This window comes from Natrinema salsiterrestre (assembly GCF_029502005.1).
GTDB lineage: Archaea > Halobacteriota > Halobacteria > Halobacteriales > Natrialbaceae > Natrinema > Natrinema salsiterrestre.
The window spans coordinates 227560-448755 of the sequence record NZ_JAMQOT010000001.1 but is presented as its reverse complement, the minus strand read 5'-3'; the positions used below and the strand labels follow the sequence as shown (position 1 = coordinate 448755).

240 protein-coding genes, 5 tRNA genes and 1 pseudogene (2 of these 246 cut by a window edge) are annotated in these 221196 nt (G+C 65.1%); 161 read left to right on the top strand and 85 right to left on the bottom strand.

Going from position 1 to position 221196, the window contains the following annotated elements:
- The 4 genes from pdhA to NDI89_RS02260 form a co-directional block, all read right to left on the bottom strand.
- Positions 1-507, bottom strand: the beginning of a protein-coding gene (gene pdhA, locus NDI89_RS02275) for a pyruvate dehydrogenase (acetyl-transferring) E1 component subunit alpha (protein ID WP_277519896.1). Its footprint begins 1620 nt before the window's first position; the window shows 507 of its 2127 coding nt (coding positions 1-507); the start codon lies at positions 505-507; its stop codon lies beyond the left edge, outside the window.
- Positions 508-668: 161 nt separating this feature from the next.
- On the bottom strand, positions 669-1259 hold the full coding sequence (locus NDI89_RS02270) for a 50S ribosomal protein L15e (RefSeq protein WP_277519895.1): 591 nt from the start codon (positions 1257-1259) through the stop codon (positions 669-671).
- Positions 1260-1485: 226 nt separating this feature from the next.
- Complete coding sequence (locus NDI89_RS02265; RefSeq protein ID WP_277519894.1) at positions 1486-2016, bottom strand: hypothetical protein; 531 nt, start codon at positions 2014-2016, stop codon at positions 1486-1488.
- Between the two features lie 422 nt (positions 2017-2438).
- Positions 2439-3347: a serine/threonine-protein kinase RIO2 gene (locus NDI89_RS02260; RefSeq protein WP_277519893.1), complete on the bottom strand. Its 909-nt coding sequence runs from the start codon at positions 3345-3347 to the stop codon at positions 2439-2441.
- Between the two features lie 389 nt (positions 3348-3736).
- On the opposite strand from NDI89_RS02260, the gene NDI89_RS02255 reads away from it, so the two are divergent.
- The 11 genes from NDI89_RS02255 to NDI89_RS02205 all read left to right on the top strand — a co-directional run bounded on the left by NDI89_RS02255 (position 3737) and on the right by NDI89_RS02205 (position 16077).
- Positions 3737-4744 (top strand): sister chromatid cohesion protein PDS5, encoded by a 1008-nt coding sequence (locus tag NDI89_RS02255; RefSeq protein ID WP_277519892.1) that lies wholly within the window; start codon positions 3737-3739, stop codon positions 4742-4744.
- A 64-nt stretch (positions 4745-4808) separates the two neighbouring features.
- Complete coding sequence (locus NDI89_RS02250) at positions 4809-6038, top strand: ABC transporter substrate-binding protein (protein ID WP_277519891.1); 1230 nt, start codon at positions 4809-4811, stop codon at positions 6036-6038.
- A gap of 2 nt (positions 6039-6040) precedes the next feature.
- Positions 6041-7021 (top strand): NAD(P)/FAD-dependent oxidoreductase, encoded by a 981-nt coding sequence (locus NDI89_RS02245; protein ID WP_277519890.1) that lies wholly within the window; start codon positions 6041-6043, stop codon positions 7019-7021.
- 2 nt (positions 7022-7023) lie between these two features.
- Positions 7024-8154: a FecCD family ABC transporter permease gene (locus tag NDI89_RS02240; RefSeq protein ID WP_277519889.1), complete on the top strand. Its 1131-nt coding sequence runs from the start codon at positions 7024-7026 to the stop codon at positions 8152-8154.
- Complete coding sequence (locus tag NDI89_RS02235; protein WP_277519888.1) at positions 8154-9098, top strand: ABC transporter ATP-binding protein; 945 nt, start codon at positions 8154-8156, stop codon at positions 9096-9098. The genes NDI89_RS02240 and NDI89_RS02235 overlap by 1 nt, the downstream gene beginning before the upstream one ends.
- Positions 9098-10999: an ABC transporter ATP-binding protein gene (locus tag NDI89_RS02230; RefSeq protein WP_277519887.1), complete on the top strand. Its 1902-nt coding sequence runs from the start codon at positions 9098-9100 to the stop codon at positions 10997-10999. The genes NDI89_RS02235 and NDI89_RS02230 overlap by 1 nt, the downstream gene beginning before the upstream one ends.
- 55 nt (positions 11000-11054) lie before the next feature.
- Positions 11055-12263, top strand: a complete 1209-nt coding sequence (locus NDI89_RS02225; protein WP_277519886.1) for an ABC transporter substrate-binding protein — start codon at positions 11055-11057, stop codon at positions 12261-12263.
- A gap of 1 nt (position 12264) precedes the next feature.
- Complete coding sequence (locus tag NDI89_RS02220) at positions 12265-13461, top strand: ABC transporter substrate-binding protein (RefSeq protein ID WP_277519885.1); 1197 nt, start codon at positions 12265-12267, stop codon at positions 13459-13461.
- On the top strand, positions 13458-14618 hold the full coding sequence (locus tag NDI89_RS02215; protein WP_277519884.1) for an ABC transporter substrate-binding protein: 1161 nt from the start codon (positions 13458-13460) through the stop codon (positions 14616-14618). Before NDI89_RS02220 ends, NDI89_RS02215 begins: the two co-directional genes overlap by 4 nt.
- 2 nt (positions 14619-14620) lie before the next feature.
- Positions 14621-15805: an ABC transporter substrate-binding protein gene (locus NDI89_RS02210; protein ID WP_277519883.1), complete on the top strand. Its 1185-nt coding sequence runs from the start codon at positions 14621-14623 to the stop codon at positions 15803-15805.
- 95 nt (positions 15806-15900) lie between these two features.
- Entirely contained in the window at positions 15901-16077 is a 177-nt protein-coding gene (locus NDI89_RS02205) for a hypothetical protein (RefSeq protein WP_277519882.1), read from the top strand.
- 129 nt (positions 16078-16206) lie between these two features.
- On the opposite strand, the gene NDI89_RS02200 is transcribed toward NDI89_RS02205, so the two are convergent.
- Positions 16207-16728 carry a GNAT family N-acetyltransferase gene (locus tag NDI89_RS02200; protein ID WP_277519881.1) on the bottom strand — a complete coding sequence of 174 codons (522 nt, stop codon included), beginning with the start codon at positions 16726-16728 and terminating at the stop codon, positions 16207-16209.
- 182 nt (positions 16729-16910) lie between these two features.
- On the opposite strand from NDI89_RS02200, the gene NDI89_RS02195 reads away from it, so the two are divergent.
- The 3 genes from NDI89_RS02195 to NDI89_RS02185 all read left to right on the top strand — a co-directional run bounded on the left by NDI89_RS02195 (position 16911) and on the right by NDI89_RS02185 (position 19978).
- The gene (locus tag NDI89_RS02195; RefSeq protein WP_277519880.1) at positions 16911-17747 is read left to right on the top strand and encodes a lipoate--protein ligase family protein; all 837 of its coding nucleotides are present in this window, start codon (positions 16911-16913) and stop codon (positions 17745-17747) included.
- 496 nt (positions 17748-18243) lie between these two features.
- Positions 18244-19116 (top strand): deoxyribonuclease IV, encoded by an 873-nt coding sequence (locus NDI89_RS02190; protein ID WP_277519879.1) that lies wholly within the window; start codon positions 18244-18246, stop codon positions 19114-19116.
- 64 nt (positions 19117-19180) lie between these two features.
- Positions 19181-19978 (top strand): class I SAM-dependent methyltransferase, encoded by a 798-nt coding sequence (locus tag NDI89_RS02185; protein WP_277519878.1) that lies wholly within the window; start codon positions 19181-19183, stop codon positions 19976-19978.
- Between the two features lie 42 nt (positions 19979-20020).
- Here the strand turns inward: NDI89_RS02185 and NDI89_RS02180 are convergent, their stop codons facing one another.
- The 3 genes from NDI89_RS02180 to NDI89_RS02170 form a co-directional block, all read right to left on the bottom strand.
- A complete protein-coding gene (locus NDI89_RS02180) occupies positions 20021-20482 on the bottom strand; it encodes a hypothetical protein (RefSeq protein ID WP_277519877.1) in 462 nt (153 codons plus the stop codon).
- A gap of 296 nt (positions 20483-20778) precedes the next feature.
- Complete coding sequence (locus tag NDI89_RS02175; protein ID WP_277519876.1) at positions 20779-21369, bottom strand: DUF6114 domain-containing protein; 591 nt, start codon at positions 21367-21369, stop codon at positions 20779-20781.
- 6 nt (positions 21370-21375) lie between these two features.
- Positions 21376-21945, bottom strand: a complete 570-nt coding sequence (locus NDI89_RS02170; protein WP_226003999.1) for a DUF6230 family protein — start codon at positions 21943-21945, stop codon at positions 21376-21378.
- 570 nt (positions 21946-22515) lie between these two features.
- On the opposite strand from NDI89_RS02170, the gene NDI89_RS02165 reads away from it, so the two are divergent.
- Positions 22516-23166, top strand: coding sequence for a helix-turn-helix domain-containing protein (locus NDI89_RS02165; protein ID WP_277519875.1), 651 nt, complete (start codon positions 22516-22518; stop codon positions 23164-23166).
- A 69-nt stretch (positions 23167-23235) separates the two neighbouring features.
- On the opposite strand, the gene NDI89_RS02160 is transcribed toward NDI89_RS02165, so the two are convergent.
- A complete protein-coding gene (locus tag NDI89_RS02160; protein ID WP_277519874.1) occupies positions 23236-23466 on the bottom strand; it encodes an SDR family NAD(P)-dependent oxidoreductase in 231 nt (76 codons plus the stop codon).
- A 279-nt stretch (positions 23467-23745) separates the two neighbouring features.
- Here NDI89_RS02160 and NDI89_RS02155 point away from each other — a divergent pair, with 279 nt between their 5' ends.
- The 4 genes from NDI89_RS02155 (at position 23746) to NDI89_RS02140 (ending at position 28154) form a co-directional block, all read left to right on the top strand.
- A complete protein-coding gene (locus NDI89_RS02155) occupies positions 23746-25431 on the top strand; it encodes a class I adenylate-forming enzyme family protein (protein WP_277519873.1) in 1686 nt (561 codons plus the stop codon).
- Between the two features lie 177 nt (positions 25432-25608).
- A complete protein-coding gene (locus NDI89_RS02150; RefSeq protein WP_277519872.1) occupies positions 25609-26181 on the top strand; it encodes a hypothetical protein in 573 nt (190 codons plus the stop codon).
- 1 nt (position 26182) lies between these two features.
- A complete protein-coding gene (locus NDI89_RS02145; RefSeq protein ID WP_277519871.1) occupies positions 26183-27388 on the top strand; it encodes an acyl-CoA dehydrogenase family protein in 1206 nt (401 codons plus the stop codon).
- 148 nt (positions 27389-27536) lie between these two features.
- On the top strand, positions 27537-28154 hold the full coding sequence (locus tag NDI89_RS02140) for a hypothetical protein (RefSeq protein ID WP_277519870.1): 618 nt from the start codon (positions 27537-27539) through the stop codon (positions 28152-28154).
- A 131-nt stretch (positions 28155-28285) separates the two neighbouring features.
- Here the strand turns inward: NDI89_RS02140 and NDI89_RS02135 are convergent, their stop codons facing one another.
- On the bottom strand, positions 28286-29014 hold the full coding sequence (locus NDI89_RS02135) for an SCP2 sterol-binding domain-containing protein (protein ID WP_277519869.1): 729 nt from the start codon (positions 29012-29014) through the stop codon (positions 28286-28288).
- A 247-nt stretch (positions 29015-29261) separates the two neighbouring features.
- On the opposite strand from NDI89_RS02135, the gene NDI89_RS02130 reads away from it, so the two are divergent.
- From NDI89_RS02130 to NDI89_RS02120, 3 genes are read left to right on the top strand one after another with little or no spacing between them, the layout of a single operon-like run.
- A complete protein-coding gene (locus NDI89_RS02130) occupies positions 29262-30308 on the top strand; it encodes a ribonucleotide-diphosphate reductase subunit beta (RefSeq protein ID WP_277519868.1) in 1047 nt (348 codons plus the stop codon).
- Positions 30301-30588, top strand: a complete 288-nt coding sequence (locus tag NDI89_RS02125; RefSeq protein ID WP_277519866.1) for a hypothetical protein — start codon at positions 30301-30303, stop codon at positions 30586-30588. Before NDI89_RS02130 ends, NDI89_RS02125 begins: the two co-directional genes overlap by 8 nt.
- On the top strand, positions 30589-30897 hold the full coding sequence (locus NDI89_RS02120; protein ID WP_277519864.1) for a 2Fe-2S iron-sulfur cluster-binding protein: 309 nt from the start codon (positions 30589-30591) through the stop codon (positions 30895-30897).
- 81 nt (positions 30898-30978) lie between these two features.
- On the opposite strand, the gene NDI89_RS02115 is transcribed toward NDI89_RS02120, so the two are convergent.
- Complete coding sequence (locus tag NDI89_RS02115) at positions 30979-31380, bottom strand: hypothetical protein (RefSeq protein WP_277519861.1); 402 nt, start codon at positions 31378-31380, stop codon at positions 30979-30981.
- A gap of 343 nt (positions 31381-31723) precedes the next feature.
- On the opposite strand from NDI89_RS02115, the gene NDI89_RS02110 reads away from it, so the two are divergent.
- The 4 genes from NDI89_RS02110 to NDI89_RS02095 all read left to right on the top strand — a co-directional run bounded on the left by NDI89_RS02110 (position 31724) and on the right by NDI89_RS02095 (position 35502).
- The gene (locus tag NDI89_RS02110; protein WP_277519860.1) at positions 31724-32458 is read left to right on the top strand and encodes a GNAT family N-acetyltransferase; all 735 of its coding nucleotides are present in this window, start codon (positions 31724-31726) and stop codon (positions 32456-32458) included.
- 102 nt (positions 32459-32560) lie between these two features.
- On the top strand, positions 32561-33574 hold the full coding sequence (locus NDI89_RS02105; RefSeq protein WP_277519858.1) for an ABC transporter ATP-binding protein: 1014 nt from the start codon (positions 32561-32563) through the stop codon (positions 33572-33574).
- Positions 33567-34355: an ABC transporter permease gene (locus NDI89_RS02100; RefSeq protein ID WP_277519856.1), complete on the top strand. Its 789-nt coding sequence runs from the start codon at positions 33567-33569 to the stop codon at positions 34353-34355. The genes NDI89_RS02105 and NDI89_RS02100 overlap by 8 nt, the downstream gene beginning before the upstream one ends.
- A 145-nt stretch (positions 34356-34500) precedes the next feature.
- Positions 34501-35502 (top strand): arsenic resistance protein, encoded by a 1002-nt coding sequence (locus tag NDI89_RS02095; protein WP_277519854.1) that lies wholly within the window; start codon positions 34501-34503, stop codon positions 35500-35502.
- 39 nt (positions 35503-35541) lie between these two features.
- Here NDI89_RS02095 and NDI89_RS02090 read toward each other — a convergent pair whose 3' ends face one another.
- Entirely contained in the window at positions 35542-36216 is a 675-nt protein-coding gene (locus NDI89_RS02090) for a helix-turn-helix domain-containing protein (RefSeq protein WP_277519853.1), read from the bottom strand.
- A 128-nt stretch (positions 36217-36344) separates the two neighbouring features.
- On the opposite strand from NDI89_RS02090, the gene NDI89_RS02085 reads away from it, so the two are divergent.
- On the top strand, positions 36345-36716 hold the full coding sequence (locus NDI89_RS02085; RefSeq protein WP_277519851.1) for a DUF7344 domain-containing protein: 372 nt from the start codon (positions 36345-36347) through the stop codon (positions 36714-36716).
- Positions 36717-36729: 13 nt separating this feature from the next.
- Here NDI89_RS02085 and NDI89_RS02080 read toward each other — a convergent pair whose 3' ends face one another.
- Positions 36730-37428: a DUF7095 family protein gene (locus tag NDI89_RS02080; protein WP_277519848.1), complete on the bottom strand. Its 699-nt coding sequence runs from the start codon at positions 37426-37428 to the stop codon at positions 36730-36732.
- A gap of 181 nt (positions 37429-37609) precedes the next feature.
- On the opposite strand from NDI89_RS02080, the gene NDI89_RS02075 reads away from it, so the two are divergent.
- Entirely contained in the window at positions 37610-38329 is a 720-nt protein-coding gene (locus NDI89_RS02075) for an alpha/beta fold hydrolase (RefSeq protein WP_277519845.1), read from the top strand.
- Positions 38330-38361: 32 nt separating this feature from the next.
- On the opposite strand, the gene NDI89_RS02070 is transcribed toward NDI89_RS02075, so the two are convergent.
- On the bottom strand, positions 38362-39060 hold the full coding sequence (locus NDI89_RS02070; protein WP_277519843.1) for a hypothetical protein: 699 nt from the start codon (positions 39058-39060) through the stop codon (positions 38362-38364).
- A gap of 156 nt (positions 39061-39216) precedes the next feature.
- Between NDI89_RS02070 and ncsA the strand changes: the two genes are divergently transcribed.
- Positions 39217-40176 (top strand): tRNA 2-thiolation protein NcsA, encoded by a 960-nt coding sequence (gene ncsA, locus NDI89_RS02065; RefSeq protein ID WP_277519841.1) that lies wholly within the window; start codon positions 39217-39219, stop codon positions 40174-40176.
- A gap of 259 nt (positions 40177-40435) precedes the next feature.
- On the opposite strand, the gene ftsZ is transcribed toward ncsA, so the two are convergent.
- The 3 genes from ftsZ to NDI89_RS02050 form a co-directional block, all read right to left on the bottom strand.
- Positions 40436-41626 (bottom strand): cell division protein FtsZ, encoded by a 1191-nt coding sequence (gene ftsZ / locus NDI89_RS02060; protein ID WP_226004018.1) that lies wholly within the window; start codon positions 41624-41626, stop codon positions 40436-40438.
- Positions 41627-41628: 2 nt separating this feature from the next.
- On the bottom strand, positions 41629-41808 hold the full coding sequence (locus NDI89_RS02055) for a ribbon-helix-helix domain-containing protein (RefSeq protein ID WP_226004019.1): 180 nt from the start codon (positions 41806-41808) through the stop codon (positions 41629-41631).
- A 196-nt stretch (positions 41809-42004) separates the two neighbouring features.
- A complete protein-coding gene (locus tag NDI89_RS02050; protein ID WP_277519837.1) occupies positions 42005-42634 on the bottom strand; it encodes a double zinc ribbon domain-containing protein in 630 nt (209 codons plus the stop codon).
- 125 nt (positions 42635-42759) lie between these two features.
- On the opposite strand from NDI89_RS02050, the gene NDI89_RS02045 reads away from it, so the two are divergent.
- Both NDI89_RS02045 and NDI89_RS02040 read left to right on the top strand, forming a co-directional pair.
- Positions 42760-42833, top strand: a tRNA-Tyr gene (locus NDI89_RS02045).
- Between the two features lie 281 nt (positions 42834-43114).
- Complete coding sequence (locus NDI89_RS02040) at positions 43115-43447, top strand: hypothetical protein (RefSeq protein ID WP_277519836.1); 333 nt, start codon at positions 43115-43117, stop codon at positions 43445-43447.
- Positions 43448-43822: 375 nt separating this feature from the next.
- Here the strand turns inward: NDI89_RS02040 and NDI89_RS02035 are convergent, their stop codons facing one another.
- The 3 genes from NDI89_RS02035 to NDI89_RS02025 all read right to left on the bottom strand — a co-directional run bounded on the left by NDI89_RS02035 (position 43823) and on the right by NDI89_RS02025 (position 45919).
- The gene (locus tag NDI89_RS02035; protein WP_226004026.1) at positions 43823-44032 is read right to left on the bottom strand and encodes a cold-shock protein; all 210 of its coding nucleotides are present in this window, start codon (positions 44030-44032) and stop codon (positions 43823-43825) included.
- Positions 44033-44213: 181 nt separating this feature from the next.
- Positions 44214-45392 (bottom strand): inorganic phosphate transporter, encoded by a 1179-nt coding sequence (locus NDI89_RS02030; protein ID WP_277519835.1) that lies wholly within the window; start codon positions 45390-45392, stop codon positions 44214-44216.
- Between the two features lie 149 nt (positions 45393-45541).
- Positions 45542-45919 (bottom strand): hypothetical protein, encoded by a 378-nt coding sequence (locus tag NDI89_RS02025; RefSeq protein ID WP_277519834.1) that lies wholly within the window; start codon positions 45917-45919, stop codon positions 45542-45544.
- A gap of 498 nt (positions 45920-46417) precedes the next feature.
- Between NDI89_RS02025 and NDI89_RS02020 the strand changes: the two genes are divergently transcribed.
- The 10 genes from NDI89_RS02020 to NDI89_RS01975 all read left to right on the top strand — a co-directional run bounded on the left by NDI89_RS02020 (position 46418) and on the right by NDI89_RS01975 (position 57690).
- Positions 46418-47179, top strand: coding sequence for an ABC transporter ATP-binding protein (locus tag NDI89_RS02020; protein ID WP_277519833.1), 762 nt, complete (start codon positions 46418-46420; stop codon positions 47177-47179).
- Positions 47169-48452: an ABC transporter permease gene (locus tag NDI89_RS02015; protein WP_277519832.1), complete on the top strand. Its 1284-nt coding sequence runs from the start codon at positions 47169-47171 to the stop codon at positions 48450-48452. Before NDI89_RS02020 ends, NDI89_RS02015 begins: the two co-directional genes overlap by 11 nt.
- On the top strand, positions 48449-49681 hold the full coding sequence (locus NDI89_RS02010) for an ABC transporter permease (RefSeq protein WP_277519831.1): 1233 nt from the start codon (positions 48449-48451) through the stop codon (positions 49679-49681). The genes NDI89_RS02015 and NDI89_RS02010 overlap by 4 nt, the downstream gene beginning before the upstream one ends.
- A gap of 127 nt (positions 49682-49808) precedes the next feature.
- Positions 49809-50381, top strand: a complete 573-nt coding sequence (locus NDI89_RS02005; RefSeq protein ID WP_277519830.1) for a hypothetical protein — start codon at positions 49809-49811, stop codon at positions 50379-50381.
- A 68-nt stretch (positions 50382-50449) separates the two neighbouring features.
- Positions 50450-53290 (top strand): DEAD/DEAH box helicase, encoded by a 2841-nt coding sequence (locus NDI89_RS02000; RefSeq protein ID WP_277519829.1) that lies wholly within the window; start codon positions 50450-50452, stop codon positions 53288-53290.
- A 134-nt stretch (positions 53291-53424) separates the two neighbouring features.
- Positions 53425-55452, top strand: a complete 2028-nt coding sequence (locus NDI89_RS01995; protein ID WP_277519828.1) for a PAS domain-containing sensor histidine kinase — start codon at positions 53425-53427, stop codon at positions 55450-55452.
- A 54-nt stretch (positions 55453-55506) separates the two neighbouring features.
- Positions 55507-56286 (top strand): protein sorting system archaetidylserine decarboxylase, encoded by a 780-nt coding sequence (locus NDI89_RS01990; RefSeq protein ID WP_277519827.1) that lies wholly within the window; start codon positions 55507-55509, stop codon positions 56284-56286.
- Between the two features lie 629 nt (positions 56287-56915).
- Entirely contained in the window at positions 56916-57107 is a 192-nt protein-coding gene (locus tag NDI89_RS01985; protein ID WP_277519826.1) for a hypothetical protein, read from the top strand.
- Positions 57107-57247: a hypothetical protein gene (locus NDI89_RS01980; RefSeq protein ID WP_277519825.1), complete on the top strand. Its 141-nt coding sequence runs from the start codon at positions 57107-57109 to the stop codon at positions 57245-57247. Before NDI89_RS01985 ends, NDI89_RS01980 begins: the two co-directional genes overlap by 1 nt.
- 167 nt (positions 57248-57414) lie before the next feature.
- On the top strand, positions 57415-57690 hold the full coding sequence (locus NDI89_RS01975) for a DUF8028 family protein (protein ID WP_277519824.1): 276 nt from the start codon (positions 57415-57417) through the stop codon (positions 57688-57690).
- Between the two features lie 3 nt (positions 57691-57693).
- On the opposite strand, the gene NDI89_RS01970 is transcribed toward NDI89_RS01975, so the two are convergent.
- A complete protein-coding gene (locus NDI89_RS01970) occupies positions 57694-58620 on the bottom strand; it encodes a DMT family transporter (RefSeq protein ID WP_277519822.1) in 927 nt (308 codons plus the stop codon).
- Positions 58621-58771: 151 nt separating this feature from the next.
- Positions 58772-59137: a DUF7344 domain-containing protein gene (locus NDI89_RS01965; RefSeq protein ID WP_277519820.1), complete on the bottom strand. Its 366-nt coding sequence runs from the start codon at positions 59135-59137 to the stop codon at positions 58772-58774.
- A 451-nt stretch (positions 59138-59588) separates the two neighbouring features.
- On the opposite strand from NDI89_RS01965, the gene NDI89_RS01960 reads away from it, so the two are divergent.
- The 4 genes from NDI89_RS01960 to NDI89_RS01945 all read left to right on the top strand — a co-directional run bounded on the left by NDI89_RS01960 (position 59589) and on the right by NDI89_RS01945 (position 62876).
- Positions 59589-60230: a ribonuclease H family protein gene (locus NDI89_RS01960; protein WP_277519818.1), complete on the top strand. Its 642-nt coding sequence runs from the start codon at positions 59589-59591 to the stop codon at positions 60228-60230.
- 74 nt (positions 60231-60304) lie between these two features.
- Entirely contained in the window at positions 60305-60775 is a 471-nt protein-coding gene (locus NDI89_RS01955) for a DUF2240 family protein (protein ID WP_277519817.1), read from the top strand.
- A 120-nt stretch (positions 60776-60895) separates the two neighbouring features.
- Positions 60896-61288 (top strand): DUF7993 family protein, encoded by a 393-nt coding sequence (locus tag NDI89_RS01950; protein WP_277520493.1) that lies wholly within the window; start codon positions 60896-60898, stop codon positions 61286-61288.
- Positions 61289-61532: 244 nt separating this feature from the next.
- Positions 61533-62876, top strand: a complete 1344-nt coding sequence (locus tag NDI89_RS01945; protein ID WP_277519816.1) for a sulfatase — start codon at positions 61533-61535, stop codon at positions 62874-62876.
- Positions 62877-63121: 245 nt separating this feature from the next.
- On the opposite strand, the gene NDI89_RS01940 is transcribed toward NDI89_RS01945, so the two are convergent.
- The 3 genes from NDI89_RS01940 to NDI89_RS01930 form a co-directional block, all read right to left on the bottom strand.
- Positions 63122-63781, bottom strand: coding sequence for an HAD family hydrolase (locus NDI89_RS01940; RefSeq protein WP_277519815.1), 660 nt, complete (start codon positions 63779-63781; stop codon positions 63122-63124).
- 122 nt (positions 63782-63903) lie between these two features.
- Positions 63904-64272, bottom strand: coding sequence for a methylglyoxal synthase (locus tag NDI89_RS01935; protein WP_277519814.1), 369 nt, complete (start codon positions 64270-64272; stop codon positions 63904-63906).
- A gap of 91 nt (positions 64273-64363) precedes the next feature.
- On the bottom strand, positions 64364-65065 hold the full coding sequence (locus tag NDI89_RS01930; protein WP_277519813.1) for an SDR family NAD(P)-dependent oxidoreductase: 702 nt from the start codon (positions 65063-65065) through the stop codon (positions 64364-64366).
- Between the two features lie 121 nt (positions 65066-65186).
- On the opposite strand from NDI89_RS01930, the gene NDI89_RS01925 reads away from it, so the two are divergent.
- The 8 genes from NDI89_RS01925 (at position 65187) to NDI89_RS01890 (ending at position 71546) form a co-directional block, all read left to right on the top strand.
- Positions 65187-65987: a class I SAM-dependent methyltransferase gene (locus NDI89_RS01925; RefSeq protein ID WP_277519812.1), complete on the top strand. Its 801-nt coding sequence runs from the start codon at positions 65187-65189 to the stop codon at positions 65985-65987.
- 122 nt (positions 65988-66109) lie between these two features.
- On the top strand, positions 66110-67201 hold the full coding sequence (locus NDI89_RS01920; RefSeq protein WP_277519810.1) for an AI-2E family transporter: 1092 nt from the start codon (positions 66110-66112) through the stop codon (positions 67199-67201).
- A gap of 82 nt (positions 67202-67283) precedes the next feature.
- The gene (locus tag NDI89_RS01915) at positions 67284-67766 is read left to right on the top strand and encodes a peroxiredoxin family protein (RefSeq protein WP_277519809.1); all 483 of its coding nucleotides are present in this window, start codon (positions 67284-67286) and stop codon (positions 67764-67766) included.
- 163 nt (positions 67767-67929) lie between these two features.
- Positions 67930-68613, top strand: coding sequence for a haloacid dehalogenase type II (locus NDI89_RS01910; protein WP_277519808.1), 684 nt, complete (start codon positions 67930-67932; stop codon positions 68611-68613).
- 117 nt (positions 68614-68730) lie between these two features.
- Complete coding sequence (locus NDI89_RS01905; protein ID WP_277519807.1) at positions 68731-69021, top strand: MarR family transcriptional regulator; 291 nt, start codon at positions 68731-68733, stop codon at positions 69019-69021.
- A 101-nt stretch (positions 69022-69122) separates the two neighbouring features.
- A complete protein-coding gene (locus tag NDI89_RS01900) occupies positions 69123-69959 on the top strand; it encodes an alpha/beta fold hydrolase (protein ID WP_277519806.1) in 837 nt (278 codons plus the stop codon).
- Positions 69960-70098: 139 nt separating this feature from the next.
- Positions 70099-71025 (top strand): ring-cleaving dioxygenase, encoded by a 927-nt coding sequence (locus NDI89_RS01895; RefSeq protein WP_277519805.1) that lies wholly within the window; start codon positions 70099-70101, stop codon positions 71023-71025.
- 95 nt (positions 71026-71120) lie between these two features.
- Entirely contained in the window at positions 71121-71546 is a 426-nt protein-coding gene (locus tag NDI89_RS01890; protein WP_277519804.1) for a VOC family protein, read from the top strand.
- Positions 71547-71591: 45 nt separating this feature from the next.
- Here the strand turns inward: NDI89_RS01890 and NDI89_RS01885 are convergent, their stop codons facing one another.
- Positions 71592-71852, bottom strand: a complete 261-nt coding sequence (locus NDI89_RS01885; protein WP_277519803.1) for a hypothetical protein — start codon at positions 71850-71852, stop codon at positions 71592-71594.
- A gap of 216 nt (positions 71853-72068) precedes the next feature.
- Here NDI89_RS01885 and pyrF point away from each other — a divergent pair, with 216 nt between their 5' ends.
- Positions 72069-72869: an orotidine-5'-phosphate decarboxylase gene (gene pyrF / locus NDI89_RS01880; protein WP_277519802.1), complete on the top strand. Its 801-nt coding sequence runs from the start codon at positions 72069-72071 to the stop codon at positions 72867-72869.
- Here the strand turns inward: pyrF and NDI89_RS01875 are convergent.
- Positions 72866-73153 (bottom strand): hypothetical protein, encoded by a 288-nt coding sequence (locus NDI89_RS01875; RefSeq protein WP_277520492.1) that lies wholly within the window; start codon positions 73151-73153, stop codon positions 72866-72868. The genes pyrF and NDI89_RS01875 overlap by 4 nt on opposite strands.
- A 32-nt stretch (positions 73154-73185) precedes the next feature.
- The gene (locus NDI89_RS01870) at positions 73186-73365 is read right to left on the bottom strand and encodes a hypothetical protein (RefSeq protein WP_277519801.1); all 180 of its coding nucleotides are present in this window, start codon (positions 73363-73365) and stop codon (positions 73186-73188) included.
- Positions 73366-73592: 227 nt separating this feature from the next.
- On the opposite strand from NDI89_RS01870, the gene NDI89_RS01865 reads away from it, so the two are divergent.
- The 5 genes from NDI89_RS01865 (at position 73593) to NDI89_RS01845 (ending at position 79177) form a co-directional block, all read left to right on the top strand.
- Positions 73593-75194 (top strand): GTPBP1 family GTP-binding protein, encoded by a 1602-nt coding sequence (locus tag NDI89_RS01865; protein ID WP_277519800.1) that lies wholly within the window; start codon positions 73593-73595, stop codon positions 75192-75194.
- Between the two features lie 292 nt (positions 75195-75486).
- The gene (locus NDI89_RS01860; protein WP_277519799.1) at positions 75487-76188 is read left to right on the top strand and encodes a TMEM165/GDT1 family protein; all 702 of its coding nucleotides are present in this window, start codon (positions 75487-75489) and stop codon (positions 76186-76188) included.
- A 56-nt stretch (positions 76189-76244) separates the two neighbouring features.
- Positions 76245-77021 carry a pyrroline-5-carboxylate reductase gene (proC, locus tag NDI89_RS01855; RefSeq protein WP_277519798.1) on the top strand — a complete coding sequence of 259 codons (777 nt, stop codon included), beginning with the start codon at positions 76245-76247 and terminating at the stop codon, positions 77019-77021.
- Entirely contained in the window at positions 77014-77847 is an 834-nt protein-coding gene (gene proB, locus NDI89_RS01850; protein ID WP_277519797.1) for a glutamate 5-kinase, read from the top strand. Before proC ends, proB begins: the two co-directional genes overlap by 8 nt.
- The gene (locus NDI89_RS01845) at positions 77840-79177 is read left to right on the top strand and encodes a glutamate-5-semialdehyde dehydrogenase (RefSeq protein ID WP_277519796.1); all 1338 of its coding nucleotides are present in this window, start codon (positions 77840-77842) and stop codon (positions 79175-79177) included. Before proB ends, NDI89_RS01845 begins: the two co-directional genes overlap by 8 nt.
- Positions 79178-79197: 20 nt before the next feature.
- On the opposite strand, the gene NDI89_RS01840 is transcribed toward NDI89_RS01845, so the two are convergent.
- The 4 genes from NDI89_RS01840 to NDI89_RS01825 all read right to left on the bottom strand — a co-directional run bounded on the left by NDI89_RS01840 (position 79198) and on the right by NDI89_RS01825 (position 81551).
- On the bottom strand, positions 79198-79713 hold the full coding sequence (locus NDI89_RS01840; protein ID WP_277519795.1) for a double winged helix-containing putative transcriptional regulator: 516 nt from the start codon (positions 79711-79713) through the stop codon (positions 79198-79200).
- A 2-nt stretch (positions 79714-79715) separates the two neighbouring features.
- Positions 79716-80648 (bottom strand): methenyltetrahydromethanopterin cyclohydrolase, encoded by a 933-nt coding sequence (mch, locus tag NDI89_RS01835; protein ID WP_277519794.1) that lies wholly within the window; start codon positions 80646-80648, stop codon positions 79716-79718.
- A gap of 73 nt (positions 80649-80721) precedes the next feature.
- Complete coding sequence (locus NDI89_RS01830) at positions 80722-81036, bottom strand: MTH1187 family thiamine-binding protein (RefSeq protein ID WP_277519793.1); 315 nt, start codon at positions 81034-81036, stop codon at positions 80722-80724.
- 161 nt (positions 81037-81197) lie between these two features.
- Entirely contained in the window at positions 81198-81551 is a 354-nt protein-coding gene (locus NDI89_RS01825; RefSeq protein WP_277519792.1) for a HalOD1 output domain-containing protein, read from the bottom strand.
- A 352-nt stretch (positions 81552-81903) separates the two neighbouring features.
- Between NDI89_RS01825 and NDI89_RS01820 the strand changes: the two genes are divergently transcribed.
- On the top strand, positions 81904-82347 hold the full coding sequence (locus tag NDI89_RS01820) for a DUF4112 domain-containing protein (protein ID WP_277519791.1): 444 nt from the start codon (positions 81904-81906) through the stop codon (positions 82345-82347).
- Between the two features lie 409 nt (positions 82348-82756).
- Here the strand turns inward: NDI89_RS01820 and NDI89_RS01815 are convergent.
- Positions 82757-82827 (bottom strand) — tRNA-Gly (locus NDI89_RS01815).
- Between the two features lie 303 nt (positions 82828-83130).
- On the opposite strand from NDI89_RS01815, the gene NDI89_RS01810 reads away from it, so the two are divergent.
- Genes NDI89_RS01810 through secY form a run of 25 tightly spaced genes read left to right on the top strand, consistent with a single transcriptional unit; the run spans position 83131 to position 97682 of the window.
- Positions 83131-84036, top strand: a complete 906-nt coding sequence (locus NDI89_RS01810) for an RNA methyltransferase (RefSeq protein ID WP_277519790.1) — start codon at positions 83131-83133, stop codon at positions 84034-84036.
- 4 nt (positions 84037-84040) lie between these two features.
- Complete coding sequence (locus tag NDI89_RS01805) at positions 84041-85060, top strand: 50S ribosomal protein L3 (protein ID WP_277519789.1); 1020 nt, start codon at positions 84041-84043, stop codon at positions 85058-85060.
- Between the two features lie 3 nt (positions 85061-85063).
- A complete protein-coding gene (gene rpl4p / locus NDI89_RS01800) occupies positions 85064-85816 on the top strand; it encodes a 50S ribosomal protein L4 (protein ID WP_277519788.1) in 753 nt (250 codons plus the stop codon).
- Entirely contained in the window at positions 85813-86067 is a 255-nt protein-coding gene (locus NDI89_RS01795; protein ID WP_277519787.1) for a 50S ribosomal protein L23, read from the top strand. Before rpl4p ends, NDI89_RS01795 begins: the two co-directional genes overlap by 4 nt.
- A gap of 2 nt (positions 86068-86069) precedes the next feature.
- Positions 86070-86792: a 50S ribosomal protein L2 gene (locus NDI89_RS01790; protein WP_226007820.1), complete on the top strand. Its 723-nt coding sequence runs from the start codon at positions 86070-86072 to the stop codon at positions 86790-86792.
- Positions 86789-87211 (top strand): 30S ribosomal protein S19, encoded by a 423-nt coding sequence (locus NDI89_RS01785; protein WP_277519786.1) that lies wholly within the window; start codon positions 86789-86791, stop codon positions 87209-87211. Before NDI89_RS01790 ends, NDI89_RS01785 begins: the two co-directional genes overlap by 4 nt.
- A 7-nt stretch (positions 87212-87218) precedes the next feature.
- Positions 87219-87695, top strand: a complete 477-nt coding sequence (locus NDI89_RS01780) for a 50S ribosomal protein L22 (RefSeq protein WP_277519785.1) — start codon at positions 87219-87221, stop codon at positions 87693-87695.
- A complete protein-coding gene (locus NDI89_RS01775; protein WP_277519782.1) occupies positions 87695-88678 on the top strand; it encodes a 30S ribosomal protein S3 in 984 nt (327 codons plus the stop codon). The genes NDI89_RS01780 and NDI89_RS01775 overlap by 1 nt, the downstream gene beginning before the upstream one ends.
- Positions 88678-88902: a 50S ribosomal protein L29 gene (gene rpmC / locus NDI89_RS01770; protein WP_277519781.1), complete on the top strand. Its 225-nt coding sequence runs from the start codon at positions 88678-88680 to the stop codon at positions 88900-88902. Before NDI89_RS01775 ends, rpmC begins: the two co-directional genes overlap by 1 nt.
- Before the next feature lie 7 nt (positions 88903-88909).
- The gene (locus tag NDI89_RS01765; protein ID WP_277519780.1) at positions 88910-89317 is read left to right on the top strand and encodes a ribonuclease P protein component 1; all 408 of its coding nucleotides are present in this window, start codon (positions 88910-88912) and stop codon (positions 89315-89317) included.
- Entirely contained in the window at positions 89308-89745 is a 438-nt protein-coding gene (locus tag NDI89_RS01760) for a 30S ribosomal protein S17 (protein ID WP_277519779.1), read from the top strand. Before NDI89_RS01765 ends, NDI89_RS01760 begins: the two co-directional genes overlap by 10 nt.
- Positions 89745-90143: a 50S ribosomal protein L14 gene (locus NDI89_RS01755; protein WP_006180012.1), complete on the top strand. Its 399-nt coding sequence runs from the start codon at positions 89745-89747 to the stop codon at positions 90141-90143. Before NDI89_RS01760 ends, NDI89_RS01755 begins: the two co-directional genes overlap by 1 nt.
- Before the next feature lie 2 nt (positions 90144-90145).
- Entirely contained in the window at positions 90146-90502 is a 357-nt protein-coding gene (gene rplX / locus NDI89_RS01750) for a 50S ribosomal protein L24 (RefSeq protein ID WP_226007813.1), read from the top strand.
- A complete protein-coding gene (locus NDI89_RS01745; RefSeq protein WP_277519777.1) occupies positions 90499-91245 on the top strand; it encodes a 30S ribosomal protein S4e in 747 nt (248 codons plus the stop codon). The genes rplX and NDI89_RS01745 overlap by 4 nt, the downstream gene beginning before the upstream one ends.
- Positions 91238-91783, top strand: coding sequence for a 50S ribosomal protein L5 (locus NDI89_RS01740; protein ID WP_277519776.1), 546 nt, complete (start codon positions 91238-91240; stop codon positions 91781-91783). The genes NDI89_RS01745 and NDI89_RS01740 overlap by 8 nt, the downstream gene beginning before the upstream one ends.
- On the top strand, positions 91776-91961 hold the full coding sequence (locus NDI89_RS01735) for a 30S ribosomal protein S14 (RefSeq protein ID WP_226007810.1): 186 nt from the start codon (positions 91776-91778) through the stop codon (positions 91959-91961). Before NDI89_RS01740 ends, NDI89_RS01735 begins: the two co-directional genes overlap by 8 nt.
- Before the next feature lies 1 nt (position 91962).
- Positions 91963-92355: a 30S ribosomal protein S8 gene (locus NDI89_RS01730; RefSeq protein ID WP_226007809.1), complete on the top strand. Its 393-nt coding sequence runs from the start codon at positions 91963-91965 to the stop codon at positions 92353-92355.
- A gap of 2 nt (positions 92356-92357) precedes the next feature.
- Entirely contained in the window at positions 92358-92891 is a 534-nt protein-coding gene (locus NDI89_RS01725) for a 50S ribosomal protein L6 (RefSeq protein ID WP_277519775.1), read from the top strand.
- A 3-nt stretch (positions 92892-92894) separates the two neighbouring features.
- Positions 92895-93620 (top strand): 50S ribosomal protein L32e, encoded by a 726-nt coding sequence (locus tag NDI89_RS01720; RefSeq protein ID WP_277519774.1) that lies wholly within the window; start codon positions 92895-92897, stop codon positions 93618-93620.
- Entirely contained in the window at positions 93613-94062 is a 450-nt protein-coding gene (locus NDI89_RS01715; protein WP_277519773.1) for a 50S ribosomal protein L19e, read from the top strand. The genes NDI89_RS01720 and NDI89_RS01715 overlap by 8 nt, the downstream gene beginning before the upstream one ends.
- A complete protein-coding gene (locus NDI89_RS01710; protein WP_226007805.1) occupies positions 94062-94610 on the top strand; it encodes a 50S ribosomal protein L18 in 549 nt (182 codons plus the stop codon). Before NDI89_RS01715 ends, NDI89_RS01710 begins: the two co-directional genes overlap by 1 nt.
- Positions 94607-95257 (top strand): 30S ribosomal protein S5, encoded by a 651-nt coding sequence (locus NDI89_RS01705; protein WP_277519772.1) that lies wholly within the window; start codon positions 94607-94609, stop codon positions 95255-95257. The genes NDI89_RS01710 and NDI89_RS01705 overlap by 4 nt, the downstream gene beginning before the upstream one ends.
- Complete coding sequence (locus NDI89_RS01700; protein WP_277519771.1) at positions 95257-95724, top strand: 50S ribosomal protein L30; 468 nt, start codon at positions 95257-95259, stop codon at positions 95722-95724. Before NDI89_RS01705 ends, NDI89_RS01700 begins: the two co-directional genes overlap by 1 nt.
- A gap of 2 nt (positions 95725-95726) precedes the next feature.
- Positions 95727-96215: an uL15m family ribosomal protein gene (locus NDI89_RS01695; protein WP_226007802.1), complete on the top strand. Its 489-nt coding sequence runs from the start codon at positions 95727-95729 to the stop codon at positions 96213-96215.
- Between the two features lie 3 nt (positions 96216-96218).
- Positions 96219-97682 (top strand): preprotein translocase subunit SecY, encoded by a 1464-nt coding sequence (gene secY / locus NDI89_RS01690; protein ID WP_277519770.1) that lies wholly within the window; start codon positions 96219-96221, stop codon positions 97680-97682.
- A gap of 614 nt (positions 97683-98296) precedes the next feature.
- On the opposite strand, the gene NDI89_RS01685 is transcribed toward secY, so the two are convergent.
- Positions 98297-98563, bottom strand: a complete 267-nt coding sequence (locus NDI89_RS01685; RefSeq protein WP_277519769.1) for a cytochrome C oxidase subunit IV family protein — start codon at positions 98561-98563, stop codon at positions 98297-98299.
- A gap of 109 nt (positions 98564-98672) precedes the next feature.
- On the opposite strand from NDI89_RS01685, the gene NDI89_RS01680 reads away from it, so the two are divergent.
- The 3 genes from NDI89_RS01680 (at position 98673) to NDI89_RS01670 (ending at position 102268) form a co-directional block, all read left to right on the top strand.
- On the top strand, positions 98673-100073 hold the full coding sequence (locus NDI89_RS01680) for a hypothetical protein (RefSeq protein ID WP_425607741.1): 1401 nt from the start codon (positions 98673-98675) through the stop codon (positions 100071-100073).
- Between the two features lie 115 nt (positions 100074-100188).
- Entirely contained in the window at positions 100189-100479 is a 291-nt protein-coding gene (locus NDI89_RS01675) for a DUF7410 domain-containing protein (protein ID WP_277519767.1), read from the top strand.
- A gap of 142 nt (positions 100480-100621) precedes the next feature.
- Complete coding sequence (locus NDI89_RS01670) at positions 100622-102268, top strand: S8 family serine peptidase (RefSeq protein WP_277519765.1); 1647 nt, start codon at positions 100622-100624, stop codon at positions 102266-102268.
- 396 nt (positions 102269-102664) lie between these two features.
- Here NDI89_RS01670 and NDI89_RS01665 read toward each other — a convergent pair whose 3' ends face one another.
- The 3 genes from NDI89_RS01665 to NDI89_RS01655 form a co-directional block, all read right to left on the bottom strand.
- Positions 102665-105148, bottom strand: a complete 2484-nt coding sequence (locus tag NDI89_RS01665) for a cbb3-type cytochrome c oxidase subunit I (RefSeq protein WP_277519764.1) — start codon at positions 105146-105148, stop codon at positions 102665-102667.
- On the bottom strand, positions 105148-106122 hold the full coding sequence (gene coxB / locus NDI89_RS01660) for a cytochrome c oxidase subunit II (protein WP_277519762.1): 975 nt from the start codon (positions 106120-106122) through the stop codon (positions 105148-105150). The genes NDI89_RS01665 and coxB overlap by 1 nt, the downstream gene beginning before the upstream one ends.
- A 620-nt stretch (positions 106123-106742) precedes the next feature.
- Positions 106743-107204, bottom strand: coding sequence for a DUF7975 family protein (locus NDI89_RS01655; RefSeq protein ID WP_277519761.1), 462 nt, complete (start codon positions 107202-107204; stop codon positions 106743-106745).
- Between the two features lie 59 nt (positions 107205-107263).
- On the opposite strand from NDI89_RS01655, the gene NDI89_RS01650 reads away from it, so the two are divergent.
- Positions 107264-107899: an adenylate kinase gene (locus NDI89_RS01650; RefSeq protein ID WP_277519760.1), complete on the top strand. Its 636-nt coding sequence runs from the start codon at positions 107264-107266 to the stop codon at positions 107897-107899.
- A 137-nt stretch (positions 107900-108036) separates the two neighbouring features.
- Here NDI89_RS01650 and NDI89_RS01645 read toward each other — a convergent pair whose 3' ends face one another.
- Positions 108037-109554 carry a DUF7289 family protein gene (locus NDI89_RS01645; RefSeq protein ID WP_277519759.1) on the bottom strand — a complete coding sequence of 506 codons (1518 nt, stop codon included), beginning with the start codon at positions 109552-109554 and terminating at the stop codon, positions 108037-108039.
- Positions 109555-109872: 318 nt separating this feature from the next.
- Here NDI89_RS01645 and NDI89_RS01640 point away from each other — a divergent pair, with 318 nt between their 5' ends.
- The 5 genes and pseudogenes from NDI89_RS01640 (at position 109873) to NDI89_RS01620 (ending at position 113141) form a co-directional block, all read left to right on the top strand.
- The gene (locus NDI89_RS01640; protein WP_277519758.1) at positions 109873-110832 is read left to right on the top strand and encodes a DUF106 domain-containing protein; all 960 of its coding nucleotides are present in this window, start codon (positions 109873-109875) and stop codon (positions 110830-110832) included.
- 216 nt (positions 110833-111048) lie between these two features.
- Positions 111049-111627: a (d)CMP kinase gene (gene cmk, locus NDI89_RS01635; RefSeq protein WP_277519757.1), complete on the top strand. Its 579-nt coding sequence runs from the start codon at positions 111049-111051 to the stop codon at positions 111625-111627.
- Complete coding sequence (locus tag NDI89_RS01630) at positions 111627-112535, top strand: RNA-guided pseudouridylation complex pseudouridine synthase subunit Cbf5 (RefSeq protein WP_277519756.1); 909 nt, start codon at positions 111627-111629, stop codon at positions 112533-112535. Before cmk ends, NDI89_RS01630 begins: the two co-directional genes overlap by 1 nt.
- A gap of 90 nt (positions 112536-112625) precedes the next feature.
- Positions 112626-112696, top strand: a tRNA-Pro gene (locus NDI89_RS01625).
- Between the two features lie 205 nt (positions 112697-112901).
- A pseudogene (locus NDI89_RS01620) lies at positions 112902-113141 on the top strand (DUF7563 family protein).
- A 151-nt stretch (positions 113142-113292) separates the two neighbouring features.
- Here NDI89_RS01620 and NDI89_RS01615 read toward each other — a convergent pair.
- Complete coding sequence (locus NDI89_RS01615; RefSeq protein WP_277519755.1) at positions 113293-113499, bottom strand: hypothetical protein; 207 nt, start codon at positions 113497-113499, stop codon at positions 113293-113295.
- 762 nt (positions 113500-114261) lie between these two features.
- On the opposite strand from NDI89_RS01615, the gene NDI89_RS01610 reads away from it, so the two are divergent.
- Entirely contained in the window at positions 114262-115767 is a 1506-nt protein-coding gene (locus NDI89_RS01610) for a hypothetical protein (protein ID WP_277519754.1), read from the top strand.
- Positions 115768-115969: 202 nt separating this feature from the next.
- Here the strand turns inward: NDI89_RS01610 and NDI89_RS01605 are convergent, their stop codons facing one another.
- The 5 genes from NDI89_RS01605 to NDI89_RS01585 all read right to left on the bottom strand — a co-directional run bounded on the left by NDI89_RS01605 (position 115970) and on the right by NDI89_RS01585 (position 120436).
- Positions 115970-116749: a hypothetical protein gene (locus NDI89_RS01605; RefSeq protein WP_277519753.1), complete on the bottom strand. Its 780-nt coding sequence runs from the start codon at positions 116747-116749 to the stop codon at positions 115970-115972.
- Positions 116750-116890: 141 nt separating this feature from the next.
- Positions 116891-117712, bottom strand: a complete 822-nt coding sequence (locus tag NDI89_RS01600) for an alpha/beta fold hydrolase (RefSeq protein WP_277519752.1) — start codon at positions 117710-117712, stop codon at positions 116891-116893.
- Positions 117713-117890: 178 nt separating this feature from the next.
- The gene (locus NDI89_RS01595; RefSeq protein ID WP_277519751.1) at positions 117891-119237 is read right to left on the bottom strand and encodes a TIGR00341 family protein; all 1347 of its coding nucleotides are present in this window, start codon (positions 119235-119237) and stop codon (positions 117891-117893) included.
- Positions 119238-119536: 299 nt separating this feature from the next.
- On the bottom strand, positions 119537-119710 hold the full coding sequence (locus tag NDI89_RS01590) for a hypothetical protein (RefSeq protein WP_277519750.1): 174 nt from the start codon (positions 119708-119710) through the stop codon (positions 119537-119539).
- A 459-nt stretch (positions 119711-120169) separates the two neighbouring features.
- Entirely contained in the window at positions 120170-120436 is a 267-nt protein-coding gene (locus NDI89_RS01585; protein WP_277519749.1) for a HalOD1 output domain-containing protein, read from the bottom strand.
- 296 nt (positions 120437-120732) lie between these two features.
- Between NDI89_RS01585 and radB the strand changes: the two genes are divergently transcribed.
- Positions 120733-121467: a DNA repair and recombination protein RadB gene (gene radB, locus NDI89_RS01580; protein ID WP_277519748.1), complete on the top strand. Its 735-nt coding sequence runs from the start codon at positions 120733-120735 to the stop codon at positions 121465-121467.
- Between the two features lie 90 nt (positions 121468-121557).
- On the opposite strand, the gene NDI89_RS01575 is transcribed toward radB, so the two are convergent.
- Positions 121558-122715, bottom strand: a complete 1158-nt coding sequence (locus NDI89_RS01575) for a CBS domain-containing protein (protein ID WP_277519747.1) — start codon at positions 122713-122715, stop codon at positions 121558-121560.
- A 105-nt stretch (positions 122716-122820) separates the two neighbouring features.
- Here NDI89_RS01575 and NDI89_RS01570 point away from each other — a divergent pair, with 105 nt between their 5' ends.
- The 4 genes from NDI89_RS01570 (at position 122821) to NDI89_RS01555 (ending at position 125678) form a co-directional block, all read left to right on the top strand.
- On the top strand, positions 122821-123141 hold the full coding sequence (locus NDI89_RS01570) for a lycopene cyclase domain-containing protein (RefSeq protein WP_277519746.1): 321 nt from the start codon (positions 122821-122823) through the stop codon (positions 123139-123141).
- A 92-nt stretch (positions 123142-123233) separates the two neighbouring features.
- The gene (locus NDI89_RS01565) at positions 123234-123971 is read left to right on the top strand and encodes a CAP domain-containing protein (protein WP_277519745.1); all 738 of its coding nucleotides are present in this window, start codon (positions 123234-123236) and stop codon (positions 123969-123971) included.
- A 138-nt stretch (positions 123972-124109) separates the two neighbouring features.
- Positions 124110-124892, top strand: a complete 783-nt coding sequence (locus NDI89_RS01560) for a YihY/virulence factor BrkB family protein (RefSeq protein WP_277519744.1) — start codon at positions 124110-124112, stop codon at positions 124890-124892.
- A gap of 81 nt (positions 124893-124973) precedes the next feature.
- Positions 124974-125678: a hypothetical protein gene (locus NDI89_RS01555; protein ID WP_277519743.1), complete on the top strand. Its 705-nt coding sequence runs from the start codon at positions 124974-124976 to the stop codon at positions 125676-125678.
- A gap of 10 nt (positions 125679-125688) precedes the next feature.
- On the opposite strand, the gene NDI89_RS01550 is transcribed toward NDI89_RS01555, so the two are convergent.
- Positions 125689-126597, bottom strand: a complete 909-nt coding sequence (locus NDI89_RS01550) for an AEC family transporter (RefSeq protein ID WP_277519742.1) — start codon at positions 126595-126597, stop codon at positions 125689-125691.
- A 185-nt stretch (positions 126598-126782) separates the two neighbouring features.
- On the opposite strand from NDI89_RS01550, the gene NDI89_RS01545 reads away from it, so the two are divergent.
- Positions 126783-127868: a hypothetical protein gene (locus NDI89_RS01545; protein ID WP_277519741.1), complete on the top strand. Its 1086-nt coding sequence runs from the start codon at positions 126783-126785 to the stop codon at positions 127866-127868.
- 379 nt (positions 127869-128247) lie between these two features.
- Here NDI89_RS01545 and NDI89_RS01540 read toward each other — a convergent pair.
- Positions 128248-128322: transfer RNA gene (locus NDI89_RS01540), tRNA-Val, on the bottom strand.
- Positions 128323-128505: 183 nt separating this feature from the next.
- On the opposite strand from NDI89_RS01540, the gene trpD reads away from it, so the two are divergent.
- The 4 genes from trpD to trpG are packed head-to-tail and all read left to right on the top strand — an operon-like array spanning position 128506 to position 132495.
- Complete coding sequence (trpD, locus tag NDI89_RS01535; RefSeq protein WP_277519740.1) at positions 128506-129522, top strand: anthranilate phosphoribosyltransferase; 1017 nt, start codon at positions 128506-128508, stop codon at positions 129520-129522.
- Positions 129519-130169, top strand: a complete 651-nt coding sequence (locus tag NDI89_RS01530; RefSeq protein WP_277519739.1) for a phosphoribosylanthranilate isomerase — start codon at positions 129519-129521, stop codon at positions 130167-130169. Before trpD ends, NDI89_RS01530 begins: the two co-directional genes overlap by 4 nt.
- A gap of 11 nt (positions 130170-130180) precedes the next feature.
- A complete protein-coding gene (gene trpE, locus NDI89_RS01525) occupies positions 130181-131863 on the top strand; it encodes an anthranilate synthase component I (protein ID WP_277519738.1) in 1683 nt (560 codons plus the stop codon).
- On the top strand, positions 131860-132495 hold the full coding sequence (trpG, locus tag NDI89_RS01520; protein WP_277519737.1) for an anthranilate synthase component II: 636 nt from the start codon (positions 131860-131862) through the stop codon (positions 132493-132495). Before trpE ends, trpG begins: the two co-directional genes overlap by 4 nt.
- Before the next feature lie 107 nt (positions 132496-132602).
- Here the strand turns inward: trpG and NDI89_RS01515 are convergent, their stop codons facing one another.
- Positions 132603-132788, bottom strand: coding sequence for a DUF8029 family protein (locus NDI89_RS01515; RefSeq protein WP_226007748.1), 186 nt, complete (start codon positions 132786-132788; stop codon positions 132603-132605).
- A gap of 434 nt (positions 132789-133222) precedes the next feature.
- Here NDI89_RS01515 and NDI89_RS01510 point away from each other — a divergent pair, with 434 nt between their 5' ends.
- The 3 genes from NDI89_RS01510 (at position 133223) to NDI89_RS01500 (ending at position 137254) form a co-directional block, all read left to right on the top strand.
- The gene (locus NDI89_RS01510; RefSeq protein ID WP_277519736.1) at positions 133223-136348 is read left to right on the top strand and encodes an adenosylcobalamin-dependent ribonucleoside-diphosphate reductase; all 3126 of its coding nucleotides are present in this window, start codon (positions 133223-133225) and stop codon (positions 136346-136348) included.
- 103 nt (positions 136349-136451) lie between these two features.
- A complete protein-coding gene (locus NDI89_RS01505) occupies positions 136452-136628 on the top strand; it encodes an HVO_2523 family zinc finger protein (protein ID WP_277519735.1) in 177 nt (58 codons plus the stop codon).
- 104 nt (positions 136629-136732) lie between these two features.
- Entirely contained in the window at positions 136733-137254 is a 522-nt protein-coding gene (locus tag NDI89_RS01500; protein WP_277519734.1) for a response regulator, read from the top strand.
- 86 nt (positions 137255-137340) lie between these two features.
- On the opposite strand, the gene NDI89_RS01495 is transcribed toward NDI89_RS01500, so the two are convergent.
- On the bottom strand, positions 137341-138093 hold the full coding sequence (locus tag NDI89_RS01495) for a TVP38/TMEM64 family protein (RefSeq protein ID WP_277519733.1): 753 nt from the start codon (positions 138091-138093) through the stop codon (positions 137341-137343).
- A gap of 249 nt (positions 138094-138342) precedes the next feature.
- Between NDI89_RS01495 and NDI89_RS01490 the strand changes: the two genes are divergently transcribed.
- Positions 138343-138427 (top strand) — tRNA-Leu (locus NDI89_RS01490).
- Between the two features lie 167 nt (positions 138428-138594).
- Here NDI89_RS01490 and NDI89_RS01485 read toward each other — a convergent pair.
- Positions 138595-139128 (bottom strand): GNAT family N-acetyltransferase, encoded by a 534-nt coding sequence (locus NDI89_RS01485; protein ID WP_277519732.1) that lies wholly within the window; start codon positions 139126-139128, stop codon positions 138595-138597.
- Between the two features lie 120 nt (positions 139129-139248).
- Here NDI89_RS01485 and NDI89_RS01480 point away from each other — a divergent pair, with 120 nt between their 5' ends.
- A complete protein-coding gene (locus tag NDI89_RS01480; RefSeq protein WP_277519731.1) occupies positions 139249-139812 on the top strand; it encodes a DUF420 domain-containing protein in 564 nt (187 codons plus the stop codon).
- A 56-nt stretch (positions 139813-139868) separates the two neighbouring features.
- Here the strand turns inward: NDI89_RS01480 and NDI89_RS01475 are convergent, their stop codons facing one another.
- Positions 139869-140066: a DUF5800 family protein gene (locus NDI89_RS01475; protein ID WP_006431251.1), complete on the bottom strand. Its 198-nt coding sequence runs from the start codon at positions 140064-140066 to the stop codon at positions 139869-139871.
- 146 nt (positions 140067-140212) lie between these two features.
- On the opposite strand from NDI89_RS01475, the gene NDI89_RS01470 reads away from it, so the two are divergent.
- The 6 genes from NDI89_RS01470 to NDI89_RS01445 all read left to right on the top strand — a co-directional run bounded on the left by NDI89_RS01470 (position 140213) and on the right by NDI89_RS01445 (position 146392).
- Entirely contained in the window at positions 140213-141070 is an 858-nt protein-coding gene (locus NDI89_RS01470) for a polymer-forming cytoskeletal protein (protein ID WP_277519730.1), read from the top strand.
- Positions 141071-141336: 266 nt separating this feature from the next.
- Positions 141337-142200, top strand: a complete 864-nt coding sequence (locus NDI89_RS01465) for an electron transfer flavoprotein subunit beta/FixA family protein (RefSeq protein ID WP_277519729.1) — start codon at positions 141337-141339, stop codon at positions 142198-142200.
- 1 nt (position 142201) lies between these two features.
- Entirely contained in the window at positions 142202-143530 is a 1329-nt protein-coding gene (locus NDI89_RS01460) for an electron transfer flavoprotein subunit alpha/FixB family protein (protein ID WP_277519728.1), read from the top strand.
- A complete protein-coding gene (locus NDI89_RS01455) occupies positions 143523-145196 on the top strand; it encodes an FAD-dependent monooxygenase (protein WP_277519727.1) in 1674 nt (557 codons plus the stop codon). Before NDI89_RS01460 ends, NDI89_RS01455 begins: the two co-directional genes overlap by 8 nt.
- Position 145197: 1 nt before the next feature.
- The gene (locus NDI89_RS01450) at positions 145198-145575 is read left to right on the top strand and encodes a DUF8055 family protein (RefSeq protein ID WP_277519726.1); all 378 of its coding nucleotides are present in this window, start codon (positions 145198-145200) and stop codon (positions 145573-145575) included.
- A gap of 196 nt (positions 145576-145771) precedes the next feature.
- Complete coding sequence (locus tag NDI89_RS01445; RefSeq protein WP_277520491.1) at positions 145772-146392, top strand: plastocyanin/azurin family copper-binding protein; 621 nt, start codon at positions 145772-145774, stop codon at positions 146390-146392.
- A gap of 45 nt (positions 146393-146437) precedes the next feature.
- On the opposite strand, the gene phoU (NDI89_RS01440) is transcribed toward NDI89_RS01445, so the two are convergent.
- The 12 genes from phoU (NDI89_RS01440) to NDI89_RS01385 form a co-directional block, all read right to left on the bottom strand.
- Positions 146438-147109 carry a phosphate signaling complex protein PhoU gene (gene phoU / locus NDI89_RS01440; protein WP_277519725.1) on the bottom strand — a complete coding sequence of 224 codons (672 nt, stop codon included), beginning with the start codon at positions 147107-147109 and terminating at the stop codon, positions 146438-146440.
- 102 nt (positions 147110-147211) lie between these two features.
- Positions 147212-147703, bottom strand: a complete 492-nt coding sequence (locus tag NDI89_RS01435; RefSeq protein ID WP_277519724.1) for a metal-dependent hydrolase — start codon at positions 147701-147703, stop codon at positions 147212-147214.
- Between the two features lie 180 nt (positions 147704-147883).
- Positions 147884-148807 carry a phosphate ABC transporter ATP-binding protein PstB gene (gene pstB, locus NDI89_RS01430; protein WP_277519723.1) on the bottom strand — a complete coding sequence of 308 codons (924 nt, stop codon included), beginning with the start codon at positions 148805-148807 and terminating at the stop codon, positions 147884-147886.
- Between the two features lie 3 nt (positions 148808-148810).
- Entirely contained in the window at positions 148811-150424 is a 1614-nt protein-coding gene (gene pstA / locus NDI89_RS01425; RefSeq protein ID WP_277519722.1) for a phosphate ABC transporter permease PstA, read from the bottom strand.
- A gap of 43 nt (positions 150425-150467) precedes the next feature.
- On the bottom strand, positions 150468-151409 hold the full coding sequence (gene pstC, locus NDI89_RS01420) for a phosphate ABC transporter permease subunit PstC (RefSeq protein ID WP_277519721.1): 942 nt from the start codon (positions 151407-151409) through the stop codon (positions 150468-150470).
- A 49-nt stretch (positions 151410-151458) separates the two neighbouring features.
- Positions 151459-152430, bottom strand: coding sequence for a phosphate ABC transporter substrate-binding protein PstS family protein (locus NDI89_RS01415; protein ID WP_277519720.1), 972 nt, complete (start codon positions 152428-152430; stop codon positions 151459-151461).
- A gap of 504 nt (positions 152431-152934) precedes the next feature.
- Entirely contained in the window at positions 152935-153378 is a 444-nt protein-coding gene (locus NDI89_RS01410; protein ID WP_277519719.1) for an arsenate-mycothiol transferase ArsC, read from the bottom strand.
- A gap of 100 nt (positions 153379-153478) precedes the next feature.
- Positions 153479-154195 (bottom strand): phosphate signaling complex protein PhoU, encoded by a 717-nt coding sequence (gene phoU / locus NDI89_RS01405; protein ID WP_277519718.1) that lies wholly within the window; start codon positions 154193-154195, stop codon positions 153479-153481.
- On the bottom strand, positions 154195-155121 hold the full coding sequence (gene pstB, locus NDI89_RS01400) for a phosphate ABC transporter ATP-binding protein PstB (protein ID WP_425607740.1): 927 nt from the start codon (positions 155119-155121) through the stop codon (positions 154195-154197). The genes phoU (NDI89_RS01405) and pstB (NDI89_RS01400) overlap by 1 nt, the downstream gene beginning before the upstream one ends.
- Positions 155118-157307, bottom strand: a complete 2190-nt coding sequence (gene pstA, locus NDI89_RS01395) for a phosphate ABC transporter permease PstA (RefSeq protein WP_277519717.1) — start codon at positions 157305-157307, stop codon at positions 155118-155120. Before pstA (NDI89_RS01395) ends, pstB (NDI89_RS01400) begins: the two co-directional genes overlap by 4 nt.
- Entirely contained in the window at positions 157304-158371 is a 1068-nt protein-coding gene (pstC, locus tag NDI89_RS01390) for a phosphate ABC transporter permease subunit PstC (protein WP_277519716.1), read from the bottom strand. The genes pstA (NDI89_RS01395) and pstC (NDI89_RS01390) overlap by 4 nt, the downstream gene beginning before the upstream one ends.
- A gap of 114 nt (positions 158372-158485) precedes the next feature.
- On the bottom strand, positions 158486-159577 hold the full coding sequence (locus NDI89_RS01385) for a substrate-binding domain-containing protein (RefSeq protein ID WP_277519715.1): 1092 nt from the start codon (positions 159575-159577) through the stop codon (positions 158486-158488).
- Positions 159578-159853: 276 nt separating this feature from the next.
- On the opposite strand from NDI89_RS01385, the gene NDI89_RS01380 reads away from it, so the two are divergent.
- From NDI89_RS01380 to NDI89_RS01360, 5 genes are all read left to right on the top strand, one after another.
- On the top strand, positions 159854-160849 hold the full coding sequence (locus NDI89_RS01380) for a phosphate signaling complex PhoU family protein (protein ID WP_277519714.1): 996 nt from the start codon (positions 159854-159856) through the stop codon (positions 160847-160849).
- A gap of 426 nt (positions 160850-161275) precedes the next feature.
- Positions 161276-162550 carry a Single-stranded DNA binding protein gene (locus tag NDI89_RS01375; RefSeq protein WP_277519713.1) on the top strand — a complete coding sequence of 425 codons (1275 nt, stop codon included), beginning with the start codon at positions 161276-161278 and terminating at the stop codon, positions 162548-162550.
- Positions 162547-164310, top strand: coding sequence for a hypothetical protein (locus NDI89_RS01370; RefSeq protein WP_277519712.1), 1764 nt, complete (start codon positions 162547-162549; stop codon positions 164308-164310). The genes NDI89_RS01375 and NDI89_RS01370 overlap by 4 nt, the downstream gene beginning before the upstream one ends.
- 10 nt (positions 164311-164320) lie before the next feature.
- Entirely contained in the window at positions 164321-165154 is an 834-nt protein-coding gene (locus tag NDI89_RS01365) for a metallophosphoesterase (RefSeq protein WP_277519711.1), read from the top strand.
- A gap of 106 nt (positions 165155-165260) precedes the next feature.
- Positions 165261-166076: a hypothetical protein gene (locus tag NDI89_RS01360; RefSeq protein ID WP_277519710.1), complete on the top strand. Its 816-nt coding sequence runs from the start codon at positions 165261-165263 to the stop codon at positions 166074-166076.
- A gap of 79 nt (positions 166077-166155) precedes the next feature.
- Here the strand turns inward: NDI89_RS01360 and NDI89_RS01355 are convergent, their stop codons facing one another.
- Positions 166156-166470, bottom strand: coding sequence for a hypothetical protein (locus NDI89_RS01355; protein ID WP_277519708.1), 315 nt, complete (start codon positions 166468-166470; stop codon positions 166156-166158).
- 168 nt (positions 166471-166638) lie between these two features.
- Here NDI89_RS01355 and NDI89_RS01350 point away from each other — a divergent pair, with 168 nt between their 5' ends.
- Positions 166639-166872, top strand: coding sequence for a MarR family transcriptional regulator (locus NDI89_RS01350; protein ID WP_277519706.1), 234 nt, complete (start codon positions 166639-166641; stop codon positions 166870-166872).
- Between the two features lie 128 nt (positions 166873-167000).
- Here NDI89_RS01350 and glnA read toward each other — a convergent pair whose 3' ends face one another.
- A complete protein-coding gene (glnA, locus tag NDI89_RS01345) occupies positions 167001-168353 on the bottom strand; it encodes a type I glutamate--ammonia ligase (RefSeq protein ID WP_277519705.1) in 1353 nt (450 codons plus the stop codon).
- Positions 168354-168797: 444 nt separating this feature from the next.
- Between glnA and NDI89_RS01340 the strand changes: the two genes are divergently transcribed.
- The 3 genes from NDI89_RS01340 (at position 168798) to NDI89_RS01330 (ending at position 173305) form a co-directional block, all read left to right on the top strand.
- On the top strand, positions 168798-169157 hold the full coding sequence (locus tag NDI89_RS01340; protein WP_277519704.1) for a thioredoxin family protein: 360 nt from the start codon (positions 168798-168800) through the stop codon (positions 169155-169157).
- Positions 169158-169265: 108 nt separating this feature from the next.
- The gene (locus NDI89_RS01335) at positions 169266-170762 is read left to right on the top strand and encodes a ribonuclease H-like domain-containing protein (RefSeq protein ID WP_277519703.1); all 1497 of its coding nucleotides are present in this window, start codon (positions 169266-169268) and stop codon (positions 170760-170762) included.
- Positions 170763-170764: 2 nt separating this feature from the next.
- Positions 170765-173305 carry a DEAD/DEAH box helicase gene (locus tag NDI89_RS01330; RefSeq protein ID WP_277519701.1) on the top strand — a complete coding sequence of 847 codons (2541 nt, stop codon included), beginning with the start codon at positions 170765-170767 and terminating at the stop codon, positions 173303-173305.
- Positions 173306-173310: 5 nt separating this feature from the next.
- On the opposite strand, the gene NDI89_RS01325 is transcribed toward NDI89_RS01330, so the two are convergent.
- From NDI89_RS01325 to NDI89_RS01310, 4 genes are all read right to left on the bottom strand, one after another.
- Complete coding sequence (locus NDI89_RS01325; RefSeq protein WP_277519699.1) at positions 173311-173751, bottom strand: hypothetical protein; 441 nt, start codon at positions 173749-173751, stop codon at positions 173311-173313.
- Positions 173752-173854: 103 nt separating this feature from the next.
- Positions 173855-174292 carry a hypothetical protein gene (locus NDI89_RS01320; RefSeq protein ID WP_277519698.1) on the bottom strand — a complete coding sequence of 146 codons (438 nt, stop codon included), beginning with the start codon at positions 174290-174292 and terminating at the stop codon, positions 173855-173857.
- A 206-nt stretch (positions 174293-174498) separates the two neighbouring features.
- Entirely contained in the window at positions 174499-174726 is a 228-nt protein-coding gene (locus NDI89_RS01315) for a DUF8149 family protein (protein ID WP_277519696.1), read from the bottom strand.
- 441 nt (positions 174727-175167) lie between these two features.
- On the bottom strand, positions 175168-176127 hold the full coding sequence (locus NDI89_RS01310) for a PGF-CTERM sorting domain-containing protein (protein WP_277519695.1): 960 nt from the start codon (positions 176125-176127) through the stop codon (positions 175168-175170).
- 401 nt (positions 176128-176528) lie between these two features.
- Between NDI89_RS01310 and NDI89_RS01305 the strand changes: the two genes are divergently transcribed.
- Together NDI89_RS01305 and NDI89_RS01300 are read left to right on the top strand one after the other, a co-directional pair.
- Positions 176529-176915: a DUF5789 family protein gene (locus tag NDI89_RS01305; RefSeq protein WP_277519694.1), complete on the top strand. Its 387-nt coding sequence runs from the start codon at positions 176529-176531 to the stop codon at positions 176913-176915.
- A gap of 100 nt (positions 176916-177015) precedes the next feature.
- On the top strand, positions 177016-177627 hold the full coding sequence (locus NDI89_RS01300; protein ID WP_226007707.1) for a translation initiation factor IF-2 subunit beta: 612 nt from the start codon (positions 177016-177018) through the stop codon (positions 177625-177627).
- 66 nt (positions 177628-177693) lie between these two features.
- Here NDI89_RS01300 and NDI89_RS01295 read toward each other — a convergent pair whose 3' ends face one another.
- Positions 177694-178191, bottom strand: coding sequence for a helix-turn-helix transcriptional regulator (locus tag NDI89_RS01295; protein ID WP_277519693.1), 498 nt, complete (start codon positions 178189-178191; stop codon positions 177694-177696).
- A 111-nt stretch (positions 178192-178302) separates the two neighbouring features.
- Between NDI89_RS01295 and NDI89_RS01290 the strand changes: the two genes are divergently transcribed.
- The 9 genes from NDI89_RS01290 to NDI89_RS01250 all read left to right on the top strand — a co-directional run bounded on the left by NDI89_RS01290 (position 178303) and on the right by NDI89_RS01250 (position 185100).
- On the top strand, positions 178303-178950 hold the full coding sequence (locus tag NDI89_RS01290; protein ID WP_277519692.1) for an HAD family hydrolase: 648 nt from the start codon (positions 178303-178305) through the stop codon (positions 178948-178950).
- Positions 178951-178989: 39 nt separating this feature from the next.
- On the top strand, positions 178990-179967 hold the full coding sequence (gene cbiB, locus NDI89_RS01285) for an adenosylcobinamide-phosphate synthase CbiB (protein ID WP_277519691.1): 978 nt from the start codon (positions 178990-178992) through the stop codon (positions 179965-179967).
- Complete coding sequence (gene cobS / locus NDI89_RS01280) at positions 179958-180722, top strand: adenosylcobinamide-GDP ribazoletransferase (protein ID WP_277519690.1); 765 nt, start codon at positions 179958-179960, stop codon at positions 180720-180722. Before cbiB ends, cobS begins: the two co-directional genes overlap by 10 nt.
- Positions 180722-181309, top strand: coding sequence for an NTP transferase domain-containing protein (locus NDI89_RS01275; protein ID WP_277519689.1), 588 nt, complete (start codon positions 180722-180724; stop codon positions 181307-181309). Before cobS ends, NDI89_RS01275 begins: the two co-directional genes overlap by 1 nt.
- Positions 181310-182365, top strand: a complete 1056-nt coding sequence (cobT, locus tag NDI89_RS01270) for a nicotinate mononucleotide-dependent phosphoribosyltransferase CobT (RefSeq protein ID WP_277519688.1) — start codon at positions 181310-181312, stop codon at positions 182363-182365. It abuts the gene before it with no gap.
- Positions 182355-183413 (top strand): pyridoxal phosphate-dependent aminotransferase, encoded by a 1059-nt coding sequence (locus NDI89_RS01265; RefSeq protein WP_277519687.1) that lies wholly within the window; start codon positions 182355-182357, stop codon positions 183411-183413. Before cobT ends, NDI89_RS01265 begins: the two co-directional genes overlap by 11 nt.
- The gene (locus NDI89_RS01260; RefSeq protein ID WP_277519686.1) at positions 183410-184207 is read left to right on the top strand and encodes an adenosylcobinamide amidohydrolase; all 798 of its coding nucleotides are present in this window, start codon (positions 183410-183412) and stop codon (positions 184205-184207) included. Before NDI89_RS01265 ends, NDI89_RS01260 begins: the two co-directional genes overlap by 4 nt.
- A gap of 151 nt (positions 184208-184358) precedes the next feature.
- Complete coding sequence (locus NDI89_RS01255) at positions 184359-184775, top strand: DUF8009 family protein (RefSeq protein WP_277519685.1); 417 nt, start codon at positions 184359-184361, stop codon at positions 184773-184775.
- Positions 184776-184863: 88 nt separating this feature from the next.
- Complete coding sequence (locus NDI89_RS01250) at positions 184864-185100, top strand: hypothetical protein (protein WP_277519684.1); 237 nt, start codon at positions 184864-184866, stop codon at positions 185098-185100.
- A gap of 165 nt (positions 185101-185265) precedes the next feature.
- Here the strand turns inward: NDI89_RS01250 and NDI89_RS01245 are convergent, their stop codons facing one another.
- Complete coding sequence (locus NDI89_RS01245) at positions 185266-185505, bottom strand: PRC-barrel domain containing protein (RefSeq protein WP_277519682.1); 240 nt, start codon at positions 185503-185505, stop codon at positions 185266-185268.
- 141 nt (positions 185506-185646) lie between these two features.
- On the opposite strand from NDI89_RS01245, the gene NDI89_RS01240 reads away from it, so the two are divergent.
- From NDI89_RS01240 to NDI89_RS01230, 3 genes are all read left to right on the top strand, one after another.
- Positions 185647-186408, top strand: coding sequence for a fumarylacetoacetate hydrolase family protein (locus tag NDI89_RS01240; RefSeq protein ID WP_277519680.1), 762 nt, complete (start codon positions 185647-185649; stop codon positions 186406-186408).
- 82 nt (positions 186409-186490) lie between these two features.
- Positions 186491-187000, top strand: a complete 510-nt coding sequence (locus NDI89_RS01235) for a YkgJ family cysteine cluster protein (protein WP_277519679.1) — start codon at positions 186491-186493, stop codon at positions 186998-187000.
- Positions 187001-187168: 168 nt separating this feature from the next.
- Positions 187169-187453: a translation initiation factor eIF-1A gene (locus NDI89_RS01230; RefSeq protein ID WP_081603348.1), complete on the top strand. Its 285-nt coding sequence runs from the start codon at positions 187169-187171 to the stop codon at positions 187451-187453.
- A gap of 137 nt (positions 187454-187590) precedes the next feature.
- On the opposite strand, the gene NDI89_RS01225 is transcribed toward NDI89_RS01230, so the two are convergent.
- A complete protein-coding gene (locus NDI89_RS01225) occupies positions 187591-187782 on the bottom strand; it encodes a hypothetical protein (RefSeq protein WP_277519676.1) in 192 nt (63 codons plus the stop codon).
- Between the two features lie 186 nt (positions 187783-187968).
- Between NDI89_RS01225 and NDI89_RS01220 the strand changes: the two genes are divergently transcribed.
- Positions 187969-189045 (top strand): sulfite exporter TauE/SafE family protein, encoded by a 1077-nt coding sequence (locus tag NDI89_RS01220; RefSeq protein ID WP_277519675.1) that lies wholly within the window; start codon positions 187969-187971, stop codon positions 189043-189045.
- 73 nt (positions 189046-189118) lie between these two features.
- On the opposite strand, the gene NDI89_RS01215 is transcribed toward NDI89_RS01220, so the two are convergent.
- The gene (locus NDI89_RS01215; protein ID WP_277519673.1) at positions 189119-189817 is read right to left on the bottom strand and encodes an SDR family NAD(P)-dependent oxidoreductase; all 699 of its coding nucleotides are present in this window, start codon (positions 189815-189817) and stop codon (positions 189119-189121) included.
- Positions 189818-189977: 160 nt separating this feature from the next.
- Here NDI89_RS01215 and NDI89_RS01210 point away from each other — a divergent pair, with 160 nt between their 5' ends.
- The 4 genes from NDI89_RS01210 (at position 189978) to NDI89_RS01195 (ending at position 193665) form a co-directional block, all read left to right on the top strand.
- The gene (locus tag NDI89_RS01210) at positions 189978-191474 is read left to right on the top strand and encodes a phytoene desaturase family protein (protein ID WP_277519672.1); all 1497 of its coding nucleotides are present in this window, start codon (positions 189978-189980) and stop codon (positions 191472-191474) included.
- Positions 191475-191583: 109 nt separating this feature from the next.
- Positions 191584-192456 (top strand): prenyltransferase, encoded by an 873-nt coding sequence (locus tag NDI89_RS01205; protein ID WP_277519671.1) that lies wholly within the window; start codon positions 191584-191586, stop codon positions 192454-192456.
- Positions 192449-193423, top strand: a complete 975-nt coding sequence (cruF, locus tag NDI89_RS01200) for a bisanhydrobacterioruberin hydratase (protein ID WP_277519670.1) — start codon at positions 192449-192451, stop codon at positions 193421-193423. The genes NDI89_RS01205 and cruF overlap by 8 nt, the downstream gene beginning before the upstream one ends.
- 80 nt (positions 193424-193503) lie before the next feature.
- Complete coding sequence (locus tag NDI89_RS01195; RefSeq protein WP_277519669.1) at positions 193504-193665, top strand: hypothetical protein; 162 nt, start codon at positions 193504-193506, stop codon at positions 193663-193665.
- 27 nt (positions 193666-193692) lie between these two features.
- On the opposite strand, the gene NDI89_RS01190 is transcribed toward NDI89_RS01195, so the two are convergent.
- The 3 genes from NDI89_RS01190 to NDI89_RS01180 all read right to left on the bottom strand — a co-directional run bounded on the left by NDI89_RS01190 (position 193693) and on the right by NDI89_RS01180 (position 196570).
- Entirely contained in the window at positions 193693-193845 is a 153-nt protein-coding gene (locus NDI89_RS01190; protein WP_277519667.1) for a hypothetical protein, read from the bottom strand.
- Between the two features lie 69 nt (positions 193846-193914).
- Complete coding sequence (locus NDI89_RS01185) at positions 193915-194868, bottom strand: phytoene/squalene synthase family protein (protein ID WP_277519666.1); 954 nt, start codon at positions 194866-194868, stop codon at positions 193915-193917.
- A 106-nt stretch (positions 194869-194974) separates the two neighbouring features.
- Positions 194975-196570, bottom strand: coding sequence for a bacterio-opsin activator domain-containing protein (locus tag NDI89_RS01180; RefSeq protein WP_277519665.1), 1596 nt, complete (start codon positions 196568-196570; stop codon positions 194975-194977).
- Between the two features lie 511 nt (positions 196571-197081).
- Here NDI89_RS01180 and NDI89_RS01175 point away from each other — a divergent pair.
- From NDI89_RS01175 to NDI89_RS01160, 4 genes are all read left to right on the top strand, one after another.
- Positions 197082-197240, top strand: a complete 159-nt coding sequence (locus NDI89_RS01175; protein WP_277519664.1) for a hypothetical protein — start codon at positions 197082-197084, stop codon at positions 197238-197240.
- A gap of 110 nt (positions 197241-197350) precedes the next feature.
- Positions 197351-197755 (top strand): peptide-methionine (R)-S-oxide reductase MsrB, encoded by a 405-nt coding sequence (gene msrB / locus NDI89_RS01170; protein ID WP_277519662.1) that lies wholly within the window; start codon positions 197351-197353, stop codon positions 197753-197755.
- Positions 197756-197844: 89 nt separating this feature from the next.
- The gene (locus NDI89_RS01165) at positions 197845-198051 is read left to right on the top strand and encodes a DUF2196 domain-containing protein (RefSeq protein WP_277519661.1); all 207 of its coding nucleotides are present in this window, start codon (positions 197845-197847) and stop codon (positions 198049-198051) included.
- Positions 198052-198197: 146 nt separating this feature from the next.
- On the top strand, positions 198198-198371 hold the full coding sequence (locus tag NDI89_RS01160; protein ID WP_277519660.1) for a DUF7556 family protein: 174 nt from the start codon (positions 198198-198200) through the stop codon (positions 198369-198371).
- A 43-nt stretch (positions 198372-198414) separates the two neighbouring features.
- Here NDI89_RS01160 and NDI89_RS01155 read toward each other — a convergent pair whose 3' ends face one another.
- Positions 198415-199077 carry an ERCC4 domain-containing protein gene (locus NDI89_RS01155; RefSeq protein WP_277519659.1) on the bottom strand — a complete coding sequence of 221 codons (663 nt, stop codon included), beginning with the start codon at positions 199075-199077 and terminating at the stop codon, positions 198415-198417.
- A gap of 97 nt (positions 199078-199174) precedes the next feature.
- Between NDI89_RS01155 and NDI89_RS01150 the strand changes: the two genes are divergently transcribed.
- The 3 genes from NDI89_RS01150 (at position 199175) to gdhB (ending at position 203759) form a co-directional block, all read left to right on the top strand.
- Complete coding sequence (locus NDI89_RS01150) at positions 199175-202171, top strand: bacterio-opsin activator domain-containing protein (RefSeq protein ID WP_277519657.1); 2997 nt, start codon at positions 199175-199177, stop codon at positions 202169-202171.
- A 113-nt stretch (positions 202172-202284) separates the two neighbouring features.
- Positions 202285-202431 carry a rubrerythrin-like domain-containing protein gene (locus tag NDI89_RS01145; RefSeq protein WP_277520489.1) on the top strand — a complete coding sequence of 49 codons (147 nt, stop codon included), beginning with the start codon at positions 202285-202287 and terminating at the stop codon, positions 202429-202431.
- Positions 202432-202433: 2 nt separating this feature from the next.
- A complete protein-coding gene (gene gdhB, locus NDI89_RS01140; protein ID WP_277519656.1) occupies positions 202434-203759 on the top strand; it encodes a glutamate dehydrogenase GdhB in 1326 nt (441 codons plus the stop codon).
- A gap of 394 nt (positions 203760-204153) precedes the next feature.
- Here gdhB and NDI89_RS01135 read toward each other — a convergent pair whose 3' ends face one another.
- From NDI89_RS01135 to NDI89_RS01125, 3 genes are all read right to left on the bottom strand, one after another.
- Positions 204154-204783 carry a phosphoribosyltransferase gene (locus NDI89_RS01135; protein WP_277519655.1) on the bottom strand — a complete coding sequence of 210 codons (630 nt, stop codon included), beginning with the start codon at positions 204781-204783 and terminating at the stop codon, positions 204154-204156.
- 127 nt (positions 204784-204910) lie between these two features.
- Positions 204911-205819 (bottom strand): hypothetical protein, encoded by a 909-nt coding sequence (locus NDI89_RS01130; RefSeq protein WP_277519654.1) that lies wholly within the window; start codon positions 205817-205819, stop codon positions 204911-204913.
- Positions 205820-205929: 110 nt separating this feature from the next.
- On the bottom strand, positions 205930-206637 hold the full coding sequence (locus NDI89_RS01125; protein WP_277519653.1) for a class I SAM-dependent methyltransferase: 708 nt from the start codon (positions 206635-206637) through the stop codon (positions 205930-205932).
- Between the two features lie 212 nt (positions 206638-206849).
- On the opposite strand from NDI89_RS01125, the gene NDI89_RS01120 reads away from it, so the two are divergent.
- The 3 genes from NDI89_RS01120 (at position 206850) to NDI89_RS01110 (ending at position 212425) form a co-directional block, all read left to right on the top strand.
- Complete coding sequence (locus NDI89_RS01120) at positions 206850-208970, top strand: ATP-binding protein (protein ID WP_277519652.1); 2121 nt, start codon at positions 206850-206852, stop codon at positions 208968-208970.
- Between the two features lie 157 nt (positions 208971-209127).
- Positions 209128-210195 carry a pyridoxal-phosphate-dependent aminotransferase family protein gene (locus NDI89_RS01115; protein WP_277519651.1) on the top strand — a complete coding sequence of 356 codons (1068 nt, stop codon included), beginning with the start codon at positions 209128-209130 and terminating at the stop codon, positions 210193-210195.
- Between the two features lie 391 nt (positions 210196-210586).
- The gene (locus NDI89_RS01110) at positions 210587-212425 is read left to right on the top strand and encodes a carbon starvation CstA family protein (protein WP_277519650.1); all 1839 of its coding nucleotides are present in this window, start codon (positions 210587-210589) and stop codon (positions 212423-212425) included.
- Positions 212426-212655: 230 nt separating this feature from the next.
- Here NDI89_RS01110 and NDI89_RS01105 read toward each other — a convergent pair whose 3' ends face one another.
- Complete coding sequence (locus tag NDI89_RS01105; RefSeq protein ID WP_277519649.1) at positions 212656-213264, bottom strand: DUF8052 family protein; 609 nt, start codon at positions 213262-213264, stop codon at positions 212656-212658.
- Between the two features lie 213 nt (positions 213265-213477).
- Between NDI89_RS01105 and NDI89_RS01100 the strand changes: the two genes are divergently transcribed.
- Positions 213478-213714 (top strand): DUF8007 family protein, encoded by a 237-nt coding sequence (locus NDI89_RS01100; protein WP_486641323.1) that lies wholly within the window; start codon positions 213478-213480, stop codon positions 213712-213714.
- 21 nt (positions 213715-213735) lie between these two features.
- Here the strand turns inward: NDI89_RS01100 and NDI89_RS01095 are convergent, their stop codons facing one another.
- Complete coding sequence (locus NDI89_RS01095; RefSeq protein WP_277519645.1) at positions 213736-213966, bottom strand: DUF8107 family protein; 231 nt, start codon at positions 213964-213966, stop codon at positions 213736-213738.
- 129 nt (positions 213967-214095) lie between these two features.
- Between NDI89_RS01095 and NDI89_RS01090 the strand changes: the two genes are divergently transcribed.
- Both NDI89_RS01090 and NDI89_RS01085 read left to right on the top strand, forming a co-directional pair.
- Entirely contained in the window at positions 214096-214416 is a 321-nt protein-coding gene (locus tag NDI89_RS01090; RefSeq protein ID WP_277519643.1) for a hypothetical protein, read from the top strand.
- A 109-nt stretch (positions 214417-214525) separates the two neighbouring features.
- The gene (locus NDI89_RS01085) at positions 214526-214729 is read left to right on the top strand and encodes a hypothetical protein (protein WP_277519642.1); all 204 of its coding nucleotides are present in this window, start codon (positions 214526-214528) and stop codon (positions 214727-214729) included.
- Positions 214730-214798: 69 nt separating this feature from the next.
- On the opposite strand, the gene NDI89_RS01080 is transcribed toward NDI89_RS01085, so the two are convergent.
- A complete protein-coding gene (locus NDI89_RS01080; RefSeq protein WP_277519641.1) occupies positions 214799-216013 on the bottom strand; it encodes a CobW family GTP-binding protein in 1215 nt (404 codons plus the stop codon).
- Between the two features lie 74 nt (positions 216014-216087).
- On the opposite strand from NDI89_RS01080, the gene NDI89_RS01075 reads away from it, so the two are divergent.
- The 3 genes from NDI89_RS01075 to NDI89_RS01065 all read left to right on the top strand — a co-directional run bounded on the left by NDI89_RS01075 (position 216088) and on the right by NDI89_RS01065 (position 218716).
- Positions 216088-216384, top strand: coding sequence for a DUF7990 family protein (locus NDI89_RS01075; protein ID WP_277519640.1), 297 nt, complete (start codon positions 216088-216090; stop codon positions 216382-216384).
- On the top strand, positions 216384-217361 hold the full coding sequence (locus NDI89_RS01070) for an ArsA family ATPase (RefSeq protein WP_277519639.1): 978 nt from the start codon (positions 216384-216386) through the stop codon (positions 217359-217361). Before NDI89_RS01075 ends, NDI89_RS01070 begins: the two co-directional genes overlap by 1 nt.
- Positions 217362-217516: 155 nt before the next feature.
- A complete protein-coding gene (locus tag NDI89_RS01065; RefSeq protein ID WP_277519638.1) occupies positions 217517-218716 on the top strand; it encodes a redox-regulated ATPase YchF in 1200 nt (399 codons plus the stop codon).
- A 54-nt stretch (positions 218717-218770) separates the two neighbouring features.
- Here NDI89_RS01065 and NDI89_RS01060 read toward each other — a convergent pair whose 3' ends face one another.
- Positions 218771-219181, bottom strand: a complete 411-nt coding sequence (locus NDI89_RS01060; RefSeq protein WP_277519637.1) for an SRPBCC family protein — start codon at positions 219179-219181, stop codon at positions 218771-218773.
- A gap of 143 nt (positions 219182-219324) precedes the next feature.
- Between NDI89_RS01060 and NDI89_RS01055 the strand changes: the two genes are divergently transcribed.
- Positions 219325-220989: a spermidine synthase gene (locus NDI89_RS01055; protein WP_277519636.1), complete on the top strand. Its 1665-nt coding sequence runs from the start codon at positions 219325-219327 to the stop codon at positions 220987-220989.
- A gap of 28 nt (positions 220990-221017) precedes the next feature.
- Here NDI89_RS01055 and NDI89_RS01050 read toward each other — a convergent pair whose 3' ends face one another.
- On the bottom strand, positions 221018-221196 hold the end of the coding sequence (locus tag NDI89_RS01050; protein WP_277519635.1) for a helix-turn-helix transcriptional regulator. 616 nt of this gene lie beyond the right edge of the window; the window shows 179 of its 795 coding nt (coding positions 617-795); its start codon lies beyond the right edge, outside the window; its stop codon occupies positions 221018-221020.

Below are 221196 nucleotides of genomic sequence, written 5' to 3'. Positions count from 1 at the left end.
GCCCTCGCTCGTGGCACCGTCCCCGAAGTAGGTGAGCGCCACCGAATCGGTTTCCTTCATCGCCTCCGCCCAGCCGATCCCCGCCGCGTGCAGCGGCTGCGTCCCGACGGCGATCGAGGGCGGCATCATCGGAACGTCGTCGGGCGGTTCGCCGCCCTCCTCGAGCCCCATCGCGTACTCGATGATTTCTCGCGCGGAGCCCCCGCGGGCCAGCGCCGACGGATGCTCGCGGAACGCGGGCACCGTCCAGTCGTCTTCGTCCAGCGCCGCGGTGCTCCCGACCTGCGCCGCCTCCTGGCCCGTCGCGGGCGCGAACGTCCCGAGTTCTCCCCGTCGCTGGAGGGCGATAACCCGCCCGTCGAGTCGCCGCGATCGCTTCATCGTGCGATACCACTCGAGCAGGCGCTCGTCGGCGATATCCGGCTCGAGCGACTCGTCGACGCGGCCGTCCTGATCCAGTATCTCGACGCGATCGATCGAGAACGTGGCGACCTGTGAGCGTGGCATACGGCTCCTATCACGCTCGCCCACTTAGTGCCGCCCGCGGCTATCGCGGGTCCGGAAACAGCGCCCGCCGGTCGATTCGCCGTCGGCTCACGGCGCGGCCGCTCTCGGCTCGTAACGGGTTCAGAAAAATCGGCGTCGAACCGCTGCGGCGACTGCCCGCGTTACTTCGCTCGGCCCTGCCCGCCGTTGTTGGACGGTCGGACCTTCTCCGCACCCTTGCCGCGGGTGTTGAGTCCGCGGTTCGCCTTGCCGGCGTTGGTGAGGCCGCGGAACGCGCGGTTCGTGTGGTCGTCGCTACAGATCCAGTTGAGATCGTCGTCGTTCTCGATCGCGGGGTGGTTCGGATCGACGAGGATCGCTTCGAACCACTTCTGCGAGCCGTCTTCTCCGACCCAGTAGCTGGCGAGCACGCGCATGTTGGGGTACTTCCGGGAGACGCGCTCTTCACCGATGCGCTGGATGTTCTTGCGCCGCCCGATGCGGTTGACACCCTGGCGCTTCGAGCGCCGACCGGCTTTGTGTCGCTGCTTCCGGGCGGTCCCCTTCCGGACCGAGACCCGGGTCACGATGATGCCCTGTTTGGCCTTGTAGCCGAGTTCGCGTGCCTTGTCGAGGCGCGTCGGGCGATCGATTCGCTCGATCGCGCCCTGGTCGCGCCACTCCTGTTTGCGCTGCCACTGCAGCTCCCCGAGCTTCCCGTCGCCGGGGTCCTTCCATGCGTCCTTGATGTGGGAATAGAAGCTTTCTGCCATTGTATTCACCCGCGGGCGTTTGCTGGTTCAATCCCGACCGGGGCACATGCCCCGCGGATCACATCCCGACCTGTGACGTAGTGTCGTACAGGTGCCCGCTGATGCCCGCGAACCAGCGAGTCTACTCACTCTTCCCAACTCTCGAGTATAAGGGCTTCGAACTTCGGGGATATATCGAAGCGAACGGTCCGCTTTGGGCGATCGGCCGACTGACGCGCGTGGCTCGCTATCGCACCGGAGCGCGTTCGCGGACGCCGCTCGGCGTGATTCCGTTCACCGTCGCGAAGACGCCACCCAGCACCAGCCCGTAGACGAGGTGGCCGAAGCCGAACAGGAGCGCGCTGAACAGTTCCGCCGTGGTTCCCGCGATCGGCAGGAACGGCACCGGTAACGCCGCGACGCCGGCCCGCTCCATCGCCAGCGGGAACAGGACGCCGCCGGCGAAGAGCCCGAGGATCGCACCGAAAACGAGCCCCGCGATGACGTAGTCGCTGAAATCGTCCATCAGCTGTTGGACTGCGTTCCTCGAGGCGATGGCCGCGAACAGGAGCCCGAACGCGATACTCAGCATGAGGTGGATGGTCCAGCCGACGCCGACCGCCGTGCCGGGTTCCGTCGCGAGCCCGCCGAGCAGCTCGATCTGGTTCCCGCCGAAGTGAAGGACGAGTCCCATGGCGATTCCGGCGACCAGTCCACCGGTGACGCCGCCGCCCCAGACACCGACGCCGTCGAGACTATGCGTGCCAGTATCACTCATATGAGGGGGTACGACTTCGACTGTCATCAGTCCCACCATTGGAAATTTTCAGTGAGAGTCGAGCGGGCCGATAGGTCCACCGTCGCATCTGCCATCCGGTCGAGCCGTCTCCGCCCGTCACGGAACAACGCCCACTTTGATATATCATCATGGGATTCATGCATCGATTGTCGCCTGTTCCCGCCGAAGCGAGTGAATACGACTGCTGACTCTCGTCACGCTCGATCCGTGACCGAGGGAGTCGTAGAGCTGAATCTCCGCGCACACTGAGCAGCTAGGGGAGGTGAAAGCGGGTGATCCGAAACGGGGAGCCGTTTCGAGATGTCGAAGCTATCGCTCACCGAACGAGACAGAGACGATCGCTGTCGATGCAATTCTACCGGAATCGGTGCGTCTCTTTGCGGTCTCTCGAGACGGTGACCTCACACGTGAGCCCCGAGCGACTCGAACGATTCGTCCTCGATACCGCGAGCGAGCTCGTCGCTCTCGAGTTCGTCGGGGACGTGCTGGGGGTACTTCCGGCGGAAGTAGCCCACGATGTTCGTCAGATCACGGCGGAGGAACTCGCTCGCGTTCTCGTGATCCGTCGGGACGGCCTGGGGCCAGTCGAAGATCTTCACTCCCTCCTCGTTGACGAAGACGTTGTACTCGCTCATGTCCGCGTGGACGTACCCCTTCGCGTACGCGCGAGCCATTTCGGAGACCAGCAGTTCGAGGACGCCGAGCACCTGCTCGTCCTCGAGTCGGGTCTGGGAGAGCTCGACGCCGTCCATCTTCTCCATCACGATCGCGTGGCGGTTCTGGCCGATCGGCTGCGGCACCGCGACGTCGGGATAGAGCTCCTCGAGAATGTCGTGTTCGCGCTCGGCGGCCTTCCGCGCGGTGTACATCCAGGAGACGTGGTCGTTCTCGGCGGTGTAATCGCGCTCCTTGTGGATCTTCCGGAAGTTCGTATAGCCCTCGCGGTGATACTTCAGCGCCAGCGGTTTGTACGATTTGACCTCGTAGACGTCGCTTTCCTTGCCGACGCCCAGCGGCGAGCCGAACTCGGCGATCGTGTCCTGTTCGACGAGCGCTCGCAAGGCGAGGACGTCATAGCCCTCGAACTGGAGGGTGTACCCCTCGTACTGGATCGTCTTCTTCTCGACTAGCCCGCGTTTGAGACAGCGCTCGAGCCGGTAGTCGACCTCTTCTTCGGTCATGTTGGCGAACTTCGGGAGCTTCTCGCGTTGCACCCACTCGGAGAACCGCATCCCCTGTTCGACCCCCGAGAGGAGATAGAAGTCTTCCTCGTCGAGTTCCGGGAGCAATCCGGCGACGTTTCGCACCATAGGCGTGGATAGCCGGTGAGTACGTAAAAACGGCGTGACGAGAGATTTCACGGGACGTCGATCGAAGACGTCGCTTGTCGGCCATCTTGATACGACCCGTTCGACGTCTGTGGGTGCTGAATCCGTTATCATTCGGAATGGGCGGACGTTTCGCGTAAACTGTATTTCGGTATACACATTCCCTCGGTACGATGCACATTTTCGGAGGAAGGCTATTTTAGAGCGAGTCTCCGTCGATTCGTGGGTCCCCTCGCCACTTGAATACCGAGACCACCTCGATCGAAACTGTTCGTCGGAATCGTGGCTCCCCGTGAGGTTCACGCGTCAGCGCAAAACCAGCGGATTGAAGCAGATTGGTCGTGAAAGCCGCTCGCAGAACCTCTGCTCCGATGAGTGACCCAGATGACCCGCTAGCGGCCGACCGCTTGACCGACCTCCTCCACGACGGTGCCCGGGAGGACGTGGTGGCGCGTCTCGAGCGCCTCACAGCGGCCGATACTGGGGTTCGCAAACGCGCGCTACGGGCGGCTCGGAACGTGGCCGAAGACCGTCCGGTCGTTTTCGACGGACTTGCTGACCCGCTCGCGACGTTCCTCACCGACGACGATCGAGCGGTCACGCTAACGACCGCGAAACTGTTCGTCACGCTAGCCAAAGCGGACCCCACAGTTGTCCTGCCCGCGGTCGATTCGCTTGCCGAACGACTGGCCGACGACGAGGCGTTCTATTACGTTCGAGCGCGGTGTGCCGAGGCACTGGGGTACGTCGCGCTGGAATCCCCTGCAGACGTGAACGACCCTGAGATACTGGCGGACCTTCGGATCGGGCTGTCTTTCGACGAACCGGAAGTCAGAGAGAAATTGGCGAAGGCGCTAGCGTACGTGGCGCTGGGTGATCCGAGCCGACTTCGCCACCAGGTCTCGTCGCTGGCCGAACATCTCGAGGACGACGACGAACTCGTTCGGTATCACCTCTGTACGGCGCTGGTCGCGATCGGGTGTGAGAACCCGACGAAGCTCGCGGACGCATATGAGGCGCTCACGACGCGACTGGCGGACGAGAACCCGTACGTTCGTGGCCGCGCCGCGGAGGCACTCGGTCTGCTCGCGCGTGCCGAGCCAGAGGCGGTCTCCAGCGATGATCTACCGGAAAAAGAAGACTCGGAGGAATCGTTCGCGGTCGAACGGGTGCGCTTCGCTCGAGGAGCGATTGCAGGTAAAGGCTCACGCAAAAAGATACCCGGGGCCATCGGGACCGTCGAGGGGGTCCGTGACACGACCGAGGACGCGGTCGCGGCGCTCACCGCCCCGGACGGCGACGGAGAGTGTCCCCACTGCGGCCTTGCACTCCCTGAGAACGGCCCGCCGATGTGTCCGCGTTGCGGCGCGCCGTACTGACTAGACTTTTTAGGCCAGCCTAAGATTCGAAAGCACTTTAGTGGTTTAGGTGAGCCTAATCCGTATGTCGAGAGACGATACGCGGGACGAGGCACCGACGCGACGAGACTACATGAGGTACGGCGGGGCGATCGTCGGTGGGGGGCTGCTCGCCGGGTGTGCCGGACAGTCAGATTCCGGATCGACGCCGAGCGAGCCGGAGAGCTCGACCGAGGACGGGAGTTACACGGTCGAGATGTTCCCCGTCGACGAGGTAGAGTTCGAGGGCGTCCCGGAGTCCGTGACGACGTACAATATGGGCTGGGCGGACATGGTCGTCTCACTCGGCCAGGTGGACAAGCTTCAGACGAACCGACTTACTGCCCCAACGCTATTCTACGACCGTTTCGATATCGACTACGACAGGGACTGGCCCCCGCTGTGGCAGGATGGAGGGATGCCGAAGGAAATCTTCTACGAACACGACCCAGATGCCTTTCTCATCGACCCCAACCTGATCCAGGCGTGGGACGACAACTGGGACGAGTCCGACATCGAAGAGATAGAGACGACAGTCGCGCCGTTTTTCGGCTGTCACAACCGCCGAATCCGGGCCGACTGGCAGAAAGAGCAGGGCTACCCCGAGCGGGCACCGACGATGCCCGAGGCGTTCGAGACGGTCGGAACCGTGCTCGACGAACCGGCGCGGACCGAGGCCTGGCTCGACCTCCACGAGGAACTACAGGCCGAGCTACGGTCCAGGATTCCGGACGACGGCGAGACGCCGTCGGTCGGTCTGATCAATAGCGGGTCCGCACCTGATAAGGGCGAGTTCTACGCGCTCTATCTGGAGGATACCGGGTACGAGATGAAGCCGTACCGTGATCTCGGGGTGGTCGAAGCGGACGCCTTCGCGGGTGTCGAGACCGGCCAGTACGGGATGACGGACTACGAGACGATGCTCGAAGTGGACCCGGACATCATTCTGGTCCATTGGGGTATCACGACCGGGTCGGTGACCTTCGGCGGGGATGGTGCGTTCGACGCAGAACAGTTCCACGAAGAGTTCGTTACCCCCATGGAAAACGACGACATCGGTAGCCAGCTCACTGCGGTTCGGGAGGGACGCGTGCTTCCAGGGCCGACCGCAGAGCAGGGACCGCTCGTCAACGCGTTCCAGACCGAACTGACGGCGCGGCTGTTCTACCCCGAGGAGTTCGGCGAGCTTGATTTCGACGCACCGCTAGATGTGCCCGAAGAGAACCAATTGTTCGACCGCCAGCGAGTTGCGGACATCATCAACGGCGACATCTAATTATGAGTACGACGGAATCTCTCGAAGAACGGATCGAGTGCGACCACGACGTCGCCATCGTCGGCGGTGGCCCGGCGGGCTGTGCGGTCGGCGTGTTCACCGCCCGGTACGGCCTCGACACGGTCATCTTCGACCGTGGCCGCTCCTCGATCCAGCGGTGTGCCCACCTCGAGAATTACCTCGGATTCCCGGCGGGCGTCGACATCGAGACGCTGTACGGGTTGATGCACGACCACGCCGAGGAAGCCGGCTGCGAGATCGTCCCCGACCTCGTCGAATCGGTCGAGCGTGCTGACGACGGTCGACGGACGCCGGCCGCCGAGCCGACCGGAGCTACGGGGTCCGGTGACGGCGAGGGATTCGTCATCGAACGCCAAGAGGGCGACTCCGTCACTGCGCGACGAGTCGTCGCCGCGACGCGCTACGACGGCGAGTACATGCGCGGGCTCGACGACGACGCAGCGATGTTCGAGACCCACGAGCACGACGGCGAGACGCACGAGCATTTCGACGGTGAATACGCCGACCACGACGGTTCGACACCGGTCGAAGGACTGTACGTTGCTTCTCCCTCCATCGAGGACAGGCAGGCGTTGATAGCCGCCGGGCGAGGAGCGCGCGTCGGGCACCGGGTCATCGAAGACAGTCGCCGGGAACGCGGCTACCCCGAGGCCGTCGCCGATCATTACGACTGGATGCGCCAGGAGTCCGAACTCGACGACGAATGGAGTGACCGTGACCGCTGGCGCGAGTGGTTCGACGACCAACTCTCCGACGACCACGACATCGACGACGACCGGCGCGTGGAGTTGCGTGAACGGGATATCGACCGGTCGTTCGAGTCGTATCTCGCCGACGAGGTGATCGAGCAGCGTGCAGAGCGCGGCCAGAAACGACTGCTCGAGCACGTCGACGACGAACTCGTCCTCGAGGCGGCTCGCGAACTCGAAGCCGATCGACACGTGAGCGAGGCAGGGGACTGACGATGGCGAGTAAATCGGTCACCGAGACGGTAGCTACCACGCGCCGCGATCGCTGGCTCGGGTGGTTCGACGGCTCGATGTTCACGCTCATCGTGGGCAGCCTCGCCGTGATCGTCGGCGGGGCGCTCGTCCAGGTGAGCTTCGGCGCGTTCTCGATGACGATCCTCGAGGCCTGGCAGGCCGTGTTCAATCCGAACGTTCTCTTCAGCCTGCAAGCGTGGGACGCGTTCCTGTTCGGCGGCGAGCTTCCGGAAATGAACAAGCGCAGCCTCATCGTCTGGAACATCCGCCTGCCGCGGGTGTTCGTCGCTGCGCTCGTCGGGATGAACCTCGCCGTCTCTGGCGCGATCTTCCAGGCCGTCACCCGAAACGAACTGGCGAGTCCGTTCATCCTCGGCGTCTCCTCCGGGGCCGGGCTGATGATCCTGCTGACGCTCGTGGTCTTTTCGGGGTTGTCGGCGTTCCTGCCGCTGATCGCCGCCGTCGGGGGCGCGCTCGCGTTTCTGATCGTCTACGCCATCGCCTGGAAAAACGGCACCTCGCCCGTCCGGCTGGTATTGGCCGGCGTCATCGTCGGCACCGTCTTCGGCAGCTTGCAGACGGCGCTGTTCTTCTTCGCCGACGACATCGGCGTCGTCCAGTCCGCGATCGCCTGGACGACCGGATCGCTCACGGGGACCGACTGGGAGCAGGTCCGGATGGCGTTGCCGTGGACCGCCGTGGCGATGCTACTGGCGTTGCTTAGTTCCCGGCAGTTGAACGTCCTCCTGCTCGGTGAGAGCACCGCCAAGTCGCTGGGCATGAGCGTCGAGAAGGTACGATTCGCGCTCTCCGGGGTAGCGGTGCTCGCGGCAGCGGCGAGCATCGCGGTGGCGGGTATCGTGGGCTTCGTCGGGTTGATCGTCCCACACATGGTGCGCAACATCGTCGGCAGCGACTACCGGAAGCTCGTCATCGGTTGTATGTTCGCCGGCCCGGCGCTCATGGTCGGGGCGGACGTCGGGGCACGGCTCGGGATGAGCGTGCTCACCGGTGCGGACTCGCAGATCCCCGTCGGTATCGTCACGGGACTCGTCGGCGGACCCTACTTCCTCTACCTGATGCGCAAGCAAGACAAGATGGGTGAAATCTAATGGCACGACACACGAACGTGGATCCACGAACGAACGGGGACGACGTTACCGAGAACGAGTCGACATCACGGACCCGCTCGCGGGGGAGTGATAGTGAGGATGCCCCACTTTCGGGTGAAGATCTGGTGTTGGAATATCCGAGCAGCGACGAGCCGGTCGTCGACGGCGAGACGCTGGTCGCCGAACCCGGTGCCGTCACGGCGCTCGTCGGCCCGAACGGCTCGGGCAAGAGCACGCTGTTGAAGGGACTCGCCGACCAGCTCGAACCGGAAGCCGGCTCCGTACTGGTCGACGGGCAGTCGATCCGGTCGTTGGATCGAAAGAAACTCGCCCGGAAGCTCGGCCTGCTCTCTCAAGAGAGCACCTCGCCGGATAGCATCACAGTCGAGGATCTGGTGTATCACGGCCGGTATCCCCATCGCGGCTTCTTCGAGAGCGTCACCGACGAGGACGAGCAAGCGGTCGAGCGCGCCATCGAACAGGCCGGCTGCGGCCATCTGCGCGACCGCGAAGTCGGCAGTCTCAGCGGCGGGCAGAAACAGCTGGCGTGGATCGCGATGGTGCTCGCTCAGGAGACGGACGTGCTGTTGCTCGACGAACCGACGACCTTCCTCGATCTGCACCACCAGCTGGAGGTGATGGAGATCATCGAGACGCTGCGCGACCAGAGCGACATCACGGTCGTGGTCGTGCTCCACGACCTCCAGCAGGCAGCGCGACTCGCCGACCGGGTGATCGCGCTCAAAGACGGCGAGATCCGGGCCCGCGGGACGCCCGCGGACGTCGTCACCGAAGAGTTGCTCGCGGCGGTGTTCGAGATCGACGCCGAGGTGGAACTCACGCCCCGCGGACCCCGGATCGAACCGCTCCGTGCTCGACACGACGACGAGACGAAGGGAGACGGTGAGGCACCCAATCACCCCGAAGGCGTGGAGGCGGAGTAGTGGCGGACGACGGGTTCGAGACGGAGCTGGACGCCTACCGCGAACGGGTCGACAAGCCACTGTGGCGACTCTTCCGGGCGTACGCTCCGGGAAAGGCCGCGTGGCTCGCGGTCGGGCTACTCACGAGCGTCCTCGCGTACGGGACAGTGCTCGTGACCCCCATCGTGTTGGGGACGACCATCGATGCGGTGTTCGCCCAGGAGAGCGCGTACGCGCTGCCGCTCGTGCCCGAGGCGTGGCTGCCAGACGAGCGAACGGCGCAGTTCCGGTTCTCGACGGCGGTCGTCGGCGGGGCGTTGCTCGGCGGCGCGTTCTTGCAGTGGGTGCGCGGGGTAGCGATTAACTTCTTCGCCCACGGCGTGATGTACGCGATCCGCGTCGACGCCTACGAGAAGATGCAGCGCCTGGACATGACCTTCTTCGACAACAAGGAGACCGGCGAGGTGATGTCCATCCTGAACAATGACACCGGTAACCTCGAGGTGTTCTTCGACAACGCGCTCGGCGATTCGGTGCGGATCGGCGTCATCGTGACCGGCGTGACCTCGGCGTTGCTGTACACGAACGCTCAGCTCGCGCTGGTGACGCTCGGGGCGGTGCCGCTGCTCGTCGGGTTCACGTGGTGGTTCATGCGGGCGATCGAACCGCGCTACACTCGCCACCGCGAGACCATCGGCGATCTGAATACCCGCATCGAAAACGGTCTCAGCGGCATCGAACTCGTCAAGACAACGAGCACCGAGGACTACGAGAACGACCGCGTCCGGACGGTGTCCAGAGAGGTCTTCGACGCTAACATGGACGTGCTGAAGCTGAGTTACTTCTACCGGCCGGGGATGGAGCTCATCACCGGGGCGGCGTTGCTCGCGACGTTCGTTCTCGGCGGGTTGTGGGTGTTCTCCGGACCGCCCCTGTTCTTCTCTGGGGAGCTGACGACCGGCGACTTCGTCGTGTTCATGCTGCTCACCCAGCGGCTGACGGGCCCGATGGCCCAGCTGTCGAGCATCGTCGACTGGTACGAGAACGCGAAGGCGTCGGGCAAGCGCATCTGCGGGCTGATGAATGTCCCCACCCGGATCGACGACGCGCCGAACGCCATCGCGCTGGACGACGTCGACGGACGGGTCGCGTACGACGACGTGACCTTCGCGTACGACAGTGGTGAAACGGTGATCAGCGGGGTCGACATCGACGCCGAGCCGGGCGAGACGGTCGCCATTGTCGGCCCGACCGGGGCTGGGAAGTCGACGGTCGCGAAGCTTCTCCTGCGCCTGTACGACGTAACGGACGGAGCAGTCCGGGTCGACGGCCACGACGTGCGCGATGTGCAACTCGCGAACCTACGCTCCTCGATCGGCTACGTGAGCCAGGACACGTTCCTGTTTGACGGGACCGTCGCGGCAAACATCCGTTATGGCCGGTTCGACGCCGACCGCGAAGACGTGGTCGCGGCTGCGGAGGCGGCTGAAGCACACGGTTTCATTCGGAACCTTTCGGACGGGTACGACACCCGCGTCGGTGAACGCGGTGTGAAACTCTCGGGCGGCCAGCGCCAGCGCATCGCTATCGCTCGGACGGTGTTGCAGGACCCCGAAATTCTGTTGCTCGACGAGGCGACAAGCGCGGTGGACACGGAGACGGAGTATCTCATCCAGCGGTCGCTGGACCGGCTGGCGGCCGACCGAACGACGCTGGTGATCGCTCACCGGCTCTCGACGATCAAGGACGCCGACACGATTGTCGTTCTGGACGAGGGGCGGGTCGTCGAGCGCGGCACCCACGAGGAGCTGCTCGCGGCCGACGGGCTGTACGCGAACCTCTGGGGCGTACAGGCCGGGGAGATCGAATCGCTGCCGGAGGACTTTCTCTCCCGGACGAATCGTTCCCCGGTCGGACACTGATTTTGGCTGGCCTAAAAATCGGAACTACTATATTATTTTAGGCCAGCCTAAAAATATGGCCAACGACGCCACGGAACTCGAGACACCGACACGCAGAGACACGATCAAGTACGGCGGCGCAGTCGTCACCGGGAGTCTGCTCGCGGGATGTGCAGGCGATAGCGGCAGTGACGCCACCCCGGCGTCCGAAGGTACGGAGACAGAGAACACGACCGAGGACACCAGTTATTCGGTGACGATGTCGCCCGTCGGGACGGTCGACTTCAAGCGTCCGCCCGAAAGGGCGACGGTATACGATGCGACGTGGGCCGACATCCTCGTGGGCCTCGGGCACGGCGACGCTGTACTCTCGCTCGGCCATCCAGAAAATTATTACGCCGGCTATTACGACCAGCTCGACAGCGTCTCCTTCGACACGAGCGATCTCGCACCGCTGTATAACGACGGGCTCGACAAGGAGCAGTTCTACGAACTCGATGCGGACGTCCACCACCTCGATCCCGTCAACATCGGGTATAGCGGCTGGTCGGGATGGTCGATGACGGACGTCGAAGAGATCGAAGAGAACATCGGACCGTTCTTTGCGAACCGGTTGAGCCGCGCCCACTCCGAACCGCCGGCTGAGTACGGCGATGATTACGAGTACTACACGCTCTGGGAACTCACCGAGAAACTCGGACAGGTATACCGCGAAGCCGAGCGTGCAGCCGAACTAAAAGCGATCCGTGACGACCTGGTCGCCGAAATCACGGACGACCTACCGTCCCGCTCCGACCGGCCTTCGGTCGGGCTTCTCGTGTTCTCTCCCGACCAAGAGGCGTTCTCGCCGTACAATATCAACGCGTCGGGCTACGGCAAGGCTCAGTACCGGCCGTTTGACGTCAAGGACGCCTTCGCGGACAGCGACAAGACGTACGCGGAGAACTACGAGGGGAGCTACGACATCGAGGGGCTTCTCGAAGTCGACCCCGACGTGATCATTCACAACTGGGACATCGAGCCGACGGACCGGACCCGCGCGATGCGAGATTTCTTCGCCGACAACTCCGTCGCTCAAGAACTCACTGCCGTCCAAAACGACCGCGTCTACGTCGGCGGCACGCCCACTCAAGGTCCTGTTATGAACATCTTCCAGATCGAGATGACCGCGAAACAGTTGTTCCCCGAACAGTTCGGCGAATGGAACGGCGTCGGCGAACACGGCTCATCGGAACGACTGTTCGACCGCGACCGACTGGCGACCACTATCACCGAAGGAAACTGAGATGAACGACAACAAGACGCGCATCGTACCGACACGTAGAGACTACATGAAGTACGGCGGCGCAGTCATTGGCGGGGGACTGCTCGCCGGGTGTACCGGCGATAGCGACGACACCTCGAGCGAGGCTACGTCAACGAGCGAGGAGTCGACGGCCTCCGAAGACACCTCGTCCTCGGTGACGATGGAGCCGATGGGTGCCGTCGAATTCGAGGAGGCACCGGAGACGTGGTCGGCCTTCCTCAGCACGTACGGCGACATGGGAATCGCGCTGGGCAAGGCCGACGGTCTCCGTGGGCTGTGGGATCCCGAAACCATGCCGACGGCGTTCTACGACGCGCTACCAGGCGTAGACGTCTCCTTCGAGGATGTTACCCCGATCGCCGTAGACGGGGAGTTCGACAAGGAAATCTTCTACGAGTTGGACTGCGATGTCCATCTGATCGACCCGAACTGGCTGGGCGTCCTGAACGACGACTGGTCCGACGACGACGCCGAAGAGGTCGCAGCGAACGTCGGGCCGTTCCTCGGCAACTACAGCCGCCGACGCGGCGACGAGTGGCACGACTACCGGTACTATTCGCTGTACGAGGCCTTCGAGATCGTCGCGGACGCGTTCGACGAGGGCGACCGGTACGAGGCGATCGCGTCGGTCCACGAGGACGCACAGCAGGCCATCGACGAGTCGCTGCCACCGACAGAGGAACGGCCGACGGTCGGGTTGGTGTCAGTCAACTCTGACTTCGAGAACGGGTCGTTCTACGTCTACCCGGTTCAGGAGGGGAACAACCACAAACAGTACCGCGATCTCGAGATGCGCGGGGCCTTCGACGACCACCTCGAAAAGAGCTGGGGCGAGTGGGATTACGAACAGCTACTCGAGGTCGACCCCGATGCGATCGTGTTCCAGTACGGCTTCACGCACGTATCGGGCGAGGAGTTCGAGTCCCGGTTGGAAACCATGCGTGAGGATCCGATCGGTAGCCAACTCTCGGCCGTACAAAATGATCGGCTCTACCGTGGCGGGGGTTCCTACCAAGGACCGATCGGTAACCTCTTCCAGACCGAGGCAGCTGCAAGACAGTTCTACCCCGGGGAATTCGGCGAGTGGAGCGGAATAGAGACGCTGGCCGACGAGTCACTCACGCTGTTCGACCGCCAGCGTGTTGCGGACATCATCAACGGAGACCTCTCACCATGAGCGACAACGACACCACGACAGGACCGACGCGCAGGCAGACGATCAAGTACGGCGGCGCAGTCGCGGCCGGCGGCCTGCTCGGCGGCTGTACGGAACTCGAGGAACCGGACTCGAGCGAAGAGTCAGCCACAGCAGGATCGTATTCGGTCTCGATGGAACCGATGGGCGAAGTGACATTCGAGTCGGTTCCGGAGACGTGGGTTCCGTACGGTGGCGATTACGCCGATATGGGTGTCGCATTGGGACGCGCTGAGGGGATGGTCGGTATCGGTCAGGCTGGTGAGTACTACACGGACGTCTACGACGAGTTACCGGGAGTGAGCCTCGATCGCGAGCGCATCGCGTCGAACGACTTGGTCGAGGCCGAGATGTCCAAGGAACTGTTCTACGAGATGGACAGTGACGTCCACGTCATCGATACCGGGATGCTGAGCAACTGGTTCGATTGGAGCCGGTCGGATATCGAAGAGATCAGCGAGAACGTCGCACCGTTCCTCGGGAACATGATCTTCAGGCGGTCGGACAGCTGGCACGATTATCGGTATTACAGCCTCTATCAGGCGTTCGAAACGATGGCTGAGGTGTTCCAAGAGCGGGAACGCTACGAGGCTTTCAAACAACTCCACGACGAATTCGTTGCGAACATTCAATCCCGGATGCCGCCTGCGGACGATCGGCCGAGCGTATTCCTCACGTACGAGGGAACCGATGAGCCGGAGACGTTTTCGCCGTACCGGCTCACCGACAAGGGGACGAGCAAGAAACAGTGGAACGATCTCGGCGTTGGCGATGCGCTCGCCGGAACCAGCATCGAGAACCTCAGCACCGAAAACCGGACCGAACTCGACTACGAGAACCTCCTCGAAATCGATCCGGACGTTCTCCTGATCCGTGGCCACGAAGGGAAGTCTGCCTCGGAGTTCCGCGACACCGTTCTCGCCTATATGCGGGATCATCCCATCGGGAGTGAACTGACGGCCGTGCAGAACGGCCGCGTTTACCGAGGTGGGTATCTCCGTCAAGGTCCGATTCACAACCTCTTCCTGACCGAACGGGCGGCAAAACAGATCTATCCGGACACGTTCGGCGACGTGACCGACGACGACGAATTGTTCGACCGACAGCGCGTTGCAGACATCATCAACGGAGATCACTGACCATGAGTGATAACGATCCCAACACAACCGAGGCACCAACGCGGCGCGAGTACGTGAAATACGGTGGGGCGGTCGTCGGCGGGGGACTACTGGCGGGATGTGCGGGCCAGTCCGACTCGCGATCGACTCCAGAGTCGACGAACGACGAGACCGAGACGGTGACGATGTCGCCGGTCGGTACCGTCGAGTTCGACGAGGTTCCCGAGCGCATCTTCACACGGCTCTCACATCACGCCGGCATGGCGTTCGCACTCGGCCGCGGTGACGACGTCACCGCGCTCAACGGTCCGGCGTACTACGACGCGACGTGGAGCCAGTTCACCGAACGGCTTCCCGGCGTCTCCGTGGACTGGTCGGACGTATACGCATCGTGGGAGCCCAGCAAGGAGCAACTCTACGAACTCGACAGCGACGTCCACTTGGCCGACCCCGCGTGGGTGGTCCAACTCGACCAGTGGGACACGGACGACATCGAAGAAGTCAACGAGAACGTCGCGCCGTGGTTCGGGAATTCGTTGAGTGATAGACACCAGAAGCCGACCGGCGAGTGGAGCGGCGAGTACGAGTATTACAGCCTGTGGGAGCAGTTCGAGAAGGTCGCACAAGTGTTCCGGGAGGAGGAGCGGTACGACGCCCTGGCCAGCATCCACGCCGATATCATCGCGACGATCGAGAGCAGCCTCCCGCCGGAGGACGAGCGCCCCTCCGTGGCGATGATCACGGCCGGCGACGTCGAAAAACAGATGTGGGCGTACACGGTGGACAATCCGGGGTTCCTGACGGCACATACCCGTCCGCTACGACCCCGGAATCCGTTCGGGAGTTCGTTCGAATCCGGCTCGACCATCGATTTCGAAGCGCTACTCGAGGCCGATCCGGACGTGATCCTGTTCCTCGGCGGGATGCAGCCGGACGTGAGTATGACCGATCTCCGGTCGACGCTCGAGTCCCACGGCGTCGCCTCGGAGATCACCGCGGTGAGAGACGATCGCGTCTTCCCGCAGGGCGCACGCTATCAGGGCCCGATTCTGAACCTCTTCCAGCTCGAGATGAGTGCAAAGCAGTTCTACCCCGAGCAGTTCGGCGGATGGCCCACGTCCGACGGCGGCCCGTACCCCGAGATTGCAGCGGACGAACAGCTGTTCGACCGCCAGCGGGTTGCGGACATCATCAACGGGGACTTCTGAGGATGCACGACGAAGGATCCCGTTCGCGCGAGGCGGACACCGAGCCGACGTCGATCCAGTCGAATCCATCGTCAACGGAACAAAGTGGATCTCGTATGCTGGCCCGGACGTGGGTTATCGCGGCGCAGTACAACGACCCGGCGGACTACGGTATCCCGACGCTTCCGCCGTGGACCGTCACTCGGACGGACCGTGGTGGTATCGCACTGGCGGCGAACGCCGATTCCGACCCGTTCGTTCGGGCGGAACAGCCGATGACGGTCCGACGATAGCGATACACGACGATGGCCGACGGAAACGCCACGGAACCTGCGAATTACGCGATGGAACTGTTGAAATCGCCGTGAGCGCTCGTTGGAGCGACGAGCGGAGCGCCCCACCGCGGCTCGAATCGGATCCGCTCAGATCTCCAGCGTGTAAACACGAGTCGGGTAGGAATCGCCACCGAGGTCGTAGCTGCTGGTGTCCGTCTTCTCGAAGCCTCGAGCCTCGTAAAACCGCTTCCCGACGTCGTTGTCGGCCAGGACCTCGAGTCGGAGCCGTTCGATCGAATCCGGGAGCGCCTCGATGCCGGCCTCGAGAAGCGCGGTTCCGATTCCGCGTCCCCAGCGGTCCGGGGCGACGTATATCGCTTTCAGCTCGCCCTCGTTCGGTCCCACGAACGCCTTGGTCGCGGACGACCCCCATCGGACGTCCGCGAACCCGCGAACGGTGTCGCTGGTATCGACCGCGACCAGCACTCCGTCCGAGTTCTCGCGAAGCCTCTCGACCCACTTATCGATCTCGTCGTCGCTCGGATCGACGGATCGGGCCTGCAACACCTCCGCCGGGAGCAGTCCGTCGTAGGCATTACGCCACGCCAAACCGTGCGCCCTGATGATCCCTCGAACGTCCGCTCGCGATTCCAGTGATCGAACGTTCATCTGTTATTACAACACCATCGCAACGAAAATAATATTCGGAAGGTTGTGTGATTCATTTGTAAACACTGACCGCGATGGTCGGTCGGCGATCACGAACGTCGTCGCTTCGCTGAACTGACCGAAGACCGCCCGAGAGCCGTCCCGTCGGAACCCATAACTCGCTCGCCGCTGTCCGTCCGCGTATGAGCGACCTCGCCGATCGGGACTGGCGGCTGATCCGGGACGAGCCCCGCGACGGAGCGACGCAGATGGCACTCGAGGAAGTCGCCGCGCGAACGGCGCTCGAGGACGACGTTCGAACCGTCCGTACGTACTCGTGGGAGCCGAGCACGCTCTCGCTGGGGTATCGACAGGACGCCGATACCGTCGACTGGGAGTTTTGCGAACGGGAGGGGATCGACGTTACCCGGCGGCAGACCGGCGGCGGCGGGATCTATCACGACCGCTACGCCGACATTTCCTACACCATCGTCGCCCCGGCCGACGAGGTCCCGGGGGACCTGATGGGCTGTTACGAGCTGTTCTGCGAGCCGATCCTCGAGGCGTTCGACCGGCTGGGCGTCGACGCCGCTTTCGCGTCGGCCGAGCAGGGCGCGATCTACCAGCCCTCGTGCTATCTGCGGGACATCAACCCGGCCCACGACATCGTCGCGCCCGCGACTGCGGGCGACGAGGCCAAGAAAATCAGCGGCAACGCGCAGTACCGACAGCGGGACGTCGTCATCCAGCACGGGTCGATCAGTTACGCCCTCGAGCCCCGGAAACACGCCGGCGTTTTCGACGCGGACATCGACGAGTCGACCTTCGTCGATCGAGTGACCAGCATCCGCGACGAGGCGGGGATCGACCGCGAGGAGGCGGTCGAGACGATCGCGGGAGCGCTTCGAGATTGGTCGGACGCCCGGGAATCGACGTGGCGGGACGGCGAACTCGAGGCCGCTCGCGCCCTCGTCGACCGGAAGTTCGCCACCGACGCGTGGGTTCAGGATCGGGAGGTACTCGAGGCGGGCGAACAGTGACTTGGTCGACCGATTCCCGTCGGCTCGTACCCGTTCGAGTGTCCACTGCGGTGGCGCGTGCTGAGCGACGGTTCGTCGCAGACGGACCGTCGCTCGAACGCGCGCGAGGGACGAGGGAGCGAAGCGACCGAGTCGGCTGGGGAGGGCGTGGTTTTCCTCGTTGCCAGCGGTAGATGTCCCGATTGTCTCACTGACGGTTTGACGGATACGGTCGGCTTCCGTTCTTGCTGGCAACAGGGAGTAGCCGCTCCCTCCCCAGCCGACTCGCTCGCTCCCGCGGTCGCTCGCTCGCCCCTCGCACGAGTTCGCGCTGCGGTTCACTCGTCGACTCACGGGTCGCTTCGCTCCCCGTTCCTCTCTCGAGGCGCTCCTACCCGTCGCGCCTCGCATTCACCGCAGCACGGCGCGCGCCACCGCATCGCATACGAGACAACCGTACTATGCGAACGCGGGTCGCTCCGAAGTACCTATCACGAACCGGTACTGACGAGTGGCCATGAAGGTCGGCGCACACGTTTCGATCTCCGGTTCGCGCGTCTCGTCCGACGAGGAAACACCGCCGTACGACGACATCCGTAACGCGGTCCACCGGCAAACCGCGTTCGGCGGGAACTGCGGACAGGTGTTCACCACCTCGCCGCAGGTCTGGGCACAGCCCGAGATCAGCGACGAGGCCGCGGAGGGCTTTCGAGCGGAGAGCGACGAGCGACTCGAGGGGCCGTGGGTGATCCACTCCGCCTACCTCGTGAACCTCTGTACGCCCAAGGACGACCTCCGACGGAAGTCCAAAGAGAGCATGCAAGCCGAACTCGACGCCGCGGAACGGCTCGGGATTCCGTACGTAAACGTCCACCTCGGCGCCCATACCGGCGCCGGCGTCGAAGGCGGCCTCGACAACGCCGCGAGCCTCATCGACGACCTCGAGGTTCCCGACGACGTGCGGATCCTCATCGAGTCGGACGCCGGCAGCGGCACGAAACTCGGCGGCGAGTTCGAACACCTCGCCGGGATCATCGACCGCACGGACACGGACATCGGCATCTGTATCGACACCGCGCACACGCTCGTCGCGGGCAACGACCTCACGACGCCCGAGGCGGTCGACGAGACCGTCGGTCGCTTCGACGACGAAGTCGGCCTCGAGTACCTCGAGTACATCCACCTCAACGACTCGAAGCACGACGTCGGCACTCACAAGGACGAACACGCCCACATCGGCGAGGGCTACATCGGCGAGGACGGCATGCAGGCGATCGTCAACCATCCCGACCTGCGTGACCTGCCCTTCGCCCTCGAGACGCCCACGGAGGACGGCCGCGGCTTCGCCTGGAACATCCAGAAAGTCACGGAGCTGCGGGACGACGGCTAACGCTGCGGACGTCTCGGGTCGAGAAACCGACCCGTTTTTACTCGAGACGCCGCTACCGGGCTCCGTGCGCGAGTTCTCCGAATCCTACCTCAGTCGGACCCGCGAGGGGATGTGGGGCGACTCCCGCGACGCGCTCGAGCCGCTGGCCCTCGACTCTCGCGACCGAATTCTCGACGTGGGCTGTGGGACCGGCGAACTGAGCCGCGTCCTCGCGGCCGAGTCGCCGGGCGAGGTGATCGGCTGCGACGCCGATATCGACCTGCTCGAAGCCGCCGGCGAGCACGTCCCGGTCGTCGCCAGTGATGCGTTTCAGCTCCCCTTCCCCGACGATACCTTCGATCTCGTGATCTGTCAGGCGCTGCTGATCAACCTGCCCGAGCCGGCGGCCGCGCTCGCCGAGTTCGCTCGCGTCTCGAGGGACCTCGTCGCGGCCGTCGAACCGAACAACGCCGCCGTCGAGATAGACTCGAGCGTCGACGCGGAACGGACCCTCGAGCGGCGAGCGCGCCGGGCCTACCTCGACGGCGTGAGTACCGACGTCGCGCTCGGCGCCGACGCCGGGGACGCCTTCGAGACCGCCGGGCTCGAGGTGCTCGAAACTCGCCGGTACGATCACGTCCGGACGATCGAACCGCCGTACGGCGAACTCGCACTGGTCGCGGCCCGCCGCAAAGCGACCGGTGCGGGGCTGACCGACGATCGAGAGACGATGCTCTCGGGCGGGCTGTCCGAGTCGGAGTACGACGATCTCCGGAGTTCGTGGCGGGAGATGGGACGGACCGTCGTCGACCAGATGGAAACGCGGGAGTACCACCGCGAGGAAGCGGTCCCGTTCTTCGTTACCGCTGGCCGAGTCGACTGATCCGCCGTCGAGTCGACGGAGACGCCGGTCGGAGACGCTCCGTCACCACGGACGGAGGGCACGCAATACGCTGCCGACGACTCCGCCGACGAGACCGTCGACGGCGGTCAACAGCGAGAACGCGAGGACGATCAGGAGGACACTCGGTAATCCGAGTCCCGACAGCATCGGACTGATCGGGCCGATGGACGAGAACACCAGCAGCGGCGGTTCGTTGTACAGGCCGAGCAGGGCACCGAGGAAGGCCGTTATCGTCCCTGCGACCGCGCCGACGAGCGCGCTCGCGATCACGGCGTGAACGATGCCGGACGTGACCCGTCTGGCGGCGTACGCGCCGATAAACCCGGCGACGACGCCGCCGCCGATGCGAGTGAGCAGCGGGACCATCAGCGCGTTGAGATTCACGAGCACCCCGGCGACAGTCGCTCCGAGAAGGATCCACGTGTCGAGCGCATCGGTCGACAGCGTCCTCGCGTCGACGTCGATCACCTCGTGATCACTCATGGCTGTGCGCTGTCGACCACCGACACGGACTCCCGGTGTCGATGGCGGGCGTACCCACCGCCTGGAGACCTCGGTCGATCTCCGAGGGGTTCCGGACGAAGTCGGTGGGGGATGATTTTCGGCGTTCGTCGCCTGATTCGGTCCCGCGAACGCACTCGAGAGAGCGGCGTTCGACCACGGTTACACGGGACACATCGCCGTCCGAAGTGCGTCGACCGCGGATATCGACGGTGCGAGCGTGGCGACGGACTCGTATCATGTCTTAGACCGTTCGTTCGGCGTCGGTCGGTTCCGTCTCACTCATCGGACTCCCCTCCGGTGATGGCCTCGACGCCGTTTCGAAGGCGGCCACTGACCGCCCCGGCGACGTCACGCAACTGCTCGAGCAGACGGCTACGGACGGTCTCCACTCTGCCCGGTTCCGACGCGTCGTCTTCGTCGTCGCGTTCGTCGTCCGGCCGCCACGCGAAACAGAGGTTGCCGCCGATGATGCCGAACAGCATGCCGAACAACAGGCCGCCGAGCGACCCGAACAGCGAGAGGATCGACAGAACTACGCCGACGACGCCGGCTTCCCGGGAATGTTCCGGCTTGTACAGCGCGTATACCCCGGAGAGGAAGACGAACACGCCGAAGGTGGTTCCGATCACGAGAAAGCCCGTCATCCCTCCGCCGATAAAGAGGAGATCGGGGAGGATCTGCATCGGTACCCAGGCGATGAGTATCCCGGCCAGACAGAGCAAGACGCCGCCCAGGAACGGACGCTGGGTGCGCCAGACGTTGAATCGGTTCCATCGGGTACCGAAGCCGGTGGTGAGCTGATCCCACTGGCTCTCGAATCGGGTCGGTTGACTTCCGGCGTCGTCCTGGCCGTTTTGTGTGGCCATCGGTAGTCACCCGTCGGGGTTGTAGTCCAGATCGACGCTGAGACCGGGGAGGCTGATCTCGTTCGAGGCGAGATAGACCATCTCGATCTCGACGTCTTCTTGCACCATGCCGGGGCTCTCTCCTTCGATATCGGTGAGATAGCCGTCTTCGGGATCCGCGTTCTCGCCGGCGGTCTGGACGAACTGTCGTTCGGGATTCTCGTGTGGTTGGGCGTTGATCACCTGGCCGTTGAACTTCGCGTTCTCCGCGTGCAGGCCGGTGAGTTTGATATACTGTTGATCGGCCTCGACCGTCTCGTCGGCGGTAAACGAGATCTCCATCGTGCCCTCCATCATCGGTACCGCCTGTTCTCTCGTTAATCGGAGGCCGTCGATCTCGACGCCGCGCTGTTCGGCGACCATCACCGGGGTCGACCCCGCATCGTTCTCCCCTGCGCTCGGGTAAAAGCGGAACTCGTCGGACCTGATCTCGTCGGCCTCGACGGTGAATCCGTTGCCGCTCGCGAGTGGCGCAGCGTACGCGGTCCCCGACGACAGGATAACGGCACCGACTAACGCGACGACGAAAAGTGACACACCAGTCCCACCCGCTAACCGCTTCGTATCGTACATCGTGTTAGTTTCTCTCAGTGCGCCTTTCCGCGGTCTCTGATCGTTTCCCCGGACGCTGCCCAGTATTCGTTTCGAATCGGCACAGACGGTGTCGTATCATGCATGTCACAGGAACACACCCAACACGATCTCAAATCATTTTAGCTCCTCGTATGCGGGGGCATTTATACGACTTCGACCGATGCTCGAGGACTTCGGATTCGCGACCGTGACGTCCGGAGATCACTACGAGCGAATCGTTCCGTCGTCGCGACGCCAGCGGTGGCTCTCGCGTACCGTTCCGTCCCTACTCAGGATCGCGTCCGCGGCCGGGCTGAAGAGCGAGTCGTCGGTCGAGCAGGGCGTCGCGCTCTCCCGTCAGTACGAACTCATCGAACGGGTATCGCCGTCCACGGGGATTTCACTATCGAACGGCTGTCTTCTCGAAACTCACCGTCTGTATCCGGCTCCATTTTAATATATTAGTAGTATATCTATAACATTAATGATAGACAATACGAAAGAGTACGTTCGCACTGTGGAGGTCGTCGGACGATGAGATACGCGAAATGCATCATTATTCCCGATGATGCGGGACTTCATCCCGTCGATCGGCGGATCGCGAACCGCCCGGATGTCAGCCGTGAACTTCTGCACAACGTCAATCTCCTCGCCGACGAATCGATCGTCACGATTTACCAGTTCTCGGGCGACCGGGGCACTCTCGAGTCGATTCTGGAGGAATCCCCGATGGTACACAAGTACCAGCTCTCGGGAGTAGACGACGCCATACACGCCTACATGCACGTCGAGGCCGACGACAGGCTCGTCAGCCTGTTGAGTATGCTCAAGAAGTTCGAGTTCATATTCGATACGCCGATGGAGTTCATGCGGCGCGGGGGATTACGCGTCACGGTGATCGGCGACGTTCAAAGCTTTCAGGAGGCGATTCCCGACGTTCCGGACGGGATCCGACTCAAACTCCTCAAGACGGGGAGTTACGAACCCGCCACGGATCGACTGTTCTCTCAGCTCACCGATCGCCAACAGGAGATCCTGCAGACCGCCGTCGATATGGGCTACTACGACGTGCCGCGGGCGGTGACGCACGACGATATCGGCGACGAACTCGGCTGTACCGGGGGGACGGTCGGCGGCCACCTGCGGAAAATCGAGTCGACGCTACTCTCACAGATCGTTCCGTGAGCACTGATTCTCACCCTACAACGCTCGAATGCCGTGAAAATCGTCTCACGGATCCGAGGGGTACACCGGTCACCCGGTGACCGACGACATGGTGACGATGCGGCCCCACTCCCGCTCTTTCATGCCGGAGTAGACCGCTCGAGTCACGTTGATGGTCCCCGTCAGGTTGACCGCGACGTCGCGGTCCCCGATCCCGTCGTCGAAGTCCTCGATCGTGTCGCGAGCGTCGACCAGTCCGGCGTTGCTGATCGACACGTCGAGGGCGATGATTTCTGCCCCTCCGCAGCGAGTATCTCGCAATCAACGCTCCCGATACGACTGCCGGCCCCGGTGACGAGCGCAGCCTCGTCGTCCGGTCAGACGTCCGTGCGCCGAGCGAGACCGAGGACGACGAAGAGCGTGGCTCGCCGGAGCACAGGCGGTTTCTTTTCGCGAATTCCCCGATTCTCGATCGCAATTCGACTCCCCGACCCGCTGACAGCGGATCCCACATCGGACGCGAATCGCTGATCTCGTTTGTCAACGGCCCAGTATGCCAGCGAGTACGTTTTACCGGGAGCGGGGCGGTATCGAGAACGAATGCCCCGAGACGAACCACTCCGGTCGGAGACCTACGACCGGTTCGGGATTCCCGAGACGCTCGAGCCCTACCCCGACCAGCCGGTCCACCGATTCCTCGAGGACGCCGCGAGCGAGTACCCGGAGCAGGGACTCGTTCAGTTCGGGGAGCGCTACAGCTATCCGGAGGTACTGGCGGACGTCGACCGACTGGCGACGGCGCTGCGCGAGCGCGGCGTCGAGAAGGGGAGTCGCGTCGCGACGATCCTGCCGACGTCCGTCCAGTTCGTCGTCGCCTCGAACGCGATCTCGCGGGCCGGCGGCGTTCACGTCCCGAACGATTTCCTCGACGCCGAGGGAGACCTCCGCGACCGGCTCGAGCGGAGCGACCCCGAGGTGCTGATCGGCCGCGACGAGCACCGCGAACTCGTCCGATCGCTCACGGCTGACCTCGATATCGGCGATGTCATCCTCACGTCGCTGGACGATTACTCGGCGAATCCACCGGGCGATCACGAGACCGTCGACGGAGCCGAGCGGCTACCGACGGTCCTCGAGGAGACCGAGCGAGCACCCCCGGACGTCGATTTCGACGCCGAGAACGACGTTCACACGGTGCTTTTCACCGGCGGCACGACCGGCCGACCGAAGGGGTGTCTGCTGACGCACCGAAACCTCGTGGCGAACGCTCTGCAGGGGGTCGCCGTCCAGTCGCAGCTCGCGGAGCTCCTACGCGGGAGCGAGGCGGCGGTGATGGCGCTGCCGATGTATCACGCCTACGGCTACTCGATCACGAACTGTCTGCTCGAGCTCGCCCTCGACGTGTTGCTCGTTCCGGATGCACGGAACACGGCTCGAATGAGCGACCTGATCGAGACCCACGAGCCGCTGGTCGTGTTCGGCGTTCCGACCCAGTTCGTGGACCTCGCCGACGAGGAGCTGCCGGCGGGCGTGTTCGGCATCGCCGGCTCCGCACCTCTGGCGAACGAAACGAAATCAGCGTTCGAGCGCGAGGCCGCCGGCATCTCTCAGGGGTACGGCCTCTCCGAGATGTCCCCGCTCACTCACTTCGACGTTCACGGCGTTTACGACCTCCTGACGGGCTCGTCGGCTGAGACCGGTTTCGACCATCCGACTATCGGCGTCCCCGTTCCGGATACGGACGTGGCGCTCCGCGACGTGGATACTGGTGCGGAGATACCCCTCGAGCGGGCTGCAGCGGAGGAACTCGAGGGCGAGCTGCTGGTAACCGGTCCGCAGCGGATGAAGGGGTATCTCGACGCCGATTCGGAGCCGTTCGACGAAGAAGGCTACGTCGCCACCGGCGACGTCGCGAAAGTCGATTCGTCAGGACGGTTCTACGTCGTCGACCGCGTCAAGCACATGATCAACGTCTCCGGATTGAAGGTGTACTCCGAGACGGTCGACGAGGTCCTGTACGGGCTCGAGGGCGTCAGACGACCCGCGACGATCGGCGTCCCCGATCCGGAGCGACCCGGGAGCGAACGGGTCCACGTCGTCATCGAGCCGGAACCCGACGCCGACCTCACTGCGGCCGACGTCGTCGATCACCTCGAGGGCGAAGTCCCGGATTACGCGATGCCAGCCGAGGTGACCTTCCTCGAGTCGATTCCGGTGACCGACATGGCAAAGACCGACAAGGAGACGCTTCGCGAGCGCGTGACGAGCGACGCGGAACCCGACTGAATCGACCGTCCGCACCGAGTCCTTCTCGGTCGCCGTCATCGCTCGAGGTGATACCGGATCGCCGGCTCTCGCGGGACGGATTATAAACCTCCGCGCATCCGACGGATCAGACTGTTCGAGGAGTTTCTCGTCGTGACTCTCAACGGGACTCACCACCGTGAGCCCGACCCGAGAACCATGACCGACGACGAACTCGTGCGGCGGCTCGACGCATCGCTCGAGAAACCCGACGCGGAACTCGAGGACGACCTGCCGGACCTGCTCGACGAACTGGCGGGTCGAACCGAGGACCTCGTCCGGGCGCATCCGGAGACGTTCGGTCGGGTGATCGACCGGATGGCGACGATGGATATCGCGTCCGTCGTCGCCGCGAATCCCGACACAGCCGACCGGTTTCAGGAGTTGCTCTGGGCCGGCGTGCACGTCCTCGTCGAGACCTCGCCCGAGGTCCGGGAGGAAATCGACGACGACATCACCGTCAGCTTCGAGGCCGACGACTGCCCGATGGCGGGCCACCTCGAGGTCGACGCGGACGAGCGGACGATCCGCGGCGGTGCGGGTCGGCTGGACGACGCGATGCTCGAGATCACCGGTCCGGCGGAGACGCTCGTCGGCCTGATCGTCGGGAGCGTCGATCCGATTCAGGGGTTCATCCGGCAGCGCTACGAGATGGACGGGCCGGTGCACAAGGGGACCCGCCTCGCACCGATCATGACCTCGCTGTCGGAGCAGGTGTCCGCGGAGGCATAGGATGCGCCTGACGGACGATCAACGGGCGTTTCGCGACGATCTCCGGGCGTACCTCGCGGACGAGATCGACCCGATCGTCGACGAGCGGGACCGGAACGGGCCGATGGCGCGCGACGAGCTGGTGGGCTATCTCGACGAGCTGGCCGATCTCGGGATCGGCTTCACGCCCGACACCGTCGATCGGTACTTCGGCGACGTCTGGCGGTTCGCGATCGCCTCGGAGGAGATCAGCCGCGTGTGGCCGAGCCTGAACGTCGCCCTCCAGATGTCCTTTCCGTCGCTGTTCGTCCGCTTTGCGTCCGAGGAGACGCGTCGGGCGCTGCTGCCGAAACTCGAGGACAACCGCTGTATCGGCTGTCTCGCGGTGACCGAACCGGACGGCGGCTCCGATACGGCACATCCGAATACCGTCGCGAGACGGGACGGCGACGAGTTCGTCCTCGACGGCGAGAAGGTCTGGGTGGGGAACGCGGGGATCGCCGACGTCGCCCTCGTCGTCGCACGCGACGAATCCGCGGACGCCCGAGACCTGTTCCTGGTCGACCGCGAGAACGCCGCGTACGAGACGGAGCCGATGAGCACGCTCGGCTGGAAGGGCGTGCCCAACGGCCGGCTCGTGCTCGACGACGTCCGGATCCCGGTCGGGAACCGGTTCTCGACAATCTTCAGCGAGGCCATCGCCGAGGGGTACGACGTCCACGAGATCGTCCCCTTCCCCGAGGGCGTCAGCCAGCTGTTCCTCGAGCACACGCCGCTCAACGTCACGTTCTCGTTCATGCGGACGGGGATGGCGTTCATGGCCGTCGGAATCATGCGGGCGGCGTTCGAGGACGCACTGGAGTACGCGAGGGACCGCGAGACCTTCGGGGAGCCGATCGGCAAGCACCAGCTCGTCCAGGAGAAACTCTACGACGTCCGGGCGGCCATCGAGGCCTCCCGCGGTCTCGCTCGCAGTGCCGCCGAGGCCCTGGTCGACGGTGACCCCGACGCCCGACTGCTCTCCTCGCTCGCGAAGGGATACGCCTGCGAGCGCTCGATCGAGGCGACCGGCGACGCGCTGCAGGTCCTCGGCGCCGCGGGACTCGATCTCGAGAACCGCATGGAGCGCTACTATCGCGACGCTCGCGTGATGACGATTCCGGACGGCACCACCGAGATCCAGAAGCTCATCGTCGGCAAGGAACTGACCGGGCTGAGCGCCTACTGAGCGGTCGATTCGATCGCGATCATAGTCGAGCCGTGGTGGACGCCGTCTCCCGGCCTCGGGATCGGACGGACATCAGTCTGTCTCATAAATGGCCGTGGATACGCGGAACAATATTGAGGCATGCCACCACAGAACACGTCGGCATCAGATGGCAGATCCCGACGCCAGCACCGACACCGATGTCGGTTCCGACGGGGATTCCGACGAGCCACCGTATCGGGTCGCGCTGGCGCCGCTCTTCGAGACGATCGGCTCTATCGACGGCCGAGGGTTCGAAGCCGCCATCGCGGGCGGACTCGCCGGGGGATTTCAGGCGGCGCTACTGATCCAGTTGTACGACACCGACGCGATCAGGCGAGTCGGCGCGGCCGTCGGCACATCCACTCTGGACGGCGGCTGGCTCGCGATGTTCGCCCTCGGCACGCTGGTCGCACTGCCGTTTCACGTCCTCGCCTCGCTATCGACAGACGCGTTCGTCTCGAGAGTGATGGACCTCTCGAGTCGTCACGAACTCCTCCGGCGACTCCTCGTGCCGTTGCTTCGACGGTCCGCGTTTACGACGGCGATGGTCGGACTCGGCAACGCGTACGGGGTCGCGGTGGGTGTGGTCGTTTCCCTCTTCGTGCTGCCGATCTGGTTGACAGTCACGGCGAGCACCCCAGCGGCCGTCCCCGACCACCCGGCCGCGGTACTCGTCGAAATTATCGCGTGGACGGTTTACGGTGGCACGCTCGGGCTGGTGTACGGACTCGTTCTCGACCAGTGAGGCCGTCCGAGACCGCCGTTGCTGTCCGTGATCGACGACGGTCCCGGACCCACGGGAACGGGATCTCGAGCGATATCGCCGCCGGCTCACTACGGACGACCGGTGGCTGATAGCCCGGTTTCCGGCGGCGATCAGAAGAGAAACCGCGAGTCGACGTTCCCGGAGATCTCGCCGAGACGGGCCGCCGCGTCGGAGTACTGGAGGATCTTCTGCATGTGGCCGTCGATCTCGAAGTCGCCGGCCATCAGCATGTCGATGACGTCACCCTCGCCGCGGACGAGCGTCTTCCACCGCTCGTAGTCCCCGACGAGCCGAAACCCGTACTCCAGATCGTCGATCTCCGTGACCGTTTCCACGCCCCGACACTCACCGTCGTAGAGGTCCAGATACGCGTAGACGGTGTCCCCGTCGGCGACGTTCTCCTCGAGTTGCGCGATCAGGGCCGCGAGGAGGTCGGGCAGTTCCGCCCGCAGCTCGGGCCACAGTCGATCCGGGAGAGCCGCCATCGTCGTCGTCAGGATCTCTTCGGTGACCCGCTCTTCCAGCGGCCCGCTGCGGGAGTCGACGCTCTCGCGGACGTCCGTCGGTGCGTCCGCGAGGAGGGATTCGATCTCCGCCTCGGAGCGCTCGGCGAGCATCTCTTCGACCGCTGCGACGATCTCCGGCGGCAGATCGCCGACGGTATTGGTCTCGAGCGGAACGTTCTCGATCTGGAAGACGAACGAGCCGTCGAACTCCACCCCCCATCCGGCGGATTCGTCCGCGTAGTCGTCGTCCGCGTTGATCGCGTCCCGGTACGCCTCGAGCCACGGCTGTGTCGGAAAGTACTGTTCGATCGGCCGGAGTCGTTGCGTGCTCATGTGTGATGGTCGGGCGTCGGCACCCGATATACGACTGTGATCATTGTGAACGACTGTTGTGATTTTGCCGGTTATACGGGGGTGTTCATGGCGGGTCGGTTTCAACGATCACACGAAACGGAGGGCGTCCGAATCCCGGCCGGCCAAACCGTTCCGTGACCGTGATCGATCGACTTCAAGGGCCGGTCATCCGAGAAGGTACGCTCATTGTCAACACGCCCGAATCAGTGGTATCTCACGAGGTATCATGACGAACGGATTTCAGGCGGAACGGATCGACACGACGAGCAAGTGGTACGACCTCTTCCAGAAGGGGGTCGAGCTCGGTACCTGGAACGTCGAGAAGCTGTTCGAGGAGGTCGGCTTCGAGGAGGATCGCGAGATCTGGGCGTCGCTCGAGCCCGGCGAACGGACGCAGCTCCGTTATCTGCTCTCGGGCTTTCTCGACGGGGAGTTCGCGGTCGGCGAGGACGCGAGTCATCATCTCCAGCGCATCATGGGGGCACCGTGTTTCGACGACAACGAGGAGATGGAGATGTACATGACGATGTTTACGCTGACCGAGCACAAGCACACGCAGTTCCTCGACGTGTACATGCACGAGGTGATGGGCGAACGGGACACGTTCGCCGAACAGAACCCGAAACGCGGCGGTGCCCGGATCCCGATCGTGCAGGCGACCGGACTGGGCGAGGTGTACGATCGGCAGGGCCAGCTGACCGCCAGGGCGGCCCACTCGCAGGATCCCGTCGACATCGCGAAGGCGCTGACGGTGTACCACATGATCGTGGAGGGGCTCCTCGCCCGGGGCGGCTTTTATTCGATCAACAAACTGTCGCGGAACGCGCCGCTGCCCCTGTTGAATCACGGTTTCAAATTCATCAGCACCGACGAGGGACGCCACATCACGCACGGCGTCGAGGCCCTGAGCGAACTGATCGAGAAGGAACGAGCCGGCGAACCGGATTTTCAGGGCGTCAGTCAGGCGATCGTGGACGTCCTCTACGAGAACGTGGGATCGGTCGCGGACTTCGGATACATGTTCACCGACGCCGTCGACGACCCCCTCGAGATCGAGTTCGACGACCTCCTGATGCGCGTCGGCCGTCTCATCGACGGGCAGTTCAACGAGACGCTCGACCTCGACGTCGACCACCACAGGATCATCGGCATCGTCGCCGACCGCCATCGGGAGTGTCTCGAGACGGACATCGACGCGGAGCTCCGGGAGTACCGGGAGCGCTACGAGCGCCAACGCGGCGTCGCCGCCGACGGAGGTGGGGACCGTGACTGACGATCCCGATCTGAACGAACTGTCCCGGGGCGCGGCGTTTACCGCCTCGGAGGACGAGGTGATCGAGGCGATCGCAGACGCGGCCGACGAACTCGATCAGCCTTTCGAGGAGGTCCGGGAGAACGTCGCCTACATCATGGACTCGACGTTCGACGACGACGGCGTCAGTACGTCGTTCAACGAGAGCGTCAGCGGTGCCAGCCTCGAGCACGACGAAGTCGGTACGGGCGATCCGCGTCTGGAGGCGCTTGAGCTGTACAAGCTCCGCCAGCGACTCTAGATGTACGAGGTCACGTTTCACTTCGAGGACGGGACGGAAACAGTCGACGTCGCTCCCGACGAGTACGTCCTCGAGGCCGCCGAGCGCGCCGGTCTCGACCTCCCCCACTCCTGTCGAAACGGGATGTGTACGTCGTGTGCCGGGGAGTTGCTCGACGGTGAACTCGACGGCAGCGAGGGGACGGCGCTCTCCGCCGACCAGGCGGCCGACGGTTACGTCCTGCTGTGTTGTTCGTACCCGCGAGCGGACAGCGAGATCCGGGTCGGCGAACGGATCCAGAACGAACTGCTCGGGCTCGATGCCTTCTAGGCGGGCTGCGTCTCGGTTTCGACTCGCGGTACTCGAGGAACCGGTCCGTCCTTCGAGTCGAACCGTCGATCGTGGGTCTGTTCAGTCGTCGGTATCCGCGTCCGACGGCTCCGGCTCGAGGTGGTAGGCGAACGCGAGGAGTGCCGCCGTTTCCCGATCGAGGCTGACCACCTCGCCGAAGCCGTCGATCAGGCCGACGATCGGTTCGTCGTCGCTGTAGGCGACGGCGCGCCGAATTCCGCAGTGGCGGTCGGCGACGCCGTTCCCGCTCTCCATCGCCTCGACGAGGGCGCGGACGGTTGCCTCGAGGTACTCGAGGCGGCGCTCGCGGGACAGGTGTGAGAGGTCGAAGGTCGACAGGCCGTCCATGTACTCGCTGGCTTCGGGTTCGTATCCGAGCGTCGCAGCTTCCTCGTAGTCGGACGAGGTCGCGTTCAGCTTCCGCTGCAGGTATCGATCCGCCCAGTGGGTTGTGGTCGTCATATGTCGTGCGAGCGTCTCGTGTGGGCCGTTGCCGCCGTTCGATTCACGAGCCGTCAGTGGGGTGGATGGTATGAATGTGTCTACCACACAAGGAGGAATAAGCGTATCCCGTCGATTCACCGGACAATTCGATATCTCGAACGGAACGGTTCGGGAAACCCGAGCCCCGAACGTCGTTCGGAGCGCTCTGCTGAATCGCAACGTCGACCCACGTATTGGGTCCGCGAACGCGGACGAGGACGCAGTCGCATTTTGGTGCCTGAAAACTCCCTCGAACCAAAAAGTGTGGTATATGCTAACACATGTCAATATCTAAGTACGATGGCGGAGAACTATATCTAGCATGCAAGTCCTCGAAAAACTCCAGTTCGAGACGCGAGAACAGGAAGCGATCTACGAGTACGTCGAGCGCAACGGGACCGCCACCCCCGAGGAACTTCAGACGGAGTTCGCGCTCGAACCGAGCAGGCTCCGTGAAACGATCGATTCCCTCATAGAGGAGGAGTTCCTCGACGAAGGAGACGGGCACCTCCGGATCGCGATCGATACTGGCATCGAAACGAACTACACGACCGACGATCTCACGTTCGCCATTCGACCGGCCGAACAGGGCGACCTCAGGGGACTCGTCGGCGTCATGCGCAACGTCGCCGAGCAGAACGACTATCTCGTCGCGGAGACCGTCGTCGACCTGCTGGACCACGAGGAGGTGGTCTTCCGGCACAACGACATCGAATCCCGAATCTTCTTCGTCGCGACCGTCGACGACGACGTCGTCGGCTGGGTCCAGCTCCGGGCTCCGAACTACGAGAAACTCGCGCACACCGCCGAACTCACGATCGGCGTGCTCGAGGCGTACCGCGGCCACGGGATCGGCAGTCACCTCATGGAACGCGGTCTCGAGTGGGCATCGTCCAACGGCTACGAGAAAGTGTATCAGAGCCTTCCCGCGACGAATCAGGACGCCGTTCGGTTCCTCGAAGAGCATCGCTGGGAGACCGAAGCGATCCGGCAAGCCCACTACAAGATCGACGGCGAGTACGTCGCCGAGCAGATGATGGGCGTCATGCTCGGGTGAGTGAGAGCGGACGACGGTCCCGCCCGCTTATTTTCCATCTCGGTCTCCCTCGTCTTCGAGGGGGACCACTACATCGATATGGTATCCCGGTGAAACGACCGTATGGCCGCGATCGAACTCGAGGGATTGACGAAAGACTACGGCGAGGTGCTCGCCAACGACGACGTCACGTTCGACGTCGAGCGCGGGGAGATCTTCGGGTACCTCGGGCCCAACGGGGCGGGGAAGACGACGACGATCCGCACGCTGCTCGGATTGCTCTCGCCGACTGCCGGAACGGCGCGCCTGCTGGGCCACGACGTCACCGACGAGGAGCAACTTCTCACGGTCAAGCGCCGGCTCGGCTACCTCCCCGACAGCCCGGCGTTCGACGAGACGGCGACCGGACGAGCGGTCCTCGAGTTGCACGCGTCGATCAAAGGCGACGAGCGCAGCGCGGAGTTGCTCGAGCTGTTCGACCCGCCGCTGGATCGCGAGATCCGCGAGTATTCGCGCGGAAACGTCCAGAAGCTGGGGCTCGTGACGACCTTTATGCACGATCCCGACCTGGTGATCCTGGACGAGCCGACCAGCGGCCTCGACCCGCTGTTGCAACAGCGGTTCAACGAGTTCGTCCGGGCCGAACGGGAGCGGGGCCTGACGGTATTTTTCTCCTCGCACATCCTGAGCGAGGTGCGTCGACTCTGCGACCGGGTCGGTATCATCCGGAACGGACGACTGGTCGCGGTCGAACCCGTCGAGTCGCTGCTGGACAGGAGCGGCAAGCTCGTTCGCCTGCGCACCGCGGAGCCGATCCCGCCGGCGGCCCTCGAGATCGACGGGGTTCACGACCTCGAGACGGCCGCCGGTCCGAACTCGGAGACGGACGACGTCCCTCGGGGGAGCGAACGGGCGTTTACGTTCACCGGCGACGTCAACGTCTTGCTCGACCGGCTCCGGGAGTCCCGGGTATTGGATCTCTCGATCGAGGAAGCGCCGCTCGAGGACGTATTCATGCGGTTTTACGGTGACGATGGGGGCGACGTTGGCTCGGACGGGGACGACCGCGTGGCCGCTGGTACTGATGCGAGTGGTGAGAGTGGTTCGAGCGGTAAGGGCGGTGAGAACGATGTTTGAGCTGACGCGGTACGACGGCCGCCGCCGGATTCGCGGCAGCATCTACCTCTCGATCGGCCTGTCTCTGCTCGCCGCGATGGTCATCTGGGTCTATCCCTCGTTCGAGGCGGAGGTCGATCTCGATCAGTTGCTCGCGGCCTATCCGGAACCGATCCTGCAGGTGATGGGCGTGCGGACGATGGCGAGTCTCGGCGGATTCCTCTCGTTCGAACTCTACACGTTCGGGTGGATCATCCTGCTCGGCCTCTATCTGGCCTACGCCACGGCGGGGACGATCGCCGACGACGTCGACCGCGGGCGGATGGACGTGGTGCTCGCGATGCCGATCTCCCGATCGCGAGTGGTCGGCGAGCGATTCGCCGCGATGGCGGTCCCGATCGTCGGAGCGAACCTCCTGCCGCCGATCGTCGTCTACGTCGGCGCTCGCCTGATCGGCCACCCCATTGGGGCCGCGGACGTGCTCGCGGTCCACCTGCTTTCGATCCCGTATCTCTTCGCCTGCGCCGGGATCGGCCTGTTCGCGTCCGTTATCTTCGATCGAGCGGCGATCGCCCAGCGCGTCGCGCTGGGCGTCACGTTTGCACTGTTCCTCTCCGAATCGTTACTGACCGGGACCGACGCCGAGGCGATCGGCGCGATCGCGCCGATGCGCTACTACGATCCCAACGCGGTCCTCATCGACGGGAGCTACGACCTCGTCGGCGCGGGAATCCTCCTGGCCATGACCGTCAGCTTCCTCGTCGCGGCTCAGTTGTGGTTCCAACGGATCGATATCTCCTGATCCGTCGACCCTGACCCAGGAAGTGTCGCCCGCGGCTCCGACAGCGAACGGCCGTCTGACACTCTTCGCTACGCGTCGCCCGCGCCGTCGTTCGAATCCGTGTGAGACCGCGGCTGATTTAGGATCTCGGGCCGATACTCGGATAATGCGCTCGAAGGAGTGGATACAACGCCACCAGGTCGCCATGTATGCGGTCGCGGTCGCCCTCGCCGTCGGCATCGGTGCGGGGAAACCGGCCACTGCGCCGCTCTTCGAGCGACTCATCACTCCCGTCCTGGCGGTACTGCTGTACGTGACTTTCCTCGAGATTCCGTTCGTCCGATTTCGCGAGGCCTTCACGAACGGTCGGTTCATGGCCGGCGCACTCGGGATGAACTTCCTCGTCGTCCCGGTCGTCGTCTACGGACTCACCCGGTTCCTCCCGCGGGAGCCGGTGCTCCTCGTCGGCGCGTTCATGGTGTTGCTGACGCCGTGTATCGACTACGTGATCCCGTTTACCGACCTCGCTGACGGGGACGCCGAGCAGATCACTGCCGCGACGCCAGCGCTCTTGATCCTGCAGTTGCTCCTCCTGCCGGTCTACCTCTGGCTGTTCATGGGGAGTCAGATCGCGTCCGTCGTCGACCCCGAGCCGTTCCTCGAGGCGTTCCTCACCCTCATCGTCCTGCCGCTGACGCTCGCGTGGCTCACCGAACTGGGTGCGACGCGGTCGGGGACCGCCCGCCGATGGCAGTCGGCGATGGGGTGGCTGCCGGTCCCGATGATGGCCGCGACCCTGCTGGTCGTGATCGCCTCGCAGTTCCCGCGCGTTCAGGACTCGATCGGACAGATCGCGTCCGTCGTCCCGGTATACGTCGCGTTCCTCGTCGTCATGCCGCTGCTCGGGCGGGTCGGGGCCCGGATCCTCCGGATGGACGTCGGTGAAAGCCGCGCGCTCGTCTTTACGTCCGTCACGCGGAACTCGCTGGTCGTGCTTCCGCTCGCGCTCGCACTGCCGGCGGGCTACGAACTCGCACCGGCAGTGGTCGTCACGCAGACGCTCGTGGAACTGACCGGCATGGTCGTCCTCACGCGAGTCGTCCCGGCGTGGCTCGTTACAAGGCCCTCGGAGCCGATCTCGATTCCCGGCACCGCATCCGAGGAGTGAACTCGGCGGCCGACCGGCCCGAGGTCTGACCCGCCGGATCTACAGCGACCGATCGTCCGAATACACCGTGTTCTCGATGAGCGTTCTGACGCCGCGACGGAACCGCTCCGACGCCGCGTTCTGGGAGATGTCGAGTCGCTCGCCGAGTTCGGCCAGTGAACAGGACTGGGGAATGTCGAGATAGCCCGCGTCGACCGCGGCGACGAGGGCCTCGCGCTGCCGGTTCGTCACCCCGAACTGCGAGCGGGTGTCACCGCTGTCGGCGGTCTCGCGTGTATCGCGTAGCTTCCGGACGTCGACCTCGAGGTCGCGTTCGAGAAAGAACGCGTGGAACCGCTCGAGCGCCTCGTTGCTGGGGAACGCGACGCGAAAGAACCACCCCTCGTCTGTCGCGGTCACCTCCTGTAAGACGCCACCCTCCTTGATTACGGTCGGGTAGACGCTCGTCGCCTTGCCCGCGGACGTCAACTCGAGTTGGTAGAGCCAGCGGTCGCCGAACGCGATTTCCTGCAGCGACTCGGCGACGGTCGGGTCTACATCGAGACCCGCTTCGAAGGCCGCTATCTCGTCGTCACTGCCGTCGACCCAGACGAGCATTCGGTGGTCGCCGTCGCCAGTGAGGTCCGACTGTTCCCACGTGAGAGTCACGCCGGGAGCGTTCGACAAGGTCTCGCGGAGAATCGGATAATCGACCAAGAGCGTAGCGAGCAGCATCGGGAGATATCGCTCGTAGGAGGTCGGAAGGTTTCCCCGTTTCGGCCGGACCCTCACGAAGGATGCTTAAAAACAGCGTGAATACTGCCGCGCCGCACCTATCCGATGCGGTCCTCCATTGGTGAACGATGAACTACCAGGACGGGACGGCGGCAGAAGAACCGACTCCGATCGGGCGAGCGTTCGCCGCGTTGAGCGACCCGTACCGCCGATCTGTCTGTCGGTACGCGATGCGAACGGACGCGGTGCAGCTCGACCACGTGGAGATCGCCGACTACATCGTGGATCGAACGCGGGAGGGGACGTCGGACGATCCCGACCGGCGGACCGTCGCGACGGAACTGCGCCACGTCCACCTGCCGAAACTCGAGGACGCCGGATTGGTCGAGTACGACCGAGAACGCGGCGTCGTTCGCGCCGACCGCGAGACGATCGCGGCTCAGCTGGATCGGCTTCGGGAAACGGTCGCGGATCTACGCGATAGCCGGGTCGACGGTTGAACCCCCAGTCGGGTTAGACTATATCGCCGCGAACCGTCGCACCGTCTTGCTGTTCTCGCCACGCGTGGAGTTCCCGGGCCGCCGTCTCGGCCTCGTCGTCGTCCAGTCCGAGCATCTCGAGGGCGGCGGACAGCGTCGGCAGCGCCAGTTCGCCCTCGCGGAGCTTCCGGAACGCCTCGTCGCTTCTCGTTCCCTCGGCCCGGAGGCAGACCCCTCGCGGATCGAGCAACTGGGTGTAGTCGTCCCGCAGTTGCGCGCCGCGCAACCGCTGGGTGACGTTGTCCTCGAACGGCGCGTTACAGACCTCGAGGTGGATCGGTTCGTCGTCCGCGAGGAGGTGGGCGGCGAGACACTGCTCGGGCGCGGCGTGGCCGTTCGCGTTGGCCCGAAGGTAGTCGGGATGGTCGCGAGCCCAGTCCGCTCGAACGGATTTCCCGACGCCTTCGATCCCGTGCGACTCGCGGAATTCGGTTTCGGGATCCCGCGGGTCCGACTCGCCAGGTGCGGTACTCGCGGACGCGGGCTCGCTGTCGTCGCGCAGCAGAATGTCCTTCGTCACGTAGACGTCCAGTCGCTCGACGGGGTCGAGCCCGAGCGCGACGTCGCCGAAGGCCCAGACCTCGCGGACGGGCACCGGCATCCGCTCGTTCGCGACTGTGTCGACGATCTCCTCGAGGCGGTCGACCGCGTCACTGCGGTCAAATCCACTCATTGGTCGCCGTTGGACCTCGACGTGCAAATCGCTTTCAGTTGGGCCGCGTGTGTGTTCCGACGGCAGCCCGGCGCGTGAGCGACCGGTCCGGGTCCGTGACCTGCCGTCTCGTAGCCGCGATCGTCTCGATCGTCGCGTCTAGAGATCAGGTTTTTTAGTAGTTCGCGGTGAACCGAATCCCATGCGACACCGGATCTTCAACGACGACGGTGACGAGGAACTCGTCTTCGTCATGGGGTGGGGCAACCGCTGGACCCACGAGAACGTGAGCTGGCTCATCGGGCAGTTGACCGAGGCCGGCTACCGCGTTCACGCGTTCGAACTCCCCACGAACATCGACGATTTCAAAGCCGACTGGCTCGAGCCGGTCGCCGAGTACGTCCGCGACCTCGAGGCGTACCAGCTGCTGGGCCACAGCGCGGGCTCCCTCGTCGCACAGGCACTCGACGGTGCGGACAACCACGTCTACCTGAGTCCGTGGTGGGGCTACGGCGAGGGCTTCCCGGAGCCGGTTCTCGAGGCGGTGTCGAAACTCCCGACCTCGTTCCCGTGTCTCCCGATCGGCGACCTCGATCGGGAGGCGCTGGGCGAGCGGGCGACCGACCACCAGATCGAGACGACGCCGTCGTGGATCTCGCCCGCGTTCGTCCGGGAAACCCGCCGCGCACAGTCGGAGCTGCTGACGATCGACCACGACGCGGTCGTCTTCTGCTCGCTTCGCGATCCCGTCGTCAGCCTGCGGCCGATCGGCGAACGAGTCCCCGCCGAACACGTCGTCCTCTACAACGGCGGCCACGAACTGTTCTCCGCTCCCGGACGCGACCGCTACGTCGACCTCCTGCTCGCCGCGCTCGAGGACGGATCCGACGCCGTCGAAGAGCGAAAACCGATCCCCGCCTGAATCCGTTCGCCGTCGCATCGACGGCGACCCGCTCAGAGCGCGTCGAGCAGTGCGCGTAGTTGGGAACCGCCCTCGAGCAGGGCGCGCGGGAATCCAGGTCGTGCAGTCGCGAGCGCCTCGCCGAGGACGCTCGCAGCGTCGGTGAAAATACCGGTTCCGTGACCGAGGAGAATCCGTTCGGGCGCGATCCCCTCGAAGACGCCCGTCGGAACGACCGGCCGAAGCAACAGGTACACCGCGAGCCGTTCGTCGCCGGCGAGATACGGCGGCGCGGTCCCGAGGAGATCCGGCACGTATAGCGTGCCATCGGACCGTCGGTACGCGATCGCTTCGGACCAGCCCGGGACCGGGCTCACTTCGCGGACGCGAAACCCCGAATCCGCGAGTCCACCCTCGAACCGCTCCAGCGGCGCGTCGATCCGCTCGGGGACCCGCTCGAGCCACGTCGGGACGGAGACGGGAACGTCGAACCGACGAGCGAACCGATCGGCGTCGCGAGCGTGGTATGCCGAACAGACGACCACGCCGGCGACCTCGCCGAGCGCTTCGATCTCGTCGTCGATTCCCGGGGCTTCGAGCGGGTCGAACAGCCAGACGCCACCCTCGTCGCCGCGGAGTGCGTGACTCGCCCGTAGCCCGGCTTCGTCGGGATGGGCGAGCCAACCGAACCCGCCGTCGAACTCGTCGATGTGCCGATAGTCCGCCGACGGCGTTCGCTCGTAGATCACCATACCTCGGCATCTCGCGGCCAGCCGTAATACGTTTCGACTGACACGATTTGTCGTCGCCTCCGAGAGATCGACCTCGAGCGGGGGAACGTGGTCTCGCGGGCGGAACTGCTGTGGAGACGAAACGGACATACGCGTCCGACGGCAATCCATCCGCTAATGGACTGTAACCGGTGCAACGAGGAGGCGGTCATGCACGCCGCCTACTCCGGGGCACACCTCTGTGACGATCACTTCCGCGAGTCGGTCGAAAAGCGGGTGCGCCGCCGAGTCCGACGGGACGATCTCGTCCCGCACGACGCGACGCCCGAGAACCCCCAGACGTGGGTGATCGGGCTCTCCGGCGGCAAGGACAGCGTCGTCCTCACGCAGATCCTCCACGACACGTTCGACGACGACCCCCGCATCGAACTCGTCGGACTGACGATTCACGAGGGGATCGAGGGCTATCGCGACAAATCCGTCGAGGCGTGCGTCGACCTCACCGACGACCTCGGAATCCCCCACGAACTCGTCAGCTACGAGGACGAGTTCGGCGTCCGGATGGACGACGTCGTCGAGGACGACCCCGAGAACATGGCCGCCTGCGCCTACTGCGGCGTGTTCCGGCGCGATCTCCTCTCGAAATACGCCGAGGAACTCGAGGCTGACCTCCTCCTGACGGGCCACAACCTCGACGACGAGGCCCAGACCGCGCTGATGAATATCCTCGAGGGCGACGTCGAGCAGATGGCGAAACACTTCGACGCCAGCCTCGGCCCGATTTCCGAGCGCGAGGAGCAAGACGAGTTCGTCCCGCGGGCGAAACCGCTGCGGGACGTTCCCGAGAAGGAGGTCGCCCTCTACGCTCACATCGACGACCTCCCCGCACACATCACCGAGTGCCCCCACGCGAGCGAAGCCTACCGCGGCGAGATCCAGCAGCTCATCTACGACCTCGAGGAGAACCACCCCGGGACTCGCCACTCGATCCTCTCCGGCTACGAGGAACTCGCGGACATCGCGGCCGAAAAGTACGCCGGCGACGACGGGGCCGACCTTCAGGAGTGCGTCGAGTGCGGGTCGACGACCACTCGAGAGGTCTGCCGGAAGTGCTCGCTGCTCGAGTCGCTGGTCTGATTCGGTGCCGTCGCTCTCTCTCTCAGCACATTCCCTCATTCTGAACCGTTTGTCTGCCGTATACAGCTGTAAACGTCGGTGAGGCGTAGCGCGTCTCGACGCTTCGGGTTCCGATAGTCCGACGCGAACAGAGCGTGACGACTATCGGTACGTGCGACGGGAATCGATGAAAAGCGGGACGGCAGGCGGGTACCGATCGAAACGCCAGCGGTGTGTCAACAGTGTGTCCGCGCCGCGATCGATCGCCGTCGCGATCCGATTACCGGATCACGTCGACGCCGTTCTGTTTGTCGACCTCGTTGTGGCCACCGTCGCTCTGTGCGCCGTACTCGGGGGTCGCGTTTTCGACGTTCTTGCTCGCGTCGAACTCGGCGTCGTTGACTCCCTCGATGCTCTGGCGGGACTTGTCGGCCTGCTTCTGGGTCGTCGGTCCGAGCACCTGTGCGCTCTGGACGCCGGTCATGATGGCCATGACCCGCACCTTGCCCTTGTAGCTCTCCTGGATCCGGGCGCCCCAGATGACGTTCGCCGAGGCCTCGAGGCGCTCGGTGATGTTGTCGGCGATGCCCTCGGCCTCTTTCAGCGTGAGGTCGGGTCCGCCGGTGATGTGGACGAGCCCGCCCGACGCACCGCGGTAATCGACGTCGAGTAGCGGGTGATTCATCGCGTCCTTGACGACTTCGTCGGTCTTGTTCGTGTCCTGGGTTTCGCCGACGAGCATCACTGCGACGCCGCCCTGATTCATGATCGTGGACATGTCCGCGTAGTCCAGGTTGATCAGCGACGGCTGGGTGATCGTCTCCGAGATCCCCTTGACGGTCTCGGCGATGATCTGGTCCATCACCGAGAACGCCTTCCCGATCGGCAGATTCGGGACGTAATCGAGCAGTCGGTTGTTGTCCAGCACGATGATCGAGTCGGCCTGCTCGCGCAGCTTCTCGAGCCCTTCCTCGGCTTTCACCGTGCGGGCGCGCTCGACGTTGAACGGCGTCGAGACCATTCCGACGACGATCGCACCCTGTTCTTTCGCGATTTCCGAGACGACGGGGGCAGCACCCGTGCCGGTGCCACCGCCCATCCCGGCGGTCACGAAGACGAGGTCCGCGTCGCCGAGGACCTCTTTGATCGTTCCCTGGGCCATCTCGGTCGCGCGCTCGCCCATCGAGGGGTCGCCGCCGGCACCGAGCCCGTTGGTGAGGGATTTGCCGACGAGGATCTTCGTGTCGGCCTCGATCATCTTGAGGTGTTGCTTGTCCGTGTTGATCGCAACGGTGTCGGCACCGTCGACGCCGATGTTGTACAACCGGTTGATCGTGTTGTTTCCGGCTCCGCCGCAACCGACGATGACGATTCGGGGTTCGCCGAACTCGTCGTCGTCCATCGAGACGTCGCCCATGTCCCGGGACTCTTCCTCCGCGTTCTCTAAGGCGTCCTGAACGATATCCTGCATTGTTACACCTTGGCCCAGTTGCGTTTGCCGGACTGCTCGTTCGGCGCGTCCTGTTGTTCGTTGATCATCTCACGGACGGCCGACCGGATCGCTTCGCTCCGGTTCGGAAACTCGCCCGAGTCGACCAGTTGCTCTACTTCCTCGATCTGCTGTTTCGGGATTCGCAGTGTCACACGCTCCATGGTTTGTATTCCCCGTTGGGTAAGACGGTGGCGCGCCCCTGTCAGACGCGGCGTGTCTTACGACGAAACCGCCCGACATCGGGCGATTTTCCGTCTCGTCGACGGGTGTAAGACAATCCGTCTTACGCGAATAGTGGGATGTCCGGCATAGATAATAAAGCTTTCGTCGGACGTGACTGTCTTCGTCTTACACTGGTCAGTACTGGGAACCGTTCGACTCGAGGACATCTGCTGCGGGCGTTCGACGACCACAGCCCGGACAGAACGACCAGTCGGACCGAATCTCGTCGCCGCAGTCACAGAACAGGCGTCGTGACGCCTTCTCGCCGCAGTTGGGACAGTAGACGTGATCTCCGTTCATGTGGTCGCCACACTGGTTGCACTGCACACCGCCCTCGCTCGCCGCGTCCGCCGGTCCCTGCGACTGTCTCGGCCCCTGGTGTCCGTCACTTGTCTCACGCGCGTGACCGCTGTCGACCCGAACCTGTTCCTCCGACTGGGTCGTCGCCCCCTCGAGCGAGATCGTGACGTTGACGTCCTGTGGATCGCGCGCCGGGCTCGAGCCGTGCGCACGCGAGCGCGCACCGTCGAGTCCGAGCTCCCGAAGACGGGTCGCGATCCGCTCGTCGACCCGTTCGCGAACCAGTTCGTCGATCACGCCCTCGTCGTCACGTTCCGTATCCGACCCCGAGGCACCGCTCTGGGCCATATCTCCGTCCTCGAGATAGGAGCGAAGCGCCTCGCGCATCGCTTCGCTCTTGGAGATCTCGAGCCCCTCGAGTTGCTCGACGAGGTCGTCGTCGGCGCGGAACGTGATCTTGCTCATGGGCGAGTTACCCCGTTGTTGTTACGCCTCCTTTATCAATCATTCTGCCGTTCGTAGTTATTGACACGTCAGTGTCGTCTCGAATAATAACCCTTATGTGCACCACGGCGGCTACGTTTGAGTGCCCGCCCTTAGCTCAGACTGGTAGAGCAGTCGACTGTAGATCGACTTGCCCCCCGTTCAAATCGGGGAGGGCGGACTCCTTCTCGTGTCGAAGTACGGCTGACCTTGAATAGACCGCCGTCTTTCGATTTCACCCGATCTGAGACGGCGCAAAATTTGGATTGGAACTCGATACAAAACGGCGGTCCGCGCCCGCTTGCGGATTCTGTAGCAGAGATATCCATAGGGGGTGGGCCGCGTGAACCGGCATTGTCCTCACTGCGGTGGCCGCATGGTCACCGAGATATCAGCCGGCGGTATCCCCCGCCGAGTCTGTGTAAACGGACCACACGACGTTCAGGAGGTGTCTCGAGGCCGATGAGCACCTTCCCGGAGCCTACCGACGGTGAGTCCGTCGACTTCCTCGAGGAACGCGACGACGAAACTCAGTCGTGGACTCGAGCAGATCCACGCGAGGCGCTGATCGAATCGTTCGGGCGGTTGGGTGACGAGGTGACGCTCGGAGACGGCGTGGACGTCCAAAACTGTGCGCTCGGCCCCGAGGACGACGAGTACCTCGGTCGCTACGAGTGCAACGGTTGGCAGTATCACGACGGAGATGGCCTCTCTCTACACGCTTCGGAACTCCTGTTCCAATCACAGTTTCAGATGTTGAATCAATCGCTGGAGGTGTGTCAGACAGGTGTATGATGCATCAGACGACCGGCGAGCTATTCGAGGGAGAGCGACGTGATCGTGTGCTCGAACGAGTACGGGATGAACGGACCGTTGACGGTCGCGTACGGTAGGAACGGGATGTGGAGACAGCGTCACAGCACGACGCGAGCGCACACTCCTCGCTCTCCGTAAGACATTCCGCCATCGTCGTCGACCGGGTGACCGTTCGTGATTCGGTGATCACGGTGAACTCGTTCGAACGGCGACCATCTCGCCGTCGCGGATTCGGAGTTTCGGAGGGAGCCCCTCGGGCCGAAAGAGCGAGTGCAGAGTATACGAACAGCACGGCTAGATGCGTGGGTGTGTAAAAAACAAAGTCGGTAGTCGTCGCCGTGAGCGACGGATGTGTTACTCTTGACGGACGACGTTCGCCGCGCGAGGCCCCTTCGGTGAGGACTCGATATCGAACTCGACCTCCGTCCCTTCCGTCAGATCCTCGCCGCCGACGTCCTCCATGTGGAAGAAGACGTCCTCGTCGTCGTCGAGATCGCCGTCGTCAGTCGAAATGAAACCGTAGCCGCCTGTGTCGTTGAAGAAATCAACTTTACCGTGTGCCATTACAAACGAACGTAGATCCGGATGCGGGATAACCCTTCCGAAATCCGAGTTGCGACCACTGTTTTCGGCCATTCGGACACGCACTTACCGCGAGTATCTTGCGGGTACGAGGGTCCAGCGGACGTGGGATCTCGCATTCACGCACCGATCTCGAGCGGTGTCTCGTCGCTCGCCATCGCGGTCAGATGCCGAAGACGGGAACGAACCGGAAGGTCAGGTACGCACCCCCCGTCGCGATCACCGGGACGACGTTCTGCATCAGGACGACTCGAGCGGTCGTCGCCGGATCGAACAGATCCGCTGCGCTCGGGATGTCGGCGGGGGTCTCTTCGCCGATCGGCGGAATCGATTCGCCCTCCTCGTCGGCGGTCAGTGCGCCGACCGACACCGGTGTCCGTTCGTCGCCGCGCACGGCTTCCGAGACCGTGATCGGGCGAGTCGCGCGACCCCATCCGAGGCCGATGATGGACATCGTCGCGATGATGACGAAGCTCGCTGGAATACCGATGAACGACAGGAACGTGACGAGCGTGGCGCTCACGGTCGCGACGACGATGGCGGCCGTCAGTGGGAGCTCGGTGAGGTCGTTTCCCATCGTCTCGAGGGTGCGTCGGGCGATGGTGAACGTCCCGATACCGACCGCGAGACAGCCGATGATGATTGCGGGGTTCATCTCGAGCGCGCCGCTACCGACCAGCGGGGCGATCGCGTTGGCGATGTTCGAGGTGCCGGAACTGAACGCCATCACACAGCCGATCACGATGACGGTCGCCACGCCGCCGAGTTCGCGCCGGGTCGTGGTCTGACTCGGAACGGGCAGCGGGACGAGCCCGGAGCGGTCGAGTTCGATCAGGGGACCCTCGCTCCGAACCATCGCGACCCGCCGGTTGAGGAACGCGTAGAAGTACCGGCCGATGATCAGCGAGACCCAGAAGCCGATGAAGGGGGCGACGATCCACCAGATGGCGATTTCGCCCATCACGGCCAAGTTCAGTTCCCCGCCCGCGAGCGCGAGTCCCGCAATCGCGCCGACGGCGGTCATCGACGTCGATGCCGGAACCCCGAAGAAGTTGCCGACGAACAGCGCCAGCCCGATGAAAAAGAGGACGCCGATACTGGCTTCCAGCGTGAAGATGCCCGGATCGGCGACCAGATCCCTCCCGAGCGTGTCGACGACGCGGCGGCCGATCGTCCACGCGCCGACGAAGAAGAAGACGGTCATCAGTGCCCCAGCGCTCGACTTGGATAGTGCGTTGGCACCGACCGCGGGGCCGAACGCCGGTCCCGTCGTGGCGCCGCCGATGTTGTACCCGACGAAGATCGCGACGAAGACGCCGACGAAAAGCAGCACCGTGACCATACTATCTACTCGCTGACGTAGGATGGTGAGGCCCATAAGACTGTGCCCCCCGGATCGTCGTGACAACCGTTCGCGGCGCTTCCGCGAACCGGTAGCGGCTGTTCGATGCGAATGCGATCGTGACGGGTGCACGACTCGGCGACGTCGGTTCAGGGATCGGACCGACCGTGCGCGTCGCCGTCGGCGGTGTCTTCGATGAGTTCCTCGACCTCGTCTTCGCGCGGCCGTCGGTCGACCCGTTTCTCGACCGTTTCCACGTGCTCTCGTACCGGTTCCACCTGCTTCCTGACGGTTTCCTCGATCGTCTGCTCGACCGTCTCTTCGACCGTTTCCTCGACGGCCGTCGTCATCCAGTCCGGATCGAACCGAGCCATCTTCCAGACGACGTGGAGCGCGTAAGAGACCAATACGCCGAACCCGAACGCGAGGCCGATCTCGGTCCCGGCGTACACGATCAGGACGATAGAGACGAAGATCAACACCCCGTACGCGAGGTCGATCGCGGCGTCGACGTAGCGTGGATTCATGGGCGGGAAATCGGGCCGGCGTCGGCCGCGGCCGAGTCCGGTTCTGGAGACCGGGATATCGGCCTCCGTTCGATCCGCTCGATCGAGGTCGCGTGTACCGCCATCTCGTTGTTCGTCTTCGAGGTGCCCGTGGAAATCGTTTGGGTCAGTAACGGCTGCGTTTCAGGACTGCTGGTCCTCAGCGGCGTCTTCGTCTCGAGTCCGATTCGGCGAGCCGGTCGCCGACTCGGACACGGTGGCGAGACGACGTGATCGGTCGCTAACGTGTACGCGCCCGTTTCAGTGCCGGTTCAGCGCACAACGCGTCCCTACCGTAGCGGTGCCCCCTCGAACGCTCGAAGGAGGTTCGACGGGAGGGACAGTCGCTGACTCCACACTATCGCCGTCGACTGTGGTTCGATCCTGATCGCGGGAAACCGATTAGCAGTCGTCTGAGTGGGGTAACCGGGTCGAAACAATGAGTCGGTGTGGCGTTCGATCGGAGTGAGACCGTTGGGGATGTTCAACCACACAGTACGCGGTTCGCGATCGCCGGTGCGGGATCGGGCGGGTGAACGCGAATCGACGACGGCCGTTCGTCTCGACGGGGTAACCCACGAATACGGAGCGAGCGGCGGCCGACTCCGCTCGAGCGACGAGCGGACGGTGACCGCGCTTCGAGACGTCTCCATCGAGGTCCCGATGGGGACGACGGTCGGGCTCGAGGGGCCGAGCGGAAGCGGGAAGTCGACGGTGTTACACGCGGTCGCGGGGCTGCTCGTCCCGACGGCCGGCAGGGTCGAACTGCGAGGGACCGACATCGCGGCGCTGTCGGACGCGGAACGGACGCGGGTGCGGCGACACCACATCGGAATCGTGTTCCAGCGGTTCCATCTGTTGCCGTCGCTGTCCGCGCGTGCGAACGTCGCGTTGCCGCTCGTCCAGTCCGGTCTCCCGCGATCGGACCGGCGAGAGCGGGCGACGAACCTGCTGCACGACGTCGGCCTCGGGGATCGCAGTACGCACCGCCCCGGCGAGCTCAGCGGCGGCGAACGACAGCGGGTCGCGATCGCACGGGCGCTGGCGACGGACCCGGACGTGATCGTCGCCGACGAGCCGACGGGCGAGCTCGACACGGCGACCGGGACGGCGGTCCTCGAGTTATTGACCGACATCGGACGCGATCGGGCGGTGGTGGTCGCGTCGCACGACGAGGCGACCCTCGACGTCGCGGATCGCGTGATCACGCTGTGTGACGGACGGGTGGACGATGTCAGATGAGGGCGACGAACTGCCCGACGACGTCGGTTCGGGCCGACGGGCGCGCTGGCGGGGCATCGTCGGACTGACGCTCTCCAGATGGTGGCGGCGAGCGACGCGAACGACGGTGAGCCGAATCGCGTCGACGATCGCCGCCGTCGCGCTGACGATCGCGCTGCTGGTCGTCGTGACGGGGATCGCACTGGCGCTCGCCGGCGGCGGCGTAGCGAATCAGGACGACGCCGACGTCCGTATTACGCCCGAGGAGGGCGGCACGCTCTCGTCCGTCGACGGAGTCGAGGGACCGCGCCTCGGCGCGACCAACGATCAGGCCGCGACGATTCGGTCGCACGACGGCGTCGAACACGCGTCGCCGGTGTTGCTCGAGACGGGACAGCTCGAGTCCTCGGACGGCGAGCCCCGAACCGTCCGTCTGGTCGGTGTCGTTCCGGACGACGAGTCGCGGACCGTCGCCGGCCTGTCGACGGCCGATCTCGAGTCGGGCGACCCCCACTACGCGAACGGGTCGTACAGCGGTCCACGGACCGGTGAAATCGTGCTCTCGTCGACCGCGGCGGAGCGACTCGGTGCGTCTCCGGGCGACGAGCTCGCGGTCTCGACGGGTCCGGGCGGGCGGACGAGTAGCGCCGCTCCCTCGGTGCGGGTGACGGCCGTCGCGGACGAGGGGGCGAGCGGCTCCGACGCGCCGATCGCGCTCGTCCACCTGAGCGAGCTCCAGTCCGTGTCGGGTGCCGACGACGGGCAACTCGCCGATCGGGTGCTCGTCTGGGGCGAATCCCGGGCGGCCCAGTCGGCCGCTACCGATGCGTATCCGGCCGCCGCAGTCGAGGTCGCCGGGGAGACCGATCCGTCGTCGCTGTTCGACGACGGGCTGGCGTTCGCGACGAGCGTGCTCGCCCTGCTGGTCGGCGTGACGATCTGTGCGTCGTTCGTCGCGACGACCATGGGGATGACCGTCGACGAGGACCGTCGGATGCTCGCCGTCCTCGAGTCGGTCGGCTTTCCGACCTACAGCCGGCTCGCCGTCGTCGCAGTGTCGACGGTGATCACGACGCTGGTGGGATCGGTCGCGGGGATCGGCCTCGGGATGGTCGGGATCGTCGGTGTCAATACGATCGCCGGCGGGACCGTCGCCCCGGGAGCGGTCGCCCACTTCCATCCGCTGTTCGCGCCGTACGCGATCGCCGTCGCGCTCTTCTCGGGACTGGTCGCCGTTCCGTACCCGCTGGCCGTCGCCGCGCGAACGTCCGTCCTCGAGGAGGTGAACCGATGACGATGCGTGAGATCGCGATTCGAACGCGCGCGGTCGTCGGCGTCGCCGTCGCACAGCTCCGGCGGTCGCCCGGCCGAACCGCGATGACCGTCCTCGCGGTCGCGCTGGCCGTGCTCTCGGTGACGGTGCTCGCGAGTCTCGGCGTCGGCGTCGTCGAGAAGGGAGAACGGGGATTAGACAGGGCCGACCGGGACATCTGGATCTCGAGCGACCCGGTCGATCCGGCCGCGAGCGGGACCGAAAACCCGATCGTGGGTGCACACGCCAAGTCCACGGCGATCACCGCGCGGGACGACATTCAGAGCGCCTCCCCGATCGCGATGTACGACGTCTACGTCGGCCCGAACGAATCGGCCCTGGAACGCAGGCCCGCAGTCGGCGTTCAGGAGACCCACGACGGGTTCGACTTTCGGGAGGGACGGGGGTTCCAGGTCGACGCGGAGACCGCTGCCACACCGCCGCCCGAGGAGCCGGAGATGAACGAGATCGTACTCGATCCGCGAGTCGCCGACGGACTGAACGTCTCCGTCGGTGATACGATCCACGTCGGAGCCAGCAGACGGACGGCACTGACACACGAGTTCACCGTCGTCGGGATCTCCGACTATTACTCGCAGTATCTCGGGTCGCCGACGGTGACGGTGCCACTGGGCGACCTGCAGGCCGTCGCCGGCACGTCGGGTACCGACCGGGCGACGTTCATCACCGCCGACGTGACGGACGACGCCGATCGGGCCGTCGTCGCGAGCGAGTTGCGCGAGGAGTACCCCGAATACGACGTCAGAACCCGCGACGAACAGGTTTCCTCGATGATCGAGGAGCGAACGATCGTCCTCGCCAGCGGGGCCACGCTGGTCGGCCTCGCGGTCGTCGGCGGCGTCGTCCTGACCGCGAACCTGTTCGCGCTCGTGGCCCGCCAACAGCGCGAGCAACTCGCGGCGCTCCGGGCCATCGGCCTCTCTCGGCCGCTCCTCGCGGGAACGATCGGTTCGCAGGGCCTCGCCATCGGCCTGCTCGGCGGCCTCGTCGGCCTCGCCGCGACGCCCGCGGTCGTGTTCGCCCTCAACGGGTTCGCGGCGTCCGTCCTCGGCTTCGAGCGGCTGCTCCGGACGACCCCCGCGGTCTATCTCGGCGGGTTCGCGCTCGCGCTCGTCGTCGGAACCGCCGTCGCGATCGTCGCCGGCTGGCGAGCCGGCCGCTACGCCCGCATCGAACACCTCGAGATCTAGCGCGCGACGGGCGAGCGTCGCCGCCGCTCGAGAGACGGACCGAGTCGTATTCCGGCACCGTTTCGGTCGATTCGTGCCGGCCTGAGCACCCCGAACCCACTTCCCACCTGAGCGCGTACGGCTAGCAATGAGAGTCCGAACACCAGCCGGCGATCGAGCGCGTTCGGCGTCCGAAACGGGATCCGCGGCCGACGGTTCGTCCGGGTGGCATCTCGTCAGACACCTCCTCGGGGCAGTCGGGGTTCTCGTGGTTACCTACCTCGTTATGCGAGTACTCGGTCCGCGGGACGACGTCCCCATCCAGTCCGTCGACGAGGTTCGGGCCGAAATGGGAGACATCGTTCCCGACGACGTTCAGAGTCTGGCTGCGGACGCCGTTCCCGACGACCGATCGATCGATACGATTCGGAATCGAACCGGTGGTGCCGTCCCGACCGATATCAGGGACCTCACCGACGCGATCGAGGGCGACGACGAAAGCGAGAGTACTGGACTCGACGAGGCGGCACCCAACGCCGAATACGCCGACGACCGATCGGACCACGAGATCGCAGAGCGCACCGAGCCCGACGTTCGAGAGGAACCGCCAGCACCGGGGGAGATGACGGTCGACGAAGACCTCGCGGAGGACCTCACCGACGCCGATACCGAGACGCTGGACGAATCCGACGACGAGACCGACGCCGAGTCCGAGGAGTGAGCCGAGCCCCCGCGCCGAAGACAGCGGAAACGTGGCCCTTATCCGCCGTTCGTCCCTAGCGCGTTCAGATGACTGACGGGGACGTCGCGGCGTTTACGCACCTCGGCTCGACGGTTCGAGGCGCGCTCTCCGAACGCGGGTTCTCCCAGCCGACGGCACCGCAGCGACTGGCGATTCCGCCGCTGTCGGCCGGCGAGAACACGCTCGTGATCGCGCCCACCGGGAGCGGCAAGACCGAGACGGCGATGTTGCCCGTCTTCGACCATCTCGTGGCAGGTGACGGCCCCCCGGAGGGGTTCGGCGCGCTCTACGTCACCCCGCTGCGAGCGCTCAACCGCGACATGCGCGAGCGCCTCGAGTGGTGGGGCGACTATCTCGATCTCGAGGTCGACGTCCGCCACGGCGATACGACCCAGTACCAGCGCGGGAAGCAGGCCGAAGACCCCCCGGACGTGCTGGTCACGACGCCCGAAACCCTCCAAGCGATGCTCACGGGCGAGCGGCTGCGCGAGGCCCTTGCGGACGTGTCTCACGTCGTGATCGACGAGGTCCACGAACTCGCGGCATCGAAGCGGGGAGCACAGCTTGCGATCGGCCTCGAGCGACTCCACGACCTCGCCGGGCGATTCCAGCGGATCGGCCTCTCGGCGACCGTGGGCGATCCCGGGGAGGTGGGGCAGTTCCTCACGGGCGGTCGCCCCTGCGAGATCCGGGAGATCGACGTGGGGAGCAACGTCGACGTGACGGTCCGCGAGCCCGAGATCACGGACGAAGACGAGCGGTTGGCCGGCGAACTCATGACCGAGGCGGATACGGCCAGTCACGTCCGGCTGATCCGGGACTTGGTAGAACGAAACGAATCGACGCTGATATTCGTCAATACCCGGCAGACGGCGGAGGCGCTCGGATCGCGGTTCAAGGAACTCGGTCTCCCCATCGGCGTCCACCACGGCTCGCTCTCGAAGGAGGCCCGGATCGACGTCGAGGACCGGTTCAAGGCCGGCGAAATCGACGGACTGCTGTGTACGTCCTCGATGGAGCTCGGGATCGACGTCGGACAGGTCGATCACGTGATCCAGTACAAGAGTCCCCGACAGGTCACCCGACTCCTCCAGCGGATCGGTCGCGCGGGCCACCGGCAGGACGAGGTCTCGAGCGGCACGATCGTGACGACCCGTCCCGACGACACCTTCGAGGCGCTGGCGATCGCTCGCCGGGCCCGCGACGGCGAGGTCGAGCCCGCGGCGATCCACGAGGGCAGTCTGGACGTGGTCGCGAATCAGTTGCCGGCGATCGTCCAGAGTCGCGGTGATACGTACGTCGACGACGCAGTCGAGACCGTGACGCGGTCGTACCCGTTCCGAAACGTGCCGGAGGGGACGATCCGCGAGATCATCTCCGAACTCGACCGGAATCGGATCCTGTGGTTCGACGAGGGCGAGGACCGCATCGAGACCACCGGCGGTACCTGGCAGTACGTCTACGCCAACCTCTCGATGATCCCCGACGAGGAGACCTACGAGGTCCACGACATCGCCTCGGGGGGCCAGATCGGGACCCTGGACGAACGGTTCGTCGTGAACTTCGCCCAGCCGGGCGAGGTGTTCATCCAGCGCGGCGAGATGTGGCGGATCGCCGAGATCGACGACGAGGAGGCCCGAGTCAAAGTCAGCCCGATCGAGGACCCCGCCGGCGAGGTGCCGTCGTGGATCGGCCAGGAGATCCCCGTCCCCGCCGCGGTCGCGGGCGAGGTCGGCGAGATCCGCGCCGTCGCGGAACCGCAACTCGAGACGGGGGCCGACGCCGCCGCGGTCGGGCGGGAACTCGCGCACCGGTATCCGTCTGACGAGTACACGCTGACCGAGGCCTGCACGCAACTCGAGGACCAGATCGACAGCGAGTCGCCGATGCCGACGGCCGATCGGCTGGTGCTCGAGCGTCAGGGGCGGACGATCGTGCTCAACGCACCCTTCGGCCACACGGCGAACGAGACGCTCGGTCGGATCCTCTCCGCGCTGCTGGGCCAGCGCGCGGGGTCGTCGGTCGGGCTCGAGACCGATCCCTACCGGATCGAACTCGAGGTGCCGAACTCGATCGCGACCAGCGAGGTGATCGAGGTGCTCGAGGAGACCGATCCCGACCACGTCGAGGCGATCGTCGAACTCGGGCTCAAGCGCTCGGACGCGCTCGCGTTCCGGCTCGCGCAGGTCTCCGCGAAGTTCGGCGCGCTCAAGCGGTGGCAGAATCAGGGGTCGGGCCGCATCTCGAACGACCGGTTGCTGTCGGCGCTCGAGGACACGCCGATGTACGAGGAAGCGATCCGGGAGGTGTTCCACGAGGACCTCGATATCGAGCGCGCGAGTTCGGTGCTCGAGGGGGTACAGTCGGGCGCGCTCGAGCTGGTGACCCATCGCGGGCGAACGCCGGTCGGGCTGGGCGGTCGGTCGTCGGGCGGGAAGGAGCTGCTCGCTCCCGAGAACGCCGACGCGAGCGTCATCAAGACGGTCCGGGAGCGGATACAGAACGACCGGGTCATCCTGTGCTGTACGCACTGCACGGAGTGGAAAGTGAAGACGAAAGTCAAGCGAGTCCGCGACCAGCCGGAGTGTCCGGAGTGCGGCTCGACCCGGATCGCGTCGCTGAACCCGTGGGCCGACGAGGTCGTCCGGGCCGTCAGGGCCCAGGAGAAAGACGACGAACAACGGGAGATGACCGAACGCGCCTTCCGGGCCGCGAGCCTCGTCCAGAGCCACGGCAAGCGGGCCGTGATCGCGATGGCCGCCCGCGGCGTCGGTCCGCACAACGCCGCCCGGATCATCAACAAGCTCCGGGAGGACGAAGACGAGTTCTACCGGGATATTCTCTCGAAAGAACGCGAGTACGCGCGGACGCAATCGTTCTGGGACTGACGAGACCGGTTGCGGTCGGCGAACGGCGATGACGTTCCGAACCGGTCCCTCAAGCCTTTGAGCGGCTAATTGCAAGAAAACGGACTTCTCGGCCAGTCACAGCCCTTATTTACGCTACCACCGAAGCCACGACGATGAAACGAGGTCCGCCAACCGACCCGTCCGCCACCGAGGACGGGGACTCCCCCGGTCCGGTCCCCTGCGGGACGGGAGGACTGCTCGAGGCGGCCGACGTCGCGTGTTTTCGAGCGACGGGGGCCGGGTCGATCGTCGCGGCCAACGACGCGTTCGCCCAGTTGACGGGGTACGCCCCGGCCGACCTCCGCGAGCGGTCGCTCGACGCGCTGTTCGACGACGCGACACTCGGGTCGCTTCTCCGGAACGTCGAGCGGGACTCGCCGACGTCGGAACCGGTCTCGGTCCGGACGAAGACTGACAGCGTCCCCTGTACCGTCCACCTCGAGCGACGGTCCCGGGACGACACCGACGGGGGGCCGTCGATCACCGGTATCGTCCGCCGTCGAGACGTGACGACCCGGTCGGCGGTGGGGTCCGAGTCGGATATCACGTACGGCCGGACCTTCGAGGCGCTCGCCGACGCGCTCCCGGACGGCATCATCGTCCTCGATACGAACAGCGACGTTCAGTACGCCAATCCCGCCGTCGAGCGCATCCTCGGCTACGACCCGGACGAACTCGTCGGCTCGAGCAAGGTCGAGATCATTCCGGAGCGCCTGCGCCAGACCCACCTCTCGGCGCTCCAGCGGTACCTCGAGACCGGCGAGCGACACATCAACTGGACCTACGTCGAACTCCCGGGCCAGCACACCGACGGGCACGAGGTTCCGCTCGGCGTCTCGCTGAACGACTTCACGTACGACGGCGACCGCTACTTCGTCGGCCTCTTCCGGGATATCTCCCCGCGAAAGGAGGCCGAACGAACCCTCACGGAGAAGGTCGTGCAGCTCGAATCGGTCTCCTACCTCGGCCGCCACGCCCTCGAGAGTACCGATATCGACGAGTTGCTGGGGAAGGCGTCCGATCTCGTCGCGGCCGCGCTCGACGCGGAGCACGCGGCCGTCTTCGAACACGAGGCGGCGGCCCCCGACCGGGAGGCGCTCCGGCTTCGAGCCGGTTCCGGTCTCGACATCCCGGACGGGGCGACCGCATCCGTGACTGACTCGATCGCCGCTGCTACGCTGGCGGGCGACGACCCCGTCGTGATCGAGGACTTCGAGTCCGACGATCGGTTCGACGGACCGTCGCTGGTGGACGATCCCGACGTCCGGAGCGGGATCACCGTCACTATCGGACCGGCGACTGATCCGTGGGGCGTCCTCGACGTCTACGACACCCGGCCGCGGGAGTTCGCCGACCACGACGTCGACTTCCTCGAGAGCGTCGCGACGATCCTCGCGACCGCGATCGAACGGCAGGGGTACGAACGCCGGCTCAACGAAACGGTCGCCGAGCTCGAGGCCTCGAACGAGCGGCTCGAGCAGTTCGCCTACGCCGCCTCCCACGACCTGCAGGAGCCCCTGCGGATGGTTTCGAGCTACCTGCAACTGATCGAAGACCGCTACGCGGACGACCTCGACGCGGACGGCCGCGAGTTCATCGACTACGCCGTCGACGGCGCCGAGCGGATGCGCGAGATGATCGACGGCCTGCTCGAGTTCTCCCGGATCGACTCGCAGGGCGACCCCTTCGAACTCGTCGACCTCGACGCCGCCCTCGAGGACGTCCTGACGGATCTCCAGGTGATGATCGACCGATCCGACGCCGAGATCGCGGTGGAACCGTTGCCAGAGGTCCGGGGCGACGCGAGCCAACTGCGCCAGTTGTTCCAGAACCTGCTCTCCAACGCGATCGAGTACAGCGGCGACGAGTCGCCGCGGATCCGCGTCGCCGCCGAGCGGACGGGCGGGGAATGGGAGATTTCGGTCGCGGACGACGGCATCGGCATCGACCCCGACGATCAGGATCGGGTCTTCCAGGTGTTTCAGCGCCTGCACAGCCGCGAGGAGTACGACGGGACCGGAATCGGGCTCGCGATCTGTCGGCGCATCGTCGAGCGCCACGGCGGCCGCATCCGGGTCGACTCCGAACCCGGCGAGGGCACGACGTTCACGTTCACGATTCCGGCCGCTGGTTCGCGGTAGCGGAGTCGATATCGATCCGTAACGGCCATACGATTCGGTCTCGTTACTGCCCCTATGAACTTCGCGCCGGGGGCCTGGAAGTACGCCATTCTTCCCCTGCTCGCTGCCCCGTTCGCCGTGTTCGTCAGCGTCACGGCGAGTCTCATCGCGCTCGCGGCCGGCGTCGGGACCCTCGCCTTCTTCCGCGACCCCGAACGAACCCCGCCGCCGACCGGCGTCGTCTCGCCGGCCGACGGAAACGTCTCCGTCCTCCGGGAGGAGGGCGATCGCGTCCGGCTGGGCGTCTTCATGAACGTCTGGCACGTCCACGTCGTCCGCGCGCCCTTCGAGGGTCGCGTCACCGACGTCGAGCACGTCTCCGGGGCGAACCGCCCCGCCTTCTCGAAGGAGTCCGATCGAAACGAGCGCGTCCACGTCCGCCTCGAGACCGACTCCCCGAACCTGCCCGCCGCCGACGAGGCGGCGACGATCGGGGACGACCGCGAGGAACCGATCGCGGACGGCGACGAGCCGACCGCAGCAGACGGCCCGACCGCCCACCCCGACGAACCGGAGTCCGACGCCGAGGTCACGCTGATCGCCGGCGCGTTCGCCCGCCGCATCCACCCCTACGCCGAGCGCGGCGACGACCTCGAGCGCGGCGAGCGCATCGGCCACATCGCCTTCGGCAGCCGCGTCGACCTGCTCTTCCCGCCCGCTGTGGATATCGACGATATCGCCGTCGAACGGGGCGATTCGATGACCGCCGGGGAGACCGTGGTGCTCGAGTCCGGTGGTGGGCTTGGTAGTGGGTTCGATCTCGAGACCGGGGCCGGCTCCGGGCTCGAAGGGTGACCGAGTAATACCGGCATTCTCCATCCTCTATTCTGGACGCTTTCGGTCGTGTCAAGGCGGAGTCGGGTCACAGTGGCGCGCGCTATGTCGCGGTTCGCCGACGGCGAACCGCGGAACGAAATTGCGCGAGGGATGAGCGAACGCCGATAGGCGTGAGCGTTAGCGCGGGACCGAAGGTCCCGCGAACCATACGAACGGACGCTTCGCGTCCGTGAGTAGAAATCGGCTGGGGAGGGCGTGGCGATTCATTGTTGCCAGCATGAGTAGGGCGCTAATTTCCGTGCGACCACTCCGCAGGTACATTCACACCCATTCGCCAGCACATCGAGTCGGTCAAAACACGGGCTCGATCCGGCCGCTCGAACGATCCGGAGGAATAAATCCACTACCGAAAACAATAGGTATAAGTAACAACGCGATGACGATTAATTCGGAGGCCACGTCTCCAACAGGGGGCGTGCGTAAACGCCCCGGGTGCTGCCACACCCGAGACTGGCTTCCAGATCCCACACAGGGATTCGAAGCCATGATTCCGTACATTCTACCGGGATATAAACGTCCCGCACGACGGCCGAACCGCCAGACACAACCGACCCCGACGCAGATGCCGACCTCGAGGCGCGATCCCCATGCCTGACGACGGCGACCCGGTCGCGGACCGCCTGTCGTCGCGTCCCGACTGTCCGAACTGCGGCGAGCCCGTCAGTATCGTCACCTCGAGCAGGCTATACAGGGGTACTGCCTACCCCTGTGGCTGCTCGGTGAATCCGGTCCTGCTCACGCGGGACCGCGAGGACCGCGGGCCGGAGACGGGGGACTGATGTGCGAGCCTCGAGCCGATGACCCGAAGCGCTGTCCCGACTGCGGTGCAGCGCTCCCGCTCCGCGATCCGCTGATCGGCTGGTGGCTCTGTGACGACTGCGAGGTGGCGGTCGACGAGAACGGCGAGCGGATCGCGTAGTCCGTCCGCAGTCGGCAGCCGCTCATTTGTCTCAATCGACTAACCGTTTTCGCACCTCAATCAGCCCTTCATCGGACCGATTCCGGTGAATTCGATCGAATCGTTGGAAACGGTCGACTCGATATTTGCGGGCTCGGAACCGAGAGTGACTACGTCCGGGCGCTTCCATGGCGAACCCTCCCTCCCTCCCCGACCGCAGGTCCGCCGACTCGAGCCCCTCGAGCGACCGCTCCGACGACGAACACGGCATCCTCGAGCGCACGGCACCGGGTCTCGCGACTCCGATCCGGGCGGCGGGGTTCTGGACGGCGATCGCGCTCCCGATCCTGTATCCGCCGGTGCTCGCGACTGGGCTGTCCTCCTCGCTCGAGGCGACCGCGTTCGTCGTCCTGATCGCCGGCCACCTCCTCGCGTTGTACGTCGGCCACGCACACCGCCAGTGAGGCTCAGTCGCTCGAGCTCCGCGACCGGACGTGCCCGAACTCCTGTCGGATCGCCCGCCGCTTCACGAGGAGGAAGCCGACCGCGATGAGGCCGAAGCCCGCAAGCGTCGCCGTATCGACTGTCTCGCGGAGGTAGAGCCAGCCGACCACCGCGGTGACGACGGGTGCGACGTACGACACCATGTTGATCTCGACGGCCCCCAGCCGATCGAGCAGGTCGAAGTAGATGAGGAATCCGACGGCGCTCGCGCCCAGCGACAGGTAGGCGAGCGCGCCGATCGCCTCGGGAGCGGTCCACGCGGCCGGCTCGAGCGGCTCCCCGAGTGCGAGGCTCACGAGGTGCATCACGAGCGCGCCGCCGAGCATCGACCAGGCTTCCATCGTCTCGATCGGCAGCGAGGCGTCGAGTCGGCGCGTGAGGACGCTCCCCAGCGCGAACGCCGCCGTCGCACAGAAGACGAATCCCTTCGCGACGGCGTCGGTAGTCAGCAGGTTCGAGGGATCGGGCTGGACGATAACGGCGACCCCGAGGAGGCCGACGAAGACGCCGACGACGCCGACCGGCGAGAGCGCGTCGGAGGGAACCAGCAGCCGCGCGAACCCGCTGCTCAACACGGGCGAGAGGCTGACCAGAATCGCCGCTGCCGCCGCCGTCGTGTGTTGCTGTCCGACGAACAGGAAGGCGTGGTAGGCCGCGATTAAGAGCACGGCACCGACGGCGACCTGCGTCCATTCGGCCTGCCCGCGGGGCCGCCAGTGATCGACGGCGTAGACTGCGTAGCCGAACATCAGGACGCCGGCAATATCGTAGCGCAGGGCTGCGAACAGCACCGGCGGGATGTGGGACAGTCCGGCGCTAATCGCGACGAATGCCGAGCCCCACAGCGTTGCGAGCGTCAGGAAGAGGGCGAGATTCCGATAGCGGGTCACAGTGGCTGTCCACCGAGAGATTCCGTATGAATTTCGATTCGAAACGGCGTCCGCACCGACGGCCGTGTCCGGAGTCGGCAGTCGCCTCGATCCTCGCAGTCGAAAAATCGGTCGCCGGGGAGTCGGTTCCGGTCTCGCTCGTCCGGCCGTCTCAGAGCGGGGGTCGCTCGCGGATCTCGGGTTTCTCTTCGGTCTGCCTGAACTGCTCGAGGAGGGGCCTGATATCCTCGAACCCGTCGGCGAGGACGATATCGCCGCTGCGCAGGTCGTACTCGATGATGTCGTAATCGGCGAGTCGGGGCAAGTGGTTGTGGACCAGGGAGACGTACACGCGCTGTCTGACCTCCTTGTCGATCGTCTCGGCACGGGCGTCGAGCTCCCAGGCCGCGACCTGGCTGATCAGGTCCTCGAGGTTCGCGGTCCGGTCGTCCGCGAGCTGGTAGAGCAGAAAGCGTCGCTCGGACTCGGCGAGAAGGGAACAGGCTGCTTCCATCCGACCGGCGTTCGTCTGGTTCATACTTTCTGCAAGCACCCGGTGGTATTACACCTGCTGCCAACACAGATTGGGTCCCGTTCGCCCTCGGTTCGAGAGCGATTTCGAGCACCTCGGCGACGAGGTCTGTGACGGCTCGATTCGGCCGATTTCGGCATTTATATGGGTTCTGGAGACTGTTTCGGACATCGACATACCGACGTCGTTCCCGTGAATCGAGGGTGGCCGCCCGCTCGCCGCACGGGTCGCTCCGCTCTCCGGTTGGCCATCCGAGGCGCGTCGCGCATCGCTCACCTCGCCGTCGCAGTGATAGGCCAGCGAGTGCCTCTCGCCGGCGAGTCCAGTCGCCCGTTCGCAGACGGTCTCGAGTAGCGAGCGAGGGTAGCTACCGGGGTTTCGGAACCCTGAGCACCGTCGCTCACACCACGTGATTTCGCCCGTAAGTTTAAGTTCCTTTCATCACGTACTCCCTTCCATGGCCGCTCACGGCCGGCCCGCACTGCGGGATTTGTTCGACGAGTCGCCCACGCCGCACATCGCCCATCCCCCGCGGACCCATCATCGTGACTTCTACGTCGCTACCGACGGGTCCTTCCGGGGACCGGGCGGTGGGCTGGGCGCCGTCATCGAAACGCGCGACGGCACCCGCGTCGCACGCGTCGCGACCGCGGACACGCCGCCGGACAACAACGTCGCCGAGTATCGGGCGCTCCACCTCGGCCTGGACGTCCTCGCCGCGCGAGCGCCGCGAGACGCCTCCGTCGGCGTCCTCATCGACCACGACACGCTCGCCAGCAACGTCAACAGTGCCATCCTCGCGACGCGCCATCCCGACGGGAAGTCGCCGCGGCCCGTCTCCGTCCCGACCGCGACGCGGTATCACTGGCGCGGGATCCGGGCCCGTCTCAACGGGTTCGACGAGGTGCGGGCCGCCCGTATCGACAGCGATCAAAACCCCGCCCACCCGCTCGCGAACGCGCCGGACCAGTACCGCCACGTCAACCGCGAACCCGACCGCTGTGTCCTCCCCGAGACGCCGGAGCCCAGCGCCGCCGAGTTCCCGCCGCCGTCCCGGGCCGACCGAAACGGCGACGGCGGCGGTCGCGCCTCCGACTGATCGCCGGCCGACCGCCCCGACCGCACCGTCCGGAACCGCCATCGTTTTTTCACCGCTCGAGGAAGTCGTCTCCGATGAGCCTTCGCGTCGCGGTCGCCGCCCCGTTCATCCAGAACGGGACCCGCCACCTCAAGGAAAACGAGTTTGTCGTCGCCCTCTCGCTCGACCGGGACTGGTTCTCCCCCGATCAGGCCAAACGGCTGATCGACATCGCCACGCAGGAGGGACTCCTCGAGCGCGAGGACGACGGGCTCGCGGTCGCGTTCGACCCCTCGGAGGTGACGGTCCCCGAGGAGTTCGTCCCCGACGAGGACCTCCTGCAGGAACGGTCCGCGTTCGAACGGGTCCTCGATTCGCTGGTCGCCGAGGGGATGGAGAAACACGAGGCCGTCGGCGCGATCAACACGCTCCAGCAGGAACTCGGCCTGACCATCGAGGCCGCTGCAGTGGTCTACGCCCGCCGGCGGGGAGTCGACGTCGAGGACCTCGTTCCGATCGCCCGCTCGGCCGTGCTCGACACCGAAGACGGTTCTAGTAGTCGTTGAAACGATTTACGCACCGCTCGCACTCGAGCGGCCAGCACCGTTCGTGTTGGCCGCTGATTCGCGACCGGGAGTGCAATGACTTTCAACGACTACTATAGTCTCGCACCCCGACCACCGAGCATGGTCGAGGACCGGATCACCGACGGTCGCCGGATCGCCGAACTCCTCTCGAGCGAGATCGACGGCCGCGAGGACGGTGAACTCACACATTTCGCCGTGACGAACGCCGATCGCGACGTCGAACCGACGGCCGACGGTGCTCGCGCTTACGACGTGACTCGCCACGACGAGCGGATCGCTCGCGTCTTCATTCACGAAGAGCGGGCACACCTCGAGTTCGAGACGGGCCAGGACGCGGCGGCCGAGGCGGCATCGGACACGGATCTCCGAATGCGACCGAAGGCGACAGCGCCCCCGAAGACGCTCGTTTTCGTCGAAAGCGGCGCCGAGGTCAAGCAGGCGACGGACGTGGTACAGCAGGTGAGTCGGCGGCTCGAGAAAGCTGACGAATAGCACTGTACACACCTGGTTGAGAGGTTCAATAGCGGTGGCACGCGCCAAACGCGGTTCGTCATTGGCGAACGTTAATTCTCTCAATGATATCGGTCGATGGCAATAACTCTCTCAAATCTTGTCCCGCCGCGGGTATCGTTGTTGAACGGGTACGTATACTACCGTTCATGTCTTCTATTCAGATGGTTCGATCCCCTATTCAAAACACAAAAAGACTAACTAGTTTATCGCAAATCCGTACGCTATGAGTAACTCGAACGAATTGCCACCAGTTGACGAACTCGATAACGTTATTCTTCTTTCCGCAGACTCACTTCGGGCTGATCGCGTCCACTCGAGTCGTAACGGGGTGCCATTAACACCGAACATAGACGAACTGGCGGAAGACGCCCTCGAGTTTCAACCGGGTATCGCTTCGGGCCCTTCGACACAAGACTCCATTCCGTCGATGCTCACGGGAAGGTATCCCTCCGAGTTCGACGAGTATGGCTTACCGAGTGCCGGAACACCGCCTCTCACGATCGCAGAGGAACTCTCGAACCGCGGGTTTTCCACCGGTGGGCTGAGTCAGAACAACTTCACAGCGCGACGGTACAATATCGACCGGGGATTCGAGTACTACGACGACGTGAGTACGGAGGCGCGAAAAGAGAACGATCGTGGTGTGTGGCGGCTATACGTCCGTGATTTGATCGAGGACACCCCGCTGATGCAGGCGGCCTTACGCGCGAATAAGCTATCCATGGAGCATCTTGGACGGAGCCTTTTCCACCGGGACGAGGGGGGTGAAATCATCACCGATCGAGCGATCGATTGGTTGGCCGAGACGGATGGACCGCAGTTTCTGTGGGTTCATTACATGGATACTCACCACCCGTATCTATCGCCAACGCACATCCAACAACAGTACGGCCGCGTGTTCTCCAAGAAGAAAATCAAACAGCTCTCACAGAAAGCCAGGAATTCCCAGGACGAGATAACGGACGAAGATATCCCCGACATGGAGTACGTGTACGACTGCACTGTTCGACATGTAGACGACCAGATCGGTCGTATTATCGACTATCTCCGTGCGGAGGGCGAGTACGAAAATTCGCTCATCATCGTGACCGGGGATCACGGCGAAGGCTTTGGGGAATTCGGTAAGTTCGGACACGCAGACGAGTTGTGGGACACGCTCATCGCGGTTCCGCTTATCGTTCGTCACCCTGACGGACCGTCGCAAACGGTCGACGGCCAAGTTCCCCTCCGACTGTTGCGAGACTCGATCGTGGACGGGACGGGCTTCTTCGAACTCACCGATGGCGGCTCCGACTACATCTACACGGAGGCACCTGATTACCGAGATGATCTCCAGGGCGTCCGTGGAACGGAATACAAACTGATCGACAGCGGAGGCGAGCGCATCGCGACTCGTTTAGTCGATGGCGATGAAGAAATCATTCCCGTCGACGAGATTCCGGATTCCGAACGCGAACGGTTAGAGGCCGAGCTGGATCGTGAGTTCGAAACTATTCGGGTCGCATCAGACGTCGGACGGCGCGAATTCCGCGAGGATCTGGCCGCGCTTGGCTATCTCGACGAATAGTCGGTTTCCTTTGCTACCTTTCTGCAGGCGGGGCGCTGTAGTGTTTTGCTGACACATCATCGTGTACGCCTCCAACACCCATCAGTTATAAAAAACGAGCGGCGCTGTATCCCCTCTCTGCTCGCTTCGCTCGCTGAGGAAGGGAGCTTACGCCACGATTCAGCTAAACGGCGCGTCGGAACGGTTCGACGTTCCTATTCAATATCAAAAAACGCAACCACCGACGAACGGAAACTGTTACTTCTTCACTCGAGTTCGTCGAGGATCTCCGGCAGCACGGCCGCGATTGCTCGCTGCTCGACGTGGGCGACGGCCCGCGGATCCGGATCGGGGCCGTCCTCGAGCAGCACCTGAATCGCCCGCAGCCCGGTCTCCGTCGCACCGCGGACGTCGGCTTCGACTTCGTCGCCCACGTAGACCGCGTCGGCGGGGTCGACGCCAAGTTCGCCGGTGATCGCCTCGAACGCGCGCGGATCCGGCTTCCCGGCCTCGAGCTCGCCGGTCACCAGCGCGGCGTCGAAGGCGTCCTCCCAGCCCAGCGTCTCGAGTTTGTCCCGCTGGGCGCGAACCGGCCCGTTGGTGAGCAGGCCGACCCGATACTCCCCGCGCAGGTCCGCGAGCATGGCTTCGACGCCCGGGAGCGGCTCGAGCGCGTCAGAAATCGTCTCGCGGTAGGCCGTCGCGACGGCGGCCGGATCGGCGTCGCTCTCCCGTCCCTCGAGGAGGTCGGCGAAGATCGGCTCGCGCGTCTCGCTGGTCAGGTTCCGGCGGTGGGCCTCGAGATAGGCGTCGCGCGTGAACGACGGCGCACCCGTCGTGGTCGTCGCTTCCTCGAGAATCGTCGTCCGATCCCGTCGCGGAACGGCGAGCGTGTAATCGAGATCGAAGACGACCGCCCGTAACATAGGCGTGACAGGGGGCTCGAGCGGGTTGAAGCTATCCCTTCGGCCCGAGACGCCGGCGGAAACGGACGCGGTGATTCGCACCCCGTTCCCGACGCGGTGGTCGGCTCGACGGCAGTCGACGACTATTCCGCCAGTCCCTCGATGAGGAACTCCGCGGAGGCGAGGTTCGTCGCGAGCGCCGTGTCGTGAACGTCGCAGATCCGCAACAGCGCGGAGATATCGGGTTCGTGGGGCTGGGCTCGAAGCGGATCCCGGAGGAAGACGATCCCGTCGAGTTTCCCCTCAGCGACCTCCGACCCGATCATCATGTCCCCGCCGAGCGGCCCCGATTCCTTGCGTTCGATCTCGAGCCCGACCTCGTCGATCAACCGCTTTCCGGTCGTTCCGGTCGCGATCAGGTCGTACGCCCGCAACTGGTCTTCGTGCGCTCGAGCGAAGTCGATGAGGTCCGGCTTCTTCTCGTCGTGGGCGATCAGCGCGACGCGTGTCATACCGACGCATCGACGCCCCGCAGGATAAGCCCTCGTTTGTCGACGACCGTCCGTGGCTCCTCTCGCCCCGTTGAGACGCTCCGGACGACGGTCAGAACTCCTCGACGTGGGGTCGGACGTCCAGCTCGAGGGTCCACGCGGACCGATCCTGCGTCACGAGGTGCCAGTAGGAGTCGGCGACGGCGTCCGGGTCGAGGAATTCCGCCTCGTCGCGCTCGGGCCGGGACTCGCGAACTTGCGGCGTCTCGATCTGGCCGTCGATCACCACGTGAGCGACGTGGATCCCCTCTGGGCCGAGCTCTCGAGCCATGGATTCCGCCATCCCTCGAACGCCGAACTTGGCCGCGCTGAAGCCGATCGCGCCGCCGCGACCCCGAACCGCCGACGTCGCGCCGGTGAAGAGAATCGTCCCGCCGTCCCCGGCGAGCATGTCGTCGACGGCCGCCTGCGAGCACAGGAGCGCACCGTGAGCCGAGACCTCCCACGCGCGCTCGAACTCCTCCGGAGAGATGTCCCGGACGCCCTTCCACGAGCCGCCGCTCGCGTGATTGACGAGGACGTCCACCGGGCCGAACGCGTCGCGAACGGCTTCGAATCCCGCCTCGACCGCGTCCGGGTCCATGACGTCCGTCGGAACGGCGAGCGCGTCGTCGCCGAGGTCGGCCGCCAGTTCCTCGAGGTAGTCCGCCGACCGGGCGAACAGCCCGACCTGACAGCCCTCGTCGACGAATTTGCGGGCGAGCGATGCGCCGAGGCCGGGACCGACGCCGGCGATAACTGCGGTTCGTGCCATACCACGGGACACGGAGCCGCGGCACAAAACGGTGGCCGTGGGACCGCTTCAGTCGCTGTCGGGATCGATGAGGGGTCGAGCGGAGCTGTTCGCTTTTGTACGTGGCCACCGACGACCGGCTATGGAGGATCCGACCGAGGGAAGCGATCGATCCGCGAGACACGTCTGGTCGGCCGGGCGGTATCCCGCGATGGCCCCGAACATGCTGCCCGCTATCGCGCGGCTGGTCAACGTCGCCGGCATCGATCCGGGCAATCGCGTCCTCGACGTCGGCTGCGGGACGGGCAACGCCGCGCTGACCGCCCGACGGGCGGGTGCGGCGGTCGTCGGCCTCGACCTGGCTCACGACATGCTCGAGCTCGCCCGGGAAAACGCGACGCTCGCGGGATACGACGACATCGGCTGGCTGATCGGCGACGCCGAGACGCTCCCGGTTCCCGACGACGCGTTCGACGTCGTCCTCTCGAACTTCGGCCACGTGTTCGCCCCCGACTCGACTCGAGCCGGGACGGAGCTCCGCCGCGTGACGACGTCCGGTGGTCGGGTCTGTTTCACCGCGTGGTCGCCCAACGGCGTCGTCGGCGACCTCACGACGGTCCTGACCGACCACGTGACGGCATCGCCGAGCGATCCCTGGTCGCACCTGCAGTGGGGCGACCCCGAGTTCGTTCGGGACCAGTTCGCCGGCGTCGCCGACCTGTCCTTCCAGCGCCGGCTCCTCGAGTTCCGCTACGCCACGCCACACCACTTCTGGCGGGAGTTCGCCGAGGAATCGGGACCGCTCTCGCCCGTCCTCCGGCGGATGGACGACGACGGGGCGCGGGCCGAGCTGCGCCGAGACGCGGTCGCCGCGCTCGAGGACTGGTTCGGCGACAACGCGATCCGCGTCGAATATTTGCAGGTGCGTGCGGTGATCGAGTGACGCGCGCTCGAGTCGGGAGGCGTCTCGACCGGATCCCGTTTCCCGGCGTGATAGTCACGGATCGATCACCGTTTCACTCGCTGTAACGGACGTTTTTGGCGCGCACGACTGTGACATTGCGTATGAGCGTGTTCGACAGCTGGGACGGGAAGCGCGTCGCCTGGGTCGTTCTCGGAGGCGTCCTCGCGGTGTTGATCGGACTCGCTCTCTTTCGGTACATCGGTTCGTTCCTCTTCGCGATCTTTCTGTACTACGCGACGCGCCCGCTCTACCGCCAGCTCGATCGCGTCGTCGACCACCCGAACGTGACGGCGACGGCCACGATCCTGTTCGTCATCCTCCCGATGCTCGCCGTCGTCGCCTACGCGGTCGTCGTCGCGCTCAGGGAGCTCGATCAGTTCCTCGCCGCGAGCGATCTCGAGGCGTATCGATCGCTCTTCCAGCCGTACCTGCGATTGGTCAGGGAGGGCAACATCGACCGACTCCGGGACGCGATCGCGTCCGGCTCCGGCGGGTCGGTCACGAGCGTGCTCCGTCAGGGGGTTCCGGGGGTCGTCGGACGGCTCCAGTCGGTCCTCGCGATCACCGCTTCGATCCTCGCGAAGTTCTTTCTCATGGTCACTATCCTCTTCTATCTCCTGCGAGACGATCAGAAGCTCCGACGGTGGTTCTACGAGAGCATCGACCGCGACGACGATATCGTCTCGTACACGCAGGCGGTCGACGACGACCTCGAGACGATCTTCCTCAGTAATCTGGCGGTGATCGTGGTCGCGGCCAGCGCCGCCGCAGTCGTCTACTACGGCCTCAACGCCGTCGCCTCGGACGGGCCAGTCGTCTGGACGCCGGCGTTGCTCTCCCTGCTCATCGGGATCGGGACGCTGATCCCGGCGGTCGGGATGAAAATCGTCTACGTTCCCTACGGGTTGGTCCTCCTCGGAGTCGCGCTGACGACCCCGAAACCGCTCTGGCACCCGATCGCTTTCTTCGCTATTACCCTCGTCGTCATCGACACGATCCCGGACTTCTTCGCTCGAGCGTTCCTCTCGTCGCGTAGCGGCATTCATATGGGAGCGGTCCTGCTGGGCTATTTCCTCGGCACGCTCGCCTTCGGCTGGTGGGGGTTGTTCCTCGGTCCGATCGTCGTCGTCCTCGCCATCCGCTTCGGAGAGACGGTCTTTCCCGGTCTCGCGAGCGATTTCCTCCGGGAGTGACCGGCCCCCGGCGACGCCCCACCCCGCTCGTGCTTCCACAGGCAGCCCACAGACATACCCCACTGAAGGCCCTCCTGTGCGTATGGGATTAGAAGGCGAACGAGCGCCGGACTTCACGCTTCAGAGCACCGCTGGCGACGAGATCTCGCTCTCCGATCGGCTCGAGGACGGGCCGGCCGTCGTCCTCGTCAACCGCGGACACTGGTGTAGCTTCTGTGCGGAACAGCTCCAGACGTTCAGCGAGGTGTCTTACGACCTCTGGTTCAACGAGGACGTCGACGTCCTGCCGGTCGTGACCGATCCGCTGGCACGAGTCACGGAGATGCGCGACCGCTACGATCTCGAGATTCAACTGCTGGCCGATCCGAACGGCGAGGTCGCCGACCAGTACAGCGGTACCGAGGAAACCAGTCACGGCCTCACCGGTATCGCGGGCGTGTACGTCATCGATGCGGCGGGAACAGTTCGATTCGAACAGGTCGCGGACCACCCCGCCGACCGTACCTACGGCAACTGGGTCCGGTACTTCATCCGCAACGACTACGAGGACCCGTTCGGCGAGTAACCCTCGTTCGACCGATTCGGTCGTCCTCGTTTCGCGAGCCACTGCGCTCTCGCCAGCCGGGTATCTCGTTCCGTGCTTACAGCTACATCCCTTGATGATAGGCCGCGGTTCCTCGAGACGATCGGCCGAGAACTATTGCGACTCGCCCTGTCGTTCCAACCGAATGCCATTCGACCCCGACCGCGTCACGACGGTCACGTTCGACTCCTACAGTACCATCGTCGACGTCGATGCGGCCGCGCAGGCCCTCGCGGATCGCGTCGACGACCCCGAGCCGGTGTCGACCCTGTGGCGGCTCCGTTCGCTCGAGTACACGCTCGTCGCGAATTTCCTCGACGCCTACCAGCCGTTCTATGAAATGAATCGGGACGCGCTCCGGTACGCGCTGGACGTGTTCGACGCCGACGTCACTGCCGACGAGCGCGACGAGATCTTGGCGGTCTACCACGAACTCGAGGTCTTCGACGACGTCCGCGACGGGATCGAGCGACTCCGAGAAGGCGGCTACGACTGTTACGTCGTCTCGAACGGCGATCCGGATATGCTCTCGTCGATGATCGCCCACGCCGACATCGGGGACCTCCTCGCGGATTCGATCAGCGCCGACGAGGTGGAGACGTTCAAACCCGCCGCCGAACTCTACCGCCACGCGGCCGCCAGAACCGGGACGCCGATCGACGAGATCGTCCACGCCACCGCCGGCTGGTACGACGTCACGGGAGCCAAGCACGCCGGCATGCAGGGTACATGGGTCGACCGGAAGGGGCGGCCGTGGGAGCCGGTCGCCGGTCGGCCGGACCTGACCGTCGAGTCGATTCACGAGCTCGCGGACGCACTCGGCGTCTAGCGCGGTCCTCGAGATACCGCTACTGCTGCCGTTGTGGCTCGAGTTCAGCCGCGGCTGTGCGAGGCCCGTGCATTGCCGAGAGTCATTCAAGCCGATCCGTGGCGAGAGAATCGATACATGAGTGATCAGGTCGTTCTCACCGCGGACACAGCCCCGGACGCCGTCGACGACACGCCGCCGAGCGCCAAACTCGTGCTGACGGTCCTCGCACACGAGGGCGCGCTCACGCAGTCACGGCTCGCGACGGAAACCATGCTCCCCACCCGAACGGTCCGGTACGCACTGAAGCGACTCGAGGAACACGACCTCGTCGACTCGCAGATCTCGTTTTCCGACGCCAGACAGCACGTCTACTCGCTCAACGACGACCTGTTTGCGAGGGCGGAGACTCGAGACGCGCGGGCGTGATCCGATCGGTCGGATCCGCCCGACCGACGATCGCCGCGAATACGTCCGAATTCCGACCGACGCCAACCTCTATTGACACCGGCGTGGCAGCGCGACACGGCATGGAGTACGAAACCTGGTCCGACGGTCAGGAGAAGACGACCGTTACCGTGGACGATCACGAACTCGAGGTGGCCTACTACGACGACGGCGACGGCGACCCGGTGGTGTTCTGCCACGGCATTCCGACGTCGTCGTTCCTCTTTCGCGAGGTCGCACCGCCTCTTTCGGACGAGTACAGGGTCATAGCGCCGGATATGGTCGGCTACGGGAACTCGGCGATGCACGACGGCTTCGACCGATCGATCCGGGCCCAGGAGGCCATGATCGACGGCCTGCTCGAGGAACTGGGGCTCGAGACGATCACGTTCGTCGGACACGATCTCGGCGGTGGCGTGGGGCTCCGCTACGCCGCACACAACCCCGATGCGGTCGAGACGCTCGTGCTCTCGAACGGCGTCTGTTACGACTCGTGGCCGATTCAGACGATCGTCGACCTCGGGCTGCCGTCGACGATCGATGGGATGAGTCCCGACGATCTGCAGGAGATGCTCGAGGGGCTCTTTCGGGATACCCTGGCCGGCGAGCCCGACGAGGCGTTCGTCGAGGGGATGCTCGCCCCCTGGGACTCCGAGGAGGCGGTCGTTTCGGTCTCGCGAAACGCGATCGGGACGAACACGAGTCACACGACCGAGATCGACCCGAGCGAGATTACGGCCCGAACGCTCCTGCTGTGGGGTGCCGACGACGAGTTCCAGCCGATCTCCTACGCCGAGCGGCTGGACGAGGACATCGCCGACACGGAACTCGTCGGGCTGGACGACGCGAACCACTGGGTCATGGCCGACCGGCCGGACGCCTACGGCGACCGCCTCCGCGAGTTCCTCGCTGGGGGCTGACCGACGTTCGAGTCGGCGGCTGCGGGTCCGGCCCCGGGATGACTGAAGGGTCGGTTGCGGGTCCGGCCCCGGGATGACTGAAGGGTCGGTTGCGGGTCCGGCCCCGGGATTATTCCGACCGAAGTCCGTACGTTCCCGCATGCCAGCAGCCATTCCCGGCATCCACCACGTGACCGCCATCGGCAGCGATCCCCGCCGTAACCTCGAGTTCTACACCGAGACGCTCGGCCTTCGGCTGGTAAAGCGAAGCGTCAATCAGGACGACGTCTCGGTCTATCACCTGTTCTACGGCGATCACGGCGGGAGCCCCGGAACGAGCATGACGTTCTTCCCCTATCCCGACGCCCGGCAGGGACAGGTCGGCACGGGACAGGCGAGCGCGGTCACCTTCCTGATCCCGGAAGACGCGGTCGAGTTCTGGACGGATCGCCTCGCGGACGCCGGCGTCGACGCCGAAGAACACGAGCGGTTCGGCGACACCGTCATTTCGTTCGAGGACCCCGACGGACTCCCGCTCGAGCTCGTCGCCCGGTCCGATGCGCCCGCCGGCGACCCGCCCGAAGGGTCGGTTCCGGATGAGCACGCGATTCGGGGCTTCTTCGGCGTGACGCTGTCGCTGGCGACGGCCGGGCCGACGGAGGAAGTTTTGAGGGCGATGGGGTACAGCCAGACTGACGAGGACGGGAGCCGCCGCCGATACGAGAGCAGCGGCGACCTCGGCTACGTCGTCGACATTCTGGAGGAACCGCAGGCCCCTCGCGGCCAACCTGGCGCCGGGACCGTCCATCACGTGGCGTTCCAGACGACTGCGGACGAGCAGTCCGAGTGGCGCGACGTCCTCTCCGGACAGGGGCTCCGGCCGACCGAGATCATCGATCGGAAGTGGTTCGAGTCCGTCTACGTCCGCGAACACGGCGGCGTGCTCTTCGAGTTCGCGACCGAGGAGCCGGGATACACGGTCGACGAGGACCTCGAGGAACTCGGCGAGCGCCTCGTCCTCCCCGAGTGGTTGGAAGACCGACGCGGCGAGATCGAAGCGGGACTGCCCGACCTCTCGGCGGAGTAGCTCGCGGACGAGGAGCGGGGTGACGACGCGAAACCGACCTGTTCGGACGACCGACAGACGGAAGCGTTTTTCCCGCCCGCTCGTACCACTCGACGATGGCAGATCTCAGCGCACATCACGTCGGTATCACCGTCTCGGATCTCGAGGAGACGCTCGCCTTCTACCGGGACGTCCTCGGACTCGCCGTTGCGAACCGGTTCAGCGTCGGCGGCGAGGCCTTCGCCGACGCCGTCGACGTCGAGGGTGCGAGCGCGGACTTCGCACACCTCGAGGCCGACGGGGCACGGATCGAACTCGTCGAGTACGAGCCCGAAGCGAGGGGATCTCCCCCGGCGGGACTCAACCAACCGGGCGCGACGCACGTCGGTCTCTCGGTCGCCGATCTCGAGGCGTTCGCGGAGGCCCTCCCCGAGGACGTCCCGACGATCAGCGAGCCCCGGACGACCGAGAGCGGGACGACGATCATGTTCCTCCGCGATCCCGAGGGGAACCTGATCGAAGTCCTCGAGCCGTCCGAGTGAGCGACCGGTTCGGAAACGATTGTACCGACGGTCGAGAGCGGTCGGCTATCGGTCGTTACACGCCAGGGTCGACCGAACCTGGTCTACTTCGGTCTCACAGTGGGGACAGACGTGCTTCTCGGCGGCGATGTAGACGGCACTGCATCGAGAACACTGGAAGAGGTTGCCGCTCGATTCGACCGCGGATCCCGTGTCGTCCTCGGGGTCCGTTCGGTCTTCCCGTCCGTCTCCGGAGTCCCTGACCGCCGACCGGACCCGTTCGCGGAGCCGACGCGAAAGCGACACCGCGTCCTGTCGAATTCCCATGCGGTACCCGATCACGATCCGAATGAAGTAGTTGCCGTCTAAAGAATTTGGAACGACCACTGTTCGCAACCCTCACGGTCGATGACCGATCGGACGGATCGACTCGGCGGCGAATCGTCTCCGCAGACGGTGTCCCGTCCTCCTCACCGTACACGGCGAGATCTCTCGCTGCGTAAAGATAGCAACCTTTTCGACCGTCGGGAGGTCACTCCCGGCATGAACTTCTTCGACCGCTTGCACGACCGCATCCGAACGGTCGACAGCGTGGTCTCGGTCGGCCTCGATCCAGACCCGTCGCGTCTCCCCGAGCACCTCCGGGAGTACGACCTCCCGCGGTGGGCGTTCAACCGCCGCATCATCGACGCGACCCACGAACACGCCGCCGTTTTCAAGCCCAACGCGGCCTTCTACGAGGATCCCGACGGCTGGCGCGCCCTCGAGGAAACGATCGCCTACGCTCACGGCAAGGACGTCCCGGTCCTGCTGGACGCCAAGCGCGCCGACATCGGCAACACGACCCGCCAGTACGCACAGTTGCTCGAGACGGCCGACGCGATCACGGTCAACCCCTATATGGGCCGAGACTCCCTGCAGCCGTTTCTGGCGGACGAGGAGTCCGGCGTCTTCGTTCTCTGTCGGACATCGAACCCGGGCGGAGCCGATATCCAGGACCTCGAACTCGAGACGGGCGAACCGGTCTACGAACGAGTCGCGGCGCTGGCGGATCTCTGGAACGAGAACGACAACGTCGGGCTCGTCGTCGGCGCGACCCAGCCCGAGGAGCTCGAGGAGCTGCGCGAGCAGGTGTCCGATCTCCCCTTCCTCGTTCCCGGCATCGGAGCGCAGGGCGGTGACGCCGAGGCGGCCGTGGAGCACGGGCTGGCCGACGGCGTCGGCCTGATCAACTCATCGCGCGGAATCATTTTCGCCGGTGAAAACGACGGCGAGGAGTTCGCGAGCGCGAGCGGGCAGGCCGCGAAGCGACTCAAAAAGCGGCTCAATCGGTATCGACGTTAGCGGTCCGACGCGCGATCGTCGGCGTCCATCGCGCGAGTCGGATCGGTGTCGACGACCCGTCCGGCGATCCGGTCACCGATCACCCGATCGATGATCTCGACCGCGACCGGCTCCGCCGGCGGTCGCTCCTCGAGTCGATCCAGCCCCTCGACGACGGCGATATCCATCGGGCTGGCATCCCACGGATGGTCGGCGACGAGCCGGCCGTCGCGTTCCTCGAGTCGGAGGCGATACGTCTCGCCGATGCCGAGTGCGTCGCCGAGCAGATCGCGAATCGATGTCACGGTCTCCACTGGGCTGTGCCGTCCCGGATCGGCTAGAACCGGTTGATCTCTACGTCGTCGTTCCCCGGCCCCGGCTGTGCTTGCGAGGCACAATCGGCACAGAGATCCACGGTCTCCTTGAAGTGGACCTCGCAAGCGAGCGTCCCGCAGTTCGAGCACTGCTCCTGGGCCGGACGGGATTCACAGATCTGACAGAGGCCACTGACGCTCATACCTCGGGGTACGGACTCGAAGGGCTTGAAAGCGAGCCCGGCGCGTTCGGGTCGACGGTCGGCTCTGAACTCGAGACCGAACCGAGCGACCGCGCCGACGAGCCGCTTTTTTCAGGAACGCGGAAGAGCGGGTAACGGCGTATTTTTCCGCGATACGACGGACGAATCGTGACACATGATATCAATATACGGGAAGGCTTTTGCCATGTGCCCAACTACCAGCGCGTATGAGCCGTGACCGGGCTCTCCTCGAGCGAGCCCTGGACCGTGGCGAACAGGACGGTGGCAACGTCGAATTCAAGGAACGATTGTCGCGAGACGTCCACCTCGAGGGTGGACGACGGGAGAGCCTGGCCGCGCAACTCCGACATCGACTCCTCTCGGGCGACGGCGAGGCGACGTACGTCGTCGGCGTCACCGACGACGGCGGGCTCGCCGGCGTCGATCCCGACACCTTCTCCGAGACGATGGACGTTCTCTCCCTGCTGGCCGAGGAGGCCGACGCACATATCGAAGACGTCCAGACGTGGGGGATCAACGAGGGACTGGTAGGAGTCGCGCAGGTTCGCGAGGGCGGCGTCCTCGAGACTGACGACGAACACGTCGTCGTCGGGACGGCGGGCCACGTCGACCACGGCAAGAGTACGCTCGTCGGATCGCTCGTGACGGGCAAGCCCGACGACGGGGACGGCGCGACCCGCGCGTTCCTCGACGTCCAGCCCCACGAGGTCGAGCGGGGCCTCTCCGCCGATCTGTCCTACGCCGTCTACGGCTTCGACGACGAGGGACCGGTCCGGGTCCGGAATCCGAATCGCAAATCCGACCGGGCGGAGGTCGTGCAGGAAGCCGATCGGCTCGTCTCGTTCGTCGACACCGTCGGCCACGAGCCGTGGCTCCGAACGACGATCCGCGGGCTGGTCGGGCAGAAACTCGACTACGGGCTGCTGGTCGTCGCCGCCGACGACGGGCCGACGCGAACGACGCGGGAGCACCTCGGCGTCCTGCTCGCCACCGATCTCCCGACGATCGTCGCGATCACGAAGACCGACACCGTCGACGAGGAGCGCGTCGAGGAGGTCGAACGCGAGGTCGAACGGCTCCTCCGCGACGTCGACAAGTCACCGTTGCGGGTTTCCCGTCACGGCATCGACGCCGCCGTCGAGGAGATCAGCGAGCGGGTGGTCCCCATCGTCGAAACCAGTGCGATCACGATGGACGGCCTCGAGACGCTGGACGAACTGTTCGATCGGCTGCCCAAGACCTCCCGGGACACCGGCGAGTTCCGGATGTACGTCGATCGGAGCTACTCGGTCACGGGCGTCGGCGCGGTCGCGTCGGGGACCGTGATGGCCGGTGAGGTCGAGGCCGGCGACGAACTCCTGATCGGGCCGATGTCCGACGGGCGATTTCAGGAGGTCGAGGTCCGCTCGATCGAGATGCACTACCATCGGGTCGACAAGGCCCAGGCGGGCCGGATCGTCGGCATCGCGTTGAAGGGAATTCAGGAGAGCGCGATCGAGCGCGGCATGGTCTTGCTCCCCCGCGACGCCGACCCCGAACCGATCCGCGAGTTCGAGGCCGAAGTCATGGTGCTCAACCACCCCACCCGAATCGGGGAGGGGTACGAGCCGGTCGTCCACCTCGAGACGATCGGCGAGGCCGCCGCGTTCTACCCCGAAGACGGTCGGCTGCTGCCGGGCGACACCGGCAAGACCACCGTCGAGTTCAAGTTCCGCCCGTACCTCGTCGAGGAAGGCCAGAAGTTCGTCTTCCGCGAGGGCCGCAGCAAGGGCGTGGGGACGGTGACCGACGTCTCCCCGATGGAGTGACTGGTGACCGGGAACGCGATTCGTCTCGAGTCCCTCTCCCCGAGGCGGCCGCCGATTCGATAGCGGTCAACTCGAGCGCCCCGCGATTGGGGGACGGCTCGAACGCGATTCCGAACCGGCACGCCAACTCGACCAATCGTCCGTCGTTCGACGTCCTCATCGGTCATACATCCGTAGTTTGGCCCGTGACACCCATCCGGTAGACGAAAACACATAAACATTAGACGCGGCTAAACCTCGACGTGACCGGTAATATCGCTGTGCGACAGCATCCCTGCAGCACCTTTCACGGATGACTGGCTGGCTCGAGATCCTCGTCGCCGCGTTCGTCCTGCAGCTGTCGGTGCTCCCCGGCGAGAAGGTGCAGTTCATCATCGCGGGGCTGGCGACGCGATACGATCCTCGGATCGTGGTCGCCGCCGCGGCGAGTGCCTTCGCCGGCTGGACGGCCCTCGAGATCCTCTTCGGAGCGGCGATCCAGGGCCTGTTACCCCCCGTCTACCTCGACGCGGTCACGGCGGGGTTGTTTCTCCTCTTTGCGGCGTTGCTCGTCAGGTCGGCCCCCGAGACGAGCGAGCGATCGGCGGTGGCCAACGGCGGCGCGGCGACGGCCGACGAGATCGACGTCTCGATCTTCGGCCACGATGTGCCGCCGTACCTCCGCGGGTTCGTTCCGATCTTCGCCCTGATGGCCGTCGGGGAGTTCGGTGACAAAACACAGCTCGTCACGATCGGGCTCGCGGTGCAGTACGGGGCCCACCCCGCGATCTGGGTCGGCGAGATGCTCGCGATCGTTCCCGTGAGCGCGGCCAACGCCTACTTTTTCCACCGATTCTCTCACCGCTTCGACGCCAGACTGGCCCACCTCGCCGGCGCGGGACTCTTCGTCTTTTTCGGGCTCGATACCGTGTTGGAGATCCTGACGGGAATTTCGATCTGGGAGGAGATCGTCGAGGCGATCTCCTCGGTGCTTCTCGGATTCCACCCGGTATGACTGGGGGATCGAAACCAAAGTTGGTATGTCTCCCTCGGTTCCTCACCCTAGACAAGATGGTACAGACGAGCGTTATCGGTTGTGGCAACATGGGGAGCGCCCTGATCAAGGGCCTCTGGCGGTCCGGGAACCATACGATAGTCGCGTGCGACCTCGATCCCGACGCCCTCGAGGGGGTCGCCGACTACGTCGACCGCACGACGTCGGACGTGTCCGAGGCGTCCGACGCCGACGTGGTCGTCCTCGCGGTGAAACCGGACATCGTCGGCGCGGTCCTCGAGGATCTCGATCTCTCGCCCGAGCAGACGCTGCTCACTATCGCTGCGGGCGTCTCTACCGACTACGTCGAATCGCGGACCGACGCGAACGTCGTCCGGATCATGCCGAACCTCGCCGCCGAGACCGGTGACATGGCCGCGGCCGTGACCACCGACGGCATCACCGACGAGGTGCGAGCGCTGCTCGACGACGCCGGCGAGTTCGCCGAGATCGACGAAGAGGAGATGGACATCGCGACCGCGGTCAACGGGAGCGGCCCGGCGTTCGTCTTCTATCTCATTCAGGCGATGGCGGACGCGGGCGTCGAGGGCGGCCTCGAGCCCGACGACGCCGAGACGCTGGCCGCCCAGACGTTCAAGGGGGCGGCCGAGACCGTCCTCCGATCGGACCGGAGCGTCGACGAGCTGATCGACGCCGTCTGCTCGCCGAACGGGACGACGATCGAAGGGATGGAGGTCCTCTGGGAGAGCGACGCCGACGCGGACGTCGCCGAGGCAGTGAAGGCAGCGGAAGAACGGTCGGCGGAACTCGCGGCCGAATTCAACGATGAGTAAGGGGCTCGAGGAGGCGGCCGTCACGGAGGCGAGGCGGCTCGCCGCCGACGCGGACCGCGTGATCGTCAAAGCCGGGACGAACTCCCTGACCGACGAGGAGTCGAACCTCGACGACGCGAAACTCGACAAGCTGGTCGACGACATCGAGGACCTCCTCTCGCGGGGCAAGGAGGTCATCCTCGTCTCGTCGGGCGCGGTCGGTGCCGGACTGGGTCGGGTCGCACAGGCCAGCGAGACCCTCGAGGAGGAGCAAGCCCTCTCGACCGTCGGCCAGAGCACTCTCATGCACCGGTACACCGAGAGCTTCGACCGGTACGACCGGGAGGTGGCCCAGCTCCTCCTCACCCAGCACGATCTCGAGAACCCCGAGCGATTCACCAATTTCCGGAACACCGTCGAGACGCTGCTGGACTGGGGGATCGTCCCGATCATCAACGAGAACGACGCCGTCGCGACCGAGGAGCTCCGGATCGGCGACAACGACATGCTCTCGGCGGCGGCGACGATGGGCGTCGATGCGGACCTGCTGGTCACGCTGACCGACGTCGGCGGCGTCTATACCGGAAACCCGAAAGAGAATCCCGAGGCCGAGCGCATCGAGGCGGTCGGACGCAACTACGATACGGTTCAGGACATCATCTCCGAGAGCACGACCGACGGCTTCGGCGGTATCCAGACGAAAGTCGAAGGCGCGCGCGACGTCAGCGAGCACGGGGTGCCGGCCGTCATCGCCAAGTCGACCGAGCCCGACGTGCTCGCGAAAATCGCTACTGCCAAACCCGTGGGGACCATATTCGTCCCCATCAACGGTGTGAGCGATGACTGAGACCGATATCGAACGCAACGTCGACGAGGCACAGACCGCGGCCCTCGAGCTCGCGAAACTGGAAGACGAGGACCGGAGCGCGGCGCTTCACGAGATCGCCGACGCGATCGAAGCGCGAAGCGACGAGATCCTCGCGGAGAACGAGAAAGACGTCGCCGAGGGCGAACGGATGCTCGAGGAGGGCGAGTACACGCAGGCGCTCGTCGATCGCCTGAAGCTCTCCAAGTCGAAGATCGAGAGCATCGCGGAGATGGTCCGCAGCGTCGCCGGACAGGACGACCCGCTGGGGAAGACGCTCTCCGCGCGGGAGCTCGACGAGGACCTCGAGCTCTACAAGGTCGCCGTCCCGATCGGTGTGGTCGGAACCGTCTTCGAGTCCCGCCCTGACGCGCTCGTCCAGATCGCCGCGCTCGGCCTGAAGTCGGGGAACGCGGTGATCCTCAAAGGCGGCAGCGAGGCGCTGCACTCCAACCGAATCCTCTTCGAGATCATCGAGGACGCGGCGGCCGACGCCGGCGTCCCCGACGGCTGGGCCCAGCACATCGAGGCCCGCGAGGACGTCGACGCCCTGCTCGAGATGGACGACGCGATCGATCTCCTCATGCCGCGGGGCAGTTCCGCGTTCGTGAGCTACATTCAGGACAACACGAGCATCCCCGTCCTCGGCCACACGGAGGGGATCTGCCACGTCTACGTCGACGACGAGGCGGATCTCTCGATGGCCGAGGACATCGCGTACGACGCCAAGGTCCAGTACCCCGCGGTCTGCAACGCCGTCGAGACCCTGCTGGTCCACGAGGACGTCGCCGCCGAGTTCCTGCCCGCGATCGCGGACCGCTACGAGACCGCCGACGTCGAGATCCGCGGCGACGACGCCACCCGCGAGATCGTCGACGTCGATGCGGCGACCGACGCCGACTGGGACACCGAGTACGGCGATCTCATCGTCTCGATCCGCGTCGTCGACTCGCTCGAGACGGCGATCGATCACGTCACCACCCACGGCTCGAAACACACCGAGTCGATCGTGACCGAGGACGCCGATCGCGCGAGCACCTTCATGCGCAGCATCGACTCGGCGAGCGTCTTCCACAACGCCTCGACCCGGTTCGCCGACGGCTACCGGTTCGGGCTCGGTGCGGAAGTCGGCATCAGCACCGGAAAGATCCACGCCCGCGGCCCCGTCGGCCTCGAGGGGCTGACCACGTACAAGTACCACCTCGAGGGCGACGGCCAGCTCGTCGCCACCTACGCCGGCGAGGACGCCAGGCCTTACACTCACGAGGCGTTCGACGGCGAGTGGTCCCCCGGTCGCCTGTCGAACGAGTAACGCCGGTCGATCTTCTTTCGCTACTCGCGCGCGGGCGCGATCCGGTATCCGTCTCTCTCTTGTTCGGCCAGCTCGAGCAGGGCCGCCCACTCGAGCAGCCGCTCGATCCGTTCGCGCTGCGTTTCGACCGAACGGGTCGGCCGTCGATCGCGGTCGCCGGACTGTCGTCGTTCGCTACGGATCGCTTCTGCGACCTCGTCGGCAGTCAGTGGGCCGTCGGCTCGCTCGAGGACGCCGAGTACGGCGTCGGCTCCGTCGACTCGTGCTCGGAACGCCCGACGGAGCCGGTCGGAATCGAGTGCTGATCCGGACCCTGCATCGCGGCGGCGAAAGCCCGCCGGCTCTTCGGTCGCGAGCTCGAGGGCGCGAAGAAAGGTGAGCCACGTCGCCGCCTCGTCTCGCGTTTCGAGGGCCGTTTCCGCGAGCAGCAGCCGACAGCAGTCGTCGACGTCGCCGGCGGTCGCGGGGAGCGCTCGCTGGATCGTCGCGAGAACGGTGCGTTCCGCGGGCGGTTCGGGGACCGGCTTGAATCGCACGACTACAGGTCGAAGGAGTCGACGAGCAGTTCCTCGTCCGTCTCCCCGTGGACGTACGTCGGGCCGCCGATCACGTCGATCGTCACCGTTGCGGGGGCGAAGAGGTCCGAGGGAACCTCCGCGAAGTCCCAGTCGAGATCGTCGAAGACCTCGCCAAACGGGCGGCCGTGATCTTCGGCCGCGGTCGACGGCACCGAGTCGAAGACGTCGGCGTCCTCTCGCACGGTGAGATGCGCCCGCCCGCCGTAGGCGATCGCGTCGTTCGTCCGCGCAATTGCCGTTCGTTCGTCGCCCGCGACGGGCGCGACCGGTGCGCGTCCCGTCGCCGAGACGATATCGAGCGGGTCGTAGCCGAGTTCGGAGAGTCGAAACGTCGCGAGCTCCGCGGCGCGCGCGGCGTTCGTAATGCTCCCCGCGAGGCTCGCGGTCGGATAGGCAAGCAGGAAGACGCTGCTCGTCTCGACCTCCGCGCGCTCGGCGACGTGCTCGGCCACCGATTCGGTCGGATCCATCTCCGTTTCGATGGCCAGCGCCGTCAGGTCGAAGGCGTCGGTGTACCCGATCCGGCGGAACTCCTCCTCCTCGGCTACAAGCGCCCGGGCGGGGCCGCTCCCCAGTCCCTCGAAGTCCTCGGTCAGTACCTCCCAGCCCGCCTTCTGAGAACACAGCAGCGAGAGCGCCGGCTGATCCGTCGAGAGCTCGACGTAGGGGATCGACGCGTCGCCCAACTCGCCCAGTCCGTAGTTCGGCGTCGCCATCCCGGCCGTCTGGATCTCTGTCAGCAACAGCGCGGCCTCGATACCGCCGTCGAACTCGAGCCCGAAGTCCAGGACCGTCGCTTCGTTCTCGAGGTCGTATCCGCCGATGTTCAGCTCCTCGGCGTAGTCGAGGGCCTCGTCGACCAGCTCGATCGCCATTCGGTTGAGACTTTCCATGCGACGGGATTCAGTCTCCGGGGTAAAACCGTTTGTCCGTTGGCGTCTGACCGACGTCTGACAACTATGGCGGTTACGACTCCCGATTCGTCGCCGGCCGACCGAGGTGCTCTTCGACGACGTCGACCTTCGCCGACGCATCGACGTCCCGCGTCCGTTTGTCGTCGATTTTCAGGACCGTGCTCACTCGGTCGGCGTCGACGGCGTCGTGTGCCGCCTGGGCGGCGGCGAAGAGTTCGTCGGTCGTCTCCGCTTCGATCACCGTTCCCATCGGGTTCGTCTCGTAGGTGACGTCGTACGCCTCGAGCGCATCGACGGCCTTCGCGACCTCGCCGGCCATACTGTCCTCGATTACCGGTGCGACGCTCAGTAGTGCGACTACCGTCATACCGGCCCTGACGCTCGCCGGGAACCTAAAGCCGTGCCATACGGACCCGTTCGGTGGAGTACGCTGGGCGACTCGAGTCGTCTCCGGCCGCGACGCTGACGGCGCGGCGGTGTGCGCGGGAGAAAAACGATCAGTGACGATGGGGGACGGACTGGCCGCGCTCAGTTCGCGGTCGGCGCTCGGGGCGTCTCTGCGGGCGGGTAGATGATGACGTCGCCGTTCGCGTAGACGTACACCTCGTGTTCGAGGGCGGTAAAGGCGATGTGACCACCGGTGCGGTCGGAGCCGTCCGCCTTCTGGCTGAAGATGCGGTCGAGCGCGTCCGGATCGACGCTGTCGTACAGGGAGAACTCCCCCTGCGAGACGTCGGTGTCCGCGATCGACGCGAGAGCGTGGACGATCGTCGTGGTGATCGTCGCGGTTCCGTCGGCGTCGTGGTGGAACACGTAGCGGTCGTTTGGCTGGTCGTACTGGAGGTCGTTCGTGCCGTCTGCGGGTGAGAGTTCCGTCTGCATTGCTATATCTGATCGTTCAATCGTGTATTAGAACGTAGTTACTCACGGTATAAAAGCCGCTCGCAACCGCTAAGAATACACGTACGTGAAATTCACCGCGAGGCTAGACGCGTTTCTCAAATACTCGCTGCGCGGCCGCTTCCGGACCGTCGTCCACTCGTCGACGTCTCCGTATCGTGGACATTCGCGACAACACGGACTTTGCGGACGCAATAATAGATTGCTAGCCTCCTCTCACGTATCTCCGCGGTTGAGTCTCTGCGATGCTGATCGGAACGGACAGTAGCCGGTCGTTCGACCGCTTGCCACGGCCGCCCGCGGGCTTATTCACGCGCGCAACTATAGATCATGCATGGCTACTAACTCAGGAGACGATCTCAGTTCGGAGCTCGAGGCCCTCGAGGACCTCCCCGCCGCCGTCGACGAAGCGGCGATCGATCGCATGCGCGTCGTCGCACACGCCCTCGACGAAGGCGTTCGAGTCCCGGGAACGGATTTCAAGGTGGGGCTCGATCCGATCGTCGGGATCCTCCCGGGGGCCGGCGACACCGCTGCGGCAGTCGTCTCGCTGTACCTCGTCGTCGAGTCCGCTCGACAGGGCGTCTCCCAGTCGACGCTGCTCCGCATGCTCGCGAACATCGGCGTCGACGCCGTTATCGGTTCCGTCCCCGTCCTCGGCGTGATCTTCGACGCGTTCTGGAAGGCCAACAAGTGGAACCTGCAGCTCGCGCTCGAGGACCTCGCCGACGAGGGCGGGCAGTCGGAGGCCGGGCCGGAAGTCGTCACAATCGACTAGCTCGGTCGCTCGGCGGCTCTCGAGGCGCGATTCTCTGATCACGGCTCGATTGTTCGCTGATCCGTGATTCGTAGCGTCGCCCTACACCCCCGCTGTCAGGTCTCGAAAACGTGCTGGCTGGGATTTGAACTACAGCCAGACGTGCTCGCTTCGCTGCGCGAGACTGGCCTGATTCAAATCCAGATTCGATTTCTCTGCATACGAATACTCGCGTTGCCGCGCAACGCTCGTGATATTGTGTTCGGAGAAATGCGCTGGCTGGAATTTGAACAACGCGGAGACGGTCCTGCTCGCTCACTTCGTTCGCTCGAGGCTGCGACTTCTCTCGTTCAAATCCAGGACGACGTTACGGCTCACGGATGGCGAGCACACGCTACGCGGTGCTCGCCGGAATTGTTCGCCGTAGAAGTGCGCTGGCTGGGATTTGAACCCAGGTTGTGACCATGGCAAGGTCACGTGATACCACTACACTACCAGCGCCCTGCTGCACTCATACCTACTGCCGGACGGATGTATAAGGGTTGCGAATCGGTCCGGCATCGGCATGCTGCAGCATGGCGATTTTCGCGTACTCGAGGCGACACGTCACGCCGATTTTCACCCCTGTACACCACTCGTTCTCACGAGGGACTGTGACAAGTTACCGTGATTGAGTGTGTGTCTGTTCGGCACGAATTCGGGAGTGTGAGCCGTTGACAGCCGGGGTCGAATCCGCTATTCTTTTAAGACCCTCTCCGCAATACATCGCTACAGTCTAGTGACGCGGCGCCGAAGCGTCTCGGCATGACTGTCAGCGTACTCGTGCCGTCGTCGATCAGTCGGGAAGCCGAAGACAAACGCGAGGCAACCCGGAAACTCGGATACGTCGCCCGCGCGGCGACGATCTTCCGGGCCGATCGCCTGGTCGTCTATCCCGATCGGGAGGGCGAAACCGGGCAGTTCGACGGTGGGTTCGTCAGCACCGTGTTGCGGTACGCCGCAACGCCCCCGTACCTCCGCAACGAGGCGTGGGGGATGCGAGACGAACTGGAGTACGCGGGCATCCTGCCGCCGCTCCGTGCCATGTCACAGACCGGCTCCGAATCTACCGGTTCGGGGTCGTCAAGACAAGGAATCGTGACCGAGGTCGGACCTGAAGGGCGCGTCCGGGTCAATTGCGGACTGCAACACCCGATCTCCCTCAACGTACCGCCGAACATGGCGGTCGAGGAGGGGGAGCGCGTGACCGTCAGGATCTCTTCGCGACGACCGGTCCGGGCGAAGCTCGAAGACGTTCCCCTTCCGGGGCTTTCGATCGAGCAGACGGACCTGCGGGCAGCACTCGGCCGTGAGGACGCCGGCGTTCGCATCGCGGCCTCCCGATTCGGTGAGGAACTCACCGTCGGGCGGCTCGAGACGCTGGCCGGACGCGTCCAGCGCGACGGGATGACCGTCGCCTTCGGCGCGCCCGAGAGAGGGCTGCCGGCTATCCTCGGAATCGAGGCATCGGCCGTCGACGCGTCGTCCAGCGGGGACGACGCAGTCGAACCGTCGTCCAACCGGGACGACGCGGCCGATGACGACGTCGAACCCACTGCCGATCCGGGGTTCGACCTCTGGCTGAATACGGTTCCGGATCAGGGAAGCGAGGTCGTTCGGACGGAGGAGGCTCTGTTCGCGACCCTCGCTCCCCTCTCACTGAGAGAGTGATAGAATGCCACAAGCAAATACACCACGCAAAGGCTCACTCGGGTTCGGCCCACGAAAGCGTGCGACCAGCGAGGTCCCACGCTTCAACTCGTGGCCGGACACTGACGGACAGCCGACGCTCCAGGGCTTCGCGGGCTACAAGGCCGGCATGACCCACGTCGTCATGGTCGACGATAAAGCGGATTCGCCGACCGAGGGGATGGAAGAGACCGTCCCCGTGACGATCGTGGAGACGCCGCCGATGCGCGCCGTCGCGCTGCGAGCGTACGAAGACACGCCGTATGGTATGAAGCCGATAACCGAGGTCTGGACCGACGAGTTCGTTCCCGAACTCGATCGCGTTCTGGACCTTCCCGGTGACGACTACGACACCGACGCCGCCACGGACGAGCTCCGTGGCCTCCACGAGGAGGGCCGCGTCGACGAGGTTCGCGTCATCACCCACACGGTCCCGGGGGACGTTCCCTCGGTGCCCAAGAAGAAACCGGACGTGATGGAAACGCGCGTCGGCGGCGGCTCCGTCGACGACCGCGTCGACTTCGCCCTCGAGATCATCGAGGACGGCGGCGAGCACGTCATGAACGACGTGTTCCGCGCCGGCGAGTATCTCGACGCGAGCGGCGTCACGAAAGGGAAAGGGACGCAGGGCCCCGTCAAGCGATGGGGCGTCCAGAAACGCAAGGGCAAACACGCCCGGCAGGGCTGGCGTCGCCGCATCGGCAACCTCGGCCCCTGGAACCCGTCCCGCGTCCGCTCGACGGTCCCGCAGCAGGGCCAGATGGGCTACCATCAGCGGACGGAACTGAACAAGCGCCTCGTCGACATCGGCGACGGCGCAGACGCGACGGTCGACGGCGGCTTCGTCAACTACGGCGAAGTCGACGGGCCACACGCGTTGATCAAGGGCTCGCTCCCCGGGCCACAGCAGCGTCTCGTACGCTTCCGCCCGGCGATCCGACCCGGAGACCAGCCGCGCCTCGATCCCGAGGTGCGCTACGTCTCCACCGCATCCAACCAGGGATAACACATGGACGCAACAGTACGAAACCTGGACGGCTCGGACGCGGACACGATCGAGCTCCCGGCGGTCTTCGAGACCCAGTACCGCCCGGACCTGATCGCTCGTGCCGTTCGCGCCGCCCAGGCAAACCGAAAACAGGACTACGGTGCCGACGAGTTCGCCGGCCTTCGAACGCCGGCCGAATCGTTCGGTAGCGGCCGCGGGATGGCCCACGTTCCACGACAGGAGGGGCGCGCTCGACGCGTTCCCCAGGCCGTCAAGGGACGCAAGGCACACCCGCCGAAAGCCGAGAAAGACCAGTCCGAATCGATCAACACGAAAGCAAAGAAACTGGCCGTCCGCAGCGCGATCGCTGCGACGACCGACGCCGAACTCGTCGCCGACCGCGGCCACGAGTTCGACGAAGACGTCGAGACCCCCGTCGTCGTCGACGACGAATTCGAGGACCTCCACAAGACGCAGGAAGTCGTCGACTTCCTCGAGGCAGCCGGCCTCGCGGACGACATCGAACGCGCCGACGAGGGTCGCAGCGTCCGGTCCGGTCAGGGGAAAGCCCGTGGCCGCAAGTACAAGACGCCGACGTCGATCCTCTTCGTCACCTCCAGCGAGACCGGTCCGTCCCGTGCGGCCCGGAACCTCGCAGGTGCCGACGTAACGACGGCAGCTGAGGTCAACGCGGAGGATCTCGCGCCCGGCGCACAGCCGGGACGGCTGACGGTCTGGACCGAAAGCGCACTCGAGGAGGTGGCCGACCGATGAGCTCGGCCATCGAACACCCGCTCGTCACGGAGAAGGCGATGAACGACATGGACTTCGAGAACAAGCTCCAGTTCGTCGTCAACCCGGACGCGACCAAGCCCGAAATTCGGGACGAGGTCGAGGAGCGGTTCGAGATCTCGGTCCGGAACATCAACACGCAGGTAACGATGAACGGCAAAAAGAAAGCGATCGTCCGCCTCTCCGAGGAGGACGACGCACAGGAAGTCGCTTCGCGAATCGGGGTGTTCTGAGAATGGGACGACGCATTCAAGGACAACGACGCGGTCGCGGGACCTCCACGTTCCGCGCCCCGTCGCACCGATACAAGGCGGACCTCGAGCACAAGAAAGAGCAAGACGACGAGACCATCAGCGGGACGGTCGTCGACATCGAACACGACCCGGCCCGATCCGCGCCGATCGCGGCCGTCGAGTTCGAGGACGGCGATCAGCGTCTCATCCTCGTGCCCGAGGGCATCACCGTCGGCGAGGAGCTCCAGGTCGGCGTCTCCGCGGAGATCAAGCCGGGCAACACGCTCCCGCTCGCGGAGATTCCCGAAGGGGTTCCGGTCTGTAACGTCGAGGCGAATCAGGGCGACGGCGGTCGCTTCGCCCGCGCCTCGGGGACGAACGCCGACCTGATCACCCACGACCGCAACGCGGCGGTCATCGAGCTTCCGAGCGGCGAGGTCAAGCGCCTCGATCCCGAGTGTCGCGCCACGATCGGCGTCGTCGCCGGTGGCGGCCGCACCGAGAAGCCGATGGTCAAGGCCGGCAACAAGTATCACAAGATGAAGTCCCGGGGCACCAAGTGGCCTCGCGTCCGCGGTGTCGCGATGAACGCCGTCGACCACCCGTTCGGTGGCGGCGGCCGACAGCACCCCGGCAAACCCAAGTCCGTCTCGCGGGACGCCCCGCCGGGACGGAAGGTCGGTGACATCGCGTCCCGGAGCACCGGTCGAGGTGGCAACAAATGAGTCAGGAGTACCGAACCGGCCGCGAAGGTGAGTTCACCTACCGCGGCTACACGCTCGAGGAGCTGCAGGCGATGGAGCTCGACGAGGTTGTGGAACTGCTACCCGCACGACAGCGGCGAAGTATCGAACGCGGCCTCTCCGTCGAGAAGGAGAAGCTTCGCGAGGAGGCCAGCGAGAAGGGCGAGGAAGAAACGGCGAACGACCCGATTCGAACGCACCTGCGAGACATGCCGATCCTGCCGGAGTTCGTCGGCAAGACCTTCGAGGTCTACAACGGGCAGGCGTTCGAACGCGTTCGCGTCGAACCCGAAATGATCGGCCACTATCTCGGCGAGTTCCAGCTGACGCGGACCTCCGTCGAGCACGGACAGGCCGGTATCGGCGCGACCCGATCGTCGAAGTTCGTCCCACTGAAGTGATCCACGTATGGGAATCAACTACTCAGTCGACGTCGATCCCGACGCCACGGCGAAAGCCATGCTTCGGGAGCGTCATATGAGCAACAAGCACAGCAAGGAGGTCGCACGCCAACTCAAGGGCCAGACCGTCGGCGAGGCCCGGGCGTACCTCCAGGACGTCATCGACGAGAACCAATCCGTGCCGTTCAAGTCCCACAACGCCGGTGCCGGACACCGCTCCGACATCGACGGCTGGGACGCCGGCAAGTACCCGGAGAAGGTCTCCGAGGAATTCCTCGATCTGCTCGAGAACGTCGAAGCCAACGCGGACCATCAGGGCTTCGACGGCGAGTCCATGGAGATCGTCCACGTCGCCGCCCACAAGGTCGGCGAGTCCGTGGGCCGCAAGCCCCGCGCGATGGGGCGTGCGTCCTCGTGGAACACGCCGCAGGTCGACGTGGAGATCATCGTAGAAGAGACCGAACCCGAGGAGGACGATAGCTAATGGCTGACGAACACCAATTCATCGAGAACGGCCTGCAGCGGTCCCAGATCGACGAGTTCTTCCAGGAAGAGCTCGGCCGCGCGGGCTACGGTGGTATGGACGTCGCCAAGACGCCGATGGGAACCCAGATCGTCCTCAAGGCCGAGAAGCCCGGGATGGTCATCGGCAAAGGCGGCGAGAACATCCGGAAGGTCACGACGGCCCTCGAGGAGCGGTTCAACCTCGAGGACCCCCAGATCGACGTGCAGGAGGTCGAAGAACCCGACCTCAACGCACGGATCGTCGCGGACCGACTGGCCAACGCGCTCGAGCGCGGCTGGTACTTCCGGAAGGCCGGTCACACGACGATCGACCGGATCATGGAAGCGGGCGCGCTCGGCGCGGAGATCGTCCTGTCGGGGAAGGTCACCGGCGCGCGATCGCGCGTCGAGAAGTTCAACCGCGGCTACATCAAGCACAACGGCGAGCCCGCCGAAGAGGTCGTCGACCACGGCCAGGGCGTCGCGGTCATGAAACTCGGCACCATCGGTGTCGACGTGAAGATCATCCCGCCGGGTGCGGAACTGCCCGACGACTTCGAAGTCAACGAGGACATGGATCCGGAGGAAGTCGTTCCGGAGGCCGTCGAAGTCAACGAGGCAGAGGGCGTCGAGGAGCTCCTCGAGGGCGAACCCGAGGACACTGACGCCGACGCTGACGAGGCCGAGGCAGACGCTGCGGCTGCGGAAGCCGCGGACGCGGACGCCGACGCCGAGGCAGACCTCGACGAGGACGTCGTCGAGGAAGTCATCGAAGAAGAGGTCGAGGCCGACGCCGACGAGGAGTTCGACGAAGTCGAAGTCCCCGGCGGCGACGACGACGTCGAGGAAGAGCTCGAAGAGCTCGAGGAAGACGTCGAAGCGGAAGCCGAAGACCTCGTCGAAGAGATGGAAGCGGAAGAGGACGCAGACGCGGACGACGCGGACGAGGGAGGTGACGCCTGATGGCGATCCTCCACGTCGAAGAGATCCGCGACATGACCCCCGCCGAGCGGGAGGAAGAACTCGAGGAACTCGAGACGGAGCTGCTGAACGCGAAGTCCGTCCTCGCCGCCGGTGGTGCCCCGGAGAACCCGGGCCGCATCGGCGAACTGGGTCGCACCGTCGCGCGGATCAAAACGATCCAGCGCGAAGAAGGCGACCTTGCGGACGACGCAGACACCGAATAACACGACAATGGCACTGACACCCGAGACGCTGCCGCGACACGAACTCAACGGACTCCCCGTCCGAGTCGTCGAGAGCGACGACTCCTCGCGGGTGGGTCTGGAGGGACGAGTCGTCATCGAGACGACAAAGACCCTCTCCATAGAGGTTCGAACGGATGGCGAGTCTCGGGTGGTGATGGTGCCGAAGTCGGGCTCGACGTTCGAGTTCGCGATCACAGATGACGCCGCCGACCTCGCGAAGGGGTCGGGGACTGCGTCCAAACTGGCCGACACTCAACCTGCAGCGGGGGACGATTGCTCCGCCGCGACAGATAGCGCTGGCGAGGATGTAGCCTACGTTACGGTCGATGGATCGCGGCTGCTCTCACGGCCCGCCCGACGCACGGAAACGAATGGTGACTCACCATGGCAATAGGACTAGACGTTGAAACCCCTCCGGAACCCGATAACCCGGAGGAATACGACTACGAGAAATGTCCGTTCTACGGCGAACTCTCCGTTCGAGGGCAGATCCTCGAAGGGACGGTCGTCTCGACGGACATGGACAAGACCGTAGTCGTCGAGCGAGAGTACGATGTGGCGGTTCCGAAATACGACCGCCAGATGAAACGACGCTCGCGCATCCCGGCACACGTACCGGGCGTGCTCGAGCCGCTCTCGGTCGGTGACACGGTCAAGATCGCAGAGACCCGACCACTGTCGAAGACGAAATCGCACGTGGTCGTCGAAGTAACCCAAGAAGCGACTGCCGAGGACGTCGCCGAGCTCACGAGTCAGGCCGAGCCTGAGCCGGAGCTCTCCGACGAAGACCTCGCCGCGGCTGCAGACGAGGGTGATCAGTGATGGAGGCGATGAAAGCCGACGTCACGCAGGGCCTGAAGAAGGGCTCGCTGGTCACGTGCGCCGACAACACCGGCGCGCGTGAACTGAAGGTCATCAGCGTCGCGGGCTACCACGGCACCAAGAACCGCCAGCCGAAGGCGGGAATCGGTGACAAAGTGACCGTCTCGGTCACGAAGGGTACCCCGGAGATGCGCCGACAGGTCCTCGAGGCCGTCGTCGTCCGCCAGCGGAAGTCGATCCGCCGGCCCGACGGCACGCGGCTGAAGTTCGAGGATAACGCGGCGGTCATCATCGACGAGAACGAGGAACCCCGCGGCACGGAGATCAAGGGGCCGATCGCCCGCGAAGTCGCAGAGCGCTTCGGAGCAATCGCCAGTACGGCGACGATGATCGTATAGATATGACTGAACAACCACACAAACAGCGAACCCAGACGCGAAACGCGCCGCTGCACGAGCGACAGAAGCAGCTGCACGCGACGCTGTCCGACGAGCTCCGCGAGGAGTACGACACCCGTCGAACCCGCGTCAACGCGGGCGACACGGTCGAGGTCATGCGCGGCGACCACGCCGGCGAGGAAGGCGAGGTCATGCGCGCGATCCTCGAGGACGGAACCATCCACGTCGAGGAGGTCACCGTCGAGACGGCCGACGGCGAGGAAGTGCCGCGGCCGCTCGACCCGTCGAACGTCCGCATCACGGACCTCGACCTCGAGGACGAGCGTCGCGAGGCGCGTCTCGAAGGTGATAGCGAATGACGAAACACCAGAAACGACTATCCGTACCGAAGTCCTGGCCGGTCGAGCGAAAGACCGAGACCTTCACGGTCAAGGCCGACGCCGGTCCCCACGGCGAAGACGGCGTGCCGCTCGTCGTCCTCCTGCGGGACGTCCTCGGCTACGTGGACTCGCGGAAGGAAGCACGGTACGCCCTGAGCGAGGACGCGATCCTCATCAACGGCGACGCGATCAACGACGAACAGCGCCCGATCGGCATGTTCGATATCGTCGCGTTCCCCGGTCGCGGGGAGTACTACCGCGTCTTCCCCGACGAGGGCGGTCGGCTCGCACTGACCGAGATCGACGAGGAGTCGGCCCAGAGCCGCCTCGGCAAGATCGTGAACAAACAGCAAGTGTCGGGCGGCGACACCCAGCTGACGCTGCACGACGGCACGAACGTCATCACCGACGGCGACTACGATCCGAAGGATTCGATCGTCGTCGACAACGACGACAAGTCCGTCGTCGCGCACTTCCCATACGAGGAAGGTGCACTCGTGACTGCCGTCAGTGGCAATCACGGCGGCAAGATCGGTGAGGTCGACGCGATCGACATCACGCCGGGCAGCGGCTCGAACAGCGTCGGCGTCTCGACGGACGACGGCGGCTTCGAAACCGTCGAAGAGTACGTCGTCGTGATCGACGAGAACTTCACGGGCGACGCGGACGCGTCGGAAGACGCGAACGGTGAAACCGTGAGCACGGGTGATGACGATGAGTAGTGAAAGCGAATCTGGAGCCGACTTCCACGAGATGCGCGAACCGCGCGTCGAGAAGGTCGTCGTCCACATGGGCGTCGGTCAGGGTGGTCGCGAACTCGGCAAGGCCGAGGACATCATCCAGGAGATTACGGGTCAGGAGAGCGTCCGTACGCAGGCGAAACGGACCAAACCAGACTTCGGAATCCGTCAGGGCGACCCCATCGGCGCGAAGGTGACCCTTCGCGACGAGGACGCCTACGAGTTCCTCGAGACGGCCCTGCCGCTCGCGAACATCTCTCGACGGCAGTTCGACGACACGGGGAACGTCAGCTTCGGTGTCGCGGAACACACCGACTTCCCCAGCCAGGAGTACGACCCGAGCATCGGGATCTTCGGACTGGACGTCACCGTCAACCTGGTGCGTCCGGGCTACCGCATCGCCAAGCGCGACAAGGCCACCCGATCGATCCCGTCGACGCATCGACTCACTCCCGAGGACGCAATCGGCTTCCTCGAGGCGAACTTCGACGTGAGCGTGGAGGGCGCAGACGATGAGTGAAAGCGAAACAGACGAAAACGACCGCACGGGCGAGCACGCGGCGAAGCGAACGGGGCAGGTCGAGTCCTGCCAGCGCTGTGGCCGCGAGCAGGGACTTGTCGGAAAGTACGACATCAATCTCTGCCGGCAGTGCTTCCGCGAGATCGCCCGCGAAATGGGATTCAGGAAGTACCGATAACATGACCGGAAACGATCCACTCAGTAACGCGCTCTCGGGGCTCGACAACGCCGAGAGTGTGGGTCACCTTACCCACGAGGTAACGCCCGCCTCGAACGAAATCGGCAGCGTGCTCGAGGTCTTCTACGACCGCGGGTACATCGACGGCTTCGAGTACGTCGACGACGGCAAAGCCGGTCAGTTCGAGGTCGAATTGAAAGGAGCGATCAACGAGTGCGGCCCCATCAAGCCCCGCTACGCCGTTGGCGCCGAAGACTTCGAGAAGTGGGAGAAGCGCTATCTCCCCGCTCGAGACTTCGGAGCCCTCGTCGTCACGACGAGCAGTGGCATCATGAGCCACTACGAGGCGCGCGACCAGGGTATTGGGGGCCAGGTGATCGCATACGTCTACTAATCATGCGAGTCGAACTGGAAATCCCCGAGAACGTATCCGTCGAGGTCGACCGTTTCGACGTCACCGTCGAGGGTCCGGAAGGCAGCGTCACGCGCCGCCTCTGGTACCCCGACGTGACCGTCGAGACCGACGACGACCAGGTGGTAATCGAGAGCGGTGCCGAGGACGCGAAGACGAATTCGACCGTCGGCACCTTCGAGAGCCACATCACCAACGCCATCCACGGCGTGACCGAGGGCTGGGAGTACGAGATGGAAGTCTTCTACTCTCACTTCCCGATGCAGGTCCGCGTGGAGGGCGAGGAAGTCGTCATCGAGAACTTCCTCGGCGAAAAGGCACCGCGACGAACGACTATCCACGGTGAAACCGACGTGACCGTCGACGACGAGCAGCTCGTCCTGTCCGGCCCCAGCAAGGAGGACGTCGGACAGACGGCGGCCGACATCGAGCAGCTGACGAAGGTCAGCGGCAAGGACACCCGCGTCTTCCAGGACGGGGTCTACATCACCGCCAAACCCGCCAAAGGAGGTGCCTGATAGATGGCAGACGACCAATCCAACGACGAACCACAGGATCTCGAAGACATCAGCGGCGTCGGCGCGAGCAAGGCAGACGCGCTCCGTGACGCCGGCTTCGAGTCCATTCAGGACGTCAAGGAAGCCGATCAGGGCGACCTCGCCGAGGCGGAGGGCGTCGGGAACGCGCTCGCCGCCCGTATCAAGGCCGACGTCGGTGACCTCGAGGTCACCGAGGAGACCGAGGCCGAGATCGAAGACGAAGGCGTCGAGGAGGAAGCCGAACCCGACGAAGACGTCGAGACCGAACTGCGGCCCCGCGGGCTGACCGAGAAGACGCCCGACCTCTCCGACGCGGAGGAGCGACTCCTCAACCGTCGGCGGAGCGAAGGGAAACCGCAGTTCAACCGACAGGACTACCACAAGAAAAAGCGGACGCCGGAATCCTGGCGTCGACCCCGCGGCCAGCTGTCCAAACAGCGCCGTGGCGTCAAGGGCAAGGGCCCGAAAGTCCAGGCCGGCTACCGCACGCCGAAAGAAGTCAGAGGGAAACACCCGAGCGGCTTCGAAGAGGTCTACGTCGAGAACGCGGACGACCTCGAGGGCGTCGACGGCGACACGGAGGCGGTTCGGATCGCCTCCGCCGTCGGTGCGCGCAAGCGAGAGCGTATCGAAGAGCTCGCCGAGGAGCAGGGCGTTCGCGTCCTGAACCCGACCTACGAGGAAGTCGAGGTGGAATCCAATGACTGATCTGAGCGCACAGAAGCGACTCGCCGCCGACGTCATGGACGTCGGCAAGAACCGCGTCTGGTTCGACCCGGAGGCCCAGGGCGACATCGCCGAAGCGATCACGCGCGACGAGATCCGCGAACTCGTCGACGAGGGTCGCATTCAGGCGGACGAACCCTCGGGCAACTCCCGGGGCCGTGCTCGCGAGCGCAACGCGAAGCGCTCCTACGGCCACCAGAACGGGCAGGGCAAGCGCCGCGGCAAGAAAGGCGCGCGCCAGAACGAGAAAGACGAATGGCAGAACAAGATTCGCGCACAGCGCCGGAAGCTCCGCGAACTCCGCGACAAGGGCGAGCTGACGCCCACGCAGTACCGCCAGCTCTACAAGAAGGCCGGCGGCGGGGAGTTCCGCAGCGTCCGGTACCTGCTGAACTACATCGACGAAACCTACGGTGACCAATAATGGCGACAGGACCACGATACAAAGTGCCGATGCGGCGTCGCCGTGAGGTCCGGACGGACTACCACCAGAGGTTGCGCCTGCTGAAATCGGGAAAGCCCCGCCTCGTCGCTCGAAAGAGCAACAAGCACACCACGGCGCAGCTGGTTACTCCCGGACCTCAGGGAGACGAGACGCTTGCAAGCGCACACTCGAGCGATCTGGCGGAGTACGGCTGGGACGCACCCACGAGCAACATTTCCGCGGCGTACCTGACCGGCCTGCTGGCCGGCCAGCGAGCCGTCGAGGCCGGTCTCGAGGAAGCGGTCCTCGACATCGGTCTCAACACGGCCACGCCCGGCAACAAGGTGTTCGCGGTACAGGAGGGCGCGATCGACGCGGGCCTCGAGATCCCGCACAACGACAGCGTGCTGGCGGACTGGTCGCGAACGCGCGGCGAGCACATCGCCGAGTACGCCGAACAGCTCGAGGAGCCGCTGTACAGCGGCGACTTCGACGCGACTGACCTTCCCGAACACTTCGACGACGTACGAGAGGCGATTCTCGAATGAGCAACTACAACGATAGCGGATGGGAACCCGTTACCCGTCTCGGCCGGATGGTCCAAGAGGGCGACATTGAGGACATGGAGACCGCCCTCAACTCTGGCCTCCCGCTGAAGGAACCCGAACTCGTCGACCAGCTCCTGCCCGGACTGGAAGACGAAGTGCTGGACATCAACATGGTCCAGCGGATGACCGACTCCGGACGACGCGTGAAGTTCCGCTGTGTCGTCGCGGTCGGCAATCGCGACGGGTTCATCGGCTACGCGGAAGGCCGAGACGACCAGGTCGGCTCTGCCATCCAGAAGGCGATCGGTATCGCGAAGCTGAACATGATCCAGGTGCCCCGCGGCTCGGGCTCCTGGGAGGACCGCTCGGACCGGCCACACTCGCTGACCCGACGGACCACCGGCAAGGCCGGTTCCGTCGAGGTCGAGCTCATCCCCGCCCCCGAAGGGCTGGGGCTGGCCGCCAGCGACACCGTCCGTCACGTCCTCGAGCTGGCCGGCATCGAGAACGCCTGGACGAAGAGTCACGGCAACACTCGAACGACGGTCAACCTCGCGAAGGCGACGTACAACGCACTCGAGAACGCCTCCCAGTCGCGCCATCCGCGACGACGGCCGGACCGAGAGCGAGCTGAGGTGAGCGAGTGATGAAGGCGATCGTTCAGATCCGCGGCGAAGTGAACCGACAGGAAGACGTACAGGACACCCTGTCGATGCTCAACATCCACAACGTCAACCACTGTACGCTCGTCCCCGAAACGGACGCGTACGAGGGGATGATCGCGAAGGTCAACGACTACGTCGCCGTCGGAGAGCCCGACGCCGACGTGCTCGAGACCCTGCTCGCGAAGCGAGCGGAGCCCCTCGAGGGCGACCAGTCGGACGTCGACGAGGAGTGGCTCGCGGATAACACGGAGTACGACGACTTCGGCGAGCTCGCCGAGGCGCTCCTGGCCGAGGAGACGACGCTCCGTGACGAGGGACTGTCACCGACGCTTCGACTCCACCCACCGCGGGGGGGTCACGACGGGATCAAAAAGCCGACCGTCGAGGGCGGCCAACTCGGAAAGCATACAACAGGGGAGATTAACGACCTCCTAGAATCGATGCGATAACCATGACGAGCAAAAAACGACGCCAGCGCGGATCGCGAACCCACAGCGGCGGTTCCCACAAGAACCGACGCGGTGCGGGCCACCGCGGTGGCCGCGGCCGTGCCGGGCGCAGCAAACACGAGTTCCACAACTACGAACCGAAGGGCAAACACGGCTTCAAGCGACCCCACGACATCCGAGAGGATGTCGCGGAAATCGACGTCCAGAAGCTCGACGAGGACGCGATCCTCTACGTCGCCGAGGACCTCGCCGAGGAGACGGACGACGGCTACCGACTCGACGCACGCGACGTCGTCGAGGACGGACACGAAGTCGACGTCGTCAAAGTTCTCGGCTCCGGTCAGGTCCGGAACACGCTCGAGATCACGGCGGACGCCTTCTCGGATGCGGCCGAGGAGAAGCTCGAGGCTGCCGGCGGCGAGGCAGTCGTTTCGGAGCGAGGCCAGGAGGACGACGAGGCTGACGCCGAACCCGAACAGAACGAGGAATAACATATGGGATGGAAGGAAGCCGCTGAACCGGTCCTAACGCGGATGCCAGCAGTGCGCCGTCCGGAGGGGCACGTCCCCTTCAAGCGCAAGCTGATGTGGACGGCCGGCATCCTCATGTTGTATTTCTTCCTGACGAACATCAGCCTGTTCGGCATTCAGACCGGGCAGGCAAACGACCTCTTCGGTCAGTTCCGTGCGATCCTCGCCGGCTCTCAGGGGTCGATCTTGCAGGTCGGTATCGGACCGATCGTCACCGCGAGCATCGTCTTGCAACTGCTTGGCGGTGCGAACCTGCTCGGACTCGACACGGACGATCCGCGGGATCAGGTCCTCTATCAGGGCCTCCAGAAGCTGCTGGTCGTCCTGATGACGATACTGACCGGGCTCCCGATGGTGTTCGCCGGCGGCTTCCTGCCAGCCCAGCAGTCGCTACAACTCGGGGGATTCACCCTCGGACAGACGCAGATCCAGAGCCTGATGTTCGTTCAGGTGTTCATCGGCGGGATCCTCATCCTCTACATGGACGAGGTCGTCAGCAAGTGGGGCGTCGGTAGCGGGATCGGCCTGTTCATCATCGCCGGTGTGAGCCAGCGACTGGTGACCGGGTTCATCCAGCCCGCTCAGGGCGGGTTCTTCTTCGACTGGTACCGCATCCTGACGGGACAGGTCGACGTCGGGTCGATCGCCTCGGGTGCCGGTCTCCAGACGTTGTTGGTCGGCGATGGCCACATCATCGCCCTGCTAACGACGATCCTGATCTTCGGGATCGTCGTCTACGCGGAATCGGTCCGCGTCGAGATTCCATTGAGCCACGCCAGGGTCAAGGGTGCCCGCGGTCGCTTCCCCGTGAAGCTCATCTACGCGAGCGTCCTGCCGATGATCCTCGTTCGCGCAGTGCAGGCGAACGTCCAGTTCATGGGGCAGATCCTGAACAGCCAGTGGGCCAGCATGCCCGGTTGGCTCGGTACCTACACGGGTCAGGGACAGCCCAGTAGCGGGTTCTTCTACTACGTGGCTCCGATTTACTCGCCCCAGGATTGGATGTGGTGGACGGCGAGCGTCTCCCAGGAGTGGTGGCAGGTGTTGATCCGGATCAGCATCGACCTCACCTTCATGGTGATCGGCGGTGCGATCTTCGCCATCTTCTGGGTCGAGACGACGGACATGGGTCCGGAATCGACGGCGAAGCAGATCCAGAACTCCGGGATGCAGATCCCCGGCTTCCGACAGAACGTCGGCGTCATCGAGAAGGTCATGGAGCGGTACATCCCGCAAGTGACCGTCATCGGCGGCGCACTGGTCGGCCTGCTGGCCGTCTGGGCGAACATGCTCGGGACCATCGGCGGTGTGAGCGGAACCGGCCTGCTGCTGGCCGTCTCCATCACGTACAAGCTCTACGAGGAGATCGCCGAGGAGCAGATGATGGAGATGCATCCGATGATGCGCGACATGTTCGGCAAGGAATAGCGACGCTCGCTATCGCTTCCCGTTCTTCGATCCATCGACTCCCGTTTCTCGCTGTTCTCCGACGGTGCCTACTCGTCCGTCAGCGACGCGCCCGACCAATCCTCGACCAGGTGCGGCTCCGGCGTCCTCGACCAGCCGTCTGATGGTTCGTTCTGAATCCCTCCCTCCGACCTCGAATCGTGCTGACCACCATCGACCGCCACAATCGGACCGTCAGCTCTCCACCGATCCGCCGCCCCCGTATCGCGTCCGGCCGGTCCGTCCGCGTGTTCGTTCGGATAGCCCCTCTCCCCAGTGACGCCGACGGTGTGTCCGCTCGTAACGCTCCCCGAAACCAGTGGGAAAGATGGGTTGCCCGCGGCTGGACCGATCGCTGCCAGCGCTACTCTTCGAGGGTCTCGAGGCCGATAGATAGAACCGCTACGCGGTACGGCGGCGCGGATCCGCAGCGTCGCACTGAGCGACGAACGGTCACGGCAATCGTGTTAGAGGGGGCGGACGAGTACGAGCGCACGGTGACTGCTGTTCGAACTCCTACCGACGGAAGAGATCTAGAGGAGAACAGTGAGAAGAGGGATCGATTTTCGTTGAAACGGCGAGAGCAGCAGAACGGCTTACTGAATCGAGTAGCCCGCTGCGAGGGTGAGCAGGAACACCATGAACGCCGCGGTGAGCATCAGGTAGGTGATCGACCGCGGCTCGTGTTTCAGGTGCTGGAAGTAGCCGGCGATCAGGGATACCTTGATCGCCGCGAGGATCATCGTGCCGCCGATCGCCACCTGATAGCTGAAGATCTCGGGATAGTGGAAGAAAACGAACTTCCCCGTCGCTAACACCATCAGTGCCACGTAAATGAGGGCGTAGGTCCGAATGCTCGCCATTAGTGGGGAATGTGGGTGACGGATACTTATACCTTCCTCATACGATCGTTCCGCGACAGGGTGCCGTCGAAGCGACACGTAGATGCATCACGAGTCCGAATCTCCGACAATGAGTGAACGGTCGGCTCTCGCTCGCCGGGCCAGTATCGTGGTGGCCCTCGCAGTAGCGGTTCTCGGGACGAGTGGGGGCATTGTCGCCGCGAGTAACGTCGCCGCTGGCCTCACTGGCGGCACCGATGTGAGCGTTCCGACGTGGCTCTACCTCGCGACGGGCGGCGGTGCCGTCGGAGCCTCGGCGCTGCTGACGATGCTGGTGACCGACCGAGACGTGATCGGGTCCTACCACGATCGCGCGCTCGAGCCACCGCTCGAGCGATTGCTCTCCGCCGGCTCGCTCCTGCTCGGCGCTGCGGGCGTGCTCGGGCTCGCGGTGCTCTTCATCGCTGGCGTTTCCGGACCCGACATCGGACTGGTCAGTGCGACGGTTCTGCTGACCTTCGTCGGCGGTCGGTCGCTGTTGACGATCGCGGCGTACACCGTCGGGAACCCGTGGCCGGCGCTCAACCCCTGGCGGCGGATCGCGTCGGCGCTGCCGAACGGCTACGAATCCTATCCGTCGTCCTTCGGCTCCTGGCCAGCCGTCGTCGCGCTGTTGACGTTCGTCTGGCTCGAGGTCATGGCTCCCCTGACCTCGTCACCGCGGGCGCTGGTGGCGGTGCTCGCGCTGTACTCGGCGTTCACGATCTCGAGCGCGGTCGTGTATTCACCCGAGGTCTGGTTTCGTCGCGGTGACCCGCTCTCGCTGTGGTTCCGGCTCTACGGGGCCGTCGCACCGATTCAGCGGACCGAAGACGGGTTCGAGCTGCGATTCCCGGGGTCACGGTTGAGCGAGGCCGATCTCGTCACCGACAACTCCCTCGTGGCGTTCGTGCTCGCCCTGGTCTGGGAGCTGACTTACAGCGGGTTCATCGTCACGCCGATCGGCGTCCGAACGATCGAAGCGCTGGTCGGAATCGGAGTACCGCCGGCGCTCGTCTATCTGGGCCTGCTCGTCGGCGGCTTCGGTCTGTTCTGGAAGGTCTACTGGGTCGCCATCGATCGCACCCGCGAGCGAGCCGAGACCTACCTCTCGCGGCAGTATCTCGGGCTCAGACTCGCCGCACCGCTGCTCGCCATCGCGGCCGGCTACCACCTGGCACACTATCTCGGGTTCGGACTCTCGCTGTGGCCGTCACTGATCGACAGTCTGGCGATGCCGTTGAGCCCGCCGCCGAACCCGACTCGATACGCCTTGCCCGGCTGGTTCGGCTTCGTCGAGATCGCCGCCATCCTGCTGGGCCACGCCCTCGCGGTGTGGGTCGCACACACCGTCTCCTTCGATCTGTTCCCCGGCAAGCTACAGGCGATCAGGAGTCAGTACCCGCTCATCGTCGTCATGGTCTTCTTCACGATGGTGAGCCTCTATCTCGTCTCGCAAGGATCGATGAGTCCGCCGTACGTTCCGGGCTGAGACTTCAGTCGCGCAGTCCTCGTCAATTCGACGGCTCCGGACGACCGATTTCCGCCCCGCCCGCGAGGTATCGAACCGGCAAACACTTCCTCGCGCCGCCACAACGGTCGACCGAATGGCGACCGATCGAGCGCTCGAGCGAGAGTATCAGGTGCCCGCGGACGAAGCGCCCGGCGCGACCTGTCCGTACTGTGGCCGGCCGTTCCGAGCCGAGCGATACGCCACGTTTCACATCGGCGTCGACCACACCGAGGAGTGTTCGGAGGGCGAACGAGACGCGTTCGAGGACGAACGCGACGACGAAGAGTACGACCTCTTTACGTTCCACTTCAAAGCGGCCATCTCGGTATTCCTCGTGTACTTCCTGTTTACGTTCATCTATGCGCTGGTCTGGGCGGGACAGTGAGTCGGTCGGGGCTACTAACAACGCCGGGTCACGGTCGATCGAACGTCTGCTCGGATAGTGCGTGACTCGTCTCGGAGCGCCGATACTCGATCGGTTCGCACTCCAGAATCTCTTTGTTCGGTGACTACCCAGTACTGGTATCATGGCCTCCGGTCGCTCGGGTAGGGTATGCCTCTCCGTCTTCGCCGTCGTCGCCTGCCTGGTGGTCGCATCCGTTTTCGGTCCGGTCGCACTCGGAGCATCCTTTGCTACCGACGCTGCTTCCGAACCCGCTGACGATTCGATCGTCATCGACGAGGATCTCCCCACCAACGGGACGACCGTCGAGGTCGTCGTTCGGCTCGCGGAAGCGACCGTCCCCGAAACGGCGAGCGAGGCCGCGACGGAACGTCGACTGGAGAATCACGCCGACTCGACACAGGACCCGCTGCTCGAGTACGTACGGGAGCGGAACGGACTGCAGGCCGAGGAGACGTTCTGGCTGACCAACGCCGTCCTGATCGACGTCGATACGGACGCCGTCGACTACGAGGTCTTCGAACGGTTCGGCGCGGTCGAGGCCGTCCACGAGAACTTCGCGGTGTCCGTTCCCGATCAGCCGGCCGGCGTCAACGCGGCGGCGTCGGGATCGACCGCTCCGACAGCAAACGCCCGCCGAACGACGGCCGGACTCGCCCAGGTGAACGCGCCCGCCGTCTGGGACGCCTACGATACGCAGGGGGAGGGGGCCCGTGTTGCGGTTCTCGACACCGGCGTCGACGCGAGTCATCCGGACATCGAGCTGGCGACCGACGATCCGTCGGATCCGACCTATCCCGGCGGCTGGGCGGAGTTCGATGCGACCGGTGGCCGCGTCGCGGGATCGACGCCTCACGATACGGGCTCTCACGGGACGCACGTCAGCGGGACGGTCGCGGGCGGGGCGACGACCGGCACCGCGATCGGCGTCGCGCCAGAAGCGGAGTTGCTCCACGGACTCGTCTTGAGCGATACGAGCGGCTCGTTCGCCCAGGTCGTCGCTGGCATGGAGTGGGCCGTTCGGGAGGACGCCGACGTGATCAGCATGAGCCTCGGTGTAACCGGGACGCTCGCACCGTTTATCGATCCAGTTAGAAACGCGCGGGACAGCGGGTCGATCGTCGTCGGGGCCATCGGGAACGAGGGTCCGGAGACCTCCGGTTCGCCCGGGAACGTCTACGAGACGATCAGCGTCGGCGCGATCGACGGAAACGGGACCGTTCCCTCGTTTTCCGGGGGACAACGGCTCGATCGAGCGGAGTGGGTCGGTGCACCGGACGACTGGAACGCACCGCAATCGTACATCGTTCCCGACGTCGTCGCACCCGGCGTCGCGGTCGTCAGCGCCGTTCCGGGCGGGTACATGGCGATGCCGGGAACATCGATGGCCGCGCCACACGTCTCCGGAACGATCGCGCTCCTCGTGTCGATCGAACCCGATGCGACACCCGAGGAAATCGAACTCGCGCTTACCGGGACGGCTCGCGTGCCGGAGAGCTACGTCCCCGGCAGCAACGCGACAGTCGACGAGAGCGATGGTGCGACGATCGACAGCCGGTATGGACACGGTATCGTCGACGCCGAAGCCACCGCCGACGCGCTCGTCGAGGCTCGCGGCGGCGTCGAGTCGACGATGGCCAACGACTCGAACGCGACTGCCGACCGGACCGACGGATCCGGATTCCGTTCGCAACCCCTGTTCGCCGTCGGTGCCCTCGTCCTCGGCGTCTTCCTCACTGCCATTGCACGTCGTCGGACCGGCCGCCGGTGACGTCTCGAGGCCGCTCCGCGAGGACGACCCGGTCGATACGCGTCGACGAACGGCCGCCGACTACGCGGTCATCGAACGCTTCGGTGACTCGAGTGTTCCGTCGAGCACGCGGTCGGGGACAGTCCCAGTCGTTACTCGAGCGACAGTCCGGGAGCCGACGACCGCAGGAACTGTCAGTATCGCATCCGCCCGTCGCAGTCGGACCGGGGTCCCAGCGAAGGGTCCGTTGGAGTAGTCACTGCAACTATTCACTCGTTGATCGCACAGAGCTGTCGGACGATCGGGCGTGCATCGACGTGCAGTGACTACTATCGCCTCTCAGTTGGTATCGAGTCGAGAATCGAGAAACCGAATCTGACAGCCGTTAGACGCCGAAACCCGTGTAGCGGCGATCCGCTACATCAGGTAGAACAGTGGGAACAGGAACACCCACACGATGTCGACGAAGTGCCAGTAGAGACCGAAGTACTCCACCGGCATGTGGTCCTCGAGGTAGGCGTCGATGCTCACGACCCGGTAGATCATGAACAGGGCGACGAGCAGGCCGAGGATGACGTGCAGCGCGTGCAGGCCGGTCGTCACGAAGTACAGCGAGTATTCGATCCCGCTGAACCAGTAGTCACCGTGGGAGAACTTGGTGTTGTACTCGAATGCCTTGACGCCCATGAACACGAGTCCGAGCAGGACGGTCGTACTGAGCATCGCGAGCAGTCCCTTCTTGTTCCCGCGTTCGGCCATCACGTGTGCGAGGATGACGGTGAAACTCGACGTGATCAGGACGTACGTGTTGAACAGGCCGGCCTGAGTGATGGTATCGAGGTGCCAGTCACCCCAGCCCATGTGGATGCGCATGAACACGTACGCGCCGATCGCGGCACCGAAGACGACGACGTCCGAGGCCAGGAAGAACCAGACGCCCAGCTTCTCGTTGCTGACACCGCCGAACGGCCACTGCTCGGCGACGGCCATCTCGGGGGCATCGAACTGTTCGCGACCGAACTGGAACAGCGTGATCCCGAGGAGGCCGATCCCGACTGCCAGCAGGATCGGATAGACGATACTCTGTTCGGGCGCCGAGTCCAGCGTGACGAAGGTTCCGACGTCACTCGCGATGTTGGACTCGACGAACGAGAAGACGTACGGCGTGATGCCGCTCAGTCCGAGGAAGAACGTGAATGCCGCGACGCCGATGCCGAACGGCCAGATACTGGCGTGGTCGGCGTGTTCCTCCTCGTGACTCGCGGCCGCCGTGTCGGTGGCTTCCTGTGCGACGCCGCCGTCGGTCGCGGTCGCGGCGTCGTTGACGAACTCGAGTTTGCCGCTGGCGTAGCTCGGTCGGTCCGGCCAGTTCTCGAGCGGCGGCGGCGAGGGGATCGCCCACTCGGCCGTTCGCGAGTACGTCCACGGGTTGTCGGGTGCGTCGGGGCCCGAGAGCAGACTCTTCCCGAGCGTGAAGAACATGATCAGGAAGGACGCGCCGAAGACGAACGCTCCGACTGTCGCCAGCTGGTGGTAGATCTCTGCGCTCTCGGCGAAGTGGAAGACGCGCCGCGGCGTCTCCCAGGCCATGAACATCGGGAAGTACAGCAGGTTGAACCCGACGAAGTAGACCGCGAAGTTGAGCTTGCCGAGTCGTTCGGAGTACATCTTCCCGGTGATTTTCGGCCACCAGTAGTAGATGCCTCCGACCAGCGCGGTGACGCCCGAGACCATGACGTAGTGGAAGTGGGCGACGACCCAGTAAGTGCCACGGAACTCGTAGTCGAGGACGACCGCACCGAGGAAGACGCCGGTGATCCCGCCGATGATGAACAGCACCAGCGCACCGAGCGAGAACAGGAACGGCGTCGTAAACCGGACGCGGCCCTTGACCATCGTGTAGATCAGTGCGAAGACCATCAGGTCGAAGGGCAACGAGATTCCGATCGTCGTCGCCATGAACAGCGTCTTGATCGGGAGGTTGATCGCCGACAGGAACATGTGGTGCATCCAGACGAGGAACGACTGGACTGCCACCAGGACCATCGCGATGATGACCCACTTCCGACCGACGAGCCGCCGGCCACAGAAGGTCTGGAACGTCTCGAACATGATCCCCAGTGCGGGGAAGAAGACGATGTAGACCTCCGGATGGCCGAAGAACCAGAAGATGTGCGCCCACAATAGGCTCGAGCCCTGGTCGGTCGCGAAGTACTGCGTGAGGAACAGTCGGTCGACCGAGAGCAAGAGGAGTGCTGCCAGCAGCGCCGCGAAGGCGAACAGCATCATCCAGACGGTCAGGAGCCACGACCAGGAGAACATCGGTAGGTTCCACAGGCCGAGCCCCTCCGCACGGGAGCGGTGCATCGTGGTAAGGAAGTTTACCGTCCCGACCGTAATCGAGATTGTGAACAGGGTCAACGCGAGGATTGTCGCGTTACCGCCCGTCGTCGCCTGCATCGCGGGCGTATACGTGGGAACGTTCAGCGGGGCATACATCGTCCAGCCGCCCGAGAACGACCCGCCCTGGAAGAACGAGATCCCGAGGAGGATGCCCGAGAACAGGTAGAACCAGTAACTCAAGGCGTTCAGTCGGGGGAACGCGAGATCTTTCGCCCCGATCTGGAGTGGGACGAAGTAGTTCGCGAACCCGGTTGCGATCGGTGAGAGGAACCAGAACACCATTATCAGGCCGTGGGTACTGACGGACTGGTAGTACTGGTCGTTCGTCAGCAGTCCCGTGCCGCCGGCCTCCCACAGGTGAGCGCGGAACAGCAGGGCGAGGACGCCGCCGAAGACCAGGAAGAACATCGCGGTCACCATGTAGAGAATGCCGACGTCCTTGTGGTTGGTCGTGACCAGCCAGCGCTTGACCGAATCCATCGGCGGGAGGTCACTCATCAGTTCCCACCTCCGTCGTTAGTTTCGCTTGCATTGGTATCGCTTTCCGCTGCATTCATTTCGAGCGTGTAGGTCTCGTCGACCGGACCGGTCATGTCGATCTGCTCTTCGATCGGTTCGAACTGGCCGTCGGTCGGCTCGATCGTGACGTTGTAGAGGCCGGCTTGCTCGATATCGTTGATTTCGATCGTGCCGTTCTCGAAGTCGTCGGCCGTGTAGGTGCGGTCCTCGACGCTGTCGTTCTCTTGGTGTTCGAGGGTCAGTTCGTAGCCCTCAGTGACGCGGGACTCGTTCTGATCCTCCATCGTGAACGACATCGTCAGCTGCTCGTCCATCCACTGGTCGAACTCGTCGGGCTCCATGATCTGGAGGCTACCGACCATCGATGTGTGGAACTCGCCGCAGAGCTCGAAGCACTGGATCTCCTGTTGTTGACCGGCTTCGGATGCGTCGGTCTCGAACCACGTTTCGCTGTATTCGCCGGGAATCGCGTCGGCTTTCACCCGTTGTTCGGGTATGCCGAACGCGTGCCAGACATCGCCGGATGTCGCCCGGATCCAGACCCGCTCGCCGGCGGGGACCCGGAGCGTCGACGTCGATTCGATTCCGTTCTCGTATTCGTAGAACCAGGCGAAGTTCGCGCCGGTCACGTCGACGTTGAGTGCTTCCTGTTGCTCGTCGTTGCCGTCGGCCGGGTCTTCGACGTACAGGAGCATCCCGTACGTCCAGATCACCAGCGATATGACGATGACGGCGCTGATGCCGAACGAGAGGAACAGTTTCTTGCCGCCCTTTCCGCCTGTCGGTAACTCCCCGACGGATGGCAGATCTTCGTCATCGGCTGGTTCGCCGGTATCACGGTACTTGTACGCGTTGTACAAGACGTACGCGATCACGACGATACCGACGAGCGTACCCAGTCCGAGGAAGACCAGGAAGATCTGCTCGAACACGTCGACACGTGTTCCCTGCATCGGGGTTGTCAGTAGATTGATGATTGTGTTCACCTCTTTTGAACTCCAGTTATATGTCGGAGGATGATGTCTGGGGGCACTTATCTATTTGGAAACCGCCCGACTGATGCCGTCTATCAGTCACCAATACGTCGGCCAGTTGACCCGGTTTCCGTCCCGAATCGTTTCGTTCGTTACGGTTCATCACTGTTCCGTTGGACCCGACACCCTTTTTTCTGTCGCTGTTGCACGTCGCTCGAGTCTCCGCGTGAACACGTCGGCCCGCTGTATCGCTTTTGTGACGAACGTGTTCGCCTCGAGTGCGATCCGTCGGTGGGACGTCGTTCGTCCGGTAAGCGTTCGCGCTGCGAAGTCGGTATATTCAGCGTGGATACTGGCGCGCGCTGATCGATAGACCGTTTCGGCGGAGAACGGGAGTCGTGTCACGAGAATACTCAGCAGCGGTCGTTGGTCTCGACGGTATCGCGGCGTCGTCTCCGTCAGATCAGTCGCGTCCGATTGTCGGGCGCTGCCACCAGCAACGGTCGTTCGAGATCGCAGGGGACACCCCCTCTGAAAAGGACGAACGTCCGTCGCGTACGGTTCCGACCGTGCGTTTGGACCGAGCGTTCGCCGATGGCTCACACCTCGACGGCCCAGACGCGAAACGCCGACGGGAGGTCGTACACCTCGAGAAAGACGTCGTCGACGAACTGGGCGATCCGATTCGGATCCGCCTTCGCGCTGATCCGGACGTTCACGCCGTCGACCTCTTCGGGCCGAGTTAGTTCGTCGATCTTGAACGCCGGGAACTCGCCGAGGAGTGTCTTCAGTGCATCCAGTTCGTCGTCCGTACAGTCGAGATTGACCGTTCCGTCACCGAACTGGACCCACGGGACCCCCAGTTCGGCGGCCGTCTCGTCCGATTCGTCGTCCGAACTGTCTCGGGCTGCTACGTCGTCGGCGTCGTCCGTGTCGACGCCGAGGACCGTTTCGTCGGCCTCGAGCGTAAGGAATCCGCTGTCACGGTTGCGATGGGCGGTGATCGCGTCGACGTACAACTTCCGTCGCTCGACTGGGTCGGCGGCCTCGAAGCGAGTCATACCCGGATGCACGTGCCCGATTCTTTAAGCCTTTATGTGGTGCCCCTGAACGGTGGCGTATGGCACAGCCACGAATCCTGATCCTGGGTGCGCCCGGGGCGGGCAAGGGGACCCAAAGTGCAAAGATCACGGCGGAGTTCGACGTCGATCACATCACGACCGGCGACGCGCTCCGAAACAACAAGGAGATGGACATCTCCGACATGGACACGGAGTACGACACCCCGGGCGAGTACATGGACCGGGGCGAACTCGTCCCCGACGACGTCGTCAACGCCATCGTCGACGAAGCGCTCTCACAGGCGGACGGCTTCGTTCTCGACGGCTACCCGCGGAACCTGGAGCAGGCCGAAGAACTCGAGGACATGACCGAGCTCGACGTCGTCTTGTACCTCGACGTCAGCGAGGAGGAGCTCGTTCACCGCCTTACCGGCCGCCGTATGGATCCCGAAACCGGCGACATCTACCACCTCGAGTACAACCCGCCGGAAGACCCCGAGGTCGAAGACCGACTCGTCCAGCGGGACGACGACACCGAAGAGACGGTCAAAGAACGACTCTCGGTCTTTCAGGAGAACACCCAACCGGTTATCGAGCACTACGAGGAGCAGGGCGACCTCGAGCGCGTCGACGGCGAGCAGGCACCGGACGAGGTCTGGGCGGACGTGAAATCGACCATCGAACGGAACGCGTAACTTCGTTACTGGACGGTGCCACTCCTCGGTCCGTCGTTGTGATCGTTGCGTCGGTACGTTCGACGACTCGATTTCTTCCGAAAATTAGTTATCAAGTCGCTGACCGACCCGATCCTGATTGGGCCGGTGAGCGGTCGTTACTTGTTTTCGACGTCGAGTTCGTGAACGGCGATGTTCAGGTACGTGATCTGCGGGGGGAGCGTGTAATCTTCGGGATACGGGTCGATCTCTGCGCCCGCGAGATCCTCATCGTAATCGAACTGCATCGAGTTCGATTGGGTACAGACCGAGTAGGCGACCATCGATCCATTGAAATCAGTCCCACTCGCTTGCATGCGGACCTGATATTCCTCTTTGCAAGAGCCACCACCGCTAGTGCCTTCCCACCAGTCGTCCGATTTCTCTTCGGAAGACGCGACGTAGAGTACTCCTTCGAAGGTCCCGCCACTACTCGGCCCCAGGTCGACACCCATAGTCGATGGACCGTAGAACTGAATGATTTCGGCTCTCTGTTCGCATCCACTCCCGGTGTCGACGCACACGGTCCCGTCTAAATCGAACCGGTTTCCTCCGGCATAGATACGCAACACGTGATCATCGCTGTGGTCGACGACGTTGATCGATCCCTCGAGATCCACGTCCTCTTCGACGATCAGCGTCGCGTTTCCGTCCGATAGATCGAAATTGTATTCCTCGTTTCCGTCGATTTCTTCGATAAAGTACGTTCCATCGTCCAATGGGTTAGAGTACGTACTGTTAGAGAGGTTTTTGTCGACGTCACCGGCTTTCGCGTCCGTGACCATCTCGTCGATAACGGGATCCATCTCCGGTAGCGGTGTCCCCATCGCGTAATCCTCGCCGATCTTGTCGTGTTTATCCTCGAAATGCTTGTCTTCGTCAGAGCCGATCGTTGCACCTTGTTCGAAGGCTCCATCGAGGTCGTCGTACCCGAGCAAGACGTCTACCGTCCGGTTCTCGTGATAGACGTTCTGGACGGATGCACCGCCTGCTTCGGTTCGGAAGTATCGCTCCCACCCTCGGTAGTAATCGCTCTGGATCGTAACGGTCACCGTATCGTTTTCGACGAACGTCACGTTCCCGATGGGATCCGTACTGTTGTGCTCGATCGAGACGTCTCCGGAATCAAGCGATTGACTCCCGCTGAGGGTCGTAATTGGGAACCACAGCGTTTCGTCTTCCGAATCGTAATCGATGTTCGGCGCGGAGAGCATCCGCGTCTTGTTCCCCGTTTCTCGCCAGACGCCACCCGACTGATAGGCGACGACCGTTCCGTCGTCACCCACGTACTCGACGGCACCGATCGACCGATTGATATCGACGTCCCCACCCTCGATATGGATCCAGCCCGCTTTCGTCTTCGTTACTGCCCCTGAATCGCCCGCCTCGAACGAGACCGTCCGCGAGGAGTCGTCGCTGACCGACACGGTCGACATCTCGTGACCGAGCTCGACGAATCCCTGTTCGACTCGCTGGTTTTGCGACTGTTGCTCGGCGCCGTTCATGACGTCGCCGGCGACGAGAAGAACCCCGACGCTGACCGTTGCAGCCATGCCGATCAGCAGGATGACCCCGATCAGTGCTGATTGCCCCCGCTCCGATAATAGAAACGATTCACTCCCTCGTCCCGAAATCATTGGTTTTGTGATAGTCAGTTCATTGTATAAGTCATTCGTCTGGTCAAACCTTTCAGGATAGTTTATAACGATCTTATAGTCGAGTTATTAACCCGATAACACTCGGTTACGGCCATCTTATCGGTATTCTTCTCTCTTCCAACGAACAGTCAGATTCCAAATCTTAAATGATAGAAACAATTAACGTGTTGTCCACGTGCCACTATCTTTTGCGAACCGTTACGATACGTATTTTATTCACCGGGGATGGATCGGACACTCGTTGTCTCCCCACCGAAGAAAAACACTTGTATACCGGACGACGCCTAGCACAACCAGATGACGCGCACAGCCGAGAAGATCGACGCCCTCGTCCGCGAGGACTCCTCGATGGCAGACGCCCTCGAGGCCATCCGCGAGAGAGCCGACAGAAACGGCGGCGAGGTCCAGTGGGCCGACGTCAGCGACGAGTTGACGAGCGGCCAGTGGGGGCGGCTAATCGAGAAAGGAGTACTAATCGACGGCGACCAAGGGTTCGAGATCGCCGATCGCGAGGCCTTCGATCGGGCCCTCGACGGTGACGCCGAGAGCACCGGTGGCGGGGCCAGCGCCGACGTCGACGTCGACGACGAAGAATCGAGCTGGTCGCAGTGGGACAAGCTCGCCGGCGTCGGTGCGCTCCTGTTGATGCCCGGCTACTGGTTCGATTCGATCCGATCCGTCGTCGGCAGTACGATCGACGTCGTTCTCGGTCCCCTCGATGCGGCGTTACCGTTCTATGCGGTGATCCTGTCGGTCGCCCTGATCACCGGCCTCTACTCCTCACTGCTTCAGGCGAACCTGATGGACACCGAGGTCATGGGGAAGTACCAGGAGCAGATGAAGGCGGTCCAGGAGGAACAAAAAGAGATCCGGCAGGAAAAGAAAGAAGCGGAGGAACGCGGCGCGAGCGAGGAGGAAATCGAACGGCTCGAGGACGAACTCGAGCGCGCCCGCGAGGAGCAGATGGAGGCCATGGCGGACAACCTCGGGATGTTCAAAGAGCAGTTCCGTCCGATGGTCTGGATCATGCTGTTGACGATCCCGCTGTTCCTCTGGATGTACTGGAAGATTCAGACGGTCGGCATCGACGGCGCGGAAGCGACTGCCGTCATGCCCCTCGTCGGGACGGTCGAGTGGAATTCGGGACTAGTGGGCCCGATGCCGGCGTGGATCGTCTGGTACTTCCTGTGCTCGATGGGATTCTCCCAGCTGCTTCGGAAGTCGCTGAACATCGATATGTCTCCCTCGGGCGCCTGAGCCGACTCGGTTCGCGGTCGCAGCTTCGCTGCTCCCTGCACCCATTTCCCGCCTCACGTCACGGCGGTCGCGACGCTCCCTCGTTCGTTGCGTCGTGAAAATGGGACCGCCGTCGACGCGGTTTTATAGTTCGTTCCAGACCGCGTTGGCGGAGACGACCGGGGCCCGTGCTCGATCATTCAAAACCCATTTTAGGTGCCCCCTCGCAGAGTGAGTATGTTACTTACCGTCTCCGGCCCGCCGGGAAGCGGGAAGAGCACGACCGCCGAGTTGCTGGCCGAGGCCTTCGATCTCGACCACGTCAGCGGCGGCGACATCTTCCGGGAACTGGCCGACGAACGCGGCTACACGCCCCTCGAGTTCAACAAGCTCGCCGAGGAAAACGACGAGATCGATCGGGACCTCGACCGACGACTGCGCGAAATCGCCGTCGAGGACGACGATCTCGTCCTCGAGTCCAGACTCGCCGGCTGGCTCGCCGGCGAGCAAGCGGACTTCCGCTTCTGGCTGGACGCGCCACCGCGGGTTCGGGGCGAGCGGATCGCAGAGCGCGAGGACAAAGATCCCGCGCGTGCGACCGAAGAAACGCAGGCCCGCGAGGCCAGCGAGGCCCAGCGCTACGAGGAGTACTACGGCATCGACATTCGGGACCTCACTATCTACGATCTGTCTGTCAACACGGCCCGCTGGGAACCCGACGCCGTCCTCGACATGCTCGTCACTGCCGTCGAACGCTACACCGCTGATGGTGACGAGGGGAAGGCACGCGTGACCGGTGTCGAGTACGACTTCTGATGACTCTTCGTGGTCCCCCAACCGAGCGGTCGCCCGCCGAACTGCTCACGTTCGGCGTCGTCAACCTCGACAAGCCGCCCGGCCCGTCTTCCCATCAGGTCAGCGGCTGGCTCCGGGACGCCGTCGTCGAGACGCTCGCCGAGCGCGGCGTCGAGTCGACGATCGACCGCGCCGCTCACGCCGGAACGCTCGATCCGAAAGTGACCGGTTGTCTCCCGGTCATGCTCGGCGATGCGACCCGGCTCGCACAGGTCTTTCTCGAAGGCGGCAAGGAATACGTCGCCGTCCTTGAGTGCCACGGACCGGTTCCCGCCGACGCCGAGTCCGTCGTCGCCGAGTTCGAGGGGCCGATCTACCAGAAACCGCCCCGCAAAAGTGCGGTCTCCCGCCGTCTCCGCGTGCGGGAACTGTACGATCTCGAGGTCCTCGAGACCGAGGAGCGACGACTCCTCCTGCGGATTCGCTGCGAGAGCGGTACCTACGTTCGGAAACTGTGCCACGACCTGGGACTGGCGCTCGGCACCGGCGGCCACATGGGCCACCTGCGCCGGACCGCCACGGACCCGTTCGACGACCGGATGCTCCACAACGCACAGGAGTTCCTCGACGCGCTCGGGTTCTGGATCGAAGACGACGATCCCGGCCCGCTGTACGACCTCGTCGACCCCGCCGAACGGATTCTCGAGGGGATCCCGAGCGTCGTCATCGCGGAGAATGCGGCCCGCGAAGTGGCCGAAGGCGCACCCGTCTACGCACCGGGCGTTCTCGAGGTCGACGACGACATCGAGCGGGGAACACTGGTCGCCTGTTACACGCCGGACGGCGCGGCCGTCTGTCTCGGGGAGCTGACCGGCGACGCGGAGGCCGATGCGGGCGTCGTGGTCGACCTCGAGCGGGTACTCGTCTGAGCGGTATCGCCGTCGGTGGCCACGGAACCGAGTGACGTACCGGTCACGAAACGACACGCTTAAGCGGCAGACACCCATCGGATCACGTGCGGGACCGTGGGGTAGTGGTATCCTCTGCGGATGGGGTCCGTAGGACCCGAGTTCAATTCTCGGCGGTCCCATTTTCACGACGCAACGAACGAGGGAGCGTCGCGACCGCTGTGACGTGAGGCATGAAAATGAGAGCAGGGAGCAGCGAAGCTGCGACCGCGGTCCCACTCGAATTTATCCAAGTGTTCAACTCTTAGCGTCTCATACCCCTGAGGCGGCCGAAAATTCAATTCTCGATTTCGGTATATTACCACGTAGCCGACAGGCTACCGGGAGGTGGTCGGCGTGACGGCCGCGCCCTGACCGTCGGTCGACAACTCGACGTGCCAGCACTGTGGGGCTCACGTCACCGACCGGTTCCGCCGTGTTTTCGGTGACGATAACGATCGAGCCCACCGCTGTGGTGACCGCGATACCGACGCGCGACTGAACCGCGACTCTGTAGCTGGCGTCGACGTGACTATCCCGGACCCGGAGACCTTACCCAGTCGTCACGGGGGTGAGGTCATTGCGTAGCGAGTTCGTCCGGGCGAGCGAACTGGACGGTGGGGAGAATTCAACGCCCATCGGGCCCATCAGGCGACTGATGACGATGTCCGGCACGCACTCGAGAACCGAGAACGATTCGGGCCGACAGGGGTATCAGTCGGTCCGCGAGCGATAGCGATCAGTCGTTTTCACTGGTCCAGCCGGTCTCATCGTAGTCGAGAGCGGTTTCCGAATCTATCTCCTCGAATACGGTTCCGCCACACGAGCAGCCGTTACGACTACCGATGGGGAGTAGCGCTCCATCGGGGTTCTCACGGACGGCGTACGCTGCCCCGCAGTCGACACAGAGCCCTATTCCTCGCTTTTTCCGATCTTCAACGCTCATGTGTAGAGATCGGGTCGGTAGTACGCATAAGCAACGTGCTGCTCGTCGGAGACCGTCACGAAATCGGTCACTACGGGCGACTGTCGGTCAGTCCGCCGGAGACTTCGAGGACGCTGCACGAAACAGCGGGGCGGACGAAGCGTCGCATCGGCCATGGTAACGAATGCAAGCGATGTGGTGCGCGCGTCTCGTCGGTTGAGTAACGGATTACGTGTAGTCATTTCGGGCAGACGCGATCGAGATGTGCACGATCGGAAATCGGACCCCGTCCATGCGCGACGAGAGACGGGATACGTCGGTCGCAAATCGAACCGTGTTCGTGGTCGGTAATTACCTATTACGGTTCGGTCTCCATCTGATAACTGCTCTCTCACGGTCTGTTACCGCGTTACCGTCCGTCCGTCCGAGGGATATCCGATTTATCGAAACACCCACGCCGGGACCCGCTGTATGCAATCGTTACAGCGATCTAACAATACCCTTCTCTCGGCTCGTGGCGACTGCGATTCCACAGCGGACGGATCAGCCAAGACGCACCTTCTCTCTTCCCAAACGCCGTTCTTGCGGGCCGCTATCGCCGCTCTGTGCCGGTAGCAGAGTCCTTCTCGTCGATAAAGGGTTGATAACAAAGACTGTGTTTCGGATAGGCAGATTCGCGTCGCAGAGATTCAGAAACGAAAGACCATCACGCTACAAATCACGCGATCAATGACAACCAATACGACGAGACGATCACAAGCTACGACACTCCTTATGACCTGTATGGTAGCCCTGTCGATGCTGGCAGCCGGCGTTCCGGCAGCCACTGCAGGCGAAGAACCCGTCCAGAACGACACGGTACACGCGCTCGAGAACGGCGAAGAGCTGTATCTGGTCTTCGGCGCCGACCTCGGCGAGCAGTCGCTCGAGGAGTACGTCGACCAGCACGCGGGTGACACGGCCGACTCGGCGGCCGAGGTCATCCAGTACCAGGACGTCGATCAGGTCAACATCAACGAGCAAGGCTCCGCGGTGTCGATCGCGATCGACGGCGGCGAGGCGACCGCCGTTCAGGAGGCGAATCAGTACAACGACAACGAACAGCGCGGATCCGCCACCGCCGAGAGCCGCCTTCAGAGCGCGGAAACGCAGTTCGAAAACGTCGGTGAGGTCAACATCATTATCGGCAACGGCGGCGACCAGCAGTTCGACGGCTGGGGGATCAAAGACGAGAAGGGTGACGACGAGACGGTCACCCAGGAGGCCCTCGCGTCAGTGAACCAGTCACAGGAGGTCGGGCAGGTCAACTACAACAACCAGAGTACCGCGTTCGCGCTCGCCGTCGACGACAGCGACGCGACTGCGGTCCAGCAATCCTACCAGCGCAACGAGAACCTGCAGGAGGGCGTCGCCAACGCGTCCAACGTCTACCTCGGTGACGGCGAATTCGGTCACTGGAAGGACAAAAGTGGTGACAGCGGTTCGAGCGTCGATCAAAGCGCCGACGCGCTCGTCACGCAGGAACAGGACGTCGACCAGGCGAATCTCAACGAACAGCGCGGCGCCGTCGCCATCGCTGTCGGCAACAACAGCACCGCGACGGCGATTCAGTTCACCGATCAGAGCAACCTCAACTCGCAGATCGGCAGCGCCGACGCCACGAACCTGCTGGCGTCGACGGCCGGGATGAATGTCGCGACCGCGGGCGACGTGAGCGACGACGTCCTCTCGACCCAGACCGAGACGCACAAGCCCGAAAAGAAAGACAGCGACGACGGTGCCGAGCAGACGGCGACCGCCGGCGTCGCCCAAGAACAGGGCGTCGAGCAGCAAAACATCAACCTGCAAAACAACGCGATGGCCATCGCCCAGAACAACAGCGAGGCCGTCGCCGTCCAGATGGCGTTCCAGCAGAACTACAACGCCCAGATCGGCTACGCCGACGCGCTGAACGTCTACGCGAGCCCGGGCTACGTCACCGACGAAGTCGTCCGAACCTCGAGTACGACGGTCACCCTCGACGGCACCTCCGGGAGCTCCAACCCCGGTATGTCGTACGATTACGCCGGCAGCGCCTCGCAGACGAACGACGTCGACCAAACTGCGAGCGCGGCGATCGAACAGCACCAGTTCGTCGCCCAGGAGAACGTGAACGAGCAGCACACCTCCGTCGCGGTCGCGGAAGACGGCGGCAGTGCCGGCAGTTCACAGGTCACCATGCAGGAGAACGAGAACGTCCAGCTCACGTCCGTCGCTTCGACGAACGTCTGGGCCGGCGCACAATCGTAGTCCGTCACACGGTCGATTTTCGACCGCGGTGACTGACAGTATCGTTTCTTTTCAGTTGACTCCTCGAGCGACCGGTCCGGGCTCGAGTATCCGAATTCGACGCGACACGCAGTGGTTCCGACGTTACCGACGGGACTCGGATCGTCGGTTTCAGTACCCGGAATCGAGGTCGGAACGCGAACGGAGTTCGATGCGATCGCGGCTACGAATCGCTCGAATCGTCTGTCTCAGTCGACTCGGGCGCTGAGTCGCTTCCCGCTCCCCGATGCTCGGACAGCGCCTCGTCGACGGTCAATTCGCCGGCGGCGACCCGACGGGCGAGTACCTCGTCGATCGCCCGGTTGTGCTCGCTCCGTTCGCGCGAGCGGTCCTTGATGACCTGAATCTCGCCCTCCGTCGGCTCGATCTCGCGGTCGTCGACGACCTCCCCCTCGAGTCGAGCGATATTGACCGCCGCGAGCACGTCGCCCATCCCGCGGGAGCCCGTACCGAGATACGGGGTCGTCCCCGTCTCGTCGACCAGTTCCACCCGGACGGTATCGAGCTCGTTGACCAGTTTCGCGCTCTCGAGGCGGGAGCCGTCGCCGATTCGGACGACTGGAGACGGAGCGTCGCCGGCCTCGCGTTGAATGACGTCGACGGCGTCGCCGAGCGGTACCTGGAAGGCGGCGACGACCGTCTCACCGGTGAGAACGGCGATACCGGGTCTCCGCCCCGGGTCGACGCCGATGATCGTTCGGCCGCCGTCGCCGCGAACTGCGGCCAGCGCCTGATCGACCGCGCGTCGAGGGTCGTCCGGGTCGGCGACGATCGTCGTCACGCCGGTGAAGGCGTCGGCGTGGTCGTCTCCGGTAACGACGACAGTGGCCCGATCCGGGAGCTCTTCGTCGGGTTCGATGGTGGTAAACTCCGTCCCGCGGTCGCGAAGCTCGTTGACCGCGCCGTGGTATACCTCGAAGTCTGCCGTGGCGACGACGATCACGGGCTGACTTTCGCACCGACGCGGAATAAACGTACGCGAACTCCGTTTCGACCGCCGAGAGAAGTCGGATTCGCCTCTCCAACGGTCCGACAGAAATCCGGCAATCGGTCGATTCGGGTTCGACGGCGGTTCCCCTCACCGCTATTCGGTGACCCACTCGAGAACGTCCGCTCGACAGTCGAGTAACGTCCCGAGGTGGTCGCTTGCTTCCGTTATCAGTGTGCCGTGTGTCTCCTCGAGCATCGTCTCGACGGGAGAGAGCGGCGTGTTCTCGTCTCGGACTCCGTGCCACGCGCGGATCGGAACGTCGGATCGAACCGAATCGAACGAACTCTCGGCGAACATCCGAGTCTCGCGCACGACCGCGGCTCCCCCCTGTCGAACCCCCTCGTGAAAATCGTCTGCGACGGCAGTCCGCACGGGTTCGGCCACCGACCGGTCGGTGTATTGCTGGACGACGGCGTCCGGGCCACGGACGCGAGCGACCGATTCGGAGAGGCGAAAGAGGAGACGCAGTGCGAACGGGACCCTCGAGAGCGCAGTGAGTGTGTTCTCGGCGGGCGGCACGACGGTACTGACCAGTCCGATTCGGCTCGTTCGGTCGGCCGTCGCTGCTGCGAGCGTGAACGGGCCCCCACCGGAGAAGCCGACGAACGGGGCCCGGTCGATCGATTCGGCGTCGAGTAGTTCGTTCAGGTCGTTCTGCCAGTCGTCCCAGGTCCAGTCACGCGGTGGCGGGGTCGATTTGCCGTATCCGGGCCGATCCGGGACGACGAGCCGGACCCCGTTCCGAGCGGCGGCGCGGGAACAGACTCCTGCGAATAACCGAGAGCCGGGCGTGCCGTGATGAACGATGACCGGCTTCCCCTGTGGGTCACCGCCGATAGCGTAGGTGAGCGTTCGCCCATCCGAGAGTGTACAGTCAGTGGTCGACAGATCCGATCCCCTACTGGTACTCGGCATCGATGGTTGGAGATCACGTCTATATTGTAACTAGATTGCGATATCGACACACCCGATACAGTCGACCGAGCCGCCAGCTGGGAACTGACCGATCGTGTGGCGATCTCCACGGGCAGGTAGTTCCGGGGCGACCCTGCGAACGAACGACCAGTCCGTTTCCGGGTTCCGTTCCGCCGGTCTAGCCGATCGCGAGCGCCCCGCTCGAGTGACTACTGCTCACCGGTACGTGCTCGATCGACGGCGACTCGAGCCGCTGTGTCGTCGACGCTGCGCCGTCCTCGCGGATCACGATGACAGCGATATCCCGCTGCGTGTGATCGGTGATTCGGTCCCGAAGCGCTACTGCCGTGTCCTGTGAGCCGCCGATGATACGGACGGTGACCGCCGTGGGATGGCGGAGAAAGAGGTCGGTTCGATAGGAGAACTCGAGGGAGAGGACGTGCGCGTCGCTCTCGCTCGCGATATCCGCGACGGTCCGTTCGAATTCGGCGTTCTCCGAGACGTTGATCGTCGTCACCCCGAGGGCCGACGAGAGGACGAGCACGGCGACGACGAGGAGCGCCGCCCGGCGGATGACGGCACGCCGGGCGCTCTGCTCGGCGAACCAGTGCTCCGGCCGGTATCCCTGTACCCAGAGCGTGCCGAGGCTCGCGACGTTGATCGAGAGGACGTTAATAACGACGAGAATCCCGGCGCTCACGGCCGCGGTACCGTCGCCGTAGGCGATCCCGAGTCCGACGGTCGCAGCCGGAGGGATGAGGGCGACCGCGATCGCGACGCCGACGAGCGCGACGCTCGTCGTCGAGGTCAGCGACACCGTCCCGGCCACGCCGGCACCGAGCGCGACGACCAGCGCGAGCGCACCGGGGTTGATCCGTTCGCCGACCTGTTCGATGAGCTGGATCTGGAGATCCGGCAGGAACGTGAACCGAACGAGACCGGCGAAGACGGCAGCGCTCCCGATCGCAACGCCCAATCCGAGAAACTGCGCTCTGACGCTCGTGCGGAACAGTTCGTCGTCGTCGAGAATGCTGCCGACGCTGGCCGCGATGGCCGGCCCGATGAGGGGCGCGATCACCATCGAGCCGACGACCACCGCCGCGCTGTTCATCAGCAGCCCGGCCGTCGCGATCACCGTGCTGACGACGGTGAACAGGACGTAGTTGGGGGTCGCCGGTGCGATTTCGGCGGCTCGCGCGCGGAGTTCCTCGCGCGCGATCCGGTCGCCCGTCTCCTCGTCGTCCGCGTCGGGCGTCGGCTCGTCGCTTTGCTGTCGCTCGAAGCGGTCGGACAGGACGGCCTCGAGCTTGCTGATCGTCACGTAGCCGTCTTCCTGAACGCCGATCTCCCGGAGTTCGTCCACGAGGGCTTCGACGTCCTCGGGCCCGGTCGGAACGAACACGAGCGCGCTGTACTCCCGCCGCGACGTTTCGTCGGTGAGGAAGTACTCGACGTCGGACGCCTCGAGCATCGACTCGACGGCGTCTCGCTTGCCGACGGGGACGGCGATCTGCAACAGGCGCATCTGTCGGCGTCCTCGGAGCCGCGTCACTAAACTGTTGACAACCGGCGGCGGGACCGTGGATCGCCGACGGACGAGTCCGTCGTCGCTAACAGTCATTTTCCGGCAACGGAGTGGTCGCGTCTGGACCTCCCCACTGCTGGACGCGAGTGATATCCGGGAGGTGATGGAACCGCACGCTCGAGGTCCCGTTTCCGAGCCGGCCGGTCGACGGGTGGTGTCGACGGACTCGGTGGTGTGGTGATCGCGACGGTCGGCGTCGACCGGCCGGCTGATCGTCGGGGCGCGAGCGCGGGCCGCGGTCAGTCGTCGCGCTCGAGCAGTCCGGGCGGCATCGAACAGCCACAGGGGTTGACGATCCCGGTGTGGGGGCCGGTGACGGTCAGAAACGAGACGGGGTCGCCACAGGTGGGGCAGGTGGGGAGCAGCGACAACTGGTCGTCGCTGTCGGCGTCAGGGTCGGCATCGCTACTCATCGCGATCACCACTCGGCGTCCGGATCGCAGTTGAGGCTGTTCGCGTCGGGCGGTTCGGCCGTCGTGCGGGACGTTTATATCCCGGTAGAATGTACGGAATCATGCTTCCGAAACCGGTCACGGTTTGGAAGCCAGTCTCGGGTGTTCCAGCACCCGGGGCGTTTGCGTACGCCCCCGTTCTCGGAGACGTGGCCTCCGATTGAATTGTTTACTTATTACAACTTATATCTACTGGTGTTTGTTGTGAATGTAGGGACCTCGAGTGCGAGCCCGTTCGACAGAGACGCCGCTCCGAGGGATCGACAGTCGGGCGAGAACGCCTCGGCGAGACCCTCTCAGTGAGGACGCTTCCGCGGGAACGTCTCGAACAGCGGTTACTCGAGGGAGGACGAATCGGACGTCGGTAGTGACGGCCCAGCGGACGAGGATCGGTGGTGTCGTCGATACGGTCGGGTGATTTCAGCCCGAATTCCCGTTGGGAGCACTCGCCCTTGGTTCGACGACGACGGCGTCGGTATCGAATACGTGTACCGTGTGGCCCATGTAGTCGAACGTGACCTTTCCGTTTCGCGGTCCGTCTTTCGTCGAGCGGAAGAGGCGGTTTAACGCGCTAGTGTCGATGACGGAATGGAGCGGTCGGTCTAATTCGGTCGGGTCCACGTCTTTCTGGGTCGCGATCTGTTCGACGATATTCAGCGTTACCGTCTCGGTGGATTGGTCGGACATATGTGGATTGAAGACGAGCGGAGTACCCCACTCGTCCCGGATAGGAGTTCGACTCCTACGTTTATAAGTAGCAGTTTCACCAACATAATCAAACGACGATAAAGGTCGCCGTAGAGCTGTTATACGCGGATCTCTCGCTGTCCGGAGCGACTCGAACACACGTCCCGATTGAGGTGTGAGAGACGACCCTACTGCTCGCTCGGACGACACGGACCTGCCACCCCTTCAGCCCGCCGGAACGAGCGAGCACGGGTCCGTTCCGGGGGCTTTTTGCGCTCACCCGGTAAACTCGAACCGTGACTGACGAGGCGATTCCAACCGGCTGTGGTCCGGTCGACGAGTTGCTCGGTGGTGGGTTCGAGCGCGGCACGGTGACGCAGTTGTACGGCCCGCCGGCCGCCGGCAAGACGAATCTCGCGCTGTCGGCCGCCGTCGAAACGGCCGTCGACGGCGGGACCGCGGTCTACATCGACACCGAGGGGGTTTCGGTCGACCGCTTCCAGCAGCTGCTCGAGGCCGCCGTCGACGACCGATCGGCGGAAGCCGACGGCGGAACCGACGACGTCGAAGCCGTCGCCTCGCGGATCGTCATCGAGGACGCGCTCGACTTCGAGGAGCAGGCCGAGGCCGTCCGCGACGCCGAGGAGTTCGCCGAGCGCGCGGAACTGATCGTCCTCGACAGCGCGACCGGCTTCTACCGGCTCGAGCGCACGGCCGACGGCGACGAGGGCGAGGCCCTCCGGAGCGTCACCAGACAGGTGACGCACCTGCTCTCGCTGGCCCGGAAGTACGATCTGGCGGTCGTCCTGACGAATCAGGTCTTCGCCGATCCCGACTCCGACCGGACCCGCGGGCTGGGCGGCAACACGCTGGAACACTGGACCGGAACCGTGCTCCGCCTCGAGCGCTTCCGCGGCGGGAAGCGGCGCGCGACGCTGGAGAAACACCGCTCGAAGCCCGCCGGCGAGTCGGTCCAGTTCCGGATCACGGACACGGGACTCGAGGGCGGCGAGGCGACGGGCCGTCCCTGAACCGTCGGTTTCGACTCCTCGGACGGATTCCGCGTTCTGTAAAAATACGGTCGGCAGCGGCCGGTACTCGGACTGATCGCGACTGCCGGATCAGATCTGGTTGAGCTTCCGCAGGAGCTGGCCGCGGTACTCCTCGTCGCTGGTGACGCCTTTGAGTTCTAAGACGTTGCGCTCGAGTTTGTCCAGCGCGACGCGGAACGAGTTCTCCGCGCCGTAGCCCTCGCCGGTGCCGGCGACCTGATCCTTGTTGGTCCGCAGGCGGATCTGACACTGCACGAGCGGGGTCCCGCGGAGCTTCTCGTTGTGCTCGTGGAACCGCACGTGGGCGTGCATGACCTGCATGTCGGCGTACTTGTCGGCGACGTCCTCGATGCTCTGGACGATCGACTCCCGGGTGATGGTGTCGAGCATCGAGATGTTCGTGATCTGGACGTCCATGTGCTCTTCCTCGGTGAACGTCAGCGCGCGCAGGACGTCTGTTTTAGTGATGACGCCGTTGACGACCCGGTCGTCGTCTTTCGGCGTGACCATCAGGCCCGCGTAGTCCTTCTCGAGCATCGTTTCGACGGCTTCCTTGGCCGTCGCGTCGAGCGTCGTCGTCTCGACGGGACTGGTCATGATGTCGTAGACGGGCACGTCGAGCAGGCGCTGGGTGTCGCCGACCCGGTCGCCGGTCGTCGTCGTGTGGTTCTCCCGGATGACGAAGTCGGCGATGTCGTGGGTCGTCACGACGCCCGAGAGGTAGCCGTTCTCGTTGAGGATCGGCAGCCGCGAGATGCCGTGCTCGCGCAGGAGGTTGATGGCCTTGCCGATGCCGTCGTCCTCGGTGAGGGTGACCGGGTCGTCGGTGTAGATGTCAGCGACGGTCAGCGCGTCGAGGTTGTCCAGAACGGCCTCGAGGATGGCGTCGTCGGTGATGACGCCCCAGAGTTCGCCGTTCTCGAAGACCGGCGCGACCTTGGCGTTGCTCTCGACGAGCACGCGCGCGGTCTCCCGGACGTCTTCCTGGCGGTCGACCTTGGGCGACGGCGTGCTCCGGCTCGGCTTGGTGAGCGCCGCGACCTTGGCGTCGTCTTCGACGTGAGATTGGAGGATCTCCCGCTCGCTGATCACGCCCTCGTACTCCCCGTCGTTGGTGACGATGATTCCCTTGGGATTGCCGTTCTCGAACATGGAACGGACCTTCCCCATTCGCGTCCCGACGTCGACTTCGATAAACTCCGTGGTGGCGATATCAGCGATATTCATCCTTCTACGTGAACGTAGAGCCGCCGGGGTATTTAAGATACTGCCCGTTTTATCCGGGTGGCTCCAGCCGAGGGATTTTTGCGTCGGCCGTCGAATCGGCGGCCGATGGTCGATATCAGCGTCTTCGGTCGCTACACCTACCTCGCGACCGAGCTCGTCTGGGGTACCGTCGCCGCCGTCCTGCTCCGCCGCGCGAACGCGCTCCGAAAGGCGGCAGTCACCATTCTCGCGCTGTACCCCATCGCCTACGTCTGGGACCGGTACACGCTCGCGGTCGGCGTCTTCGACATCAAACTCCGGACCGGGATCGATATCGCCGGCATCCCGCTCGAGGAACACCTCTTCATGGCGGTCGTCCCCGGCCTCGTTATCGGGGTCCACGAGACGATTTTCGGGGACGATGGCGGAGCCGACGGATCGCGGTAGGGTCCTCGTCTCCCTCCGCGGAGTGAGAACGGTGTCTCACTGCGTGTGAGCGACCGCGACTGTCTTGTGCCGCCAGTCGAACAGTCGAGGTAATGGAGAGGTCGGGACTCGGGACGACTGACGCGGACGGGGGTCCGGACCGCGCGCTGCTCGGCGGACTGATTCGGTTCCTCGTCGCCGTCCTCCTCGTCGTTTCGCTCGCGCTCGGGACCGCGCTGTTCGCGCCCCAGCTCCTCGAGGACGTCGGCATCGAGAACCCGCCAGCACCCAGCGCCGATCCGCCGCCGGCCGGTGAGCGCAACCCCGCGGTGACCGATCCCGACGATCCCGGCGTCTCGAGCTACGAGACCGACGTCGAGACGATCACCTCCCCGACGGTCGAGGACTTCGTCCACGCCGAGGTCAACGAGCGCCGGGCCGAGCACGGGCTCGAGCCCCTCGAGTGGGACGGGACGATCGCGTCCGTCTCGCGCGCCCACAGCGACGACATGGCACGGCGGGACTACTTCGCACACACGAACCCGGACGGAGAAGGACCGTACGATCGGTTCCGGGACGTCGACAGCTACTGTCAGGGCTACGGCGAGAACATCGCGAAGACGTGGGTCGACCGCCCCATCAGGCGGCCCGGCGACGGGGAGACCGTTCGCTACCGGACCGCCGAGGGGCTCGCGACCGGACTGGTCGACCAGTGGATGAACTCGACGCCGCATCGGCGGGCGATCCTCGAGAACGGCGAAACACCGCCGTGGGATCGCGCGGGCGTCGGCGTCTACATCGCCGAGGACGGCTCGGTCTACGCGGGCCAGAACTTCTGTCGCGAGTGGTGACGGGCGTCTCGAGCGATCCGTCTCGTGCAGTCGGTCCGTGAGGGGAGCGACGGCTGCGACCGAAACGGGGAGATCGAGACGGACACAGGAACTGCGAACGACTTACAGGTTATAGGGCCCGACCGTCGTATAGACCGTATGGAGATTCAGGACACGCTCACCGAGATCTATCGAACGGCGAGCGACCGCGATCTGACCTTTCTCGCGGCCGGGTTCGCTTACTACGCGTTCGTCTCGCTGATTCCGCTCGTCTTGCTCGCGCTCGTGGTCGGGTCGCTGCTGGGCGGCGAGCAAGCGGCCCAGCGGTTGATCACCGTCGCCGGCGACTTCCTCCCGTCGTCGGGCGAGCAGCTGGTCACCGAGGCGTTGACGACCGAGTCCGGCCGCGCCGAGGCGACCGCGGTCGCGCTCCTCGTCGCCGCCTGGGGTGGGCTCAAGGTCTTCCGGGGACTGAGCCTCGCCTTCGATAACGTCTACGACGAGGTCGCCGAGGACTCGCTGGTCGATCAGATACGGGACGGGCTCACCGTGATCGTCGCCGGCGCGGTCGCGCTCGTACTGATGATCGGGATCGGCGCCGCCCTCCGGCTCGTCCCGGATAGCGTCCCGTTCGCCGGCGCGTTGGGCTGGCTCGCACTCCTCCTCGGGCTCGTTCTCGTCTTTCTGCCGATCTACTACGTCCTCCCGCCAGTGTCAGTCGCGTTCCGCGAGGTCCTCCCCGGGGCGGTCTTCGCGGCCGTCGGCTGGTCGGTCCTCCAGCTCGGCTTTCAGCTGTACGCGTCGAACGCCGCCCAGTACGAGGCCTACGGAGCCGTCGGTGCCGTCCTCCTGTTCGTCACGTGGCTCTACTTCGCGGGTATCATCATCCTCGTCGGTGCCGTCCTCAACGTCGTCAGAGCGCGGCCGGCCCTCGCCGCGTAACGGGTCCGAGAGCATCGTGTTCTTTTCTGAACTGACTTAACAGGGGAAAGATTATGTCCCACGCACCGACAGATCATCACCATGAGCGACGAGCGATCTCCCTCCGCGGCGACCGACGAAGCGGACGCGGCCGACGATACCGATTCGGCGGGCAACCCGGATCCCGGCGGCGGTCCACAGCGCGTCGTTTCTGAGGAGAGCGTCGACGACATCCTCGAGTCGCTGGATTCGACGCCGGCAGGGCCGTCCGGAAGCGCGTCCGCGACGATTACTGAGACGTCCGACTCCGGTCCCGATTCGACCGACAACGACGAACCGGACGATATCGAGAGTGGTGACCCGTCAGCCGAATCTGCCGAATCATCGAACTCCACCGGCGTCGGATCCGCCGATACAGCGGCCGAAGAACCGGACTCGAGCGACGCGGCCGACTCCGACCCCGCGACGGTCGACTCGGCCGCGGCGTCGCTTCCAGACGACATCTCGGACGCGTCGCCCGAAGATTTCGCCGCCCGCGTCGAGAACGGGCACGTGACCGGTGCGGACGTCCGTGCGGCCGAAGCCGGCGAGGAACGCGAGTCGACGCCCGCAATCGACGACGTCGAGCTCTCGCTGGACGACCTCGAGACGGCACAGACCGACAGAGCAGATGCCGAGGAGGACCGGCCCGACGACGCCGGCCCCCTCGCCGGATCGGTCGACGGTGGCGCGGAGCCCGAGAGGGGTGACGACGAGGACGACAGCCCCGGCTTGATCGGTCTCCTCAAGCGATTTTTCTCGCGGTAGCGGTCGCTCGTTAACTGACCAGCGATATCAGGACGAACATCGTCACGATGGAGGCAAGTGTCGTCACGAAGACGTTCAGCGACGCGAACTCGCTGTCGCCGCCGAGCTCGTTCGCGAAGACGAACGTCGAGACGGCCGTCGGGGTCCCGAGCATGACCACGCTGGCGGTGAACGTCGCGGAATCGACGGCGAGCGCGGAGAAGACGGTCCACGCGATGACGGGCATGAGACCGACCTTGAGCGCGACGACGGCGGCGGTCGCGCCGACGTCGACCGACGGGAGATCGATCTGCAGCGACGCGCCGACACAGAGCAGCGCGATCGGGAGTGCGATCGATCCGACCGCATCGAGGCCGCTCGCGGCAGTCGACGGAATCGAAACCCCGATCGAGCCGACGGCGAGCCCGGCGAACAGGCTCACCAACACGAGATTCGTTGCCAGGCCCCGAATCTCGCGACGGATCGACGCGTCCGCGCCGTTGAGCGCCGAGAGGACGACGATCGTCAGCGGAAGCTGGGCCAACGTCACGACCCCGAGCACGACGCTCGCGATCGCCGTCACCGACGCGTCGAACGTCGCGGCGACCAGCGGCAGTCCGAGATAGCCGAGATTCGAGTGATAGGACTGCACGATCGCGACGCTCCGGCGCGCCCTCGAGTCGAGATGCCGGTGGGCGAGCCAGGCGAGTCCCGCGGTCGAGAGCACCACGACGAGGAGCCCGCCGAGCAGCGCCGGCGTGAGGAGGTCACCGATCGAACGGGTGTACGTCGAGACGAAGATCAGCGCCGGGAGCGCCACGTAGTATGCGAGGGCGTTCAGTAGTTCGGTCCGTCGCGTATCGAGGACGCCGGTGGTCCGCAATCCGGTACCGACCAGCAACACGACGAGCAGCGCCAGCAGCCGACCGACGACGTCCATGTCGCCGCCGAATCGACTCTCGGGTTTGTACCGTTCGGTTCCGGCTAGCAGTGTGACTGCGAGCCATGCGGTGGGACGGAGAGCGAAACCGGACCTGTACGGGCCGCGAATCGGCACACATTACGCGCCGAGTTTCCCTTAGTTTAGGAAAGACTCATGATAGACTGCACACAGCATTCGATATCATGGATCTCAACCGTCGTCACATGTTGACGGTCGCAGGCGTTTCGGCCGCGACGAGTGTCGCTGGCTGCGTCGGATCGCTCGAGGGGAGCGGCAACGGAACCGATGACGGAGGCGACCTCCCGTCGTATCATCGGTGGCTCACGACCGACGACGATGGCGAGGTCGGCTACAGCTACGTCGACTGGTCCGTCTTCGATACGGCCGCGACCGGAGACCGGACGACGAGCAACGAGTCGACCTCGTGGGCCGAGATGGACCCGATGATCGGACTCCCGATGACCGGCGCGGTGGCAGCGGCCCTCCTCATCAACTTCGGGCTGCGCTCGTACGGACTCGAGGACGAAGTCACCTACGGGAAGTCGGATCTCGAGACGGACGACGCCGAGGCCGAGACCTCGACGGTCGAGACGATGGTCTCGACGAACGAGGCCGTCGTTCTGACGGGGGACATCGACACCGACGCGGTCGACGCGGTGTTGACGACCGAACCGGAGACGTTCTCGTTCGCCGAACAGTACGAGCGGACCGACGAAATCGGTGACTACGACGTCTACACGCCGAGCGACGGCGACGAGACCGACGCGGTCGCCGTCAGCGACGGTGCTCTCGTCTTCCCCCTCACGATGGTCGTGGACGATCCGGTGGCCGCGATCCGAACGCCGATCGACGCCGCTGCGGGCGACGCGACACGCGCGACCGACGAATCCGATGGCTTCGAGTGGCTCGTTTCGACCGCCGGCACCGGAACGCTCGTCGTGGGTTGGTACGGCGGCGAGTTCGAGCCCCCAGCGGGTGGGCGGGAGGGAGCCGACGGCAACGTCACCGACAGTGACCGCGAGGGCTACGGCGAGTTCGACGCGGAATACACCGAACTGGACGGGGTCGAAAGCGGCATCGCATCGCTGACCGTCAGCGAGAACGGGGCACAGGCGAGCGCCGACTTCGCGGCGTTTCTCGAGGCGGACGACGCGAGCAGGCTCGAGGCGTCCCTCGGCTCCTCCGCCGCCGAGAGTTCGGTCGAGATCGAGGACGGCCGCATGACCGCCTCCGCGACCTGGAACTCCCTCGAGTACCGTTCCGAGTGACGGCTCACCTGCGATCCCGCCGGTTGCTGGATCGCTGCTGGCGGCCGGCACGAGGGAGAAGAACTTCGATGTCGTCGAAGCGATCGCGGGTATTTCGGCCGAGCGCTGTGGCTCGTGTCACTGGAATTGCGCGGCAGTACCGATTCTGTCACTCGGGGTTAGATCGCGACAGAAGTAGCGGGTTGGAGCAGATTTGAACAACGTCGAGACGGTCGCCCTCACTACGTTCGGGCGCTGCGACTCGCCTCGTTCAAATCTCTCGTTACAATTTCTGACGAACGCACTCCTCATGGTTCGAAAGACACTTTGTGTCTTTCGTCATCACGAAACGGCTCCGCCGTTTCGAACGACTGCGTTCGTCGTGTTAGTTCGTCAGAAATGGGTTGGAGCAGATTTGAACTGCCGGCCTCCTCCATGTCAAGGAGGTGTCGTAACCAGACTAGACCACCAACCCTGGTTGCGCTTTCCTCCGTGGCTTCCGCGCCACGTCGTCTGCAATCATCCGTTGCCCGCCACCACAATTGAAGGTTTCGAATCGGCGGCCGTACGCGAGTCGACCCCATGCATCCGTTCGATACGCTTAAGTCGATGTACTGATTTGGGCATTACAAGACAACTACGTACATTGGTGTTCACTATGCAGGAGTATATCAAGCGGGTCACGGACGGGTCGGATCTCACACAATCGGACGCTCGAGCGGCCTCGACGGCCGTCTTCGAGGGTGCGACGGAGGCACAGATCGGCGCACTGCTGGCGGCACTGCGCGCGAAAGGGGAGACCGAAGCCGAGATCGCGGGCTTCGCCGAGGGAATGCGCGACGCGGCCAGAACGATTTCGCCCGGTCGAGAGCCGCTGGTCGACACCTGCGGCACGGGCGGGGACGACTACAATACGATCAACGTCTCGACGACGAGCGCCATCGTCGCCGCCGGAGCCGGCGTCCCGATCGCCAAGCACGGCAACTACTCGGTCTCGTCGTCGTCGGGCAGCGCGGACGTGCTCGAGGAAGTCGGCGTCGACGTCGAGGCCGAACCGCCGGCCGTCGAGGAGGCCATCGAGGACGACGGCATCGGCTTCATGCTCGCGCCGGTGTTCCACCCGGCGATGAAGGCCGTCATCGGGCCGCGGAAGGAACTCGAGATGCGGACGATCTTCAACGTGCTCGGACCGCTGACGAACCCCGCCGGAGCGGACGCGCAGGTCGTCGGCGTCTACGACCCCGACCTCGTGCCCGTGCTCGCGGACGCGCTCTCCCGGATGGACATCGATCGCGCGCTGGTCGTCCACGGCGCGGGGACCGACGAGATCGCCATCCACGGGGAAACGGTCGTCGCCGAAGTCGACGGGGATTCGGTCGAGGAGTACACGCTCGAGCCGGCGGATCTCGGGCTCGAGACGCACGACATCGAGGATATTTCGGGTGGCTCGCCCGAGGAGAACGCGGCCGACATGCGCGGCATCGTCGAGGGCGACGTGACCGGTGCGAAGCGGGACGTCATCCTCGCGAACGCCGGCGCGGCGATCTACATCGCCGGCGAAGCCGACTCGCTCGAGGCGGGAGCCGAGGTCGCCCGCGAGGCGATCGACTCCGGCGAGGCGGCGCGGAAACTGGAGCAGCTCTGCGCCGCGACGCCCCGACCGGAGGGACGATGACGCGCGTCAAGGTCTGTGGCCTGACGACCGAAGCCGATCTCGAGGCCGCCGTCGACGCGGGCGCGGACGCAGTCGGCGTCATCTGTGACGTGCCGGTCGACACGCCGCGAGAGGTGTCGGTCGATCGGGCCGCGACCCTCGCGGCGGCCACGCCGCCGTTCGTGACGAGCGTGCTCGTGACGATGCCCGCGAGTCCCGAGGAGGCCATCGAACTGATCGAGGCCGTCGAGCCGGACGCGATCCAGATCCACGGCGGCATCCGGCCCGGCGATCTGGCGTACCTGCGCGCGAAGCTCGACGTGGACGTGCTGCTGGCGGTCGATGCGGACGACCCCTCGGTCGCCGAGACCTACGACGACGTCGTCGACGCGCTCCTCGTCGACACACCAGGTGAGGACGGGGGCGGCGGAACCGGCGAAACGCACGACTGGGACCTGACGAGAACGGCCACCGCGGATCTCGAGTCGCCGTTGATCCTCGCGGGCGGGCTCACGCCCGAGAACGTCGGCGATGCGGTCCGCACCGTCGAACCGTTCGCCGTCGACGTGGCGAGCGGCGTCGAGGAACGCGGCGGCGTCAAGGACGTCGACGCGGTCCGATCGTTCGTCGACCGAGCGAAGAACGCGCGCCGACCGGTAGAGCCGTAACCGAGCCCACTATGCACGACACCGAACCCGTCGCGTCCGAGCCGCCGACGTTCGACATCGACCGCGAGACGTTTCGCGAGCACGCAGGAACGAGTGACGGCCGGGAGGAGCAGCCGACCGTCGTCCACACCGTCGCGACCCTCGAGTGCGAGACCACGCCGCTCGCCGCGTACACCGCGCTCACCGGTCGATCGGCGGCGATCGATCGCGAGCGCTCGCCGTATGCCTTCCTGCTCGAGAGCGCGGAGAAGACCGCGTCGAGCGATCCCGACGGTGCGTTCCGCCCGAGCGGAGCGGACGCCGAACGCCACGCGCGGTACTCCTACGTCGGCTACGACCCCGAAGCCGTCGTGACGGTCGAGGCCGGCGCGGCGACCGTCGAGGCGCTGTCCGAGGACGCGCCGCTGGACGCGATTCGGACGGATGCAGAGGGGGATACCGTCGACGCCCTCCGGGCGGCGATGCCGGACGTGCGTCTCGAGAACGCTCCCGACCACGATCGCCAGCACCTCGAGGGCGGCCTGGTCGGCTTCCTCGCCTACGACGCCGTCTACGACCTCTGGCTCGAGGAAGTCGGCCTCGAGCGGCCCGAGTCGCGGTTCCCGGACGCGCAGTTCCTGCTGACGACGAAGACGCTGGCCTTCGACGAGCGCGACGGCACGGTGTCGCTGGTCTTTACGCCCGTGCTCGAGGCCGACGACGACCCCGGCGAGGTGTACGACGCCCTTCGAGCGGAAGCGGCCGAGGTCGCGGCGACGCTGCGCGAGGCCGAACGGCCCGAGACGGGCGGGTTCGTACGCGAAGACGAGGTCGCAGGTCCGAAAGGGGAGTACGAGGAGAGCGTTCGACGGGCCAAAGAACACGTCCTCGACGGCGACATCTATCAGGGCGTCATCTCTCGGACGCGAGAGCTCTACGGCGACGTCGATCCCATCGGCTTCTACGAAGCGATGCGGGAGGTCAACCCCTCGCCGTACATGTACCTGCTCGACCACGACGATCTGACGGTCGTCGGGGCCAGCCCCGAGACGCTCGTCTCGGTCCGGGGCCGCGAAGTCATGTCCAATCCCATCGCCGGCACCTGCGATCGGGGCTCGAGTCCCGTCGAGGACCGCCGGCTCGCGGGCGAGATGCTGGCCGACGGGAAGGAGCGGGCCGAGCACACGATGCTGGTCGACCTCGCGCGGAACGACGTTCGCCGGGTCTCCGAGCCCGGCTCGGTGCGCGTCGACGAGTTCATGAACGTGCTGAAGTACAGCCACGTCCAGCACATCGAGTCGACGGTGACCGGAACGCTGGCCGCCGACTCCGATAGCTTCGACGCGACGCGAGCCTCGTTCCCAGCCGGAACGCTCTCGGGCGCGCCGAAGATTCGGGCGATGGAGATCATCGACGACCTCGAGTCCGAACCCCGCGGCCTCTACGGCGGCGGCGTCGGCTACTACTCCTGGTCCGGCGACGCGGACTTCGCGATCGTGATTCGGACCGCAACGGTGGAGGACGAAGGGGAACGCGATCGGATCACGGTCCAGGCCGGCGCGGGGCTGGTCGCCGACAGCGACCCCACCGCCGAGTACGAGGAGACCGAGCAGAAGATGGGCGGGGTCCTCGCGGCGCTCGAGGCGATCGAGCTCCCCGCCGACGAATCGACGCCGGACGACGAACCCGATGCGACGGCGGAGGTGAGTCGATGAGTACGACGGCGACCGACGACGGCGACCGAGCCGACGGTGACGCGGATCCCGTGACAGTCCTGTTCGTCGACAACTACGACTCCTTCACCTACAACCTCGTCGAGTACGTCAGCCAGCAGGGCGGCACCGAGACCGAGGTCCTGAAGAACACCGCCTCGCTCGAGGACGTCCGCGCCGTCGAGCCCGACGCGATCGTCATCAGCCCCGGCCCCGGTCATCCGAAGCACGACCGCGACGTCGGCGTTACGATGGACGTGCTCCGGGAATGCTCCCCCGAGATACCGACGCTCGGCGTCTGTCTCGGACTCGAGGCCGCCGTCTACGAGTACGGCGGCACCGTCGGCCGCGCACCGGAGCCGATCCACGGGAAGGCCTCCGCGGTCGACCACGACGGCGAGGGCGTCTTCGACGGCCTCGAGCAGGGCTTCCGTGCCGGTCGCTATCACTCGCTGATCGCGACGGACGTCCCCGACTGTTTCGAGGTCTCGGCGACCGCGGAACACGAGGACGAAACGCTCGTCATGGGCGTCCGCCACCGCGAGTATCCCCTCGAGTGCGTCCAGTTCCATCCCGAGAGCGTGCTCACGGCGATGGGTCACGACGTGATCGAGAACTTCCTCTCGAGCGTCTAGACCGGGCTACCGACTCGGTATCGAAAGCGAGAGGCGCGAAATCGAACGTCATTTTCAACGGACCGGTTCTACAGTGGTGGGATTCGCCGTCGTCCGCGCACGTGCCCTCAGACGCCGGGGATCATGTCGAGCCGGCCGACCGCATAGAGGGCCGCGAGGACGACCGCGGCGACGATACCGACTCGAACGGCCAGTTTGATCGCAATTCGAAGCGCGATGACGGCGACCGCGAAGGCGGCGAGCCCGGCCAGCACCAGCAGGATGGGTGGTGCCGACGTCAGTGCATCGATCATACGAAACGTCCCGCACCGGAAGGACGTAATCTTTCTGGATAGCGTGACTGACTCGCAGCGGGGAGTGACTCGAGCGAGTGATCGTTCGAATCGAGCGGGAGTGTAGCGAAAGAGAAAAACGCCGGAAAGCGACGGAATATCGTCGGATACAGTCACTTTCAGTCCGGTCTGAAAATCGTTAAGGCGGTCGACGCCGTAGGTATGAGTGACCGCACAGGCGGCCGTCTCGGCGGCCGCGGACGAACCCGATCCAACAGGTTACAGAGATATCTTCACAACTAAATTTGCAGTAGTACAAGAAAAATAGGATCACAACACCACGTTTATGATGGATGCACGATTACCGAACCTTCGTCACGAATGATGAGAGACAGGACCCGGACCCACGCCAGAATCGACGCGCGCCAGCGGGGTAGCGACGAGGTGGCCCACGCATGAGCGATGCCGAACGTTCCGCGGCAGATCTGACCCTTCCGATCAAGCGCACCGACGGGGATACCCTCGAGGAGCGATTGACCGACAACGCCTATCACAACATTCTCCCGGCGCGGTATCTCCGGAAGGACGCCGACGGCGAGCTGATCGAGGAGCAAGAGGACCTCTTCGATCGCGTCGGCAAGAACATCGCGCTCGCGGAAGCCGTCTTCGAGTCCCGCAAACGGGACGCCGAGGTCACGGTCACGCCCGACCAGCTCAAGCCCGACCACCCGCGGCGGGACGAGCTCGCCGAAGAGGTGTTCGGCGCAGGTACTACCGCGGAAGACGACGCCGAGGCCACGCTGTCTATCTACAACGTCAACAAGTTCGCCTACGACACTGTCGTCCCCGAACTCCCCGACGAGATCCGCGACCACGTCGAGGACGTCGCCGACGAGTTCCAGGGCATGATGGAGAACCTGGACTTCATGCCGAACTCGCCGACCCTGATGAACGCCGGCGACGAGCTCCAGCAGCTCTCGGCGTGTTTCGTCGACTCCCCCGAGGACGACATCGACGACATCCACCAGACCGCCAAGGAGGCCGCGCAGGTCTTCCAGAGCGGTGGCGGCATGGGCTATGCCTTCTGGCGCCTGCGCCCCTACGGCGACGCGGTCGGCTCGACCGGCGGCATCGCGTCGGGACCGATCACGTTCATGCGCACGTACGACCAGATGTGCGAGACGATCGCCCAGGGCGGCGCTCGCCGCGGCGCGCAGATGGGCGTCATGCGCGTCTCCCACCCCGACGTCATCCAGTTCCTTCACGCCAAAAACAAGGACGTCTCGCTCGCCGAGACGCTGCGCCTGAACGACCCCGACGACTTCACGCACAACTCCTTCCAGGAGGCCCTCGAGGAGTCCCGCGAACTCATCGACGACGAAGGTCGGGTCCCCGAACACCTCCGAAACGCCGTCGAGGGCCACCTCTCTAACTTCAACATCTCCGTGGGCATCACCGACGACTTCATGGAGGCCCTCGAGAACGGCGAGGAATTCACGTTCACGAACCCGCGCACGGAAGAGCCCCACATCGCCACCGAGGAGACCAAGGAACTGTACGACATGTTCGGCCTCGGCGAGTACGTCGACGTCGGCGAGGAGCTGTCGATCCCCGCAGAAGAACTCTGGGACGACATCGTCGAAGGCGCCCACGAGAACGGCGAACCCGGCGTCATCTACCTCGAGCGCGTCAACAAGCAACACTCCTTCGACGTCGAGGAACACCCCGACCACCGCATCCTCGCGACCAATCCCTGTGGGGAACAGCCCCTCGAGGAGTACGAGGCCTGTAACCTCGGACACATCAACCTCTCGACGCTCGCGGATCTGGACGCTCCCGACTGGCGCGTCTGGAGCGACGAGCACGCCGACGAGTACGACTCCCAGGAAGCGGCCGTCTCGGCCTTCCTCGAGGAGGCGATCGACTTCGAGGAGTTCGACCGCCGCATCGAGATGGGGACGCGGTTCCTCGAGAACGTCGTCACGATGTCGGACTTCCCGGTCGACAAGATCGAGGAGAAGGTCCGGGAGATGCGCAAGATCGGACTGGGCATCATGGGGCTGGCGCAGCTGGACATCCAGCTGGGCATGGAGTACGGTAGCGAGGCCTCCAACGAGGTCGCGCGCCAGCTGATGACCCACATCAACCACAACGCGAAGTGGACGTCCCACGAACTCGCCGAGGAACGCGGGAGCTTCGACGAGTGGGACAAGTCCAAGTACGCGAACCCGACCGAGTACCGGGAGTGGTTCGAGAAACAGACCGGTCTGAACGCCGACGACTGGGAAGACGGCTTCCCCATCCGCAACCACAACGTGACGACCATCGCACCGACCGGCACGACCTCGATGGTCGGCAACACGACCGGCGGCTGCGAACCGATCTACAACGTCGCCTACTACAAGAACGTCTCCGACGACGTCCAGGGCGACGAGATGCTCGTCGAGTTCGACGACTACTTCCTGCGCACGCTCGAGGCCAACGGCATCGACGTCGACGCGGTCAAGGAGGAGGCCCAAGAGCAGATGGCGACCAACCAGTTCAACGGCGTCGAGGGCCTCTCGACCGTGCCCGACGCCATCGGCGAGCTGTTCGTCACGACCGGCGCGCTCTCGGCGAAGGAACACGCCGGCGTGCAGGTCGCCTGTCAGGAGGGCGTCGACTCCGCGATTTCGAAGACGGTCAACGCGCCCAACGACTCCACGCTCGAGGACGCCAAGGACGTCTTCGAGTACATCTACGAGCACGGCGGCAAGGGCGTCACCTACTACCGCGACGGCACCCGAAGCAAGCAGGTGCTGACGACCCGCGCGAAGAACGCCGACTTCGCCGACGAGACCGAGGCGGCCGAGACGCTCGTCGAGCAGATCGACGAGATCTTCGGCGGCCTCGCGCAGTTCCTCGAAAGCGACGAAGTCCGAGACGTCCTCGAGGAGGACGTCGACGCGGTGCTGGGCAGTGACGGACAGCCCGTGCAGGTGGACTTCACCGAGAAGCGCGAGCGACCTGCCGCCCTGCAGGGCGTCAGCCAGCGCATCGACACCGGCTACGGGAAGATCTACGTGACCATCAACGAGGATCCCGAGACCGGCCAGCCCTTCGAGCTGTTCGCGAACATCGGCCACTCCGGCGGCTTCACGAACTCCTTCACCGAGGCGCTGGCGAAGGTCATCTCGACCTCGCTGCGCTCGGGCGTCGATCCCGAGGAGATCGTCGACGAACTCTGTGGGACTCGCAGTCCCAAAGTCGCCTGGGACAAGGGCGAACAGATCCAGTCCATCCCGGACGCCATCGGCACCGCGATGCGACGCTACCTCGACGACGAGATCGACAAGCCGTACCCGAAACAGCAGACGCTCGAGGAGTCTGCCGATGCGGAACTCGCCGACTACGACGGTCCCAAGACCGACGGCGGCGCGGCCGCCGCACAGGGCGGTGCGTCCGCGGACGTCGACGACGACACGACACAGGATCTCATCGACGCCGGCGAGTCGCCGGAGTGTCCCGACTGCGGCTCGATGAGCCTGTACTTCTCGGAAGGCTGCAAGACGTGCGAATCTTGTGGCTGGAGCGAGTGCTGAGGGCCGACTGAGAGTCTCTCGACGCGATATCGCCTCGTCGTATTTTCGGTTCCGGACCGCCGCAAACACCACACTTAGCATCGACCAGCGAGAACGCCGTCATATGACCGCTGACGGTGTGGACGAATCGGCAAGTGGGACCGACGCGACTGGTGTGAGTGGTCCAGAAACGGGTGCGCCACGTTGTCCACACTGCGACGCAGCGATGTACAAGCGCCACTGCAAGTACGTCTGTCCTCAGCACGGCGTCATCATCGACTGTAGCGACCCGTTCCGCTGAGCGCCCGTTTTCGGCCCTGACAACCGACTCAGCGTCCGACTCGAGCGGTGAGTCGCCCGGTACCACTACAAGACGACGGGCTGTGGGTGCAGTCACTGATCTCTATGTCTGCGCAACCGACGATTCTCGTCGTCGACGACGAACGGGAGCTCGCCGACCTCTACGCGATGTGGGTCGGCGAGGATTACGAGGTAGTGACCGCCTACGACGGGACCACGGCCCTCGAGCGAATGAGCGACGCGATCGACGTCGTGTTGCTCGATAGGCACATGCCCGATATCACCGGAGACCGAGTACTTCAGGAGATCCGAGCGTCGGACTACGACTGCTGGGTGATCATGGTGACCGCCGTCGATCCCGGACTCGATATCGTGGAACTGGACCTCGACGACTACGTCACGAAGCCGGTCACGCGGGCGCAGCTGACCCGCATCATCGAGAACCTGCGCGTCCAGTCGCGGTACGGTGACGACGACCGACGCGAACTCGAGTCCATCTCGAACAAGATGGAGACCTTAGAGGACGAACACTCCGTCGAGGAACTGACGGATACCGAGGCCTACCAGCGACTCGAGTCGGAGCTCAAGGAGATGAGCGATTCGCTGGTCGAGGACCTCGGCGAGTAACCGATTCTCCCCTTTCATTCGGTGTCGACGGACCGCATGTTGTGAGAACGCGGTGTTCTCTTCGGTTTTCTGAAACGACGGCGAGACTAGCTGTCGGTCGATCGGGTCGTGCTCTCCGTTTGCGGTCCGTTTTTCGTCCACATCGTCCGGTAGATGGGGCCAGCAAGCAGGAAAGCGGCAGCAACGGCACAGCCGACCGAAAACACCAGTCCCAGTTCGCCGAACCCGCCCGCGGTGATCGTCGCCGCCGAGGCGCCGACGACGACCGCGGCGATCGTCCACGGGAGCTCGCCGATCACCGTTCCGAGAACGAACTGACGCAGCGAGACGCCGCTGATCGCCGCGGCACACGTCGCGACGTCCGACGGGATCGGCGCCAGTCGCGAGGCGGTGACGCCGCGGAGCGGGCCGGCCGTTTCGTAATAGCGCCCGACCGTATCGCGGGCCCGCTCGAGAAAGCCCGTCCCGTCGTCGCTTTCGCAGGTACCGGCGGCGACTCGAGCATCTGGGTCTCCCTCGCCGTCATCGGCGCTCAGCAAGCGAGCGGCGACGAAGACGGGAAGGACGGTGACGACGATGCCGGCGAGTGCGACCGGCACGCCGACCGCGACGCCGAAGCCGTAGCCGACGACGACTGCGAGGGGCGTCGTCGGCCACGCGAGGAACGGCCGGACGAGATAGAGTCCGGCGACGACGACCCCGAACAGGAGCGGGTCCGCGGCGAGCGAGTCGACGGTTCCGATCGCCGTCGACGGCGAGACGAGGACGCCCGCGACGACCATTCCGGTGGCCACGATGGCTCCTGCGATGACGCGCATCCGGGCCGTCGACACCGACATCGGTCGAACCTCTCGCTCGAGTATTGAAACCTTTGTGTCTGTCAGGGTTCGACGGACGATACGCTGAGGAACGGGTATCGGACGAGCCGAGGAATTCGAACGCTGACAGCACCCGACTCCGTTCACTCGGTTCCGTCGTCCCCCGGTTCGCGGGGGCCAATCCCGTGGGACCCGGCCGCAGTCGCCGACCCAAAGGAAAGGGCTTTTATAATCACACTGGATACGATTGAGTGCAGACAGAGACCGCGAGCGTGGGTAGCCAAGCCAGGCCAACGGCGCAGCGTTGAGGGCGCTGTCCCGTAGGGGTCCGCCGGTTCAAATCCGGTCCCACGCATCGCATACGGCGGAAACACCGCCAACTACGATGCAGGTGATCTCCCTTCGAGGACATCACCCACGCATAATCCTTTCCGGTGCTACATTGATGAGCGATAGATCCGTCGATCGATACGCTATCGATTCTCTGCGATTTCTACTGCCAATCTCTCCTAAACGGACGGCTTACGAGCCGTCGACGGACATCGTCATCCGACGGCGATCCGTCTCGAAGCCTCGTTTCTCGTAGAAGGCGATGGCGCGATCGTTATCGACGTCGACCTCGAGTGCGAGTTCCGTACACGTCGCCTCCCGCGCTCGCTTCGTGGCACGGTCGATCAAGTCATCGGCCAGACCGGTACCGCGATAGGGTTCGCGAACGTAGATGTCGGTAACGACCAGTCGGTCCGGCCGGTCGAAGACAGGCGGCGACTCGTCGATCTCGGTCGCCACGAAGCCGGCGAGCTCGCCGTCGGCGAGGGGTCGACCGCCCGAGTCCCCGTCACAGCTCTCGTCGACGGCGACCCACGTCCGATAGTCGTTCGTCTCGAGGCGCTCGAGCCGGAACTCGACTTCCGCGGCGAGGAGGTCCGTAGTATCGGTGTCCGCGAGCGCGTGGGCGTCGACGATCGCCTCGAGTTCGCGGTGATACGGGAGCCATAGGTCGCCGACGTAGCGGCGGACGGCGGCCTCGTCAGCCGGTAGCAAGTAAAACCCCATATGATTTCGGTCTGACGAGAAGCTCTTAGCCGTGGCGGTTGAAGAGCGATTTCACCCGGTCGCTATTGGCAGTCGGTCAGAGACGGTAACCCCTTTCCCGCTGCGCTCGAACGAATATCCATGGAATACGTCCCTCGAGAGCGCGTGCGCCTCCTCACCGGTATCTTGAGCGTCGTGTCGCTGGCGGTCGTCTTCGCAGCCGCCGGCGGGCGGATTCCGTCCTCGAGCGTACCGGCGGCTCCGGCGTGGATCATCGAGACGATCCCGCTCGTCAACGCCGTGATCAGCGCGGTCGCGATCGGGACGATCGCGGTCGGCTGGCGGGCGATCCGTCGCGGTCGGATCGAGCGCCATCGCGTCGCGATGATCGCCTCGTTCGGGCTGTTCGTCGCCTTTCTCGCCCTCTATCTCTACCGGCTGACGGTGACCGGCGGTCCGCAGCCGTTCCCCGGTCCCGACGCGGTCTACCAGTTCGTCTACCTACCGCTGCTGGCGGTTCACATCCTCCTCGCGGTGGTCTGTATCCCGCTGCTCTACTACGTCCTCCTGCTCGCGCTCTCCCGTCCGATCGCGGAGTTGCCCCGGACGAGTCACGCCCGCGTGGGCCGGGTCGCGGCGACGCTGTGGCTCGTCTCGTTCTCGCTCGGGATCGTCGTCTTCGTGCTGTTGCACGTCGTCTATTGATCGATCGCGACCGGATGCGGTCGCTCGGTCGGTACACAGCTGTTCTCGAAAACAGGTCAGTCCAGAATGTCGCCGATGCGGCGGGGCTCGCCCTGCAGGTTCGGCTGTTCGGCGACGATCTGGAGGACCTCGTGGTCGGTCACGTCGTAGTAGGACTTCTCGGTGGCTTCCTCGATGAGCTCCTGCTCGAGGCGGAACTCGGTGCCTTCGTAGACGACGTCGACGCCCTTGTCGTCGAATGCGAGCGTAGTCATAGGTTCTCGTATGCGGCGGGGGTGTAAAAGCGGGCCGACTGTGGTCGACTCGACCCGCGGCGAGGGCTCGAGAAGGCAGACGGGCGTCAGACGGACGACAGACGACGCGCGAGGTTTATTAGGTGGTACCCCCTTTGGATGCGAGTGTGGCCTTCAGTAGGGATCCCCTCGACGAACTCGTCGTTCCCGACGGAACGGAAGCCCAGGAACGCGACCTCGTGACCGACGGGGACGTCCTCGTGGGCGGTCGATCGACCGTCGAGTTCGGGGTCCGCGGCCGAAACGTGCTGGCCGGGGAGTCGGCCGAGTTCGGCGGTGCGATCGAGGCGGACGGCGACTGTCGGCTCGACATGTGGTGCGACGTGACCGAGAACGTACTGGTCGGGGAAGACGCCTACATCGGCGAGCGCGTTCACATCGGCGGCAGGCTGAAAGTCGCCGGCGATCTCGACATCGGCGACGACGTCGAGATCGAGGAGGGGTTCGAAGCCAACGGCTGGATCGTCATCCGGAACCCGATGCCCACGATCGTTTTTCTCTTCGTCTACCTCAAACACCTGCTCCTGGTCGGCGACGAAGACGCGGCGCAGCGACTAATCTCCGAACTCATCGACGAAGGGGACGACGAGCCCGACGCGGAGCCTCTCGTGATCCCCAGGAACGCGACCGTCGGCGACGACGCCTGGCGCGTCTCGACGCCCGCGACGATCGGCGACGACTGTCGACTCCACGGCAACGTCCGCGCCGAGACGATCGATGTCGGCGCGGACTGCAACATCTTCGGCAGCCTCCGGGCCCGCGGCGACGTCACCGTCGGTGACGGGACTCGTATCCACGGCGACGTGACCACCCGCGAGGGCGACGTCATCATCGAGGGCGACGCCCGCGTCCTCGGGGACGTCTCCTGTGGCGACCTCGATCTCGGGCCCGACGCCGAGGTCGACGGGACGATCCGAGCCGACGGCGAGATCACGATGCGGACGACCGAACGCGAGCGCGAGTAACGTCGTTCGAGTCGGTTTTGACCGTTCGAGTCGCTTGGCTTCTCTCTCGAGCGTGCCGACCCCTTCCCGTGAGCGCGTATCGATTCCGTCCCGCGATCGTCACGAGACGATCGGTCGTATCGAGTCTCTGCCCTCCGGTTTCAGCGCTCTTGTCACCGTTTCCGACAGAATCTGTCGGTGATTTTGACCCCTATTCTTAACACTGAGACCATGATACAGTGCCACCGTATGTCAAAAGTAGGCACACTACGTCGACGGAGGGAGCCATGCGCTCGATCGTACTGACCAAAGGGGTTCCGGACTTCTCGGAGGGGGCCGTCTCGTTCGACGAGGACGGCCACCTCGAGCGGGGGAAGACGCCGACGGTGATGAACCCGAACGACGAACTCGCGCTGGAAGCCGCGCTCCAGACGAAGGTTCGCCACGGGGGTCACGTCAGCGGGATAAGCATGGGACCGCCGGGGTACGCCGACGTGTTGCAGGACGCGATGGCGTCGGTCTACACCGACGACAGCTACCTGCTTTCCGATCGGGAGCTCGCCGCCTCCGACACGTGGGCGACGGCGATCACGCTCAGCGCGGGCCTCGAGAAGTACGACGAGGAGGTCGCGGACGTCGATATCGTCTTCGCGGGGTTCAAAACTGCGGACGGGGAGACCGGGCAGACCGGGCCGCAGACGTGCTGGGCGCTGGACTGGCCGATCGTTACCCACGTCGTCGCACTCGACATCGATCCCGAGGAACGGACGCTGCGAGCGAAGCGGCTCGTGGAAGGGGATGTCGACGAGATCGAGACCGTCGAGGTCCCCCTTCCCTGTTTCGTCGTCACCGATCCGGAGTTCGAGCCGACGTATCGGACGGCCTCGCATCGGCTGACGCACAAAGAGCTGCGGGCGGAAACCGAGGAGCGGGCGGCCGAACACGACGACCACCTGACGACGTGGGATCACACCGACCTGAACCTCGATCCCGACTACATCGGGCTCGACGGCTCGCCCACGATCGTCTCCTCGGTCGATCCGATCCCCAAGGCGTCCTCCGATCGGGAGGCGACGATGCTCGATCCCGAGGACGGCATGGGCGAGGTACTCGAGGAAATGCAGCCCTACGCCGCGGAGGCGGGTGAATGAAATGACGACGAACGACGACTCCGAACCCGAACCGGACGAGACCGAATCGGACGACGGTGAACCGAACGAGACCGAATCGGACGACGGACTCTCCCACCCCACCCGCGACAAGAAGCACGTCCGTGCGCTTACCGACGGCGACTACGCGGACATGTGGGTCTTCTGTGAGACCCAGGGCGGGGAGTTGCTCGAGGTCTCGAAAGAGATGCTCGGCAAGGCCCGAGCGCTGATGGACCAGTTCGAGGAGGACTACGGCGACGAAGAGGACGTCGTCGCCTTCCTGATGGGCGACGACTGCGAGGGCCTCGCCGAGGAGTGCATCGCGTACGGGGCCGACGTCGCCGTCTATCACGACGACGAGCGCCTCGAGCGGTTCCTGCACAAGCCCTACACGGAAATCGCGGCGCACATGGCTCGCGGTGAGGGAACCGTCGAGAGTACCGACTGGCGCGAGTACGACGAGCCGCGGTACATCCTGTTCCCGGCGACGAACAACGGCCGCGACCTCTCGGCGAAGGTCCAGGCCGAACTCGACTCCGGACTCGCGTCGGACTGTTCGGACCTGTTCATCGAGGAGAACGAGGTGTCGAACCCCGTCAAGACCGGCGAACCCGGCGTCAAGAAGACCGTCGAGAAAGTCCTGCACATGAAGCGGCCCGACTTCTCGGGCTTCGAGTACTCGACGATCCTCTGTCTCGACAATCCGGACCGGGATTTCCACCCGCAGGGCGCGTCGGTCATTCCGGGGAGCTTCGAACCGCTGGAGCCGGATTCCGACCGAGAGGGGCTGGTCGTCGAACACGAGATGGATATCCCCGACGACTGGTTCCGGGTCGAGATCACCGACTACGATCGGCTCGAGGCCGGGATCGATCTCACCGGGCACGACGTGATCGTCTGTCTCGGTCGCGGGATCGCCGACGATCCGACCGCGGGCATGGAGCTCGGACTCGATCTCGTAGACGCGTTCGAGGACGCCGAACTCGGGATCACGCGGGGAATCGTCACCTCGTCGTACCAGTTCGAGGGCCACGTCGAGGCGTACTCGAAGGAGGAACGCCAGATCGGCGAGACCGGGCAGGTCGTCGCGCCCGACCTCTACATCGCGGCCGGCGTCTCGGGTGCCGTCCAGCACAAGGTCGGGATGGACGAGTCCGACACGGTCGTCGCGATCAACACCGACACCGACGCCCGCATCGGGGACTTCAGCGACTACTTCATCGAGGGCGATCTCTTCGAGGTCCTGCCGCGTCTCACGGCGGCCGTCGAAGCCGGTGAGACGGCGCTCGAGCCCGAGGCCGTCGCCGACGGGGGTGACGACGATGACTGACGGAGCCGAACATTACGAGGCCGTCGTCGTCGGCTGTGGCCCCGGCGGGGCGGCTGCGGCTGCGCGGCTTGCCGATCACGGCGTCGAGACGCTCGTCCTCGAGCGCGGGACCGAGGCGGGCTCGAAGAACGTCTCCGGCGGGCTGCTCTACGCCGAGGACTCCGCGCCGTACACGCTCGAGGACCTCTTCGACGGCGTCCGGGAGGAGGCGACCGAACGCCCCGTCACGGACTACTACATCCACAACGTGGCCGGCAATTCGGTCAAGACGTACGATCTGGGCGACCTCCACGAGCACGACACCGACTGGTGCGACGCCGTGCTCCGCCGGCAGCTGGACTCGTGGCTCGAGAAGCGAGTCCACGAGAAGACGAGCGAGGTGGGCGGCGGCGTCCTGACGAACGTTCGAGTGAACGGCCTCCTGCGCGAAGACGGAGAGATCGTCGGCGTGACCTGCGACGAACTCGACCCCATCACGGCCGATCTGATCGTCGCGGCCGACGGCGTCAACTCCGAGCTCGCTCGCGACGCCGGGTTGATGGACTGGGAGGAACCCGACGAGTGGTTCCAGGGCGTCAAGGCCGTCGTGGACATGGATCCGGACGCGATCGACGACCGGTTCGACATCGGCCCGAACGAGGGCGCTGCACACCTGTTCTCGGGCGATCTCTTCGAGGACGTCCGGGGCGGCGGCTTCCTCTACACGAACGAGGACTCGCTCTCGATCGGGACCGTCTTCCACCTCGACAGCCTCGTCGAGCGGGAGGCCGAACCGCACGAACTGCTCGACGCCCTGCTGACCCATCCGCTGCTCGCGGGCTGGTTCAAAAACGAGTATCGCGAGCGCGAGTACGCGGCGAAGCTCGTTCCCGACTCCAAGAAGGTCGCTCACCGCGAACCGTACCGAGACCGGCTCGTCCTCGTCGGCGACGCCGCCGGCCAGATGCAGGCTCAGGGACCGATCATCAAGGGGATGAACCACGCCGTCACCGCCGGCGCGCTCGCGGCCGACGCGTTCGCCGTGACCCGCGGCAACGCCGACCCAGAGGCCGCCGGCCGCCGCTACGCGAAGCTGCTCGAGGACTCCGGCACGATGGACAAACTCCGTCCTCGTCGATACGAACTCACCCGGACCGTCGGCGAACACGACGCCGTGACGAACGCGGTCGAGCGGGTTCTCGAGTCGCGGCTCGGTTCGCTCGCGGTCGGCAACCCGATCGCGGACCGCCTGCTACAGCGGGCGTACAACTCGCCGTTCCTGGTGTCGATGCTGCCCGACACGGAGACCGGCTACGTCTCCCTGCCGACGCTGATCGCCGAGGAACACGGGAAGACGATTTACTGGGAGAACGAGATCGAGCCGCCGACGCTCGCGGAGCGCATCGGCGACCTCACGTACGACACCGACGTAGGTAATCCCCACATCGAACTCAGGGACCAGTCCGCCGCCGCGAGCGGGGCGGCGGTCAGCGCGTGTCCGGTCAGTGCACGGGACTTCGGCGGCGGCTGCTACCGCACGGAGGCGGTCAAGACCAACGGGACCGAAGAGACGCTCGTCAGCCTCGACACCCAGCCCTGCGTCGAGTGTGGGACCTGTGCGGTCGTCGCCGATACCGAGTGGGAACACCCCCGGGGCGGCAAGGGCGTCGAGTACCGCGAGGGGTGACATGAGCCGGTACGGCCCCCGCATCGCCGCCCTCGCTCGCCGCGCCGAGCGCGAGCGAGCCGCGCTCGGGACCGCCGGCCGAGGGGACGACGAGACGAGCGTTCCGGTCACCTCCGACGAGGCCGACGCGTACCTTCGGGACGGGGCGGGTCAGGCCGTGGGGCTCTACGTCGACGCGCGGACCGGCGGTCGCATGGTTCCGCTCACCGACGCCGAGTTCGGCGCCCTCGAGGACGCCATGAACCGCTGGCTCGAGTGCTACGCGATCTGTCACGGCGTCGATCTCGAGGCGGAATTCACCGTTCGCGAGGCGGCGGAGCTGTTACTCGAGACGCGAAACATCGTCGACACGGCACGACTGCTGACGCGCGTGCCCTGACGCGATCCCGGGTCGTACCCGACGGAGTAGCGGTTCGGGCTGGAATCGCCGCTATCGCGTCGCGCGGGGAACTCGGTGCGGTCCGGTCGCAAATCGGCCCGTACTTGACTGCCACGCAGGTGACGGGTATTCGGCTATTCCTGTTGGGCACAAAGTCAACCTGATGGCACGAGACGATCGGTTATCCCGACGGCGAATGCTTCAGGTTACAGGTGCCGCAGCATCGACAGCGTTCATCGCAGGCTGCGGTGGTGGCGGTGGTAACGGTGGCAATGGCGATAACGGTGGCAACGGTGGTAACGGCGACGAGACCGGTAACGGCGGCGGCAACGGCGGTGGTAACGGTGGCGTCGAAATCGATCCCGGGACGGAGATCGATTTCAGCGGTCAGACCAGTCACTGGGAAGGCCTCGCCCCGTCCGATATCGAAGGCATGGAAAATCCGACGCTCATCCTGCAGGAGGGCGAAGACTACACGATCGGATGGTCGGAAGGCAACGGCCAGCCCCACAACATAGAGATCCGCAACGAGAACGACGAAGTCGTCGACGACCTCCAGACCGAAGTGGTCTCGGAACCCGGCCCGGATCAGATGCTGGACATCACGGTGAGCAGCGAAATGGCCGAGTACGTCTGCCAGCCGCACGCGGCCCAGATGCGCGGCGAGTTCCAGGTCGAGGGCGGTGACGGTGGTGCTGGCAACGAGACCGAGGGCAACGAGACGGGGAACGAGACCGGTAACGAAACCGGTAACGAGACAGGGAACGAAACCGGCAACGAAACCGACAACGAGAGTGACAACGAAACGACCGGATAACGGTCTTTCGCAACTACCGGTGCACAGCCTTCGAAACGGGACGTATCAGTAGATGAGTTCGTCGTCGTTCTCGACCATGTAGAGCGTCCGCGCAGCGATGTTGACCGTGTGATCGCCGACGCGCTCGAGGTCGCGGATCGTCAACAGGAGCCGCGAGACGTCCTGCAGGATCTGTTCGACCTCGTCGGCCGACTCGAGTTCGCGCTCGATGAGGTCCCGGACGACGATCTCGCTCGCCCGTTCGGCGAACTGGTCGAGTTCGTCGTCGCGGGCGGCTAACTCCCGACAGCTGTCGGTGTTCTCGGTGTCGTAAGCGATCATCGCGTCCTCGAGCATATCCAGCGTCAGGTCGCCCATCTCCTGGACGTCCACGTCGGGGAACAGGTCCCGTTCGGCGTCGAGCGTGTACTCGCCGAGGTTGGTCGCCAGATCGGCGATCCGCTCGAGGTCGGTGATGATCTTGAACGACGCGGCGATGAATCGCAGGTCGCTCGCGACCGGCTGCTGGAGCGCGAGCAGGTCGATACAGTCCTGCTCGAGGTCGAGGTACATCCGGTTGATCTCGCCGTCGCCCTCGATCACTTCGCGGGCGAGCTCGTCGTCTTTCTGCTCGAGCGCGTCGAGTCCCATCCGAAGCCGTTCCATGACGACCTCGCTCATGTAGAGAACGTCCTCACGGACTTCCGTGAGCTTGTCCTGATACGATTGTCTGGCCATACTGTTGAAAGCTCGCTCGTCACTCATAAAGACTGCGTGCGAACCCATCTCTCGCCGCCCACGGCGTTAGATGTACCGTCGCGAGTCGATCGACGAGGACGGTTACCGAAACCGCTCGAGTGCGGCTCTCGGAGACCGCGGGTATCCCCGCGGTCCGAAATCGTATTTCATACCGAACAGGCCGCCCAGAAGGACGGTTACCGCGAAGACCGACGTCAGCATGTTCAAGAGTAACCAATCGATCGACAGCCCGTACAGGGTGGCGTCGAGCGGGGCGAACAGCCGAACACCACCGCTCAGGAGATCCATCAGGATGTGGGAACCGAATCCGACGGCGGCGGCCCGCCAGGGACCGAATACCGATAGCAGACCGACCACGACGACTCCGGCCAGAAGCGAGTGTGTCAGCGCCCGGTGGCTCCACAGGACCCCCGCTTCGTACCCGAAATCCGCCAGTAGCGGAAACAGGACGATATCGATATCGGGAAACGCGGCCGCGAGCGCCGTGACGAGGTACGGCTCGGGCCGGTTCGACCGGAACAGTAGCAAGACCAGTGCCAGACTGAAGAGAATGTGCACCCCGTCAGCGACCATCGTCTTTCGATTCAGGACGTGTCGAATAATAAATCATGCTATCGGTAAAACACACTATAACGCTTTCTGGACCGTCTTTCACGGCTACGCGATTTATTAGTAGGAAGATATGTACGGCAACCGAACGCGACGGTATCTCAATCCGACCGACTCGAAACTCGACGGACTCGCCGATTCGAATCAGCCGAACTTGCCGGTAATGTAGTCCTCGACGCGGTCGTGCTCGGGATTCTCGAAGATCTTGTTGGTGTCGTCGAACTCGACCAGTTCGCCGCCGGTCAGGAAGACCGCGGTCTTGTCCGAGATCCGGGCCGCCTGCTGCATGTTGTGCGTGACGATGATGACCGTGTACTCCTCGGCGAGGTCCTCGATCAGATCTTCGATCTTCGAGGTCGCGACCGGATCCAGCGCCGAGGCCGGCTCGTCCATCAGGATGACGTCCGGATCGGGCGCGATCGCCCGCGCGATGCAGAGCCGCTGTTGTTGCCCGCCCGAGAGGTCCAGCCCGCTCGAGTCGAGTTGATCTTTGACCTCGTCCCAGAGCGCGGCTCGTCGGAGTGCCTCTTCGACGATCTCGTCGTAGTCGCCCTCGATGCCCTGGACCTCGAGTCCGTAGGCGACGTTGTCGTAGATGCTCTTCGGGAACGGGTTGGGTGCCTGAAACACCATGCCGATCTTCCGTCGGAGGACGACCGGATCGACGTCGTCGTCGTAGACGTTCTTCCCCTCGAAGAGCAACTCGCCGTCGATCCGCGCGGCGTCGACGAGGTCGTTCATCCGGTTGATACACCGCAGGAACGTCGACTTTCCGCAGCCCGACGGACCGATAATCGCCGTCACCTTCTCGGCCGGGATTTCGATGTCGATCGACTGCAGCGCCTGTACGTCGTCGTAATAGACGTCGAGATCGTTCGACTCGATGACAGTCCGATCGGCGCTCGCGGGCGCGTCCGAGCGGCCGTCGACGTCGATCGACGAATCGACGAGGGGTTCGGTCGTCGGATCGGATCCCTCGAGGTCGTTACTTGCGAGGCTCTCTCGCCCCCCGTCGGTCGCTTGGGTGTCAGTGCCGCTGTCCGAGTCGGTCATTGAATCGTGTGTCATGAGTCAATCCCTGCGTTGATACTTGTTGCGGATGATGATGGCGGCCCCGTTCATCAGGAGGAGAACGACCAACAGCGTGACGACGCCGGCCGCGAGGACGCCGTGTCGGAACGCCACGTCGATCTCGCTCGACCAGGTGTAGATCTGGCGGGGCATCGCGCTGAACTTATTGGTGAACGACGCCGGCGCGATGCGAACGACCGCCGGCGCACCGATGATGAGCAGCGGAGCGGTCTCACCGATCGCTCGTCCCATCGCGAGGATGTTGCCAGTCATGATCCCCGGCAGTGCCTCCGGGAGCACGACGTTGCGCGTCGTCTGCCACTTCGTCGCACCCATCCCGTACGATGCCTGTCGCATCGAGTCGGGGACGGCGCGGATCGCCTCCTGCGAGGAGATGATGACGATCGGAAGGATCAGCAGTCCGATGGTAAACCCGCCGACCAGAGCGGTCCCGGAACCGAGTCCGCCCCACCGGATGAACAGGGCGAGTCCGAGGACACCGTAGACGACCGACGGAACACCGGCGAGGTTCCCGATGTTGACTTCGATCAGGTCGACGACGCGTCCCAGGAGACCCCGTTTCGGGGCGTATTCCTCGAGGTAAATCGCAGCACCGACGCCGACTGGGAACGCGGAGACGACGATGACGAGCAACATCATCACCGAACCGACCAGCGGCGGGTAGAAGCCGGCGTCTTCGGGCGTTCTCGAGGGCGAACTCGTGAGGAATCCCCAGTCGAGCCACGGGTTCGGACCGGTGAACCCGAGCGCGTTCGTGATGACCACGCCCATGAGGATCCCGCCGCCGACGAGGACCGGGAACGCGAGCCCGCTGACGCCGGCACCGCGGCGGAAGACGCTTTCGACGTAGAGCCCGACGGGAACGCCGGTGATCGTCACGAGTAGCATCCAGACGAACGGGCTGAGCCCGACGACGGGTGCCACTCCCAAGCCTGCTGCCGCACCGACGATCGTCACTGCCGCCGCAATAGCACCGTCGCGATCGCTCTCGCGCTGTCTCCGCACGAACCAGCCGGTAGCGAGTGCGATCGGCACGGCGAACGATCCCAGCAGTGCGAGCGACTGGGTCGGCAACACGGGTAACGAGAGAATGACGTCCGGAACGTACCAGAGGAGGAGCGCCGGCACGCCGACGATGACCGCGAACCGCTCGAGATCGGCGTCCGCTCGAACGCGGTTGTGAGCGGCCACGATCGCGGCGGCGATACCGAGAGAGACGAGGATCGAGAGCCACTGATAGACGCTGACGATGTGTTCGAACGTGATGAATACCCCCCCGGCGAGCAGGAGGCAGATAACCGGCAATCCGAGTGCGATAGTTGCGGTTTCGCCCGCCTTCGTGTCGCGCGTATAGTAGTAGCCTACCGCCGCGAGTACGGGGAGAACTACCGTCGCGGCGAACGAAAGAAGCCAGCCGATATCCGCGGATAACGGCCTGAACGCGTCGTTTGCGACGTACAGGAGGAGAACGAAGACGGCCAGCAAGGCGAGCAGCGTCGCGCCGAGACAGAGCGTTTTGAACGCTTGACCGCGAACGCGACTGACCGCTTCGTCCGTGCCGTACCACTCCCCGGTCCCCTGGTTGGTCGCCATTATCGGTACACCTCGTCGGTCGCGGTGGTTGCGTCGGTGCCGGTCATTGGTACTCCTCCTGATAGCGTGCTGCGACGTAATCGCTCGCGAGATTCATCGCGAACGTGATCGTAAACAGCGTCAGTCCGAGCGCGAACATGCTCAGGTACGTCGCCGAGCCGCCGGTCGCGTCGCTCGTCACCGCGTTGACCATCCCCGCGGTCATCGGCTGGCCGGAACTGAGCAGATTGTCGAGGGGATTCGCGAAATTGAACATCCGCGGTCGCAGGCCGGCGGCCATGACGACGATCATGGTTTCGCCGATCGCCCGCGAGAGCGCGAGAATGAACGACGAGAAGATCCCGGAGACGGCCGCCGGAATGACGATTCCCGTCGACACTTCGTACTTCGTCGCCCCCATCCCGTAGCCCGCTTGCCTGAGCGAGTCGGGAACGGAGCTCATCGCGTCCTCGGACAGCGACGACACCATCGGGATGATCATGATCCCGACCATGATCGACGCGCTCAGCAGGTTGAACGTGCTGACCGGAATCCCGACCCACTGGAGTGCGGGCGTGAGATACACGAGCGCGAGGTAGCCGTAGACGACCGTCGGGATCCCGGCGAGCACCTCGAGGGCCGGTTTCAGGACCGACCGCATTCGGTCGCTCGCATATTCGCTGAGGTAGACGGCGGCCGCGACGCCGGTCGGCACCGAGACGATGGCCGACACGACGGTGATTATCAGCGTCGCGGTTACGAGCGGCCAGACGCCGTAGGTCCCGCCGTCTCCGCGGACGAACCACTCCGTTCCGGTGAAGAACTCCACCGGGGAGACCATGCTGAAGAACGTGAGCGCGTCGGCTGCGAGCGTGACGATGATACTCGCCGTGACGAACACCGTCAACGCCGCACAACCGAAGAGCAGCCACTTGTAGATGCGTTCTTTGACGACTTGACCCGACGACGTTCGCGTCAGGTCGACGTCGATCGATCGCTCACTCATTGATAGGGGATAGTTGGATGACCATCGTGAATCGTTCGGTTCGCCGCGCTCAGTTCACTGCGTTCTCGAGCTTCTCGAGGTTCGACTCGACCATGTCTTCGTTCGCCGGAACGTAACCGACCTCGCTGATGGTATCGGTCGAGGACTCTTCGATGTAGAACTCGACGAAGTTATAGACCGGGTCCCGCTGGAGCGACTCCTGGCTGACGTAGATGTACAGCGGTCGCGCCATCGGGTACGCCCCCGACTGTGCGGCGTCGATGCTCGGCGGGGTACACTCGCCGTCCTCGTTTTCTTTTATTTCGAGGGCCTTGAGCTGATCCTGATTCTCCCGATAATACGCGTAGCCGAAGTAGCCGATCGCGTTTTCCGTCGTCGAGATGCCCTGAACGAGTTCGTTGTCGTTTTCGGTCTTTTCGTACTGGGTGATGTGACTCCCGCTGTCACCGATTACGTTGTTTCTGAACCAGTCGAACGTCCCGGACGTGGACGGTGGCCCGAAGCGCTGGATCTCCTCGTCGGGCCAGTCGGAGTTGACGTCGGCCCACGTTTCCGCACCGCCCTCGCTCCAGATCTGGGCGAGTTCGTCGTAGGTGACGCAATCGATCGGCGAATCGTTGTGGACGGCCATGGTGACGGCGTCGCTCCCGATCTGGAACTCGAGCGGTTCGACGCCGTTGTCGTTACAGGTCTGGACCTCGGCGTCCTGAATCGGCCGCGATGCGCCGTTGATGTCGGAATCGCCGGGACAGAAGTTATTACTGAATCCGCCGCCGGTTCCGGTCGAGTCGGTGGTGACGTTCACGTTGCCGTTGTCCTCCATGAACGCCTCGGCGAGCGTATCGGAAACGGGGAACACCGTACTGCTCCCCGTGACGATAACGCGCTCGTTCTCTCCGCCGTTGCCACCGGTGTTTTCGGTACAGCCGGCAAGCGAGAGAGCGCTCACTGTCCCCGTCGCTGCCAGGAACTTCCGTCGAGAAACTGAGCGAGCCGAGCGGTCCATCTGGGTGTCAGTCATCACGTGAAAGTTCGTCCGTATATAGAAATACGATGCTATGTTGGCTATATAGATCTACATACTCGTAATCGCGGATGCCCTCCCACCAAATAATTTTCAGATATTGCGTCTCAGGCCCAGTAGGGACTGAAAAAGCAAATCTGGACGAAACGGATAGAATCGTCAACTCGGTATACAGGCAGCTGTGGTCGGACGGGACTATAGATTTCCCAGAACTATAGTATTCGACGCTCGAATTCGAGAATCGACGCCGGCAGTACAAAGACGTTCCGACACGGTGCGACGGACCCGCCACACGCGCTCAGGTCGGTGACGATACGTTCCGAACCCGCGGCAATTCGCGCAGCTTCGATCGTGCACTGCCGTCCGGAGTTCGTTGGGATCGAGAGCGCGCTCGATCTCGCTCGGTCCGGTGACGACTCCTAACGCTTTGGAACCGGCGACGGACGGATCGTCTCCCGGACGGCAACGGGCAACGACCGAGATCGTACTCGAGCGGGACGATCACTCGCCGCTACTGAACTCGTCGAACAGCGCGATCACTCGCCGTTCGATCTCGTCGCGGATCTCGCGGACGCGCTCGGGGTCGCGACCGTCGGGGTCGTCGAGCCCCCAGTCGCGAACGTCGACGTCGCTCCCGACCTCGCCGACCTCGAGCGTCGAACAGCCCATCGTCGCGACGTAGTCGCACGATCGGAGCTCCTCGAGCGCGATCTCTCGCGGCGTTCGATCGGAGAGATCGAATCCGGCGTCGGCCATGGCGTCGATCACGTCCTCGTGGACGCGGTCCGCCGGATCCGTCCCGCCGGTCAGGAGTTCGACGTCGTCGAACCCCCGTCGCTCGCGTTCGCGCTCCGCGAAGGCCGTGGCCATCTGGGAGCGGCCGGCGTTCTGGACGCACATGAAGGCGATACGAATCGGATCGGTGGAATCGGTGTCTGTGGACATGAGTTCGGTAGTGATCGATCGTGTGGGGATTAGTCGTTCGCGGGTGGGCGCGCCAGAGTGGTCGGTCTCGTCACCGGCCAGTCAGCCCACCCACCGAGCGTCAACGGAGCAACTCCTCGCTGTTCTCGAGGGCGTACAGCGTCCGAGCGGCCACGTTCACCGCGTGGTCGCCGACTCGCTCGAGGTCGCGCGCGATCACGAGCGTTCTGGACACGTTCGCGATCACGTCCGCGACGGGCGGCGTCCTCGTCCCGTGTCCGACTCGCTGCTCGCCGTTCGACTCGTGGTCGACGTGTAACTCGACGAGCGTCCGCACGACCCGCTCGGCGACCCTGACACAGCGGGCGTCGAGTTCGTCGTCGCGGTCGGCGACCGCGAAACAGGCCTCGGCGTCGTCAGTGACGAACGCCTCGAGCGCGCGGTCGACCTGCGCGAGCGCGAGCGCGGCGATCCGCTCGAAATCGACGTCGGGAAGCGGCGAGGCGGAGCCGGTCGAAGCCAGCGTGTACTCGGCCAGGTTCGTCGCGAGATCTCCGATCCGCTCGAGGTCGGTGACGATCTGGAACGCGGCCACGACGAAGCGGAGGTCGCCCGCGACCGGCTGGTGTAACGCGAGCAGGTCGAGACACTCGCGTTCGATCTCGAGACAGCGGTCGTTGACGGTGGCGTCGGTCTCGACGATGTCGCGTGCGAGCGCGCAATCGTCGGTAAACAGCGCGGTAACGGCATCGTCGAGTTGCTCGTAGACGCGATCGCCCATCGCGACGACGGCGTCGCGAAGCCGCTCGAGGCGTTTCCGGTAGGCCTCGCGAGGCATTACCCGAACTTGCCGGTGATGTAGTCCTCGACGCGCTGACTCCGCGGGTTTTCGAACACTTGATCGGTGTCGCCGTACTCGACGAGTTCGCCGCCGGTGAGGAAGACAGCAGTCTGGTCGGAGATACGGGCGGCCTGTTGCATGTTGTGCGTGACGATGACGACGGTGTACTCCTCGGCGAGGTCCTCGATGAGGTCCTCGATCTTCGCGGTGGCGATCGGGTCGAGCGCCGAGGCCGGTTCGTCCATCAGAATGATTTCGGGATCGACGGCGAGACAGCGGGCGATGCACAGTCGCTGTTGCTGACCGCCGGAGAGTCCAAGGGCGTTGTCGTCGAGACGGCCTTCGACCTCGCTCCAGAGGGCTGCATCACGTAGACACCGCTCTACCAGTTCGTTCTCCTTTTCCGTCTCTTCCCGACCGAGCAGTCTCGGGACGAGGCCGCGGTCGAGATCACCGTGTTTCCGCGGGGCGTAAGCGACGTTGTCTCGTATCGATTTCGGGAACGGATTCGGATGCTGGAACACCATGCCGATCCGCTTTCGAAGTTCGACGAGGTTCGTCCCGTCGGCGTAGATATCCTGTCCGTTGAACGCGACGGAGCCCTCGACACGGCAGCTCTTGATCCGGTCGTTCATCCGATTGAGACACCGGAGGAACGTGGATTTGCCGCACCCCGAGGGCCCGATGAGCGCCGTGACGCTCTTTTCTGGGATGTCGATCGAGATGTCTTTCAAGGCGTGATCGTCGTCGTACCAGACGTTCAGGTCCGCGACCGAGAGGACCGGATCGCCGGCGAAGGAGTACTCTCGCCACGCTGCGTTCGTCCGTTCGTCGCTCTCTCCGGTGGTCGTTTCGGTACTCGACGTCGCTCCGTCTGACTCGGTTCGGTCCGCCGTCGTGGTGTTCATACTGGATTCCGTCATTGGTGTAGTTTCCTCCTGAAGTACCGCCGGCTGGCGATCCCCATCGCGAAGAACGCGAGGACGACTCCCAGCAGAACGAGCGTCGTGCCCCAGCCGAAGGATTCCTCGGCGCCGACGCCGGCGGTGATGATCGCATACAGCTGATAGGGAAGAGCGCTCGCCCGCTCGAGCAGCGCGGGGTTCGAGACGTGAACGAACGGTGGCTGCAGCCCGAAATCGACCGTAAAGCCCGAGATAACGCCGGGTGCCGAGTTCGGGAAATTCGGTCCGTTGAGGACGAGCAGCAGCGGTGCCGTTTCGCCCGCGATTCGACCGACGCCGAGGATAACGCCGGTGATAACGCCCGGCATCGCCGCGGGGATGACGACGCTACGGATCGTGTCCCACTTCGAAACGCCGAGCGCGGCACTCGCGTCGCGGTACTCGTCGGGGACGCTCTTCATCGCCTCCCGGCTCGTGATGAGGACGAGCGGGAGCAACATGAACCCCAGAACGAGCTGGGCGGCGAATATCGAGGGGTTGCCACCGAACCGCGGAACCAGGAAGGCGAGCCCGAAGAGTCCGAAGACGATGCTCGGCGTACTCCAGAGTCCGTTGGTAGCGACGTCGACCGCCCGCGTGAACGCGCTGTCCTCGGCGTATTCGGTGAGATAGACGGCGGCGCCGACGGCCAGCGGAACGGCGAACGCGACGGCGCCGAGAACGATCCAGATCGTCCCGAGCATCGCCGGCATCACGCCCTTCTGGATGCCGAGGCCCTGGGACGGGTTCATCACGAACGGCCAGTCGACCGACCCGCTGGCGAGAATGCCGACCGGTCCGAGGACGACGGGATATCCCGTGATCGCGACGTGAAGACAGAGACCGAGGAACGCCCACAGTGCGACGGTCGCAGTCCGCGACAGCGGCGGCAGCCACGTTGGCGAAGTGAGCGTGTCGGACAGGGAAGCTACTCGGTTTACCAAGAGTAATCCCACCGCAATTACGCCCACCGCAATCGCGAGTGTCGGGACGATCGCAACACCCGCGACGGCGAGCTCGGACCACGTCACGACCTCGAGGAACAGAGCACCAGCCAGCAGTCCGGTGCCGAGTCGGAGACCCTGACTCACTCGTCGACCCGCTTCGGTGGCGGGAACCCACGTCGCGTCCGACTGTCGGAGAACACCGACGAGGACGATACCGACGACCAGGCCCGGGATCGCACCGATGGCGGTGATCGGCTCGATCGTGACCGCATAGCCCGAGATGGCGCGATTCACACCGATGGTGTAGGCGAGAACGCTACCGACGAGAGCGATGACGATTGCTCCGGCCAGATTGACGAACGCGGCGATCTTGTCGGTGCTATCCGACGTCGCTGGCCGGACGTTCCCGAATTTGACGAGCAAGACGAGCGCCGTTCCGAGGAGCAACAGCACCGTCCCGGCGCCGACGGTGAGGTTCTCGAGGACGACGGCGATGCCACGCTCGAACACGAACACGAGGAGGAACACGAGAACCGAGAGGACGAGCAACACGACGAGGGCGATCAGGAGGAACGCTCCGTTCTGCCTGCCGCGCGTGCCGAACCGCTCGGAGGCCGACGCACCGGCCCACCCGGCGAGGAGGCCGCTGAGCATCGTCAGCAACGGGATCACGATCGTCCCGGGGATGGTGGCGTCGAACGCCTCGGGTTCCCAGGTCCACGCCGGCGTAATCAGTCCGGTCACGAGTACGGCACCTACGAGACAGATGAACGCCGCAGCGGGGAGCGTCGCACCGACATCCTCTCGTGTACCGATCGTGAGGTAGCCGACGAACACCCCGACGGGAACGGCGACGAGCCAGCCGACCCCTCCGAGTCCGAGCGTGTGACTGGCTATCAACCCGGCCGTGACCAGCCAGAGTCCCGTCTGGACGATGCCGACACCGAGCCCGGGCGAGCGGTCGGGCGTCGTCCGCACGCCGCCCCAGCGAGAGAGAACGCCCAGCGTTCCGGTCCCGGCGCCAAGCGCGAGCACGCCGACGGCGACGACGTTCGCTACCGGTACGTTCCCGACGTGGCCGCCGAGCGAAACCCAGCCGAACAGCGTTCCCGCGGCGAGAACGAACGCCGCGAACGCTCCGGCCACGACGGCCATCGCGAACCGTTCGTAGGTCGTGCCCCCATCGTTGACGAGCTGTGAGTGATACGCGTCGCTCATTGTCCCTCCCGTAGCTTGCGGTGCATCCGCCGCTCGATGAGTTGCGAGACGATGCCAAGGCCCGTGACGATCACCATCAGGAAGACGCCAGCTGCGAACAGTGCGCTCCAGAACAGCTCTCCGGGCGTCACGTGCCCGTAGCTGGCGGCGATGAAGGTCGTCAACGTCTCCGTACTGTCGAAGACGTTGTATAGTTCGGGCTCGGGTAAGCGACGGCTGTGCGAGATCATGACGGTCGCGGCCATGGTTTCACCGATCGCGCGACCGATTCCGAGGAGCACGCCCGCCGAGATGCCGGAGAACGCCGTCGGGACGGAGACGCTTTTCATCGTCTGCCAGTCCGTCACGCCCATCGCCACCGAGCCGTCCTTCATCGACTCGGGAACGGCTGAGAGGGCGTCCTCGGCCACCGAGACGACCGTCGGCAGCGCCATGAACCCGATGACCAGTCCGATCGCGGCCAACGCACCGGGGTTGACCGAGAAGAGATCGCCGACGTAGGGATTGATGACCGTGAAGCCGATGAACCCGTACACGATCGAGGGGATACCGGCCAGAAGCTCGACCGCCGGCTTGACGATTTCGCGGAGCCAGTCGGGAGCGATGTCGCTGATGAACAGCGCGCCCGCGACCCCGAACGGCGCCGCCACGAGGATCGCGACCGCCGTCGTGAGGGCGGTGCCCCAGATCATCGGGACGAGCGAGAACTGGCCCTGAGAGCTGCTCCATTCGGTCGAACCGAACGGCCACACGAGCCCGAGGCCGGCGTGACGAAATACCGGCATCGACTCCAGGACCAGAAACGCGGCGATGAGACCGAGCGTCAACAGCGTCGTCGCCGTCATCAGGAACGTCACCACCTTCGCTGTCAGCGCCTGGCGGGTAACCCAGCCGATTCCCGCGACCAGCAGGAAGCCATAGAGGAGTGTGACGGTCCACCCCGACTGCAGCAGGAAGCCGGCAAACGTCCCGGTGATCAGCAGTATCTGCGCCGTCACGAGGAAGAAACTCGGTCGATCCAGGTCCGCCGCCGTCCGGATCACCGCGATCGCCTGACGCCGCATCGACGGTATCGCTTGCGAGATTCTCGTATGTATTTCGAACATGATAAGTGTAGAGTTATCCCGAACACCCGATCAGCCCGCTGGCGATCGAGTGCAGAGGACGGGGATTCGGGATTAGACCTGGTCGGCGAGCTTCGCTCGCTCCTCCTCGAGGCGCTCCTCGGGGAGTTTGAAGTAGTTGTTGGGCGCGACGAACTTCTCCTGACCGAAGTCCGAGAGGATCATGTTGATGAATGCGCTCTCACGCTCGTCGGTATCCTCGTAGGTGTAACAGTGGAGGTCGCGGTTGAGCGGATACTCCTTCGCGCCGAGGTTCTTCCCGTACTCGTAAACCGTCCCGCCGATGTCGAGGCTGATGGGCGGCGTGGCACCGTCGGGCTCGACGAACGCCAGGGCGATGTACGCGATGGCGTTGTCGTTCTGGCCGACGAGCTCCGCCACCTGCTGATTCTGGCCTTTCCGGGTGTCGGGTTCGATCGGTGCGTCGGGGTCGCCGTAGAGATTGGCGCGGAACGCGGTGTCCGTCCCGGAGTCCTCCGCCCGCCCGATCGCGTAAATGTCCTTATCGGGCCCACCGACTTCGCTCCAGTTGGTGATCTCTTTCATATAGATGTCCTTGAGCTCTTCACCGGTGATCTCCTCGACGCCGGCTTCGTAGATCTCCCGGCTCACGACGATGGGCTGCCCGTCGACGCCGACGACGTGGTCGACGATGTTCTCCAGTTCCTCGTTGTCCTCGCCGAGGATCGACTCGGCGGTCGAGCTGGCGTCGCCGATGTCGACGCGGTCGTTGATGACCCCTTCGACACCCGTCCCGGAGTGGCTGAGTGCGATCTGCGTCTGGAACGGCGGAACACTGCGCTCTTCGGTGGGTTCGAATCCGTAGAGGCCGGCCCAGTAGTCGGCGAGGTTCTGATCCGTGTCGATATCGTACTGACCGGGGCCCCAGTACTCCTGGTCGTCGGCCGGTGGATTCCCGTTCCACAGTGACGACGCACGGTTCGTGATCGGGTACACCGTCGAGGATCCGTCGGCGGTCAGCGAAGACGGCTCCGAGCCGCCGTTGCCGTCGCTCGCGCTCGTATTCGTTCCTTCCGACCCTTGACTCGAACAGCCGGCGAGCGCCGCGGCACCGCTCGCACCCGAAGCCATCATGAATTTCCGCCGTGATACCAGCCCGGACAGACGCTCTGAGTCGTGTGCCATCACCTGAATACCCTCGATCGCATACTAAAGCGGTTTATAATAGGGGTACAAGCAGATATGTTGCATCCGTACTGCACGGATCGGTAAATGGTCGTATCGATACGGTTGTATAACTATATAGATCTATATTATACAACCTGTATCGACACATTTGCACCGTGAATGTGGGTCCGAAAAGCCGACTCAAATCGCTTCAATCCGGAGCCCGTCTGGAATTATTCGCACTACTCTATAGACGCATCCATATTTATATTCGAGTAGTCGAAACCGCATCACATGGAGACGCGCAAGGTTCAGGTGACTGGTGGGTCGACGTACACCGTCTCACTGCCGAAGACGTGGGCGACGGAAAACGACGTCAGCGCCGGGACGACCGTCGAATTCTATCCCGAGGACGACACCCTCCTCCTGACGCCCCAGAGCGAGACGAAACGACAGGAGGGAACCCTCGACATTTCCAACCTCGAGGACGAACGGCTGACGCGAGCGGTGATGACGATGTACGTCAGCGGCTTCGATATCATCCGACTCGAGGCGGGCCGGATCACGACCGACCAGCGCCGGGCGATCCGCGACGCGACGCAGGGGCTGGTCGGCGTCGAAGTGCTCGAGGAGACGACCGACAGCGTCGTCATGCAGGATCTCCTCGATTCCTCGGAGCTGTCGATCGTCAACGCCGTCACGCGCATGCGGTTGATCGCCCAGTCGATGCTCGAGGACGCCGTCCGGGCGTTGATCGCGGACGACGACGACATCGCTCGCGACGTGATCGAGCGCGACGACGACGTCGACCGGCTCTGGCTGGTCGTCTCTCGCATCTTTCGGGCGACGCTCCGATCGCCTCGCGCCGCCGAAGAGCTCGGCGTCCCTCGGGAGGACTGTTTCGACTTCCACTCGAGCGCCCGGCAACTCGAGCGGGTGGCCGATCACGCGACCAAGATCAGCAACATCGCGCTGAAACTCGAGGAGATCCCCGAACCCGTCGCCGATGCGCTCGAGGAACTTCAGGCCGATGCCGCCACCGTCCTCGAGAAGTCGATGGACGCGTTGTTCGCTGAGGAACCGGACAAAGCGAACCGGCTCGGGCACGACGCCCACGAGGCCGTCCTCGAGATCGACGAACACACGCGCCAGATCGACGATATGCTCCGGGACCTCGAGCCGGTGCAGGCCCAGTCGCTGGGGCTGATCGTCGACTCGCTGTCACGGAGCGCGGACTACGGCGGCAACATCGCGGAGACGGCGCTGCAGAAGGCCGCACCGCGGCCCTGACTCCCGTTAGTGTTGCCTGTTCGTCTTGTTGTGGGAGGCTGCTTCTACTGAGACTGTGTGAGCCGGAGTATCCTGCTATCATGGCAACATGGAATTTCCACACCCTCCCCAGCCGATTCGCTCACGCCTGCTGGCGTTCGCTCATCCCTCGCGCAGTATCGTCGGCTGGCCTCACTCTCGTTCGGCCAGCCGTCAGCGCGCGCCACCGCACGTCGCTTGACCGGTCGGGAGTAATACCGGGGGTTCTGCTTCCTGAATTGCGCCTCAAGAGTGTTTGACACGAAAAATCGCGGAATCGTCGACTGTTGGTCCTTCGTCGAGCGGGAGGGTGTCGGCTCTCGACGACGACTCCCTCGATTCGTTCGACGTGTTCACTTCCACCTTCCTCCGGGAACGTTTTTTAAGCCCCACCTCGAAAGGCCGATGATGGAACTCGACGATCATGCCGAGGATCTCGCCTCCGACCTCGGTGTTGACAAAGAGGAGGTCAAATCCGACCTGCAGAATCTGGTGGAGTACAGCGTCCCGGTCGACGAGGCCACGCAGAGCCTCCGACGGAAGTACGGCGACGACTCCGGGGGCGGCGGTGGTACGCCGTCCGCGAAGGACATCGCCGAGATCACGCCCGACGACGGCAACGTCACCGTGACGGGCGTCGTCCTGACGGCGGGCGAGCGCTCGATCCGGTATCAGGGCTCCGATCACGTCATCGTCGAAGGCCGACTGGCCGACGAGACCGGCGTCATCGACTACACCGCGTGGGAGGACTTCGGCCTCGAGCCCGGCGACGCGATCACCGCGGGCAACGCGGGCGTCCGCGAGTGGGACGGCGAACCCGAGCTCAACCTCGGCGAGAGCACCTCGCTCTCGTTTCAGGACGACTCGCTCGAGGTGCCCTACGAGATCGGCGGCGAGGCGGAACTGGCCGACCTCCGGACCGGCGACCGCGCAGTTACTATCGAGGTCACCGTCCTCGAGTGCGAGCGCAAGACGATCGACGGTCGCGACGGCGAGACGGACATCCTGAGCGGCGTGTTCGGTGACGAGAGCGGGCGGCTCCCCTTTACGAACTGGGACCCCGCGCCGGAGATCGAAGACGGCGGCGCGGTTCGCATCGAGAACGCCTACGTACAGGAGTTCCGCGGCGTCCCAGAGGTCAACGTCTCGGAGTTCTCGACTGTCACGGAGCTCGATCGGGAGATCGAGGTCGGGAGCGACACCTCGACGATGGACGTCGGGGATGCCGTCGGCACCGGCGGAATCTACGACGTCGAGGTCGTGGGGAACTTGCTCGCGGTCCGTGACGGCTCCGGGCTCATCCAGCGCTGTCCCGAGTGCTACCGGGTCGTTCAGAAGGGACAGTGCCGGACTCACGGCGACGTCGACGGGATCGACGACCTGCGGGTCAAGGCGATCCTCGACGACGGGACCGGCACCGTCACCGTCGTCCTCGACGACGAGCTCACCGAACGGGTCTACGGCGGAACCCTGGACGACGCCCTCGAGCAGGCTCGCGAGGCCATGGACCAGGAGGTCGTCGCAGACCGGATCCGCGAGCGAATCGTCGGTCGTGAGTACCGCATCCGCGGTCACCTCTCGGTCGACGAGTACGGCGCGAACCTGGACGCCGAGACGTTCGAAGAGAGCGACGACGATCCGGCCGCCCGTGCGTCGGCCTTCCTCGAGGAGGTGGACGCATGAGCGCGAACGGTACCGGCGACGGCGACGAGGAGGTCCCAGGGCGAGAGATCGCCTATCGGCTCTTCGCCGCGGAGTACGACGACGCGACGCTCTCCTACGCGGAGAGCGACGAGGAACGCGCGCCGAACTACGTGATTACCCCGACCGGCGCGCGGCTCAACCGCGTCTTCGCCGTCGGCACGCTGACCGAGGTCACCTCCGTCAACGACGAGATGGTCCGCGCCCGCGTCGTCGACCCGACCGGCGCGTTCGTGGTCTACGCCGGCCAGTACCAGCCCGACGAACTGGCCTTCCTCGAGCAGACGGAACCGCCCGCGTTCGTCGCGGTGACGGGCAAGGCCCGGACCTTCCAGCCCGACGATTCGGACCAGGTCTACACCTCGATTCGCCCGGAGAGCATCGCGACGGTCGACGCCGACACCCGGGACCGCTGGGTCGTCAGCGCGGCCGAGCAGACGATCGACCGTATCGGCACCTACGCCGGTGCCGCAGAACTGAACGCGAACGGCGAGGCGCTGACCGATGCGCTGCTCGAGGCCGGAATCGAGTCCGGGCTGGCGGCGGGGATTCCGCTCGCGCAGGACCACTACGGGACCACGGCGTCCTATCTTGCGGCCCTGCGACACTGCGCCCTCGAGGCGTGCGAGGTCGTCGCGGGCGATCGCGATCAGGTGAGCGGCCTCGACGTCGCTCCCGGTGGGACGAGTCCCGAGTTCGATACGACCTTCGACTCGCTGGCCGATCTCGACGGCGTCGATATCGAGTCCGAGGCGGGCGCACGGCAGGCTGACCCGGCCGTAGCGACGGTCGGCGGAAGCGACGCAGCGGTCGATCCCGAGGACGCACATTCGGGATCCGCGGCCGGAACGGCGACGAGCGACGGCTCGGATTCGGTCGCGGCGACCGAGATCGACGGCGGATCCGACACGCAGACGGCTGCGGCCGACCCCGAGACCGACGCAGACGGTGCCGACCTCGACGGGGACTCGAGCGGTGACGAATCCGAACCCGAGAGTACCGATACGGACTCTGCTACTACGGCCACGGACGAGACCGACGACGCGACGGCTGCAGTCGACGGCGAAACCGCCGACGCTTCGGCGGGCGACAAGTCCGACGAGCCCGATCAGTCCGGCGAGGACGACGAGGGTGACGACCCCGGCGACTTCGATGCCGGCGACGTCGACGACAGCATGTACGAGATGGACGAGGAGGAACGCGAAGAGCTCGAGGAGGAGTTCGGTGCGGAGTTCACAACCGGGAGCGAGGTCGACGACCCCGGCGAGGCCGACATCGACGTCCCCGAGGCCGACGACCTGGAGGGCGATCCGGCAGCGGGCGAGGACGAGGGCGCGGAATCCGTCTCCGAAGAGGCGGACGACGATCTCGGTGCCCCGCCCGAATCCGGACTCGAGAGTGCAGACGAAGACGAGTCGGACGACTCACCCGAGGCGGAAGCCACGGCGACGGACGAACCGGAATCGGAACCGGACGCGGACGAGTCGTCGACTGCGGACGAACCCGAAGGGGACGACTCCGAAAGCGACGAGGAGCCGGCCGACGACGTCGATCTGGAGGACTACGTCGTCGAGACGATGGAGGAGCTCGACGACGGCGACGGTGCTGCCCGGACCGACGTGATCGAGACGGTCGCCGCGGACACCGGTGCAGCCACCGACGAGGTGGAAGACGCGATCCAGGACGCGCTGATGGGCGGTCAGTGTTACGAGCCCGACGACGAAACGCTGAAGGCGATCTGATCGAGCGACGATGCGAGACGAGTCCCGCCCTGTCTCCCCCTCCGAATCGACGCCCCCTCGCGTCGAACCCGTTCCGGGTGAACCGGCCGCGACTGCAACCATCGGGAGCGAACGCGCCCTGTTCGTCGCCGACTACCACGCCGGGTACGAGGCCGGACTGCGATACGAGCGCGGCGTCGACGTTCCCAGCCGGGCACCCGATCGCAGAGACCGGTTACTGTCGCTGCTCGAGCGAACCCGTCCCGACCGACTGGTCGTCCTCGGCGATCTCATGCACTCGATCGGCGAGCCGGGCGGGGCCGAGCGCGGCGAGCTCGAAGTGTTGTTCGAATCGTTCGCGAGTGACCTCGCGGTCACCGTCGTGAAGGGGAACCACGACGGCCGAATCGAAACCTGGCTCGCGGAGGGCGAGGATATCGACGCGATCGTCGACATCGTCCCCGGCGAGGGGGTTGCGCTCGGTGACGTCGGCGTCTGTCACGGGCACACGTGGCCGTCACCGGCCGCCCTCGAGAGCGACGTGCTCTGTCTGGGTCACGAACATCCCTGTGTGCGACTCGAGGACGAGGTCGGCGGCAGCCGCGTCGAGCGCGCGTGGCTCCGCGGGCGGCTCGATCCCGCCGCGTTCGCTGATCGGCCCGAATACGAGGGGATGTCGTGGCTCGAGGGGGACGACGAATCACCGCGCGTGGTCGTCTTTCCGGCGTTCAACGACCTCGTCGGCGGAACGTGGATCAACGTGACCGGCCAGTCGTTTCTCTCGCCGTTTCTGCCGTCGGGGCTGGCCGAGGGCGAGGCCTATCTGCTAGATGGGACGCGACTCGGCTCGTACGACTCAGTGTAGGGTAACGACTAGTGGTTCGATCGCGATAACGAAGTTAGCCCATCATTATTTCTTTTAAAAATATATAAATACAAGGTATTTTACTGTCGACCGTTCAAGTGGGAATATGTCGTTCCGTCAACCGTCCGCGGCGTTCTTTTCGATCGCTGCTGGGAGTTACGTCGGCCTCCTCACGCTGGGTGCGACGGCCCTCGTACTCGGATCGGGGTACGTGACGCTGTGGCCCGCGGCGGCGGGTGGGTGCGTCGGACTTCTCGTGGCGCACCGGAATTACACATGGACGGCTCCTGCGACCGTACTCGTCCGAACCCGGCTGTACCTCTTCCCGATTGCAATCGTACTCGTCCCAATCTTCGTGATTCCGCTTCTCGTACTGGTCGGGATCCGCGGCTACGAGACGTGGATGACGGTCTGGTTCGTCGAGTATCTCGTCCTCGCGCTCGCAGGAATGCTCTTCTATCTCGTCACGATGAACCGACACGTCGCGTCCCTTCATGAACGGGAATCGGTTCTGGCCGAGTGGACGTCGTACCCCGATACCAGATACCGGCGACTCCTTTATGGGCTCCAGTTCGCTTTCGGCTGTGTCTGTTTTATCGGCGGCCTCGCACTCGACCCCGTGGTAAATCCGCTTCCCGGATTCGGCGGTGCGATGATCGGCCAATCCATCGCCGGGGGCAGACGTCGAACGTACACGCTATTCGATAGCGGGCTGTGCGTTCACCGATCGAAGACGCTCAATCACCAGTTCGTTCCCGGGATCCAGCTGCGGTCAGTCGACCTCACGGACGGTCGTCTCAGGATCCGTCGCGGACTCCCCTTGCCGCTTCCGATTCGGTGTGCTACGAAGACGATGACGAACCCCCAGCGGGTAGCCGACGCAATCGGACGGGTACTCGAGTCCACAGCAGAAGTCGAGTAGCGCCGTTCGAGTACCGATCTTCCGATTTGCGGAATCGCCACCAGTAGCCGAGCGGTACCGAACGCGATTCGGAGTCGGATTACCGTTCTACCGTTTCCGACCGGATTTCGTCACCCTCGCGCCACTGGTAATAGTAGTACTCGATGTCACCGATCTCCGTCACCGAAACGGTCGCGTGCTCGGGCACGCCGTCGGGATACGCGTCCGGCTCCGAATCGTCTGTCGCCGTGTCCTCCGCACCCTCGTCTCGCCGTGCTTTCCACGCCGCCAGTGCCTCGAGATAGTCGCTCGCCGACCTGAGCGTCGCCGGCTCTCGGTCGGCGAGTTCGCGGACCGCTTCGCGGCTCACGGGGTCCAGGTCCGGCGGCACGGTCGGTCGCTCGTCCGCAGTCATGTCTCCCGCTGGGAGCGGGGCGACCGTAAAACGTCGACTTTCGGTTCGGTATCGCTTCGCTCGCTACGGGTTGAGAGGCGTTGACGTCCATCGTATTGAGGCCTAATATCCGTTAATATCGGCCGGCGTATGGATTTATATACGGAAACGAGGTGGCTATTGCTGACAATGGCGTCACAGAAACACCGCTCAGCACCACGGATCGATCCGGTTCCAGACGACCTCGAGTCGGCACAGGCGAAACTCGTCTATCTCTACCTCGACGTGGCCGAGGGCGCGACGATCGACGAGCTCGGGGAGATACTGGTGATGAAGAAGATCGACATTCTGAGCGTGTTGAACTCGCTCTCGAGCGCCGGCCACGTCGAACAGGCGGGATCGGAGTACGTCGTTCCGAACTGATCTCGAGACGGGAATTGCCGCTGATCCTGCGGGCGTAGCCCTCGAAACCGAACGGTGAGCACAGCGAGCCGCGTCGCCGCGGGTGCCGACGGGGGACAGTCGGGGCAGTTGCCGCCGTAGTCGACCCGTCAGAACGTTTCGAGGTAGCGGTCGAGTTCCCAGTCGGAGACGTCGACGAGGTAGTCCTGGAACTCCTGACGCTTGGCTTCGACGAACTTCGGTCCGACGTGGTCACCGAGCGCGTTGTAGATGACCTCGTCCTCCTCGAGGGCGTCGACGGCCTCGCCGAGGTTCGTCGGGAGCGTATCGATGCCGTACTCGTCGCGCTTTGCTTCGTCGAAGTCGTAGATGTTCTCCCGGACCGGGTCGGGACACTCGAGGTCCTGTTCGATGCCGTCGAGACCGGCGTGGATCATGGCGGCGAAGGCGAGGTACGGGTTACAGGACGGATCCGGCGAGCGGAGTTCGACGCGCGACGCCGCGGGGACGCGGGCCGCCGGCTTCCGGATCAGCGCCGAGCGGTTGCGGTCCGACCAGGCGACGTACACCGGTGCCTCGTAGCCCGGCACCAGTCGCTTGTAGCTGTTGACCGTCGGGTTCGCGATCGCCGTGATCGCGGGCGCGTGCTCGAGAATCCCGGCGATGAAGGAGTGGGCGGTCTCCGAGAGGTCGAACTCGTCGTCCGCGTCGTGGAACGCGTTCTCGCCGTCCTCGAACAGCGAGAGGTGCGTGTGCATCCCCGAGCCGTTGATGCGCGGGATCGGCTTGGGCATGAACGTCGCGTGCTGGTCGTGCTGGGCGGCGATCGCGCGGACGACGGTGCGGAAGGTGCCGACGTTGTCGGCCGTCGAGAGCGCGTCGTCGTACTCGAAGTTGATCTCGTGTTGGCCGCGCGCGACCTCGTGGTGGCTCGCTTCGATCTCGAAGCCCATGTCCTCGAGCCCGTAGATGATGTCGCGGCGGACGTCGCTGGCGAGGTCTTTCGGCGCGAGGTCGAAATAGCCGCCGTGGTCGCCCGTCTCGGTCGTCGCGCGGCCGTCCTCGTCCTCCTCGAAGAGGAAGAACTCGGGTTCCGGCGCGGCATTGACCGTGTAGCCCAGGTCGTCGGCGCGCTCGAGGGCGTTCTTGAGGACGCGGCGCGGATCGCCCTCGAAGGGTTCGCCCGTCGACGTATCGATGACGTCACAGATCATGCGGGCCGACGCGCCGTCCTCGCGCTTTTGCCACGGGAGAACCGCGAACGTGTCGGGATCGGGCTTGAGTCGCATGTCCGACTCCTGAATGCGCACGAAGCCTTCGATCGAGGAGCCGTCGAAGTAGATCCCCTCGGTGAACGCCTTCTCGGCCTGTCGGGCCGGCACGGAGACGTTCTTGACGGTCCCCAAGATGTCGGTGAACTGCAGCCGGAGGAAGTCGATGTCCTCGGCCTCGATTTCGTCCAGTACCTCCTCTTCCGCAGCGGTCAGATTTCCGTTCGTCATCTTCTGCTCGACTACGACAACGGATTCTACTATTAAAGCTCTACTGTTGTGGGCGAATATACGCAAATTAGACAGAAAACAAACGAATGTGGATTATAATATGGCATATCCGATCTGTGGATTACATCGACCGAAAAAGTGCGATCTGAACTGCATAATCGTGCAGTGATAGCTCGGACGACCGGCGTATTCGACACACGTTCCCGCACGCTTCCTCACCGAATCCGGCTCCGCGGATCGCGCGCGGATCGACGCAGCGCTCGCGGCCACGCCGGCCACTCGAGCGGGCGACGACGCGCTTCTCTCGCACGTCTCCGATACCGTCAGCCGGTCCGAGCAGTGCGGGATCGTACCGCGATCCGGTCGGCCGAGTATGCGAGCCGAGCACCGGACCCGACTGGACGTGGCGTCACAGGTTTCCGCCGCGACCACCAACTCTCGAGTATGGCCGCGACCAGCAAGCCGACCCGACTCGAGACGGGCGACGACCTCGACGACTTCGTGACGAGCCGCGACGTGGCGCTCGTGGAGTTCTACACCAGCGGGTGTGCGCTGTGTCAGGCGATGGAACCGGTACTGGGGAACGTCGCGCGGGCGACGGCCGTCTCGATCGGCATGGTCAATCCCGGCGACGATATCGACCTCGTCGACCGGTTCGACATCCGGTCGGTTCCCACCCTGATCCTGTTCGAAGACGGGACCGAGACCGCGCGGCTCGCGGAGGGGTTCCAGGGCGGCGACGCCGTGACCGACTTCCTCGAGGACCACGTTCCGACCGCGGTCGAGGCCGAACCGACGAGCTAACGCAGTCGGTCTCCTCGATATCGACCCGCTGTCGATCGGGTGTAGGGAGGAGACGCGTCGCTCGAGCGGCCACGAACGCTTATCCCTGCTCGCTCGTACACCCCACCAATGGCCGACGAGGTCGGTGCCGAGCTGTTGGCACTCCGCTGTGATGCCGTGTCCGATCTGGGAGCGGCAGCGCTGCGAGACGTACTGGAGTACTTCGACCCCGATCTCGTCTACGTCGTTCGCGAATCCGCGGACGTCCGCGTCCTGAGCCGCGTCCGTCGCGCGTTCGACGGGCCGGTCGTCGCCGCGAGCGGCCCCGCCGACGGTCGGACGGAGACGGTAGCTGGTGTCTCGTTCGTCTTCGCGGGTTCGGCGGCGCTGCTCGAGGACGCTCTCGACGACGCACCGCCCGCCGACTTCATCGTCTGCGACGATATCGAGCCGACGACGGACGCCGTCGCGCTGGAGGCGACCCTCGCCGGTGGAAAGTCCGTCGCCCGCTACCACGTTCGAGCGAGCGAGTCGCCGACCGTCCTCACCGGTGCGCTCGAGGCGAGCTACGATCACGTCTGGGACGCGACCGTCGACGGCCGGCCGGTTCGGCTGCCGGTACGCGGCGTCGCCCCGTTGCGGCGCTCCGGGGCGGCGGAACTCGCCTGCCTCACCTGCGACCGGCGCGGCTCGGTCGCGGTCTCGTCCGTGCCGGCGGACCGGTTCGGACTGCGGGCGCTCGCCGGCGTCGGACCGGCGACGGCAGCGCGGCTCCGAGAGAACGGCTACGACACGCGCGCGGCCGTCGCGGAGGCCGCCGAGCCGGACCTGCGTTCGCTCCCCGGGATCGGCGCGACTACGGCACGGGAACTGGCACAGAGCGCGCGTGCGCTCGCCGGCTCCGAAGTGATCCGCCGGACGGACGAGTCCGTTCCGCCGGCGGCCGAAACGGCGACGCCGCTGTTCGTCGACATCGAAACCGACGGGCTCCAGCCGACGATCATCTGGCTCGTCGGCGTCTACGATCCCGCTCGCGACGAGTACGTCGACTTCGTCGACACCGACCCGAGCCGCGACGAGCCGGGCGCCGCGACCCGCGAGTTCGTCTCGTGGCTGGCCGCCGAGTACGATGCGCCGTCGCTGGTCGCGTGGAACGGTCACGGGTTCGATTACGAACACCTCGAGCGGTTCGTCGCCAGTTACGTCCCCGAGTACCGCGACTTCTGGCGCGAGCACGTCTCGACGTACGATCCCTACGACTGGGCCGTCCGGCGGAAGAACGCCGTCTTACCGGGCCGAACGAACCGTCTCGAAGACGTGGCCGAGGCGCTGGGCTGTGAGCGGGCGGGAGCCGCGGCAGCGCTCGACGGGAAGACGCTGGCGGAGCGGATTCGGCGGTCGCTCGAGGGCTCGCGTTCGCGTCGATCCGATACGGACGAGAGTACCGAATCCCCCTCGGAGATCGACTGGGACGCCGCTCGAGGCTACTGCGAAGCCGACGTTCGCGAACTGGCCGCAGTCTACGACGCGATCGTGGCAGCCCCGCCCGAAAGAGGGGACACGACAGCCGAGAACGGAGATGAATCGACGAGCGACGCGACGCAGACCGGCCTCGCCGACTTCTGATCATGCCAACTGACGACACTGAACCCCTGACTGACGGGTGGGACGACACCGGATCGAACGACCTCGCACTGACGGGCGAGGAACTGATCGAAACGTATCCGTCGAAGCGCTACCACGGACAGGCCCGCGAGCGGGTCACCCTGTCCGCGGAGTCCGCCAGCCACGTCCCGGCTCGAGAGGTGTTGCCGGCGGATCTCGCGGCGAAACTCGACGTCGATCCGTGGAGCCACCAGGCCGAGGCCCTCGAGGCCCTCGAGGGCGGGGAGAACGTCTGCGTCGCGACCTCGACGTCGTCGGGCAAGACCTACGTCTACGGACTGGAGATCGCCCGACAATTTCGAGAAAATCCCGACGTTCGTGCGCTCCTCGTCTATCCGACGAAAGCGCTCAGCCGCGATCAGGAGCGCGAGCTCAACGACCTCTACGACGCGCTGGGGCTGGACGTCACGGTCGGCGTCTACGACGGCGACACGAAGCGAGGGGAGAAGTCGCGCATCCGCGAGGAGGCGAACGTCGTCATCACGAACTTCGCGGGGTTGAATCAGTATCTCGAGGGCCACCACCGCTGGGCCGCGTTCCATTCGAACTGCGACCTGATCGTGATCGACGAGGCCCACGCGTGGACCGGGATCAGCGGGATGCACGCCGCCTGGATCCTCCGTCGGATTCGGCGACTGATCGACTGGTACGGCGGCGACCCCCAGTACGTGCTGACGACCGCGACGATCGGCAACCCCGCCGAGCACGCGCAGGCGCTGACCGGCGAGCCGGCGGCGGTGATCGACGAGGACGGCTCGCCCAGCGGCCGTCGGCACCTCCTCTTCTGGGACCCGCCAGCGGACGATAGCGGATACGGCGACGGATCGAATGAAGGCGATTCCGACGACGCCGACTCCGAGTGGTCGCCCGGCAAACGCCCCGCGACCGTCGAAGCGCCCGAGGTCTGGGCCCACTGCTGTGATCGCGGCGTCCCGTCGCTGCTGTTCTGTGACTCGCGAAAGCAGACCGAACTGGCAGTCGGGCGGGCGCGAGAGTACCTCGAGACTCCGGGCCTCCCGTACCGAGACGCGACCGACCTCGCCGCCTACAACGCGGGCCACGGGAAGAAATCCCGACGCGGAACGGAGAACCGACTCAAGAGCGGCGCGCTCGATGGCGTCGCGACGACGAGCGCGCTCGAGGTCGGGATCGACGTCGGCGGCATCGACGGCACCGTCCTGTTGGGCTATCCGGGCTCGAGACAGTCGTTCTGGCAGCGGATCGGCCGTTCGGGACGCGACGAACGGGAGGCGCTCTCCGTGTTCGTTCCGAGCCACTCGACGCTCGATCAGTACATCCTCCGCCATCCCGAGTACGTCCTCGAGGAGGAGCCCGAGAGCGCAGTGGTCGACCTCGAGAACAACCCGGTCTACCTCCAGCACCTGCGCTGTGCGGCACAGGAACTGCCCCTGCGCCGCGAGGACGCGGCCCGGTTCGGCGGAAGCGATCGCCTCGAGCGGGCCGTCGAGTACGGTCGGCGGACGGGCGACTTCGAGGGATCGCTCGAGGGCGGGGTGACCTACGCCCACCGCGATCGACCCCAGGACGGGATCGATCTCTACGCCTCCGGCGGGGACTCGTTCGAGGTCCGGCTGGCCGGCGAGGAGTCGTTCGATCACGAGCCGATCGGCACGGCGCGCGCGTACCGGGACTATCACGAGGGTGCGACGGTCCTCTATCGGGGCGACCAGTACGAGGTCGTCGAACTCCGCGAGGACCGACCGCAGCCGTACGTGGCGCTCGAGCGGTGCGACGTCGACTACTACACGCAATCCCAGCGCCAGACGACGATTTACGATACCGAGATCGAGGAGTCCCGCGACGTCGGCCCGTTCCGACTCAACTGGGGATACGGAACAGTCACGGTCCACCACGGGACGTTCATGAAACGGGAAATCGGCTCGGGCGACGTTCGCGCGGTCGGCCTCGAGACCGGCGTCCCGCCCCTTGAGATGCGCACCCAGCTGTGCTGGGCCGAAGTGCCGAACGACGTCGAACGCGCCGTGACGACCGCACACAGTGACTACCACAATGACGGCTGCGAGGACCTGCCGCCGCGGCTCCACGGCTACCTCGGCGGGATTCACGCCGTCGAACACGCAATGATCGCCGTCGCGCCGCTCGAGCTGACGGTCGACGCGGCGGACCTCGGCGGTCTCGCGACCAATCGGCTGCCTGATACCCCCGAGAAGAGCGGCTGGTTCATTTACGACGGCGTCGAGGGCGGGCTGGGCTTTTCGCGACGGATTTACGAGGAGTACGAGGCGGTCGCCCGCAGGGCTCGGGACCTCGTGACGGACTGCGGCTGCGGTCGCGACGAAGGGTGTCCGGCCTGCCTCATGAGCGACCGCTGTGGCAACGACAACCGACCGCTGTACGCGCCCGCGGCGACGGACGTGCTCGAGACGCTGCTCGGCGACGGCGCTATCACGGACCGAACAACGACCCGCGAGACGGCCGCCGACGAACGAGACGAACGCCGACCGCCCGCGTCGATCTCGTAACGAGCCTACTCGTCGGGCTCGAGCTCGCTCGGGTCGAGGTCGTCCGCGAGGTATCGCTCTCCCGCATCGGTGACCTCGTACACGCCGGGCATGAGGCGATTCAGGAGACCGTACTTGCTCATTTCGCGACACCGGTAGGCCGCGTACTTGGCCGGACAGATCCCTTCCTCCTCGATTTCGGTCGGTTCGAAGACGTCTTCGGAGTGCATGAACTCGAGGAGTCGCCTGTCGACGGGCTCCATCCAGTCGGCATCGGTTTCCTCCTCGGGGTCGGCTTCGGGGTCGGTGTAGACCGGCGTCCCCGCCACGGTGTCGATGACGGTTCCGGTCTCCCCATCGTCGCCGGCTCCGACTTCCGTATCGACCTCGACGGCGGGGTGGACCGGGGTCTCGGCGTCACCCTCGTCGCTGGTGTCGCTGTCGGGGTCGGAAGTAGGGTCGTCCATGCGTGGCGGTTCGGGCCCCGCCAAAGAGTATGTTTACTTCTCGATCGAGACCCCCCAACCGACGCCGGCAACGAGTGGCAGCGCGACCGGGGGCGGCGTCGAGTTACGCTTCCGGCTGCTCGGGCGCGTCGTAATCGACGTGGACGTTCGGGGCGCTCGCGGGATCCAGACCCGTGATCGAACGGTCGACGAACGTGACGTCGGTCAGATCGCCGCGGAACCGGAACGTTACCGTCCCGTTCTCGACCGTTCCTTCGACCGTTGTTCCCGAGAGGACGGTCGCGTCGCTCGCCCGCGTCTCGTCGGTCACCTCGATCTCGCCGTCGACGGTCACCTCGAAACTCGAGGGCGTCCCCTGCCCGATGATCGTCAGCGTATTCGGGAAGTCGGCGTCCGTGCGAGCGGTAGCGGATCCCGTCCCGATCGCTGCGATCGTCGCCGTCGCGGTCGTTTCGGTGCCGATCGGAGACGCGTCCTCGATCTCGTTATTAGCCACAAATCGACTGGTATCGTCGTCAACTGTCGCTTTCTCGGGTGCCATATACTGGACAGAGTCGGGCACGGTAGCATAAACTTTCTCACTGACGTAACGGTAAGAAAACCCGAAATACATCTTCTCGAGCGATACACTGCCGTAATCTCGGACGGCCGGGGTCGCGTTTCGATACCGGTCGCTCGTGACTACTCGACCGTCCGCTCGCACGTTGGTGTCGCTCGTCCCCACCGGATCTCGAGGGAGTCGGTCGGTCAGTCCGTGTCCTCGAGGAGTCCGAGCTCGGTGGCGGCGAGGTCCGCGATCCGATCGGCGATGTCGGGATCGACCTCGGCGACGTCGTCGCCGTCGTGGAGCTGGTCGTTGTGTCGCTCGATGGCGTCGGCGACGTCCGAGAGCGGAACGCGGGAAGTCGTCTCGCAGTCCGGACAGACGACGGGGACGCGGGGCGTCTCCTCGTCCGGCTCGCTTGTGTTCGTCATTTGTCGCGTATCTCGTGGCGACCGTCAAAACCTAATTGGTTCCGACGGCGGCCGGATCCCGTCGGTATCGCCAGACTGTCGCGGCGAGGCGCGACGATCGAAATCGCAGTTGGAATGAGGCACGTTAACGCATATTTCCTTCTCACGGGTTCTCCCGCCCGTTTTCGTCACGGAATTCAGTAGTCAGCCGGTAGTATTATGTCGATCCGGCCGGACAACCCGGTAGACGGGGGTACGACAGTCTGCTGGTGGGACACCCCACTCGATCCGTCCGCCCCGTCACGACGTGCGAGGAACTCCATGGTTCCCGGCTACATCCGTAGCCGTTCCCTGTCTTTCGGTCCGGCCCGTCCATCGAGCGGAGTGACGACGCTTTCGGAAACCCGCTGGGCCGGACTAGACGCGTAGCGGGGAGACTGGGAGATCGTCCGGCGATCGAACTCAGTCCCGGTAGCGAGCGAGTGTGGCAACCGACAGCGCGAGGAGGGCGACAGCGACGCCGAACCCGGGCATTTCGTCGGTATCGTCGGGATCGCTCTCGTCGGTCTGCCGGTCGGTCGCGGTCGTCGAACTACTCCCGTTCCGCTCGGAATCCGAGGTGTTCGCACCGTCGGAAGCCGGCCGCTCGTCGGTCGCCGCCTCGAGCTGGAGGACGACCGTCACCTGGGCGTGAGTCGCGTTCTCGGCCGCGTCGTAGGTCCAGCCGCCACCGGCTTCTTCGTACGGTTCCGCGGCCGCGACCGGATCGATGTCCGTGTCCCAGCCCTCGCCCTCGGGGATCTGTTGGATGTAGCCGGCGACGTCGATCCGGTCGGCGTGCTCGCCGCTGAGCTGCGCTTCGCCGTACTCGACGGTCGCGTCTTCGGAGAAGCCGTGGAACTCGATGCAGTGGGAGTCCATGTAGCCGTCGCCCTGTGCGACGTCCGGGTGGGTCCCGAACTGATCGCCGTCGAGCGGGAACTGGTAGTGGTCGTTCATCGGGAACTCCACGGTCATCGGGTCCGCGTCCGGATGCCAGCTCGTGGCGTCGTTCGTCGGGATCGTCACGGACGTGTTCGGCACGGATTCTCCGATGACGGGCTTTCCGTTTTCGTTGACCAGCGTCACGCAGATTTTCCCTGACCCGTCTCCGAGATAGGGAGTCCGATACTCGTCGCGCGGATTCTCGTAACTGACCCAGCTTCCGTCGTCGGCCGCCGCCTCGAAGTAGGGATCGCCCGGCTCCGGGGCCGGCTCGAGGTACGCCTCCTCCGAGACGGTTCCGTTCGGCTCGGGATCGACGGGAGCCGCTGACGCGCCCGCAGCACCCGTCGCGACGAGACTCGCGATCACGGCCAGTCCGACCCCGAGCGCGAGGAGCGTCCGTCGCGTACTCGAGGCGGGATTTCGTTTCCCGGCCATGATCACTCACCGAGACCGGTATCGACGACAACTGACTCGATCGGACGACTCTTTCGTGACGACGACAGTCGTGTGGAGGGACTGATCATCGAACCAAGGTATCGGAGTTACCGTTCTATATATGAGCAGCGTACTCGAGGAGTAGCGGAGTGCTATTCGGAGTAGACCGTCGTTTGAGTAGCCCCATCCGATCGAAGGCCGACCGAAACCGACGCGCAGGTCTCCCCTACCGGTCCCGTCCCGGCGGCGTGTCGAGAGCATCGAAGCCGTCCACCCACACCGGCTCCCAGTCCAGCGATCACTCCGGGCGATGCACTCGAGTGCAGCGTCGAAGGCCCGCTCGCCCACCCCGCGCGAACGCCGGCCGGTCCCTTTTCCGACGGCTGGTGGTACGTCCGCTCATGAGCGACGACGAACGGAGCCACGATCGCGTCCAGGATCGTGCCGAACAACGGAAATCCGCGGTCGCGGACCACACCGAATCGATCCTCGAGGACGTCGAACACGACCTCGGCGAGCTGGAGTATCCGGTCACCAGCGAGGAGCTGGCGACGGAGTACGCGAACGAACCGATCGACATGCCCAACGAGACGGAATCGCTGGGGAGCGTCTTCGAGCGGCTGGTGGACGAAGAGTACGACTCGCCCGAAGAGGTCCGGGAGGCTGCATACGGCGAGATAACGGGGGAAGCCGGCAGCCCCGACGAGGCCAACGCCGAGCGCGATCTCGACGAACTGGACGACGAGCAGCAGGGGTCGCTCGGCGAGAGCGGGAGCGGGACGGACTGAGCCGGAAGTCGTCGATCGCCGCCGAATCGGCGGATTGCAGCGCCGTCGAGGAGAACGTGATAGCAGAACGGATTTACGTTCCCGCCCCCTGTTTTCGCGTATGGATTACGAATCGAGTCTCGACCGAGCGATGGAGGACGTCCCCGACATCGGGGGCGACGAACAGCGACTGCAGATCCCCGATCCCCAGCCCCAGAAGGACGGCGCGTTCACGCGAGTGACGAACCTCGACGAGATCGCCGACGTCCTCTCCCGGGACACCGAACACCTCCACCGGTTCATCCAGCGCGAGCTGGGGACCAGCGGCAAACTCGAGGACGGCCGCGGCCGGTACAACGGGACCTTCTCCCAGACGGACCTCGACGCGGCGATCGACGCCTACGTCGACGAGTACGTCCTCTGTTCGGAGTGTGGCCTACCCGACACGCGTCTCGTCCGCGAGGACCGGACGCCGATGCTGCGCTGTGACGCCTGCGGTGCCTTCCGACCGGTCACCAAGCGCTCGACCAGCAGCCAGCAGCAACAACAGCAAGACGCCGTCGAGGAAGGTAACACCTACACGGTCGAGATCACCGGGACCGGTCGCAAGGGCGACGGCGTCGCGGAGAAGGGCAGCTACACGATCTTCGTCCCCGGCGCGGAGGAGGGCGACGTCGTGGACATCTACATCAAGAACATCTCGGGCAACCTGGCGTTCGCCCGGCTCGACTGAGCACGCGGTTCGATTCGTTCGGTTTCTCCGGCATCGCGTCTCCGTGACCCACGGACTCCCGACCCCTCACCGCACCGATTCGGGGAGGGCGGCCGGGAGACAGACGACCTTCTCGCGGCCGACGCGATAGCGTTCGATCGCCTCGCCGTCCTCGAGTTCCGACAGGAGCCGACTGAGGGTGGCGTCCGACCAGCCGTAGCGGTCGGCGAACCGCCGCTGTTTGATCCGGCCGCCGTGTTCGAGCAGGACCGCGCGGACGTACTCCTCGGGCGTGAAGCCGTGCTCGAAAATGGCACGCCTGCTCGTGGGGCCGTCGTCGGGGTCGACGAGTCCGGTCGTCATCGACCGGTCGTCGTCCGATTCGGAAATCGGACCTCTCGCGGCGGTGTCGCTGCTCGCGCGGCGAGCCGTTCCCGTCGGTCCCGAATCGCTTCGAGCGCCGCCGCTCGCATCGTCGGCACGCGGATCGGCGCTGATCGCGCCTATCGCGCCGATACAGGAACGAATCGTCCGTTCGACGGCGGTTCCGAGTTCGATGGGGAACGGTGAGTGTCGTCGGTTCATCGTAGTTCCAGATGACAACTACGTAATAAAAGGCGTATGCACAAAACCGTCCAAACAACCGCCCGCCACCGGACCGCGAAGTTAAAGTGAGCTTGTCCTAGTCACACTCCCGTGGGAGTATCGTTCGACCTCTTCGGAACGCTCGTGACCGCCGATCGGCCCGACGATCCGGCTGCGGCCGTCGCAGCCGAATTAGCGAAGCGGGACGTCGCAGTTCCCGACGACTGGGCCGAGGCCTATACCGAGGTGCACGTCGACGCACCCGACGGGGCGGAGGTCCCGCTGCCGGCCCACGTCTCGCGCGCACTGGCGAGCCGCGATGTCGACTACGACCGGAACGCGGCCAGACGGGCCGTCGTCGCGGCGTTCGATCCGGCCGTCGAGACCAGATCGGGAGCTCTCGACGCCGTCGACGCCGCTCGAGAGCGGGGGCCGGTCGCGATCTGTTCGAACTGCAGCGTGCCCGAACTGGTCGGCCGGACGCTCGTCAGGAGCGAGTTCGAGCGCGACGACTTCGACGCGATCGTCACGAGCGTCGGCTGTGGCTGGCGCAAGCCCGCACCCGAGATCTTCGAACTGACCGCGGACGAACTCGGCGTCGCCGCGTCCGACCTCGTCCACGTCGGTGACGATCCGCGAACCGACGGCGGTATCGACGCCGTCGGCGGGACGGCGGTGTTGCTCGAGAACCGATCGCTCGAGGGGGTTCCGGAACGGCTGGCAGCGCTGACGGCCGACGAACACAGCAGTCATGACTGAGCGCCGCCGTTGTGTCGACAGCATGGAGGCGAGGACGGAGTGTTGACGACGCTCGCGGTCATCGGCCTGGCGTTCAGCCTCGACCTACTGCTCGGCGAGCCGCCGACTGCGGCCCATCCGGTGGCGTGGTTCGGCCGGCTCGTCGGCGCGGTCGATCGGCAGTGGAGCGCCGACGAACGCCGCCAGCGACTGGTCGGCGTCGCAATCGCCGCCGTCGCCCCGCTCGTTCCCGCCGCGGTCGCGGGCGGCGTCGTTCTCGCGGCGGCCGCGCTGCATCCGATGGGCGGCGGCGTGGCCGCCGCGCTCGTCCTCTTCCTGACGACGAGCCTCCGCTCGCTGCTCGAGCTCACTGAGGACGTCGTCGCGGCGACCGACGGCGATCTCGACCGGGCTCGCGAGCGGGTGCGGGGACTCGTCGGCCGAGACACGGCGACGCTCTCGGCCGGCGAGCTTCGCAGCGCGGCGGTCGAGAGCGCTGGCGAGAACCTCGCGGACGGATTCGTCGCGACTCTGGTGCCGTTCGCCGTGCTCGCGCCGATCTCGCTGCCGGCCGCTGCGGCGGTCGCCGCGTGGATAAAGGGCGTCAACACGCTGGATTCGATGCTGGGCTACCCCTCGAAGCCGGTCGGTACCGCGAGCGCGCACCTGGACGACTTCGTCATGTACCTCCCGGCCAGACTCGCGGCCGCGTCGATCGCCGTCGCTGCGGCCGATCCGTTCGCGCTCGCTCGCGCCCGACGGTGGGCGCGGGCTCCGCCGTCCCCCAACTCCGGCTGGCCGATGGCGGCGCTCGCCTGCGCGCTCACTGTCCGCCTCGAGAAGGCTGGCGTCTACGTCCTCAATCCCGACGCCGCGCTCCCGAGCGTCGCGGACGGCGAGCGAGCCGTCACCGTCGTCGGCCGTGCGGCCGTCGTCACGATCGTCGTCGCCATCGTTCTGGCGGCGATCGTCGCCGGATCGCCGCCCCTCGAGTCGGTCGGTCGACGAATCGCGGAGGTGGGCGACGGATGGCTGTAATCGGCCGCTGGCTCGGTGCCGTCCGGGGCGGCCTCGGATTCCTGACGCGACTCCCGGTTCGACACCGCGACGGCGATTGGGACGCGTTCCGGTCGACGCCGGCGGCGTTCCCGGCTGTCGGCCTCGTCGCAGGCGTGTTGGCGGCGATACCGCTGCTCGCGATCGACCGACTCGCAGCGCCGACCGTCGCAGTAGGGTATCTGCTTTCGGTGTACGCCGTGACCGGTATTCACCACCTCGACGGGGTCGCCGACCTGGGCGACGCGCTGGTGGTTCACGGCGACGCGGAGCGCCGTCGTGAGGTGCTGAAGGACACGACGACCGGCGTCGGTGCGCTGCTGGCGGTATCGATCACCGTCGCCGCGCTGGCGCTGGGGGGCCTCGGACTGGCCGAACTCCCCGTTCTGGCGGCGGTCGGCGTCGCGATCGGGGCCGAAGTCGGGACGAAACTCGGAATGGCAGGGATGGCCGCCTACGGGACCGCCGCGTCCGAGGGGATGGGCGAACAGTTCATCGACGGAGCGACCCCGGGATCCTTCTTCCTCCCGCTGGTCGTCGCGCTCTCTGCAGCCGCGTTCGCCTGGCCGAACCCGGGTGCGGTCGCCCTCTGTGGAGCCCTCGCCGGCGGCGTGCTTCCCTGGTACTGGGCCAACCGGCATCTCGGCGGCGTCAACGGCGATATCTTCGGTGCCGCCAACGAAGTCGGCCGCGTCGCCGGCGTCCATCTGGGGGTGATCGCGTGGACGCTATTGTGATGTGCGGCGGAAAGGGGACCCGCCTCGAGAGCCGCCACGAGAAGCCGCTCCACCCGATCGAGGGGACGGCGATGATCGATCGCGTACTGGCGGCCCTGCGGGAGAGCGAGATCGAGACGATCTATGCCGCCGTCTCGCCGAACGCGCCGGACACCCGTGCTCATCTCGAGGCGGCCGACGGCGTGACGACCATCGAGACGGCCGGCGACGGCTACGTCGCCGATCTGATGGCACTCCTCGAGCGACCCGACCCCTCGCCGCCGCTCCTGACCGTCGCCGCGGATCTGCCGCTGCTCGAGGGACCCGTTCTCGACGGAATACTCGCGGCCCATGGCGACAACACCGCCTCGCGGACCGTCTGCGTTCCCGTTGCGCTCAAACGGCGTCTCGGGGTCAGTATCGACTCGCGACTCGAGGCCGACGACCACCTCGCGCCGACCGGGGTCAACGTGGTCGGCAGTACCGACGACACGACGACTATGACAGACGTATACGACGATTCGCGACTCGCAGTGAACGTGAACCGACTCGAAGACGCCGCCGTCGCGGCCGACCGGCTGCAGCGCCGGTCCGCGGAGGGCCGGTAGATGCGCCTGCTCCTCCCCGCCGGAACGACCGAGACGGCACTGATCGACGGCATCAGCGCCGCCGGGGCCGCCCCGGAACTGATGGCACATACCCCGTCGGCCGACGTCGAGATCCTCGAGTACGGCGAACCGGTCGCGTCGCCGGTGACGCCGGTGAGTCCGAACGGCTGTCCGACGCCCGCCGCCGTGACCCGGGCCGTTCGGGAGGTCGTCGGCTTCGACGTGTCCGTGATCGATGCGGGTCTCAGCCGACCGACGGCCGCGCCGACCGTCGAGCTGGGCGCCGAGCCCGGGTCCGACATCCGGGTGGAGTCGGCGGTTCCGGACGCGAACGCCGCCTTCGATCGAGCGTACGATTACGGTGCGAGTCTCCCGGACGACGAACTGCTGATCGGCGAGACGGTCCCCGGCGGGACGACGACCGCGCTCGGCGTCCTGACCGCGCTCGGGGAGCCGACGCGCGTCTCCTCGTCCCTGCCGACGAACCCGATCGAACGCAAGCGCCGGGTCGTCGAGGAGGCATTGGCCGCGAGCGACCTCGAGCCGGGCGACTGCGACGGTGCACCCCTCGAGGCGATCGAAGCGGTCGGTGATCCCGTCCAACCGGTGGTCGCCGGAATCGCCGCCGGTGCGCTCGAGTCCGGCACCGAGGTAACGCTGGCGGGCGGGACCCAGATGGTCGCCGTCGCCGCCGCGTTGCGTCAGGCCGGAATCGACGCACCCCTCTCGATCGCGACCACGTCGTTCGTGGCCGACGAGCAGGGCGATCGACTCCGCGAGGCCTGCGAACGGTTCGACTGCGAGCTCACCGTCACCGATCCCGGCTTCGACGGACGCGACCACGTCGCGATGCGACGCTACTGCGCCGGCGAGGCCAAGGAGGGCGTCGGCATGGGCGGCGCGCTCTCGCTCGTCCCCGACGGCCGGATGGGCGAGGTCAGGGATCGACTCGAGACGGTCTGCGCTCGACTCGGCATCGATGACGACGAGGGCGCCGCCGAGACCGAACCGCGTACCGAATCCGACGCCACCGCGGAGGGGACTCGTGGACCCTGACTCGATCCGAACGGGAGAGCGAGTCCCCCACGGCGGGGAATCGGAGCGCGACCTGCTGGATTTCTCGGCCAACACCAACCCGCGTACGCCCGAGGGCGTCGGCGACGTCTATACCGCCGCCCTCGAGGAGTCCCGCCGCTATCCGGACGACGACTATTCCGAGTTCCGGGCCGCCGCCGGCGAATTCGTCGGCTGCGAGCCGGAGCGAGTGATTCCCACCGCCGGCGGGCTGGCGGCGATCCGGCTCGCGATGGAGTGCGTCCTCGAGCCGGGCGACGAGGCGCTGGTCCCCTACCCCAGCTTCGGGGAATACGCACGCGAAGTCCGGCTACAGGGGGCGACGCCGAGGTTTGTCCGGTACGACGACCTGTTCGAGATCGGATCGACCGTCCTCGAGCCGTGCGCCCTCGCGGTGGTCTGCACGCCGAACAATCCGACCGGAGACGCGGTCGATCCGGACGCGCTCGAGTCGTTCGCCGCCCGCTGTGGGGACGCCGGGACGACGCTCCTCGTCGACGAGGCGTTCCTCGGGTTTACCGATCGCTCGTCGGCGGCCGAACTCGATCGCGAGCACGTCGTCGTCGCTCGTTCGCTCACCAAACTGTTCGGTCTGCCCGGACTCCGCGCCGGCTTCGCCGTCGCGACCGGCGAGCGACGCGACGCGCTCGCGACGGCGCGCCGCGCGTGGTCGCTCGGGACGCCGGCCGCCAGCGTCGGCGCACACTGCCTGCGACGGGACGAGTTCGTTCGCGAGACGCGCGCTCGCGTCGCCGGCGAGCGCGAACGGATGCGCGACGCGCTCGAGGACGAATTCGACGTTCACGAGTCCGATGCACCGTTCCTCCTCTGTGACGTCGGCGACCGCGACGTCTCGAGGGTGATCGACGATGCCCGAGCCGCCGGCGTCGCCGTTCGCGACGCGACGACCTTCCGCACCCTCGATTCGCACGTCCGGGTCGCGGTCAAGGACCGACCGGCAAACGATCGACTGCTCGCCGCGCTGGGCGTTCGCAGTCACGACGATGTCGACCCCGAAACGGAGTCATGACCGAGCCGGACCTCGACTACGATTCGCTTCGGCGGGACGGCGTGCTTCGGGTTCGTCGGCGGGGCACCGAATGGCTCTCGACCGGCTGGGACGGCGGCCGCTGTACGGCGGACCGCGCGTACAACGTCTCGGTTCCCGAGGGCTGGGACCGGACTGACCTCGAGCGCTACGTCGACGAGCGACTCGAGCGGGCGGGGTTCGGGACGCCCGACGGAGCTCCTGCCGGACCGATTCTGTTGACGGGCGTCGACATCGCGGACGCTCGCGGTGCTCGTCGGGGTCCGGTGACGGCCTATGCGACCGCCGGGATTTCCAACCCCGCCGCGTTACCGATGCAGCCGGCTCCCGCCGAGGCGGTCGATGCCGAGGGAGAGGAATCCGAGGGGGCCGGGCTCGAGCAGGGCCGGGGTACCGTCAACGTCATCGTCGGGACCACGCGCGCGCTCGCACCGGGTGCGTTGGCCAACCTAATCGCGGTCGCCGCGGAGGCGAAGGCGGCGACGTTACTCGCCGAAACCGGCTTCCCCGGGACGACGACGGACGCGATCGTCGTCGGTCACGATCCGGCGGGGTCGCCGGCCGAGTTTTCGGGAAGCGGAACCACCGTCGGCGCGGCGACGCGCGCCTGCGTTCGGGACGCCGTTCGGGCATCGCTCCGTGCCCACTACCGGGACGCCGATTCGAGCTGTCCGGAATCGGTCGCCGACGCGCCCTACGGCGTTTCGACGGACGGCCGGGGGACGGTTTTTCGACCCCCGCTCGAGGATTTCGACGGTCGGTCGACGGACGAGTGACGGGTGCCACGAGCGGCGAGCACTCGCCGCTGGCAGCCGAAGCGAAGACGGTGGTCCGTCACCGTCTGGGCCGGCCGGAGAGTCGTCTCCCGGACTTCGGCGGTCACTCCGGACCCGACAGTTAACTCGTCGCGACTCCAAGCGTCGGCCGATGGTCGAGGACGACGACCCGTCAGCGATCCGTTCGATCGCACTGTCGCCGGAGGACGCCGTCGACGCCTACATCTACAGTCGGGAGAACCCGGGGGACGCCGTCCTCCGGGTGACGCCGCCGTTTCACGGCCGGATGCGGGCCCGCATCCACGTCTACCGCGTCGACGACACCGAACTGACCGGCGCGGTCCACCTGTCGCCCGCCGACGTCATCGCGGACGACGTCGTCGCCGACTACCCCGACCTCGAGTCCGCACTCGAGAACGCGGACGCGGACGAAGCCGACCGCGTCCGGGAGCGACACGCCGAGGCCGTCGACGACTGGCAGGCCCGGGCCCGCGAGGCGATCGCCGATTCGGTTACGCTCGAGACGGATGACGGCCCACACCGGATCGAGCTCAAACCGCTCGGATAGGAGTCGGCCGGGACCAAGACGCCGTCTCGCACTTTCACTTTCACTCCGGACGGGTCGGTTTGACGTACTATCTCTCCAATTGAGACGTATGCCACTGATCGTCGAGGAGACTGATACCCGTACCGAACATACCGAGAACGGTACTCGACGCGAGCCCCAGTCGAGCGACGACCGGGACGCCCGGACGGCCGACCAGCGACGACGGATCGACGTCTCCGACGTTCATACGACGGAGATCCGCGAATACGTCCGCTCGAACCTCGAGACGGACGCCGTTTCGCTCGAGCACCGCGGCGGCCGAACGTACCTGCTGATCGAGGAGTGAGGTGCCGATCTCGAGATCGAGACGTAACTGAACGTCCGCTTGCAGACCCTCGAGGAGAATTTTCCGGTGAGCTGCTTGGCGTCCTTCGGTGATCGGGACTGTGGGGTCTTCCCTGCCGACTGACAGCGGACGCTCTCGCGTCTCGATAAACAGCTCGGTCGTCGCTCAGAGGCGCTGGAGTCGGATCTCGTCGTCAGTTATCGATTCGACGTCGTCGTCGTCGAGCGGGTAGGTCTCCTCGTCGTGGTCGCCCCAGCCGAGTTTGGATTTGATCGTGTCGGTCATGCCGGGATCGGGATCGATATGGGCGGTTCCGCCGCTGACGGTTTTCACCATGCCGATCTCGTCTCCGTTCGCGTTGACGACCCGTTTCCCCTCGTCGTTGTCGGTGAAGCTAGCGCACATGCAGTTCTCGCTCCGTCGGGTGATCCGGTATAGACTGTCCCTGCATCTGCCCCGAGACCGCGGCCGCGAACTGAGTTACTGATCGGATCGGCTCGTCGTCAAACCGGTACCACTAATCCGCCGGCCCCGAGACCGCCGGTGATGAAACTCGCGCGGATCGCGACGGACGATGGACCGGTATCCGGACGGTACGAAGACGGGGTCGTTCACGCAGACGACGGCGTCTACGAGGTGGAAACGGACGGCGACTTCCTGCCGCCCTGTGACCCCTCGGCGCTGTACTGCGTCGGCCGGAACTTCGCGGCGACCCTCGATCAGATGGAGTACGAGCGACCCGACGAACCCGACTTCTTCATCAAGCCGCCGGCGTCGCTCGTCGGTCACGGGGATTCGATTCCCTACCCCAGTTTCAGCGACGAGGTGACCTACGCCGGCGAGCTCGCGGCCGTCATCGACGAACCCTGCCGGAACGTCCCCGAAGACGAGGTGTCCGACGTCGTCCGCGGCTACACGATTCTGAACGATATGGACGCGCTCGATCAGGGCGGCCGAACGGCCCGGAAGGCCTTCGACGCCTCCGGCCCGCTCGGGCCGTGGATCGAGACCGCCGTCGACCCAAGCGGGATCGACATGTACACCGACGTGGCCGGCGAGCGCCGCCAGGAAGCGAACACCGAACTGATGCTCTTCGACCCCGACGAGATCGTCTCGCACCTCTCACGCCGGTTCACCTTCCGCCCCGGCGACGTGATCTCCTTCGGCAGCCCCGCCAACCCCGGCCTCGTCGAACCCGGCGACACCGTCGAGATCACCTACGAGGGCGTCGGCACGCTCCGCAACACCGTCGTCGACTCGAGCGAACGGGAGAAACTGCCGCTCGAGTCCGAGGGAGTTCGCTCGTAGGTCGTCCTCGAAATCGATCGCGACGCGGCCGTGGAATAGACGGGTAGAAAGGCACTTGGGTCCGACCCGCCTCTCCACGGTCGTGAGCGCTGACCACCGACGCGTCGAGGTGTATCCCGACCGCGAGGTCGTCGTCGAGTTCGATCCCGACCTCACCTTCGAGTGCGTCGACGACTGTACGTGGTGTTGTCACCACGGCGTGCTCCTCTACGACAGGGACCTCCTCGAGCTGGCCCAGCGGGCGAACCTCGCCGAGACCACGACGGAGTTTCGCGGCGAGAAGTTCGTCACGCGCGAGGCGAAGGACCGCGACGAGCACGTCGGCGAGGACGGCTCGGCCTGTGCGTTCCTCCGGGAGGACGGACTGTGTTCGCTCCACCTCGAGGAGGACTGGAAACCGACCCGGTGTTCGGTCTTTCCGCTCGGCGTCTGGCTCGAGGACGGCGACCTCCACGTCGACATTCGCGATTCCGCCCACGAGCACTGCGAGGGGCTGAACGTCAGCGAGCGCAGCGTCATCGACAACCTCGAGGCCTTCCTGCCGGAACTCCTGTGGGAACTCGAGAATCCGGACTCCGATCGGGAATTGTAGTGACCGGTGTGGCAGCGGTTCGTTCGACGTACTGACGCGGTGATTCCTTCGACGAACGGTCACGTTCGTGGAGTCGTTCGCGGGGTACGGTGAACGAATTGACACTATGTTGGCGTACGATAGCACGACTCCCCAACCATTTAAACGTCTACCGCACGTAGTGGAACTGTGACAGAAGACTCCGGGCGACGGAACCTCCGTATGCCCAACAGCGATGAAGTATTCGCCGTCGTAACCGAACACCTCGGTGGCAACCACGTCCGCCTCCGCTGTGAGGACGGCGAGGAGCGACTCGGCCGCATTCCGGGCCGGATGAAATATCGGACCTGGATCGAGCAAGACGACATCGTCGTCGCCGAGCCCTGGGACTGGCAAGACGAGAAGGCAACCATCGAATGGCGCTACACTGGTCAGGACGCAGATCAACTGCGTCGCGAAGGCCACATCGATTGAACCTCGGTTTCGGTTCCGCTCACTACTAGACTTCTCCGCACGACAGTCCGCCCGTAGCGGTCGCGCTGGCTCGAGAGCCAGCCATCGGAACGCAGAAAGAAGCTATCGAAGCGACCGAAACGAACTGCGACGGATCCTTAGTCTCGAGACCCGGTCCTCGCGTCGACGCGCATCTCCACGTACCGATCCGCCCACGTCCGGACGTGCGTTCGAAGCGGCTCCAGCACAGTCGCGACGAGTCCGTCCGTCGGGGCGCGATCGACTGCATCGCCGCTGTCCTCCACTGCGGACTGCTCACCCGGTTTGCGTGACCCCTCTGGAAAACTCATTGTGGTAATATATACCGTGGTTGGCCTAATAAATATTGAGGATATTTCGATTTTCCGGGATCTCGAGCCGATCGCCCGCGTTTGCTCGTCGCGTCTTCCTCCCTTCAAATGTGCAAACGGCTGGCACAGTGCTGGGAGAGGGAAATATTCTTATTTGTAACCTCCAATAGCAGGCTTCACGGTTCAATGACACCCTCGTCTTCGTCATCAAGCGTTCAGAAGACGTTTCTCAAGTATCAGCACGTCCTCGTATTCCTCGCACCACTGGCGTTCGTCCTCGGGGTGTATTTCCTCGCACCGACACCGGACGGTACCGGGACCGGCTACTGGTTGGAGTACTGGTGGCTCTTCATCCCGTTCGTGATCGGTGCGACCATCGTCAACACCGTCGGAATCAGCGGCTCAGCGATCTTCGTTCCGTTCCTCATCTTCATCTTCCCGCTCCTCGCCTATCCCCTGGAACCCGAGACGCTGGTGAAAATCGGGCTCCTCAGCGAATCCTTCGGCCTCTCGAGTTCGTCGCTGGCGTTCATCCAGCACGGGCTCGTCGACCGTCGGCTGGCACTCAGTCTCGTCCTCGGGGGGATCCCGTTCGTCGTCGCCGGCGCGTTCCTCTCGTTCGTCATCCCGGAGCCCGTCTTCCACGCGTTGCTGGCGGTCGCGCTGCTCGCGGCCGCGTATCTGTTGCTCAAAGCCGACCTCAGCCACGACGAACCGGACGCGTCGGGTGAATCGGCGGTGGCGACGGACGGCGGACTGCCGAACGACGCCACCAAACCCGGCGTCGCCGGGGTCCGGACCGCCGAGAACGGGACCGTGACCCGTGCGGACCGCGACGGGAACGGCTACGAGTACTCGCGAGGCGGCTACCTCGAGCGGTTCGCAAACTACAGCATCGGCGGCGTCTTTCAGGGACTGGCCGGCTTCGGGATCGGCGAACTAGGAATCATTTCGATGCTCCGGACGAACGTCCCCGTCCGAATCGCTATCGGCACGAATCACATCGTCGTCGCCTCGACGGCCATCCTCGCCTCCGTCGTCCACGTATTCGGCGGCGGGTTAGTCCCCGGCGGTCACACGATGAACCTGGCGTCGACGCCGTGGAACATGGTCATCTGGACCTGTCCCGCCGCCGCGACGGGCGGGCAGATCGCACCCTACGTCTCCGCCGCGCTGGATACGGGGACGATCAAGAAGGGCGTCGGTGCGCTGTTTGCCATCATCGCCGTCGCGCTGTTCCTGATGGCCTTCGGCGGGTTCTGAGACTCGAGCGGGTCATCCGGGAGACTTGAAGCCGTCCCGTCCTCGCCGACCGTCGCGACCGATTTCTGAACCGTCACCGGGTCGCCGTTTTCCACTCGCGCAGTCCGACGACCGCTCCGTTCAGTTCGCCCGGCTCCGCCTCGAGCGCCGCCCAGACGAACATCGGCGCGACGGCGTCGGGATCGCGGCCGTTCGCTCCTGAAAGGTCCGTCTCGACGATGCCGGGGTCCAGACACCCGACGACGTACTCGGTGTCGGCCGCGAAGCCACGAGTTACCGCCTCCGCGGTCGCCTTGGAGATCGCGTAGGAGCCGTATCCCGCCATCCCGTCTCGAGCCACCGATCCCGTCGGGACGAGCACCCGCGCGCCGTCGTTCAGGTGCGGGAGAGACTCGCGGATCGTCGCGTAGACGCCGCGTCCGTTCGTCCGCCAGTGATCGTCGAACGCCGAATACGACTCGTCGTCCGTCGGCGTGTGTCCGGCTTCGCCGTGGTAGACGCCCGCCGCGGGAACGACGACGTCGATACCGGACGCCGCGCCCGTTCGCGAGGCGGTCTCGGTAAGGCGCTCCACGTCGTACTCGTCCCGAACGTCGGTCCTGTGGCCCGCTGCGGTCGCACCCGCGTCCTCGAGCGCGTCGACGGTCGTCCCGACCTCGTCGCCGTCTCGAGCGCCCACGACGACGGCGGCTCCCTCGGCCGCGAACGCCTCGGCGACGGCCCGTCCGATGCCGCGAGTGCCGCCGGTCACGACGGCTGTCGTTCCGTCCATACCTCCCCTACGGGACCGGCCTACAGGAACCCACCGGACTGGTCGGGGCGGACGTCGTCGCTCGATCCGTCACCCGTCTCGCCACGGCCACCGGTTCCCGTCCGAATCCCTACCTATGTATGATACACGTTTAACATCGCCCCGTGACTGACGGTTCACTATGCAATCGCTGGCGGACGAGTCGGTGGTCGTAATCGGGAGCGGGATCGGTGGGCTCTCGACGGCCTGTTACCTCGCCGACGCGGGTGCCGACGTCCGCGTCATCGAGAAGAACGAACAGCTGGGTGGCCGAGCGAGCCGTCTCGAGAAGGACGGGTTCAAATTCGACATGGGTCCCTCGTGGTATCTGATGCCGGACGTCTTCGAGCGGTTCTTCGCCGATTTCGATCGGACGCCGAGCGACTACTACGAACTCTCGCATCTCGATCCCCACTACCGGATTTTCTTCAAAGACGGCGACCAGGTGGACATCACGCCGGACCTCGAGCGAACGAAGGCCGTCTTCGAGGAGTACGAGGCGGGTGCCGGCGACGCGCTCGAGCGCTACCTCGCGAAGTCCAAGGAGAACTACGAGGTCGGGATGGAACACTTCGTCTACGAGGATCGGACGAAGCTGCGCGACTATCTCGACCTCGACGTGGCGCGGCAGGCCCGCGGGCTCTCGCTGCTCGGCTCGATGCAGGGCCACGTGGAGGGCTATTTCGACCACCCGAAACTCCAGCAGATCATGCAGTACACGCTGGTGTTCCTCGGCGGGTCCCCGACGAACACGCCGGCGCTGTACAACCTGATGAGCCACGTCGATTTCAACCTCGGCGTCTGGTACCCCGACGGCGGGATCGGCGCGGTCATCGACGGGATCGTCGACATGGGCGCGGAACTCGGCGTCGAGTACGAGACCGATCGTCCGGCGACGGAGATCAAGGGCCGCACGGGCGGGTTCGAGGTCGAAACGCCGACGGGGCCGGTGCGGGCGGACCTGGTCGTGAGCAACGCCGATTACGCCCACACCGAGCAGGAGCTACTCACGCCCGAACGGCGCGGCCACGACGACGACTACTGGGAAGACCGAACGTACGCGCCCTCCGCGTTCCTGCTCTATCTGGGCGTCGAGGGCGACGTCGACGAACTCGCCCACCACACGCTCGTCTTGCCGACGGAGTGGGAGGACCACTTCGACCAGATCTTCGAGGACCCGCAGTGGCCGGACGACCCCGCCTACTACTGCTGTGTCCCCTCGGAGACCGACGACGACGTCGCTCCCGACGGTCACAGCGCCCTGTTCGTCCTCGTCCCGATCGCACCGGGACTCGAGGACACCCCCGAGATCCGCGAGCAGTATCGCGACGTCGTCCTCGACGATATCGCCGCGAACACCGGGACGGAGCTCCGGGATCGGATCGTCCTCGAGGAGCGGTTCTCGGTCGACGACTTCGCGAGTCGGTACAACAGCCGCGAGGGAACGGCGCTGGGACTGGCCCACACCCTTCGGCAGACGGCCCTCTTCCGACCGCCCCACCGGTCGAGCGAAGTCGATGGACTCTACTTCGCGGGTGGTGACACCACACCCGGCATCGGCGTCCCGATGTGTCTCATCAGCGGCGATCTGACGGCCGAGGCGGTACTCGAGGACCACGGCATCGAACCCCGGCCGTGACGGGACCGCGACGAGGCCACCGGGCTGCCCGAACGCGTCCGACAGCGGTCCGTTCGAGACGATCCGCTCGTTCGCGGACGAACGGCACTGCGCGCTCGAGACACCACCCATGACTCAGGAATCGGCGGCCCCGAGCGAGGTCAGCGTCGGCGAACAGCTGTCGTACCTGCTGACGCTCTCGCGGCCGCGATTCTGGCTGTATCTGGCCGGCCCGGTCGTCGTCGGCGTCGCCTACGCCGCCGCGTCCGTCGAGGACCTGTTTTCCCCGACTGTGATCGGCCTGTTCGCGTACTTCCTCCTGCCGGCGAACGTGTTCCTCTACGGAATCAACGATATCTATGACCGGGAGATCGACGCGGCGAACCCGAAGAAGGAGACGAAGGAGGCGCGCTATCGGGGGCAAGGATACGTTCCCGCGGCCGTCGGGCTCTGTGCAGCCCTGCCGATCCCCCTCGTCCCGCTGGTCGGGACGGCCGCGGTGCCGTGGCTCGTCGCCTTTCTCGTCCTCGGCGCGGCGTACAGCGCGCCGCCGGCCCGGTTCAAGACGACGCCGCTCCTCGACTCCGTCTCGAACGGGCTCTACATTACGCCGGGCGCGGCCGCGTACGCCGCCGTCGCCGGCAGCCAGCCGCCGCTGCTCGCGATCGCGGGCGGCTGGCTCTGGGCGATGGGGATGCACACGTTTTCGGCGATTCCCGACATCGAACCCGATCGCGAAACGGGAACCCGAACCACCGCGACGGTCCTCGGTGAACGCCGAACCTACGCCTACTGCGGCGCGTGCTGGCTCGCGAGCGCCGCCGCCTTCGGCGCGCTCGACGTTCGGCTGGGCGCACTCATGCTGGTCTACCCGGCGCTCGTGGCCGCGATCGCCACCGCGAGCGTCGCCGTCGATCGCGCCTACTGGTGGTTCCCGGCGATCAACACGGTCGTCGGCGCGGTCCTGACGATGGGCGGTCTCTGGAGGCTGCTCTATGGATAGCGGGGACCCGACTCGCTCGCCCTCGAGCCCGGAGTCGGCTCCCGACTCGAGGCGGCACGGTCGCGACGGCGACGGCGACAGCGATGACCGACTGGACACCGAGTCCCACGAATCCGGTGCGGAGACGACGCGAGAGCGGGTCCAGCGTTGCCTCGAGGCCCTCGTCCGCGAGAACCGGTTCACCATCGCGGTGGTCTTCCCCGTTATCGGGGCGATAACGCTGGTCGGCAGCGCCTTGGAGATTCTTCCGGAACCGCTGGCGTACAATCCCCTGCTGATCCTGTTCGGCACGCTGGTGATGCGCTCGCCGCTGGTCGTCGCCCTGCTGCCGACGTTCGACCGACGGGCGGTCGGGTTTCTGGGAATTCTAACGGGCTACACCTACGCGATCGAACTCGTCGGCGTCAGAACGGACTGGCCCTACGGCGCGTTCGAGTACGGGATTCGGCTCGGGCCGATGCTGGGCGGCGAGGTCCCTCTCGCGCTGCCGCTGTTTTTCGTGCCCCTCGTACTGAACGCGTACCTGCTCACGCTCCTCGTGCTCCGCGAGCGGGCGACGCGGGTCCTCCCCCGTCTCCTCGCGGCGATCGCCGCCGTCGTCGCGGTCGATCTGGTGCTCGACCCCGCGGCCGTCGCCATCGGCTTCTGGGCGTACGTCCCGCCCGGAGGCTACTACGGCGTCCCCGCGTCGAACTACTGGGGGTGGCTCCTCTCGGGGACCGTCGCCGTCGTCCTCGTGGATCTCGCGTTCGACCGGGACGCCGTGCTCGAGCGCGTTCGGACCTGCGAGTTCGCCCTGGACGATCTGGTGAGCTTCGTCTTGCTCTGGGGGACGATCAACGTACTCTTCGGAAACTGGCTGGCTGCCGGGGTCGCCGGCCTGTTCTGTCTCGGTCTCCTTCGGACGGATCGCTACGGCCCGGAGATGGTGATCGGGGCGCTGCCCGAGCGCCTTCGAGGGCGATAGCGACCCCCGCGACGTCCTCTCGGACGACGAGACGAGCATGCCGGCAGACGGCTTTTGGTCCCGAGTGCCCAGTCACTGATATGGCATCCCGTGAGCCGATCGAGTGTCCGGTCTGTCGCGACCTGCCGTCCCCCGGCCAGCAACTCGAGGATCACCTCGTCGACAAACACCCCAAACGGAAGCTGGCGAAGTTCATCGTGGCGGAAACGACGGCCCTGACGACCGACGATATCTCCGAGTGAATCGGCCGGACGGATCGTCGACGCTCCTCAGACGAAGAGACTCGAGATGGCGTCCCCGAACGCGAGCAACAGGACCACGGCGGCGATCGTCAGGGCGAGCCACACGCCGAGACCGATCGCCGTCGTTCGGGCCATCCGTCGTTCCTCGTGTACGATCTCCGAGTTCGATTTCGTGGACATACTCCCGTGTTCGAGCGCGGGACCTACGAAAGAAGAGCCACTATATTATGGGGTTTGATATGCCGAAGATTACGACCGGGTGGGAACGCCGTCCCCGTGTTCGGAGCTCCGGCGCCCGTGTTCGGCCGCCGGAACCGCCGAGACCCGCTGGAACACCGCCTCGGGATCCCGGTTCCAGTGCCAGTGCCAGCGCGTCTTCGCGAGACACCACAGTTTCCGGGCCGTCGACAGCGACGGCTCCGCCGAGAGCACGTCGTACTCCTGTGCGCGGATGACGGTGTGGTGTTCCGCGTAGAGGACCGCCGCCAGCAAGACCGGGAGCTGGCAGTCCTCCGGCAGGTACCGGATGCCGGCGACCCCCTCCCGATAGAGGTCCTCGGTGCGCTGGAGTTCGGCGGCCATCGCCGCCCCGAACGACTCGGAGTGCTCGAGTCGTTCGATCTGAGCCGGGTCGACGCCGTGGTCCCGAAGCGTCTCCTGTGGCACGTAGATCCGATCGCGCTCGACGATGTCCTCGCGGACGTCGCGGAGGAAATTCGTCATCTGGAACGCCTCGCCGAGCTTGACGGCGTGGGGAATCGCGGCCGCCTCGGCCTCGGGTTCCATGATCGCGGTCATCATCACCCCGACCGATGCGGCCGACCCTCGCATGTAGGACTCGAGCTCGCTGTAGGTTTCGTACCGGCTGGTTTCGATGTCGGTGGCCATCGCATCGATGAACGTCTCGACCTCCGCGTCCTCGATCCCGTACTCCGCTTTGAGTTCGACGAACGCCTCGAGGACCGGGTCGTCGGGCGGTTGGTCGCCGAGCGCCTGGGCCCGGAGATCCTCGAGTTGCGCCCACTGGACGTCCGGATCCACGTCGTCGGCGTCGTCGACGACCTCGTCCGCGATTCGGAAGAACGCGTAGAGAACGTGCGTGGCGTGACGCACTCGCTCGGGAAGGAACCGCGTCGCGAGATAGAACGTCTTCCCGGTCCGTTTCTGTATCGCCTTGCCTGCGTCGATGTGTTCCTGTTGCATTCTCTGTCTCGTTGACCTCGCCGACGGTGAACGGATATACACGATACGAGAGATACGTATAAAGTACCAGCCCCTCACTATGTTCAACCTGCCCCCTCCGACGGGCTCACTCGAGCACTTCGTCGAGTAGTTTTCGCTGGGCGGTCCGCAGGTGCTGGTGGAACGTCGATCGGGAGATGTCCATCGATTCGGCCAATTCCTCGCCCGACACGTCGCGGGGCCACTCGAAGTAGTTCGCGTAATAGGCCTTGCGTACCGCCATGAGCTGTCGGTCCGTCAACGAGGACTCGAGTCGCGACGTGACGTCCTGTCGAGTCTGGGCCGGTTCCTCGGTTTCGTGGTAGCTGACGAGTTCGACGCGGTCGTATCGGTCTTCGAGGAGGTCGTACGCCGATCGCGCGGACCGGCCGTCCGGTAGTTCGACGGAGAGGTCCGCGACGGTATCAGTGACCGTCAGCTCCCGAATCACGCCGCCGTGCTCGCTCAGTGCCGTTACCAGGCCGTCCTCGGCGGCGACCTCGAGGACGGCTCCGTCCTCGGTCTCGGAGAGGATCGTCACGTCGGAGCCGTCCAGAGCGGTGTCTTCGACGCTGTCGGCATCGATCTCGCGATCGGCGTGGAGGAACAGGAGCGGGGTACCGTCCGCGTCGTACGTCAGCCCCCGATAGCTGATCGCGGTGTCGAGCGTCTCGGACAGGCCGGTGACGAACAGCGACGGGTCCTCGATCGCGACCTCGATCGAGACGACGGTTTCGGTCGTGAGCATCCGCCTGACCTCGAGCGCGTTCATCGCGGTCGCGATCGTTTCGCTCAGCGACTCGAGGACGAGCAATTCCCGCTCGTCGAACGCGTCGGTCTCGCTCGCGAAGACGACCAGCACGCCGTACGTGATATCGCCGTACGTAAGGGGGAGGGCGGCGACGGACTGGAAGTGCTCGCTCGCTCCCGTCGGCCACCATCGGTCGGCCTCCTCGAACGCGTCGAGGTCCCGAGTCACCTGCGCTTCGCCGTCCGCGAACGCTCGAACGGCCGGATGTGTCTCGTCGGTCCCGATGATGAGTTCGTCGTCCTCCAGCGGGACCGTTCCCTGACTGGCCCACTCTCGCGGTGAGAGTCGCTGATTCGTCACGTCGGCTCGGCCGATCCACGCGAGGACGTACGGATCGGTCTCCGCGAGACACGTACAGACCTCGCGCTCGATCGCTTCGCGCGTCTCCGCACCGACGGCCGCGTCGGTGACGTTCCGAACGAGGCCGTCGACCCGCTCGAGGACGTGCTCGAGCGCCTCTCGTTCCTCGCGTACCTGCCTGGCGTTTTCCTCGGCGGCGATCTCCGCCAGTTTCCGCTCGGTGATATCGAGGTGGACGAGCGAGACCAGCCGATCCCCGTCCTCGTGAAACGGACTGGCGCGCATCATGAACCACCGCTTTTGATCGGGCGAGTGGCACGGATACTCCATCGTGAACGAGTCTCGATCGCCAGCGAGGACGGCTTCGATTCCCGTCACCGCTCGGCGAGCGTGTTCGTCGTCCGCGGTCGCCGTAGTCGCGATGTAGTCGGCGCCGACGTGGTCGTCAGTCCCGGAGCCGAACTCGCGCCACGATCGGTTGGTCAGCAGGATTTCGCCCTCGTCGTCGAGGACGGCGACGGTGATCGGGAGCGTGTCGAGCGTCGCTGCAGTGAGTTCGTTCCGAGAGACCATCGCCCGGGGGTACGATCTGATCCAGCTTAATATGATTGGCACGCGTGATCACGAGGCGCGTCGGATTCGGAGCGCCCGCCGCTGTGACTGCGCTCGCCGGGCTCGTCGGCGGTCTGCTCGTTCGACACGGCGTGTCCCTATCCCGACCGTCTGTCGTACCGGTTCTTCCGAGGATACGCCCGGGCAACGCTTTTATGACCGTTTGTGGATGACATGCATGGAGATCAGGGCTGCCGGACGTTCATCAGTTCGACGACGACTCGAGCGCCGATGGCGCTTCCGACGAGACGATCTCCGATCGAAACCAGCGGAACCGGACGGGTCGGTTCACGCACGACTCGCGTGGCCGTGTCCGGCTCGAACGAACCGCAGTGTCCACGCACACCCTGTCACCCGTGGCGTTCCGGCGACCGGTCGTCTCCCGGCGATCGGTCGCGGGACCCGTTGGAACCCGTGACGGTCTCGACCGTGCGAACAAACGCCTATGTGAGTCTACAGCATAGTCCGACATATGGGAAGCCAGATCACGCACGAACTGTCACGGTGTCGGAACTGCGGGTTCGAAGCGCCGGGCGGTGACGACGAGTGGCGGCGGATCGAGGTCCCGAAACTCGGTCGGATGACCCAGTGTCCCGACTGCGAGAGCACGGACGTCATCACAAGTCGGTGACGTCGCTCGAACGGGCGATTCGATGCGGCCGTTCCTCTTCACCCGTCCAGTGATCGCGCTCGGACCGACGACGCAGACAGACTCTTGAACGTCTCGCCCCAAGAGCGACCATGAGCAACGAGGCAGATCACGGTCCGACGACGGACGACGAGTGGCGCGACCGACTGAGCGAGGAAGAGTATCGAATCCTCCGCGAAGCAGGCACTGAAACCCCGTTTAGTGGTGAGTTCGTCGATCACAAGGAGGATGGCTCGTACGCCTGTGCCGGCTGCGGGGCCGAACTGTTCGATTCGGAGACGAAGTTCGACTCCGGCTGCGGCTGGCCGAGCTTCTACGACGTCGACGACGACCGAGTCGAAACCCGAACCGACACGAGCCACGGCATGCGCCGCACCGAGGTCCTGTGTGCCGACTGCGGGGGCCACCTCGGCCACGTCTTCGAGGACGGCCCGGATCCGACGGGCAAGCGCTACTGCATCAACTCCGTCGCCCTCGAGTTCGACGACGACGAGTAACGCGAGTCGTTCGACCCGGAGCGCACGCTTCGGGAGGAGAAGCGAGTGCAGGCACCACGCTTTTCGAAATACCCGGCTCACCTCCTCCCATGTCTACCGACCGCCCGACCGCCGACGAGTTGCGACAGGGGATGACCGTGGAAATCGTACAGGACGATGCGGATCCGCAGTCCGAGGATACGGAGCCGATCATCGGCGAGATCGGAACGATCCACGGCGACGAGCCGGACGGCGCACACGTGAAGCTGAAAAGCGGTGCCGTCGGCCACGTCCGGTCGGTCGTACCCGACGACTGACGAGTTCCCCGTCGCGAAGCCCGCCGTTCGAGAACTCCGCATATAAGTTCCGAATGTAAACTAAATAGCCGAAGTCAAATCTATGTTCAACTACTATCTCGGGCTATTCCGGAACATTCATGACCGGAGTGTGTGAATATCTGAACATGGCACCCGAAGCGACATCGGTCGGACGGGAGGCGGAAGGGTCGAGCGACGTCGTCGCGGCGATCGACGAGATCGACGGTCGATCGCACCTCGTTATCGCCGACATCGCTCGAGACGACGCCTGGATCGCCGTCTCCGAGCACGAGGCCGTCTCGGTGGACGAGATCCGATAGGGCGCTTCGGACGGTTTTTGCGGCCGCGATACGACGAACGACGTTAGTCGCGACTTCCGTCGTCACGAACCGCCGAGTAAATCGTCTCGGCTCGCGTGGGACCGATTCCGTCGATCGCGGTGAGATCGTGGCGGCTCGCCTCGAGCAAGGACTCGACGGTCGGATACCGATCGTACAGCGTCGCCGCGAGCTCGGGACCGATCCCCTCGACGCAACCGTACATCCGCTTCGTCGTGGGTTCACGGCGGCTCGGGACCGACCCGGTCGGGAGCCGGACCGTCGTCGGATCTTCGACGTGTTTCCGACCGAGTCGGATCGCGAAGTCGATCAGCCGTCGGCGGTCCGTACAGGGGATGACGGGGACCCCCTGCCGGGCGGTAATCGACGCCATCGACCCCCGAACCGACGCCGGAGAGACGGTGGTTCGAAGCGACTCGAGATCGGCGAACTCCCCCTCGAGCAGGACGTAGGCGTGGTCGTACGAGTCCGCCATTCGCTTGACCTGGTCGGTGAGGTCCGGTCCGCTTCGGCTCATGGCACTGGAGACGTAGTCCCGGGGCGTCTTGCGTTCGAACCCGACCGAACCGATGGCGAGGTCGCCACTCGACAGCCGTTCGACGGTCACGTCGACGACGTCGGAATGGGTTCGGACCGCCTCGGCGAGTCCGGCGGGTTCCCGATCGTCGACGGTGACGGCAACGCGCATGGGCGTTCGTACGGACTCGAGCGGTGAACGGGTGTCGGTCGCGGCGAGCGCGGACGGAACGATGCTTTCTATCCGCAGGGGACCGTACGGGAGACGAATGCCTCCCGTACGACCGCGCGACGACGCCCGACTCCTCGCCGTCGCGCTCCCCGAGCGGGGACTCGATGCGCTCGATAGCGCCCTCGAGGACCGGCCGCTGGACGTTACCACGGTATCGACCGCAGCCGCCGCGGTCGACTACCTCGAGAGGAACCCCGTCGACTGTCTCCTGACCGCACAGTCCCTTCCGGACGGAGACGCGACCGGACTGGATCTCCTCGAGACGATTCGCGAGCGAAATCCTGACCTCCCGGTCGTGCTCGCCCCGGACGACGGGAGCGAGTCACTGGCCGGGGAGGCGATCGCCGCGGGCGTCACGGCGTACGTTTCATCCGACGGCACCGGCGACCCGACCGAGGAGTATCGGGCGGCGATCGAACGAGCGGTCTCGACGGGCCGCGAGCAACGCCGACTGCGAACGCGTGCGCGCCGGTTCGACGCGATCTTCGAGGATCCGGAGACGTACTCGTGGGTTCTGGAGCCGGACGGCACCGTGCAGCGGGCCAGCGAGCCGGCGCTCGAGGCGATCGGCGCGGCCGCGAGCGACGTCCGGGGCCGGCCGTTTCGGGACCTCCCCTGGTGGCGGGAGACCGCGGACGGTCGGACTGCGATCCGTGAGGCAGTCGAACGGGCGGCGAGCGGCGAGATCGCACACCGTGACCTGACGCGAGTCCGCGCCGACGGCGCCGGGGGGACGGAGGGTGACGGCGGCGAATCCGCGAGCGAACCCGCCGATCCGACCGATGCGGACACCTTCGAGGTGACGGTCCGGCCGGTCCGCGACGACTCCGGTACCGTCGTCTCGCTGCTCGCCCGGGCGACCGACGTCACCGAACGCGCCCGACTCGAGCGGGAGCTCCGCGAGTCCGAGGAGCTCCACCGGGTGACGCTCAACAACATGACCGACACCGTCCTCATCACGGACGACGACGGCGCGTTCACCTACGTCTGTCCGAACGTCCACTTCATCTTCGGCTATTCGGACGAGGAAATTCGCGAAATGGGGACGATCGACGAACTGCTCGGTGCTGACCTCTACGATCGCGACGACCTCGAGGCGGCGGGCGTGTTGACCAACATCGAGTGTACGGCGACCGACCGGGCAGGGCGCGAGCACACGTTGCTGGTCAACGTCCGCGAAGTCTCGATTCAGGGCGGGACGACCCTCTACAGTTGCCGGGACGTGACGAAGCGAAAGCGCCGTGAGGAGGCGCTGACGGCGCTTCACCGAACCGCCCGAGACCTCCTGTACGCCGAAACCGACCGCGAGATCGCCGACATCGTCGTCGAGGACGCGACGGACGTCCTCGACCTCGAAGCGAGCGCCGCGTACCTGTTCGATACGGACGAGAACGTGTTGCGGGCGGCCGCGTCCGCACCGGGGACGGAGCAGTTACACGGGCCGGTCCGCGACCACCGGGCGACGGACGACAGCATTCCCGGTCGCGTCTTCGTCGACGGCGAGAGTCGATTCTTCGCGAACGTTCACGACTCCCCGTCGCTCTCGAAGCCGGGAACCGACCTGCGAAGCGCCGCGTACGTCCCGCTGGGGGATCACGGCGTCTTCGTCGTCGGATCGACGGAGTCGGACGCGTTCGACGACGTCTCCCGGGAGCTCACCGATCTCCTCGCGGCGACCGCGGAAGCCGCGCTCGACCGGGTCGAGCGGGAGCGAACGCTGCGCGAACGGGACCGGGAACTCGAGGCCCGGAACCGACAGCTCACTCGGCTCAACGGGATCAACGAGATCATCAGGGAGCTCGATCAGGCGCTGGTCAGGGCGGAGACCCGCGAGGAGATCGAACGCGCCGTTTGCGACCGGCTCACCGCCGCCGACCGGTTCTCGTTCGCCTGGATCGGGATCGCCGACGCCGGTCGCGAACGCCTCGAATCGCGCGCACACGGCGGTGCGACGACCGGGCGGGAGTACCTCGATAGCGTGTCGCTCTCACTGGACGCGAGCGAGCCCGCAGTCAGGACGGCGGTCGATCGAGACGTCACCGTCGTGTCCAACGTCGCCGACGGACTGCGCGACGAACCGTGGCGGTCGACGGCGCTCGCCTGCGAGTTCCAGTCGGTCGTGAGCGTCCCGCTGTCCTACGACGAGTTCACGTACGGCGTCTTGACCGTCTACGCCGACCGGCCCGAGGCGGTCGACGACATGATTCGTACCGTCCTCGCGGAACTCGGCGAGACGATCGCCTCCGCGATCGCCGCGGTCGAGCGAAAGCGCGCGCTGGTCTCCGGCGCGAGCACGCGACTCGAGTTCGAGGTGGGCGACGACTCGTTCATTTTCGGTCGTCTCGCCCGGCGGACCGACGCCGTGCTCTCGTTCGACGGGGGCGTTCGCCAGGACGAGGACGGGGCGTCGGTGTTCGCGACCGTCGACGGGGCGACGCCGGAGGCAGTCGCGACCGCGGCCGAGGACCTCGTGAGCGTCGAGCGCGCACAGGTCATCGGCAGTACCGGACGGGGAAGCGGCGACGGCGGGTCTGAGGCGACCGCTGGCGACACTGATGCCGACGCCGATGCCGGCGGTGCGGTCCTCTTGCACCTCTCGCGGCCGGCGCTCGCTCTCCGACTCGCGGATCACGGCGTGGTGTTGCGGGGCATCGAGGCGACCCCCTCGACCGCTCGCGTCGTGGTCGACGTTCCCCGGTCCGTCGACGCGAGGGAGAGCGCCGACGTCGTCTCGGCGGCGTTTTCGGACGTCGAACTCCGATCGAAACGGACCGTCGAGCGAGCGACGCTCCGCGACCTCGACGCGAAACTGCGCGACCGGCTCACGGACCGACAGCTCGAGGTCGTCCAGCTCGCGTACTACGGCGGGTATTTCGAGTCGCCCCGCGAAAACTCGGGGGAAGACGTCGCCGACGCGCTCGACATTTCGCCGGCGGCGTTCTACCGGCACATCCGGACCGCCCAGCGGAAACTCTTCGACGTCGTCTTCGACGAGATCGGACTGCCGGCAAACCGTTCACATGGTGTTGAATAGTGAACCCTATTCATTCGCCGACGCTAGTTATCTGACGGCTATCCTCATCCTAATATACCTTGTATTCCTGAATGCGACGACCGTCCGAATCGGACACGTTCGTCGTTGCTATCATGACCTACAAAGACGCCGAACTCGACCCCGAGTCGGAATCGACCTACGAGTGTTTCGATTGCGGAACCGTCGTCCGGACGTCCAAGTCGAACACCTGTCCCGAGTGCGGTGCCGAGATGCGTAATCGACGGACACCGATCGAGTAAGTATGTCCTCTCAGGACCGTTCTTCACCACCGACCCGAGAAGCGACGGCCGAATCGACCGATCCCGAAACCGCCCTCGAGACCGCGCGCCGACAGCTCGAGCGCGTCGCCGCGCAGTTGGACGTCGACGACGCCGCCCTCGAGCGGCTCCAACATCCCACGGCGGTCCACGAGGTGACGGTTCCGCTCGAGCGCGACGACGGATCGGTCGAGGTCTTCACCGGCTACAGGGCCCATCACGACAGCGTCCGCGGGCCCTACAAGGGCGGACTGCGCTACCACCCCGACGTGACCCGCGACGAGTGCGTCGGACTGTCGATGTGGATGACCTGGAAGTGCGCGGTGATGGACCTCCCCTTCGGCGGCGCGAAAGGCGGCATCGTCGTCGATCCCAAGTCGCTGAGCGACGACGAGAAGGAACGGCTCACGCGCCGGTTCACGCAGGAAATCCGCGACGTTATCGGCCCGAACACGGATATTCCGGCACCGGACATGGGCACCGACCCGCAGACGATGGCCTGGCTGATGGACGCCTACAGCATGCAGGAAGGTGAGACCATCCCCGGCGTCGTCACCGGCAAGCCGCCGGTCGTCGGCGGCAGCTACGGCCGCGAGGAAGCGCCCGGTCGGAGCGTCGCCATCGTCACCCGTGAGACCTGCGAGTACTACGACTACCCGCTGTCCGAGACGACCGTCGCCGTCCAGGGCTTCGGCAGCGTCGGCGCGAACGCCGCCCGCCTGCTCGAGGACTGGGGCGCGACGATCGTCGCCGTCAGCGACGTCAACGGCGCGGTCTACGACCCGGACGGAATCGACGTGGGGGCGATCCCCTCCCACGACGAGGAGCCGGAAGCCGTCACCCAGTTCGCGACCACGCTCGAGGAGGGAGCCGACGGACCGCGTCGGCTCTCGAACGAGGACCTTCTCGAGCTCGACGTCGACGTCCTCGTCCCGGCCGCCGTCGGCAACGTCATCACGGCGGACAACGCCGACGCGGTGCGGGCCGACATCGTCGTCGAAGGCGCGAACGGCCCGACGACGTTCGCCGCCGACACAATCCTCGAGGAACGCGGTATCCACGTGATTCCCGACATCCTCGCCAACGCCGGCGGCGTCACGGTCAGCTACTTCGAGTGGCTCCAGGACATCAATCGCCGCGCGTGGTCCCTCGAGCGGGTCAACGAGGAACTCGAGTCCGAGATGGTGCGGGCCTGGACCGCGCTGAAAGACGAGGTCGAGCGGCGAGACGTGACGTGGCGCGACGCCGCCTACGCCGTCGCGCTCGATCGAATCGCCGAGGCACACGAGGTGCGCGGGCTGTGGCCGTAAGAGAGCAGATGCGCCGAACCGTGATGGGGCACCGTTCCCGTCTCACGGTTACCCCGGCCAGATGAGGGTAACTGGAGACGAAGTGTCCTGCTACTGTGGCAACGGGGAACGACCACTCCCTCTCCAGCCGATTTCTCCTCACGGGCGCACAGCGCCCGTTCGGATGGTTCGCGGAACCTTCGGTTCCGCGCTAACGCTCAGTCATTCCTCCCTCGCTCATCCGCTGTCAGTGCAAGCACTGACAAGCTTTCGCTCACGGGTTCGCGAAAACCTCGCGCATGATCGACGGCCACCCTCGCTCTCGCTCGGCCGGCCGACAGCGCGCGCCACCGCACGTCGGGTTTCCGTTTCGCGTGGTGTGCGTCGTTCGTCCGGATCGACTACTGGTCCCGTTTCAGGACTCTCGAGCGAGGTACTCGAGCGCCTCCTCGTCGGTCACCTGTCCGAACTGCCGGTAGAACTGGCCCACGGCCCGGAACTCCGCGGGCGTCTCGAGGGCGATCACCTCGTCGGCCTCCCGCTCGAGGTCCGCGACGGCTCGCGGAGAGCCAACGGGCACGGCCAGGCCGACCCACTCGGCCCCGGTCTCCCGTACCTGCCGGAGACAGGCGGTCGCCGTCGCACCGGTGGCGACGCCGTCGTCGACGACGAGGACTCTCTTCCCCTTCAGGTCGGGCAGCCCGTCCTCCTCGCGGTATCGGTCCGCCTTCTCGCGCGCGTTGTCGGCCTCCTCGGCCCGGACGTCCGCGAGGTACTCCTCGGAGACGCTCAGCCGGTCGATCAGGTCGTCGTTCTCCCAGACGCTGCCGTCGCTGGCGACCGCGCCCAGCGCCACCTCGGGATTCTGCGGCGCGCCCAGCTTGCGCGCGACGACTACGTCGAGGTCGGCCTCGAGGGCGTCGGCGACCGGCCGCGCGACGGGCAGTGCGCCGCGCGGGATTCCCAGGACGACGTCGACCTCGAGGTCGCGAGCATTGACCTCCGCAGCGAGCCGTTCGCCGGCGTCGGTTCGGTCGTCGAACATGGTTCTGCGCGGAACTACGGCTGCGGCCTACTATGAGTTTACGTCGCACGGGACTGGACCCTGTCCCCACGCCGCGGTTGCCCTCGAAAGCGTGGACACGGCACGGTGACCGGAGCCGAGGGGAGAGCTACGGCTCGAGCGCCGACGAGGCCGACGTCGGACACCCCTCGGGGACGACGTCGTGCGGGTCGGTGCCGGTGTTCGAGCCGAAGCTCACCGTGCCGCCGTGGTGGTCGGTCCAGCCCCCGTGGAAATCGTCGTCCCACTGCGTGTCGTCGACGTAAACGTCGCTCCCGGTGTCGTTCGCACCGGGGACGAAGGAGTAGTGCTCCCCGTTCATCGCGAACTGACAGTCCCGAACCAGGACCGGGCCGGGCGGCCACGCCCAGACGCCCCGTCCCTGCCGATACCGGCGGTCGTCGGTCACCGCCGCAACGCAGTCGTCGACGATCCCCCGGGCGAGCCGATAGTGGGAGATCCAGCAGTTCGCCGCGTAGCAGTTCCGCAGGGCGACCGTCCCCCCGCCGCCGGTACCCGGCGCCGAACAGTAGAAGGCGTTGTCGCCCATGTTCCGGACGTTCACGCGATCGATCTCGAGGTGGCCGTCGTGGTCCGGCCTGACCCAGATCCCGGTGCCACCCTTCCGCTCGTAGACCGCGCCGTCGCCCAGCCAGACGTTTTCGATGCGGGAGGTGCCGCCGCCGGTGTCGGCCGCGCCGATCACCGTTTCGTCGCCCATGTCGACCTGGCCCCGAACCGCGACGTTCCGGATGGCCCAGTCCGTGCCGTAGGCGACGATCGTCACCGCGGCACCGTCGGCCGTGACGTCGAACAGAACCCGTTCGTACGTCTCGCCGTCGTTCACCCGGACGATCTCCCGCTCGCCCGCGGGAACGGTAACCGTCTCGTACTCCTCGTTCGACGCCGCGACGACCGGTTCGGGTGCGCCGATCGTCCCTGCAACGGTCGTGGCAGCGAGCGCGAGGTAGGATCGCCGATCCGTGTCCCCGCTCCGTCGGGTCTCCTCGAGAGCCATAGTCGATAGCTCGATAGCCGACAGCGATCGTATAAGAAATACTGACTCTCATCAACGGTTGAAAACCGATGCGACGCTCGGAGGAGTACTCGGTACCCCTGTTTCCACCGTCAGTCCGTCTCGAAGAACCCGGCCGCGCGCTGGCCGAGCGAAGCACCGTCGGTCCGCCGTCGGAGCCGCCCGCGGACGATCGGCGCCGCCGGAAACACGCCGAACCCGATGCGTTCGATCTCGAGCACGTCGAACGCGTCGTGTCCGACGAAGCGCTCGACCGTCTCCCGATTCAACTGGCAGCCCCCGGCGGCGCGCTCCCACAGCGGATTCAGACGATCCTGTGCCCGGGCCCGCCAGCCGTCCGCGCGGACGTGCTCGAGGAAACGCAGTTCGCCGCCCGGCTTGACCACCCGTGCGACCTCCTCGAGCGCGGCGTCGGGATCGTCGATGGTACAGAAGACCAGCCCCGAGAGCACGGTATCGAACGCGTCGTCGACGTACGGCAGTGACTCCGCGCGGTCGCCACGGAGGTAAACCTGTAGATCGGAGCGTTCGGCCGTCCTGACCGCACGGCGTCGCATGTGCGGATCCGGTTCGACAGCGTGGTACTCGAGGCCGTCGGTGCCGAGGTCGGCCGCGTAGGGGATCATCGCGCCGTTCCCCGCACCGACATCGAGGACGCGCCCGGAGAGGCCGTCCGCGAGGTACTCGCGGTGACGACCGATCAGGAACCGGTCCGGCATGCACCGATCGTACAGGGCCGCGAACGCTGGGTGTTCGATTCGCCGCTCGCTTACACGACGCCGAGTCTTGCAATCGGTCATGCGCTCTCCGGTGCAACCGACGGCGAACTGCGTGATACAGGTTTTCCCGTCGCTCGGCGCGCAGTTCCGAGGGCGATCACGGACGTCGGGTCCGTCGACGAGCGACGAGAGGGACGCTCGGCGGCTCACGTCGTCCGCCGCGATCGCGGCAACCGACTGCGATCACCGTTTCGAACACAACCCTCATACCGGCAGTCACCTGAACAACGACAATGATCGATCGGAGCCGTTCCGTCTCCGTCGTCGGCGGACGACGCAGTATCATCGCCCTCGGGATGATCTTCGTCGCGCTCGCTGCAGTCCTGTCTCTCGTGCGAGTCGCGGCCGGTACACCGTTCGAGAACGTTTTGATCGATCTGGTTCTCATCGCCGGTCCCGGCATCGTCCTCATCTACTCCGCGTACCGGTTGCCCTCGTTCGATATCCACGCTGGTTTCTACGGCGCTATCGCGGTGTGGTGTCTCAGCGGGCTCGGCGTCATGCTCGTCGTCCTCGCACTGTACAGTCTCCAGCCCGGCGAGACCATCGAGGATCCCTCGGCGGTCGTCATTCTGACATCGCTCGCCAGCGTTGCGGGCCTGGCCGCCGGCATCCACAACGCAGCGGCCAAAACGCGAACGCGGGAACTCGAGCAACGCAACCGAGAGCTCCAGGACACACAGTCGGAACTGGAAACCACCGTCGCCCAACTGGAGGAGGCAAACGAGCAACTCGAGCGATCCAACGACCGCCTCGAGCACTACCGCGCGTACACCGCGGAGGTCCTGGACGCTATCCACGACGTCTTCTACGTCGTCGAGGAAGACGGCAGGCTACAACGCTGGAACGAGAGCCTCTGCGAGGTGACGGGGTATTCTGACGCGGACATCGCGTCGATGAGCGCCGCGGATTTCTTCGATCCCGACGAGCACGACCGGATCGCCGACGCGATCGCGGAGGGGTTCGACACCGGGAGCGTGCAGCTCGAAGCGGACCTCCACACCAGGGACGGCGAGCGAATTCCCTACGAATTCGCTGCCACGGCCCTCGAGAGACCCGACGGCGAGCCGGTGCTGGCCGGCATCGGGCGCGATCTCTCCGAGCGCAAAGAGCGAGAGCGGGAGCTCGAGCGGCGAGCGCGCCAGCAACAGGTCGTAGCGGACCTCGGCCAGCTCGCCCTCGAGACGGACGACCTCGACGAACTCATGTGCGAAGCGTCCAGGCAGGTTGCTACCGTCCTCGACAACGAGTACTGCAAGGTACTCGACCTCGACGAGGAGGCCGATGAACTCCTGCTCCGGCAGGGCGTCGGCTGGCGCGACGGTCTCGTCGGTGAGGAGACGGTATCGGCCGACGAATCGGACTCCCAGGCCGCGTACACGCTCGAAAGCGATCACCCGATCGTGGTCGCCGACATGGAGACGGAAACCCGTTTTAGCGGCCCCGCGTTGCTAACGGATCACGACGTCCGCAGCGGTATCAGTACCATCATCGGCCCGGTCGACGACCCGTGGGGGATCCTCGGGACGCACGATACCGACACCGCACGGTTCACCGACGAGGACGTCAATTTCGTCCAGAGCGTCGCCAACGTCCTCGCCGAGGCGATCGAACGCCGGCAGTATCAGGCGGAACTCGAGGAGCTGATCGCCGACCTCGAGGAGTCGAACGAACGCCTCGAGGGGTTCGCCTACGCGGCGTCTCACGACCTGCAAGAACCGCTGCGAATGGTTTCCAGTTACCTGCAGTTGATCGAGCGCCGGTACGGCGACGAACTCGACGCGGACGGCGAGGAGTTCCTCGCGTACGCCGTCGACGGGGCCGAGCGCATGCGCGACATGATCGATGGCCTGCTCCAGTATTCGCGAGTCGAGACCCGGGGCAACGAGTTCGAACCGGTGTCGCTACAGCGCGTTCTCGAGGACGCCGGCAAGGACCTCGAGGTGAAAATCGAGCGTGCCGATGCCGAGATTACCGCGGAGTCCCTCCCGCGCGTGCGGGGTGACGAGCGGCAGTTGCGGCAGGTGTTCCAGAATCTGCTCGCGAACGCGATCGAGTACAGCGGGCGGGAACCGCCGCGGATACGCGTCTCGGCGGAACGGAACGGAACGAAATGTACGGTGTCCGTCGCCGACGACGGTATCGGCATCGACCCGTCCGATCAGGAGCGCATCTTCGAGGTGTTCCAGCGGCTCCACGGTCGCGAGGAACACGCCGGGACGGGGATCGGTCTCGCGCTCTGTGAGCGGATCGTCGAACGACACGGCGGAGAGATCTGGGTCGACTCCGAGCCCGGCGACGGGTCGACCTTCTCGTTCACGCTGCCGGCAGCCGACGAGGATAGTCGCCGCTGAAAGTCAGTGCCCGCCTAATCGAAGGGGTGCGTTGCAATTAGTGTGTGAATCGCGTCGGTGGTTACTATCACCCGCTGCGTTCCATCGACGAGGAGCGCGACACCGTCGGCCCTCGCGCCTCGAGTGATTTATACCCGAACGCGCCGGTGGCTTCCGTATGACCGACGATCGACTCCGCATGACCCCCGGCCCGACCGAGGTGCCGGCGGCCGTCCGCGAACGGATGAGCGAGCCGACGCCGAACCCAGACGTCGAGCCCGAGTTCTTCGAGTTCTACCGGACGCTGACCGACAAACTCGAGGCGGTCTACGGCGACGACGACATCGCGATCCTCGGCGGCGAGGGGATCCTCGGGCTCGAGGCGGCGATCGCGTCGCTGGTCGAGCCGGGCGATCGGGTCCTGTGTATCGCGAACGGCCTCTACGGGGAGGGCTTCGCCGACTTCGTCGAGATGTACGACGGCGAGGCGGTGATCTGCGACGGGCCGTGGACGGCACCGCTCGATCTCGAGGCGATCGAGTCCCGCCTCGAGGACGGCTCGTTCGACGTGGCCACGATGGTCCACTGCGAGACCCCGACGGGGGTCCGGAACGACATCGGACCAGTGCTGGACGTACTCGAGGAGCACGACGTCATCAGCGTCGTCGACGCCGTCTCCTCGCTCGGCGGCGTTCCGGTGCCGACCGATCGCATCGACGTCTGTCTGGGCGCGTCACAGAAGTGTTTCAGCGCGCCGCCGGGACTGACCGTCTGCTCGATCAGCGACCGCGCCTGGGCGAAGATCGAGTCCGTCGAGACGAACGGCCTGTATACGGACCTCGAGCCGTGGCGCGACGCCGCCGACGAGGAGTGGTTCCCCTACACGCACCTGTCGTCGAACCTGTACGGGCTCGAGACCGCGATCGATCTCTTGCTCGAGGAGGGACTGGAGACCGTCTTCGAACGCCACGAGGCGGCCGCGACGCGGTGTCGCCGGCGAGCGGCCGACCTCGGGCTGTCGCTCTATCCGGACGACGCGCGGTCGTCGCCGACCGTGACGGCGCTCGCGGTCGACGGTGACGCCGGTCAGTTACAGGAGTCGATGGCGGACGACCACGATATCGTCCTCGCGACCGGCCTCGGCGACCTCGAGGACGACGTGCTCCGAATCGGGCACATGGGCCACAACGCACGGATCGATCGGGTCGACCGGACGATGGACGCGCTGGAAGCCGTTCTCGAGTAGTTTCGGAACTGCTCCGCCCGCGTTCGCGGTCACTTTTAGATTCTCTCGAATCCCGACCGTTCGAACGGATTCGATTCCCGATTAGTCTGGACCGGTTCTCGCTTTGATTTATCCTGTCAAATCAGTTTCCGGCAGTTATTTGCTCGGGCTATACGAGGCTCGAAGCCCCGCGTATTTCCGTATCTTCGTGGACGATTGATCAGTTTCTACGCGTGAAAAGAAAAGTTGAAAGCGAATTCTGACGGCCTCTTCCGGTAGATTTGCTCCCGCGTTCGGACGCCGTAGTTCACTATCCAACTGGCGGATAGGATTAAAAAATACAGACAGAGACGCCAATAAAGACAAATAACAATTAAGGTCATTGGGCCCACTCTGTTTGCGTAGACGTAACATGACACAGGTAATCTGGATCATCGCGGCAGTACTGGTGACCTTCACCGTCGGCTACGTGGGGTACTCTCGATACCTCACGCAGTTCGTCGAACTCGACGAGGAAGCCGAAACACCGGCACACAAATACGAGGACGGACAGGAGTACGTCCCCTCGAAGAAACCGGTTCTGTTGGGCCACCACTACTCGAGCATCGCGGGTGGGGCACCGATCGTGGGACCGATCACGGCCGGTGCCATCTGGGGATGGGTGCCCGCGTTGCTGTGGATCGCACTCGGAAACCCGCTGATGGGTGCCGTTCACGACTTCGTGTCGCTGTCGGGGAGTCTCCGCCACGAGGGGAAGTCGATCGGCTACATGATCGGCGAGTACGTCGGAAAGGGCGGCAAGAACATGCTCCTGTGGTTCGCGTTCCTGACGATCATGCTGGTCGTCGCAGTGTTCGCACTGGTCGTGGGGATCGTCTTCAACGCGTATCCGCAGGTGGTGACGGCCTCGTTGCTCTACATCGGGCTGGCGCTGGCGTTCGGCGTCTATTTGTACCAGTTCAACGGGCCGTTCATCCCCGGGACGATCGTCTTCGTCCTCGGCGTCTTCGCTGCGGTCTGGGTGGGGCTTCAGTACCCGCTGGCGCTATTCGCCGGCGACTACCCGGCCGGAACGATCGTCCTGCTCGGCAGTGCCGGCAACTGGGTGCCCGGTGCGGCCGCACTCGGCGGTAACACCGCAGGCTGGATCCCGGTCGTGATGGTCTACGCGGCGATCGCGAGCGCACTGCCCGTCTGGGTGTTGCTCCAGCCGCGCGACTACCTGTCGTCGTTCCTCCTGTACACCGGTGTCGGCGGGGCGATCGTCGCGATCATCGTCGGGACGATACTCGGGACGTCCTCCCAGCCGCTCGTCATCGACAGTTCCATCGGCGCGTTCGAAGGGTTCTGGGGCGTCGAGGCCGCCGGACTCGCACCGCTGTTCCCGCTGCTGTTCATCACGATCGCCTGCGGGACCATCAGCGGCTTCCACTCGCTCGTCTCCTCCGGGACGACCGCCAAACAGCTCGACAACGAGACCGACGCCCGCCTGATCGGATACGGCGGGATGCTCGGCGAGGGGCTCCTCGCGGCGGTCGCACTTTCGACCCTCGCGGTCGCAGGCTTCGCCGATCCCGCGGGCGGAATCGGCGCTGCGCTTCCGAACTTCGCGGAGGGTGGCGGGATCATCCTCACCAGCCTCGGCGTCTCCGAGTCCGTCGGTGCCGTGTTCATGGCGCTGGTCCTCTGTAGCTTCCTGCTGACGTCGACCGACACGGCCGTCCGTCTCGGTCGCTACATGATGGAAGAGATCGTCGGGACGCCCGCGGGGCGGACCGACACGGGACTGAACCTCGATCCGCGCTCGATCGCACGCGGCCGATACACGAACCCGATCGTGCAGATCGTTCCCGCGTACCTGCTCGTCATCTCCGGTCAGTGGGTCGTCCTCTGGCAGCTGTTCGGCGGTGCGAACCAGCTGCTCGCTGCGCTGGCGCTGCTCACCGCGACCGTCTGGCTCGCCAACTGGGACGACAACAAACAGCTCGTCTCCACCGGCGTCCCGATGGCGATCATGGTCACGATCACCATCCTCGGGCTGTCGATCCTGGTGTTCTACGAGAACCTCTACCTGAACCTGATTCAGGGTGGCGCGGGGACGTTCGGTGCGCAGGCCTCCGCGGTCGTGCAGATGGCGCTCGGACTCGTTCTCATCGGTCTGGCGCTCGCACTCGTCAGGCTCGGATACAACAACATCCAGACGGTCCGTCGCGGACCCGAGAGCCCCGCAGCCGAACCGAGCGACGACTAACAGCGATCGATCGCCGTTCATTTTCTTCGCGCACCTACCCGACAGACGGCAGTACCGAACAGCAACGGGAGAGAAATCGACCCCGTTCGGACGCCCGGTTCGAACGTCTCCAGTATCGTGTCGACGAGTTTCGCCTCGATTTCTGACGGAAGTCACCGCGGTCCAGAGGGCATAGCCGAGTTCGTCGCCACCGTCCTCGCGAGCCGCTCTCCGCGGCCGGACGTACTAGGCTACTGCCAGAACCGTTTCGCGAACCGCGACAGTAGCCCTTCGTCGGAGGAGCTCACGTCTTCCCAGAGGGTAAACGCCTCCAGAACGTGGGCGGACTCGCTGCCGACCTGGTCATCGACGTCCGGGGCGACGACGACGAGATTGATCTCGTAGTGGCCGTGGTAGCCGAACTTCAGCAGCGTGCGATCGCGGAAGTCCGTGACGAACTCGCGGACGTCGTCGGCTATCTCGTCGGCGACGAGGACGAACGTGAAATCCGTCCCGAAGTGTTCCTCGTCGGCCACGACGTGCTCGTCGGCGAGGTCGTGACCGAGCTCGACGAGTCGCTCGAGTTCCGCGACCGTCGGCCGCGCCTCGCGTCTGGCGAAGAGGTACTCTTCGGCCTCGTGATCGCCGTAACTCAACGATGGGTGGAAGAACTGCTTCTGGCTGAGGACACGCATCTCCCCGTAGAGATCCCACCGCTCGCCGCCGACGCGACGGTCCTTCTCGAGGTCGTAGTTGTACATCAGCCGGTCGGAGACCCGATCGAGATACTCGTCCTCCCAGTCGGGGACCGCCTCGCGGATCTCGGCCGGGAGTTCCGCCGGCGTCGCCTCGTCACTCATCGCGTGCTCGCGGCCGTGACAGCGTGTTCGGGACTTAGCAGCCGTTCCGTTCGCTTCGATACCATGACCCAATCTCTCATACCACCGGTTACCGTCGGGGTATCAAGTATTCGTCGGTGGATCCGGTCCCGATGCGGTCGGCCGTTTGTCGTCCCCGTCGACCGGTCGGTAGATTTTAGCCGCCGGAGACGCACTATCGTGCAAGGGATTCACATGGGAGGCAAAAAGACCGAAAGCTGCGGCCGGTGTTCGATGTCGACGGTCGTCGACGTCGCGTTGTCCGGCGAGGACGACGGCGACGGTGGCAACGAGGGAACCCGCGATCCGTTCGGCGAATCCGCCATCGAAGTGGAGGACGACGAGCTTCGACGGATATCGCCGGGTGCCTGGGCCGGGCGCGTCACCGAGCGACTCGACGACTTCGGTCGACGACTGATTTACGGGCGGTAGTCCGGTTTCGATCGGCACCGCCTACGACATCGTCACGAGATACGTCATCGCAAACAGGAATATCGCGGCCGTGGCGACGTTGATGAGCCCGAACTCGACGGCTCCGATGAACGACAGTCCCCAGACGATCGACCACGCGAACAGCGTGGAGAGCACGACGTTCATCGCGATCAGGACGCGGGGGTCACCCTGCGAAGACGACACGCCGGCCTCGAACCCGTCATCATCTCGCTCGGTGTCACCATCGCTCATACAGGGAGAGGTCGGCACCGCCACTTATACTGTTCGCTGTTCTCCCCGTCCGTTCCGTGAACGGGGGCGCTGAATTCGAACAATCGAAACGGGCTATAGCTCTTTGTCCGTCGGCGGACAACGACCGGTATGCACCTCCGAAACCGTCAGGGCTCTCACGTCGATCCCGTGCCCTTCTTCGTGGTCGTCGGGCTCGCCTTCATGGTCCTGCTGTCGTTCGGTCCGCTGTACGGGCAGGCGCTCGGTCTGTCACTCGAGGTCGCGATCGCGCTCTCCGCGGCGCTGTTCGCCGTCGTCGCGGTCGGTGCCTTCTATCGACAGGTGTGGACGTTCCGTCCGGAGACGGCCGGCTGCGTGCCGTCGGCGGTTCGCGCCGAGCGACTGTTCTACCTGATCCCGATCCTCACGGTGATCCTGATCGCGCTCGCAGTGCCGCTCGTCGTCGGATGATCGACGACGATGTGTCGACCCGATTTCCGCGCCGGTTGCGAGTACGCGGTCGTGTGTCTTTGACACACAGTAGCATAAGGTTATTTTCGCCGCAGGCGAACCGTCGACTATGGGACTCATCGAATCGATGAAATCGGCGCTCGCGTCGCCCTCGCCGAAGGGCCGCCCCGACGACGGCTCCGACGGCGCTTATTGGTGTGACGACTGCGCCGTTCGGATCAGGGACGTCGACCTCGAGGGCGACCCGATCTGTCCGGACTGCGGAGACGAGATGCGTTTCGAACGCTCGAGCGGTCGCGACTGCGCCTGCTGATCGGTCTCCGTTTTCTCCCTCTGCCCCCGGAAATCGAGCGCCCCGCCCGTCGCTCGAGGCCGAGCCGAGCTACGGCTCTCGAACGACCGCTTCCTCGCCCTGTTCGTCCGGGAACGGCCCGTCGAAGTTCGTCCCCCACTCCTCGTCGGTGACGAGCGCGTCCTCGAGCGCCGTCCGAAGCGCTCCTTCGTCGTAATCGGTCCCGATGAAGACGAGTTCGGTCCGGCGGTCGCCGTGCTCGTCGTGCCACTCGAGATTCGGCCGGTTCGACCGATACATGTCGCGCTCGACCTCGGGGAGGCCGGCGATCCAGGGTCCCTGCGCGGTCGCTCTGATCGACGGGCCGGCCTGGGCGATCGTTACGCGCATTTCGTTGCCGGCGAGCCACGCGGTCCCCTTCGCGCGGACGATCGACCGTGGGAGATCTCGGAGGAACTCGTCGAAGCGCTCGGGGTGGAACGGCCGTCGCGATCGGTAGACGAACGACGAGACGCCGTACACTTCGTCCGGGTGGTGGTGGCCGTGGTGGTCGTCCCCGTCGTGATCGTGCTCGTGCCCGTCGGTCGACTCGAGCGCGCGTTTCCAGCCCGGCAGGTCGTTCACTCGGCCGGCGTCGAACAGCCCGGCACCGAGTAGGCGGTCGGGATCGACCGCCGAGAACTCCGTGCGGATCGTCTCGGCGTCCGGCTGGAGCGCGCCGACGAGTTCCTCGGCCTCGGCGAGCTCCGCGTCGGAGCACAGATCGGCCTTGTTGAGCAGGACGAGGTTCGAGACCTCAACCTGTTCGACGAGCAGGTCCGAGAGCGGCCGGTCGTCCTCGGTCCCCCGACGCTCGGGTCGGTCCTCCCCGGCGAAGGCCTCGAGGAAGGCCGGCGTGTCGAGGACGGTCACCAGCGTGTCGACGTCGTAGAGCGCGGCGACGCGGGACTCGGTCGTGAACAGCCGCGCGACGGGTGCGGGTTCGGAGATGCCCGACGATTCGACGACGAGATGGTCGAACGAGCGGTCGCGAGCCAGCCTGACGACGGCCGTCTCGAGGTCGTCCTGGAGTTCACAGCAGATACAGCCGTTCGAGAGCTCCGTCACGCCGTCGTCGAGATCGAGTTCCGACCCCTCGGCGACGAGTTCGGCGTCGACGTTGACCTCGCCCATGTCGTTGACGAGGACCGCCAGCGTCCGATCGCCGGCGTTCGATAGCAGATGATTGAGGAGGGTGGTCTTCCCGGCACCCAGATTCCCCGAGAGGATCGTGACCGGGATGTCGTCATCCGTGTTCGTCTCCATGTCCGGACACTGGTATCGGAGCCCCTTGAAAGCGATCCACGAGGGTTTTTAGCGTTCGATACACAGATACTGGCATGGACCTGGCCGACCGGATCGAATCGTTTCGCGAGACGCTCGACGAGTGGTTACGGGGGCTCTATCACGGCATGATCACACACCCGTCGTACGAGAAAATCGAGAAGGAAGCCGAGGACGCCGAGGACGCGTTCATTCTGGCCTGTTTCCCGGACGCCTTCGGCATCCCGTCGCCGGTTTCCTACTACACCGCGGAACTGCTCCCCTATCTCGAGGACGAGTTCGAATCGTGGGAGCGACGCCTCTGGGATCGTAGCACCTACCTCGAACGCAAGGGACAGCAGTACCACTTCTGATGGAGCCATTCGTCTTCTTCGGCGGCAAGGGCGGCGTCGGCAAAACGACGGTATCGTGCGCGTACGCGCTGCGCTGTGCCCGCGACGGCCAGCGGACGCTCGTCGTCTCGACCGACCCGGCCCACTCCGTCACGGACGTGTTCGACCAGCCGTTCGACGACTCGCCGCAATCGGTCGCGGGAATCGACGGGCTCGACGCAATGGAGATCGACCCCGAGGATGAGGTGACCCGCCACCTCGACGAGATCCGACAGGACCTCTCCGAACAGGTGTCGGCCTCGATGGTCAACGAGATCAACCGGCAACTCGAGATGGCCCACGGCACCCCCGGCGCCTACGAATCGGCGCTGTTCGACCGGTTCGTCGACGTGATGCGGAACGCGGAGGAGTACGATCGCGTCGTCTTCGACACCTCGCCGACGGGGAGCACGCTCCGGCTTCTCGGGCTCCCCGACCTGCTGGAGGGATGGATCGACCGGCTGATGCACAAGCGACGGACGAGCATCGACCTCTTCGAGAAGGCCGCCGTCGGGAGCAACGAACCGCGCCGCGTCATGGAGGGCGACCCCGTCCTCGCGCGGCTCCAGGATCGCAAGGAGTTCTTCGACTTCGCCGGGTCGGCGCTCCACGACGACGCCGCGTTCTTCCTCGTCTTGAACCCCGACGAACTGTCGCTGAACGAGACCGAGCGCGCGATCGCGAATCTGCAGGAGAAGGACCTCACGGTCCGGGGCCTCGTCGCCAACAAGCTCACGCCGTCGCCGGACCCCGACGAAAACGGCCGCGGCGGGCGGTATCTCCGCGAGCGCGTCGAGACCGAAAACGAGCGCCTCGAGACGGTCCGATCCGAGTTCGAGCCGCCCCTCGTCGCCGAGATCGGGTGGCGGAGCTCGGAAGTCAAGGGCGACCTCCTGTCGGACGTCGCCGCCGAACTCGACATCGAGACGGCCGCCGAGCCGCCGACGCACGTCTCCTGAGTTCGGTATAGTAGTCGTTGATTTTCCGGACTCGAGCGCGGTCCGACGAGCCGCGCGAGCCAGTTCGCGGTGGCCCATCGAACCTGCCAGGGCGACACATACCACTGCGCTGTCGGACAGAAACCCGTTTAGGCGGGCCGCGCCACGGACTGATAATGAGTACGAGTTACCGAATCGGACTCGTCGGCAAACCCTCCGTCGGCAAGTCCTCCTTCTTCAACGCGGCGACGATGAACGACGTGCCCGAAGGGGCCTACCCGTTCACGACCATCGACCCCAGCGTGGGCGAGGCCTACGTCCGCGTCGACTGCGCGGCACCCGAATTCGACGAGGAGTGTACGCCGAACGTCGGCTACTGTACCGACGGGACCCGGTTCGTCCCGACGAAACTCGTCGACGTGGCCGGGCTGATCCCCGGCGCACACGAGGGCAACGGGCTCGGCAACCAGTTCCTCTCGGACCTCAACGAGACCGACGTGCTCGTCCACGTCGTCGACTTCTCCGGGAAGACCGACGCCGAGGGCGAAGCGACGGAGGGCCACGACCCCCGCGACGACATCGCCTTCCTCGAGGAGGAGCTCGACCAGTGGTACCTGGGCGTCCTCGAGAAGGGGATCGAACGCTACGAGACGGGGTACACGACGGAGGACGACGCCATCGAGGAGGAACTGGCCGAGCAGATGAGCGCGTTCAAGACCAGCGAGGACGAGATCAAGCGACTCATTCGCCGGACGGACGTCGGTTTCGACCCCGAAGAGTGGGACGACGACGATCAGATCGAGCTCGCCCGCGAGATCCGCAAGGAGACCAAGCCGATGGTCATCGCGGCGAACAAGATGGACACCCCCGAAGCCCAGGAGAACTACGAGGAGATCGCGAACGACCCCGAGTACGACCACCTGACGATCGTTCCCTGCAGCGCCCACGCCGAGAAGGCGCTGAAGTCGGCCGACAAGGCCGGGGTCGTCGACTACCGACCCGGCGACGGGGAGTTCGAGATCGTGGGCGACGTCTCCGGCGATCAGGAACAGGGGCTCGAGCAGATCCGGGACTTCCTCGACGAGTTCGGCGCGACGGGCGTGCAAGCGGCCCTCGAGACGGCACTCTTCGACGTCCTCGGCGTCACGCCCGTGTTCCCCGGCGGCGCGAACGGGCTGGGCAACGAACGGGGTGAGGTGTTGCCGGACTGTTATCTGATCCCGCCGAACTCGACCGCGGAGGACTTCGCCTACAGCCTCCACTCCGACATCGGCGACGGCTTCCTGCACGCGATCGACTGCCGGACAAACCGACAACTGGGAACCGACTACGAGGTCGAGTCCCGAGACGTGATCGAAGTGATCACGACCAACTGAGGGGGTCGAAGCCCCGATGTCGCCGCTTTCTTCCGCTGAAACGGGAGTGCCGCCTCAATCGAACTCGGCGTCGATCGCCTCGAGGAGGTTCCGAAGCTCGCCGCGGCGCTTCCAGCCGGCGATCCGGTCGCCGAACGGGAGCGGCGCGGCGAGTTCGACCGCCGACCGGACCGTGACTCGCGTTCGTTCGTCGTCGACCGGCTCGGACTCGAGCCACGTCTCCATCTCCGCGAACGGACCTCCCTCGCTCTCCTGCGTGTAGTAGATCGTCCCCTCGCGGTCTTCGAATCGCAGCGGCAACTGGAGCCCGGGACCGCTGGCCACGACGACCGTCGCGTCGTCCCCGTCGTAGACGGATTCGACCGCGAAGCTGCCCTCGGCTTCGACGATCCTGGCGGGTCCGAGCCACGACGACAGTTCGGCCGGGGAGACGCCGACGACTCGAGAGACGCTCACTTCGCGCATACCGTTCCGTTCGTTCGAACGGGTATAAAAACCGCCTTCCACTCGTTCCCTTGCCTCTTCGATCGCCCGGCGACGCCGCTGGCGTGTTCCGGTCTCCGTCGTGAGGCGACACCTTCTCGTCGCGGGCCCACTACTGTCCGATAATGAGCACGCGGCAGCTGTCCGACTACCGGCCGACGAAACCCGACGTCGCGGTGTTCGTCTCCGGCGTGACCAGTATGGGCCTGGAGATCCTCGCCGGCCGGATCATCGCTCCCCAGTTCGGAAGCAGCATCTACACGTGGGGAAGCATCATCACCGTCTTCCTCGCGGCGCTGAGCCTGGGCTACTGGCAAGGCGGGAAACAGGCGGGGACGGCGTCGAACCGTCGAATGAGCTGGATCATGCTGGGAACCGCGGGCTACGTCGCGATCGTTATCTACGCGAGCGACCAGCTGTTGCTCTCGGCGTCCGCGATGCCGTTGCCCGCCCGATACGCCTCGCTCCCGGCGGTCCTCATCCTCTTCGGACCGCCCACCTATCTGCTCGGGTTCATCAGCCCCTACTCGGCCGAGCTCTCGCGGAAGGAGGGGATCGGCGAGGCGTCGGGCCACGTCTACGCCCTCGGCACCATCGGTAGCATCGTCGGGGCGGGCGCGACGACGTTCGTCCTGATCCCGGCGCTGGGTATCGACGCGATCGGGCTCCTCTTCGGGTTCATCCTCGTCGGGACCGCGTTCGCGCTCACGCTTCCGTCGCTGACACCGAAGCCGGCGGCGGCGAGTATCGGGATCGCGCTGTTGCTCGTCGTCGCGGCCGGGGTCGGTCCGGTGGCGTTCGACCACCGCGGCGACGTCGTCTACCAGACCCAGACGGCCTACCAAGAACTCGAGGTCGTCGACAGCGGAGACGAACGGACGCTGTATCTGGACGGCGCACGCCACAGCGCGATGGACCTCGAGGACCCCGACCGACACGTCTTCGAGTACACGCGGTACTTCCACATCCCGATGTTGATGGTCGACGATCCCGAGGCGGTCGACAACGTCCTGTTCATCGGCGGGGGCGGCTACACCGGGCCGAAGGACTTCGAACGGAAGTACGACGTCAACGTCGACGTCGCCGAGCTCGATCCCGAGGTCTCTCAGGCAGCCAAGGACTACTTCCGGCTCGAGGAAAGCGAGAACCTGACGGTCCACACGGAAGACGGCCGGCGGTTCCTCCGGAACACTGATCGGACGTACGACGTGATCGTTCTCGACGCCTACCAGAAGGATCAGGTCCCGATCCACCTGACCCAACTCGGGTTCATGGAACTGGCCGAGGAACGCCTGACAGACGACGGCGTGTTCATGGCGAACGTCATCTCCGCGCCGAGCGGCGCCGGCTCGGAGTTCTACCGCGCACAGTACAAGACGATCGACCGGGCCTTCCCGTCGACGTACAGCTACCGGACGTCGGAGTGGGACTCGGTACAGAACATCGAAATCGTCGCGACGAAGGCCGACACGGACTTCACCGAGGCCGAACTCGCCGAGCGAAACGAGAACCGCGATCTCGGAATCGATCTCAGCAGCGAGGTCAACGCCACGCTGTCCGAGCCCGAGACCGACGACGTCCCGGTGCTGACTGAGGACCACGCACCCGTCGACAGCCTCCAGTCGTCGACGATCGGGCAGGAGTACGTCATCGAGCAGACCGGCGAGGAGGAAACGAAACCCGAACCCGCGTCGATCGCGGTCGGCCCGGAATTCCCCGATATCGCACGGCCCGCAGACCACGGATCCGCGTCGTCCGATCCGATAGCACCGGTGCCGGGACTCGCGTAGCGTCCCGAACCAACGGCTTCTCCCGCGCTCACTCCGAAAACGCGTCGGAGTCGAGCGGCGTCGCGGTCCGCCAGTAGTGATCCAGCGAGTCCTCGGCCCACGACCGGACGGCGTCGTCCTCGGTGTCGACCGAGGCCTGCAGGATGCCGCTCTCGTCGCGCAAGAGCAGATAGACGAGGTCGTCGACGATCATGATCGCGATGGGGA

What these genes read in the sequence shown, in the direction of transcription:
- NDI89_RS01790 (WP_226007820.1), top strand. Translation starts at nt 86,070, where the DNA reads ATGGGACGACGCATTCAAGGACAACGACGCGGTCGCGGGACCTCCACG.
- NDI89_RS01715 (WP_277519773.1), top strand. Translation starts at nt 93,613, where the DNA reads ATGACTGATCTGAGCGCACAGAAGCGACTCGCCGCCGACGTCATGGAC.
- msrB (WP_277519662.1), top strand. Translation starts at nt 197,351, where the DNA reads ATGAGCAACGAGGCAGATCACGGTCCGACGACGGACGACGAGTGGCGC.
- NDI89_RS01655 (WP_277519761.1), bottom strand. Translation starts at nt 107,204, where the DNA reads ATGACTCGCTTCGAGGCCGCCGACCCAGTCGAGCGACGGAAGTTGTAC.
- NDI89_RS01225 (WP_277519676.1), bottom strand. Translation starts at nt 187,782, where the DNA reads ATGAGTTTTCCAGAGGGGTCACGCAAACCGGGTGAGCAGTCCGCAGTG.
- NDI89_RS01190 (WP_277519667.1), bottom strand. Translation starts at nt 193,845, where the DNA reads ATGTCCACGAAATCGAACTCGGAGATCGTACACGAGGAACGACGGATG.
- NDI89_RS01965 (WP_277519820.1), bottom strand. Translation starts at nt 59,137, where the DNA reads ATGAACCAGACGAACGCCGGTCGGATGGAAGCAGCCTGTTCCCTTCTC.
- NDI89_RS01340 (WP_277519704.1), top strand. Translation starts at nt 168,798, where the DNA reads ATGGCCGCGACCAGCAAGCCGACCCGACTCGAGACGGGCGACGACCTC.
- NDI89_RS01130 (WP_277519654.1), bottom strand. Translation starts at nt 205,819, where the DNA reads ATGGCTCTCGAGGAGACCCGACGGAGCGGGGACACGGATCGGCGATCC.
- NDI89_RS02030 (WP_277519835.1), bottom strand. Translation starts at nt 45,392, where the DNA reads ATGGTCACGGTGCTGCTTTTCGTCGGCGTCTTCGTCGCGATCTTCGTC.
- NDI89_RS01955 (WP_277519817.1), top strand. Translation starts at nt 60,305, where the DNA reads ATGAGCCTTCGCGTCGCGGTCGCCGCCCCGTTCATCCAGAACGGGACC.
- NDI89_RS02075 (WP_277519845.1), top strand. Translation starts at nt 37,610, where the DNA reads ATGCGACACCGGATCTTCAACGACGACGGTGACGAGGAACTCGTCTTC.
- NDI89_RS01575 (WP_277519747.1), bottom strand. Translation starts at nt 122,715, where the DNA reads ATGAATATCGCTGATATCGCCACCACGGAGTTTATCGAAGTCGACGTC.
- NDI89_RS02190 (WP_277519879.1), top strand. Translation starts at nt 18,244, where the DNA reads ATGAAGGTCGGCGCACACGTTTCGATCTCCGGTTCGCGCGTCTCGTCC.
- NDI89_RS01370 (WP_277519712.1), top strand. Translation starts at nt 162,547, where the DNA reads ATGAGCGCGAACGGTACCGGCGACGGCGACGAGGAGGTCCCAGGGCGA.
- NDI89_RS01695 (WP_226007802.1), top strand. Translation starts at nt 95,727, where the DNA reads ATGACGAGCAAAAAACGACGCCAGCGCGGATCGCGAACCCACAGCGGC.
- NDI89_RS01595 (WP_277519751.1), bottom strand. Translation starts at nt 119,237, where the DNA reads ATGCGCCTGTTGCAGATCGCCGTCCCCGTCGGCAAGCGAGACGCCGTC.
- NDI89_RS02215 (WP_277519884.1), top strand. Translation starts at nt 13,458, where the DNA reads ATGAGCGACAACGACACCACGACAGGACCGACGCGCAGGCAGACGATC.
- NDI89_RS02140 (WP_277519870.1), top strand. Translation starts at nt 27,537, where the DNA reads ATGGCAGATCCCGACGCCAGCACCGACACCGATGTCGGTTCCGACGGG.
- NDI89_RS01950 (WP_277520493.1), top strand. Translation starts at nt 60,896, where the DNA reads ATGGTCGAGGACCGGATCACCGACGGTCGCCGGATCGCCGAACTCCTC.
- NDI89_RS01985 (WP_277519826.1), top strand. Translation starts at nt 56,916, where the DNA reads ATGCCTGACGACGGCGACCCGGTCGCGGACCGCCTGTCGTCGCGTCCC.
- NDI89_RS02235 (WP_277519888.1), top strand. Translation starts at nt 8,154, where the DNA reads ATGGCACGACACACGAACGTGGATCCACGAACGAACGGGGACGACGTT.
- pstB (WP_277519723.1), bottom strand. Translation starts at nt 148,807, where the DNA reads ATGACACACGATTCAATGACCGACTCGGACAGCGGCACTGACACCCAA.
- NDI89_RS01275 (WP_277519689.1), top strand. Translation starts at nt 180,722, where the DNA reads ATGTGCGGCGGAAAGGGGACCCGCCTCGAGAGCCGCCACGAGAAGCCG.
- NDI89_RS01435 (WP_277519724.1), bottom strand. Translation starts at nt 147,703, where the DNA reads ATGGTCGCTGACGGGGTGCACATTCTCTTCAGTCTGGCACTGGTCTTG.
- NDI89_RS01125 (WP_277519653.1), bottom strand. Translation starts at nt 206,637, where the DNA reads ATGACCGATTGCAAGACTCGGCGTCGTGTAAGCGAGCGGCGAATCGAA.
- NDI89_RS02040 (WP_277519836.1), top strand. Translation starts at nt 43,115, where the DNA reads ATGAGCACCTTCCCGGAGCCTACCGACGGTGAGTCCGTCGACTTCCTC.
- NDI89_RS01075 (WP_277519640.1), top strand. Translation starts at nt 216,088, where the DNA reads ATGGACCTGGCCGACCGGATCGAATCGTTTCGCGAGACGCTCGACGAG.
- NDI89_RS01245 (WP_277519682.1), bottom strand. Translation starts at nt 185,505, where the DNA reads ATGTGCGCTAGCTTCACCGACAACGACGAGGGGAAACGGGTCGTCAAC.
- NDI89_RS01495 (WP_277519733.1), bottom strand. Translation starts at nt 138,093, where the DNA reads ATGTCGGTGTCGACGGCCCGGATGCGCGTCATCGCAGGAGCCATCGTG.
- NDI89_RS01740 (WP_277519776.1), top strand. Translation starts at nt 91,238, where the DNA reads ATGAGTAGTGAAAGCGAATCTGGAGCCGACTTCCACGAGATGCGCGAA.
- NDI89_RS01615 (WP_277519755.1), bottom strand. Translation starts at nt 113,499, where the DNA reads ATGAGCGTTGAAGATCGGAAAAAGCGAGGAATAGGGCTCTGTGTCGAC.
- pstA (WP_277519717.1), bottom strand. Translation starts at nt 157,307, where the DNA reads ATGAGCGACGCGTATCACTCACAGCTCGTCAACGATGGGGGCACGACC.
- NDI89_RS01175 (WP_277519664.1), top strand. Translation starts at nt 197,082, where the DNA reads ATGGGAAGCCAGATCACGCACGAACTGTCACGGTGTCGGAACTGCGGG.
- NDI89_RS01900 (WP_277519806.1), top strand. Translation starts at nt 69,123, where the DNA reads ATGGAGTACGAAACCTGGTCCGACGGTCAGGAGAAGACGACCGTTACC.
- coxB (WP_277519762.1), bottom strand. Translation starts at nt 106,122, where the DNA reads ATGCAGGGAACACGTGTCGACGTGTTCGAGCAGATCTTCCTGGTCTTC.
- NDI89_RS02055 (WP_226004019.1), bottom strand. Translation starts at nt 41,808, where the DNA reads ATGGAGCGTGTGACACTGCGAATCCCGAAACAGCAGATCGAGGAAGTA.
- NDI89_RS01640 (WP_277519758.1), top strand. Translation starts at nt 109,873, where the DNA reads ATGACGCGCACAGCCGAGAAGATCGACGCCCTCGTCCGCGAGGACTCC.
- NDI89_RS01465 (WP_277519729.1), top strand. Translation starts at nt 141,337, where the DNA reads ATGCGCTCGATCGTACTGACCAAAGGGGTTCCGGACTTCTCGGAGGGG.
- NDI89_RS01155 (WP_277519659.1), bottom strand. Translation starts at nt 199,077, where the DNA reads ATGCGCGTTGCCGTCACCGTCGACGATCGGGAACCCGCCGGACTCGCC.
- NDI89_RS01165 (WP_277519661.1), top strand. Translation starts at nt 197,845, where the DNA reads ATGTCTACCGACCGCCCGACCGCCGACGAGTTGCGACAGGGGATGACC.
- NDI89_RS01630 (WP_277519756.1), top strand. Translation starts at nt 111,627, where the DNA reads ATGACTCTTCGTGGTCCCCCAACCGAGCGGTCGCCCGCCGAACTGCTC.
- NDI89_RS01650 (WP_277519760.1), top strand. Translation starts at nt 107,264, where the DNA reads ATGGCACAGCCACGAATCCTGATCCTGGGTGCGCCCGGGGCGGGCAAG.
- NDI89_RS01825 (WP_277519792.1), bottom strand. Translation starts at nt 81,551, where the DNA reads ATGCAGACGGAACTCTCACCCGCAGACGGCACGAACGACCTCCAGTAC.
- NDI89_RS02155 (WP_277519873.1), top strand. Translation starts at nt 23,746, where the DNA reads ATGCCCCGAGACGAACCACTCCGGTCGGAGACCTACGACCGGTTCGGG.
- trpE (WP_277519738.1), top strand. Translation starts at nt 130,181, where the DNA reads ATGCACGACACCGAACCCGTCGCGTCCGAGCCGCCGACGTTCGACATC.
- NDI89_RS01330 (WP_277519701.1), top strand. Translation starts at nt 170,765, where the DNA reads ATGCCAACTGACGACACTGAACCCCTGACTGACGGGTGGGACGACACC.
- NDI89_RS02260 (WP_277519893.1), bottom strand. Translation starts at nt 3,347, where the DNA reads ATGGTGCGAAACGTCGCCGGATTGCTCCCGGAACTCGACGAGGAAGAC.
- NDI89_RS01780 (WP_277519785.1), top strand. Translation starts at nt 87,219, where the DNA reads ATGGGAATCAACTACTCAGTCGACGTCGATCCCGACGCCACGGCGAAA.
- NDI89_RS01250 (WP_277519684.1), top strand. Translation starts at nt 184,864, where the DNA reads ATGCCACTGATCGTCGAGGAGACTGATACCCGTACCGAACATACCGAG.
- NDI89_RS01735 (WP_226007810.1), top strand. Translation starts at nt 91,776, where the DNA reads ATGAGTGAAAGCGAAACAGACGAAAACGACCGCACGGGCGAGCACGCG.
- NDI89_RS02225 (WP_277519886.1), top strand. Translation starts at nt 11,055, where the DNA reads ATGGCCAACGACGCCACGGAACTCGAGACACCGACACGCAGAGACACG.
- trpG (WP_277519737.1), top strand. Translation starts at nt 131,860, where the DNA reads ATGAGTACGACGGCGACCGACGACGGCGACCGAGCCGACGGTGACGCG.
- NDI89_RS02195 (WP_277519880.1), top strand. Translation starts at nt 16,911, where the DNA reads ATGAGCGACCTCGCCGATCGGGACTGGCGGCTGATCCGGGACGAGCCC.
- pstC (WP_277519721.1), bottom strand. Translation starts at nt 151,409, where the DNA reads ATGAGTGAGCGATCGATCGACGTCGACCTGACGCGAACGTCGTCGGGT.
- NDI89_RS01890 (WP_277519804.1), top strand. Translation starts at nt 71,121, where the DNA reads ATGGCAGATCTCAGCGCACATCACGTCGGTATCACCGTCTCGGATCTC.
- cobS (WP_277519690.1), top strand. Translation starts at nt 179,958, where the DNA reads ATGGCTGTAATCGGCCGCTGGCTCGGTGCCGTCCGGGGCGGCCTCGGA.
- NDI89_RS01115 (WP_277519651.1), top strand. Translation starts at nt 209,128, where the DNA reads ATGACCGACGATCGACTCCGCATGACCCCCGGCCCGACCGAGGTGCCG.
- NDI89_RS02200 (WP_277519881.1), bottom strand. Translation starts at nt 16,728, where the DNA reads ATGAACGTTCGATCACTGGAATCGCGAGCGGACGTTCGAGGGATCATC.
- NDI89_RS01100 (WP_486641323.1), top strand. Translation starts at nt 213,478, where the DNA reads ATGGGAGGCAAAAAGACCGAAAGCTGCGGCCGGTGTTCGATGTCGACG.
- cruF (WP_277519670.1), top strand. Translation starts at nt 192,449, where the DNA reads ATGGATAGCGGGGACCCGACTCGCTCGCCCTCGAGCCCGGAGTCGGCT.
- NDI89_RS02105 (WP_277519858.1), top strand. Translation starts at nt 32,561, where the DNA reads ATGGCCGCGATCGAACTCGAGGGATTGACGAAAGACTACGGCGAGGTG.
- NDI89_RS01755 (WP_006180012.1), top strand. Translation starts at nt 89,745, where the DNA reads ATGGAGGCGATGAAAGCCGACGTCACGCAGGGCCTGAAGAAGGGCTCG.
- NDI89_RS01670 (WP_277519765.1), top strand. Translation starts at nt 100,622, where the DNA reads ATGGCCTCCGGTCGCTCGGGTAGGGTATGCCTCTCCGTCTTCGCCGTC.
- NDI89_RS01445 (WP_277520491.1), top strand. Translation starts at nt 145,772, where the DNA reads ATGCTTCAGGTTACAGGTGCCGCAGCATCGACAGCGTTCATCGCAGGC.
- NDI89_RS01560 (WP_277519744.1), top strand. Translation starts at nt 124,110, where the DNA reads ATGGAGATTCAGGACACGCTCACCGAGATCTATCGAACGGCGAGCGAC.
- NDI89_RS01550 (WP_277519742.1), bottom strand. Translation starts at nt 126,597, where the DNA reads ATGGACGTCGTCGGTCGGCTGCTGGCGCTGCTCGTCGTGTTGCTGGTC.
- NDI89_RS01975 (WP_277519824.1), top strand. Translation starts at nt 57,415, where the DNA reads ATGGCGAACCCTCCCTCCCTCCCCGACCGCAGGTCCGCCGACTCGAGC.
- NDI89_RS01380 (WP_277519714.1), top strand. Translation starts at nt 159,854, where the DNA reads ATGGAGACGCGCAAGGTTCAGGTGACTGGTGGGTCGACGTACACCGTC.
- NDI89_RS01990 (WP_277519827.1), top strand. Translation starts at nt 55,507, where the DNA reads ATGAACTTCGCGCCGGGGGCCTGGAAGTACGCCATTCTTCCCCTGCTC.
- NDI89_RS01945 (WP_277519816.1), top strand. Translation starts at nt 61,533, where the DNA reads ATGAGTAACTCGAACGAATTGCCACCAGTTGACGAACTCGATAACGTT.
- NDI89_RS01805 (WP_277519789.1), top strand. Translation starts at nt 84,041, where the DNA reads ATGCCACAAGCAAATACACCACGCAAAGGCTCACTCGGGTTCGGCCCA.
- NDI89_RS01795 (WP_277519787.1), top strand. Translation starts at nt 85,813, where the DNA reads ATGAGCTCGGCCATCGAACACCCGCTCGTCACGGAGAAGGCGATGAAC.
- NDI89_RS01700 (WP_277519771.1), top strand. Translation starts at nt 95,257, where the DNA reads ATGAAGGCGATCGTTCAGATCCGCGGCGAAGTGAACCGACAGGAAGAC.
- NDI89_RS01960 (WP_277519818.1), top strand. Translation starts at nt 59,589, where the DNA reads ATGGCCGCTCACGGCCGGCCCGCACTGCGGGATTTGTTCGACGAGTCG.
- ftsZ (WP_226004018.1), bottom strand. Translation starts at nt 41,626, where the DNA reads ATGCAGGATATCGTTCAGGACGCCTTAGAGAACGCGGAGGAAGAGTCC.
- NDI89_RS02135 (WP_277519869.1), bottom strand. Translation starts at nt 29,014, where the DNA reads ATGAGCACGCAACGACTCCGGCCGATCGAACAGTACTTTCCGACACAG.
- NDI89_RS01765 (WP_277519780.1), top strand. Translation starts at nt 88,910, where the DNA reads ATGGCACTGACACCCGAGACGCTGCCGCGACACGAACTCAACGGACTC.
- NDI89_RS01195 (WP_277519669.1), top strand. Translation starts at nt 193,504, where the DNA reads ATGGCATCCCGTGAGCCGATCGAGTGTCCGGTCTGTCGCGACCTGCCG.
- glnA (WP_277519705.1), bottom strand. Translation starts at nt 168,353, where the DNA reads ATGACGAACGGAAATCTGACCGCTGCGGAAGAGGAGGTACTGGACGAA.
- NDI89_RS01925 (WP_277519812.1), top strand. Translation starts at nt 65,187, where the DNA reads ATGGAGGATCCGACCGAGGGAAGCGATCGATCCGCGAGACACGTCTGG.
- NDI89_RS01830 (WP_277519793.1), bottom strand. Translation starts at nt 81,036, where the DNA reads ATGACGGTAGTCGCACTACTGAGCGTCGCACCGGTAATCGAGGACAGT.
- NDI89_RS01180 (WP_277519665.1), bottom strand. Translation starts at nt 196,570, where the DNA reads ATGGTCTCTCGGAACGAACTCACTGCAGCGACGCTCGACACGCTCCCG.
- rpmC (WP_277519781.1), top strand. Translation starts at nt 88,678, where the DNA reads ATGGCGATCCTCCACGTCGAAGAGATCCGCGACATGACCCCCGCCGAG.
- NDI89_RS01980 (WP_277519825.1), top strand. Translation starts at nt 57,107, where the DNA reads ATGTGCGAGCCTCGAGCCGATGACCCGAAGCGCTGTCCCGACTGCGGT.
- NDI89_RS02080 (WP_277519848.1), bottom strand. Translation starts at nt 37,428, where the DNA reads ATGAGTGGATTTGACCGCAGTGACGCGGTCGACCGCCTCGAGGAGATC.
- NDI89_RS01545 (WP_277519741.1), top strand. Translation starts at nt 126,783, where the DNA reads ATGGATCTCAACCGTCGTCACATGTTGACGGTCGCAGGCGTTTCGGCC.
- NDI89_RS02120 (WP_277519864.1), top strand. Translation starts at nt 30,589, where the DNA reads ATGTACGAGGTCACGTTTCACTTCGAGGACGGGACGGAAACAGTCGAC.
- secY (WP_277519770.1), top strand. Translation starts at nt 96,219, where the DNA reads ATGGGATGGAAGGAAGCCGCTGAACCGGTCCTAACGCGGATGCCAGCA.
- NDI89_RS02095 (WP_277519854.1), top strand. Translation starts at nt 34,501, where the DNA reads ATGCGCTCGAAGGAGTGGATACAACGCCACCAGGTCGCCATGTATGCG.
- NDI89_RS01220 (WP_277519675.1), top strand. Translation starts at nt 187,969, where the DNA reads ATGACACCCTCGTCTTCGTCATCAAGCGTTCAGAAGACGTTTCTCAAG.
- NDI89_RS01160 (WP_277519660.1), top strand. Translation starts at nt 198,198, where the DNA reads ATGGCACCCGAAGCGACATCGGTCGGACGGGAGGCGGAAGGGTCGAGC.
- NDI89_RS02210 (WP_277519883.1), top strand. Translation starts at nt 14,621, where the DNA reads ATGAGTGATAACGATCCCAACACAACCGAGGCACCAACGCGGCGCGAG.
- NDI89_RS01360 (WP_277519710.1), top strand. Translation starts at nt 165,261, where the DNA reads ATGTCGTTCCGTCAACCGTCCGCGGCGTTCTTTTCGATCGCTGCTGGG.
- NDI89_RS01460 (WP_277519728.1), top strand. Translation starts at nt 142,202, where the DNA reads ATGACGACGAACGACGACTCCGAACCCGAACCGGACGAGACCGAATCG.
- NDI89_RS01335 (WP_277519703.1), top strand. Translation starts at nt 169,266, where the DNA reads ATGGCCGACGAGGTCGGTGCCGAGCTGTTGGCACTCCGCTGTGATGCC.
- NDI89_RS01910 (WP_277519808.1), top strand. Translation starts at nt 67,930, where the DNA reads ATGCCATTCGACCCCGACCGCGTCACGACGGTCACGTTCGACTCCTAC.
- NDI89_RS01310 (WP_277519695.1), bottom strand. Translation starts at nt 176,127, where the DNA reads ATGGCCGGGAAACGAAATCCCGCCTCGAGTACGCGACGGACGCTCCTC.
- NDI89_RS02205 (WP_277519882.1), top strand. Translation starts at nt 15,901, where the DNA reads ATGCTGGCCCGGACGTGGGTTATCGCGGCGCAGTACAACGACCCGGCG.
- NDI89_RS01585 (WP_277519749.1), bottom strand. Translation starts at nt 120,436, where the DNA reads ATGTCCGACCAATCCACCGAGACGGTAACGCTGAATATCGTCGAACAG.
- NDI89_RS01760 (WP_277519779.1), top strand. Translation starts at nt 89,308, where the DNA reads ATGGCAATAGGACTAGACGTTGAAACCCCTCCGGAACCCGATAACCCG.
- NDI89_RS01680 (WP_425607741.1), top strand. Translation starts at nt 98,673, where the DNA reads ATGAGTGAACGGTCGGCTCTCGCTCGCCGGGCCAGTATCGTGGTGGCC.
- NDI89_RS01935 (WP_277519814.1), bottom strand. Translation starts at nt 64,272, where the DNA reads ATGACACGCGTCGCGCTGATCGCCCACGACGAGAAGAAGCCGGACCTC.
- NDI89_RS01150 (WP_277519657.1), top strand. Translation starts at nt 199,175, where the DNA reads ATGCCTCCCGTACGACCGCGCGACGACGCCCGACTCCTCGCCGTCGCG.
- NDI89_RS01895 (WP_277519805.1), top strand. Translation starts at nt 70,099, where the DNA reads ATGCCAGCAGCCATTCCCGGCATCCACCACGTGACCGCCATCGGCAGC.
- NDI89_RS01685 (WP_277519769.1), bottom strand. Translation starts at nt 98,563, where the DNA reads ATGGCGAGCATTCGGACCTACGCCCTCATTTACGTGGCACTGATGGTG.
- NDI89_RS01415 (WP_277519720.1), bottom strand. Translation starts at nt 152,430, where the DNA reads ATGACTGACACCCAGATGGACCGCTCGGCTCGCTCAGTTTCTCGACGG.
- NDI89_RS01530 (WP_277519739.1), top strand. Translation starts at nt 129,519, where the DNA reads ATGACGCGCGTCAAGGTCTGTGGCCTGACGACCGAAGCCGATCTCGAG.
- NDI89_RS02085 (WP_277519851.1), top strand. Translation starts at nt 36,345, where the DNA reads ATGAACTACCAGGACGGGACGGCGGCAGAAGAACCGACTCCGATCGGG.
- cmk (WP_277519757.1), top strand. Translation starts at nt 111,049, where the DNA reads ATGTTACTTACCGTCTCCGGCCCGCCGGGAAGCGGGAAGAGCACGACC.
- NDI89_RS01315 (WP_277519696.1), bottom strand. Translation starts at nt 174,726, where the DNA reads ATGACGAACACAAGCGAGCCGGACGAGGAGACGCCCCGCGTCCCCGTC.
- NDI89_RS01870 (WP_277519801.1), bottom strand. Translation starts at nt 73,365, where the DNA reads ATGAGCGTCAGTGGCCTCTGTCAGATCTGTGAATCCCGTCCGGCCCAG.
- NDI89_RS01090 (WP_277519643.1), top strand. Translation starts at nt 214,096, where the DNA reads ATGCACCTCCGAAACCGTCAGGGCTCTCACGTCGATCCCGTGCCCTTC.
- trpD (WP_277519740.1), top strand. Translation starts at nt 128,506, where the DNA reads ATGCAGGAGTATATCAAGCGGGTCACGGACGGGTCGGATCTCACACAA.
- NDI89_RS01300 (WP_226007707.1), top strand. Translation starts at nt 177,016, where the DNA reads ATGGATTACGAATCGAGTCTCGACCGAGCGATGGAGGACGTCCCCGAC.
- NDI89_RS01450 (WP_277519726.1), top strand. Translation starts at nt 145,198, where the DNA reads ATGAGCCGGTACGGCCCCCGCATCGCCGCCCTCGCTCGCCGCGCCGAG.
- NDI89_RS01485 (WP_277519732.1), bottom strand. Translation starts at nt 139,128, where the DNA reads ATGGGGTTTTACTTGCTACCGGCTGACGAGGCCGCCGTCCGCCGCTAC.
- NDI89_RS01810 (WP_277519790.1), top strand. Translation starts at nt 83,131, where the DNA reads ATGACTGTCAGCGTACTCGTGCCGTCGTCGATCAGTCGGGAAGCCGAA.
- NDI89_RS01305 (WP_277519694.1), top strand. Translation starts at nt 176,529, where the DNA reads ATGAGCGACGACGAACGGAGCCACGATCGCGTCCAGGATCGTGCCGAA.
- NDI89_RS01365 (WP_277519711.1), top strand. Translation starts at nt 164,321, where the DNA reads ATGCGAGACGAGTCCCGCCCTGTCTCCCCCTCCGAATCGACGCCCCCT.
- NDI89_RS01085 (WP_277519642.1), top strand. Translation starts at nt 214,526, where the DNA reads ATGGGACTCATCGAATCGATGAAATCGGCGCTCGCGTCGCCCTCGCCG.
- NDI89_RS02025 (WP_277519834.1), bottom strand. Translation starts at nt 45,919, where the DNA reads ATGAATCCACGCTACGTCGACGCCGCGATCGACCTCGCGTACGGGGTG.
- NDI89_RS02010 (WP_277519831.1), top strand. Translation starts at nt 48,449, where the DNA reads ATGACGATGCGTGAGATCGCGATTCGAACGCGCGCGGTCGTCGGCGTC.
- NDI89_RS01845 (WP_277519796.1), top strand. Translation starts at nt 77,840, where the DNA reads ATGACTGAGACCGATATCGAACGCAACGTCGACGAGGCACAGACCGCG.
- pyrF (WP_277519802.1), top strand. Translation starts at nt 72,069, where the DNA reads ATGAACTTCTTCGACCGCTTGCACGACCGCATCCGAACGGTCGACAGC.
- NDI89_RS01065 (WP_277519638.1), top strand. Translation starts at nt 217,517, where the DNA reads ATGAGTACGAGTTACCGAATCGGACTCGTCGGCAAACCCTCCGTCGGC.
- NDI89_RS01410 (WP_277519719.1), bottom strand. Translation starts at nt 153,378, where the DNA reads ATGTCCACAGACACCGATTCCACCGATCCGATTCGTATCGCCTTCATG.
- NDI89_RS01570 (WP_277519746.1), top strand. Translation starts at nt 122,821, where the DNA reads ATGGTCGATATCAGCGTCTTCGGTCGCTACACCTACCTCGCGACCGAG.
- NDI89_RS01070 (WP_277519639.1), top strand. Translation starts at nt 216,384, where the DNA reads ATGGAGCCATTCGTCTTCTTCGGCGGCAAGGGCGGCGTCGGCAAAACG.
- NDI89_RS01705 (WP_277519772.1), top strand. Translation starts at nt 94,607, where the DNA reads ATGAGCAACTACAACGATAGCGGATGGGAACCCGTTACCCGTCTCGGC.
- NDI89_RS01600 (WP_277519752.1), bottom strand. Translation starts at nt 117,712, where the DNA reads ATGCCGAGTACCAGTAGGGGATCGGATCTGTCGACCACTGACTGTACA.
- NDI89_RS01255 (WP_277519685.1), top strand. Translation starts at nt 184,359, where the DNA reads ATGGTCGAGGACGACGACCCGTCAGCGATCCGTTCGATCGCACTGTCG.
- NDI89_RS02130 (WP_277519868.1), top strand. Translation starts at nt 29,262, where the DNA reads ATGACGAACGGATTTCAGGCGGAACGGATCGACACGACGAGCAAGTGG.
- NDI89_RS01240 (WP_277519680.1), top strand. Translation starts at nt 185,647, where the DNA reads ATGAAACTCGCGCGGATCGCGACGGACGATGGACCGGTATCCGGACGG.
- NDI89_RS01565 (WP_277519745.1), top strand. Translation starts at nt 123,234, where the DNA reads ATGGAGAGGTCGGGACTCGGGACGACTGACGCGGACGGGGGTCCGGAC.
- phoU (WP_277519725.1), bottom strand. Translation starts at nt 147,109, where the DNA reads ATGGCCAGACAATCGTATCAGGACAAGCTCACGGAAGTCCGTGAGGAC.
- NDI89_RS01060 (WP_277519637.1), bottom strand. Translation starts at nt 219,181, where the DNA reads ATGCGCGAAGTGAGCGTCTCTCGAGTCGTCGGCGTCTCCCCGGCCGAA.
- NDI89_RS01215 (WP_277519673.1), bottom strand. Translation starts at nt 189,817, where the DNA reads ATGGACGGAACGACAGCCGTCGTGACCGGCGGCACTCGCGGCATCGGA.
- NDI89_RS02175 (WP_277519876.1), bottom strand. Translation starts at nt 21,369, where the DNA reads ATGGCCACACAAAACGGCCAGGACGACGCCGGAAGTCAACCGACCCGA.
- NDI89_RS01500 (WP_277519734.1), top strand. Translation starts at nt 136,733, where the DNA reads ATGTCTGCGCAACCGACGATTCTCGTCGTCGACGACGAACGGGAGCTC.
- NDI89_RS01295 (WP_277519693.1), bottom strand. Translation starts at nt 178,191, where the DNA reads ATGAACCGACGACACTCACCGTTCCCCATCGAACTCGGAACCGCCGTC.
- NDI89_RS02270 (WP_277519895.1), bottom strand. Translation starts at nt 1,259, where the DNA reads ATGGCAGAAAGCTTCTATTCCCACATCAAGGACGCATGGAAGGACCCC.
- NDI89_RS01260 (WP_277519686.1), top strand. Translation starts at nt 183,410, where the DNA reads ATGACCGAGCCGGACCTCGACTACGATTCGCTTCGGCGGGACGGCGTG.
- NDI89_RS02035 (WP_226004026.1), bottom strand. Translation starts at nt 44,032, where the DNA reads ATGGCACACGGTAAAGTTGATTTCTTCAACGACACAGGCGGCTACGGT.
- NDI89_RS01995 (WP_277519828.1), top strand. Translation starts at nt 53,425, where the DNA reads ATGAAACGAGGTCCGCCAACCGACCCGTCCGCCACCGAGGACGGGGAC.
- proC (WP_277519798.1), top strand. Translation starts at nt 76,245, where the DNA reads ATGGTACAGACGAGCGTTATCGGTTGTGGCAACATGGGGAGCGCCCTG.
- rplX (WP_226007813.1), top strand. Translation starts at nt 90,146, where the DNA reads ATGACTGAACAACCACACAAACAGCGAACCCAGACGCGAAACGCGCCG.
- NDI89_RS02020 (WP_277519833.1), top strand. Translation starts at nt 46,418, where the DNA reads ATGTTCAACCACACAGTACGCGGTTCGCGATCGCCGGTGCGGGATCGG.
- pstA (WP_277519722.1), bottom strand. Translation starts at nt 150,424, where the DNA reads ATGGCGACCAACCAGGGGACCGGGGAGTGGTACGGCACGGACGAAGCG.
- mch (WP_277519794.1), bottom strand. Translation starts at nt 80,648, where the DNA reads ATGGAAAGTCTCAACCGAATGGCGATCGAGCTGGTCGACGAGGCCCTC.
- NDI89_RS01080 (WP_277519641.1), bottom strand. Translation starts at nt 216,013, where the DNA reads ATGGAGACGAACACGGATGACGACATCCCGGTCACGATCCTCTCGGGG.
- NDI89_RS02015 (WP_277519832.1), top strand. Translation starts at nt 47,169, where the DNA reads ATGTCAGATGAGGGCGACGAACTGCCCGACGACGTCGGTTCGGGCCGA.
- NDI89_RS01475 (WP_006431251.1), bottom strand. Translation starts at nt 140,066, where the DNA reads ATGACTACGCTCGCATTCGACGACAAGGGCGTCGACGTCGTCTACGAA.
- NDI89_RS01905 (WP_277519807.1), top strand. Translation starts at nt 68,731, where the DNA reads ATGAGTGATCAGGTCGTTCTCACCGCGGACACAGCCCCGGACGCCGTC.
- NDI89_RS01710 (WP_226007805.1), top strand. Translation starts at nt 94,062, where the DNA reads ATGGCGACAGGACCACGATACAAAGTGCCGATGCGGCGTCGCCGTGAG.
- NDI89_RS01510 (WP_277519736.1), top strand. Translation starts at nt 133,223, where the DNA reads ATGAGCGATGCCGAACGTTCCGCGGCAGATCTGACCCTTCCGATCAAG.
- NDI89_RS01590 (WP_277519750.1), bottom strand. Translation starts at nt 119,710, where the DNA reads ATGAGTAGCGATGCCGACCCTGACGCCGACAGCGACGACCAGTTGTCG.
- NDI89_RS01725 (WP_277519775.1), top strand. Translation starts at nt 92,358, where the DNA reads ATGCGAGTCGAACTGGAAATCCCCGAGAACGTATCCGTCGAGGTCGAC.
- NDI89_RS01145 (WP_277520489.1), top strand. Translation starts at nt 202,285, where the DNA reads ATGACCTACAAAGACGCCGAACTCGACCCCGAGTCGGAATCGACCTAC.
- NDI89_RS01110 (WP_277519650.1), top strand. Translation starts at nt 210,587, where the DNA reads ATGACACAGGTAATCTGGATCATCGCGGCAGTACTGGTGACCTTCACC.
- NDI89_RS02090 (WP_277519853.1), bottom strand. Translation starts at nt 36,216, where the DNA reads ATGCTGCTCGCTACGCTCTTGGTCGATTATCCGATTCTCCGCGAGACC.
- NDI89_RS02220 (WP_277519885.1), top strand. Translation starts at nt 12,265, where the DNA reads ATGAACGACAACAAGACGCGCATCGTACCGACACGTAGAGACTACATG.
- NDI89_RS02115 (WP_277519861.1), bottom strand. Translation starts at nt 31,380, where the DNA reads ATGACGACCACAACCCACTGGGCGGATCGATACCTGCAGCGGAAGCTG.
- pstB (WP_425607740.1), bottom strand. Translation starts at nt 155,121, where the DNA reads ATGACGGAATCCAGTATGAACACCACGACGGCGGACCGAACCGAGTCA.
- NDI89_RS01205 (WP_277519671.1), top strand. Translation starts at nt 191,584, where the DNA reads ATGACTCAGGAATCGGCGGCCCCGAGCGAGGTCAGCGTCGGCGAACAG.
- NDI89_RS02245 (WP_277519890.1), top strand. Translation starts at nt 6,041, where the DNA reads ATGAGTACGACGGAATCTCTCGAAGAACGGATCGAGTGCGACCACGAC.
- NDI89_RS01775 (WP_277519782.1), top strand. Translation starts at nt 87,695, where the DNA reads ATGGCTGACGAACACCAATTCATCGAGAACGGCCTGCAGCGGTCCCAG.
- NDI89_RS01920 (WP_277519810.1), top strand. Translation starts at nt 66,110, where the DNA reads ATGAGCGTGTTCGACAGCTGGGACGGGAAGCGCGTCGCCTGGGTCGTT.
- NDI89_RS01860 (WP_277519799.1), top strand. Translation starts at nt 75,487, where the DNA reads ATGACTGGCTGGCTCGAGATCCTCGTCGCCGCGTTCGTCCTGCAGCTG.
- NDI89_RS01210 (WP_277519672.1), top strand. Translation starts at nt 189,978, where the DNA reads ATGCAATCGCTGGCGGACGAGTCGGTGGTCGTAATCGGGAGCGGGATC.
- NDI89_RS01350 (WP_277519706.1), top strand. Translation starts at nt 166,639, where the DNA reads ATGGCGTCACAGAAACACCGCTCAGCACCACGGATCGATCCGGTTCCA.
- NDI89_RS02110 (WP_277519860.1), top strand. Translation starts at nt 31,724, where the DNA reads ATGCAAGTCCTCGAAAAACTCCAGTTCGAGACGCGAGAACAGGAAGCG.
- rpl4p (WP_277519788.1), top strand. Translation starts at nt 85,064, where the DNA reads ATGGACGCAACAGTACGAAACCTGGACGGCTCGGACGCGGACACGATC.
- NDI89_RS02050 (WP_277519837.1), bottom strand. Translation starts at nt 42,634, where the DNA reads ATGAGCAAGATCACGTTCCGCGCCGACGACGACCTCGTCGAGCAACTC.
- NDI89_RS02070 (WP_277519843.1), bottom strand. Translation starts at nt 39,060, where the DNA reads ATGGTGATCTACGAGCGAACGCCGTCGGCGGACTATCGGCACATCGAC.
- NDI89_RS01930 (WP_277519813.1), bottom strand. Translation starts at nt 65,065, where the DNA reads ATGGCACGAACCGCAGTTATCGCCGGCGTCGGTCCCGGCCTCGGCGCA.
- NDI89_RS02000 (WP_277519829.1), top strand. Translation starts at nt 50,450, where the DNA reads ATGACTGACGGGGACGTCGCGGCGTTTACGCACCTCGGCTCGACGGTT.
- NDI89_RS01940 (WP_277519815.1), bottom strand. Translation starts at nt 63,781, where the DNA reads ATGTTACGGGCGGTCGTCTTCGATCTCGATTACACGCTCGCCGTTCCG.
- gdhB (WP_277519656.1), top strand. Translation starts at nt 202,434, where the DNA reads ATGTCCTCTCAGGACCGTTCTTCACCACCGACCCGAGAAGCGACGGCC.
- NDI89_RS01120 (WP_277519652.1), top strand. Translation starts at nt 206,850, where the DNA reads ATGATCGATCGGAGCCGTTCCGTCTCCGTCGTCGGCGGACGACGCAGT.
- NDI89_RS01480 (WP_277519731.1), top strand. Translation starts at nt 139,249, where the DNA reads ATGGAATACGTCCCTCGAGAGCGCGTGCGCCTCCTCACCGGTATCTTG.
- NDI89_RS01610 (WP_277519754.1), top strand. Translation starts at nt 114,262, where the DNA reads ATGGTAGCCCTGTCGATGCTGGCAGCCGGCGTTCCGGCAGCCACTGCA.
- NDI89_RS01865 (WP_277519800.1), top strand. Translation starts at nt 73,593, where the DNA reads ATGAGCCGTGACCGGGCTCTCCTCGAGCGAGCCCTGGACCGTGGCGAA.
- NDI89_RS01505 (WP_277519735.1), top strand. Translation starts at nt 136,452, where the DNA reads ATGACCGCTGACGGTGTGGACGAATCGGCAAGTGGGACCGACGCGACT.
- NDI89_RS01915 (WP_277519809.1), top strand. Translation starts at nt 67,284, where the DNA reads ATGGGATTAGAAGGCGAACGAGCGCCGGACTTCACGCTTCAGAGCACC.
- NDI89_RS02150 (WP_277519872.1), top strand. Translation starts at nt 25,609, where the DNA reads ATGACCGACGACGAACTCGTGCGGCGGCTCGACGCATCGCTCGAGAAA.
- proB (WP_277519797.1), top strand. Translation starts at nt 77,014, where the DNA reads ATGAGTAAGGGGCTCGAGGAGGCGGCCGTCACGGAGGCGAGGCGGCTC.
- NDI89_RS01055 (WP_277519636.1), top strand. Translation starts at nt 219,325, where the DNA reads ATGAGCACGCGGCAGCTGTCCGACTACCGGCCGACGAAACCCGACGTC.
- NDI89_RS01645 (WP_277519759.1), bottom strand. Translation starts at nt 109,554, where the DNA reads ATGATTTCGGGACGAGGGAGTGAATCGTTTCTATTATCGGAGCGGGGG.
- NDI89_RS01375 (WP_277519713.1), top strand. Translation starts at nt 161,276, where the DNA reads ATGGAACTCGACGATCATGCCGAGGATCTCGCCTCCGACCTCGGTGTT.
- NDI89_RS01320 (WP_277519698.1), bottom strand. Translation starts at nt 174,292, where the DNA reads ATGGCACCCGAGAAAGCGACAGTTGACGACGATACCAGTCGATTTGTG.
- NDI89_RS01095 (WP_277519645.1), bottom strand. Translation starts at nt 213,966, where the DNA reads ATGAGCGATGGTGACACCGAGCGAGATGATGACGGGTTCGAGGCCGGC.
- NDI89_RS01385 (WP_277519715.1), bottom strand. Translation starts at nt 159,577, where the DNA reads ATGGCACACGACTCAGAGCGTCTGTCCGGGCTGGTATCACGGCGGAAA.
- NDI89_RS02265 (WP_277519894.1), bottom strand. Translation starts at nt 2,016, where the DNA reads ATGAGTGATACTGGCACGCATAGTCTCGACGGCGTCGGTGTCTGGGGC.
- NDI89_RS02100 (WP_277519856.1), top strand. Translation starts at nt 33,567, where the DNA reads ATGTTTGAGCTGACGCGGTACGACGGCCGCCGCCGGATTCGCGGCAGC.
- NDI89_RS02250 (WP_277519891.1), top strand. Translation starts at nt 4,809, where the DNA reads ATGTCGAGAGACGATACGCGGGACGAGGCACCGACGCGACGAGACTAC.
- NDI89_RS01745 (WP_277519777.1), top strand. Translation starts at nt 90,499, where the DNA reads ATGACGAAACACCAGAAACGACTATCCGTACCGAAGTCCTGGCCGGTC.
- NDI89_RS01325 (WP_277519699.1), bottom strand. Translation starts at nt 173,751, where the DNA reads ATGGACGACCCTACTTCCGACCCCGACAGCGACACCAGCGACGAGGGT.
- NDI89_RS01555 (WP_277519743.1), top strand. Translation starts at nt 124,974, where the DNA reads ATGAGCGACGAGCGATCTCCCTCCGCGGCGACCGACGAAGCGGACGCG.
- NDI89_RS02145 (WP_277519871.1), top strand. Translation starts at nt 26,183, where the DNA reads ATGCGCCTGACGGACGATCAACGGGCGTTTCGCGACGATCTCCGGGCG.
- NDI89_RS02180 (WP_277519877.1), bottom strand. Translation starts at nt 20,482, where the DNA reads ATGAGTGATCACGAGGTGATCGACGTCGACGCGAGGACGCTGTCGACC.
- NDI89_RS01515 (WP_226007748.1), bottom strand. Translation starts at nt 132,788, where the DNA reads ATGATCGATGCACTGACGTCGGCACCACCCATCCTGCTGGTGCTGGCC.
- ncsA (WP_277519841.1), top strand. Translation starts at nt 39,217, where the DNA reads ATGGACTGTAACCGGTGCAACGAGGAGGCGGTCATGCACGCCGCCTAC.
- NDI89_RS02255 (WP_277519892.1), top strand. Translation starts at nt 3,737, where the DNA reads ATGAGTGACCCAGATGACCCGCTAGCGGCCGACCGCTTGACCGACCTC.
- NDI89_RS02005 (WP_277519830.1), top strand. Translation starts at nt 49,809, where the DNA reads ATGAGAGTCCGAACACCAGCCGGCGATCGAGCGCGTTCGGCGTCCGAA.
- phoU (WP_277519718.1), bottom strand. Translation starts at nt 154,195, where the DNA reads ATGCCTCGCGAGGCCTACCGGAAACGCCTCGAGCGGCTTCGCGACGCC.
- NDI89_RS01730 (WP_226007809.1), top strand. Translation starts at nt 91,963, where the DNA reads ATGACCGGAAACGATCCACTCAGTAACGCGCTCTCGGGGCTCGACAAC.
- NDI89_RS01885 (WP_277519803.1), bottom strand. Translation starts at nt 71,852, where the DNA reads ATGGGAATTCGACAGGACGCGGTGTCGCTTTCGCGTCGGCTCCGCGAA.
- NDI89_RS01675 (WP_277519767.1), top strand. Translation starts at nt 100,189, where the DNA reads ATGGCGACCGATCGAGCGCTCGAGCGAGAGTATCAGGTGCCCGCGGAC.
- NDI89_RS01185 (WP_277519666.1), bottom strand. Translation starts at nt 194,868, where the DNA reads ATGCAACAGGAACACATCGACGCAGGCAAGGCGATACAGAAACGGACC.
- NDI89_RS01720 (WP_277519774.1), top strand. Translation starts at nt 92,895, where the DNA reads ATGGCAGACGACCAATCCAACGACGAACCACAGGATCTCGAAGACATC.
- NDI89_RS01820 (WP_277519791.1), top strand. Translation starts at nt 81,904, where the DNA reads ATGGCTACTAACTCAGGAGACGATCTCAGTTCGGAGCTCGAGGCCCTC.
- NDI89_RS01355 (WP_277519708.1), bottom strand. Translation starts at nt 166,470, where the DNA reads ATGACTGCGGACGAGCGACCGACCGTGCCGCCGGACCTGGACCCCGTG.
- NDI89_RS01135 (WP_277519655.1), bottom strand. Translation starts at nt 204,783, where the DNA reads ATGTTCGACGACCGAACCGACGCCGGCGAACGGCTCGCTGCGGAGGTC.
- NDI89_RS02240 (WP_277519889.1), top strand. Translation starts at nt 7,024, where the DNA reads ATGGCGAGTAAATCGGTCACCGAGACGGTAGCTACCACGCGCCGCGAT.
- NDI89_RS01105 (WP_277519649.1), bottom strand. Translation starts at nt 213,264, where the DNA reads ATGAGTGACGAGGCGACGCCGGCGGAACTCCCGGCCGAGATCCGCGAG.
- pstC (WP_277519716.1), bottom strand. Translation starts at nt 158,371, where the DNA reads ATGCGGCGTCAGGCGATCGCGGTGATCCGGACGGCGGCGGACCTGGAT.
- NDI89_RS01665 (WP_277519764.1), bottom strand. Translation starts at nt 105,148, where the DNA reads ATGAGTGACCTCCCGCCGATGGATTCGGTCAAGCGCTGGCTGGTCACG.
- NDI89_RS01455 (WP_277519727.1), top strand. Translation starts at nt 143,523, where the DNA reads ATGACTGACGGAGCCGAACATTACGAGGCCGTCGTCGTCGGCTGTGGC.
- cobT (WP_277519688.1), top strand. Translation starts at nt 181,310, where the DNA reads ATGCGCCTGCTCCTCCCCGCCGGAACGACCGAGACGGCACTGATCGAC.
- NDI89_RS01785 (WP_277519786.1), top strand. Translation starts at nt 86,789, where the DNA reads ATGAGTCAGGAGTACCGAACCGGCCGCGAAGGTGAGTTCACCTACCGC.
- NDI89_RS02165 (WP_277519875.1), top strand. Translation starts at nt 22,516, where the DNA reads ATGAGATACGCGAAATGCATCATTATTCCCGATGATGCGGGACTTCAT.